This window comes from Streptomyces sp. NPDC096040 (assembly GCF_040303265.1).
Taxonomy (GTDB): Bacteria; Actinomycetota; Actinomycetes; order Streptomycetales; family Streptomycetaceae; genus Streptomyces.
The window spans coordinates 1-224,834 of record NZ_JBEOTA010000013.1; the positions used below are offsets into that span (position 1 = coordinate 1).

General features: G+C 71.3%; 208 protein-coding genes, 17 pseudogenes and 1 riboswitch. Of the genes and pseudogenes, 112 read left to right on the forward strand and 113 right to left on the reverse strand.

Annotated elements, in window-relative coordinates:
• Positions 1-133: 133 nt before the first annotated feature.
• Positions 134-961, reverse strand: coding sequence for a molybdate ABC transporter substrate-binding protein (gene modA, locus ABTY98_RS18950; protein WP_352222065.1), 828 nt, complete (start codon positions 959-961; stop codon positions 134-136).
• Between the two features lie 207 nt (positions 962-1,168).
• On the opposite strand from modA, the gene ABTY98_RS18955 reads away from it, so the two are divergent.
• Positions 1,169-1,657, forward strand: coding sequence for a molybdopterin-dependent oxidoreductase (locus ABTY98_RS18955; protein ID WP_352222066.1), 489 nt, complete (start codon positions 1,169-1,171; stop codon positions 1,655-1,657).
• 69 nt (positions 1,658-1,726) lie between these two features.
• Here the strand turns inward: ABTY98_RS18955 and ABTY98_RS42345 are convergent, their stop codons facing one another.
• Entirely contained in the window at positions 1,727-2,014 is a 288-nt protein-coding gene (locus ABTY98_RS42345; RefSeq protein WP_502994271.1) for a molybdopterin cofactor-binding domain-containing protein, read from the reverse strand.
• Positions 1,942-2,370, reverse strand: a complete 429-nt coding sequence (locus ABTY98_RS42350; protein WP_502994280.1) for a molybdopterin cofactor-binding domain-containing protein — start codon at positions 2,368-2,370, stop codon at positions 1,942-1,944. Before ABTY98_RS42350 ends, ABTY98_RS42345 begins: the two co-directional genes overlap by 73 nt.
• On the opposite strand from ABTY98_RS42350, the gene ABTY98_RS18965 reads away from it, so the two are divergent.
• The gene (locus tag ABTY98_RS18965) at positions 2,251-2,733 is read left to right on the forward strand and encodes a PucR family transcriptional regulator (RefSeq protein WP_352222273.1); all 483 of its coding nucleotides are present in this window, start codon (positions 2,251-2,253) and stop codon (positions 2,731-2,733) included. The two genes, ABTY98_RS42350 and ABTY98_RS18965, sit on opposite strands and share 120 nt — an antisense overlap.
• Before the next feature lie 5 nt (positions 2,734-2,738).
• Here ABTY98_RS18965 and ABTY98_RS18970 read toward each other — a convergent pair whose 3' ends face one another.
• The 4 genes from ABTY98_RS18970 to ABTY98_RS18985 all read right to left on the reverse strand — a co-directional run bounded on the left by ABTY98_RS18970 (position 2,739) and on the right by ABTY98_RS18985 (position 7,969).
• Positions 2,739-3,134, reverse strand: a complete 396-nt coding sequence (locus ABTY98_RS18970; RefSeq protein WP_352222067.1) for a TOBE domain-containing protein — start codon at positions 3,132-3,134, stop codon at positions 2,739-2,741.
• A gap of 106 nt (positions 3,135-3,240) precedes the next feature.
• The gene (locus tag ABTY98_RS18975; protein ID WP_352222068.1) at positions 3,241-3,762 is read right to left on the reverse strand and encodes a hypothetical protein; all 522 of its coding nucleotides are present in this window, start codon (positions 3,760-3,762) and stop codon (positions 3,241-3,243) included.
• A gap of 117 nt (positions 3,763-3,879) precedes the next feature.
• Positions 3,880-5,835, reverse strand: coding sequence for an APC family permease (locus ABTY98_RS18980; protein WP_352222069.1), 1,956 nt, complete (start codon positions 5,833-5,835; stop codon positions 3,880-3,882).
• A 574-nt stretch (positions 5,836-6,409) separates the two neighbouring features.
• Positions 6,410-7,969, reverse strand: coding sequence for a Na+/H+ antiporter (locus ABTY98_RS18985; RefSeq protein WP_352222274.1), 1,560 nt, complete (start codon positions 7,967-7,969; stop codon positions 6,410-6,412).
• Positions 7,970-8,151: 182 nt separating this feature from the next.
• Here ABTY98_RS18985 and ABTY98_RS42355 point away from each other — a divergent pair.
• The 17 genes and pseudogenes from ABTY98_RS42355 to ABTY98_RS19065 form a co-directional block, all read left to right on the forward strand.
• Positions 8,152-8,205: pseudogene (locus ABTY98_RS42355) on the forward strand (hypothetical protein); the annotation flags it as partial.
• Positions 8,206-8,213: 8 nt separating this feature from the next.
• Positions 8,214-9,662: pseudogene (locus ABTY98_RS18990) on the forward strand (sensor histidine kinase); the annotation flags it as partial.
• A gap of 44 nt (positions 9,663-9,706) precedes the next feature.
• The gene (locus tag ABTY98_RS18995) at positions 9,707-10,102 is read left to right on the forward strand and encodes a DUF4118 domain-containing protein (protein ID WP_352222275.1); all 396 of its coding nucleotides are present in this window, start codon (positions 9,707-9,709) and stop codon (positions 10,100-10,102) included.
• A pseudogene (locus ABTY98_RS19000) lies at positions 10,056-10,271 on the forward strand (amino acid permease); the annotation flags it as partial. The gene ABTY98_RS18995 and the pseudogene ABTY98_RS19000, both read left to right, overlap by 47 nt.
• A gap of 309 nt (positions 10,272-10,580) precedes the next feature.
• Complete coding sequence (gene kdpF, locus ABTY98_RS19005) at positions 10,581-10,670, forward strand: K(+)-transporting ATPase subunit F (protein WP_016434100.1); 90 nt, start codon at positions 10,581-10,583, stop codon at positions 10,668-10,670.
• 7 nt (positions 10,671-10,677) lie between these two features.
• A complete protein-coding gene (gene kdpA, locus ABTY98_RS19010; protein WP_352222070.1) occupies positions 10,678-12,342 on the forward strand; it encodes a potassium-transporting ATPase subunit KdpA in 1,665 nt (554 codons plus the stop codon).
• 29 nt (positions 12,343-12,371) lie between these two features.
• Positions 12,372-14,465 carry a potassium-transporting ATPase subunit KdpB gene (gene kdpB / locus ABTY98_RS19015; protein ID WP_352222276.1) on the forward strand — a complete coding sequence of 698 codons (2,094 nt, stop codon included), beginning with the start codon at positions 12,372-12,374 and terminating at the stop codon, positions 14,463-14,465.
• A gap of 6 nt (positions 14,466-14,471) precedes the next feature.
• Entirely contained in the window at positions 14,472-15,140 is a 669-nt protein-coding gene (locus tag ABTY98_RS19020) for a potassium-transporting ATPase subunit C (protein ID WP_352222071.1), read from the forward strand.
• The gene (locus ABTY98_RS19025) at positions 15,140-15,823 is read left to right on the forward strand and encodes a response regulator (RefSeq protein ID WP_352222072.1); all 684 of its coding nucleotides are present in this window, start codon (positions 15,140-15,142) and stop codon (positions 15,821-15,823) included. The genes ABTY98_RS19020 and ABTY98_RS19025 overlap by 1 nt, the downstream gene beginning before the upstream one ends.
• 1 nt (position 15,824) lies before the next feature.
• Positions 15,825-16,562: pseudogene (locus tag ABTY98_RS19030) on the forward strand (histidine kinase); the annotation flags it as partial.
• Positions 16,552-16,809: pseudogene (locus ABTY98_RS19035) on the forward strand (diaminopimelate decarboxylase); the annotation flags it as partial. The pseudogenes ABTY98_RS19030 and ABTY98_RS19035, both read left to right, overlap by 11 nt.
• A 350-nt stretch (positions 16,810-17,159) precedes the next feature.
• On the forward strand, positions 17,160-18,977 hold the full coding sequence (locus tag ABTY98_RS19040; RefSeq protein WP_352222073.1) for an amino acid permease: 1,818 nt from the start codon (positions 17,160-17,162) through the stop codon (positions 18,975-18,977).
• 101 nt (positions 18,978-19,078) lie between these two features.
• Positions 19,079-20,593 (forward strand): glycoside hydrolase family 43 protein, encoded by a 1,515-nt coding sequence (locus tag ABTY98_RS19045; protein WP_352222074.1) that lies wholly within the window; start codon positions 19,079-19,081, stop codon positions 20,591-20,593.
• Between the two features lie 172 nt (positions 20,594-20,765).
• Entirely contained in the window at positions 20,766-22,058 is a 1,293-nt protein-coding gene (locus ABTY98_RS19050) for an extracellular solute-binding protein (protein WP_352222075.1), read from the forward strand.
• 8 nt (positions 22,059-22,066) lie between these two features.
• Positions 22,067-23,062, forward strand: a complete 996-nt coding sequence (locus ABTY98_RS19055) for a carbohydrate ABC transporter permease (protein ID WP_352222076.1) — start codon at positions 22,067-22,069, stop codon at positions 23,060-23,062.
• Positions 23,059-23,892: a carbohydrate ABC transporter permease gene (locus tag ABTY98_RS19060; protein ID WP_352222077.1), complete on the forward strand. Its 834-nt coding sequence runs from the start codon at positions 23,059-23,061 to the stop codon at positions 23,890-23,892. Before ABTY98_RS19055 ends, ABTY98_RS19060 begins: the two co-directional genes overlap by 4 nt.
• A gap of 31 nt (positions 23,893-23,923) precedes the next feature.
• Positions 23,924-24,976 (forward strand): endo-1,4-beta-xylanase, encoded by a 1,053-nt coding sequence (locus ABTY98_RS19065; RefSeq protein ID WP_352222078.1) that lies wholly within the window; start codon positions 23,924-23,926, stop codon positions 24,974-24,976.
• A gap of 107 nt (positions 24,977-25,083) precedes the next feature.
• Here ABTY98_RS19065 and ABTY98_RS19070 read toward each other — a convergent pair whose 3' ends face one another.
• On the reverse strand, positions 25,084-25,290 hold the full coding sequence (locus ABTY98_RS19070; protein ID WP_046727224.1) for a DUF5999 family protein: 207 nt from the start codon (positions 25,288-25,290) through the stop codon (positions 25,084-25,086).
• A 350-nt stretch (positions 25,291-25,640) separates the two neighbouring features.
• Positions 25,641-26,225, reverse strand: coding sequence for a hypothetical protein (locus tag ABTY98_RS19075; RefSeq protein WP_352222079.1), 585 nt, complete (start codon positions 26,223-26,225; stop codon positions 25,641-25,643).
• Positions 26,226-26,784: 559 nt separating this feature from the next.
• Between ABTY98_RS19075 and ABTY98_RS19080 the strand changes: the two genes are divergently transcribed.
• Both ABTY98_RS19080 and ABTY98_RS19085 read left to right on the forward strand, forming a co-directional pair.
• Positions 26,785-28,305 (forward strand): glutamate-cysteine ligase family protein, encoded by a 1,521-nt coding sequence (locus tag ABTY98_RS19080; RefSeq protein ID WP_352222080.1) that lies wholly within the window; start codon positions 26,785-26,787, stop codon positions 28,303-28,305.
• 297 nt (positions 28,306-28,602) lie between these two features.
• Positions 28,603-29,403, forward strand: a complete 801-nt coding sequence (locus ABTY98_RS19085) for a CPBP family intramembrane glutamic endopeptidase (RefSeq protein WP_352222277.1) — start codon at positions 28,603-28,605, stop codon at positions 29,401-29,403.
• Here the strand turns inward: ABTY98_RS19085 and ABTY98_RS19090 are convergent.
• Together ABTY98_RS19090 and argG are read right to left on the reverse strand one after the other, a co-directional pair.
• Positions 29,393-30,205, reverse strand: coding sequence for a PhzF family phenazine biosynthesis protein (locus ABTY98_RS19090; RefSeq protein ID WP_352222081.1), 813 nt, complete (start codon positions 30,203-30,205; stop codon positions 29,393-29,395). The two genes, ABTY98_RS19085 and ABTY98_RS19090, sit on opposite strands and share 11 nt — an antisense overlap.
• Positions 30,206-30,801: 596 nt before the next feature.
• A complete protein-coding gene (gene argG / locus ABTY98_RS19095) occupies positions 30,802-32,250 on the reverse strand; it encodes an argininosuccinate synthase (RefSeq protein WP_352222082.1) in 1,449 nt (482 codons plus the stop codon).
• A gap of 165 nt (positions 32,251-32,415) precedes the next feature.
• Between argG and ABTY98_RS19100 the strand changes: the two genes are divergently transcribed.
• Positions 32,416-33,012, forward strand: a complete 597-nt coding sequence (locus tag ABTY98_RS19100) for a PadR family transcriptional regulator (RefSeq protein WP_352222083.1) — start codon at positions 32,416-32,418, stop codon at positions 33,010-33,012.
• 75 nt (positions 33,013-33,087) lie between these two features.
• Here ABTY98_RS19100 and ABTY98_RS19105 read toward each other — a convergent pair whose 3' ends face one another.
• Together ABTY98_RS19105 and ABTY98_RS19110 are read right to left on the reverse strand one after the other, a co-directional pair.
• Positions 33,088-33,516 carry a type II toxin-antitoxin system Rv0910 family toxin gene (locus ABTY98_RS19105; protein WP_352222084.1) on the reverse strand — a complete coding sequence of 143 codons (429 nt, stop codon included), beginning with the start codon at positions 33,514-33,516 and terminating at the stop codon, positions 33,088-33,090.
• Positions 33,517-33,631: 115 nt separating this feature from the next.
• Positions 33,632-33,826, reverse strand: coding sequence for a hypothetical protein (locus tag ABTY98_RS19110; protein ID WP_352222085.1), 195 nt, complete (start codon positions 33,824-33,826; stop codon positions 33,632-33,634).
• 198 nt (positions 33,827-34,024) lie between these two features.
• Between ABTY98_RS19110 and ABTY98_RS19115 the strand changes: the two genes are divergently transcribed.
• Positions 34,025-34,600 carry a Clp protease N-terminal domain-containing protein gene (locus tag ABTY98_RS19115; protein ID WP_352222086.1) on the forward strand — a complete coding sequence of 192 codons (576 nt, stop codon included), beginning with the start codon at positions 34,025-34,027 and terminating at the stop codon, positions 34,598-34,600.
• Between the two features lie 46 nt (positions 34,601-34,646).
• Positions 34,647-35,624 (forward strand): EamA family transporter, encoded by a 978-nt coding sequence (locus ABTY98_RS19120; RefSeq protein ID WP_352222087.1) that lies wholly within the window; start codon positions 34,647-34,649, stop codon positions 35,622-35,624.
• 98 nt (positions 35,625-35,722) lie between these two features.
• On the opposite strand, the gene ABTY98_RS19125 is transcribed toward ABTY98_RS19120, so the two are convergent.
• Positions 35,723-36,400, reverse strand: coding sequence for a pyridoxamine 5'-phosphate oxidase family protein (locus ABTY98_RS19125; RefSeq protein WP_502994281.1), 678 nt, complete (start codon positions 36,398-36,400; stop codon positions 35,723-35,725).
• A 57-nt stretch (positions 36,401-36,457) separates the two neighbouring features.
• Between ABTY98_RS19125 and ABTY98_RS19130 the strand changes: the two genes are divergently transcribed.
• On the forward strand, positions 36,458-37,792 hold the full coding sequence (locus ABTY98_RS19130) for an aminotransferase class I/II-fold pyridoxal phosphate-dependent enzyme (protein ID WP_352222089.1): 1,335 nt from the start codon (positions 36,458-36,460) through the stop codon (positions 37,790-37,792).
• Between the two features lie 114 nt (positions 37,793-37,906).
• Positions 37,907-38,809: a LysR family transcriptional regulator gene (locus ABTY98_RS19135; protein ID WP_352222090.1), complete on the forward strand. Its 903-nt coding sequence runs from the start codon at positions 37,907-37,909 to the stop codon at positions 38,807-38,809.
• Between the two features lie 39 nt (positions 38,810-38,848).
• On the opposite strand, the pseudogene ABTY98_RS19140 reads toward ABTY98_RS19135, so the two are convergent.
• A pseudogene (locus ABTY98_RS19140) lies at positions 38,849-38,992 on the reverse strand (ArsR/SmtB family transcription factor); the annotation flags it as partial.
• Here ABTY98_RS19140 and ABTY98_RS19145 point away from each other — a divergent pair.
• Positions 38,989-39,333, forward strand: a pseudogene (locus ABTY98_RS19145) (MFS transporter); the annotation flags it as partial. The pseudogenes ABTY98_RS19140 and ABTY98_RS19145 overlap by 4 nt on opposite strands.
• Positions 39,334-39,352: 19 nt before the next feature.
• Here the strand turns inward: ABTY98_RS19145 and ABTY98_RS19150 are convergent.
• Positions 39,353-39,817, reverse strand: a complete 465-nt coding sequence (locus tag ABTY98_RS19150; RefSeq protein WP_352222091.1) for a pyridoxamine 5'-phosphate oxidase family protein — start codon at positions 39,815-39,817, stop codon at positions 39,353-39,355.
• Positions 39,818-39,895: 78 nt separating this feature from the next.
• Here ABTY98_RS19150 and ABTY98_RS19155 point away from each other — a divergent pair, with 78 nt between their 5' ends.
• Complete coding sequence (locus ABTY98_RS19155) at positions 39,896-40,540, forward strand: cysteine hydrolase family protein (RefSeq protein WP_352222092.1); 645 nt, start codon at positions 39,896-39,898, stop codon at positions 40,538-40,540.
• Between the two features lie 8 nt (positions 40,541-40,548).
• Here the strand turns inward: ABTY98_RS19155 and ABTY98_RS19160 are convergent, their stop codons facing one another.
• From ABTY98_RS19160 to ABTY98_RS19200, 9 genes are all read right to left on the reverse strand, one after another.
• A complete protein-coding gene (locus tag ABTY98_RS19160) occupies positions 40,549-41,055 on the reverse strand; it encodes a Rieske (2Fe-2S) protein (RefSeq protein ID WP_352222093.1) in 507 nt (168 codons plus the stop codon).
• 162 nt (positions 41,056-41,217) lie between these two features.
• Complete coding sequence (locus tag ABTY98_RS19165; protein ID WP_352222094.1) at positions 41,218-42,315, reverse strand: MSMEG_0565 family glycosyltransferase; 1,098 nt, start codon at positions 42,313-42,315, stop codon at positions 41,218-41,220.
• Complete coding sequence (locus ABTY98_RS19170) at positions 42,312-43,148, reverse strand: carbon-nitrogen hydrolase family protein (protein WP_352222095.1); 837 nt, start codon at positions 43,146-43,148, stop codon at positions 42,312-42,314. Before ABTY98_RS19170 ends, ABTY98_RS19165 begins: the two co-directional genes overlap by 4 nt.
• Positions 43,145-43,996 carry a carbon-nitrogen hydrolase family protein gene (locus ABTY98_RS19175; RefSeq protein WP_352222096.1) on the reverse strand — a complete coding sequence of 284 codons (852 nt, stop codon included), beginning with the start codon at positions 43,994-43,996 and terminating at the stop codon, positions 43,145-43,147. The genes ABTY98_RS19170 and ABTY98_RS19175 overlap by 4 nt, the downstream gene beginning before the upstream one ends.
• Entirely contained in the window at positions 43,993-45,492 is a 1,500-nt protein-coding gene (locus ABTY98_RS19180) for an MSMEG_0567/sll0787 family protein (protein ID WP_352222097.1), read from the reverse strand. Before ABTY98_RS19180 ends, ABTY98_RS19175 begins: the two co-directional genes overlap by 4 nt.
• Positions 45,462-46,574 carry an MSMEG_0568 family radical SAM protein gene (locus ABTY98_RS19185; RefSeq protein WP_352222098.1) on the reverse strand — a complete coding sequence of 371 codons (1,113 nt, stop codon included), beginning with the start codon at positions 46,572-46,574 and terminating at the stop codon, positions 45,462-45,464. The genes ABTY98_RS19180 and ABTY98_RS19185 overlap by 31 nt, the downstream gene beginning before the upstream one ends.
• A gap of 8 nt (positions 46,575-46,582) precedes the next feature.
• Positions 46,583-47,107: an MSMEG_0572/Sll0783 family nitrogen starvation response protein gene (locus ABTY98_RS19190; protein ID WP_352222099.1), complete on the reverse strand. Its 525-nt coding sequence runs from the start codon at positions 47,105-47,107 to the stop codon at positions 46,583-46,585.
• 51 nt (positions 47,108-47,158) lie between these two features.
• Positions 47,159-47,998 carry an amidohydrolase family protein gene (locus ABTY98_RS19195; protein WP_352222100.1) on the reverse strand — a complete coding sequence of 280 codons (840 nt, stop codon included), beginning with the start codon at positions 47,996-47,998 and terminating at the stop codon, positions 47,159-47,161.
• 19 nt (positions 47,999-48,017) lie between these two features.
• On the reverse strand, positions 48,018-49,334 hold the full coding sequence (locus tag ABTY98_RS19200; RefSeq protein WP_352222101.1) for an MSMEG_0569 family flavin-dependent oxidoreductase: 1,317 nt from the start codon (positions 49,332-49,334) through the stop codon (positions 48,018-48,020).
• An 865-nt stretch (positions 49,335-50,199) separates the two neighbouring features.
• Here ABTY98_RS19200 and ABTY98_RS19205 point away from each other — a divergent pair.
• The 7 genes from ABTY98_RS19205 (at position 50,200) to ABTY98_RS19235 (ending at position 56,829) form a co-directional block, all read left to right on the forward strand.
• Positions 50,200-50,964 carry a HipA family kinase gene (locus tag ABTY98_RS19205; protein WP_352222102.1) on the forward strand — a complete coding sequence of 255 codons (765 nt, stop codon included), beginning with the start codon at positions 50,200-50,202 and terminating at the stop codon, positions 50,962-50,964.
• A complete protein-coding gene (locus ABTY98_RS19210) occupies positions 50,961-51,410 on the forward strand; it encodes a DUF3037 domain-containing protein (RefSeq protein WP_352222103.1) in 450 nt (149 codons plus the stop codon). Before ABTY98_RS19205 ends, ABTY98_RS19210 begins: the two co-directional genes overlap by 4 nt.
• A 152-nt stretch (positions 51,411-51,562) precedes the next feature.
• Positions 51,563-52,324 (forward strand): 3-oxoacyl-ACP reductase FabG, encoded by a 762-nt coding sequence (fabG, locus tag ABTY98_RS19215; RefSeq protein ID WP_352222104.1) that lies wholly within the window; start codon positions 51,563-51,565, stop codon positions 52,322-52,324.
• A 41-nt stretch (positions 52,325-52,365) separates the two neighbouring features.
• Positions 52,366-53,127 carry an SDR family oxidoreductase gene (locus tag ABTY98_RS19220; protein ID WP_352222105.1) on the forward strand — a complete coding sequence of 254 codons (762 nt, stop codon included), beginning with the start codon at positions 52,366-52,368 and terminating at the stop codon, positions 53,125-53,127.
• Positions 53,128-53,359: 232 nt separating this feature from the next.
• Positions 53,360-54,937: an ABC transporter substrate-binding protein gene (locus ABTY98_RS19225; RefSeq protein WP_352222106.1), complete on the forward strand. Its 1,578-nt coding sequence runs from the start codon at positions 53,360-53,362 to the stop codon at positions 54,935-54,937.
• 92 nt (positions 54,938-55,029) lie between these two features.
• On the forward strand, positions 55,030-55,713 hold the full coding sequence (gene ung / locus ABTY98_RS19230) for a uracil-DNA glycosylase (RefSeq protein WP_352222278.1): 684 nt from the start codon (positions 55,030-55,032) through the stop codon (positions 55,711-55,713).
• Positions 55,714-56,325: 612 nt separating this feature from the next.
• Positions 56,326-56,829, forward strand: a complete 504-nt coding sequence (locus ABTY98_RS19235; RefSeq protein ID WP_352222107.1) for a hypothetical protein — start codon at positions 56,326-56,328, stop codon at positions 56,827-56,829.
• Positions 56,830-57,000: 171 nt separating this feature from the next.
• On the opposite strand, the gene ABTY98_RS19240 is transcribed toward ABTY98_RS19235, so the two are convergent.
• Complete coding sequence (locus tag ABTY98_RS19240) at positions 57,001-57,477, reverse strand: hypothetical protein (RefSeq protein ID WP_352222108.1); 477 nt, start codon at positions 57,475-57,477, stop codon at positions 57,001-57,003.
• A gap of 113 nt (positions 57,478-57,590) precedes the next feature.
• Positions 57,591-58,103, reverse strand: coding sequence for a DinB family protein (locus ABTY98_RS19245; RefSeq protein WP_352222109.1), 513 nt, complete (start codon positions 58,101-58,103; stop codon positions 57,591-57,593).
• A 95-nt stretch (positions 58,104-58,198) separates the two neighbouring features.
• Here ABTY98_RS19245 and ABTY98_RS19250 point away from each other — a divergent pair, with 95 nt between their 5' ends.
• The gene (locus ABTY98_RS19250; RefSeq protein ID WP_352222110.1) at positions 58,199-59,110 is read left to right on the forward strand and encodes a Gfo/Idh/MocA family protein; all 912 of its coding nucleotides are present in this window, start codon (positions 58,199-58,201) and stop codon (positions 59,108-59,110) included.
• Here ABTY98_RS19250 and lnt read toward each other — a convergent pair.
• Both lnt and ABTY98_RS19260 read right to left on the reverse strand, forming a co-directional pair.
• Positions 59,028-60,602, reverse strand: coding sequence for an apolipoprotein N-acyltransferase (gene lnt, locus ABTY98_RS19255; protein WP_352222111.1), 1,575 nt, complete (start codon positions 60,600-60,602; stop codon positions 59,028-59,030). The two genes, ABTY98_RS19250 and lnt, sit on opposite strands and share 83 nt — an antisense overlap.
• A 76-nt stretch (positions 60,603-60,678) precedes the next feature.
• Positions 60,679-61,164 (reverse strand): nuclear transport factor 2 family protein, encoded by a 486-nt coding sequence (locus ABTY98_RS19260; protein ID WP_352222112.1) that lies wholly within the window; start codon positions 61,162-61,164, stop codon positions 60,679-60,681.
• A gap of 102 nt (positions 61,165-61,266) precedes the next feature.
• On the opposite strand from ABTY98_RS19260, the pseudogene ABTY98_RS19265 reads away from it, so the two are divergent.
• From ABTY98_RS19265 to ABTY98_RS19275, 3 genes and pseudogenes are all read left to right on the forward strand, one after another.
• Positions 61,267-61,437, forward strand: a pseudogene (locus ABTY98_RS19265) (DUF4291 family protein); the annotation flags it as partial.
• Between the two features lie 144 nt (positions 61,438-61,581).
• Entirely contained in the window at positions 61,582-62,898 is a 1,317-nt protein-coding gene (locus ABTY98_RS19270; RefSeq protein ID WP_352222279.1) for a recombinase family protein, read from the forward strand.
• 180 nt (positions 62,899-63,078) lie between these two features.
• Positions 63,079-63,708 carry a hypothetical protein gene (locus tag ABTY98_RS19275; RefSeq protein ID WP_352222280.1) on the forward strand — a complete coding sequence of 210 codons (630 nt, stop codon included), beginning with the start codon at positions 63,079-63,081 and terminating at the stop codon, positions 63,706-63,708.
• A 12-nt stretch (positions 63,709-63,720) separates the two neighbouring features.
• On the opposite strand, the gene ABTY98_RS19280 is transcribed toward ABTY98_RS19275, so the two are convergent.
• Positions 63,721-65,781 (reverse strand): restriction endonuclease, encoded by a 2,061-nt coding sequence (locus tag ABTY98_RS19280; protein WP_352222113.1) that lies wholly within the window; start codon positions 65,779-65,781, stop codon positions 63,721-63,723.
• 501 nt (positions 65,782-66,282) lie between these two features.
• On the opposite strand from ABTY98_RS19280, the gene ABTY98_RS19285 reads away from it, so the two are divergent.
• The 3 genes from ABTY98_RS19285 (at position 66,283) to ABTY98_RS19295 (ending at position 67,923) form a co-directional block, all read left to right on the forward strand.
• Positions 66,283-66,567 (forward strand): hypothetical protein, encoded by a 285-nt coding sequence (locus ABTY98_RS19285; protein WP_352222114.1) that lies wholly within the window; start codon positions 66,283-66,285, stop codon positions 66,565-66,567.
• Between the two features lie 91 nt (positions 66,568-66,658).
• Entirely contained in the window at positions 66,659-67,150 is a 492-nt protein-coding gene (locus ABTY98_RS19290; protein WP_352222115.1) for a DUF4291 domain-containing protein, read from the forward strand.
• Between the two features lie 32 nt (positions 67,151-67,182).
• The gene (locus ABTY98_RS19295; RefSeq protein WP_352222116.1) at positions 67,183-67,923 is read left to right on the forward strand and encodes an SDR family NAD(P)-dependent oxidoreductase; all 741 of its coding nucleotides are present in this window, start codon (positions 67,183-67,185) and stop codon (positions 67,921-67,923) included.
• Between the two features lie 13 nt (positions 67,924-67,936).
• Here the strand turns inward: ABTY98_RS19295 and ABTY98_RS19300 are convergent, their stop codons facing one another.
• The 3 genes from ABTY98_RS19300 to ABTY98_RS19310 all read right to left on the reverse strand — a co-directional run bounded on the left by ABTY98_RS19300 (position 67,937) and on the right by ABTY98_RS19310 (position 69,451).
• The gene (locus tag ABTY98_RS19300; RefSeq protein ID WP_352222117.1) at positions 67,937-68,116 is read right to left on the reverse strand and encodes a hypothetical protein; all 180 of its coding nucleotides are present in this window, start codon (positions 68,114-68,116) and stop codon (positions 67,937-67,939) included.
• Between the two features lie 251 nt (positions 68,117-68,367).
• Positions 68,368-68,544 (reverse strand): hypothetical protein, encoded by a 177-nt coding sequence (locus ABTY98_RS19305; RefSeq protein ID WP_352222118.1) that lies wholly within the window; start codon positions 68,542-68,544, stop codon positions 68,368-68,370.
• Between the two features lie 76 nt (positions 68,545-68,620).
• A complete protein-coding gene (locus ABTY98_RS19310; protein ID WP_352222119.1) occupies positions 68,621-69,451 on the reverse strand; it encodes a helix-turn-helix domain-containing protein in 831 nt (276 codons plus the stop codon).
• Positions 69,452-69,584: 133 nt separating this feature from the next.
• Between ABTY98_RS19310 and ABTY98_RS19315 the strand changes: the two genes are divergently transcribed.
• Positions 69,585-70,292, forward strand: a complete 708-nt coding sequence (locus ABTY98_RS19315; RefSeq protein ID WP_352222120.1) for an alpha/beta fold hydrolase — start codon at positions 69,585-69,587, stop codon at positions 70,290-70,292.
• 55 nt (positions 70,293-70,347) lie between these two features.
• Positions 70,348-70,713 (forward strand): nuclear transport factor 2 family protein, encoded by a 366-nt coding sequence (locus ABTY98_RS19320; protein ID WP_352222121.1) that lies wholly within the window; start codon positions 70,348-70,350, stop codon positions 70,711-70,713.
• Between the two features lie 120 nt (positions 70,714-70,833).
• On the opposite strand, the gene ABTY98_RS19325 is transcribed toward ABTY98_RS19320, so the two are convergent.
• On the reverse strand, positions 70,834-71,709 hold the full coding sequence (locus tag ABTY98_RS19325; protein ID WP_352222122.1) for an undecaprenyl-diphosphate phosphatase: 876 nt from the start codon (positions 71,707-71,709) through the stop codon (positions 70,834-70,836).
• A gap of 282 nt (positions 71,710-71,991) precedes the next feature.
• On the opposite strand from ABTY98_RS19325, the gene ABTY98_RS19330 reads away from it, so the two are divergent.
• From ABTY98_RS19330 to ABTY98_RS19345, 4 genes are all read left to right on the forward strand, one after another.
• A complete protein-coding gene (locus ABTY98_RS19330; protein ID WP_352222123.1) occupies positions 71,992-73,158 on the forward strand; it encodes a Gfo/Idh/MocA family protein in 1,167 nt (388 codons plus the stop codon).
• Positions 73,155-74,084 (forward strand): DUF6807 domain-containing protein, encoded by a 930-nt coding sequence (locus ABTY98_RS19335; RefSeq protein ID WP_352222125.1) that lies wholly within the window; start codon positions 73,155-73,157, stop codon positions 74,082-74,084. The genes ABTY98_RS19330 and ABTY98_RS19335 overlap by 4 nt, the downstream gene beginning before the upstream one ends.
• Positions 74,081-74,806: a cupin domain-containing protein gene (locus tag ABTY98_RS19340; RefSeq protein WP_502994273.1), complete on the forward strand. Its 726-nt coding sequence runs from the start codon at positions 74,081-74,083 to the stop codon at positions 74,804-74,806. Before ABTY98_RS19335 ends, ABTY98_RS19340 begins: the two co-directional genes overlap by 4 nt.
• Positions 74,807-74,973: 167 nt before the next feature.
• The gene (locus ABTY98_RS19345; RefSeq protein ID WP_352222126.1) at positions 74,974-76,143 is read left to right on the forward strand and encodes a thiolase family protein; all 1,170 of its coding nucleotides are present in this window, start codon (positions 74,974-74,976) and stop codon (positions 76,141-76,143) included.
• 120 nt (positions 76,144-76,263) lie between these two features.
• On the opposite strand, the gene ABTY98_RS19350 is transcribed toward ABTY98_RS19345, so the two are convergent.
• Positions 76,264-77,028, reverse strand: coding sequence for a TVP38/TMEM64 family protein (locus ABTY98_RS19350; protein ID WP_352222127.1), 765 nt, complete (start codon positions 77,026-77,028; stop codon positions 76,264-76,266).
• A gap of 331 nt (positions 77,029-77,359) precedes the next feature.
• On the opposite strand from ABTY98_RS19350, the gene tuf reads away from it, so the two are divergent.
• Together tuf and ABTY98_RS19360 are read left to right on the forward strand one after the other, a co-directional pair.
• Entirely contained in the window at positions 77,360-78,529 is a 1,170-nt protein-coding gene (gene tuf, locus ABTY98_RS19355; protein ID WP_352222128.1) for an elongation factor Tu, read from the forward strand.
• Positions 78,530-78,649: 120 nt separating this feature from the next.
• Positions 78,650-79,495, forward strand: coding sequence for a spermidine synthase (locus tag ABTY98_RS19360; protein ID WP_352222129.1), 846 nt, complete (start codon positions 78,650-78,652; stop codon positions 79,493-79,495).
• On the opposite strand, the pseudogene ABTY98_RS19365 reads toward ABTY98_RS19360, so the two are convergent.
• From ABTY98_RS19365 to ABTY98_RS19385, 4 genes and pseudogenes are all read right to left on the reverse strand, one after another.
• Positions 79,457-79,753, reverse strand: a pseudogene (locus ABTY98_RS19365) (MFS transporter); the annotation flags it as partial. The gene ABTY98_RS19360 and the pseudogene ABTY98_RS19365 sit on opposite strands and share 39 nt — an antisense overlap.
• 542 nt (positions 79,754-80,295) lie before the next feature.
• Positions 80,296-80,520, reverse strand: a complete 225-nt coding sequence (locus ABTY98_RS19375; protein WP_352222131.1) for an EGFR-like transmembrane domain-containing protein — start codon at positions 80,518-80,520, stop codon at positions 80,296-80,298.
• A 746-nt stretch (positions 80,521-81,266) separates the two neighbouring features.
• Positions 81,267-82,185 (reverse strand): annotated as a pseudogene (locus ABTY98_RS19380) (MFS transporter); the annotation flags it as partial.
• A 70-nt stretch (positions 82,186-82,255) separates the two neighbouring features.
• Entirely contained in the window at positions 82,256-83,260 is a 1,005-nt protein-coding gene (locus tag ABTY98_RS19385) for a DUF8017 domain-containing protein (RefSeq protein WP_352222132.1), read from the reverse strand.
• 197 nt (positions 83,261-83,457) lie between these two features.
• Here ABTY98_RS19385 and ABTY98_RS19390 point away from each other — a divergent pair, with 197 nt between their 5' ends.
• Entirely contained in the window at positions 83,458-83,895 is a 438-nt protein-coding gene (locus ABTY98_RS19390) for a DUF4442 domain-containing protein (RefSeq protein WP_352222282.1), read from the forward strand.
• Between the two features lie 113 nt (positions 83,896-84,008).
• Here ABTY98_RS19390 and galU read toward each other — a convergent pair whose 3' ends face one another.
• On the reverse strand, positions 84,009-84,914 hold the full coding sequence (gene galU, locus ABTY98_RS19395; protein WP_352222133.1) for a UTP--glucose-1-phosphate uridylyltransferase GalU: 906 nt from the start codon (positions 84,912-84,914) through the stop codon (positions 84,009-84,011).
• A gap of 455 nt (positions 84,915-85,369) precedes the next feature.
• On the opposite strand from galU, the gene ABTY98_RS19400 reads away from it, so the two are divergent.
• From ABTY98_RS19400 to ABTY98_RS19440, 9 genes are all read left to right on the forward strand, one after another.
• Positions 85,370-87,196, forward strand: coding sequence for an RICIN domain-containing protein (locus ABTY98_RS19400; RefSeq protein WP_352222134.1), 1,827 nt, complete (start codon positions 85,370-85,372; stop codon positions 87,194-87,196).
• A 34-nt stretch (positions 87,197-87,230) separates the two neighbouring features.
• Positions 87,231-88,352: an IS630 family transposase gene (locus ABTY98_RS19405; protein WP_352222135.1), complete on the forward strand. Its 1,122-nt coding sequence runs from the start codon at positions 87,231-87,233 to the stop codon at positions 88,350-88,352.
• Between the two features lie 276 nt (positions 88,353-88,628).
• Positions 88,629-91,100, forward strand: coding sequence for a beta-glucosidase family protein (locus tag ABTY98_RS19410; RefSeq protein WP_352222136.1), 2,472 nt, complete (start codon positions 88,629-88,631; stop codon positions 91,098-91,100).
• Positions 91,101-91,649: 549 nt separating this feature from the next.
• On the forward strand, positions 91,650-98,546 hold the full coding sequence (locus ABTY98_RS19415; protein ID WP_352222137.1) for an SDR family NAD(P)-dependent oxidoreductase: 6,897 nt from the start codon (positions 91,650-91,652) through the stop codon (positions 98,544-98,546).
• Position 98,547: 1 nt separating this feature from the next.
• Complete coding sequence (locus ABTY98_RS19420) at positions 98,548-103,065, forward strand: beta-ketoacyl synthase N-terminal-like domain-containing protein (RefSeq protein ID WP_352222138.1); 4,518 nt, start codon at positions 98,548-98,550, stop codon at positions 103,063-103,065.
• The gene (locus ABTY98_RS19425; RefSeq protein WP_352222139.1) at positions 103,062-103,379 is read left to right on the forward strand and encodes an acyl carrier protein; all 318 of its coding nucleotides are present in this window, start codon (positions 103,062-103,064) and stop codon (positions 103,377-103,379) included. Before ABTY98_RS19420 ends, ABTY98_RS19425 begins: the two co-directional genes overlap by 4 nt.
• 3 nt (positions 103,380-103,382) lie before the next feature.
• Positions 103,383-104,198: an alpha/beta fold hydrolase gene (locus ABTY98_RS19430; protein WP_352222140.1), complete on the forward strand. Its 816-nt coding sequence runs from the start codon at positions 103,383-103,385 to the stop codon at positions 104,196-104,198.
• Entirely contained in the window at positions 104,195-105,385 is a 1,191-nt protein-coding gene (locus ABTY98_RS19435; protein ID WP_352222141.1) for a glycosyltransferase, read from the forward strand. Before ABTY98_RS19430 ends, ABTY98_RS19435 begins: the two co-directional genes overlap by 4 nt.
• Positions 105,369-106,424, forward strand: a complete 1,056-nt coding sequence (locus ABTY98_RS19440) for a class I SAM-dependent methyltransferase (RefSeq protein WP_352222142.1) — start codon at positions 105,369-105,371, stop codon at positions 106,422-106,424. The genes ABTY98_RS19435 and ABTY98_RS19440 overlap by 17 nt, the downstream gene beginning before the upstream one ends.
• 2 nt (positions 106,425-106,426) lie before the next feature.
• Here the strand turns inward: ABTY98_RS19440 and ABTY98_RS19445 are convergent, their stop codons facing one another.
• Entirely contained in the window at positions 106,427-107,407 is a 981-nt protein-coding gene (locus tag ABTY98_RS19445; protein ID WP_502994283.1) for a lysylphosphatidylglycerol synthase transmembrane domain-containing protein, read from the reverse strand.
• Between the two features lie 227 nt (positions 107,408-107,634).
• Between ABTY98_RS19445 and ABTY98_RS19450 the strand changes: the two genes are divergently transcribed.
• Positions 107,635-108,279 (forward strand): DedA family protein, encoded by a 645-nt coding sequence (locus tag ABTY98_RS19450; RefSeq protein WP_352222144.1) that lies wholly within the window; start codon positions 107,635-107,637, stop codon positions 108,277-108,279.
• A gap of 91 nt (positions 108,280-108,370) precedes the next feature.
• Here the strand turns inward: ABTY98_RS19450 and ABTY98_RS19455 are convergent, their stop codons facing one another.
• Entirely contained in the window at positions 108,371-108,898 is a 528-nt protein-coding gene (locus ABTY98_RS19455; RefSeq protein WP_352222145.1) for a gamma carbonic anhydrase family protein, read from the reverse strand.
• Between the two features lie 110 nt (positions 108,899-109,008).
• Here ABTY98_RS19455 and ABTY98_RS19460 point away from each other — a divergent pair, with 110 nt between their 5' ends.
• Positions 109,009-109,773, forward strand: a complete 765-nt coding sequence (locus ABTY98_RS19460) for an acyltransferase (protein ID WP_352222146.1) — start codon at positions 109,009-109,011, stop codon at positions 109,771-109,773.
• Between the two features lies 1 nt (position 109,774).
• Here ABTY98_RS19460 and ABTY98_RS19465 read toward each other — a convergent pair whose 3' ends face one another.
• Complete coding sequence (locus tag ABTY98_RS19465; protein ID WP_352222147.1) at positions 109,775-110,632, reverse strand: EamA family transporter; 858 nt, start codon at positions 110,630-110,632, stop codon at positions 109,775-109,777.
• Between the two features lie 115 nt (positions 110,633-110,747).
• Between ABTY98_RS19465 and ABTY98_RS19470 the strand changes: the two genes are divergently transcribed.
• On the forward strand, positions 110,748-111,320 hold the full coding sequence (locus ABTY98_RS19470) for a helix-turn-helix domain-containing protein (protein WP_352222148.1): 573 nt from the start codon (positions 110,748-110,750) through the stop codon (positions 111,318-111,320).
• 32 nt (positions 111,321-111,352) lie between these two features.
• Positions 111,353-111,907, forward strand: coding sequence for a YbaK/EbsC family protein (locus tag ABTY98_RS19475; RefSeq protein WP_352222149.1), 555 nt, complete (start codon positions 111,353-111,355; stop codon positions 111,905-111,907).
• Here ABTY98_RS19475 and ABTY98_RS19480 read toward each other — a convergent pair.
• Positions 111,904-112,974 carry a cation diffusion facilitator family transporter gene (locus ABTY98_RS19480; RefSeq protein WP_352222150.1) on the reverse strand — a complete coding sequence of 357 codons (1,071 nt, stop codon included), beginning with the start codon at positions 112,972-112,974 and terminating at the stop codon, positions 111,904-111,906. The two genes, ABTY98_RS19475 and ABTY98_RS19480, sit on opposite strands and share 4 nt — an antisense overlap.
• 71 nt (positions 112,975-113,045) lie before the next feature.
• Here ABTY98_RS19480 and ABTY98_RS19485 point away from each other — a divergent pair, with 71 nt between their 5' ends.
• Positions 113,046-113,441: an ArsR/SmtB family transcription factor gene (locus ABTY98_RS19485; protein ID WP_352222151.1), complete on the forward strand. Its 396-nt coding sequence runs from the start codon at positions 113,046-113,048 to the stop codon at positions 113,439-113,441.
• A gap of 3 nt (positions 113,442-113,444) precedes the next feature.
• Here ABTY98_RS19485 and ABTY98_RS19490 read toward each other — a convergent pair whose 3' ends face one another.
• The 3 genes from ABTY98_RS19490 to ABTY98_RS19500 all read right to left on the reverse strand — a co-directional run bounded on the left by ABTY98_RS19490 (position 113,445) and on the right by ABTY98_RS19500 (position 117,017).
• Complete coding sequence (locus ABTY98_RS19490; RefSeq protein WP_352222152.1) at positions 113,445-114,653, reverse strand: 4-hydroxybenzoate 3-monooxygenase; 1,209 nt, start codon at positions 114,651-114,653, stop codon at positions 113,445-113,447.
• Positions 114,654-114,734: 81 nt separating this feature from the next.
• A complete protein-coding gene (locus ABTY98_RS19495; protein WP_352222153.1) occupies positions 114,735-116,372 on the reverse strand; it encodes an APC family permease in 1,638 nt (545 codons plus the stop codon).
• 231 nt (positions 116,373-116,603) lie between these two features.
• Positions 116,604-117,017 (reverse strand): CoA-binding protein, encoded by a 414-nt coding sequence (locus ABTY98_RS19500; RefSeq protein ID WP_352222154.1) that lies wholly within the window; start codon positions 117,015-117,017, stop codon positions 116,604-116,606.
• 207 nt (positions 117,018-117,224) lie between these two features.
• On the opposite strand from ABTY98_RS19500, the gene ABTY98_RS19505 reads away from it, so the two are divergent.
• From ABTY98_RS19505 to ABTY98_RS19525, 5 genes are all read left to right on the forward strand, one after another.
• Positions 117,225-117,956, forward strand: coding sequence for a hypothetical protein (locus ABTY98_RS19505; protein ID WP_352222155.1), 732 nt, complete (start codon positions 117,225-117,227; stop codon positions 117,954-117,956).
• A complete protein-coding gene (locus tag ABTY98_RS19510; RefSeq protein WP_352222156.1) occupies positions 117,953-118,495 on the forward strand; it encodes a SixA phosphatase family protein in 543 nt (180 codons plus the stop codon). The genes ABTY98_RS19505 and ABTY98_RS19510 overlap by 4 nt, the downstream gene beginning before the upstream one ends.
• Positions 118,496-118,542: 47 nt before the next feature.
• Positions 118,543-119,169, forward strand: a complete 627-nt coding sequence (locus ABTY98_RS19515; RefSeq protein WP_352222157.1) for a YigZ family protein — start codon at positions 118,543-118,545, stop codon at positions 119,167-119,169.
• 107 nt (positions 119,170-119,276) lie between these two features.
• Positions 119,277-120,440 (forward strand): exonuclease SbcCD subunit D, encoded by a 1,164-nt coding sequence (locus ABTY98_RS19520; RefSeq protein ID WP_352222158.1) that lies wholly within the window; start codon positions 119,277-119,279, stop codon positions 120,438-120,440.
• Positions 120,441-120,474: 34 nt separating this feature from the next.
• Positions 120,475-123,483, forward strand: a complete 3,009-nt coding sequence (locus ABTY98_RS19525) for an AAA family ATPase (protein WP_352222159.1) — start codon at positions 120,475-120,477, stop codon at positions 123,481-123,483.
• Here the strand turns inward: ABTY98_RS19525 and ABTY98_RS19530 are convergent.
• A complete protein-coding gene (locus ABTY98_RS19530; protein ID WP_352222160.1) occupies positions 123,480-123,926 on the reverse strand; it encodes an Lrp/AsnC family transcriptional regulator in 447 nt (148 codons plus the stop codon). The genes ABTY98_RS19525 and ABTY98_RS19530 overlap by 4 nt on opposite strands.
• 135 nt (positions 123,927-124,061) lie before the next feature.
• Here ABTY98_RS19530 and ABTY98_RS19535 point away from each other — a divergent pair, with 135 nt between their 5' ends.
• On the forward strand, positions 124,062-124,538 hold the full coding sequence (locus ABTY98_RS19535) for a rhodanese-like domain-containing protein (RefSeq protein ID WP_352222161.1): 477 nt from the start codon (positions 124,062-124,064) through the stop codon (positions 124,536-124,538).
• A 48-nt stretch (positions 124,539-124,586) separates the two neighbouring features.
• Entirely contained in the window at positions 124,587-125,102 is a 516-nt protein-coding gene (locus ABTY98_RS19540; RefSeq protein ID WP_352222162.1) for an immunity 21 family protein, read from the forward strand.
• A 7-nt stretch (positions 125,103-125,109) separates the two neighbouring features.
• On the opposite strand, the gene ABTY98_RS19545 is transcribed toward ABTY98_RS19540, so the two are convergent.
• The 4 genes from ABTY98_RS19545 to ABTY98_RS19560 form a co-directional block, all read right to left on the reverse strand.
• The gene (locus ABTY98_RS19545) at positions 125,110-126,345 is read right to left on the reverse strand and encodes a cytochrome P450 (protein ID WP_352222163.1); all 1,236 of its coding nucleotides are present in this window, start codon (positions 126,343-126,345) and stop codon (positions 125,110-125,112) included.
• Between the two features lie 28 nt (positions 126,346-126,373).
• The gene (locus tag ABTY98_RS19550; RefSeq protein WP_352222164.1) at positions 126,374-127,768 is read right to left on the reverse strand and encodes an NAD(P)/FAD-dependent oxidoreductase; all 1,395 of its coding nucleotides are present in this window, start codon (positions 127,766-127,768) and stop codon (positions 126,374-126,376) included.
• Positions 127,755-127,985 (reverse strand): ferredoxin, encoded by a 231-nt coding sequence (locus ABTY98_RS19555; RefSeq protein WP_352222165.1) that lies wholly within the window; start codon positions 127,983-127,985, stop codon positions 127,755-127,757. Before ABTY98_RS19555 ends, ABTY98_RS19550 begins: the two co-directional genes overlap by 14 nt.
• 141 nt (positions 127,986-128,126) lie before the next feature.
• On the reverse strand, positions 128,127-128,798 hold the full coding sequence (locus ABTY98_RS19560) for a hypothetical protein (protein WP_352222166.1): 672 nt from the start codon (positions 128,796-128,798) through the stop codon (positions 128,127-128,129).
• Between the two features lie 177 nt (positions 128,799-128,975).
• On the opposite strand from ABTY98_RS19560, the gene ABTY98_RS19565 reads away from it, so the two are divergent.
• Complete coding sequence (locus ABTY98_RS19565; protein WP_352222167.1) at positions 128,976-129,788, forward strand: SDR family oxidoreductase; 813 nt, start codon at positions 128,976-128,978, stop codon at positions 129,786-129,788.
• Between the two features lie 7 nt (positions 129,789-129,795).
• Here ABTY98_RS19565 and ABTY98_RS19570 read toward each other — a convergent pair whose 3' ends face one another.
• Together ABTY98_RS19570 and ABTY98_RS19575 are read right to left on the reverse strand one after the other, a co-directional pair.
• Complete coding sequence (locus ABTY98_RS19570) at positions 129,796-131,484, reverse strand: DUF885 domain-containing protein (protein ID WP_352222168.1); 1,689 nt, start codon at positions 131,482-131,484, stop codon at positions 129,796-129,798.
• Between the two features lie 33 nt (positions 131,485-131,517).
• Complete coding sequence (locus ABTY98_RS19575; RefSeq protein ID WP_352222169.1) at positions 131,518-132,009, reverse strand: Lrp/AsnC family transcriptional regulator; 492 nt, start codon at positions 132,007-132,009, stop codon at positions 131,518-131,520.
• A gap of 59 nt (positions 132,010-132,068) precedes the next feature.
• Here ABTY98_RS19575 and ABTY98_RS19580 point away from each other — a divergent pair, with 59 nt between their 5' ends.
• Positions 132,069-133,259: a trans-sulfuration enzyme family protein gene (locus ABTY98_RS19580; protein WP_502994274.1), complete on the forward strand. Its 1,191-nt coding sequence runs from the start codon at positions 132,069-132,071 to the stop codon at positions 133,257-133,259.
• 64 nt (positions 133,260-133,323) lie between these two features.
• On the opposite strand, the gene ABTY98_RS19585 is transcribed toward ABTY98_RS19580, so the two are convergent.
• The 5 genes and pseudogenes from ABTY98_RS19585 to ABTY98_RS19600 all read right to left on the reverse strand — a co-directional run bounded on the left by ABTY98_RS19585 (position 133,324) and on the right by ABTY98_RS19600 (position 138,666).
• A complete protein-coding gene (locus tag ABTY98_RS19585) occupies positions 133,324-134,751 on the reverse strand; it encodes a GNAT family N-acetyltransferase (protein WP_352222170.1) in 1,428 nt (475 codons plus the stop codon).
• 143 nt (positions 134,752-134,894) lie between these two features.
• Positions 134,895-135,320, reverse strand: a pseudogene (locus tag ABTY98_RS19590) (DUF6493 family protein); the annotation flags it as partial.
• Positions 135,312-135,482 (reverse strand): annotated as a pseudogene (locus ABTY98_RS42360) (SWIM zinc finger family protein); the annotation flags it as partial. The pseudogenes ABTY98_RS19590 and ABTY98_RS42360, both read right to left, overlap by 9 nt.
• A 184-nt stretch (positions 135,483-135,666) precedes the next feature.
• The gene (locus ABTY98_RS19595) at positions 135,667-137,247 is read right to left on the reverse strand and encodes an alkaline phosphatase D family protein (protein WP_352222171.1); all 1,581 of its coding nucleotides are present in this window, start codon (positions 137,245-137,247) and stop codon (positions 135,667-135,669) included.
• Between the two features lie 510 nt (positions 137,248-137,757).
• Complete coding sequence (locus ABTY98_RS19600) at positions 137,758-138,666, reverse strand: alpha/beta fold hydrolase (protein ID WP_352222172.1); 909 nt, start codon at positions 138,664-138,666, stop codon at positions 137,758-137,760.
• Between the two features lie 609 nt (positions 138,667-139,275).
• Between ABTY98_RS19600 and ABTY98_RS19605 the strand changes: the two genes are divergently transcribed.
• Entirely contained in the window at positions 139,276-140,037 is a 762-nt protein-coding gene (locus tag ABTY98_RS19605; RefSeq protein WP_352222173.1) for a GntR family transcriptional regulator, read from the forward strand.
• 78 nt (positions 140,038-140,115) lie between these two features.
• On the opposite strand, the gene ABTY98_RS19610 is transcribed toward ABTY98_RS19605, so the two are convergent.
• Positions 140,116-141,273, reverse strand: coding sequence for an ROK family transcriptional regulator (locus tag ABTY98_RS19610; protein WP_352222174.1), 1,158 nt, complete (start codon positions 141,271-141,273; stop codon positions 140,116-140,118).
• Between the two features lie 130 nt (positions 141,274-141,403).
• On the opposite strand from ABTY98_RS19610, the pseudogene ABTY98_RS19615 reads away from it, so the two are divergent.
• Positions 141,404-141,684, forward strand: a pseudogene (locus ABTY98_RS19615) (ABC transporter permease); the annotation flags it as partial.
• A gap of 31 nt (positions 141,685-141,715) precedes the next feature.
• Here the strand turns inward: ABTY98_RS19615 and mug are convergent.
• The 10 genes and pseudogenes from mug to ABTY98_RS19665 all read right to left on the reverse strand — a co-directional run bounded on the left by mug (position 141,716) and on the right by ABTY98_RS19665 (position 151,931).
• Positions 141,716-142,261, reverse strand: coding sequence for a G/U mismatch-specific DNA glycosylase (gene mug, locus ABTY98_RS19620; protein ID WP_352222284.1), 546 nt, complete (start codon positions 142,259-142,261; stop codon positions 141,716-141,718).
• Entirely contained in the window at positions 142,258-143,703 is a 1,446-nt protein-coding gene (purB, locus tag ABTY98_RS19625; RefSeq protein ID WP_352222175.1) for an adenylosuccinate lyase, read from the reverse strand. The genes mug and purB overlap by 4 nt, the downstream gene beginning before the upstream one ends.
• Before the next feature lie 59 nt (positions 143,704-143,762).
• Positions 143,763-144,161 carry a DUF4326 domain-containing protein gene (locus ABTY98_RS19630; protein WP_352222176.1) on the reverse strand — a complete coding sequence of 133 codons (399 nt, stop codon included), beginning with the start codon at positions 144,159-144,161 and terminating at the stop codon, positions 143,763-143,765.
• Positions 144,162-144,182: 21 nt separating this feature from the next.
• Positions 144,183-144,974, reverse strand: coding sequence for an SGNH/GDSL hydrolase family protein (locus ABTY98_RS19635; protein ID WP_352222177.1), 792 nt, complete (start codon positions 144,972-144,974; stop codon positions 144,183-144,185).
• 60 nt (positions 144,975-145,034) lie between these two features.
• Positions 145,035-146,048: a hemolysin family protein gene (locus ABTY98_RS19640; RefSeq protein ID WP_352222178.1), complete on the reverse strand. Its 1,014-nt coding sequence runs from the start codon at positions 146,046-146,048 to the stop codon at positions 145,035-145,037.
• Positions 146,045-147,385, reverse strand: coding sequence for a hemolysin family protein (locus ABTY98_RS19645; protein ID WP_352222179.1), 1,341 nt, complete (start codon positions 147,383-147,385; stop codon positions 146,045-146,047). Before ABTY98_RS19645 ends, ABTY98_RS19640 begins: the two co-directional genes overlap by 4 nt.
• Before the next feature lie 283 nt (positions 147,386-147,668).
• The gene (locus ABTY98_RS19650) at positions 147,669-148,088 is read right to left on the reverse strand and encodes a GNAT family N-acetyltransferase (RefSeq protein ID WP_352222180.1); all 420 of its coding nucleotides are present in this window, start codon (positions 148,086-148,088) and stop codon (positions 147,669-147,671) included.
• Positions 148,085-148,468 (reverse strand): annotated as a pseudogene (locus ABTY98_RS19655) (MmyB family transcriptional regulator); the annotation flags it as partial. The pseudogene ABTY98_RS19655 and the gene ABTY98_RS19650, both read right to left, overlap by 4 nt.
• Before the next feature lie 87 nt (positions 148,469-148,555).
• Positions 148,556-151,123: an ABC transporter permease gene (locus tag ABTY98_RS19660; protein WP_352222181.1), complete on the reverse strand. Its 2,568-nt coding sequence runs from the start codon at positions 151,121-151,123 to the stop codon at positions 148,556-148,558.
• Between the two features lie 4 nt (positions 151,124-151,127).
• On the reverse strand, positions 151,128-151,931 hold the full coding sequence (locus ABTY98_RS19665) for an ABC transporter ATP-binding protein (protein WP_352222182.1): 804 nt from the start codon (positions 151,929-151,931) through the stop codon (positions 151,128-151,130).
• 163 nt (positions 151,932-152,094) lie between these two features.
• Between ABTY98_RS19665 and ABTY98_RS19670 the strand changes: the two genes are divergently transcribed.
• Together ABTY98_RS19670 and ABTY98_RS19675 are read left to right on the forward strand one after the other, a co-directional pair.
• Positions 152,095-152,346, forward strand: coding sequence for a toxin-antitoxin system HicB family antitoxin (locus ABTY98_RS19670; protein WP_352222183.1), 252 nt, complete (start codon positions 152,095-152,097; stop codon positions 152,344-152,346).
• 4 nt (positions 152,347-152,350) lie between these two features.
• The gene (locus ABTY98_RS19675; protein ID WP_352222184.1) at positions 152,351-152,725 is read left to right on the forward strand and encodes a fic family toxin-antitoxin system, toxin component; all 375 of its coding nucleotides are present in this window, start codon (positions 152,351-152,353) and stop codon (positions 152,723-152,725) included.
• 15 nt (positions 152,726-152,740) lie between these two features.
• Here the strand turns inward: ABTY98_RS19675 and ABTY98_RS19680 are convergent, their stop codons facing one another.
• Positions 152,741-153,424, reverse strand: coding sequence for a class I SAM-dependent methyltransferase (locus ABTY98_RS19680; RefSeq protein ID WP_352222185.1), 684 nt, complete (start codon positions 153,422-153,424; stop codon positions 152,741-152,743).
• A gap of 111 nt (positions 153,425-153,535) precedes the next feature.
• On the opposite strand from ABTY98_RS19680, the pseudogene ABTY98_RS19685 reads away from it, so the two are divergent.
• A pseudogene (locus ABTY98_RS19685) lies at positions 153,536-154,123 on the forward strand (helix-turn-helix transcriptional regulator); the annotation flags it as partial.
• 128 nt (positions 154,124-154,251) lie between these two features.
• Here the strand turns inward: ABTY98_RS19685 and bioD are convergent.
• The 3 genes from bioD to bioB are packed head-to-tail and all read right to left on the reverse strand — an operon-like array spanning position 154,252 to position 157,401.
• The gene (gene bioD, locus ABTY98_RS19690; protein ID WP_352222186.1) at positions 154,252-154,968 is read right to left on the reverse strand and encodes a dethiobiotin synthase; all 717 of its coding nucleotides are present in this window, start codon (positions 154,966-154,968) and stop codon (positions 154,252-154,254) included.
• Positions 154,969-154,970: 2 nt separating this feature from the next.
• The gene (locus ABTY98_RS19695) at positions 154,971-156,251 is read right to left on the reverse strand and encodes an adenosylmethionine--8-amino-7-oxononanoate transaminase (RefSeq protein ID WP_352222187.1); all 1,281 of its coding nucleotides are present in this window, start codon (positions 156,249-156,251) and stop codon (positions 154,971-154,973) included.
• On the reverse strand, positions 156,244-157,401 hold the full coding sequence (bioB, locus tag ABTY98_RS19700; RefSeq protein ID WP_352222188.1) for a biotin synthase BioB: 1,158 nt from the start codon (positions 157,399-157,401) through the stop codon (positions 156,244-156,246). The genes ABTY98_RS19695 and bioB overlap by 8 nt, the downstream gene beginning before the upstream one ends.
• A 147-nt stretch (positions 157,402-157,548) precedes the next feature.
• On the opposite strand from bioB, the gene ABTY98_RS19705 reads away from it, so the two are divergent.
• A complete protein-coding gene (locus ABTY98_RS19705; protein ID WP_352222285.1) occupies positions 157,549-158,676 on the forward strand; it encodes an 8-amino-7-oxononanoate synthase in 1,128 nt (375 codons plus the stop codon).
• Between the two features lie 59 nt (positions 158,677-158,735).
• Here ABTY98_RS19705 and ABTY98_RS19710 read toward each other — a convergent pair whose 3' ends face one another.
• Entirely contained in the window at positions 158,736-158,963 is a 228-nt protein-coding gene (locus ABTY98_RS19710; RefSeq protein ID WP_352222189.1) for a DUF397 domain-containing protein, read from the reverse strand.
• A 9-nt stretch (positions 158,964-158,972) separates the two neighbouring features.
• The gene (locus tag ABTY98_RS19715) at positions 158,973-159,833 is read right to left on the reverse strand and encodes a helix-turn-helix domain-containing protein (protein ID WP_352222190.1); all 861 of its coding nucleotides are present in this window, start codon (positions 159,831-159,833) and stop codon (positions 158,973-158,975) included.
• 212 nt (positions 159,834-160,045) lie between these two features.
• On the opposite strand from ABTY98_RS19715, the gene ABTY98_RS19720 reads away from it, so the two are divergent.
• Positions 160,046-160,504 carry an ATP-binding protein gene (locus ABTY98_RS19720; RefSeq protein ID WP_352222191.1) on the forward strand — a complete coding sequence of 153 codons (459 nt, stop codon included), beginning with the start codon at positions 160,046-160,048 and terminating at the stop codon, positions 160,502-160,504.
• A 33-nt stretch (positions 160,505-160,537) separates the two neighbouring features.
• Here ABTY98_RS19720 and ABTY98_RS19725 read toward each other — a convergent pair whose 3' ends face one another.
• The 3 genes from ABTY98_RS19725 to ABTY98_RS19735 all read right to left on the reverse strand — a co-directional run bounded on the left by ABTY98_RS19725 (position 160,538) and on the right by ABTY98_RS19735 (position 162,510).
• Positions 160,538-161,011: a C40 family peptidase gene (locus tag ABTY98_RS19725; protein WP_352222192.1), complete on the reverse strand. Its 474-nt coding sequence runs from the start codon at positions 161,009-161,011 to the stop codon at positions 160,538-160,540.
• A 3-nt stretch (positions 161,012-161,014) separates the two neighbouring features.
• Positions 161,015-161,196: riboswitch (cyclic di-AMP (ydaO/yuaA leader) on the reverse strand.
• Positions 161,197-161,558: 362 nt separating this feature from the next.
• Positions 161,559-161,867: a hypothetical protein gene (locus ABTY98_RS19730; protein ID WP_046730013.1), complete on the reverse strand. Its 309-nt coding sequence runs from the start codon at positions 161,865-161,867 to the stop codon at positions 161,559-161,561.
• Between the two features lie 7 nt (positions 161,868-161,874).
• Positions 161,875-162,510 carry an ATP-dependent Clp protease proteolytic subunit gene (locus tag ABTY98_RS19735; protein WP_352222193.1) on the reverse strand — a complete coding sequence of 212 codons (636 nt, stop codon included), beginning with the start codon at positions 162,508-162,510 and terminating at the stop codon, positions 161,875-161,877.
• Positions 162,511-162,661: 151 nt separating this feature from the next.
• Between ABTY98_RS19735 and ABTY98_RS19740 the strand changes: the two genes are divergently transcribed.
• Complete coding sequence (locus ABTY98_RS19740) at positions 162,662-162,940, forward strand: type II toxin-antitoxin system Phd/YefM family antitoxin (RefSeq protein ID WP_352222194.1); 279 nt, start codon at positions 162,662-162,664, stop codon at positions 162,938-162,940.
• Between the two features lie 242 nt (positions 162,941-163,182).
• Here ABTY98_RS19740 and ABTY98_RS19745 read toward each other — a convergent pair whose 3' ends face one another.
• The gene (locus ABTY98_RS19745; protein ID WP_352222195.1) at positions 163,183-163,323 is read right to left on the reverse strand and encodes a hypothetical protein; all 141 of its coding nucleotides are present in this window, start codon (positions 163,321-163,323) and stop codon (positions 163,183-163,185) included.
• Between the two features lie 40 nt (positions 163,324-163,363).
• Here ABTY98_RS19745 and ABTY98_RS19750 point away from each other — a divergent pair, with 40 nt between their 5' ends.
• The 8 genes from ABTY98_RS19750 (at position 163,364) to ABTY98_RS19785 (ending at position 170,058) form a co-directional block, all read left to right on the forward strand.
• Positions 163,364-163,546 carry a hypothetical protein gene (locus tag ABTY98_RS19750; RefSeq protein WP_352222196.1) on the forward strand — a complete coding sequence of 61 codons (183 nt, stop codon included), beginning with the start codon at positions 163,364-163,366 and terminating at the stop codon, positions 163,544-163,546.
• 191 nt (positions 163,547-163,737) lie between these two features.
• Entirely contained in the window at positions 163,738-164,040 is a 303-nt protein-coding gene (locus ABTY98_RS19755; protein WP_352222197.1) for an urease subunit gamma, read from the forward strand.
• 11 nt (positions 164,041-164,051) lie between these two features.
• Positions 164,052-164,363, forward strand: a complete 312-nt coding sequence (locus ABTY98_RS19760) for an urease subunit beta (protein ID WP_352222198.1) — start codon at positions 164,052-164,054, stop codon at positions 164,361-164,363.
• Positions 164,356-166,077 carry an urease subunit alpha gene (locus tag ABTY98_RS19765; protein ID WP_352222199.1) on the forward strand — a complete coding sequence of 574 codons (1,722 nt, stop codon included), beginning with the start codon at positions 164,356-164,358 and terminating at the stop codon, positions 166,075-166,077. The genes ABTY98_RS19760 and ABTY98_RS19765 overlap by 8 nt, the downstream gene beginning before the upstream one ends.
• A gap of 15 nt (positions 166,078-166,092) precedes the next feature.
• Positions 166,093-166,770 (forward strand): urease accessory protein UreF, encoded by a 678-nt coding sequence (locus ABTY98_RS19770; RefSeq protein ID WP_352222200.1) that lies wholly within the window; start codon positions 166,093-166,095, stop codon positions 166,768-166,770.
• A gap of 118 nt (positions 166,771-166,888) precedes the next feature.
• On the forward strand, positions 166,889-167,569 hold the full coding sequence (gene ureG / locus ABTY98_RS19775) for an urease accessory protein UreG (RefSeq protein WP_352222201.1): 681 nt from the start codon (positions 166,889-166,891) through the stop codon (positions 167,567-167,569).
• Entirely contained in the window at positions 167,566-168,327 is a 762-nt protein-coding gene (locus ABTY98_RS19780; RefSeq protein ID WP_352222286.1) for an urease accessory protein UreD, read from the forward strand. The genes ureG and ABTY98_RS19780 overlap by 4 nt, the downstream gene beginning before the upstream one ends.
• 162 nt (positions 168,328-168,489) lie before the next feature.
• Complete coding sequence (locus tag ABTY98_RS19785; protein ID WP_502994285.1) at positions 168,490-170,058, forward strand: alpha/beta hydrolase; 1,569 nt, start codon at positions 168,490-168,492, stop codon at positions 170,056-170,058.
• Positions 170,059-170,115: 57 nt separating this feature from the next.
• Here the strand turns inward: ABTY98_RS19785 and ABTY98_RS19790 are convergent, their stop codons facing one another.
• Both ABTY98_RS19790 and ABTY98_RS42365 read right to left on the reverse strand, forming a co-directional pair.
• On the reverse strand, positions 170,116-170,841 hold the full coding sequence (locus ABTY98_RS19790; RefSeq protein ID WP_352222203.1) for a lysophospholipid acyltransferase family protein: 726 nt from the start codon (positions 170,839-170,841) through the stop codon (positions 170,116-170,118).
• A gap of 645 nt (positions 170,842-171,486) precedes the next feature.
• Positions 171,487-171,632 (reverse strand): annotated as a pseudogene (locus ABTY98_RS42365) (IS256 family transposase); the annotation flags it as partial.
• Between the two features lie 375 nt (positions 171,633-172,007).
• Here ABTY98_RS42365 and ABTY98_RS19795 point away from each other — a divergent pair.
• On the forward strand, positions 172,008-172,670 hold the full coding sequence (locus tag ABTY98_RS19795) for a hemerythrin domain-containing protein (protein ID WP_352222204.1): 663 nt from the start codon (positions 172,008-172,010) through the stop codon (positions 172,668-172,670).
• Between the two features lie 151 nt (positions 172,671-172,821).
• Here ABTY98_RS19795 and ABTY98_RS19800 read toward each other — a convergent pair whose 3' ends face one another.
• Positions 172,822-173,016, reverse strand: coding sequence for a DUF2795 domain-containing protein (locus tag ABTY98_RS19800; RefSeq protein ID WP_352222205.1), 195 nt, complete (start codon positions 173,014-173,016; stop codon positions 172,822-172,824).
• Positions 173,017-173,641: 625 nt separating this feature from the next.
• On the opposite strand from ABTY98_RS19800, the gene ABTY98_RS19805 reads away from it, so the two are divergent.
• From ABTY98_RS19805 to ABTY98_RS19820, 4 genes are all read left to right on the forward strand, one after another.
• On the forward strand, positions 173,642-173,845 hold the full coding sequence (locus tag ABTY98_RS19805) for a cold-shock protein (protein WP_352222206.1): 204 nt from the start codon (positions 173,642-173,644) through the stop codon (positions 173,843-173,845).
• Positions 173,846-173,981: 136 nt separating this feature from the next.
• The gene (locus ABTY98_RS19810) at positions 173,982-174,302 is read left to right on the forward strand and encodes a hypothetical protein (protein ID WP_352222207.1); all 321 of its coding nucleotides are present in this window, start codon (positions 173,982-173,984) and stop codon (positions 174,300-174,302) included.
• 177 nt (positions 174,303-174,479) lie between these two features.
• Positions 174,480-174,896, forward strand: a complete 417-nt coding sequence (locus ABTY98_RS19815) for a DUF6153 family protein (RefSeq protein WP_352222208.1) — start codon at positions 174,480-174,482, stop codon at positions 174,894-174,896.
• Positions 174,897-174,978: 82 nt separating this feature from the next.
• A complete protein-coding gene (locus ABTY98_RS19820) occupies positions 174,979-175,605 on the forward strand; it encodes a DUF305 domain-containing protein (RefSeq protein WP_352222209.1) in 627 nt (208 codons plus the stop codon).
• A 45-nt stretch (positions 175,606-175,650) separates the two neighbouring features.
• On the opposite strand, the gene rocD is transcribed toward ABTY98_RS19820, so the two are convergent.
• The 3 genes from rocD to ABTY98_RS19835 all read right to left on the reverse strand — a co-directional run bounded on the left by rocD (position 175,651) and on the right by ABTY98_RS19835 (position 178,339).
• Positions 175,651-176,871 (reverse strand): ornithine--oxo-acid transaminase, encoded by a 1,221-nt coding sequence (rocD, locus tag ABTY98_RS19825; protein ID WP_352222210.1) that lies wholly within the window; start codon positions 176,869-176,871, stop codon positions 175,651-175,653.
• Positions 176,872-176,890: 19 nt separating this feature from the next.
• The gene (ddaH, locus tag ABTY98_RS19830) at positions 176,891-177,700 is read right to left on the reverse strand and encodes a dimethylargininase (RefSeq protein ID WP_502994275.1); all 810 of its coding nucleotides are present in this window, start codon (positions 177,698-177,700) and stop codon (positions 176,891-176,893) included.
• Positions 177,701-177,853: 153 nt separating this feature from the next.
• A complete protein-coding gene (locus tag ABTY98_RS19835) occupies positions 177,854-178,339 on the reverse strand; it encodes an Lrp/AsnC family transcriptional regulator (protein ID WP_352222211.1) in 486 nt (161 codons plus the stop codon).
• A gap of 111 nt (positions 178,340-178,450) precedes the next feature.
• On the opposite strand from ABTY98_RS19835, the gene ABTY98_RS19840 reads away from it, so the two are divergent.
• The 4 genes from ABTY98_RS19840 to ABTY98_RS19855 are packed head-to-tail and all read left to right on the forward strand — an operon-like array spanning position 178,451 to position 182,508.
• Complete coding sequence (locus ABTY98_RS19840) at positions 178,451-179,200, forward strand: LytR/AlgR family response regulator transcription factor (RefSeq protein ID WP_352222212.1); 750 nt, start codon at positions 178,451-178,453, stop codon at positions 179,198-179,200.
• A 2-nt stretch (positions 179,201-179,202) separates the two neighbouring features.
• A complete protein-coding gene (locus tag ABTY98_RS19845) occupies positions 179,203-179,571 on the forward strand; it encodes a hypothetical protein (RefSeq protein ID WP_352222213.1) in 369 nt (122 codons plus the stop codon).
• A gap of 22 nt (positions 179,572-179,593) precedes the next feature.
• A complete protein-coding gene (locus ABTY98_RS19850) occupies positions 179,594-181,306 on the forward strand; it encodes a sodium/solute symporter (RefSeq protein ID WP_352222214.1) in 1,713 nt (570 codons plus the stop codon).
• Positions 181,303-182,508: a sensor histidine kinase gene (locus ABTY98_RS19855; protein ID WP_352222215.1), complete on the forward strand. Its 1,206-nt coding sequence runs from the start codon at positions 181,303-181,305 to the stop codon at positions 182,506-182,508. The genes ABTY98_RS19850 and ABTY98_RS19855 overlap by 4 nt, the downstream gene beginning before the upstream one ends.
• Before the next feature lie 13 nt (positions 182,509-182,521).
• Here ABTY98_RS19855 and ABTY98_RS19860 read toward each other — a convergent pair whose 3' ends face one another.
• The 5 genes from ABTY98_RS19860 to ABTY98_RS19880 form a co-directional block, all read right to left on the reverse strand.
• Positions 182,522-182,692 carry a hypothetical protein gene (locus tag ABTY98_RS19860; RefSeq protein ID WP_352222216.1) on the reverse strand — a complete coding sequence of 57 codons (171 nt, stop codon included), beginning with the start codon at positions 182,690-182,692 and terminating at the stop codon, positions 182,522-182,524.
• A 670-nt stretch (positions 182,693-183,362) separates the two neighbouring features.
• Positions 183,363-184,313: a cytochrome c oxidase assembly protein gene (locus tag ABTY98_RS19865; RefSeq protein ID WP_352222217.1), complete on the reverse strand. Its 951-nt coding sequence runs from the start codon at positions 184,311-184,313 to the stop codon at positions 183,363-183,365.
• 86 nt (positions 184,314-184,399) lie between these two features.
• Positions 184,400-185,425, reverse strand: coding sequence for a 6-phosphofructokinase (locus ABTY98_RS19870; protein ID WP_352222218.1), 1,026 nt, complete (start codon positions 185,423-185,425; stop codon positions 184,400-184,402).
• Between the two features lie 179 nt (positions 185,426-185,604).
• Entirely contained in the window at positions 185,605-186,333 is a 729-nt protein-coding gene (locus ABTY98_RS19875; RefSeq protein WP_351698376.1) for a type 1 glutamine amidotransferase, read from the reverse strand.
• Between the two features lie 23 nt (positions 186,334-186,356).
• Positions 186,357-187,595, reverse strand: coding sequence for a MurT ligase domain-containing protein (locus tag ABTY98_RS19880; RefSeq protein WP_352222219.1), 1,239 nt, complete (start codon positions 187,593-187,595; stop codon positions 186,357-186,359).
• Between the two features lie 151 nt (positions 187,596-187,746).
• Between ABTY98_RS19880 and def the strand changes: the two genes are divergently transcribed.
• Positions 187,747-188,286: a peptide deformylase gene (gene def / locus ABTY98_RS19885; RefSeq protein WP_352222220.1), complete on the forward strand. Its 540-nt coding sequence runs from the start codon at positions 187,747-187,749 to the stop codon at positions 188,284-188,286.
• A gap of 23 nt (positions 188,287-188,309) precedes the next feature.
• Here the strand turns inward: def and ABTY98_RS19890 are convergent, their stop codons facing one another.
• A complete protein-coding gene (locus tag ABTY98_RS19890) occupies positions 188,310-188,954 on the reverse strand; it encodes a TetR/AcrR family transcriptional regulator (RefSeq protein ID WP_352222221.1) in 645 nt (214 codons plus the stop codon).
• Between the two features lie 171 nt (positions 188,955-189,125).
• On the opposite strand from ABTY98_RS19890, the gene ABTY98_RS19895 reads away from it, so the two are divergent.
• Positions 189,126-190,352, forward strand: a complete 1,227-nt coding sequence (locus ABTY98_RS19895) for an acyl-CoA dehydrogenase family protein (protein ID WP_352222222.1) — start codon at positions 189,126-189,128, stop codon at positions 190,350-190,352.
• A gap of 19 nt (positions 190,353-190,371) precedes the next feature.
• Here the strand turns inward: ABTY98_RS19895 and ABTY98_RS19900 are convergent, their stop codons facing one another.
• The 3 genes from ABTY98_RS19900 to ABTY98_RS19910 are packed head-to-tail and all read right to left on the reverse strand — an operon-like array spanning position 190,372 to position 193,197.
• Complete coding sequence (locus ABTY98_RS19900) at positions 190,372-190,884, reverse strand: cupin domain-containing protein (protein ID WP_352222288.1); 513 nt, start codon at positions 190,882-190,884, stop codon at positions 190,372-190,374.
• 16 nt (positions 190,885-190,900) lie between these two features.
• Positions 190,901-192,136 carry a cytochrome P450 gene (locus tag ABTY98_RS19905; RefSeq protein WP_352222223.1) on the reverse strand — a complete coding sequence of 412 codons (1,236 nt, stop codon included), beginning with the start codon at positions 192,134-192,136 and terminating at the stop codon, positions 190,901-190,903.
• Complete coding sequence (locus ABTY98_RS19910; RefSeq protein WP_352222224.1) at positions 192,133-193,197, reverse strand: type III polyketide synthase; 1,065 nt, start codon at positions 193,195-193,197, stop codon at positions 192,133-192,135. The genes ABTY98_RS19905 and ABTY98_RS19910 overlap by 4 nt, the downstream gene beginning before the upstream one ends.
• A gap of 184 nt (positions 193,198-193,381) precedes the next feature.
• Between ABTY98_RS19910 and ABTY98_RS19915 the strand changes: the two genes are divergently transcribed.
• The gene (locus ABTY98_RS19915; protein ID WP_502994276.1) at positions 193,382-194,044 is read left to right on the forward strand and encodes a thiaminase II/PqqC family protein; all 663 of its coding nucleotides are present in this window, start codon (positions 193,382-193,384) and stop codon (positions 194,042-194,044) included.
• On the opposite strand, the gene ABTY98_RS19920 is transcribed toward ABTY98_RS19915, so the two are convergent.
• The 5 genes from ABTY98_RS19920 to ABTY98_RS19940 all read right to left on the reverse strand — a co-directional run bounded on the left by ABTY98_RS19920 (position 194,037) and on the right by ABTY98_RS19940 (position 198,727).
• Complete coding sequence (locus ABTY98_RS19920) at positions 194,037-194,279, reverse strand: DUF6213 family protein (RefSeq protein ID WP_352222226.1); 243 nt, start codon at positions 194,277-194,279, stop codon at positions 194,037-194,039. The two genes, ABTY98_RS19915 and ABTY98_RS19920, sit on opposite strands and share 8 nt — an antisense overlap.
• Before the next feature lie 24 nt (positions 194,280-194,303).
• Positions 194,304-195,689 (reverse strand): NADP-dependent succinic semialdehyde dehydrogenase, encoded by a 1,386-nt coding sequence (locus ABTY98_RS19925; RefSeq protein WP_352222227.1) that lies wholly within the window; start codon positions 195,687-195,689, stop codon positions 194,304-194,306.
• Positions 195,690-195,764: 75 nt separating this feature from the next.
• A complete protein-coding gene (locus ABTY98_RS19930) occupies positions 195,765-196,232 on the reverse strand; it encodes an NUDIX hydrolase (protein ID WP_352222228.1) in 468 nt (155 codons plus the stop codon).
• Positions 196,229-197,767: an ATP-dependent DNA ligase gene (locus tag ABTY98_RS19935; protein ID WP_352222229.1), complete on the reverse strand. Its 1,539-nt coding sequence runs from the start codon at positions 197,765-197,767 to the stop codon at positions 196,229-196,231. The genes ABTY98_RS19930 and ABTY98_RS19935 overlap by 4 nt, the downstream gene beginning before the upstream one ends.
• A gap of 30 nt (positions 197,768-197,797) precedes the next feature.
• On the reverse strand, positions 197,798-198,727 hold the full coding sequence (locus ABTY98_RS19940) for an NAD(P)/FAD-dependent oxidoreductase (protein WP_352222230.1): 930 nt from the start codon (positions 198,725-198,727) through the stop codon (positions 197,798-197,800).
• Between the two features lie 78 nt (positions 198,728-198,805).
• On the opposite strand from ABTY98_RS19940, the gene ABTY98_RS19945 reads away from it, so the two are divergent.
• From ABTY98_RS19945 to ABTY98_RS19970, 6 genes are all read left to right on the forward strand, one after another.
• Complete coding sequence (locus ABTY98_RS19945; protein WP_352222231.1) at positions 198,806-199,381, forward strand: helix-turn-helix domain-containing protein; 576 nt, start codon at positions 198,806-198,808, stop codon at positions 199,379-199,381.
• A gap of 91 nt (positions 199,382-199,472) precedes the next feature.
• Complete coding sequence (locus tag ABTY98_RS19950; RefSeq protein ID WP_352222232.1) at positions 199,473-200,441, forward strand: NADPH:quinone oxidoreductase family protein; 969 nt, start codon at positions 199,473-199,475, stop codon at positions 200,439-200,441.
• A complete protein-coding gene (locus ABTY98_RS19955) occupies positions 200,438-201,619 on the forward strand; it encodes an acyl-CoA dehydrogenase family protein (RefSeq protein WP_352222233.1) in 1,182 nt (393 codons plus the stop codon). The genes ABTY98_RS19950 and ABTY98_RS19955 overlap by 4 nt, the downstream gene beginning before the upstream one ends.
• Positions 201,616-202,698, forward strand: coding sequence for an acyl-CoA dehydrogenase family protein (locus ABTY98_RS19960; protein ID WP_352222234.1), 1,083 nt, complete (start codon positions 201,616-201,618; stop codon positions 202,696-202,698). Before ABTY98_RS19955 ends, ABTY98_RS19960 begins: the two co-directional genes overlap by 4 nt.
• Before the next feature lie 212 nt (positions 202,699-202,910).
• The gene (locus ABTY98_RS19965; protein ID WP_352222235.1) at positions 202,911-203,774 is read left to right on the forward strand and encodes a phosphatidylinositol-specific phospholipase C/glycerophosphodiester phosphodiesterase family protein; all 864 of its coding nucleotides are present in this window, start codon (positions 202,911-202,913) and stop codon (positions 203,772-203,774) included.
• A 102-nt stretch (positions 203,775-203,876) separates the two neighbouring features.
• Positions 203,877-204,071: a hypothetical protein gene (locus ABTY98_RS19970; RefSeq protein WP_352222236.1), complete on the forward strand. Its 195-nt coding sequence runs from the start codon at positions 203,877-203,879 to the stop codon at positions 204,069-204,071.
• Positions 204,072-204,120: 49 nt separating this feature from the next.
• On the opposite strand, the gene ABTY98_RS19975 is transcribed toward ABTY98_RS19970, so the two are convergent.
• The 4 genes from ABTY98_RS19975 to ABTY98_RS19990 all read right to left on the reverse strand — a co-directional run bounded on the left by ABTY98_RS19975 (position 204,121) and on the right by ABTY98_RS19990 (position 211,024).
• Positions 204,121-205,362 carry a phosphodiester glycosidase family protein gene (locus ABTY98_RS19975; RefSeq protein WP_502994278.1) on the reverse strand — a complete coding sequence of 414 codons (1,242 nt, stop codon included), beginning with the start codon at positions 205,360-205,362 and terminating at the stop codon, positions 204,121-204,123.
• Between the two features lie 74 nt (positions 205,363-205,436).
• Entirely contained in the window at positions 205,437-205,802 is a 366-nt protein-coding gene (locus ABTY98_RS19980) for a DUF779 domain-containing protein (RefSeq protein ID WP_352222237.1), read from the reverse strand.
• A gap of 364 nt (positions 205,803-206,166) precedes the next feature.
• Positions 206,167-210,429 carry a cation-translocating P-type ATPase gene (locus tag ABTY98_RS19985; RefSeq protein ID WP_352222238.1) on the reverse strand — a complete coding sequence of 1,421 codons (4,263 nt, stop codon included), beginning with the start codon at positions 210,427-210,429 and terminating at the stop codon, positions 206,167-206,169.
• Positions 210,430-210,451: 22 nt separating this feature from the next.
• On the reverse strand, positions 210,452-211,024 hold the full coding sequence (locus tag ABTY98_RS19990) for a hypothetical protein (RefSeq protein WP_352222239.1): 573 nt from the start codon (positions 211,022-211,024) through the stop codon (positions 210,452-210,454).
• Positions 211,025-211,353: 329 nt separating this feature from the next.
• Here ABTY98_RS19990 and ABTY98_RS19995 point away from each other — a divergent pair, with 329 nt between their 5' ends.
• The 3 genes from ABTY98_RS19995 (at position 211,354) to ABTY98_RS20005 (ending at position 214,642) form a co-directional block, all read left to right on the forward strand.
• A complete protein-coding gene (locus tag ABTY98_RS19995) occupies positions 211,354-212,691 on the forward strand; it encodes a gluconate:H+ symporter (protein ID WP_352222240.1) in 1,338 nt (445 codons plus the stop codon).
• Between the two features lie 27 nt (positions 212,692-212,718).
• A complete protein-coding gene (locus ABTY98_RS20000; RefSeq protein WP_352222241.1) occupies positions 212,719-214,050 on the forward strand; it encodes an enolase C-terminal domain-like protein in 1,332 nt (443 codons plus the stop codon).
• 139 nt (positions 214,051-214,189) lie between these two features.
• Positions 214,190-214,642, forward strand: a complete 453-nt coding sequence (locus ABTY98_RS20005) for a MarR family winged helix-turn-helix transcriptional regulator (RefSeq protein ID WP_352222242.1) — start codon at positions 214,190-214,192, stop codon at positions 214,640-214,642.
• Between the two features lie 167 nt (positions 214,643-214,809).
• Here the strand turns inward: ABTY98_RS20005 and ABTY98_RS20010 are convergent, their stop codons facing one another.
• Complete coding sequence (locus ABTY98_RS20010) at positions 214,810-215,727, reverse strand: NADP-dependent oxidoreductase (protein ID WP_352222243.1); 918 nt, start codon at positions 215,725-215,727, stop codon at positions 214,810-214,812.
• A gap of 160 nt (positions 215,728-215,887) precedes the next feature.
• Positions 215,888-216,331, reverse strand: a complete 444-nt coding sequence (locus ABTY98_RS20015; RefSeq protein ID WP_352222244.1) for a PaaI family thioesterase — start codon at positions 216,329-216,331, stop codon at positions 215,888-215,890.
• 81 nt (positions 216,332-216,412) lie between these two features.
• On the opposite strand from ABTY98_RS20015, the gene ABTY98_RS20020 reads away from it, so the two are divergent.
• Positions 216,413-216,838 (forward strand): MarR family winged helix-turn-helix transcriptional regulator, encoded by a 426-nt coding sequence (locus tag ABTY98_RS20020; RefSeq protein WP_352222245.1) that lies wholly within the window; start codon positions 216,413-216,415, stop codon positions 216,836-216,838.
• Between the two features lie 6 nt (positions 216,839-216,844).
• On the opposite strand, the gene ABTY98_RS20025 is transcribed toward ABTY98_RS20020, so the two are convergent.
• From ABTY98_RS20025 to ABTY98_RS20055, 7 genes and pseudogenes are all read right to left on the reverse strand, one after another.
• Positions 216,845-217,468: a DedA family protein gene (locus ABTY98_RS20025; protein WP_352222246.1), complete on the reverse strand. Its 624-nt coding sequence runs from the start codon at positions 217,466-217,468 to the stop codon at positions 216,845-216,847.
• A 606-nt stretch (positions 217,469-218,074) separates the two neighbouring features.
• Positions 218,075-219,181, reverse strand: coding sequence for an NAD(P)/FAD-dependent oxidoreductase (locus ABTY98_RS20030; RefSeq protein ID WP_352222247.1), 1,107 nt, complete (start codon positions 219,179-219,181; stop codon positions 218,075-218,077).
• Positions 219,182-219,360: 179 nt separating this feature from the next.
• Entirely contained in the window at positions 219,361-220,809 is a 1,449-nt protein-coding gene (gene gad / locus ABTY98_RS20035) for a glutamate decarboxylase (protein ID WP_352222248.1), read from the reverse strand.
• A gap of 223 nt (positions 220,810-221,032) precedes the next feature.
• Positions 221,033-221,250 (reverse strand): annotated as a pseudogene (locus ABTY98_RS20040) (VOC family protein); the annotation flags it as partial.
• A 19-nt stretch (positions 221,251-221,269) separates the two neighbouring features.
• Complete coding sequence (locus ABTY98_RS20045) at positions 221,270-221,905, reverse strand: TetR/AcrR family transcriptional regulator (RefSeq protein WP_352222249.1); 636 nt, start codon at positions 221,903-221,905, stop codon at positions 221,270-221,272.
• A gap of 401 nt (positions 221,906-222,306) precedes the next feature.
• Positions 222,307-223,608, reverse strand: coding sequence for an MFS transporter (locus tag ABTY98_RS20050; RefSeq protein WP_352222250.1), 1,302 nt, complete (start codon positions 223,606-223,608; stop codon positions 222,307-222,309).
• Positions 223,609-223,934: 326 nt separating this feature from the next.
• On the reverse strand, positions 223,935-224,498 hold the full coding sequence (locus ABTY98_RS20055; RefSeq protein WP_352222251.1) for a hemerythrin domain-containing protein: 564 nt from the start codon (positions 224,496-224,498) through the stop codon (positions 223,935-223,937).
• Between the last annotated feature and the right edge of the window lie 336 nt (positions 224,499-224,834).

A 224,834-nucleotide genomic window follows, 5' to 3' on the forward strand; every position in this document is an offset into this window, starting at 1 on the left:
CTCCTGCGTCGGCTTCGGGATGTGCGTGTCGGGGCCGAACATCGCCTTGGCCAGGCCTGCCCGGAGCCGCTGGGAGCCCGTGGCCTTCCGCCCGTGGCGGTGACGGCTCCGGCGCCCGGCTCGTCGACCTTCGTCACGGCTTGAGGAACCCGGCCTCGTTCAGGACCTGCTGGCCCTCGGTGGACTGCACCAGCGCGATGAACGCCTTGGCCACCGTCGGGTTCGGGGCGTTCTTCAGCAGGGCGATCGGATAGTCGTTGATGGCGTCGGCGGACTCGGGGAACTCCACGCCCTCCACCTTGTCACCCGCGGCCTTCACATCGGTCTTGTAGACGACCGCGGCGTCGGCCTCCTTGAGGACCACCTTGTTGAGGGCGGACTTCACGTCCTCCTCGTAGGAGACCGGGGTCAGCTTGAGCTTGCCGGCGTCCAGGGCCTTCTGCGCGGCGGCCCCGCACGGCACCGTCTTGTCGCAGAGGACCACCTTCAGCGACGAGTTGGTCAGGTCCTTCAGCGAGGTGACCTTGGTGGGGTTGCCCGGAAGGGTGGCGATCTCCAGCTGGTTGCGGACGAAGGTGGCCGGCGTGGTGGCGGTGTCCTTCTTGTCCGTCACGGTCGCCATCGTCTTGGCGCTCGCGGCGGCGAAGACGTCGGCGGGGGCCCCGCTGGTGATCTGCGCGGCGAGGGTGTCACTGCCGCCGAAGCTGAAGTTGACCTTCGTGCCCGGGTGCGCCCTCTCGAAGTCCGCCTTCAGCGTCGTGAAGCTCTCCTTGAGGGAGGCCGCCGCGAACACGGTGATCGAGCCCGACAGCTTGGGCGACGCCGACGACGAGGTGTCCGACTTCGTCGACGCGGAGGAGGCGTCGTTCGAGGAGGAGCAGGCGCTCAGGGCCAGCAGGGCCGCGACCGAGGCACCGGCCAGCTGGAGCGTCCGCCGGGTCCGGCGCGCGGAACGGGTCATCACGAGTGAACTCCTCTGAATCCAGATGGAAAAGCTGTCGCGCCCTGCTGCGACCTGTCTATCAGCCGCCAGCAGATGATACTGCCGCATGTGCCAGGCGTAAGTCTTCTGTCACATCGCATGAGCTGCACACTTATGACTTGGACCTGGCATGTGCGTTTGTACGGAGGTGTGCCGTGGGTAGCGTCATCCAGGAGGTGGCCGCACATGACGCTCGCCGCACTCGACCTCACCGGGGACCTGGCACGGCCGGCCCGGCTCACCGTGCCCGACCTCCTGCGCCGGCCCCAGCACCGGGTGCGGGTCAGCTTCGAGTGCGCCACCAGCGGCGTTCAGCACCACCGCTTCACCGGACCCCTGCTGTACGACGTCCTCAGCGACGCGGGCCCGGGGTTCGACCCCGCCCGGCGCAAGGACCGCCTGCGCTTCCTGATCGCGGTCACCGGCGCCGACGGGCACCACGCGCTGCTCTCATGGGCGGAGATCGACCCGGATTTCGCTCACGCCCCCGTTCTGCTCGCCGTCAGCATCGACGACACCCCGCTGGACCTGGCCGGCCCGCAACTGGTCCTGCCGCAGGACCGCTGCGGGGCCCGGCACATCAGCGGCATCACCGGGATACGGGTGGACGGGGCGTACGGCGGCTGGCATCCAGTGCCCGCCACACCCGGTCGCGCGTCAGCGGCAGCTCCGTGAACCGCACGCCGGTCGCGTCCCGCAGCGCGTTGGCCGGCGCCGGGGCGACCGGATTGAACGGGCTCTCGCTCATCGACTTGGCGCCCAGCGGCCCGATGGCGTCGGCGGTCTCCATGAAGTGCGCCTCGGTACGCGGGATGTCCACGTACTGCGAGAGCCGGTAGCGGCGGAAGACCGCCGTCTCGACTGACCGCGCGCGTCCAGCCGTACGTTCTCGAAGAGCGTGGCTCCGAGCGCCTGCGCGACCCCGCCCTCCACCTGGCCCCTGCACTGCATCGGGTTCATCACCTTGCCCGCGTCGGCCGCGTGCACACTGCGCAGGATGCGGATCTCGCCCGTGCCGGGGTCGACGGCCACCCGGAACCACTGCGCACTGAGCTCGACGCCGACCGCACGGGCGGCGACGTACAGCTCCTTGAGGGGGAGCCGCCCGCCCGGATGAAGGACGGCCTCCTGCGCGAGCCGCAGGTCGGCACGCGGGACGCGCAGCTGGGCCGCCGCGAAGTCCAGGAGCAGGTCGGCCAGGGCGCGGGAGGCGCGCGGGTGGCCTTGCCCGCCACCACGGTGCCGGTGGAGGCGAACGCGCCCGTGTCATGCCGTACGACATCGGTGTCGGACTGGCGGATCGTGATCCGGTCGACGGTGGTGGCGAGTTCGCCGGCCGCGATCTGGCTTGTGCCGGTCCCGGCGCCCTGGCCGGGGCCCTGGCACAGGCGCGTTACGCGTTCACCTCCGCTCGCGGCACCGCCCCGGACGCCTCCGCCCTCGTCGACGCCACCGCGCTCACCAGCCTGGCGGCGTTGCTCACCGGAGTGCGGGCCGACGTCCGCGCGGGCTACAGCCGGATCGTCCTCGGCCCGCTGCTCACCGGCGAACGGGCCGCCTCCGCCGCGCTGTTGAGCACCCTGGAGACCTTCCTGGCCTGCGACGGCTCCTGGGCGCGGGCCGCCGAGGCGCTGCATCTGCACGTCGACACCGTGCACTACCGGATGCAGCGGGTGGAGCACTTCACGGGGCGTGATCTGTCCCGGCTGAGCGACCGGCTGGACCTGTGGGCGGCGCTGATGTGCCGCTGACGGCGTCAGACGCGGTCGATGTGCACGTTCGTCGACTTCACCCGGGCGGTGGCCTCCATGCCGACCTCCAGGCCCAGTTCCTCGACAGCCTCGCGGGTCAGCAGGGAGACCAGGCGGTGCGGGCCGGCCTGGATCTCGACCTGGGCGGCGACGTCGCCGAGCTTGATCGCGGTGACGATGCCGGGGAAGGCGTTGCGGACCGAGGTGTAGGAGGCGTCCTCCTCGACGGTGCCGGCCCTGGCCAGTTCGACGGAGAACGCGGCGAGGTCCGTGCCGTCGATGAGCCGCCGGCCACCCTCGTCGCGATGGGTGGTCATCCGGCCGGCGTCGGCCCAGCGGCGGGCGGTGTCCGGGCTGACGCCGAGCAGCCGTGCCGCCTGGCCGATCGTGTAGGACTGCATGTGGTCACGATAACGGGGCGTGCGGACAGGACGTCTGCCGCAGTTGATCTGCCGACGACTTCGGCCCGGGTGGGATGTCAGTCGGATGTGGCAGCGTCCGTCGTGGTCAGGTGAGGCCGGATGCCTTCAGGACCGCTTGTGCGTTGGTGTCGTCGATCTCGTGGCCGAGCCGGGCGAGTACCTCGGTGCCCCGGCGCAGGGTTCCACGGGCCAGGGAGCGGCTCACGCCGGTGTCCAGTTCGTGCCAGAGCAGCGGATTCGCGCGCAGGACGTTCGGGTCGAGCTCCAGCCGGTGGCCGGCGGTGTCGCACAGGACCAGATGGGCGGAGACGTCACCGTACTGGCCGACGTAGACGAGCGAGTCGGTACGGACGGTACGGCGGCGGAGGGGGCCGCGTACGGCCAGCCAGCCGGGGCCCGCCGTGACCCGGGCGGGCAGCAGCATGGTGAGGATGGCGGCCGACAGGGTGACCCAAAGCAGCGCGCGGACCGGGGTGAGGGTGCCCGCGTCCCAGTCCACCAGGAACGTCAGGCCGCCGAAGCCGAGGGCACAGCCGACCGCCAGGCGTGCGCTGCCGCGCCAGGTGCGGTCGCCGGCTGCCCGGCCCCTGCGTCTTCTGTCCTCCATGAGGCCGACGGTAGGGGCCGGTGGGCGCTGGGGAACGGCGGCTGACGGGGTTCTTATGCGGACGGAGCGGTTATTGACGGGGTTCTTACGCCGTGGTCCGTTTTCCGGAGTGGCCGCTCAGCCCGTGTGGACGCGCGGCCGTCGCGAGCGGTCCGGCTCCGCCTCGCGCAGTACCTCCCGGGTGACCGGGGCGACCTCGCCCTGGCCGAAGAGGAAGAAGCGCAGGAAGTTGGCGAACGGGTTGCCCTCGGTCCACTCGAAGTAGATGTGGGGGATGCCGGCGGTCTCGTCGCGGACGTGCAGCAGAAGGGCGGCCAGGGCGTTGGGGATGGACGCCGACTCCAGGGTCAGGACGCGGTAGCGGTTGTGCAGGACCTCGCCGCGGACGGTCAGGCTCGCCTCGAACTCGGAGGGGTCGGTGACCGTGACCTCGACGAAGACGAAGTCCTCCTGCTCGGGCATGTCGTTGTCGGCCCGGATCTGTTCGATCTTGTCGCGGTACTCGGCCTTGTCGCGTCGGTCCGGCTCATTGGCGATGAACCGCATCTTGCGGCTGGCCATATCGCGGATGAATCGTTCCGCCATGTCGTCGAGCGTCACGCTCGTCACGCGCAGCTCGAAGGCGCGGGCAAGGCGCGACAGCAGCGAGACGAGGATGATGCCGACGATGAAGCAGGCACCGATCTTCACACCGTCAGGTCGCTCGATGACGTTCACGACGGTCGTGTAGAGGAAGACCGCCGAGATGATCCCGAAGGCGACGGCCCACTTCTGCTGGCCGGCCTTGCGGGCGGCGATGGTCACCGCGACGGCGGCGGAGCTGATCAGCACCAGCACACCGGTGGCGTAGGCGCCGCCCTGCGCGTCGACGCTGGCGTCGAAGATCCAGGTGACCAGGAAGGCAATCAGGGTGAAGACGATGACCATCGGGCGCACCGCGCGCGCCCAGTGCGGTGCCATGCCGTAGCGGGGCAGGTAGCGCGGCATCAGGTTGAGCAGGCCGGCCATCGCGGAGGCGCCGGCGAACCACAGGATGCAGATGGTCGAGACGTCGTAGACCGTGCCGAAGGCGTTGCCGAGATACTCGTGCGACAGGTAGGCGAGCGCACGGCCGTTGGCGTTGCCACCGGACTTGAACTCGTTCTCCGGAATCAGCAGCGTCGTGATGAAGCTGGTCGCGATCAGGAAGCAGCTCATGATCAGGGCGGCCGTGGTGAGCAGCTTCTTGGTGTCCCGGATCCGGCCGGTGGGCCGCTCCTCGGTGTCGCCGGGGTCGCCCTGGACGTGCGGCATGACGGCGACGCCGGTCTCGAAACCGGACAGGCCGAGCGCCAGCTTGGGGAAGACGATCAGAGCCACGCCGATCATGACGAAGACGTTGCCGTGTTCCGTGGTGAGGGCGCTGGTCCAGTCGGTGATGACATGGCCCGCGGTGGCCACGTGGTACAGGCCGACGATCACGACGACGACGTTCAGCGCGAGGTAGATGCCGACGAGGGCGACCGCGACGCCGATGGCCTCCAGGAAGCCCTTGAGGAAGACCGCGCCGAGCAGTGCCACCAGGATCAGCGTGATCAACATCTGCTTGCCCTGGAGGAAGTCCGTCAGATGCGGGTTCTCCACCAGGTGGGTGGAGGCGTCGGCGGCCGACAGAGTGATGGTGATGAGGAAGTCGGTGGCGGCGAAGCCCAGCAGGGTCAGCACGAAGAGCTTGCCCTGCCAGAAGGAGAGCAGCCGCTCCAGCATCGCGATGGAGCCCTCGCCGTGCGGGCTCTCCTCGGCGACGCGCCGGTAGACCGGCAGGGCGCCGGCCAGGGTGACGATGACCAGCACGATGGTCGCGATCGGGGACAGCAGACCGGCCGCGAGGGCCGCGATGCCGGGCTGGTAGCCGAGGGTCGAGAAGTAGTCCACACCGGTCAGGCACATCACCCGCCACCAGCGCTGGCCCTTGTGCGCGGCCTCGGGCTGCGCGTGGGGCCCGGTGTGGCCGCCGCTCTTGCCCATGTCGGACAGCCCCTCCAGCATCCAGGTGCGCAGGCGACTGGGAGGGGGATGTTCGGTCGTGGCCATCGGTCGGGCTCCTGGTGTCCGGCGCGCTGAGTGCGGGGTGGTTCGATTCCGGCCATCACGCGGACGGCGGCACCAGCGTATGCAGAGAGTGACGCGTGGGCCCACGGATCAGCGGCCCGAGGGCGTCAAGCTCGCGTTAAGAATCGCACGGCAGGCGGTGGCGGAGCATCAAGAAGAGGTGGCCTGAAGGCTGGAACAGGGCGTTCGGCTGTACGGGGACAGCGGCCCAGGATGGCCGGGGCCGGACACCGAGCGTTATCCCGTGAGGCTGTGGGCGGGGCCTGCCGCACGGAGGCCGGAGGCAGGGGGTGTTTCGCTGTCCCCGGCCGTACCGCCGGTGGTGCTTGGGCCTGTCTGACAATTCCCGTCTGCCTCGCGACGCCATGCACGCACTCTCGCCGCACCGGGCGCCGACCCAAGTACGTCCAGTACGAGGGCCTACGTCCGGGGGACCCCCAGAGCACGCACCTGACGCCGCGAGGTCGCCCTCCGGGCGACGTGTCGGACAGGCCCTGGCGCTGACCGGCCCTGGTGCCGTGGTTGGCCTTCGGCCGGCAGCCTGTCGGGTGGCCCCTCAGACGTCCGCCAGCCTCGCCTCCTCCAGGTCGAGGGACCGCTGAAGCCGTCTTCGGGTCGTGTCGCTGATCGTGTGCTCGTCGTACAGCCGCCGCAGCTCCGCCGCCTCCACCGCGATCAGGTCGCGGCGCAGCTGTCGGTAGACCAGGTCGGCGGACTCCACCGTGCTGTCGGCGAGGCGGTCCCGGGCGTCGTCGAGGCGGGCGTTGAGACCGCGCCGGAGCCGGTCGATGACCACGCCCGGGACCGCCTCCAGCTCCGACAGCTCCTCCAGGCGCCGGATGCCCGCGTCCGCCAGCCGGCAGCGGGCGGCGGCCTCCTCGCGCTCGGTGTGGTCGGGCTCAAGGGCGATGCCGGAGCGGCGTACGACGGAGGCCAGGCTGAAGCCCTGCACGACCAGGGTGACGACCACGACCGAGGTGGTCAGGACCAGGACCAGTGGGCGCTCGATGAGGGCCGAGCCGTCCTTGGCCGTCACCGGGATCGACAGCGCGGCCGCCAGCGGCACCACACCCCGGGTACCGGCCCAGGTCAGCACCACCGGCACCCGCCAGTTCGGCCGCTGTATGCCGCCCTTGCGCTGTACCACCGCCGACAGCGGCGCCAGCCACAGCAGCCGTACCGCGATCAACGTGCCGGCGACCGCCAGCGCGTACAGCGGCCACGCCCGGTCGCCCTCGGACAGTGCCCGCACCTGGGCGGGCAGCGCCAGCCCGATCAGGCTGAACACCACGCTCTCCAGCAGGAAGACCACCGTGCCGTAGACGGCGTGCAGCTGGAGCCTGATGCGGGCGTTGGTGAGCCGGTCGCCGCGGCCGCCCAGGACCACGCCCGCCACGACCACCGAGGTCACGCCGGAGGTGTGGGCTGCCTCCGCGAGGACATAGGCCGCGTACGGCGTGACCAGCGAGATCACCGTCTCCAGGACCGGGTCCTCGGTGCGCCGCCGGATCAGCGCGACGACACCGGCCACGACCGCGCCGATCAGCGTGCCGCCGCCCGCCAGCAGCAGGAACTCGCCGCCCGCCGCGCCCCAGTTCGCCGCCGCCGAGGCCACCGCGACGCTCACCGCGACCCGGTAGAGGACCAGGGAGGTCGCGTCGTTGAAGAGGCTCTCCGCCTGGACCAGCATCTGCACCTTCGGCGGCAGCGCCAGCCGGCGCCCCAGGGCGGTCACCGCGACCGGGTCGGTGCTGGCCAGGATCGCGCCGAGCACCAGTGCCATCTGCCAGGACAGCGGGGTGACCAGGGAGGCGACCACGCCGACGGCCGCGGCGGAGGCCAGCACCAGGCCGACCGCGAGCACCCCGACCGGCTTCCACACCGCGCGCAGCTCCCGCCAGGAGAGTTCCTCCGCGCTGGCGTAGAGCAGCGGCGGGAGGACGACGAGCCCGATGACGTCCGGGCTGATCTGGATCGTCGGAGTGCCCGGCAGCAGGGCCACGGCGAGGCCCGCGACCACGAGGAGGGAGGGGGCGGGAATCCGCCAGCGACGGGCGAAGGTCGCCACCACCGTGGCCAGTACCACGAGTGAAAGAACCGTACCCACGCTGCGCATGCCGTCCCCCTGGGGCTGTACGGGAGCCACTCTGACTCCCCGCCGACCAGACTTCCCGGCACACCGCCCTCACCCTATCCCGGAGTGCAGCCGTCAAGACAGTGTCAACGTCCTCGTCAGCGGCGCCAGAGACGCGTCAAGACGCCGACTCCGGGCCTGGCGGAGCGCTTCTCTTTGAGGTGATGAACGATGTACCGCGCGGACGACTGAAGGTCTACCTCGGGGCCGCCCCAGGGGTCGGCAAGACCTACCGCATGACATCGACGTCCACCGGGTCACCCACGAGCGTGCGGGCCGCGGCACCCTCCTGCCCTCCCGCCGCCGCACCCTCTCCACCCGCCGTCTGATCGCCGGCCCGGTCGCCGGGCTCGTGCTCCCGGTGCTGCTCACCGCCGCCCTCGCCCAGGTGCGCGGCACCGTCAACCTGACCAGCGAGGCCCTGCTGTTCCTGCTCGCGGTGGTCGGCGTGGCCTGCATAGGAGGGGTCACCTCCGCCGTGATCGCCTCCGTCACCGCGTCCCTGCTGCTCAACTACTGGTTCATCCCGCCCATCGGCCAGTTCACCCTCGACGATCCCAACGCCCTGCTCGCGCTCGGGGTGTTCGCGGTCGTGGCCGCCACCGTGGCCGGGGTCGTGGACCGCTCCCTGCGTCTGTCCCGGCGCGCGGCCCGGGCCACCGCCGAGGCGGAGACCATGTCCTCGCTGGCCGGCAGCATCGTGCGCGGCGGGCAGACCATCCCGGCGCTGCTGGAACGCACCCGAGAGACCTTCGGCATGGACTCCGCAGAACTCGTCGACGAGCCGCCCGACGCCGTCGACGCCACCGCGGTGCCGGCCGGCCCCGGCAACTACCTGGTCCTGCGCGGCCGTACGCCCTCCGCCTCCGAGCGACGGGTGCTTGCCGCGTTCGCCGCGCACGTCGGCTCGGCCGTCGAACGGGCCCGGCTCGCCCAGGCCGCCGCCGAGATCGAACCGGTGCGCGCCGCCGACCGGATGCGCACCGCGCTGCTGCGCGCCGTCGGCCACGACCTGCGCACCCCGCTCGCGGCCGGCTGGGCGGCGGTCACCTCACTGCGCAGCCGGGAGGTCGAGTTCTCCCCGGAGGACCGCGAGGAACTCCTCGCCACCGCCGACGAGTCCATGGCCCGGCTCAGCCGTCTCGTCGACAACCTCCTCGACCTCAGCCGCCTGGAGGCCGGGGCGCTCCCCCTCAGCCTGCGGGCCACGGCACTGGAGGAGGTGCTCCCGGGGGCACTGGCGGACATCCCGGCGGTCGAGGTGCACGGCGAAATGGAGAACATGCCCCCGCTGCTGGCCGACCCGCCGCTGCTGGAACGCGTGATCGCCAACCTGGTCGGCAACGCGGCCCGCTACAGCCCGCCCGGCGCGCGGGTGCTGGTGACCGCGAGTGTGCTGGCCGGGCGCGCCGAGCTCCGGGTCGTGGATCGGGGTCCGGGTCTGCCGGCGAGCGGCCGTGACCGTATCTTCGAGCCCTTCCAGCGGCTCGGCGACACCGACAACACCAACGGCCCCGGCCTCGGACTCGCCCTCGCCCGCGGGCTCACCGAGGCGATGAACGGCACCCTGACCCCCGAGGACACCCCGGGCGGCGGACTGACCATGGTCGTCTCGCTGCCCCTGGCCGATCGGACCCAACCCTTCCTGACACCGCAGCGCGTAGGAGGTGCCTGATGACCACCGCAGTCGACCTGGGACCCGCGACCTTCAGATGGCCCATGCCCACCAGGGACCGGGTCGCCCTCGCCACAGGCCCCGTCGCCCCCTTCCTCGTCTCCGTCGCCCTCGTCCCCTTCCGCACCGGCCTGTCCCACACCAACGCGGCCCTGATCCTCGTCGTGGTGGTCGTCGCCGTGGCCGCGCTGGGCAGCCGCACGGCCGGAGCCGTGGCGGCGCTCTCGGCGGCGGCCTGGTTCGCCCGTGGCGCAGCCGCAATCGGATACAGCTTCCTGACCCGGCCGTACGAGACCTTCGACATCAGCGCCACCGCCGACATCGAGACGGCCGTGCTGCTGCTCGTCGTCGGCCTGATCGTGGCCCAGCTCGCGGCCCACGCCCGCGAGCTGGAACGAGCGGCGCACGCTGGGCCGCCCCATCGCCGCGTACGTCCGTGAGGTCACCGCGTCCGAGCCGGCCACCCAGGTGACCGTGCTGATCCCGGAGACCGAGCCCGAGCGGCTGTGGCAGCGGCTGCTGCAGAACCAGCGTGGTGCCGTCGTCGCGCACGCTGTGCGCAAGGAGACCGACGCGGTGATCTGCCGGCTGCGGTTCCTCCTGTCCTGAGGCCTGCCCTGACGCGTCCGTTGCGCCTGAGGCCCGCGTTCCCCCTGTTCAGGGGGTTTCGGGGGCCGAACGGCGGTTTCCGGTCGCGGGTGGGCCGGGCGGGCGTAAGAGTCCCGTCAAGGGCGCGAACGCCGCCGTAAGGGACCCGTCAACAGCAGCCGAATCCGGCCAGAAAGACGCTTTCCTCTAACCGTCCGAGTCCGTTCCGAACCTCATCCAGGAGTTCACGATGGCCGATCTGGCCTTCGTCGTCACCGTGCTCGCGGGTTTCGCGCTGGTGGCCCTCATCGCCAAGGGGGTGACCAAGCTGTGACCGCCGAGAACATCGTCGGCCTCGTCGTGGCCGTCGCCCTGCTGGGCTATCTCGTCCTCGCCCTGATCTTCCCGGAGAGGTTCTGAGACAGCAATGGGTCCCGTAACCGCCGCCGTGCTCCAGCTCGTCGCGCTCATAGGCGCGCTGGCGCTCTGCTACATCCCCTTCGGCAACTACATGGCGAAGGTCTACTCCTCCGACAGGCACTGGCGGGTCGAGAAGTGGATCTACAAGGGCATCGGCGCCAACCCCGACACCGAGATGCGCTGGCCCGCCTACCTGCGCGGGGTCCTCGCCTTCTCCGCGGTCAGCGTCCTCTTCCTCTACCTGCTGATGCGGCTCCAGGGCATCCTGCCCGGCTCGCTCGGCTTCTCCTCGGTCAACCCGGCGCAGTCGTTCAACACGGCCGTCTCCTTCGTGACCAACACGAACTGGCAGTCGTACTACGGCGAGCAGACCATGGGGCACGTGGTGCAGACCGCCGGTCTGGCCGTGCAGAACTTCGTCTCCGCCGCCGTCGGCATCGCCGTGGCGGTGGCCCTGGTACGCGGCTTCGCGCGCTCGCGCACCGGTGAGATCGGCAACTTCTGGACCGACCTGGTCCGGGGTGTCATCCGCATCCTCGTGCCGTTCGCCGCGATCGCCGCGATCATCCTGGTCGCCTGCGGTGCCATCCAGAACTTCTCCGGCATCCACGAGGTCGGTCAGTTCCTGGGCGGCTCGCAGCAGTGGAACGGCGGCGCGGTCGCCTCCCAGGAGGCCATCAAGGAGCTGGGCACCAACGGCGGCGGCTACTTCAACGCCAACTCCGCCCACCCGTTCGAGAACCCCACGCCCTTCACCAACCTCTTCGAGATCTTCCTGATCCTGCTGATCCCGTTCTCGCTGACCCGCACCTTCGGTGTGATGGTCGGCTCGGTGCGGCAGGGCTACGCGATCCTCGCCACGATGTTCGCCATCTGGCTGGGCTTCGTCGCCCTGATGATGTGGACCGAGTTCGCCCACCACGAGGGCGCGCTCCAGATCGCGGGCGGGGCGATGGAGGGCAAGGAGGTCCGCTTCGGGGTCGGCGCCTCGTCGATCTTCGCGGTGTCGACCACCCTGACCTCGACCGGCGCGGTGGACTCCTTCCACTCCTCGTTCACCGGCCTCGGCGGTGGTATCAACCTGCTCAGCATGATGCTGGGCGAGATCGCGCCCGGCGGTACCGGCTCCGGCCTCTACGGCATCCTGATCATGGCGGTCATCGCGGTGTTCATCGCCGGTCTGATGGTCGGCCGTACGCCCGAGTACCTGGGCAAGAAGATCGGCTCCCGTGAGATCAAGCTGTCGGCCGTCTACATCCTGATCACCCCGGCGCTGGTGCTCGTCTTCACCTCGATCTCCATGGCCCTGCCGACCCCGCCGCACTCCATGCTCAACCCCGGGGCGCACGGCTTCTCCGAGGTCCTGTACGCCTTCACCTCGGCGGCCAACAACAACGGCTCGGCCTTCGCGGGCCTGAACGCGAACACCGACTGGTACAACACCATGACCGGACTCGCGATGCTGTTCGGCCGCTTCCTGCCGATGGTGTTCGTCCTGGCGCTGGCCGGCTCGCTCGCCGAGCAGCGGCCCGTCCCGGCCACGGCCGGCACCCTGCGCACCGAGAAGCCGCTCTTCACCGGCCTGCTCGTCGGCGCGATCCTGATCATCACCGGTCTCACCTACTTCCCGGCCCTGGCGCTGGGCCCGCTGGCCGAGGGGCTGGCGTCGTGACCACCCGAACGGAAGCCCACGAGGACACCATGTCCACACCCACCCTTGCGCCCCACCAGGACGCGCCGACCGGGCACAAGCCCGCCGAAGGCCGCGTCGGCGCGGGCCTGTTCGACTCCAAGCAGCTGATCAAGTCCCTCCCCGAGGCCTGCCGCAAGCTCGACCCGCGGGTCATGGTCAAGTCGCCCGTGATGTTCGTGGTGTGGGTCGGCTCCATCCTGACCACCGTCTTCTCCTTCAAGGACCCGGGCGACTGGTTCGGCTGGGCCATCAGCGCCTGGCTGTGGCTGACCGTGATCTTCGCCAACCTCGCGGAGGCGGTCGCCGAGGGCCGCGGCAAGGCCCAGGCCGAAACCCTGCGCAAGGCCAAGACCGACACCGTCGCCCGGCGGCTCGTCGGTGACACCGAGGAGCAGGTGCCCGGCACCGAGCTGAAGATCGGTGACCTGGTGGTCTGCGAGGCCGGTGACATCATCCCCGGTGACGGTGACGTCATCGAGGGCGTCGCCTCGGTCGACGAGTCGGCGATCACCGGTGAGTCGGCCCCGGTCATCCGGGAGTCCGGCGGTGACCGGTCCGCGGTCACGGGCGGTACCAAGGTGCTGTCGGACCGGATCGTCATCAAGATCACGACGAAGCCGGGCGAGACCTTCATCGACCGGATGATCAGCCTGGTCGAGGGCGCGGCCCGGCAGAAGACACCCAACGAGATCGCGCTGAACATCCTGCTCGCCTCGCTGACCATCGTCTTCCTGCTGGCCGTCGCCACCCTCCCGCCGTTCGCGGACTACGCGGGCACCCATCTGACGATGATCGTGCTGGTCGCCCTCCTCGTCTGTCTGATCCCGACCACCATCGGCGCGCTGCTCTCCGCGATCGGTATCGCCGGCATGGACCGGCTGGTGCAGCGCAACGTCCTCGCCATGTCCGGCCGCGCGGTCGAGGCCGCCGGTGACGTCTCCACCCTGCTGCTCGACAAGACCGGCACCATCACCCTCGGCAACCGCCAGGCCTCCGAGTTCGTGCCCGTGAGCGGCACCACCGAGGCCGAGGTGGCCGATGCCGCCCAGCTGTCGTCGCTGGCCGACGAGACCCCCGAGGGCCGCTCCATCGTCGTACTGGCGAAGGAGAAGTACGGGCTGCGTGAGCGGCACCGGGGCGAGCTGGCGCACGCCGAGTGGATCGCCTTCACCGCCCAGACCCGGATGTCGGGTGTGGACGTCGACGGCCGGAAGATCCGCAAGGGTGCGGCCGGTTCGGTCATCGCCTGGGTCCGTGAGCGGGGCGGCACCGTCGCCGAGGACGCGGACACCCTGGCCAACCGCATCTCCGAGTCCGGCGGCACCCCGCTCCTGGTCGCGGTCGAGGACGCCGAGGGCGCCCGCGTCCTGGGCGTCATCCACCTCAAGGACGTCGTCAAGGACGGCATGCGCGAACGGTTCGAGGAACTGCGCCGCATGGGCATCAAGACCGTCATGATCACGGGTGACAACCCGCTCACCGCCAAGGCGATCGCCGAGGAGGCGGGCGTCGACGACTTCCTCGCCGAGGCCACCCCCGAGGACAAGATGGCCCTCATCAAGCGGGAGCAGGCCGGCGGCAAGCTGGTCGCGATGACCGGTGACGGCACCAACGACGCACCCGCGCTGGCCCAGGCGGACGTCGGCGTGGCGATGAACACGGGTACGTCGGCCGCCAAGGAGGCCGGCAACATGGTCGACCTCGACTCCAACCCGACCAAGCTCATCGAGATCGTCGAGATCGGCAAGCAGCTGCTGATCACCCGCGGTGCGCTGACCACGTTCTCCATCGCCAACGACGTCGCGAAGTACTTCGCGATCATCCCGGCGCTGTTCGCGGCGGTCTACCCGGGCCTCGACAAGCTCAACATCATGCACCTGTCCTCGCCCAACTCCGCGATCCTGTCCGCGGTCATCTTCAACGCGCTGATCATCATCGCACTGGTGCCGCTCTCCCTGAGGGGCGTCCAGTACCGGCCGGTGAGCGCGGACAAGATGCTGCGCCGCAACCTCACGATCTACGGCATCGGCGGGCTGATCGCCCCGTTCATCGGCATCAAGATCATCGACCTGCTCATCTCCCTCATCCCCGGGATCGGTTGATCCATCATGAACAACTCGGTTACGAACACGGCCCGGTTGCTCGGGGCGGGCCTGCGCGCCCTCCTCGTGCTGACCCTGGTGACGGGCGTCATCTACCCGCTGGTCATCACCGGCATCGCCCAGGCCGCGTTCCACAACAAGGCGAACGGCTCCGAGATCAAGTCGGACGGCAAGGTCGTCGGCTCGTCCCTGATCGGGCAGTCGTACAACCTGCCGCTGAAGAAGGGCCAGGAGACCCCGGACGCGGACCTGAAGTGGTTCCAGGGCCGCCCGGCCAACGGGCTCGGCAGCAACAGCGTCAACACCCAGTACAAGCTGATCCTTTCGGGGGCGACCAACCTCGCCGCCGACAACAAGGTGCTGATCCAGCAGGTGAAGGACGCCCAGGCCGCGGTCGTCAAGGACAACTCGGTGCCCGGCTACACCGTCAAGGTCTCCCAGGTGCCCGCCGACGCCGTGACGTCCTCGGGCTCCGGTCTGGACCCGGACATCTCCCCGGCCTACGCCGAGCTCCAGGTCCACCGGGTCGCCGCGGAGAACAACCTCTCCGTCGACCAGGTGGAGAAGCTGGTGAAGGACCACATGGACGGCCGTACCCTCGGCTTCATCGGGGAGCCCCAGGTGAACGTCCTCGAACTCAACATCGGGCTGAAGGAACTGATCAAGGGCAGCTGATGACCCGAGTGCTGGTCGTGGAAGACGACCCACAGCTCGTACGGGCACTCGTGATCAACATGCAGGCACGCCAGTACGGAGTGGACGCGGCGCCAGACGGCGCCACGGCCCTCCGGCTGGCGGCCGCGCGTCAGCCGGACGTGGTGATGCTCGACCTCGGACTGCCCGACATGGACGGGGTCGACGTCATCAGGGCGCTGCGCGGCTGGACCCGTGTACCGATCCTGGTGCTGTCGGCGCGTCAGGCCTCCGACGAGAAGGTCGCCGCGCTGGACGCGGGCGCCGACGACTACATCACCAAGCCGTTCAGCATGGACGAACTCCTCGCCCGGCTGCGGGCTGCGGTCCGCCGTACCGAGGAGGTCCCGCTCGCCCCCGAAACCACCCTGGTGGAGACCGCCGACTTCACCATCGACCTCCTCGCCAAGAAGGCCGCACGGGCCGGTCACGACGTCCGGCTCACCCCCACCGAGTGGCATCTGCTGGAGATCCTGGTCACCAACCCCGGCCGGCTCGTCACCCAGAAGCAGCTGCTGCGGGAAGTGTGGGGAGTCTCGCAGAGCAACAAGACCAATTATCTGCGGGTATACATGGCGCAGCTCCGCCGCAAACTGGAGGCGGACCCCTCGCACCCCCGGTACCTGATCACCGAGCCCGGCATGGGCTACCGCTTCGAAGGATGACATGGCACGCGGCAGGCTCCGGATCTACCTCGGTGCGGCTCCCGGCGTGGGCAAGACCTACGCCATGCTCTCCGAGGCCCACCGAAGGATCGAACGGGGCACCGACTGTGTCGTCGCGTTCGTCGAACACCACGGGCGGCCGCGCACCGAGGTGATGCTGCACGGCCTGGAGGAGATCCCGCGCAGGGAACTGGAGTACCGCGGCGCGGTGTTCACGGAGATGGACGTCGACGCCGTCCTCGCACGCCGCCCCCAGGTCGCCCTCGTCGACGAACTCCCGCACACCAACATCCCGGGCTCCCGCAACGCCAAGCGCTGGCAGGACGTCGAGGAACTGCTGTCCGCCGGGATCGACGTCGTCTCCACCGTCAACATCCAGCATCTGGAGTCGCTGGGCGATGTCGTGGAGTCCATCACCGGGGTACGCCAGCAGGAGACGGTCCCGGACGAAGTGGTGCGCCGCGCCGACCAGATCGAGCTGATCGACATGTCCCCGCAGGCGCTGCGCCGCCGTATGGCGCACGGCAACATCTACCAGCCGGACAAGGTCGACGCGGCCCTGTCCAACTACTTCCGGCCCGGCAACCTCACCGCCCTGCGTGAACTCGCGCTGCTGTGGGTCGCGGACCGGGTCGACGAGTACCTGAACGAGTACCGCAGCGAGCACCGGGTCTCGAAGATCTGGGGGTCGCGGGAGCGGATCGTGGTCGGCCTCACCGGCGGCCCGGAGGGGCGGACCCGCGGCCCTGGCACCGGTGACCGTCGTGGGCCGGCACTGCGAGGCGGGGGACATCCTGGCCGCCGACGCCGAACTCCCCGCCGACCTGCTCGCGGTTCCGGTGGCCAGTGCCCACCACCTCTCCATGGCCTCCGGCTACAACCTGGTGGGCCGTCCGCCGGTCACCGCGGTCCGTGACGGCCACGCCCGGCTGCTGGTCCGCCGTGAGTCCATGGAGGACATCCGCCGCCGGGACGTCGGGCTATAGGGCTGTCTGACAGTTCCCGTCTGCCTCGCGACGCCGCGCACGCACTCTCGCCGCACCCGGCGCAGACCCAAGTACGTCCAGCACGAGGGCCTACGCCCGGCAACTCCCCCAGCCTCCGGCCGGGGGGACCCCCAGAGCACGCACCTGACGCCGCGGGGCCGCCCTCCGGGCGACGACGGGAACTGTCAGACAAGCCCCTAGCCCGACCCCGCAGGGCCGCCGCGAAGGCTCCCGGGCGGGGTGGCCATCCCTCACTCACGCCGGCCGGCCCGTCCGGGTCTCACGGGGCGGGCCGGACGGGCACGGAGGACACTGTTGCCGACCGTCCCACCGGCCGTGATGAGGTCCCGATGGCGTATGGCCTGGCACGTCGTGAACTGAGACCCAGGGTCCCGCTGCGCCCGGGTGAGGGCGACAAGCACGGTCTGACCAGCCTGGAAGGGCTGGCCGCGCTGTCCCTGGACGCGCTCAGCTCGGTGGCCTACGGCCCCGAGGCGATCGTGCTGGCCCTGGTGGTCGCCGGCACCGGGGCGCTCACCGCCACCCTGCCCATCACCCTGGCGATCACCTTTCTGCTCGCCGTGCTCGTCGTGTCGTACGGCCAGGTCATCGCGGCTCACCCGGACGGCGGTGGCGCCTACGCCGTCGCCAAGGCGGATCTCGGTGCCAACGCGAGCCTGCTCGCCGCCGCCAGCCTGGTCGTCGACTACGTGCTCACCGTCGCCGTCAGCCTCGCCGCCGGCGTCGACGCGCTCGCCTCTGCCTTCCCGGTGCTGGGCCGCGACAAGCTGCTCGTCTGTCTGATCGGCCTGGCCTTGCTGACGGCCGTGAACCTGCGGGGCGTCGCCGAGAGCGCCCGGGTGCTGATGCTGCCGACCCTGCTGTTCATCGTGGCGATCCTCGGCGTGATCCTCCTCGGTCTGCTGCGCTCGCACCCGGTCGCCGTCGTCGGCACCCACCAGCCCGTGCACGCGACCGAGGCACTGAGCGCGCTGGTGATCCTCAAGGCGTTCTCGTCCGGCTGCTCGGCCCTGACCGGTGTGGAGGCCATCGCCAACGCCGTACCGACCTTCCGGCCCCCCAGCGTCAAGCGCGCGCAGCGCACCGAGTTGATGCTCGGCGCGCTGCTCGGGATCATGCTGATCGGCGTGGCGGTCCTGATCCACCGCGACCATGTGGCCCCGCGCGGCGGGGTGACCGTCCTCGCCCAGCTCACCGCGGGCGCCTACGGCACCGGCTGGCCCTACTACGCCACCAGTCTCATCGTCACCCTCGTCCTGGGCCTGGCCGCCAACACCAGCTTCGGCGGGCTGCCGGTGCTGATGAGCCTGCTGGCCCGCGACCACCGGCTGCCCCATCTCTTCGGCCTGCGCGCCGAACGCCCGGTCTACCGCTACGGCGTTCTGGCCCTGGCCCTGCTGGCCGCGCTCCTGCTGCTCGCCACCGACGCCGACACCCACCGGCTGCTCCCGCTCTTCGCCATCGGCGTCTTCATCGGCTTCACCCTCAGCCAGTTCGGCCTGGTCCGGCACTGGGCGACCCGGCGGCCGCCCGGCTGGAAGCGCCGGGCGCTGATCAACGGCACCGGCGCCCTGCTCACCACCCTGGCCGGCGTCATCCTGCTGTTAACCAAGTTCCTGGCCGGCGCCTGGGCGGTCGTGATCACCGTACCGCTGCTGATGCTGCTGTTCGCCCGCATCCAGCGCTACTACTCCGAAGTGGGTGAGGAGCTGGGCCTCGGGCGCATCCCGCAGCCGCCACCCCGGCACACCGGCAGCCTGGTGATCGTGCCGATCGGCGAGGTCAGCAAGCTCGCCCGGCACGCCCTCGGCGCCGCTCTCGCCCTCGGCGACGAGGTGGTGGCCGTCGCGGTGCACGCAGACCCGGACAGGTCCCGTGCGCTGGAGGAGGCCTGGCAGCGGTGGAACCCCGGAGTGCGCCTCGACATCGTCAACAGCCCGCACCACTCCCTGGTGCAGCCCATCGTCGAGTATGTGCAACGGGCGGCGGAGGGCGGCCGTCAGGTCGCCGTCCTCATCCCCGAGGTGGAACCGACGCACCGCCGTTACGAGATCCTCCAGAACCAGCGTGGCCTGCTCCTCGCCACCGTCCTGCGGGCCCGCACCGACGTCGTGGTCTGCCTGCTCCCGTACCGCCTGAAGCTGTAGAACACCCGCCTTGTCGGGCCTCGGACAGCCCCTTACAGTGCGCCTCGTAATGTTCGACGACCTCGCCGAAACTTTCGGCGACGCCTGGGGAGGGCACCCACATGCGGACGTACGACAACCCGGTCATCCCCGGATTCCACCCCGACCCGAGCGTGTGCCGGGTGGGGGAGGACTACTACCTGGTGTGTTCCAGCTTCGAGTACTTCCCCGGCGTCCCGCTCTTCCACAGCCGGGACCTGGTGCACTGGCGGCAGCTCGGCAACGTGCTGGACCGGCCCGGGCAGTTGACACTGGCCGACGGCACTCCGGCCTCGGCCGGGGTCTACGCCCCGACGATCCGGCACCACGACGGGCGCTTCCATGTCGTCACCACCGATGTCAGTGGCGCCGGCACCTTCCTGGTCAGCGCCGAGCGGCCCGAGGGTCCCTGGTCCGACCCGGTGTGGATCGACGTACCCGGCATCGACCCCGACCTCGCCTGGGACGAGAACGGCGACTGCTGGTGTGCCGTGGCCGGAAACGCCATCGCCCGGATCGACACCCGGAGCGGGAAGGTGCTGGAAGGCCCGCTGCCCCTGTGGTCGGGGACCGGCCTGCGGGACCCGGAGGCACCGCACCTGTACCGGGTGGGGGAGTGGTGGTACCTGCTGATCGCCGAGGGTGGTACGGCCCTCGGGCACGGGGTCTCGGTGGCCAGGGCCCGTTCCCCGCGCGGCCCCTGGGAGCCGGCGCCCGGCAACCCGCTGGTCTCGCACCGGGGCACCGGGTCGCCGATCCAGTGCACCGGGCACGCCGACCTGGTCCGGGCGGCCGACGGCAGCTGGTGGGCGGTGCTGCTCGGAACCCGTCCGCGAGGCTGGTTCCCGGAGTTCCATGTGCTCGGCCGGGAGACCTTCCTGGCGCCGGTGGAGTGGGTGGACGGCTGGCCGCACATGGGGGAGATACGGGAGCGCGCGACCGCACCGGCGGCCTGGCACCCGGTCGAACGGCCGCCCCTGCGCGACGACTTCACGGCCGACGCCCTCGCACCGCACTGGATCTCCCCGCGCAGCCGGCCGGACGGCTCCTGGTCGCTCGCCGAACGGCCCGGGTGGCTGACGCTCACGGCCACCGGGGACAGCCTCGACCGGCCCGGGCACACCTTCGTCGGCCGCCGCCAGCAGCACCCGGACTGCCGCGCGGCCGCCCTGCTCGACCCGGGTCCGGCACGCGCGGGTCTCTCGGTCCGTATCGACGAGGCCCACCACTACGACCTGGAGGTGGCCGGGGGAGTGGTGAGCGCGGTCGCACGGATCGGGCCGTTGCGGCAGACGCTCGCCGAACGCGCCGTACCGCCGGGGCCGGTCACCCTCGTCATCGAGATCCGTACAACCCGGGTGCCGCCGCCCACCGCCGTCGCGCCCGGGAGCTCCGGTACGACCGGAGTCCGTCCGGCCGGCCCCGATGCAGTGACCCTTTCGATCGAAACGCCCGACGGTGTCGTTCGGCTGGCCGAACTCGACGGCCGGTATCTCTCCACCGAGGTGGCGGGCGGCTTCACCGGCCGGGTCATCGGCATGTACGTCACCGAACACCGGGCCGCCTTCGACTGGTTCGAATACACGCCCATCAGCTGATGCGCGACACCTTGACGCTCCTGATCCTCCTTTCTAGAGTCGCGGTTCGGAACGTTCGGAGAAAGTGTCGAATGTTTCGAAGACATAGGCGCTGAGCCCTCGAAAGCTTCGAGTCTCCGGAGAACCATCGATCAGGACGGCGTCGGTCGTCCCGTACCTCAAGGAGCGCATCATGGGCGACCCGGCACTGTCCCGTCGCGGTTTCCTGGCGGCCACCGCGGCCGCCGGTCTGGGCATGACCGCCCTCAGCGGCTGCGGCGGAGGCTCGGACGGAGGATCGTCGGGGGCCACCACCATCGAGTGGTGGAACATCTCCACGACCAACCCGACCAAGGGCGTCTGGGCTGCCCTCGCCAAGAAGTTCGAGGCGCAGAACCCCAAGGTCAAGGTAAAGATCGTGCAGTTGGAGAACGACGCCTACAAGTCGAAGATGACGGCCCTGATCGCCTCCGGGAAGCTCCCCGACATCTTCCACACCTGGGGCGGTGGCGTCCTCCGGCAGCAGGTCGACGCCGGGCTCGTCAAGGACCTCACCGACCCCACCAAGTCCTGGGCCGAAGGCTTGCTCCCGGTCGCCAAGGAGCCGTACCTCATCGACAGCAAGACGTACGGCATCCCCTTCGACATCGGCATGGTCGGCTTCTGGTACAACAAGGCACTCTTCAAGAGGGCCGGGATCAGCACACCCCCCACCACGTGGAGCGCCTTCCTCGACGCGGTGAAGAAGCTGAAGGCCGCCGGCATCACCCCCCTCGCGCTGGCCGGCAAAGAGAGCTGGACCGGTATGTACTACTGGGCGTACCTGGCGATGCGCACCGCCGGGATCGACGCACTCAAGAAGGCCGACGACGACAAGGACTTCACCGGCGACGGGTTCGTCCAGGCCGGACAGCACCTCAAGGACCTGGTCGCCCTGGAGCCTTTCCAGAAGGGCTTCCTGGGCGCCGCATACTCCACCCCGACCGGCCAGGCCGCCACCGTAGGCAACGGCAAGGCCGCGATGGAGCTGATGGGCCAGTGGGCGCCGGTGGTCGAGGCAGACGCGGGCAAGGGCGTCGGCGCGAACCTGGGCTTCTTCCCGTTCCCGGCCGTGGAGGGCGGCAAGGGCACCATCACCGAGGTGTTCGGAGGCGGTGGCGGACACGCGCTGCGCGCCGACGCCCCACAGGCGGCCGTCGACTTCCTGAAGTTCTTCGCCTCCGAGACCACGGACGTGGAGTTGGTGAAGAAGACCGGCGTGCTGCCCGTCGTGCCTGCCGCCGAGAGCGCGCTGACCGACACCAACCTCAAGCTCGTACAGGCCCAGTTGAAGGCCGCCACCGGCTTCCAGCTCTACCTCGACCAGGCCTACGCCCCCGCCGTCGGGCAGCAGGTCAACGACAGCGTCGCCGGTCTGATCGCCGGGTCCAAGTCGCCTGAAGACGTGGCCCAGGCGATCACCAAGACCGCGAAGGAAGAGCAGTAGGCCGGCCGATGACCTCGACCTACCTGTCCGGCACGCGGTCGGGACCGGACGCCCCGCCCCAGCCGCCCCCGTCCGCCGGCCGGACCCGCTCCCGGCGCCGGCTGCTGCACTGGCTCACCGCGATGGGCTTCCAACTGCCCGCCCTGGTCCTGTTCGGCGTGCTCGTCCTGCTGCCGATCCTGTTCGCGCTCTACGCCTCGTTCTTCCGCTGGGGCGGCTTCGGCATGCCCTCCGACTACACCGGCACCGACAACTTCACCCGGCTCTTCCAGGACGACGTCTTCCTCGGCGACCTGTGGCGTTGTCTGCTCCTGGTCCTGCTCTCGCTGGCGCTGCAACTGCCGTTCGCGCTCGCCATGGCGGTCCTGCTCAACCAGAAGATCCGCGGCCGGGCCGTCTACCGGATGCTGTTCTTCGCGCCCTATGTGCTGTCCGAGGCGATCACCGGTGTGCTGTTCGGCATGATCTTCGCGCCCGGCCAGGGGCTCGCCGACCATGTGCTGGGCGCCGTCGGGCTCGACGGCCTCGGCGGGGAGTGGTTCTCCGACCCCTCCACCGTGATGGCCACCCTCTTCCTGGTCATGACCTGGAAGTACTTCGGCTTCCACATGATGCTCTACCTGGCCGGACTCCAGTCCATCCCGGCCGAGTTGACGGAGGCGGCGATCGTCGACGGCGCGAACCCCTGGCAGCGCTTCCGCCATGTCACCCTGCCGCTGCTCGCCCCGACCCTGCGCATCAGCGTCTTCCTGTCGGTCATCGGCTCCATCCAGCTCTTCGACCTGGTCTGGGTGATCACCGCGGGCGGCCCCGACCACCACTCGGAGACCATGGCCGTGACCATGTTCCAGTACGGCTTCAAGCGCTACCAGGTCGGCTACGCCAGCGCGATCAGCGTGGTCATGTTCGCCATCAGCCTTGTCTTCGCCCTCGCCTACCAGCGGTTCGTGCTCCGCCGCGACCTGGCGGGCGCCACCACGAACATGAGGGGAGACGGCGCATGAGCGGCCGTAGGACGACCGTACGGAACCTGCCCCTGCACCTGGTCCTCGTCGTGGTCGGCGCGGTGATGGTCGTACCCCTGCTGTACGCCGCCCTGTCCGGGTTCAAGTCCACCGGCGAGCTGTCCCGCAACCCGGTCGGGCTGCCCGACTCCTGGATCCTCTCCAACTACACCGACATCCTCGGCTCCGGCGCGTTCTGGCGGCTGGTCGGCAACAGCACGCTGATCGCGATCGGCACGACCGTGCTGGTGGTCGCCGTGTCGGCGCTCGCGGCCTTCTCCTTCGCACGGTTCGCCTTCCGGGGCCGTGAGGTGCTGTTCACGGTGTTCACGATGGGGCTGATGTTCCCCTTCGCGGTGGCGGCCCTGCCGCTCTTCCTGCTGCTGCGCTCGATGAACCTGCTGGACAACCCGCTGGGCGTGATCCTCCCGCAGGCCGCGTTCGGACTGCCGATGACCATCATCATCCTGCGCGGCTTCTTCCGGGAGATCCCCGGCGAACTGGAAGAGGCGGCCACGCTGGACGGCTGCGGGCCGTTCGCCTTCTTCTGGCGGATCCTGCTGCCCATGGCCCGGCCCGCGCTCGGCACGGTCTCCGTCCTCGCGGTGGTCACCAGCTGGAACAACTTCCTGCTGCCGCTGCTGGTCTTCACCGACTCCACCTGGTGGACCATCCCCATCGGCGTCCAGCAGTTCCAGGGCCAGTACTCCTCGGATACCGCCCGGGTCTTCGCCTATCTGGTCCTCGCCATGGTTCCCGCCCTGGCCTTCTACTCGGTCGCCGAGCGGCAGCTCGTCGGCGGCCTCACCGCAGGCGCCACCAAAGGCTGAATCCGCACTCCCCACTGATCGGAGTCGCACGATGTCCCGCACACGTATCAGACTCGCCGGTGCCCTCGCGGCCGTGCTGGTGGCGGCGGGGGTGGCCACCGGCCCCGCCGCCCAGGCGCACGGCCGGCAGCCCACCCTCGCCGAGCTGGCCGAGCGCCACGGCCGTTACTTCGGCAGCGCCACCGACAACCCCGAACTCACCGACACCGCCTACACCAGGCTGCTCGGCACCGAGTTCGACATGATCACGCCCGGCAACGGGATGAAGTGGTATGCCACCGAGCCGCAGCAGGGCGTCTTCGACTGGACCAACGGCGACGAGGTTGTCGACCTCGCGCGCAAGAACCACCAGCGGGTGCGCGCCCACACGCTGGTCTGGCACAGCCAGCTGCCCGACTGGCTCACCTCCCGCGACTGGACGGCCACGGAACTGCGGGCGGTGCTGAAGAAGCACATCCAGACCGAGGTACGGCACTACCGGGGCAAGGTCTACTCCTGGGACGTCGTCAACGAGGCCTTCAACGAGGACGGCAGCTACCGCGAGACCCTCTGGTACAAGACGCTCGGCCCCGGCTACATCGCGGACGCGCTGCGCTGGGCCCACCAGGCCGACCCGCACGCCAGGCTGTACCTCAACGACTACAACATCGAGGCCACCGGCCCGAAGAGCGACGCCTACTACGCGCTCGCCCAGGAGCTGAAGGCCGAGCACGTGCCGCTGAACGGCATCGGCTTCCAGGCCCACCTCGCCCTCCAGTACGGCTATCCGTCCACCCTGGAGGAGAACCTCCGCCGCTTCTCGAGACTCGGCCTCGACACCGCTCTCACCGAGGTGGACGTGCGGATGCAACTGCCCGCCACCGACGAGAAACTGGCCGAGCAGGCGACCTGGTACGCCGATCTGACCAAGGCGTGCCTGGCGGTACGCCGGTGCGTGGGCGTGACGATCTGGGACTACACCGACAAGTACTCGTGGATCCCGGCGTTCTTCCCGGGCGAGGGCGCGGCCCTGCCCTGGGACGAGCGACTCGCTCCCAAGCCGGCCTACTTCGCGCTGCGCCAAGCACTTGACTACAGGGGGTGATCAACCCTGTACGCACATCGGGGCCGGTGCGCACCATGTGTGTGCGTCCGGCCCCTGCTTGTCACCGGGCGGAGCGGCGGGGCCGCCCGGGGGTGGTGCGGTGCTGGTCAGGCGGCGGTCATCACGCTGCCGGCACCGAGCGGGCGGTGCGGGGCGATGATCTGGCCGTCGGGCAGAAGCTCACCGGTGTCCTCGAAGAGGAGAACGCCGTTGCACAGCAGGCTCCACCCCTGCTCCGGGTGGTGCGCCGTCAGGCGGGCGGACTCCCGGTCGGCGGATTCTGCTGTCGGGCACGGTGGCTGGTGCTGGCACATGAGTGGGGTCTCTCGCTCTGTCGTGGTCATCTCGGTCCCCCGTGGTGATGAGTCGGTCGGAAACCAGTGTTGCCCTCCGGGCGGTGTTCCGCAGGGATTTCGCCGCACCGCTTCTCAATGGTTGGAGACGCGTCACCCGCGCGGACGGTTCACCTCGGCCGGGCTGTCGATTCGGGTGGTTTTCCATGGCCGGATGGAGCTGGTCAGGACAGCGGAGAAGGGGTATCGGGCTCTTAGGAGCGGCTAATTGCTCGTACGAGCGGCTTCCGGTGTCCCAGGTATTGACTTAAGGAAATACGAGCGTACCCCGTCACTCTTTCAAGGGTGGCGGGGTACGGCGGGTGACGTTCTCAGGCGGGTGTGATGAGCAGGGGGGCAGGGGTGACCCGATGGGTCAGCACCGGGAGCAGTTCGGCCACCGGGTGCGGCCGGTGGGCCGCGATACCGGGCGGGGCCGGGGCGAGCGGGACGAGCAGGTCGTTGGCGGCCGGGTGGCCCTCGGCGCCGTCGGCGGTGCAGTCGCCGTGCAGCCACAGGGTGAGCATGTAGAGGCCGGGCAGGGACAACAGGCGTGGCTGGTAGGTCTGTTGCAGGGCCTCGGCCTGGTGCAGGGCCCGCTCGGTGGAGGTGATGTAGGGCCCCTCGAAGAAGTGCGAGAAGGCCCAGCCGTCCGGGGTGAGCATCGTCTCGGCCGCGGCCACCGCGCGGTCGCCGCAGCGAATCAGGAAGCGCCAGCCGGCCAGTCGGGTGGCGGACACGCCCTCCGGGGTGATCCGGTCCAGGACGTGCACGGGCAAAGGGAGTTCGGGGGTCGCGGGTCCCTGAGCGGTGCGCAGGGAAGGGGTGCGGGCCTCGCGGACCGCGGTGGGCGAACCGAGGGCGGTGAGGACGGAACGCAGGGCGGGCGCGGGGGCAGGGGGGACTTGCAGCGGCATGGTGGGTCGCCTCTCATTCGACAGGCGCGGTGGCGCGAGGGCGGGGGCGGACGGCGCTGTCAGCTCACAGGGAGGTCAGAGAGGCGGGGGCCCGGTTCGGTGAAGAGAGGTGCGGGCGTTACCTGCCGCACGTCATTCAGACGGCAGGAACCAGGACCGTGGGCGCCAGCCTTCTGCCTTGTTCGCGGAGTTTATACGACGCCTGTTCAGACGGTGTTTCACCGGCCCGTTCGACAGAGCAGAACAAGGCGCAATTCAGCCGTTGATACGCGCGGAATCCTCCCGATTTCCGGCCCACTGCGACCGCGCTGACCTCGTAATACTCGGTTCTCGCGGTCGGCCGAATGTCGTCGGCGTTTTTCACGAGGGCAACGGGGAACCCGAAGTTGCATGATGCCCCATGCCCCGGGAATGTGCCGCATGACACATTCCAACAGAGTAGCGGCTACCTGTGCCGCGCGCGACGTTATCGATCGCTTCCACGGGGCATCATCACAGCTGGACCCGGGACCAACGGCGGCCGGAACCTCGGTCCGCCCTTTCGAGGAGGGACGCTTCGATGGGGGAGAAGGTCGTGGCGGGCCGGTTCGACCTGTCCGATCGCCAGCGCTACCGTGAAAAGCTCCGCAGCTGTCTGTCGGGGCTGGAGCGGCTGCTGGTGGAGAAGCGGTTCGACCGCCCCAAGAACCTCATGGGCGTCGAGATCGAATTGAATCTCGCCGGTGCGGACGGCATGCCGAGAATGTTGAACGGACAGGTTCTGGAACGTATCGCGAGCCGAGATTTCCAAACAGAACTCGCCATGTTCAATCTGGAAGTGAACATAGCTCCACACCGGCTCGGCGGCCGGGTATTCGACCGGCTCGACGAAGAACTCCGGACGTCGCTGGCGTACGCCGACCGCAAGGCGGGCGAGGTGGACGCCGGGATCGTGATGATCGGCATTCTGCCCACGCTGGAGCGGGACGACCTGGTCTCCGCGAACCTCTCCGAGGTCGACCGGTACACCCTGCTCAACGATCAGATCGTGGCGGCCCGGGGTGAGGACTTCATGCTCGACATCGAGGGCGTGGAGCACCTCACGTGCACGTCGAAGTCGATCGTCCCCGAGGCCGCCTGCACCTCCGTCCAACTGCACCTCCAGGTCACCCCCGACCGCTTCGCCGACGTGTGGAACGCGGCGCAGGCGGCGTGCGCCGCGCAGATCGCCGTGGGCGCCAACTCCCCCTTCCTCTTCGGCCATGAACTGTGGCGGGAGTCCCGCCCCCCGCTGTTCCTCCAGGCCACCGACACCCGCCCGCCGGAGCTCCAGGCACAGGGCGTACGTCCGCGCATCTGGTTCGGCGAACGATGGATCAGTTCGGCGTACGAGCTGTTCGAGGAGAACCTGCGGTTCTTCCCGTCGCTGCTGCCGATCTGTGACGAGGAGGACCCGCTGGCCGTGCTGGACGCGGGCGGGGTGCCGAAGCTCGCGGAACTCGTCCTGCACAACGGCACGGTGTACCGCTGGAACCGGCCGGTGTACGGCGTCGCCGACGGCGTCCCGCACCTCCGCGTCGAGAACCGTGTCCTTCCGGCCGGGCCGACGATCACCGACGTCATCGCCAACGCGGCGTTCTACTACGGCCTGGTCCGTGCCCTCGCGGAGGAGTCACGACCGGTGTGGACCCGGCTGCCGTTCGCCACGGCCGAGGCGAACTTCGACGCGGCGTGCCGGCATGGCATCGACGCGCGGCTGGTGTGGCCGAGGAGGGGCCGGTACGGCAGCGGTACGACGGAAGTGGACGCGGTCACCCTGGTCCGCGACGAGTTGCTGCCGCTGGCGGCGGCCGGACTGGACGCGTGGGGGGTGGAGGCCGCCGACCGGGACTTCTACCTGGGCGTGATCGAGGAGCGGTGCCGGCGGCGGGTGAACGGGGCCTCCTGGCAGGCGGCGACGTTCCGTCGGGCGGTGGAGCGGGGGTTGCCGAGGGCCGAGGCGCTGGCCGCGATGACGCGGCGCTATGCGGAGCTGATGAATGCGGGGGAGCCGGTGCATACGTGGCCGGTGGGGTTATTGGAGCCGGCGCTGTTGGGGTGAGGGTGATTGCGGGGGTGGTGGGGGCGGCGCGGTGAGGTGACGGGTGCGGCGCCGCGGGGGCTGGTCGCGCAGTTCCCCGCGCCCCATACGGGACGCTGAGGCTTGCGGTTGCCTGCCAGGATGACCGTGCGGATCCGGGACGGGGCGTCGACCTCAGCGGGACCGGGCGTTCCGGGTTTCTCGGTTTTGCGCAGTTCCGGTCAGCAGCGCTGACGGGGGTCGGCCGCGCCCGCCCGGGGTTGATCGGGCAAGCTGTGACGTCCCAGGGCGATGGGGATTGCTCAACCCGAGTCAGGAGTGCAGGTGGAGGCGGAGCAGGTGGCCGATTCGTACCCACAGGAGCGGCCCTCGCAGCGCATGTTCAGGGACGAGACACTGCTCGTTCTGGGGCTGTCGCTCGGTGCGAGTGGAGTGTCCGCCCTGATCAGCTTTGTCGGATCGGTCACCAAACCGGGCGGGCTCAAGGATCAGGCGGCGACCCTCAACGCCTCCGCCGCGCCGGGCCGCCCATGGCTGGATCTCGCCTGGCAGCTGTTCGGCATCGCGAGCGCGCTCGTCCCCGTCCTCCTGGTCGCCCACCTCCTTCTGCGCGAGGGGGCGAGCCTGCGCACGCTCGGCTTCGACCGCACCCGCCGCTGGCCCGATCTCGGGCGCGGGGCGGGTGTCGCGGCGGTGATCGGCAGCACCGGAATCGCCTTCTACCTGGCCGCACGCGGTCTCGGCTTCAACCTCACGGTGGTGCCGGAGGCGCTGCCGGACGTGTGGTGGAAGTATCCCGTGCTGATCCTCTCCGCGATGCAGAACGCGATCCTCGAAGAGGTCATCGTCGTCGGCTATCTGCTGCGCCGGCTGGACCAGTTGGGGTGGAGTGCGGGCACGGCCCTGGTGGCCAGTTCCGTACTGCGCGGGTCGTACCACCTCTACCAGGGGATCGGCGGGTTCGTCGGCAACATGGTGATGGGCGTGGTCTTCGTCTACCTGTACCGGCGGTGGGGCCGGGTCGGTCCCCTGGTGGTGGCGCACTCCCTGCTCGACATCGGCGCGTTCGTCGGCTACGCGCTGCTGGCGGGCAAGGTGGGCTGGCTGCCTACGGCGTGAGCAGTTCCCCGTCGATGACGGTGACGGCCCGTCCGGTGAGCAGGGTGCGGTCGCCGCGCAGCGAGGTGCGGACGAAGCCGGTACGGCGGGAGGCCTGGAGCCCCGTCAGATCGGGCCTGCCGAGCCGGCCGGACCAGTGCGGTGCGAGGGCGGTGTGCGCACTGCCGGTCACCGGGTCTTCGTCGATACCGACGTTCGGGAAGAAGCAGCGGGAGACGTAGTCGTAGCCCTGGGCCGGGTCCGCGGCGCGGGCGGTGGCGATGATCCCGCGCGCGGAGTAGGTGCCGAGGGCTCTGAGGTCGGGGGAGAGGCCGAGCACGGTCTTCTCGTCGGCGAGCTCGAGAAGCAGGTCGCCGACGTTCGGGCCGGTGTCGAAGGCGGCGACGGGTTCGGCACTCAGCGCGTCGGCGACACCGGCGGGGGTGTCGACACGGGTGAGCGGGGCGGTGGGGAAGTCGAGGGTGATCGCCCCGTCCGCGCCGGGCGTCGCGATCAACACCCCGCTCCGGGTGGCGAACCGCACGGGCCCCGGGTGCGCCCCCGTCGTGGCGATCACATGGGCGGTGGCGAGTGTGGCATGCCCGCACATCGCGACCTCCGTCACCGGGGTGAACCACCGCAACGCCCAGTCGGCGTCCCCGCCCTCGGGCAGGGGGTGTGCGAACGCGGTCTCGGCGTGGTTCACCTCCATGGCGACGTTCTGCATCCACCCGTCATCGGGGAATCCGTCCAGCAACACGACTCCGGCCGGGTTCCCGGCAAAGGCCCGCTCGGCAAAGGCATCGACGATTCGAATCCGCATGCCCCGAAGCTAGGGCTTCTACGACTCCACCGCCCAAGGCCAATCCGGCCCCGTTGGACCTATTTCCCTCCACTGGACCTGCCTCGGGGAGAGGGGGACAAGGGGACCTGGCGCGCACCCACGAGAAGGGGCGAGCACGGGCGCCGTGCCGGGGACGGGGGGACTGCATGGGCCGCCGCCCCGGCTGTCCGATCGCGAGCTACGACGGCGCGCCCCTCAGGGGCGCGGGGAACTGCGCGGGTCACCGCGACGGTGCCACACTGGCTGTCCGATGGCGAGTTATTACGGCGCGCCCGTCGGGGGCGTGGGGAGTTGCGCGGGTCACCGCGACGGTGCCGCACTGGCTGTCCGTTCGCGAGCTACGACGGCGCGCCCTTCGGGGGCGTGGGGAGTTGCGCGGGTCACCGCGATGGTGCCGCACTGGCTGTCCGTTCGCGAGCTACGATGGCGCGCCCCTCAGGGGCGCGGGGAACTGCGCGAAACCGTGCGACGGCGCCGCACCGGCCAGCCGGACGTCCGCTCCGGCGGCGCCCCTGTCCCCGGCAACGAGAAGGGCCGACCCTTTGGTGCCGGGGCGGCCCCTCTGCGCGGCACGCTCAGTCCGTACCCAGTTCCATCGCTGCCCGGTCCAGCAGTTCGTCCGCGTCCGGCGCGGCCTCCCCGCGGGACGCGATCGCCTCGGCGCCGCCCTCCGGCATGCTGCCGATCAGCCCCGTCGCCGCGGCCTGCGCCGCCCCGATCGCCGGGTTGGTCGAGCCGATCAGGCCCAGCCCCGCGTACTGCTCCAGCTTCGCGCGGGAGTCGGCGATGTCCAGGTTGCGCATGGTGAGCTGACCGATCCGGTCCACCGGACCGAACGCCGCGTCCTCGGTGCGCTCCATCGACAGCTTGTCGGGGTGGTAGCTGAACGCCGGACCCGTCGTGTCGAGGATCGAGTAGTCCTCGCCGCGCCGCAGCCGCAGCGTCACCTCACCGGTGACCGCCGCGCCGACCCACCGCTGCAGCGACTCTCGGATCATCAGGGCCTGCGGGTCCAGCCAGCGGCCCTCGTACATCAGCCGGCCCAGCCGCCGCCCCTCGTTGTGGTACTGGGCAACCGTGTCCTCGTTGTGGATCGCGTTCACCAGCCGCTCGTACGCGGCGTGCAGCAGCGCCATGCCCGGCGCCTCGTAGATCCCGCGGCTCTTGGCCTCGATGATCCGGTTCTCGATCTGGTCGGACATGCCGAGGCCGTGCCGGCCGCCGATCGCGTTGGCCTCCATGACCAGCTCGACGGCGGTCCCGAACTCCTTGCCGTTGACGGTCACCGGCCGGCCCTGGTCGAAGCCGATCGTCACGTCCTCGGGAAGGATCTCGACCTCGGGGTCCCAGAACCGCACGCCCATGATCGGGTCGACGGTCTCGATGCCGTTGTCCAGGTGCTCCAGGGTCTTCGCCTCGTGCGTGGCGCCCCAGATGTTGGCGTCCGTGGAGTACGCCTTCTCGGTGCTGTCCCGGTACGGCAGCCCGTGCGCGAGCAGCCACTCGGACATCTCCTTGCGGCCGCCGAGCTCGGTCACGAAGTCCGCGTCCAGCCAGGGCTTGTAGATCCGCAGATGCGGGTTGGCGAGCAGCCCGTACCGGTAGAACCGCTCGATGTCGTTGCCCTTGAAGGTCGAGCCGTCGCCCCAGATCTGGACGTCGTCCTCCAGCATCGCCCGCACCAGCAGTGTGCCGGTGACGGCACGGCCGAGCGGGGTGGTGTTGAAGTACGCCCGCCCGCCCGAGCGGATGTGGAACGCGCCGCAGGTCAGCGCCGCCAGGCCCTCCTCCACCAGCGCGGCCCGGCAGTCGACCAGGCGCGCGATCTCGGCACCGTAGGTCTGCGCGCGGCCGGGCACCGAGGCGATGTCGGGCTCGTCGTACTGGCCGATGTCGGCGGTGTAGGTGCACGGAACGGCGCCCTTGTCGCGCATCCACGCGACCGCGACCGAGGTGTCGAGCCCGCCGGAGAAGGCGATGCCGACGCGCTCGCCGGCGGGAAGGGAGGTGAGGACCTTGGACATAGGAAGAGTATGCACCACACCGCATGGTCATGCAACGCCGCAGTTCGTGGCTGAGCGGGTCGCCGGACGGATGGGTGGAGAGGTTGCCATTCGATCGGTTCCGATATATCGTTGGCACATCGCGAGCGATACGCGACAGATCAACGATGGAATGGAGTGATTGCGATGCGTTCCCACGGACATGAGCGTGGACATGGAGAGCGACAGGGTCGCCGTGCGGCCTTCGGGCCCTTCGGGCCGGGTGGCCCCGACTTCGGCCCCGGCGGGCCCGGTTTCGGACCCGGGCACTGGGGGCCGCGAGGGCGTGGCGGTCCCAGGGGAAGGGCGCGGCGCGGTGACGTACGGGCCTCGATCCTGGCCCTGCTGAAGGACCGCCCGATGCACGGCTACGAGATGATCCAGGAGATCGCCGAGCGCAGCGGCGGTGCGTGGAAGCCCAGCCCCGGCTCGGTCTACCCCACCCTCCAGCTGCTGGAGGACGAGGGCCTGATCACCAGTGAGAGCGAGGGCGGCAAGAAGCTGTTCTCCCTCACCGACAGCGGCCGTACGGCCGCCCACGAGGGTCCGGACGCCCCCTGGGAAGAGGCTTCCCGCGGCGTCGACTTCGAGGCCCTCGGCGAGATCCGGCAGGCCGGCTTCGGTCTGATGGAGGCCTTCGGGCAGGTCTGGAAGACCGGCAGCAAGGAGCAGCGCGAGAAGGCGCTGGCCGTCATCAACGAGACCCGCAAGAAGCTGTACCTCATCCTCGCCGACGAGGACTGATCCTCGTGGGCACGGCGAACAGGGCGCCCGGTGGAGAGATCCGCGGGGCGCCCATCCGTCGTCTCGGGACAGGACTCAGGCCACCAACCCGGCCAGCTTGCGCAGCGACTCGTTGAGGGCCGCCGTCGCCGAGTCCTTGAGCTTGCCCGCCATCAGCGACACCGCCGCGCCCGTGAACTCGCCGTCGATCCGCACCACCGTCGCGTCCCCGTCCGGGGTCAGTGTGTAGCGGGTCGCGACGGTCACCGCCATCGGGCCCTTGCCGCGGATCGCCAGCACCCCCGCCGGCTCCAACTCCTCGATGGTCCACTCGACCTCCGCCGGGAAGCCCATCAGCTTCATGTTCTCCTGGAAGGTCCCGCCCACCGCCAGGTTCTCGGGGCCGCCCTTCGGGAAACTGGTGTGGGTCGCGTTCCACTCCCCGTACGCCGGCCAGTCGGTGAGCTGTGCCCACACCTTCTCGGCCGGTGCCTGGATGCGTGCCTCCGCGCTGACTTCGGCCATGCGACCACCCCTTCGTATCGGGCTACGATGTCGCGGAACGTAGCCGCAGGGCCTCGAACATTCAATACTGATGAACCGTCAGGAAATGTGCGGATCCTCGGCCATGCCCGGAGTCTCAGCCCACCCGCCGTATCTCCGCCGCGCCGAACAGGTCCCACGCCCGCGGGAACGCGCTCTCGTCGTGACAGTGCCACGCTTCCCAGAACAGGTCCGCGAGCAGTGCGTCCTCGGGCGCGTACACCCGGTACACGTACTGCCTGCCGTCGACCGCCGGCAGCGCGACCAGCCAGCAACCGCACGCGCTCTCCACATCGACGACAGACGTACGAGCGGTGTGCGGCGGTTGCGCACGAGGCGCACGGCAAGACGGCGCGCGCCCCCGCGGGGGAATCGGCCTGATCTCATCCGTAAGGAGGAGATTCCGGCCGTCGCCGTCCACTCTTCGTGGGACGTGAAGATGCTTCCCCTCGGCGATGACTCAAGCGCTTGCCGTTGATGAGGTAGGGGTGTGCAACCCCGTATCCCCCGCCAGCCCGTCCAGGACCAGGGCAGCATCCACGCGGACGACGATGCCGGGCTCGGCGACGAGCTGGCAGCGGTGGTCGCCGGTGCCCGTCGGCGGGCCGTGCGGGACGGGGACCGCCAGGTCGACACCGCTCATCTGCTGCACTCCCTGATCGAGTACGACCCCGAGGTCCGTGCCGTCATCGGTGACGCCCCGCAACTCGCCCGTCTGCTCGGCTATCTCGTGCAGCGCAGCATCGGCTACGGGCTGCGCTGGCAGAGCGGGGTCGAGGACTCCGGCGCGATCCCGGCCCTTCCGCAGGCTGCGGCGATGGGCGACGGGGCGTGGTCGCCGGTGGCTGCGGCCGCCCTGGAGTACGCCCGCAGCCGCGCCCGGCGCCGCACCGCCGACCAGGCCGACGGCACCGATCTGCTGGCGGGCCTGGTCGTCGACCCGGAGTCCCGGGCCGTGGAGGTGCTGGAGCGGGCCGGAGTGGCCGCCCCTGCCCTGGCCGTGCGGATCGACGGGGACGGCGGAGTGCGCGACACCGAGGCGGAGAGTCGCACGTCCAGCCGTTGAGACAGGGGTCAAAGGGGGTGACGCTCATGTCGCCCCCTGTCATCATGTGCCGGTGCGTATCACCGACAGCAGTCATGGAAGGGGCCTCGGGCTCTCCCTCGCCCTCGGATCGGCGCTCGCCTTCGGCGGCTCCGGCGTCGCGGCCAAGCCGCTGATCGAAGCCGGACTCGACCCGCTGCACGTGGTGTGGCTGCGGGTGGCCGGGGCCGCCCTGGTGATGCTGCCGCTAGCCGTCCGCCACCGTGACCTGCCGCGTCGTCGGCCCGCGCTGATCACCGGGTTCGGCCTGCTCGCCGTCGCGGGTGTCCAGGCCTGCTACTTCGCCGCGATCTCCCGCATCCCGGTGGGGGTGGCGCTGCTCGTGGAGTACCTCGCCCCCGCGCTGGTGCTCGGCTGGGTCCGCTTCGTACAGCGCCGGCCGGTCACCCGCGCCGCCGCCCTCGGCGTCGTCCTCGCGGCCGGCGGCCTCGCCTGCGTCGTCGAGGTGTGGTCGGGGCTGAGCTTCGATGCGCTGGGGCTGGCGCTGGCCCTGGGGGCGGCCTGCTGTCAGGTGGGCTACTTCGTGCTCGCCGATCACGGTGGGGGCGACGGGGTGGATCCCCTGGGGGTCATCGCGTACGGGCTGCTGGTGGGGGCCGGTGTGCTGACGGTCGTGGCACGGCCGTGGGCGATGGACTGGTCGGTGCTGGCCGGCTCCGCGCGGATGAACGGGTCGACGGTGCCGGCGGCCGCCCTGCTGGTGTGGATCGTGCTGGTCGCGACGGTCGTCGCCTACGTCACCGGTGTGTTGTCGGTACGGCGGCTGTCCCCGCAGGTCGCCGGGGTGGTGGCCTGCCTCGAGGCGGTCGTGGCAACGGTGCTGGCCTGGGTGCTGCTGGGGGAGCGGCTGGCGGTGCCGCAGGTACTGGGCGGGGCCGTGGTGCTGCTGGGCGCTTTCATCGCGCAGTCGTCGGCTCCGGCGAAGGAGTCGGTGGTGGGCCGGAGCGCGGTGGAGGAGCGGGTCGCCTCGACGCCTGCGGGGTGACCGGCCCGTCGGCGGGTGCGGACGTTCCGTGGCGGGTCGTGCCCCGCTACGGCCCGCACCCCTGCCGAGGGGGCGCGTCAGCCCTTGCCTGACGTGCGTCAGCCGCGCTCGAGGTACGACGGAACCGGGACGTCCGCCGCCAGGTCGCCGTTGGCGATCGGAGCGTCGTAACCCTTCCGCAGCGGCACCACGCCCGCCCAGTACGGAAGGTCCATGTCCTCGGGCTCGTCGTTGGCGCCGCCCGTGCGGGTCTTGGCCGAGACCTCGGCCAGGTCCAGGCGGATCACCGCCGTCGCGGCCAGTTCCTTCCGGTCGGCCGGACGGGAGTCGGCGGAGCGGCCCGGCACCACGTGGTCGACCAGGGCGGCCAGCGCGAGGCGCTTCTCCTCGGGGTCGGTGACCTGGTGGGCGACTCCGTGCACCACGACCGAGCGGTAGTTGATCGAGTGGTGGAAGGCGGAGCGGGCCAGCACCAGGCCGTCGACATGGGTGACCGTGACGCACACCGGGAGCCCGGGGTCGGCCTGGCCGGTCATCCGCAGGGGGCGCGAGCCCGTCGAACCGTGCACGTACAGCACCTCGCCGACCCGGGCGAACAGCGTGGGCAGCACTACCGGCGCGCCGTCGCGCACGAACGCGAGGTGGCAGACATACCCCTCGTCGAGGATCGAGTGCACCACTTCCTTGTCGTACGACGCCCGCTGTGCGGAGCGGGTCGGGACGGTGCGGTCGGTCGGGGTGTAGGCGCCGGGCTGAGCCGGTACGGTCCCCTGCACGGCGGGCTCGGTGGTTTCCATTGCGCATCTCCATTGTACTAGTGCATAATCGGCTTTGTGCTAGGAGAATATCGGATCGAAGGCCGGGGCGCAGCGGAGATTGCGGCCAGCGTCGAGCGCGCGGTGGGCGCGGGCGAGCTGGAGCCGGGTCAACTGCTGCCACCGATGCGGGAGTTGGCGACCGGGCTCGGGGTGAATCCCAATACGGTCGCGGCCGCCTACCGCACCCTGCGCGAGCGCGGGGTCATCGAGACCGCCGGCCGGCGGGGCAGCCGCGTCCGGTCCAAGCCGGCCACCACCGGGCGGGATCAGATCCGGGTCGACGTCCCGGCCGGCGTACGCGACCTGTCCTCCGGCAACCCCGACCCCGCGCTGCTCCCCGCCCTCGCGCCGGTCCTGGCGGCGATGGCGGCCGACGAGAACGAGCGCGCACCGGTCCTCTACGGCGCCGACCCCGTCGAGCCGGAGCTGGAGCGGATCTCGCGCGCCGAGCTCACCGCCGACGGCGTGCCCGACGGGCCGTTCACCGTCACCTCCGGCTCCCTCGACGCCGTCGAACGAGTCCTGCTGGCGCACCTCAAGCCGGGCGACCCGGTCGCCGTCGAGGACCCCGGATGGGGCCGCACCCTCGATCTCATCCCCGCGCTGGGGCTGCGCACCGTCCCGGTGGCCGTCGACGACGAAGGGCCGCGCGCCGACAGCCTGCGCCGGGCGCTGGAGTCCGGGGCGCGCGGTTTGATCGTCACCGCCCGGGCGCACAACCCCACCGGCGCCGCGGTGAGCGCCGCACGCGCGCGTGCGCTGCGTGCCGTGCTGCGCGACCACCCGCACACCGTGCTGATCGAGGACGACCACGGCCACGGCATCGTCGACGTCCCCCTGCACCCTTTGGTGGGCGGCACCCGGCACTGGGCCTTCGTCCGCTCGGTCGCCAAGGCCTACGGCCCCGACCTGAGGCTGGCCGTCATGACCGGGGACGAGGTCACCGTCGACCGGGTGCGGGGCCGGCAGCGGCTGGGGCCGGGCTGGGTGAGCCGCCTGCTCCAGCGCACGGTGGTCCGGATGCGAACGGCCGGCGCGGTGCACGGCCCGCAGGTGGCGGCGGCCTACCGGGCCCGCCGTGAACTGCTGATCGACGCGCTCGCGGACCACGGCATCGAGGCCCACGGCCGCAGCGGCATGAACGTCTGGATCCCGGTCCCGGACGAGACGGGCGCGGTGTCCCGCCTGCTGCACGAGGGGTGGGCGGTGTCCCCGGGAGCGCGCTACCGCCTGGCCTCCCCGTCCGGCATCCGGATCACCGTCTCGACATTGACCCCCGAGGAGACCGGTCCGTTGGCGGCGGCCGTGGCCGCAGCGGTCACACCAGCGAGGGGCCGCATTCAAGCCTAGGCGGGTTCAGACGTCCTTTGGGGCCGCGGACGGTGCCCTTGCCGTCCGCCCTGCTGGTGCCGACGTCGTAGCACGATCGGGACTTGACGATCAGTTCCTCTTAGAATCGCTTACATGTTGAACCTGGAGCGCCTGCGCACTCTGGACGCCCTCGCACGGCACGGTTCGGTGAGCGGGGCCGCCGAGGCCCTGCATGTCACCACGTCGGCGGTGTCGCAGCAGATGGGCAAGCTGGAAAGGGAGGTGGACCAGCAGCTCCTCGCCAAGAACGGCCGGGGTGTGCGGCTCACCGACGCCGGCCGGCTGCTCGCCGAGCACGCGGCCCGGATCCTCTCCCAGGTGGAGGTGGCCCAGTCCGACCTCGAGGCGCACCGGGGTCAGGTCGTCGGCGAGCTCGGCGTGGCGGCGTTTCCGACGGCCGCCCGCGGCCTGTTCCCGACGGCGCTGGCCGCCCTGCGCGCCCAGCACCCGGCGCTGCGCGTACGCTCCAGCGAACTGGAACCGGAGAACGGCGTCGCCGGGGTGGTGCGCGGCGACCTCGACCTCGCCGTCGTCCTGGACTGGTACAACAAGCCGATGCCCCTGCCCGACGGGCTGGTCAAGGCACCGCTGCTGGACGACCCCGCCGATGTGGCCCTGCCGGTCGCGCACCGGCTGGCCGGACGGGACGAGGTGGACCTCGGGGAGTTCGCCGACGACGAGTGGATCACCTGGGGCGAGGGGGAGTTCTGCCACGAGTGGCTGATGTTCACCCTGCGCTCCCGCGGCATCGAACCGCGCATCGGCCACCGCGCGGCCGAGACCCACACACAACTCAACCTGGTGGCCGCCGGGTTGGGCGTCTGTGTCGCCCCGCTGCTGGGCCGCCACCCGGTGCCGGAGGGCGTCACCATGGTGCCGTTGAAGCAGCGGGTGCGCCGCCATGTGTATGTCGTCTGGCGGGCCGACGCCGACCGCCGTCCCTCGATCCGGGCGGCGGTACAGGCCCTGCGGGGCGCGGCAAAGACGATCTCCTGAACCGCCCCGCGACCTGCCGAACAAGCGGACCGTGGCCGCTCAGCGCAGTACGGCAGCCAGCAGGTCGGTGCCCAGGGCCGTCAGATCGGGCAGGCTGAGGGTGTAGCGGACGTAACGGCCGTGGCGCCGGGCCGTGAGCAGGCCCGCGCGGCGCAGGACGGCGAGGTGGCGGGAGACTTCGGGCCGCGCTCGCCCTCGCCGGCCTGGTGCTCACCGCGTCCTACCTCGGCTTCCTCGCGGTCGCCGCGCCGGGACCCGGCTGGGGCGCCCCGGCCCTCGCCGCGGTGTCCGTGGTCTGCACCCTCGGCGAGATCGTCTACGCGGGCAGCGCCACCGCACTCGTGACCCACCTCGCCCCGGCCCATGTCCTGGGCCGGGCCCTCGCCCGCTTCCAGCTCTCCACGGGGTTCGGCCTCGCGGTCTCCCCGGCGGTCATCACCACGCTCGCGTCACGCGGCCCGGCCGCCCTCTGGGGCACCCTGGCCGCGGCCACCCTCCTGTCCGCCGCGGCCGCCGCCGAGTAGGCCCGGGACGCGACGCTCGTCAGCCCCCCAGTTTGCGGAAGTCCCAGGAGGCGATCTTCGCCGGGGTGAGCCGGGCCCAGGCGTGCCGGCCGTCGTGGGGCATCTCGTCCAGACCGAAGTTCTTGCGGGCGAACAGCGTCTCGACGTAGTCGAGTTCGGCGACCAGCTCACCGGTGCGCGGCACCTCGCCCACGAACTCGACGGTCCCTCGCAGCTCCACGCCACGCAACTGGTCGTACTCCTCGCCGGAGTCGACGACGACCGCCACCCGCGGATCGCGGCTCAGGTCCTTCCAGCGCTGGCTGCGCACCACCGAGTAGAGCCACAGCGACTTGCCGTCCCAGGCGAACCACAGGGCGCTGACATGCGGGGCGCCTGTCGCCGAGATGGTCGCGACCCGGCAGGTGCGCTGTGTTGTGAGGAACTCGTCCAGCTCACCGGGCGTCATCATGATCTTGCGGCCCCGGCGCTGAGTGACGGTCATGCGGCCCCCTCTTCTTCCGTTCCCGCGGAATGCTGGTTAGTCTCGCCCGCCCCGCACCAAGGCGGAAGGGGGCGTCACATGCCGTCGTACGAACGGCTTGCGGAACTCATCGATCCCGTGAGCACCGTCCTGCTCACCGTGGAGTGCCAGCAGGGCGTGGTCGGGCCGCGGAGCGCGCTGCCCGAACTCGCGCACGAGACCAGGGCGTCGGGCGCCCTCGGCAACATCGCACGGCTGGTCGCCGCCGCGCACGACGCCGGCGTCCAGGTGATCCACGCGCTCGCCGAACGCCGCCCCGACGGCCGGGGCGCGAGCCGCAACGCCCGCCTGTTCCGAGCCGCCGAGCGGCTGCCCGTACAGCAGCTCTCCGGCACTTCGGCGGTCCGCGTCGCGCCCCCCATCGAGGTCTCGGATGAGGACCTGGTCGTACGGCGGCTGCACGGTCTGTCGCCGATCCAGGGGACCGACGTCGACCCGCTGCTGCGCAACCTCGGCTGCCGCACCCTGATCGTCACCGGGGTCTCGGCCAACGTGGCCGTCCCCAACGCCGTGTTCGACGCGGTGAACCGGGGCTACACGGCCGTCGTCCCGGCCGACGCCATCGCGGGAGTGCCCGCCGAGTACACCCCCGCGATGGTCCGCCATACCCTCGCGCTGGTCGCCACGGTCGCGACCACGGACGAGGTGCTCGGCTGCCTCAAGAACCCACGCAGGCGGCCCTGAGCCGAGGGTCAGGCCAGGGTGATCCGGTCGCCCGAGACCGTGATGTTCGCGGCCGTCAGACCCGTGGTCGCCGGGCCGTGCTTCACGCTGCCGTCCTCTATGGAGAACTGGCTGCCGTGGCAGGGGCAGACGATCGCCCCGTTGGCCACGCTGGTCACCGGGCAGCCGGCGTGCGGGCACTTGGTCGCGAACGCCTTGTAGGTGCCGGACGTCGGCTGGGTGACGACCACGGCCTGGTCCTTGAAGATCGTGCCGCCGCCCTCGGGGATGTCCGAGGTCTTGGCGAGCGCGGTGCCGCCGGCGGCCGCGGTGGAGGTGTCGGTCGAGCCGCCGCCCGAGCCGTTGCTGTCCTGGGTGGTGGAGCCACCGCCCGCGTTGTTCGTGGTCGTCGAGCTCGACGAGTCGTCCGACGACCCGCAGGCGGTCAGCGCGGCGGCGAGCCCCGCCGCTCCGGCAGCCGCCATGATCGTACGACGCGCCGGTCCGGCTGAGGGGTTGAGCGATGCGCTGGTCATGTGAGGGGGTCCCTTCCGCGGAGCTTCTCGTTGATCCGTCCAGGGGTACGGTCTTCGGGCACCACCTGTTCAGACGGCATCCCGATAGTGACCACCCCTACATGAGCCCCCGGTGAAACAGCGCTGTCGGTTGCCTGTCGGTGTCCGCGGCCGGCGACCGGATCAGGCCGAGTCGGCCCGTGTCGCCCCGAGGGACCGGTAGACGTCGACGTGCCGGCGGGCCGCGGTGCGCCAGGTGTGGCGGGCGGCGAGCGCGTGTCCGGCGGCCCGGCGGTCCGGGTCGTCGGCCGTGAGGGCGTGGCCGAGCTCGGCGGCCAGCTCCCGGGGTGGGCCGGCGAAGCGGGCGGCCGACCCGAACACCTCGCGCAGCACGGGGAGTTCGCGCACCACCAGCGGCACCCCGGCGGCCAGGGCCTCCATCGCGGCCAGTCCGAAGCCCTCCTTGTGGGACGGGAAGGCGAAGGCCCCGGCGGCGGCGACCAGGGACGGGAGTTCGTCCTCGGGCACCGGGCCGAGCACCACCGGGTCGAGGCCCAACTCTGCGGCGCGTTGCTCCCAACGGGCGCGGTAGTCACGGTAGTCGAAGAGGGTCTCGCCGCCCGCGATCACCAGCCGTACGCCGGGGTGATCGGCGCGCAGCAGGGCGTACGCCTCCAGCAGGTCCAGCGAACCCTTGCGGGGCTCGATGCCGCCGACGGTGAGCACGTAGTGACCCAGCCGGGAGCGCCAACTCGCCCTCACTGCGGGGTCGGTGGTGGCGAAGCGGTCATAGGCCACACCGTTCGGGACGACGGTGGCCTCGATGCCCCACCCGTCGGCGAGTTCACCGGCGACGGCAGCCGACACACAGATGTGCGCGAACGGCTCGACGATGGCCCGCTCGTGGCAGGCGGCCAGCTCGGGCGTGGTGAAGTGGTCGATGTGGTGGACCGTACGGACGCACCGGCCGGCCGCGTTGGCGCTGATGCAGTCCTGCGCGTGGACGATGTCGTAGGGCGCCGGGTCGAAGGCCTCGCGGAGTGTGGCGATGGACCGCAGGACGCGCTCTCCGACCGTCTCACCGGCCGGGCCGTCGGCGAACGGCACCAGCCGCACCCGCACCGCGGGGGAGACGGGCCGGTAGAAGCCCGGGTCGCCGCCCCGGCCCAGCGTCCACACCGTGACGTCCTCGCCCAGCGCCGCCAGGGCCTCGGCGAGGGCGAGGGTGTGCACCACTCCGCCGCGCGGCTTGGTGGAGTAGGTCAGCAGGGCGATCTTCACGACGGGATCTCCCGGTAGGCGTCCGGACGGCGTTCGCCGAGGTGGCGCAGGACCCGGCGGGCCCGCTCGATCTCGGCCGCCACGTCGAGCTCGGCCACCGCGAGGCCCGCCTTGGACCAGGTGCGGGCGAGGATGTCCCCACCGGGGCCGACGACCTTTGCCTGACCGAGGAAGCGCATTCCGCCGAGGGCGCCGGTCTGGTTGGAGGAGGCGAGGACCACCTGGTTCTCGGCGGCACGCGCCTGGTCGTACAGGTCGAACAGCTTGGCCTGGCGGTCCTGGGCCATCCGCGGGGCGCGGTTGGTGATGCTGGTCGGCCAGGCGGAGAGACAGGCGAGGACCTCGGCGCCGTCCAGGGCCAGCGAACGGGCCGACTCCGGGAAGGTCTTGTCGTAGTCGATGAGCATGCCGAGCCGGCCGACCGGGGTGTCGAAGGCGTCGAAACGGTCGCCGGCCGTGTAGGCGGCGGTCTCCCCGGCCGGCAGATGCACCTTGCGGTGATGGCCGAGGATCCCGTCGCCGCTCACACAGACGGCCGCGTTGTGGCGCTCGGTCCCACCGTCTTCGCAGTAGCCGACGCACACCACCATCTCGGCGGCCAGCCGGGCGACCCGGAGGATCAGCGGGTCGTCGGGCTTGAGCGCCGGGGGCAGCGCCTCCGGGTCGGGATGGCGCAGATCGGCGAGATAGCCGCCGAGCGCGGCGTCGGGCAGCACCAGCAGTCCGGCCCCGGCGGCCCGCGCGTCGTCGATCAGCTTGCCGATACGGGCCAGGTCGAACTCCAGGTCGCGGCCGAAGTGGGCGGCCGCGGCCGCGATCCGGATCGTGCTCATGCGGTGACCGCTCCCGGTGACAGGTCGTAGGTCTCGGGCCGCCGGTCGCGCAGATGCCCCATCGACCGGCGGGCGGTCTCCAGGGCCTGGACGACGTCGAGTTCGGCGACGGCGATGCCGGCCGGCACACCCGTGCAGGCGAGGATCTCGCCGCCGGGGTCCACGACCTTGGCACTGCCGACGAAGCGTAGCGAGCCGAAGGTGCCCGACTGGTTGGCCGACAGCCACACGATCTGGTTCTCCAGGGCACGCGCCCGGTCGAACAGGTCGAAGCGCCGCTTCCAGCGGTCCCGTTCGAGATCGGCGGACGGGTTGGTGCGCGCGCCCGGCCAGGCCGACACACACACCCCGATCTGGGCCCCGTCCAGGGCCAGTGCGCGGGCGGACTCAGGGAACGCCTTGTCGTAGCAGATCATCATCCCGATCCGGCCGACCGGGGTGTCGAAGGCGTGGAAGCGGTCGCCGGAGGAGTAACTGGCGTCCTCGCTCAGCGGCTGGTGGACCTTGCGGTGGTTGCCGAGGACGCCGTCCCCGGTGACGCACACCACGCTGTTGTAGCGGCTGTCCCCGGCGGCCTCGCAGTACCCGGCGACCACCGTCATCTCCGCGGCCAGCGCGGCCAGCCGGCCGATCTCGGGGCCGTCGAGGGCCAGGGCGGGCGGCCCCTCGTCGAGCGCGGCCGGGTCGTCGAGGCCCAGCAGATATCCGCCCAGGCAGGCCTCCGGCAGGGCGAGCAGCCGTACGCCCGCGTCCCGCGCCTCCTTGATCAGCCGTTCGGCGATCGCGAAGTCCTCTTCGAGGTCGCGGCCGAACTCGGCGGCGACGGCCGCCATCCGCAGTGTGCTCATGCGGCTCCCATCCCGGTCACGGTGGCGGTGACCGCTTCGGTGAGGTCTCCGTCGGGCCAGCGCAGCCCGACGCCCCGGCCCCCGGTCAGCTCGCCGCACACGGCGTCCGTCGCCGGCCCCGCGGGCGGCGCGGGGGCGCCCGGCGGGGCCGCGGTGAGCATCGCGTAGCCCGGAAAGCAGGTCAGCCAGTCCCCGGCGGTGGCGGCGGGCGGACGCGGCACGGCGGCGACATCGAGCACCGCCCGGCAGCCGCTCGCCTCGGCGAGCATGCCGAGGGTCCCGGCGATCCCGGCCATCGACACGTCCTTGGCGGCGGCGGGCCGGACCACGGCCACCGCCCCCGCCATGGCCCGCAGTTCGTCCGTACGGCGGTGGGTCGTCGAGTCCCACTGGCGGCCCCGGTACCCCGGCCGCCAGCCGCCGCCGAGGTCGGCCGTCAGCCGTACGGCATGCCCGGGGCGTCCGCCGCCACCCGGGACCGGATGCTCCGCGCGGCCCAGGGCGGTCACCGACAGGGTGGCCGGGACGCCCAGTTGGGTGTGGCCGCCGAGCACCGGCACGCCGTACGCTCCGGCGGCCCGCGCCAGCCCGGCCAGCACCCGGGCGGCATGCCCGGCGTCGGCCGCGCCCACCGCGTCCAGCAGGCCGAGCGGGTCGGCGCCCATGGCCGTGAGGTCGTTGACGTTGACGAGGACCGCGCACCAGCCCGCCCAGTCGGGGTCCCGCTCGACCATGGACGGCACGATCGCGTCGCAGGCGGCGATCAGGTCGGTACCGGGCACCGGAGCCCCGTCGTCGCCGACGAATCCGGTGCCGCCCAGGGCGGGCGGGGCGCCGACTGCTGGTCGGTCACGCAGGCCCGCGAGGAGGGGGCCGAGGGCGGCCTTGGCCGCGGCCGTGTGGGCCGCGACACGGCCGATCGGCCACCGCATCAGCACATGCGGGGCACCGGCCACCGTGACCGGGCGCACGGAGCACCAGCCCAGCCGCCGGAAGAGCACCTCGTTGCGGCTCTGCACGGTCGCGTCGAACCGCAGCGCGCCCGCCGCCTCCGCGCGGGCACAAGCGGCCCGCACCAGCGCCGCGCCGACGCCCTGTGCCCCACGTGCCCGGGGCGCGACGACCAGCCGCCCACCGGCCCACCAGCCGATGTCCGGCCCGTCGGCGACCGGCCCGAGCCGCACCCCGCCGATCACCTCACCGCCCTCGGACCTGGCGACCAGGACGACCGTACGGGGGTCGGAGTCCGGGTCGTCCAGGTCATGGCCGCTGAACAACCCCTGCTCATGGACGAACACGTCGCTGCGCAGTCGCCGGTACGCGGCCACCTCCACAGCGCCCGGCGCCTCCTCGATCCGGAAGCCGGCGCGGCGTGCGAGGGTGCTGCGGTCGCCGAGCAGCGCCAGGATGTCCGGCTGGCGTTCGGCCGTCACGGGTGCCGCCACGTCGTCGAGATACACGCCGGTCACCCGCCCGCCGCCCTGAGCACACTGCACGCCCCGCAGGCGGCGCAGCCGGCCTTCTGGTCCGCACCGCTCATACCGGCGGCCCGCAGCGCGGCGGCGACGCCCTCCGTCACATACCGCAGCACCTCCGCGCCGGGCGCGCCGACGCCGTCCCGGGCGGCGAGGGTGCCGCGCATGGGCCGGAAGGGGACGACGAACGGATACACCCCGCGCGCGATCAACTCCCGAGCTCCAGCTATCAGTTCGTCGGGATCCTCGCCGAGGCCGACGAGCAGGTACGTGGAGACACGGTTCGGCCCGAAGACCCGCACCGCCTCGTCCCACGCGGCCCGGTACTCGGCCAGCGGGACCGTCGACTTGCCGGGCATCCAGCGGCGGCGCACCTCGTCGTCCAGGGACTCGACATGGATGCCGATCGCCGTCGCGCCCGCGTCGTGCAGGGCCCGGATCCAGGTGAGGTCGGCGGGCGGTTCGCACTGCACCTGGACCGGCAGTTCCGGCACCGCCCGCAGCACGGCGCGGACGGACCGGACGAGATTGCGGGCGCCGCGGTCCGCTCCGGTGGTCGTGCCGGTGGTCATCACCATCTGCCGTACACCGTCGAGACGTACGGCCGCCTCCGCGACCTCGGCGAGCTGGGCGGGGGTCTTGGCGGCGACCGTGGCGCCGGAGCGCAGGGACTCCTCGATGGTGCAGAAACGGCAGCGGTCCGCCTCGGCGTAGCGGACACAGGTCTGTACGACGGTGGTGGCGAGCACGTCCGCGCCGTGCAGCCGGGCGATGTGCTCGTAGGGGATGCCGTCGGCGGTGGTCAGGTCGTAGAACCTGGGGCGCTGTACGGCGCTGAGGGTGAGGCCGGTGTCCTTGAGATGTCCGGTCTCGTCGCCGAGCCACACCCTGCCGTCGCGCACCCGGTAGGGGCTGTCGGGGTTGCGGGGGAGTGCGGCACCGGCACCGTCGACGAGGCCGTCTCCCATCAGGAAGTGTCCGTCGTCGCTGGGTCCCGCGCCGTCGGGCCGGCGCACGGGGGCCTCCAAGGCCACTCCGTGCAGGGCGAGTTCGGCGCGGGTCGTGATCCGTACATCCACCGTCGTGCCGGTGCCGGTGCTCATGGTGCCCCCTACAGCTGGTAGGTGGAGTTGATGATGGCGCCCTTGCGTGCGTAGTGGATCAGCGCGTCCTGGACGTCCAGCGGGTGGGTTGGGATGACGCCGTCGATGAGGTCCTCCTCGCGGGCGCCGTGCAGCGACAGGCCGAAGCGGCAGCAGTAGACCTTGCCGCCCTCGGCGATGAACGTCTTGAGCTGGTTGTTGATGTTGTGCTCGCCGGGAAAGGCGGAGTTGCCGGTGGTGGGGAAGCCGCGGGTGGCCAGGCAGTTGAGGGAGCCGGGGCCGTAGAAGTAGATGGCGGTCTCGAAGCCCTTGCGGAGGGCACGGGTGGCCTGGAGGACGGCGACGAAGGAGACCGAGGACTCGTGGGCGATGCCGTGCACGAGGGTGAAGTAGGTCTCGCCGTTCTCGGCCTGGTAGTCGGGGAAGACCTTGGTGGAGCCGTAGATGCTGGAGCCCTCGGGGAGGGAGGGGTGCGGGATCTCGTCGAGGGACTTCTGCTCGACGTCGCTGAGCTGGGTGGCGGTCTCGGACATGACGATCTCCTTGCGCGAGGCGGAGGTTCTTTTTCAGGTGGAGGACGGCGGTCAGTCGTAGAGGGCGGCGAAGGTGCCGCGGAAGACGAGGTCGGCCAGTTCGCCGCCGCCGGTCGCGGCGGTCATCCGGGCGTACTCGCCGGTGAAGTCGCCCCAGGGCTGGTCGCTGGCGAAGAGCACGCGGTCGTGGCCGATACCGCGCCGCTCGATCTCCTGGGCCAGCCAGTACGGCAGGAAGCCGATCGCCCAGGAGAGGTCGGTGTAGACGCGCTTGCCGGCGGTGATCCAGTCGAAGAAGCGGGAGCCGGCGAGCTTGATGTGGCCGCTCATCCCGCCGCCGAAGTGCACCAGATGCAGGGCAACTCGGTCGGCGTACCAGTCGACGAGGTGACCGACTTCGTCGATGTCGGAGGCGGCTCCGGGAGAGGTGTGGACATGGACGACCAGGCCGTGACGGGAGGCCTCGGCGAAGATCCGGTCGAGCAGCGGGCGGCAGGCCGGGTCGGTGGGACGGCCGCCCAGCAGGAAGCTGAGCTTGAGCGCCTTCACGCCCGGTTCGCCGGCCAACTTGAGTGCCTTGAGCGTGCGTTGCTCGTCTTCGGGGCGTGGCGAGACCCACAGCCCGGCTCGGACCCGGTCGTCGGACTGGGCGGCCTCGACGGCCAGTTCGTTGAAGGAGAAGGCGACGGCGGGGTCCGGGACGCCGTAGTTGGGGATGACCAGGGCGCGTTCTGTGCCCTCGGCGTCCAGGTCGGAGATGAGCTGTCCGATGGTGGCACGGGCGGTGGTGTCGGGGTTGACGGGCGGGCCGCCGTAGAAGGGAAAGGCGGGCAGGACACCGATGTGGCGGTGGGCGTCGTGGACCCCATGGCGGTGGGCGTCGTGGACCATGGCGGTGCGTGCCTCCTTCTCAGCCGACGGGGACGGCGGCCGCTACCCGGGTGGGCGCGCCGGTGAGGGTGCCGCAGACGTCGGCGAGCCGGCGGCCCGCGTCGATGTGGCCGGCGATGAACTCGGCGTCCCGGCCCACCGCCTCGAAGCGGCCGGACCCCCAGGTGTGCTGCCAGGGCAGACCCAGGAAGTACAGGCCGGGGACGCTGGTGACGCCACGCCAGTGCATGGGGTAGCCGCGCCCGTCGAACGCGGGGATCTCGATCCACCGGTGGTCGCGGGTGAAGCCGGTCGCCCAGACGACGGAGGTGATGCCGGCCGCGGTGAGGTCCAGCTCGCCCGGACCGCCGTCCGGTTCCCAGACCGGGATGTAGCGGGGCTCGTGCGGGGCGTCGATCCCGCGGGCGGCGATATGGGCGTCGATGGCGTCCTTGATGGACTCGGCGACCGCGTCCGCGTGGTCGAGGTTGGCCTTGAGGTCGTCGGCGAAGCCGAGTACCCGGCCGTGCACCGAGGTGAGACGGCCGTACAGCCGCATCCCGTCCCGGGCGAAGGCCCGCAGGTCGATGTCTCGGCCGCCGCCGCGGCCGGTGACATAGTGGTTGACCCGCATCCGCACCGCGCCGGCGTCGTCGAACTCGTCGATGGCCCTGGCGTAGTGGCCCATCGCGTCCAGCCAGGCCACACAGTCGCGGCCCCGGTAGAAACGCGCCACCCTCGGTGCGCTGCCCACCGCCAGGTGCACCTGCCGGCCGGCGAGGTGCAGATCCTCGGCGATCTGGCAGCCGGACTGTCCCGTGCCCACCACCAGCACCGCCCCCGCGGGCAGCCGGTCCGGGCTGCGGTAGCCGGAGGAGTGGAGCTGCCGGACACCGGAGGGCAGGCGCTCGGCGGCCCGGGGAATCCTCGGGGAGTGGTACGGGCCGGTCGCCACCACCACCTGGTCGGCGGTGAAGTCGCCGTCCGTGGTGGCGAGTTCGTAGACCCCGGTGGGTGCCCTGCGGACCCGGGTGACGGACACGCCCTCCACCAGCGGCGGTTGGAAGAAGGCGACGTAGTCCTCCAGGTAGCGCACGATGTCCTCGCGCACCATGAATCCGTCCGGGTCACCCCCTCGGTAGGGGTAACCGGGCAGCCTGCACTGCCAGTTGGGCGTCACCAGGCAGAACGAGTCCCAGCGGCGCGCCCGCCACTCGTGGCCGATCCGGTTCGCCTCGAACACGACGTGCTCGACACCGCGCTCGCGCAGGCAGTAACTGACCGACAGACCGGCCTGACCGCCGCCGACCACCGCCACCGGGAAGTGGTCCCCGGCCGGGCGCGGTGCCCGGGTCATCGGGTGCTCCCGGTCGTCTCAAGCGGATACCCGGACTTCATCCCGGCGGCCGGGCCGTCGGGAACGCGTACGCTGAAGCAGATCTCGGGCATGACATCCTCCATGCGAGGGGTCGAGGTCGGGACACCTCGCCGCTGCTTTCCCGACCCACTCCATCCACCGGCCGTTTCCGGACCAAGTCATCCGGAATAAAGCGGAGTTACGTGATCCTCACGCTGGGTGCGGTGCCCGGCACGGTGAGTTGCCTCAGAGGCAAAAACGAGTGTGCCGTCGTGGCCCACCGGTGGTCCCGGCGGGCGCCACGTCCGCAGCGTCACGGCTGACGACGGCTGTTGCCGCGGAGGGTGGCTCAGGCTCGACGACGGACTTCGCAGACACATCGCCCGGGCCGGTGGTGGAGACACCGCCCCGAGAGGCGGCGGTGAGGCTCGCCCGGGTGCGGTCGGGGGCGGGCGGACCCACTGGCCGCCGGGGCGCGGTTGGGGTTCGGCTCCGACGCCCCCGTCTCACCACTCGACCTCTGGCTAGCCGTCGCGTCGACCTCCATGAGCGCCGTTCCGAGCCTCGCGGCTGCGGCACGCCTGTGCCTCGATCCCGCTGTAAGCCGGAGAACGCGTCGTGACCTTGGCGCGGCGGCTCGGCCACCTCTCGCCCTTGATCACCCTCGGTTACTATGCTCACTTCGTGCCGGAGGCCGGAAGCAAGGGGTGCACCGACATCGACGGACTGACGGGAGGCAGGGGCCTACGCGCCAGCCAAATCTCCCCGGATTCTCCGCAGAGCCGTCGACGGGCGATTTCCGCTGCTGCATCCCCCGGACGTTGATCGCAGATTGCAAGGCTGAAGAGATAGGTGGCCTGGGAAAATGCTGAAAGAGGTCACCGCGACCCGCTATATCACGCCCCTGCGTGAGGGCGGTTCGCTGCCGGGGCTCGTCGAGGCCGACGACTTCGGGACGTACGTCATGAAGTTCACCGGGGCTGGGCAGGGCCGGAAGACGCTGGTTGCCGAGGTCGTCTGCGGTGAACTGGCCCGCCGGCTCGGATTCCGGATGCCGCGTCTGGTCACCGTCGAACTCGACCCGGTGCTGGGGCTCGGCGAACCCGAGCAGCAGGTGCAGGACCTGCTCCGGGGCAGCGGCGGCACCAACCTCGGCATGGACTTCCTCTCGGGCGCTCTCGGCTTCGACCCGCTCGCCTTCACGGTGAGCCCCGAGGAGGCCGGACGGATCGTCTGGTTCGACGCGCTGATCAACAACGTCGACCGCTCCTGGCGCAACCCCAACCTGCTGGTGCACCACGGCGACCTGTGGCTCATCGACCACGGCGCCACCATGATCTGGCAGCACAACTGGCCCGCCGCCGAGACCTCCGCCGCCCGCCCGTACGACGCCGCCGACCACGCGCTGAGCGGCTTCGCCCCCGATGTCCGGGCGGCGGCCGCCGAGTTGGCACCCCGGGTCACCGAGGACCTGCTCGCCGAGGTCACCGCCGAGATCCCGGACGCCTGGCTGGCCGGCGAGCCCGGCTTCGGCACGCCCGACGACCTGCGGCGGACCTACGCCCGGCCGCTGCTCGCCCGGGCCGCCGTCATCCATGAGCGCATCACCGGCATCAAGGGGGCCAAGTGAGTCAGACCCATATCCATGTGGCCGGCCATGTGGTCGAGCGCCACATCACCCGGGCGGGCCAGGGCGGCGGCCGGGATGTCTTCGAGTACGCCCTGCTGCGTGTCGTACCCCGCGTGGAGCGCGGCGAGTGCATCAACGCGGGCGTGATCGTCTACTGCCGCGCCAAGGCCTACGTCGGCGCCCGTACCCATCTCGACGAGGCCCGGCTGCTGGCCCTGGACCCGGACGCGGACGCCGCCGGGGTGCGGGCCGCGCTCGCCGCGGTCGAGGGCGTCTGTGCGGGCGGGGAGGCGGCGGGGCAGGCGGCCGGTGACGACCCCGGGCGCCGCTTCCGCTGGCTCGTCGCGCCCCGCTCGACGGTCGTGCAGCCCGGCCCCGTGCACACCGGGCTCACCCTCGACGCGGCGGCCGAGACCGAGCGGCTGCTGGACCTCCTGGTGAGGTAATGGATCACACCCGCGCGATGTGACGTTGACACCGGGTGCCAGGGCTTCTAGCGTCACGTCTACTGAAGGTACTAAGCGGTCGCTCACCGCAGGGCGGGCTCCGTGAGCGGGCTCACTCGATCAGGTTCTCTCAAGGGCGAGGAGACACAGGAATGTCCACCACAGAGCAGCGGGTCGCGGTCGTCACCGGTGCCGCACGCGGGATCGGCGCCGCCACCGCCGTACGACTGGCCGCCGAGGGCCGCGCGGTCGCCGTGATCGACCTCGACGAGGCCGCCTGCAAGGACACCGTGGAGAAGATCACCGCGGCCGGCGGCAAGGCGATCGCGGTCGGCGCCGACGTCTCCGACGAGGCCCAGGTCGGCGCCGCGATCGCGCGGGTCGCCGAGGAACTGGGTGCACCGACCATCCTGGTCAACAACGCCGGGGTGCTCCGCGACAACCTGCTGTTCAAGATGTCCGCGTCCGACTGGGACACGGTCCTGAACGTGCACCTGCGCGGTTCCTTCCTGATGACCAAGGCCGTCCAGCAGCACATGGTCGAGGCCGGCTGGGGCCGCATCGTCAACCTCTCCTCCTCCTCGGCGCTCGGCAACCGCGGGCAGGCGAACTACTCCGCCGCCAAGGCCGGTCTGCAGGGCTTCACCAAGACCCTCGCCATCGAACTCGGCAAGTTCGGCATCACCGCCAACGCCGTCGCCCCCGGATTCATCGCCACCGAGATGACCAAGGCCACCGCCGAGCGCGTGAAGATGGGCTTCGAGGAGTTCAAGGCCGCTGCCGCCACCCAGATCCCGGTGCAGCGCGTCGGTGAGCCCGAGGACATCGCCAATGCCATCGCCTTCTTCACGAACGAGGCGGCCGGCTTCGTCTCCGGCCAGGTGCTGTACGTGGCCGGCGGACCGCTGGACTAGCGGGCACCAGGGACTGACCAGGACTATCGAGGATCACCGACATGACTGAACTGCCCGAGCTGTCCGGCAAGGTCGCCATCGTCACCGGCGCCAGCCGCGGCATCGGCTACGGCGTCGCCGAGGCGATGATCGCCCGCGGCGACCGGGTCGCCATCACCGGCCGCAATGAGGACGCCCTCAAGGAGGCCGTCGAGGCCCTCGGCTCCGAGCGGGTCATCGGCATCGCCGGCAAGGCCCACGACCTGGCCCACCAGAGCGAGGTCGTCGAGCGCACCATGGAGGCCTTCGGGCGCGTCGACTTCCTGGTCAACAACGCCGGCACCAACCCGGTGTTCGGCCCGATCGCCGACGTAGACCTTGACGTGGCCCGCAAGGTGTTCGAGACCAACGTGGTCTCGGCCCTCGGTTTCGCCCAGAAGACCTGGCACGCCTGGCAGAAGGACAACGGCGGCGCCATCGTCAACATCGCCTCCGTCGCCGGTCTGTCGGCCTCGCCGTTCATCGGCGCGTACGGCATCAGCAAGGCCGCGATGATCAACCTGACCCAGCAGCTGGCGCACGAGTTCGCGCCGGGTGTCCGGGTCAACGCGATCGCCCCCGCGGTCGTCAAGACGAAGTTCGCACAGGCTCTCTACGAGGGCCGGGAGGCGGAGGCCGCCGCGGGCTACCCGCTCCAGCGGCTCGGCGTGCCCTCCGACATCGGCGGCGCCGCCGCGTTCCTGACCTCGGAGCAGTCCGACTGGATCACCGGCCAGACCCTCGTCGTCGACGGCGGCATCTTCCTCAACGCCGGCATGGCCTGACGGCACCACAGGCCGTCCGGACCGCCTCCGGGCGTCGTCTTCGTCACAGACATTTCGTCGTAGGAAGGACGGAGACGGCGCCCGGACGGCCGTACAAGATCCGCACAGCTGAATGACAACGTCGTCATAGCACATTCGATCAATGCCCTTGTTTCCGGGGTGGTTCAAGGAGGACAACGCTGCGGTATGGTCTGCCGCCGACCCCTGGTACGGCGGATCGAGGAGCGAGCGCGTGTTCAACCGGAACCGAGGCCTGCGCAGAGTGGCCGCTGTCGCGTCCATATCCATGGTGGCCGGCTGCGGTGTGTTCACCGGCAGCAGCGCAGGTGACAGCGGGCCGATCGTCGTTGGAACCACCAGCGCCCCCAGCACCCTCGACCCCGCCGGGTCCTGGGACGGCTCCTGGGAACTGTTCCGGAACATCTACCAGACCCTGCTCGCCTACCCCAACGGCGCCAGCACTCCCCAGCCCGACGCCGCCGAGAACTGCGCCTTCACGGACTCCGGCAACCGCACCTACCGCTGCGAACTGCGCTCCGGCCTGAAGTTCGCCGACGGCGACACGCTCGACGCGGAGGCCGTCAAGTACTCCATCGACCGGATCCGGACCATCAACGCGCCCAGCGGACCCGCCGGACTGCTCGGCAGCCTCGACCGGGTGCAGGCGCTCGGCGACCGCGAGGTGGTCTTCCACCTCAACAAGGCCGACGCCACCTTTCCGTTCGTGCTCGCCACCCCGGCCATGTCGATCGTCGACCCCGACGACTACTCCGCGAAGTCCCTGCGCAAGGACGACTCGGTACACGGCTCCGGGCCGTACACGCTCAAGTCGTACGACGACGGCAAGCGGGCCGAACTCGTCCGCAACGACCGCTACCAGGGCTTCGCCGACCGGCAGAACGACGCGGTGACCATCCGCTACTTCCAGGACTCGGCCACCATGGTCAAGGCCCTGCGGTCCGGGGACATCGACGTCACCTACCGCGGCCTCGCCGCCTCCGACATCGTCGCCCTGGAGGCGCACACCGACACCGACCTGCAACTGGTCGACGGCGCCGGCATCGACATCAGCTACCTGGTGTTCAACCCCAAGGACCCGTGGGCGAAGGTGCCCGCCGTGCGCAAGGCCGTCGCCCAGCTCGTCGACCGCTCCGCGATCGCCCACAACGTCTACAACGACACCGTCGACCCGCTCTACTCCATGGTCCCGGCGGGCCTCACCGGCCACACCACCGGCTTCTTCGACGACTACGGCGACCCCAGCACCTCCAAGGCCCGCAAGATCCTCGCCGACGCCGGCATCACCCAGAAGGTCCCGCTCACCTTCTGGTACACCACCGACCGCTACGGCTCCGAGACCGGCCGGATGTTCCAGGAGCTCAAGCAACAGCTCGACGACTCCGGGCTGTTCACCATCACCCTCCGAAGCCGCCCCTGGAAGACCTATGTCGTCGGCTACCAGAAGGGCGAGTACCCGGTGTTCGGGCGCGGCTGGTTCCCGGACTTCCCCGACGCCGACAACTTCATCGCCCCGTTCGTCGGCGAGCAGAACGCCCTCGGCACGCCGTACCCGTCACCCGTGATCACCGGCAAGCTGCTGCCCAAGTCGCGCACCGAGAGTGACCGCGGCAAGGTCGTCAAGGAGTTCGAGGACGCCCAGCAGATCCTCGTCAACGACTCCCGGCTGATCCCGCTGTGGCAGGGCCGGCAGTACGTCGCGGCCAGCGACGACATCTCCGGCGGCGAGCAGGCGCTCGACCCGTCGACGATCATGATGATGTGGGAGCTGCATCGCAAGACCAGCTGGTGAAACGGTGTGCGACGGCGATTGTCAGTGGCCGCCTGTAGGTTCTTGGGCATCAGCAGGAACTGCAAGTGACCGCAAGTCGTGAGGACGTTGACGTGACCGACATCGCCATGCTGCCCGAGTCCTGGCGCGGGGTTCTGGGTGACGAGCTGCAGCAGCCCTACTTCAAGGAGCTGACCGAGTTCGTCGAGGAGGAGCGGGCGAACGGCCCTGTCTACCCGCCGCGCGAGGAGGTCTTCGCCGCGCTGGACGCGACGCCGTACGACCAGGTCAAGGTGCTGATCCTCGGCCAGGACCCGTACCACGGCGAGGGCCAGGGCCACGGCCTGTGCTTCTCCGTCCGCCCCGGGGTGAAGACCCCGCCGTCCCTGCGGAACATCTACAAGGAGATGAAGGAGGAGCTGGGCCTCCAGGTGCCGGACAACGGCTATCTGATGCCGTGGGCCCAGCAGGGGGTGCTGCTTCTCAACGCGGTGCTCACGGTCCGGGCCGGGGAGGCCAACTCCCACAAGGGCAAGGGCTGGGAGAGGTTCACGGACGCGGTGATCCGCGCGGTCGCCGAGCGGCCCGACCCCGCGGTCTTCGTCCTTTGGGGCAACTACGCGCAGAAGAAGCTCCGGCTGATCGACGAGAACCGGCACGTGGTGGTCCAGGGCGCCCACCCGTCCCCGCTCTCCGCGAAGAAGTTCTTCGGCTCCCGCCCGTTCACCCAGATCAACGAGGCGGTCGCTGCGCAGGGCCACGAGGCGATCGACTGGCGGATCCCTGACCTGGGCTGAGGGCGGGGGCGGGGGTGCTGGCCGACGGGGGCGTCGGGACCGAGGGGGGCGTCGGGACCGAGGGGGGCATCGGACCGACGGGAAGTGTCGGGGGCGAGGGGGGACACCCGGACCGACGCGGGTATCGGGACCCGAGGGGATATCGAGCCTGCGGGGGAGCCGGGGCCCGAGGGGGCGGGCGTCGGGCCGAGGGGTGGCATCGGACGGACCGGGGCCGGGGCCGCTGGGGGCGGCGGTCCCGCGCGGTGCGGCCGGTGGGTCAGCGCGAGCGCGGGACCCGAGTGGGGTGGGCCGGCGGCCACGGCGGTCCGGAGCGCGGCGGTCCCGTCCGGCGGCGGCGTGTGGTGCCGTCGGTGGGCGGGCGGCGGTTGCCTGTCGTGCGGACCCTTGGGCGCGGCGCCCTGTCCGGGTCCGGGTCTGGGGCGGTGGGTCTGGCGGTCCTGTCCGGCGTGGGGCGGTGGATTGTGGCGGTCCCGCGTCATGCGGGGGTCCCCCGGGCGGAGCCTCGGGTGGTGGGTGGGAACACGTCGGTTCCGGAGTGGGTCGGACGGCCCGGAGAACCCCGACGGCGGTTAGCGTCGTCGGAGACAGCCGGACAGCTCGGAGGACGTGGTGGCGGAGCGACAGGAGCGCACGGCACCCGATGCCGTGCTCACACGGATCGGACAGGTCGTGATGCTGCACCACGCCGGGGACCGTGAGGAGGCCCGCCGGCGCCTGCTCGACCTGTGGGCGGAGATCGGCGAACACGGCGAGCCGCTGCACCGCTGCACCCTGGCCCACTATCTCGCCGACACCCAGGACGACCCGTCCGACGAACTCGCCTGGGACCTGAGGGCGTTGTCGGCGGCGGACGAGGCGGAGGGAGCCGCGGCGCTGCGCGGCTTCTACCCCTCCCTGCATCTGAACCTCGCCGCCGACTACGTCAAGCTGGGCCGCGCCGAGGCCGCCCGCACCCATCTGCACAGGGCCCGCGGCGCGGCCACCGAGGCCCTCGGCGACGACGGGTACGGCGACGGCGTGCGGGCCGCGATCAGCCGCCTGGAACTGCGGCTGGGGGACGACGACACGCCGGACGGCGACTCCTGGGGCCCACCGCGGCAGCGGCCGAAGTAGAGCGGTCCGGTCTCCGCTCCAACGCCGTCACCACGGGTGTCCCGCGACGTCCGGCGTCGTGGCGCGTGTGCCGGAGGTGTTCTCGCCGGCCGCCGCTCCTGTGCGGCACGCGTCCTCGCCGATCACCCCCGACCGCCGCTCCCTGCCGCAGGTCTCCCGGTGCGCGGATCCTCAGTGCCCGTACGTCTGCGCGCAGATCCTGGACTCCGGGCTGTCCGCGCGCCAGCCGCCGTACTGCCTGCCGAGGGCGCACACGTCCGGGGCCTTCGGCGCGGACCCGGAAAGATCGGGGATGTCGGCCTGTGGGCCGCGGGTCCGCTGTGGGCGCGGGTGGGGATGCGCGGCGGCCGCGCGGGGGGCGGGGGACCGGAGGTGGGCCGGGGGAGGGGGCGCCGGGGTGTGGGCAGCGGTCGTCGGCGTGGCCCGGTGGGCCGGACGGGACGGGCCGACCATCTCCAGGGCCTCCTTGACCGGCGCCTGCACCACCCGCGGTTCGGCGCTGCCGTCCGGGCGGGGCACCGACGGCTGCGAGGGCGCCGTACCTGGCGGCGGGCCTGGCGCCGCCGGACGCTGGACCGTCACGCAGCCGGAGAGGGCCGAGACGGTCACGGTGACCAGAAGCGCTGCGGTGGTGGTCGTTCGATGCACCCGCGCAACTCTGCTGGGTCAACGAGGAGGTTGGCACCGTCGACGGCAGTTTGGTGCCCCGCACGGGTGATCTCGTGCCTCGTACGGGGGGACCGGCGGGTGCGAGGCTGACGTCAGTCGCCGGTCGCGCCGTCGATGCGCTCCCGGATCAGGTCGGCGTGGCCGTTGTGCCGGGCGTACTCCTCGATCATGTGGGTGTGGATCCAGCGCAGGTTGATCTGCTCCCCGGTGTGACGGCTGCGGCCCTTGGAGAGGTCGTCCAGGCCGAAGTCGGCCGCGTTGCGCCGGGCGGCCTCGATCTCGGCCTGCCAGATCTCGTACGTCGCCTGCCAGGTGTCCGTCTCGTTGAGGTGGAACTCGGCGTCCGGGTCCTCCTCGCTCCAGTAGAGCGGAGGCACCGCCTCGCCGACGAGGACCCTGCGGTACCAGGACCGCTCCACGTCGGCCATGTGCCGCACCAGTCCCATCAGGGACAGCGGGGACGGCTCCACGGAGGCGATTCGCAGCTGGGCGTCGGTCAGACCCGCGCACTTCATCGCGAGGGTCTGCCGGTGGAACTCCAACCAGCCCTCCAGCGAGGTGCGTTCGTCGGCGTCGAAGGCGGGATCACGGCGTTCGGTCGTCATGCCCGGCATCCTCGCCCACCTCGCCCGATCCCACCACGGATTATCGGCCCGTATGCTTCCGCACAGGCATGTAGGCAACCGCTAGGGGAGCGTCAGTGAAGGTCGGCTGCATCGGGCTCGGCGACATCGCGCGGAAGGCGTATCTGCCGGTGCTGGGCGTGCAGCCGGGCCTCGAACTTCATCTTCAGACCCGCACCCCGGCCACCCTCGCCGAGGTCGCCGACAGCCTTCACCTGCCGGCCGGCCGCCGGCACGCGACCCTTGACGACCTCCTCGCCCAGGGTCTCGACGCCGCCTTCGTGCACGCGCCCACGGTCGCCCACCCCGAGATCGTCACCCGGCTCCTGGAGGCGGGCGTACCGACGTACGTCGACAAGCCCCTCGCCTACGGACTCGAGGACTCCGCGCGCCTTGTGACGCTCGCCGAGGCACGGAACGTGTCGTTGTTCGTCGGCTTCAACCGCCGCCACGCCCCTGGTTACGTCCAGTGCGCCGACCACCCGCGCGAGCTGATCCTGATGCAGAAGAACCGCATCGGGCTGCCCGAGGAACCCCGCTCGATGATCCTCGACGACTTCATCCATGTCGTCGACACCCTCCGCTTCCTCGCCCCCGGTCCGGTCGACGACATCACCGTCCGCGCCCGCGTCGCCGACGGCCTGCTGCACCACGTGGTCCTGCAACTGTCCGGGGACGGCTTCACCGCGCTCGGCGTGATGAACCGGCTCAGCGGCTCGGCGGAGGAGATCCTGGAGGTCTCCGGGCAGGACACCAAGCGACAGGTCCTCAACCTCGCCGAGGTGATCGACCACAAGGGACAGCCCACGGTCCGGCGGCGCGGCGACTGGGTGCCGGTCGCCCGGCAACGCGGCATCGAACAGGCCGTGCTCGCCTTCCTGGACGCCGTGCGCGCCGGAAAGGTGCTCAGCGCCCGGGACGCACTGGCGACTCATGAACTGTGCGAGCACGTGGTACGACAGGTTCAGCGGCACCCCGGCGCAGCCTGACCGCCCGCAGCCCCTCGCTCAGACAGAGGCCGGCCAGCACCAGCAGCGCGCCGTCCACCGTCCAGTCGCCGAACCGTACGAACGGTGTGACGCCGCCGGCGATCGGCACCTCGTACACCTGTGCCGTGCTGGCGTCCGTGCCCAGCCACGGGCCCAGCCGCTCCCCGCCCGGGCCGTACACCGCGGAGACGCCGGTCAGCGTGGCGTGGACCATGGTGCGGCCGGTCTCGGCGGCCCGCAGGGCGGCCAGCGAGGCATGCTGTTCGGGGGCCCAGCTGTGCTGGAACGACGAGGTCGACGTCTGGCCTATCAGCACCTCGGCGCCGTCCTGGGCGAGATGCCGGCTCATGTCGGGGAACGCGGTCTCGAAGCAGACCATCGGGCCGACCCGCAGCCCGTGGCCGACGTTCATCACCACCTGCTCGGTGCCGCGGCGCCGGTCCTCGCCGGCCGCCTTGCCGACCGAGGTGGCCCAGCCGAGCAGCGAGCGGGCCGGTATGTACTCGCCGAACGGGACCAGCCTCATCTTGTCGTACCGGTCCTCGGTCGGGCCGTCCGCGCCCACCAGGATGGAACTCTTGTAGATGCCGGGCCGGTCGGAGCGCCGGGCGTCGACATTGACCAGGATGTCCGCGCCGGTCTCCCGGGACAGGGCGGCGATCCGCCGGGCGAGATCGGGCCGGTCACCGAGGTCGTACCCGACGCTGCTCTCGCCCCACACGATCAGGTCGGGGTGCCGACCGGTCAGCTGCCGGGTCAGCTGCTCCTCGCGGTCGAAGCGCCGGTCACCGCTGTCGGAGCCGTCGACGATGCCGGGCTGTACGACGGCGATACGGACGTGACCATCGACGTCCGGGCGCGGTGCCCACACCCATGCGGCGGAGGTCGCGGCGGCCGTGGCCACCAGCGAGGCCACCGCCGGCACCCGCGCCTCGCGCACCGAGACGAGCACGGTGAGAGCCACGTTGACGGCCACGACCAGGAAGCTCAGCAGCCACACCCCGCCCACGGAGGCCAGCCGCAGCGCCGGCGTCACCTGCCACTGGGTGGCGCCGAGCATGCCCCACGGCCCGCCCAGCCCCTGCCAGGACCGCACCAGTTCCACCATCAGCCAGCCCGACGGCAGCACCAGCACCGCGGCCGCGGCCCGCCCCGCGGTCGGCGTCCCGCCCAGCAGTCGGCGCGTCAGCAGACCCCAGGGCGCCCAGAGCACGCTCAGCAGCCCGGCTATCAGAAAGATGAAGACGTGCAGGCTCGGCAGCAGCCAGTGGTGCACGGCGACCATGAACCCGAACCCACCGGACCAGCCGTCGTACGCCGCCCGCCGCCCGGTCGGCGCTGAGCGCGCCAGCAGCAGCCAGGGCACGAGCGCCACATACGCGAACCACCACAGCGACGGCGCGGGAAAGGCCAGTACGGGCAGCGCGCCCGCGAGCGCCGCCACGCAGGAACGCCGCCACTGAGAGGTGAGCCAGCGCTCGACGGTCCTCATGTATCGCCTCCTGCCTGCGGGTCCTTCCAGTGTGCGGGACCGGCAGGGATCTCCGACAGGGGGCGTGGGCGCGGGGTCAGTCCGGTGCGGCCGTCGCGCGCTGGTCGCTCATCCTGCGCCACTTCTCCTCGACGACCACCTGGCGCAGCCGCCAGCCGTCCCGGGTGCGCAGGAACGCGAAGGCGTAGCGGCCGCCGCACACGAAGTCCGGGGCGGTGGAGGCGCCGTCGCCGCCGGCGAAGCGCATGGGGTTGATGTAGTCGGCCTGAAGGTGGGCGGTGTCCCCGGCGTCGTTCTCCAGAATCCCGAACCGCACCTGGCGGTTGACGATCAGATGCTGTCGCATCGAGAACAGCGCGAGGCTCTCCGAGAGCCACCCTGCCACCTGTCCGGCATCCCCCTCGATCCCGCCGGCCGACCGGTAGTCGGCCCGCCCGTCCACGGTGAACAGTCTCCGGTACGCGGTCCAGTCACCGTCATCGACGGCCACCGCGTAGTCGGTGACCAGTCCGTCCACGGCCAGCCGATCCATCACGGTAGCGAGCTCCACGCGCTGCGTCATCGGCTCAGTGTTGGGCACGAGGCGAGCCCAGCCAAGGGGTGCGGGCGATATGTGGGTGATATTCGGTGGTGTTCGAACGGGGGTGCCCCTGACCCTGGTCATGTGAACCACCAGTCAGTCGAACAAGAACCCAAGTTCCGTGTTCGCGCGTGTCATACGGAGTCCACCGTCACCGTGTACCAGGCCTACCGCCCCGAGATCGGCGGCCCGGCGGCCAGGACGGGACGATTTCCGGCCACCTGGAAGCGGGACCGGACGACCTGGATCAAGCCGCGCTCATAACCTCTTTCCATGGCCGAAGACGACACGAACCAGCAGACGGACGCCTGGTTACGGTGAGCCCTCCGGGCCAGGCAGGCAGCCGGTACGCAGCGGACCAAGAAGCACCGTTTCGACTGGACGGGGGAGCCCGCAGCGATCTACTGCCGCATCTCTCACGTGAACGATGACGATCAGACCGGCGTGGAGCGCCAGGAGCGCATCTGCCGTGACGTGGCCGAGCGTCTTGGCCTCATCGTCGCCGAAGACCAGGTCGTCGTGGACAACAACCGGTCGGCGTGGCAGCACAAGCGCAAGCGCCCGGGATGGGACGCCCTTCTCGCCGAAGCCAGCCAGGGCCGCATTCGCCACGTCGTCCCGTATCACCCCGACCGACTGATGCGTCAGCCTCGCGATCTCGAAGAGTTGTTGCAGATCGCCGACGATCATGACATTACGTTGCACGGCCCGGCGAACCGGCGTGATCTCGCGGATCCCGATGACCGATTCTTCCTCCGCCTCGAGGTCGCGCACGCGTGCCGCTCCAGCGACGACACCTCGCGCCGACTGATCGATTCCATGATCGACCGAGCCAAGGAGGGGAGGCCGCACACCGGCAGGCGCCGCTACGGGTACGACAAGACCGGCATGGTGGTCGTCTCCGAAGAGGCCACAATCGTGCGGGAGATATTCACCCGCTACCTGGACGGCGTGAGCCCGGTCCAGCTTGCCAAGGAGCTCTACCAGCGCGGTGAGAAGACCGCCGAAGGCCGCAACTGGAGTGCCCCACGGGCGCGAGACGTTCTCGACAGCCGCCACGTCGCCGGTATCCGTGTCTTCAGAGGCGAGGAAATCGGGGACGGTGAGTGGCCCGCGATCCTCGACCGAGGTATGTGGCAGGAGGTGCGGGAACGCCGTGCCTACAGGATGACCCACGCGGTGAGTGCCGCCGCGGCACCAGGGAGACCTCGAATGGCTGACTGCTATCCGTACCGAATCGCGACCAGGAGAGGGGACCTGACGCTGGTCTGGCGGCCCGGAGAGGGCGATGCCCCCGATGAGCTCGCCGTTGATGACCTCGGAAGACTCCTCGCGTTCCATGACCTCGAGACGCTGCGGGAATACTGTGATCGCAACGGCTGGGAGATCGTCTGGGAGGGGGAAGGCACTCTCGATCTGGGCGTCGTACGGCGCTGGGTCGAGCACCCTGACCTTGGTGCGGTCCCGGCAGGACTGCTGCTGGACGCGTGGAACTTCTTCGAAGACCTCTCCTGCAGCCTGAAGGCCGGCCCACCCCTCCCCTCCCAAGGACCGATCCACGACAGCGCCTACGAAAAGATCTTCGGCGGCGAAGCTCTCGAACCGACCGCTGGCGAGGGAGCCTGGACGGACGAGGAGACAGCGGCCGTCCGCGAACTCCTCCGCATGGGGCTGGGCCTCTGGGAACAGGCCGTGCACAGGTCCGGCACCGGCTGATCGAGTCTACGAGCCTTCCGTGCGCATCCATCTCAACTGCCGCTTAGTACTGGTTGGGATGCAGCCGCCCGGCGCTCGGACCCGCGCCGGTTGCCGGCGTGCCCTGGGCTGCTGCCTGGCTGGTGGAACTGTGGTGGGTGAACCCGCTGAAGTATGGATCATGGCTGCGTGACGAAGTGGATGAAGAACGAACCGCCGGTCGAGCAACCGGGCCCTGAGCCAGAGCTTTCCCCTTACCAGCAGGCGATGCGGCAAAGGCTCCTCGCGGCTCCGGTGGTACCAGCGCCCGAGCCCTGGCAGCGCACCGCTTACGCCCCGGTTGGCGGACTTCTCGGGATCGGCTTCGCCTCGCACCCCGGCACCGGCCAGGACTTGGTGATGGTCGTCTCGCACGACGGGCGCGGTCTCTTCGACGCCGTCACGGGAGAGAAGATCGCGCGGGATCGTGACCCTGCCCCCGAGGACGACAGCCGCGACGCGGATCCCGCTCTGTGGTGTCCTGGGTTTGGACCGGTCGCCGGAAGCAGGGTGCGCATCGCCGGACTCTTCGGAGGAGGACTTCGCACCACCAGCGGAGACGGTTGGAAGTTGGAGGTCGTGGCCCCGGCCTGGCCGAACGAGCGTGTCCTGCTCTCCCGCGACGGCGGATTGCCGCATTCCGGTCCGTACGGGGAGCGTTGGTGGCACATCTTCCACTCCAACTACTCCGAGCTCCGTGCCGCTGGATTCTCGCCCTCCGGGCAGACCCTTGCCGTAGCTACGAGCAGTGACGTGTCTTTGTGGACCCGTTGGGGCGGGTCCGGGATGTGAGGGGGCGGATCGCTAATCCACCTCGATGCCGTAGTCCTTGAGCAGTTCTTCCAGGCCGCCCGTGTAGCCCTTGCCGCCGAGGACGAAGTCCCAGTCTCCGTTGGTCCTGCGGCGGAAGGAGCCGAGAACCAAGGCAGTCTCGGAGGTCCGGCCGTCGGAGACCTGAAGTCGCTCTAGTTCCGCCGTTCCTGGTTCGAGGAGGCGGATGCATGCGTCCGTAAAGCCGGACAGGTCGGCGTCCGGGTTGACCTCTGGGTCGATCGCGGCCACGAGTACAAAGCGGTCCGCCTCATCCGGCAAGGCGTCGAAGGACACGCAGATCGCCGCCTTGTCGGGTGCGGTTGCCGAGAGAGCACGCACGGAGCCGTCCGGTGTCTGTGGGTTGTTGAAGAAGACGAAGTGATCGTCACTGAGGACCCGGTTGCCACGGCAGACGAGAGCGCACACGTCCAAGGCGACGCTTCCGGCCCACGACATGCCCAGGACGTTGTAGTTGCCGGGCAGATGCGTGTCCGGAACCGCCGAGGTCGGCTGTGCCGGGGGGCGACGGGTACTTTCGCCCAGGCGCCCGCGCAGCCCGTGACGATGCAGCAGGTCGACGAGAGCGGTTCCCGAGATCAGTTCCAGCGGCTTGCCGTTGGCGAAGGTGTGTGAGCCGGGCCCGAACTTCGACGTCGTCACGAGGACGCCCTTGTTGGCGCCGGCGTCTTGCACGGTCCCGTACAAGTCACGGACAGCGGTGGGCGGCACCGTGTTGCGGTAGCGCTTCACTTGCACGACGATCTTGCCGCCACGGATCGGCGTCGGATCCAGGGCGTCGACATCGACCCCGCCGTCGTTTGAGCGTTGAGTGGTGACTGCTTGCATCCCCATGGCGCGGAAGAGGTCTGCAACAAGGTTTTCGAAGGCGATCGGATCCATCTCGTACAGGTCGGGGTCCTCGTCGCTGCCATGCGTGACAACACGGTTCCCGACTTCCTGCGGCTGGCGACTCGGCCGCACCGAGGCGAGTTGGTCGGGGCGAGCCGAGAGTTGCCCGCGCAGCGCATCGGCAAGGCAGCTACCGGCGTCCACTTGCGCCAAGTGCAGGTCGTGGAACGTCGATCCAGGAGCCATGACGGTTGCCAGGTAGATGTGGCCCGGTCGGCCCGTCGTAGGGTCATGTCCATCCACGAACCCGTTCAACGTCACGGAGTCGAGCGCGCCCAGTTCATCCGCGGCGAAGAGTTCGTGCAGCACGAGCAGCATGCACTGTGCCAGGACCTCCCGGTACAGGGATCGCCGTTGGCCCACTGGCCGAGGGGTCTCCTTGTCCTGGTCCGCAGTGGGCAGGTAGCGAACGGACTTGACCTCGGGGACGATGCTGTAGGCGGGCATCTCCCAGTCCAGCACCAGCTGTCCGGCCGCCGAGTCGTAGGCAGCTGTCACCTGACGTGGGAACCCCTCAGGCCACGCCCTTGAGGCGTAGAGAGCGGCGGAGAAGTATTCAACTACAGCTTCGGGATCGCGGCGTCTGACTCCATCCGTCAGTTCCATGACGCCGGCGTTGTATTGCCGCACCTCGGCCAGTTGGGCGTCGGCCCACTCCTGGTAGTCCCGCTGGTATGACGCCAACTGCTGTTGCCGCTGCGCCTCAGCCGCCTGGGCCGCATGCCAGTCCCGCTCGAAGCGTGCCCGAGCGTCGGCCTGAGCCTGAGCGCGGCGGCTGGCAGTCCACCCGCTTTGTGCCTGGTAATGATCGAAGTTCGGCATGGATACGGGCTGTGCCAGTGGTCCTGGAGAGAAGGGCTCGATGTCTTCAGGGCGTATGAGCGAGGAAGCCCTGAAAGCCGGGGCCTGGCAGCCCGAGGCAAGAAGACCTTGCAGTGCCGTGACCTGCGCGTCCAGTTCCAGAGTGCGACGTAGTGCCTCTGCCTGCCGGTACTCGCGGTAGTCCTGGGCAGCTCGCCGCTGATGCGCACGGGCTTGCTGTGCCTCTTGCCTCTGTCGTCTGGCTTCGGCCTCCATCTGGCGCTGTTGCTGCCTCTGCATCTCAGCCCAGACGCCGACCAAGCCATTAGAGCGACGACTCATGTCTTGCAGGCCCTCCCCAAAAGGCGCCCCGGTTGTCCCCACAACCAGTTGTAACGGAACGACTCTATCCAGCGATGGCCGTGTCGCATATCTACATGGCAAGGCCAACTTGATCGGTCGTCTCCGCAGGTCAGCTTGACTGGAGAGTAACGCGGCCGTGTCGGACTGGAGCGCGCCCGAGCTGTCGTATGCCGCTGCACTGCTCGTGCCGTGCTCCACTGCCCGCAGGGTTGTGAGCAAGGCTTGACCTGGGTCATCAAGCCGCGTTCACAGCCTCTTCCGTGCTGCGGGCGGTCACCGACTCAGGCTGCTCGACTCCACGTCGATGCCTTCTCATGTGGCAGACGTGCGCAGGGCCGCGTGTCCGGGTCGGCGGCCGCCGTTCGGATCACTCGAGGCGGCCCTTCAGGTGATTACCAGACTCCTCGCGAGCCAGGCAGCCGTCGCAGGGTACGACGTCCCAGCAGAGGACGAACGTCGAACGCCGTGAGGAGCTTGGTGATGTACGCAGCAGTCCGGCGGTACGAAGGGGTGACCGATTCGGCCGAGGCCGCACGTCTCGTGAACGAGGGGTTCGTGCCGCTCATGCGACAGGTCCCCGGCTTCGTGGCCTACTACTGGATCGATACCGGGGACGGAGTGATGGTCTCGACCAGCGTCTTCCAGGACCAGGCCGGTGCCGACGCATCGATCTCGAGAGCTGCGGACTTCGTGCGGGACAGCCTTGCGTCACTGCTCCCCAACCCTCCCCAGGTCATGGCCGGCGAGGTGGTGGCTTCCGCCTGACAGCGGTCGGACCAGCCGCACGAGATGGCCTCCAAGGCTGTCCGGCCCGCAGTGCCCACGTGGTCACCCTTCACAGCCTTGATCCCGCTAGGTGCGTCGGCCGCAAAAGGCCTGTGAACGTGGCTTGACCTGGATCAAGCCGTCCTTCCTGTGGATGATGTACCGCTGTGGGTGGGGTACCAAGGAGGGGCAGGAGACCGTTCTCGCCATCGAGATTCGGCGGGAAGGGTTCGAGTGGGCGCTGCGGAACGCCTGTCTGTCCCACTATGTCTCCGGTCTGCACGAGAACCAGGTTGCCTGGCAGCGGGAGTTGAGGCGCGCTCCCGCGCGGGTTCAGTGGGACCCCGAGCGGGATCTGCACCTCAACGCGCTGCCTCATCGGTCGCTCCAGTCGGGCCTCTCGGGTGAGGCGGCGGCCCGGTACGCCGACGAGTGGACCGTCGGTATCGCGGACGTGACCCCGCTCGCGGCACAGATCCATGGGCTGGTGCAGGCCGGCGAACTCGAACGGGCGGCCCTGCTGTTGCCCGAGGAGCGGTCGTATCCGGTGGCGGACGAGCTGCTCGCGCATCTGCGGTCGTAAGATCGCCGTCTCGTCGGTCTCAGGAGGCTCGCATGACACGTCCCGTCACGGTTGTCACCGGTGGGAGCCGGGGTATCGGTGCCGCGACCTGTCTGCGGCTCGCGGCCGACGGGCATGATGTCGTGATCGGTTACGTCCGGGACGAGGGCGCCGCCGAGGCGGTCGCGGAAGGCGTGCGCAAGGGCGGGGCACGCTGTGCCGTCGTACCGGTGGACACGGCCGTGGAAGCGGATGTGGAGCGGCTGTTCGACACTGCGGAACGGGAGCTGGGCGCCGTCACCGGGCTGGTCAACAACGCTGCCGTGACCGGGCCGCTGGGGCGGCTGGCGGATACGGAGAGCGCCGATCTGCGGCGGGTCGTCGAGGTCAATCTGCTGGGCACGCTGCTGTGTTCACGACGGGCGGCCCGGCTGATGGCGGAGCGGGGGAACGGGGCGATCGTGAACGTGTCCTCGGCGGCGGCCACGCTCGGCAGTCCCGGCGAGTACGTCCACTACGCGGCGACGAAGGCGGCCGTCGACGCCCTGACCGTGGGCCTCGCCAGGGAACTCGGACCGGACGGGGTGCGGGTCAACGCGGTCGCGCCCGGAGTCGTCGACACCGAGATGCACACGGCGATGGGTGACCCGGGCAGGGCCCAACGGATCGGCGCCGCAGCGCCGCTGGGACGGCCCGGCCGGCCGGAGGAGATCGCCGCGGCCATCGCCTGGCTGCTGTCGCCGGAGGCCTCCTACACGACGGGCGCGGTGCTGCGGGTCTCCGGCGGGCGCTGAACCCGGCGCCGGGTCAGGCCGCCTCGATGATCCGTGCGCGGATCGCCTCGGCCCACTCGACCACCAGCAGTTCGTACTCCGCCCGCTCCTGTGCCGACAGTGTTCCGCCCGCACGCAGCCACAGCGCCCGGATGTGCTCGTTGACCTCGGCAGCAGACCGAACGGAACCAGGGGTTCGGTAATCGGGGGACATACCGAACAGCGTAGGTGCAAGAACTGACCGTGCGCTACCGGGTGGCTACGCAGACCGTATGGGGTTGGTCACGGGCGAGACGGCGAGCGGGGCGCCAAGCCCTGGCATTTGCCGGGCGGGTGGTCGCGACACGGAAACGGCTGTACGCCCCTGTCCTGGACTTCCCCCTCGCCGGGGCCGTTGCGTCGGCCCCAACGCTCCCGAAGACAAGAGGTGTTGGTGGTTGGCCGAGATGAGCCGCCCAGCCGGGCTCACACCACCAGCGACCGCCCCGCGCTCACGCCGTGGGAGTCGCGTTCGGCGCTCGGGTCGTGGTCGTCGCGCTCGGCGTTCACGCGGCGGTCGGTCGGTGTGGGGGCCGCTTCCGCGCTCGGGTCGTGGTCGTCGGGTTCGGCGTTCACGCGGCGGTCGGTCGCTTCCGCGTTCACGCCGTAGTCATCCCGCACGGCGTACAAGCCGCGTGCAGGCGCTCCCGCGCTCACGCCGTAGGCATCGCTTCCGCCGTCACGCCGTAGTCGTCGCCGAGGCAAGCAGTGCCAGTTTCTCCGCGCCGTCGCTGCCCGGGTCGGGGTGGTAGATGACGAGGGTCTGGCCGGTCGTGCCGCTGACGGCCAGGCGTTCGCGGTTCAGCCGCAGGCGGCCGACCTGGGGGTGGTCGATGTACTTGGCCGCGCCCTCGCAGGCGGCCACGTCGTGGCGGGCCCAGAGCCGGCTGAAGTGGGGGCTCGCGAGGGAGAGTTCGCCGATGAGGTCGATGACGCGAGGGTCGTCCGCGTCGGTCCCGACGGACCGGCGGAAACCGGCGATCATGCCGGCGCCCGCGTTCTCCCAGTCCGGGTGGAGGGCCTGCTCGGCGGGGTCGAGGAAGGTGTCCCGCAGCCGGTTGGCGCCGACCGTGAGGCGTGGTGACAGTGCGGTCGCCAGGGCGTTCACGGCGAGCACGTCGAAGTAGTGGCCCTCAACGAGCGCGGGGAGCGGGAGGGCGGCGACGAGTTGGGCGATGCCAGGCGGAACCGTCTCCTTCCGGCGTCGGCGTCGGCGTCGGCGTCGGCGCGGCTGTCCCGCGCCGAGGCTCAGCAGATAGGCCGTCGCGGACTCGTCGAGGCGCAGCACGCGGGCGAGGGACTCCAGGACCTGTACGGAGGGGTTGCGGTCGCGGCCCTGCTCCAGGCGCAGGTAGTAGTCGGCGCTGATGCCGGCCAGCATGGCCACCTCCTCCCGGCGCAGGCCCGGCACCCGCCGTGCCCCGAGCACGGGGATCCCGACCTGCTCGGGTGTGACGAGCTCGCGGCGGGCACGTACGTACGTGCCCAGCAGGTTCGGTTCGTCGGTCATCCCGCCACCGTAATGCGGGCCGTCGCCCCGTGCCTGGTCCTGTCACCCCCAGGACCAGCGGGGCTCTGCCCCGGCGGGGGCCGGCGCGGAAGCGTGGTCGGCGACCTTCATGAGCACAGTGAGGAGCGAGATCATGTCGACGTATCTGCTGGTGCACGGTGCCTGGCACAGCGGAGAGTGCTGGCGGCGGGTCGTCACGCTGCTGACCGCGGCCGGACACCGGGTGTTCGCACCGTCGCTGACCGGTCACGGCGAGAAAGCCCATCTGCTCGGCCCCGAGGTCGGCCTCGACACTCACGTCGACGACGTCGTCGGGCTGATCACCGACGAGGACCTGACCGACGTCGTACTCGTCGGGCACAGCTACGCGGGACTGGTCATCTCTTCCGCCGCCAACCAAGTCCCCGACCGCGTCCGGCACTTGGTGTATCTCGACGCGATGCTCCCGGAGCACGGCGAGAGCGCCGCCGACGTCCAGCCCGTGACCCGGACCCTGATCGACCGTGCCCTGGCCTCCGACAGCGGCTGGCGGGTTCCGCCGCTGCCCGAACTGCCGCCGCCGCACGGCCTGTTCGGAGTCACCGAGCCGGTGGACCTGGCCTGGCTGCGCACGATGCTGACCGACGAGTCGGTCCGCTGTCTCCAGCAGCCGGTCCGGCTGGACAACCCGGCCGTACGCACGATCCCCAGGACCCACATCCACTGCGTGGCCGATGTACCGGAAGGCATCGTCCGTCGTCCGGTCCCCGCGACGGAGCAGGTGTGGCGACTGCCCACCGGTCACGACTGCATGATCACCATGCCGGCGGAACTCACGGAACTCCTGCTCAAGCTCGGCTGATCCCGAGCGGGAAATTCGCTGTGCCCCGCGCGGTACGAGCCCGTAGCCTCCCCGCATGACGGACCAGGACGAACGCGCGGTACAGGCGGCCATCGACGGCGAGCTGCGGCTTCTCGATCCCGAGGTGCGTGCCTCCCCGGACCTCGTCCTGGGGCTTCTCGACCCGGAGTTCACCGAGATCGGGGCGTCCGGCCGCCGCTGGGACGCGGTGTCGGTCCTGACGGCGACCAGCGGAGGATCGGTGTCCCCCGAGTCGCCGGTCCAGGTGAGTGAGATGTCCGGAACCGTGCTCGCTCCGGGCGTCGTACACCTGACGTACTTCGCGGACAACCAGGGGCGCCGGGTCTGGCGCAGCTCCCTGTGGCGGCTGACGGAGACCGGCTGGCGGATGTACTTCCACCAGGGCACTCCGGCCGCCTGACGAGCGACCCGCCGACTTTGGCCGTCTGACGAGCGACCCGCTGACTCTGGCCGTCTGGCGAGCGACCCGCTGACTCTGGCCGTCTGGCGAGCGACCCGCCGACTCCGGCCGTCTGACGAGCTACCCCGCCGACTCCGCCGCGTGCGGGCTCAGCACGTCCGCCGAGACCAGGGCGATGATCACGACGCCGAGGGCGATGCGGTACCAGACGAACGGCATGAAGCTCTTGTTGGAGATCCACTTCATGAACCACGCGATGACCGCGTATCCGGAGGCGAACGCGATCACCGTGGCGAACAGGGTCGGGCCCCAGGCCACATGGCCCTCGCTTACCGAGTCCTTGACCTCGAAGGCGCCGGAGGCCAGCACCGCCGGGATGGCCAGCAGGAAGGAGTAACGGGCCGCCGCCTCGCGCTTGTAGCCCATGAACAGGCCGCCGCTGATGGTCGCGCCGGAGCGGGAGACGCCGGGGATCAGGGCGCAGGCCTGGCAGAGGCCGTAGATCAGGCCGTCCTTCACGCTCAGGTTCTCCAGCGTCTTGCGCTGCTTCGGCGCCCGGTGCCGGCCGCCCGTCTCGTCGCGAGCGGCCAGCCGGTCGGCGATGCCGATGACGACGCCTACGACGATGAGCATGGTCGCCGTGATGCGCAGATCCCGGAACGGGCCCTCGATCTGGTCCTTGAGTGTCACACCCAGCAGGCCGATGGGGATCGAGCCGATGATCACCAGCCAGCCCATCTGGGCGTCGTGGTCGCGTCGCATCGCCTTGTCGAACAGCGACCGGAACCAGGCCGAGACGATCCGGCCGATGTCCTTGCGGAAGTAGATCAGCACCGCGGTCTCCGTGCCGATCTGGGTGATCGCCGTGAAGGCCGCGCCCGGATCCTTCCAGCCGGAGAAGGCCGCGGTCAGCCGCAGATGCGCGCTGGAGGAGACGGGCAGGAACTCGGTCAGCCCCTGGACGAGTCCGAGGATCAGCGATTCAAACCAAGACATGAAGGTACGGCGTCCCAGGGGTGAGAGAGGGGCTGGCGGACGCGCGGGCGCGCGTGATCATGCGTGTGCAACGGCAGCGTAGCGGGCCGGGTGGCCGCCCGGACACAGGGGTTCGGCGGGCGGACAGGAGTGTGGGGGGTGTTGACCGGCCGAGGCACCGACGCTTACGTTTCCCCAGGAGAAAGCGCTTGCTCCCGCACATCGGGGTGCGTGTGCGGCGCACGTCGGGCGACGGTTCGCGCCCATCGTCGGTCCACGCCCCGAGGAGTGCTGATCACGTCCATGCCCCGCACGCCCCTTTCCCCTCTTTCAGGGGTCCCCTTCACCGGTCGCCGCATCCGGGCCGCCGTCGTCGGCGCCGGCGCCATCGGGCGCGGTTCCCATCTGCCCGCGCTCGCCCAGCTGGCCGCGGAGGGCGAGACCGAGGTCGTCGCGGCCGTCGACATCGATGCCACCGCCGTCGAGGCGTTCCGAGCCGAGGCCGGCATTCCGCACGCCTACACCGACCTGGACCTGATGCTCGCCGAGCAGCGACCCGACCTGGTCACCATCGGCACCCCGCCGACCCTGCACCGGGACCAGACGGTGGCCGCGCTACGGGCCGGCGCCTGGGTGTGGTGCGAGAAGCCGCCGGTGCCGTCCCTCGCCGACTTCGACGCGGTCGAGGCCGAGGAGGGCACGGACGGCGGGCCCTACGCTTCCATCGTCTTCCAGCACCGGTTCGGCTCCGGTTCCACCCAGGTGCGGCGGCTGCTGGCCGAGGGGGCCCTGGGCCGGCCGCTGGTCGCCCACTGCCAGACCACCTGGTACCGGGACACCGCTTATTACGCCGTGCCCTGGCGCGGCCGCTGGGCGACCGAGGGTGGCGGCCCGGCGATGGGCCACGGCATCCACCAGATGGACCTCCTGCTTGACCTGCTCGGGCCGTGGAGCGAGGTGCGGGGCATGGCCGGCCGGCTGGTGCACGACGTGGAGACCGAGGACGTCTCCACCGCCCTGGTCCGGTTCGCGAACGGCGCCCTGGCGACCGTCGTCAACAGCGTGCTCAGCCCCGACGAGGTCAGCCGTATCCGTATCGACTGCGAGCGCGCGACCGTCGAACTGACCCATCTGTACGGCCACCGCAACGAGAACTGGCGCATCACCCCGGCCCCGGGCGTCCCCGCCGACGAGGTGGCGGCCTGGCAGGACTTCGGGCCGGACGTGCCCAGCTCGCACCTGGCCCAGCTGCGCGAGCTGGTCGCCAGTATGCGCGCGGGGGAGCGGCCGCGCAGCAGCGGCGCCGACGGGCGCACCAGCCTGGAGTTGATCACCGCGCTGTACAAGTCGGCGTTCACCGACACGACCGTGCGTGCGGGCGAGATCGGTCCCGGTGATCCTTATTACACGGACCTGCACGGGGGCGCCCCGGGCTGGGCGCCGGTCGAACGTGAGGAGGTGTCGGCGTGAGCGGCGAGCTGCGGATCACGCACACCCACGGCGACCGGATCACCGTGACCGAGCCGGTCACCGGGGTGCAGCTCTTCGTCTACGTCTACCGGCCCGAGGCCCCCTGGGAGGCCCCCAAGCCCTATCTGCACCCGATCCGTACCCTCGCCGGGGACGTCGTCACCGACTACCGGCCCAACGACCACCGCTGGCACAAAGGCCTCTCCCTGACCGCCTCGCACCTGTCCGGCGCGAACCTGTGGGGCGGCAACTCCTATGTCCACGGCGAGGGTTACCTCGTCCTCCCGGAGCGCGTCGGCTCGATGCGGCACGTCGGCTTCGACGAGCTGTCGTCGGCGGACGGCCGGCTGGTCGCCGTGGAGCGGCTGACCTGGCATCCGTACGACGGGACGCTGTGGGCGCAGGAGCAGCGGCGCATCGAGGTCCATGATGTCGACCCGGACTCCGGTGTCTGGGCGCTTACTTGGTCCAGCGCGATCACCAACGTCCGTGACGAACCGCTGCGGTTCGGCAGTCCGACCACTGCCGGGCGCGAACAGGCGGGCTACACCGGCCTGTTCTGGCGCGGGCCGCGCGCCTTCAGGGACGGCCGGATCATCGGCCCCGAGGGCGAAGGACCGGAGCTGATGGGCTCCCAGTCGTCCTGGCTGGCCCTTTCCGGCGAGCACGACGGCGCCGACGGCCATGCCACCGTCGTCTTCGAACACGCCCCGGAGAACGACCACTCGGGCGCGGAAGGCGCCCACCCCGCGCACTGGTTCGTGCGCAACGACCCGTTCGCCGGCATCGCCCCCTCCTGGGCCTTCCACGACGAACTGGAACTGGCCCCCGGCGACACCCTCCGGCGCCGCTACCGGGTCGTCGTCGCGAACGGCGCCTGGGAACGCGCGGACATCGCCAAGTACCTGGAGGCGCATCCGTGGTGAGCGGCGGGGTGTCCGGGTTCGCGGGGCTGCCGGGCGGGGTCGCGGTCTCGCACCTGTGCGTGTACGACTGGCCCGCCGCCGACGGTGTGCGCGGCGGAACCCCCCATGTGCACCTGGCCTGTTCGGAAGGTTACGTCGTCACCGGCGGCCGGGGTGCGGTACAGACGCTCACCACCTCCGGGTACCAGGTCACGCCTCTCGCGGCCGGCACGGTCGCCTGGTTCACGCCGGGCACCGTCCACCGCCTCGTCAACGAGGACGACCTGCGCATCACCGTGCTGATGCAGAACAGCGGCCTTCCGGAGGCCGGGGACGCGGTACTGACGCTGCCGCCGCGGTACCTGACCGACCCGGAGACATACGCCTCGGTGACCGCCATCCCGGCGGACGCGCCGGAGGCCGAGCGGGAGCGGATCGCCCGGGCCCGCCGTGACCTCGCCCTTGAGGGCTACCGAGCCCTGCGGGAGGCCGCAGGTCCGGAGCCGCTGGCCGCCTTCCACCGGGCCGCCGCCGCCCTCGTACGGCCCCGGCTTGCCGAGTGGCGCGCCCGCTGGGAGCGCGGCGCCCGGGCGGCCGCCGCGGCCACGGGGGAGCACCTCGATCGCCTCGGACAGGGCGATGTCAGCCACCTCGCCGACGGCGTCGTACAGGCTGAACAGCCCTCTGAGCAGGGCCGGTTCGGGATGTGTGGGCGGCTGGACGTGTACCGGCAGGGGCAGTAGGGCCGCAGGGCGCCGACGGTCCGGCGGGTGACCACCCCCGGAGCCTGCGGGTGGGCGCGGCCATGGGCACCGGTCGGGTGAAGGTTGGATTTTCCTACTCACGGAGTTATGGTGAGTTTGGATTTCCTACTCACCGGTAATCGAGACTCGCAATCGAGGTCCCCGTGATGCGTGACGCAGTCATCGTCGAAGCCGTACGCACCCCCGTCGGGAAGGGCAAGCCGAACGGGTCCCTGGCGCATGTCCACCCCGTCGAGCTTCTCGCCCACACCCTGCGCACCCTCGTCGAGCGCTCCGGTGTCGACCCGGCCCTCGTCGACGACGTGATCGGCGGCACCGTCGACCAGGTCGGCGAGCAGGCCATGAACACCACCCGGTACGCCGTGCTCTCGGCGGGCTTCCCGGAGACCGTCCCCGCGACCACCGTCGACCGCCAGTGCGGCTCCTCCCAGCAGGCCGTGCACTTCGCCGCGCAGGGGGTCATGTCCGGGGCCTACGACATCGTCGTGGCCTGTGGCGTCGAGTCGATGAGCCGGGTGCCGATGTGGTCCAACGTGCCGCCCGGCAAGGACCCCTTCGGCCCCGGAGTCGCCGCCCGCTACCCGGAGGGCCTGGTCCCGCAGGGCATCAGCGCCGAGCTGATCGCGGCGAAGTGGTCGATCAGCCGGGCGGAGATGGACGCGTTCGCGGTCTCCTCGCACCAGAAGGCCGCGGCCTCGTGGGATGCGGGGCTGTTCGACGCCGAGGTGGCGGGGCTGGAAGGGCTCGGCCGTGACGAGTCCGTACGGCCCGGCACCACCGCCGAGATCCTCGCCGGGCTCAAGCCCGCCTACTACGACCCCGGGTTCGCCGAGCGCTTCCCGCAGATCGAGTGGAACGTCACCGCGGGCAACGCCAGCCCGGTCAACGACGGCGCCTCCGCCGTGCTGATCATGGCCGGTGAGACCGCCGCGCGGCTCGGGCTGCGCCCGCTGGCCCGCCTGCACGCGTTCGCCGTGACCGGCTCCGACCCGCTGCTCATGCTGACCGGCGTGATCCCGGCGACGGAGAAGGTGCTGCGCAGGGCCGGGCTGGGCCTCGCAGACATCGACCTCTTCGAGGTGAACGAGGCGTTCTCCAGCGTGGTGCTGGCCTGGCGGCAGGAGACCGGGGCTGATCTGGCGAAGGTCAACGTGCACGGCGGGGCCATCGCGCTGGGGCATCCGCTGGGGGCTAGCGGGACCCGGCTGACCACGACACTGGTACATGCGATGCGGCAGCGTGGCGCTCGCTTCGGGCTGCAGACGATGTGCGAGGCGGGTGGGCTGGCCAACGCGATGATTCTGGAGGCGGTCTGAGAACGGATCGGGGGGGTGCGGGCGCTGTCTCGTAGTTGCCGTGCCGTCGAGCCGGGTCGCGCCCACCCCGTGGTGGCCGCACATTCAACACGGGCCCGCGCCCCGTGCGCGGCGCTGCCGCTACCGGGGGCCGCGCAGATGGTGGCGCTTTCGCCAGGCCACCACCGCACCCGCCACCGCCGGGACCACGATCGCCGCCACCGAGATCAGGAACACCGGTGACGTCGGTGTCGAGGCCCGGGCGCCTGCCACGACGTACGCGGCGACGTTCGGGATCGAGCCCAGCCCCGTCGCCAGCAGGTACGGCGCGTAGCGCATACGGGAGACGGATGCCGCGTAGTTCGCGGCCCAGAACGGGACGCCGGGGAACAGCCGTACCGCGAGCATCGAGCGGAAGCCGTGCTTGCTGAACTGGTTGTCCGCCGCCTTCAGCAGCCGACCGCGCAGCAGCGGGCGCAGCGCGTCCTGGCCGAGCATCCGGCCGAGCGCGAAGGAGATCCAGGCGCCGAGCAGGGTGCCCGCCATGGCCGCGCCCATGCCCAGCACCGAGCCGAACAGGGCGCCTGCAGCAAGGTTCAGGATCGGTCGCGGCACGAACGCCACCGTGATCACGCCGTACGCCACCGCGAAGATCACCACCGCGGTGGCGCCCTCGACCTGGGGCGGCCAGCCCTGCGTCATCAGCTTCTGCGGCTCGAAGAGCAGCACCGACGACGCGGCCGCCGCCAGCAGGGCGACGAGCAGGGCCAGGCGGGACCACGGCGACAGCAGCACTCTCGTGCAGCGCGCGGTGAAACTCACCGGACTGGATATGGCAATGGTCAGCTCCTTGGCGGCGGCCGGGGGAACGGCCGTGGCGGTGCCAGAGCGGTTGGCATCGAGCATTCCGTGACACTAGCCGACGGAGATGTGTGATCGCCGTATGGTTCCTGTCCATTGGGCGAAACCGGCACCACGGAAAACCGTTCGACGTGGGGCGACGCATCGGCAATGATCTGCGTCATGTTCCGGTACGCCTTCCTCCTCGCAGCATCCGCAGCCGCGGATGCGCCGAAGGCTGCCGTGCCCGTTCTCCTGGCCGCCGTCGACGGCGCCCGAAGCTGACCCTCCCCGGATCGTCCGGCGGACCCCGCAGGGGGAGGGTCGGCCGGTTCCCCGGGGTCCCCGCGTCTCGTGCTGAGACGCATCACCGCAGTTCAGGCTTCGAGGTAGAGCCATGCCCAAGACGGCATACGTCCGCACCAAACCGCATCTCAACATCGGCACGATGGGCCACGTCGACCACGGCAAGACCACCCTGACCGCCGCCATCACCAAGGTCCTCGCCGAGCGCGGCACCGGCACCTTCGTGCCGTTCGACCGCATCGACCGGGCCCCGGAGGAGGCCGCCCGCGGCATCACCATCAACATCGCGCACGTCGAGTACGAGACCGACACCCGGCACTACGCGCATGTGGACATGCCGGGCCATGCCGACTACGTCAAGAACATGGTGACGGGGGCCGCCCAGCTGGACGGGGCGATCCTCGTGGTCTCCGCGCTCGACGGCATCATGCCGCAGACCGCCGAACACGTGCTGCTCGCCCGGCAGGTGGGCGTCGACCACATCGTCGTCGCGCTCAACAAGGCCGACGCGGGCGACGAGGAACTGATCGACCTTGTCGAGCTGGAGGTCCGTGAACTGCTCACCGCGCAGGGCTACGGCGGCGACTCCGTGCCCGTCGTACGGGTCTCCGGGCTCAAGGCCCTGGAGGGGGACCCGCGGTGGACGGCGTCCGTCGAGGCGCTGCTCGACGCGGTGGACACGTACGTTCCGATGCCGGAGAGGTATCTGGACGCGCCGTTCCTGCTGCCGGTGGAGAACGTGCTCACCATCACCGGGCGCGGGACCGTCGTGACCGGTGCCGTGGAGCGGGGGACTGTCCGGGTCGGCGACCGGGTCGAGGTACTCGGCGCGGACGTCGACACCGTCGTCACAGGTCTGGAGACCTTCGGGAAGCCGATGGCGGAGGCGCAGGCCGGCGACAACGTGGCGCTGCTGTTGCGGGGGGTGCCCCGGGACGCGGTACGGCGCGGGCACGTGGTGGCGGCGCCGGGGAGCGTGGTACCGGCCCGGCGGTTCTCGGCGCGGGTGTATGTGCTGTCGGGACGCGAAGGGGGTCGTACGACCCCTGTCTCGACGGGGTACCGCCCGCAGTTCTACATCCGTACGGCGGATGTGGTCGGGGACGTCGACCTCGGCGACGTGGCGGTCGCCCGGCCCGGGGACACGGTGGAGATGACCGTGGAGCTGGGGCGGGACGTGCCGCTGGAGGCGGGGCTCGGGTTCGCCATCCGGGAGGGTGGCAGGACCGTGGGGGCGGGGACCGTGACCTCGGTGGAGTGAGGTCGTGGGTGAGTGGGGGACCGCGGGCCGGTGGGGGCTGGTCGCGGTCCCCCACTCAGCGGGCCGCATATCGACAAAGCCCCGCGCCCCTGGTAAGCATGCGCATCGCACAATGGAGGCGTGAACGAAGCCATACCCGTCGTCCGGGTCACCGATCACGGCACCGCCAAGCTCATGCCCGACGTCGACCGGGAGCGGGCCTGGCTGCTGACCGTCGACGGGGCGCCCCAGTCGTACGTCGATCTCGACGCGCCGACGCATCTGGAGTTCGAGTACGCCCGGCGGCTCGGGTATGTGCTGGACGCGTTGGCGGAGACCGGGGCGCCCCTTGACGTGCTGCATCTCGGCGGGGGTGCCCTCACGCTGCCCCGGTATGTGGCGGCGACCCGGCCGGGGTCCCGGCAGGACGTCGTGGACGCCGACCGGGGGCTGCTGGACCTGGTCACCGAGCATCTGCCGCTGCCGGACCACACCGGGATCGCCCTGCATGCCGCCGACGCCCGGGGCTGGCTGGAGGGCGCTCCCGGTGACTCGGCCGACGTCCTGATCGCCGATGTCTTCGGAGGGTCCCGGATCCCCGCGCACCTCACCTCGCTGGGCTATGCGCGGGAGGCCGAGCGGGTACTGCGGGACGACGGGGTCTACCTGGCCAATCTCGCGGACTCCGCCCCCTTCGACTTCCTGCGCTCCCAACTCGCCACGTTCGCGGCCCTGTTCGAGGAACTGGCGGTCATCGCCGAGCCGGGGGTGCTGCGCGGGCGACGGTTCGGGAACGCGGTGCTCATCGCCTCGCACCGGCCCGTCGACACCGGCGGGCTGGCCCGGCGCACGGCCGCCGACGCCTTTCCGGCGCGGGTCGAACACGGGCCCGCGCTGCGGCGGTTCGTCGGCGCGGCCGGGCCGGTCGGGGACGCGGACGCCGTGCCGTCACCCGAGCCCCCCGGCGGAACGTTCGGCATCGGGTGACGTCGGCGTCGGCCGTGCGGTGACCGTGACCGTGCGGCGGGTGAGGTTGCGGACGTCCGGTACCAGGAGGACCACGGCCGTGACGGCGACGACCAGGCCCGCGCAGCCCCACAGCGCCGGAGCCCGGCCGAAAGCGTCCTCCGCGGGGCCCGCCAGCGCCGTCGCCGGCGGCAGCAGGGAGACGGAGCCGAACCAGTCGTACGCCGAGACCCGGGAGAGCTTCTCCTCGGGTATCTCCTGGTGCAGCACGATCAACCAGCACATGCACACGGGTGACAAACCCGAAGTGACGCGCGTCGCTGTACGTGACGACGGGATCAGTGCGTCAGCGCCTTTGTGCCGGGCCGGTCAACTCGGCGGTGAGCGTGCCGCGTCGACGGCTCGGGATGCCGGTGCAGATACGATGACAGCGAAGTCGTACGGGCCAGGAAAGACGTCAAAATCTCCCCACCCCGCACGGCTCGTGTCACGTTACGGCCATTCCCGTTGCTCGTGTACCACGCCGCTAGTTCTCCCCGGTAGCGAACAGTTCCAGGTGTGCGCAGCTGGGGCAACGGTACGCATCAATCTGCCGTTTCAGTCGGCGCCTCGTATCGACGGCAAAGCCGACAAGGCCTCGCTTAAGGGGGCCCGCGATCCACCGCGTGTACCCGCGAGCCTGTGATCCGCCGTCCTCGACGAAGCCCGACTCCAGCCCCTCCGTACCGCATTGGGTGCATCGTATGTTGTTCACGGTAGGAGTGTAATGAGCGGAGCCCCCACCACATCCCGACCGCGGGAACCGGCATTGCCGGTGCTCGTCAGCCTTGCCGCCGACGCCGCCGCAGAACACCAACGGTGCCGCCCAGGGCCATAAACAGAGAGCCGCCCACCACCCAAGGCAGGTTCGAAGTGACCGATGGCGTGGGGTGGTGCTCAAAGACCATCCGCGACATTGCTTCCCCGAGCAGCCCGGCGGTCAGCGTGACCCCCCAAAACATCAGAAGGATCGTCCAACCGTTCCGGGCACGCATCCAGTCATTCACGCGGTCATCATGCGCCCAGCGTCCCACCGGTCACAAGACAGCCCGCAGAAAGGCAATGACCGCCAGTACCAAGATCACGGCGCCCTACCCGCAATCGAGCTCAACCTCGTAAACGCCGCAACGAGGTTGAGCGGACGATCAACCGGCGCAAGACCTCTCGGGCCGTCGCCACCCGCTTACGACAGAGCCTACGTCTTTGAGACGCCTGAGGGATCGGTGTGATCCCGGCTTCGGCGAAGCGGCAGCAGCTGGCTGAGGGCAATCAGGAGCAGCCCAGCAAGCAGGAGGGCGTTCCCACCGAAGAAGCGAGCCTCCCAGGAAACGCTCGGCAGGACTCGAAAGTAGAGGATTCCCTGCAGAACGACGGAGATGCCCATAAGCAGGGCACCAAGACCGTGGAGTTGAGGCCGGGTGACGTGGCGGCGCGCTGTGGGCAGGATCCACCCTGTCCGGAGCGTGACGATTCCCAATGCGATCGCCAGCAGCCCCAAGAACGCGCCCGTTCCTACTACCCATGCCATGGTGTCGCTCCGCTCCGATCGCAAGAGTTCGGAACGCGAGTAACGCCGGCCCGAAGATGCTCACATTGTCGCTGGACCCAGTGGCGGCTGACCATGCCGGGGCCAGGCAATCTCCGTACGGCTCCGTTGCCGTCTGCGCACGGTGTGCCCAAGGCCCGTCGGACAGCTTCTAGTTGGGCTGAGGAACCACGGCGAGGCCCAGCGCACACGGTGACATTCACCAAGGTGTTGCACGGTCATCCAGGAGACGCCGAAGACCTCGACCACGGTCCCGGACACTAACATCACCACGTAGAGGATTCCCACCGGGACGGGGACCGCCAGCGCCGCCGAGGGCAGGGCCAGCGGGAAGACGCAGAGGGTGCCGACGAACAGCGGCCGGCGGGGTTTCCAGCGGGTCATCACCGCGTTCGCGATCGAGAACTGGACGACGATGCCCCACAGCCAGGGGCGCCCCATGACCTCCCGCCAGCCCTCCCGGAGGTCGGCCAGCATCCCCTCGCCAGGTGCGCGCGGCGGGATGTGGCTGACGTCGAGGAACGCGCGCAGTGTCCCGGCGACGGCGAACACGAACGCGGCCGCGTCCACCGCCAGCACCCAGCCGGGGCCCACCGCCGCCACCAGCGCACCGCCGAGGGCCGCGCCGCCGAGGGCCGCGCCCTGCATCGCGATCCGGAACACGGCGAAGGCGCGGCCTGCCTGTTCCCCGCTCACCGAGGACATCAGCATGCCCTCGGCCGCCGGGCTGAAGAACGCCTGGCCCGTGCCGCCCAGTGCCGTGAGCAGCATCATCTGCCACAGGCGCGGCTCACCCGCGAGCACCAGGACGGCGAAGGTGCCCTGGGAGAGGAAGTTGAGGCAGTTGGCCGCGACCATCACCCCGGTGGCGGGGGAACCGGTCCGCGACCGCGCCCCCTATGAGCAGGAACAGCACCAGCGGAAGGGTCCGGGCGGCGGCCACCAGACCGACGTCCCCGCCGTCGCCACCCGCGTCCAGGACCGCGAACGCGGCGGCGACCAGCGAGCCGTTGGCGCCCAGGCTCGTCACGACCGCCGCCGCGGTCAGCAGGCTGTAGTTGCGGGCCGCCCAGCCGGGTCTGTGCAGGCGGGCGGGGGTGCCGGGGGCGTCGGAGGCGGAGGTCACCGCCTGACTATTCCTGCCGGGGGTCCGGCTTGCCAAACCCTTTGGCGGGCCTCAGGCCCCCCTCGTCCGGTCAGTTCCCGGTCGGGGTGCCGTGCAGCCGGACCGTGCTGAGGACCTTCATGATCGTCGCCGTGGGGACCTCGCCGTTGACGCCCTTGGCGCCGTAGAAGTCCCAGGACACCAGGTCGCCGGCCGAGTTCTCGAAGCCGAACGTGATCGCCTTGCCGTCGCTCGCGCACTTTCCCTTCTGCGGGGTGTTCGCCGAACGCGCCCAGGCGTAGGCGCCCTTGAGGCCGGACGCGGTGGTGTAGGCGGTGGCCTTCTTGTCGTAGGTGATGCTCTTCTTGTCCGGCTGCGTGTAGCCGCCGTACACCCACCAGGGGACCTCCCGGACGGCCGCGTCACCCCCGCTCTTCGCACCGCTCTCGCCCTTGGTGCCGACCCCCGCGAGGGCCGTGTCCTCGGTCCTGCCGTCCTTGTCGTCGTCGCCAGTGCACCACTTCGACCGGTACTGGGCGGCCCCCGACATGGTGATGATCGGCTTGCCGTCCTTGTCCTCGAAGCCGATGGACGTGCCGGGGGTCAGGACCTCCCAGCCGGCCGGCACGTCGAAGGCCGTGCCCCACTTGGGGTTCACGACGGTCTTCCAGCCCGCGACCGTCGGCTTCTCGGTCTCCTCGCCGCGCGGGTTGTCGTCCGTGGAGGCGGACGCGGACGCGGTCGGCGACGGCGTCGGCGACTGGGTCGCTCGCTGGTCCTTTCCGCTGTCCGCCTTGTCGTCCTTCTTGCCGCCGAGCACCAGGAACCCGGTCACCCCGGCCGCCACGACGACGGCCGCGGCCGCGACGATCGCGACGAGTTTCGTCCGGTTGCCGCCGCCCCCGCCCTGCGGTGCCCGCGGCCCGCCGGTGGGTCCCGGCGGACCCCACTGCGGCTGCTGCCCGTACCCGCCCTGCTGCGGATACTGCTGGTATCCGGGTTGCTGGTACGGATTCGGCTGCTGATAACCCGGTTGCTGATACGGGTTGTTCCGCGGGTACTGCTCGCCCCCTGGCGGCTGCTGTTCTGGCCACATGGCTCGTAACCCTAGTGCCGCCCGCGACGCCGTACCCCCTTGGCACCGGCGAACGCCCGCGACACCGGGCCGCCGTCCGGGTCGTCCCCGACTGGTCCGCCCACAATCGGTCCGCCCACAATGACGACGATCATCGCACCGGCACTGTTCAGACTCTGCTACTCGTAAGTAACATGACCGTCATGAGCACAGACCAGATGTCGATCGGCGAGATGCTCGCCGCCACGGTCCCGATGGTGCGGACCCTCAACCTGGAGTACCTGGAGACCACGCCGGAGCGGGCCGTGCTGTCCCTGCCGGACCAGGGCGACTTCCACAACCACATCGGCGGGCCGCACGCGGGCGCGATGTTCACCCTCGCCGAGTCGGCGAGCGGCGCGATCGTCCTCGCCGCCTTCGGTGACCAGCTCTCCCGGGCCGTGCCGCTCGCCGTCAGCGCCGAGATCGCCTACAAGAAGGTGGCTCTCGGCCCGGTCAAGGCGACCGCGACCCTGGGCCGCCCGATCGCCGACGTCGTCGCCGAACTCGACGAGGGCAAGCGCCCCGAGTTCCCGGTCGCCGTCGCCATCACCCGCGAGGACGGCGCGGTCACGGGCGAGATGACGGTTGTGTGGACCCTGCGTCCCAACAGCTGATCGGTTGAGGTGACGGTCGTCCGGGCGCTGCGCCCCGACGCCTGACCGACCTTCAGAACGCCGGACGGGGCGAGGGCCGCCGGACCCTCACCCCGTCCTTCACAGGGGGCCGTTCAGGCGGCGCGGCTCTCGTTCCGCTCGGCCCCGTTCCTTTCCAGACCGGTCACGAACTCCTTCAGCCACGCCGTGAACTCGGGCCCCAGATCAGGGCGTTCGCAGGCGAGCCGCACCACCGTGCGCAGATAGTCGGCCTTGTCACCGGTGTCGTAGCGCAGTCCGTCGAAGACGACCCCGTGCACCGTGCCGCCCGCGGCCAGTTCCTGCAGCGCGTCCGTCAGCTGGATCTCGCCGCCCCGGCCGGGCGCGGTCCGCTCCAGGACGCCGAACACCTCCGGGTCGAGGACATAGCGGCCGATGACCGCGTAGTTGCTGGGCGCGTCCTTCGGGGGCGGCTTCTCCACCAGGCCGGTCACCCGCACCACGCCGTCCTCGCCGGTGTGCTTGACGGCGGCGCAGCCGTAGAGGTGGACCTGCGCCGGGTCGACCTCCATCAGCGCCACCACGCTGCCCTCGAAGCGGTCACGGACGTCCAGCATCCGGCTGAGCAGGGTCTCGCGCGCGTCGATCAGATCGTCACCGAGCAGCACGGCGAACGGCTGGTCGCCCACATGGTGCTTGGCGCACAGCACCGCGTGGCCGAGGCCGTGCGGGTCGCCCTGGCGGATGTGGTGGATGTCGGCGAGCCGCGCGGGATCGCGTACGGCGTCCAGGCGCACGGTGTCGCCCTTGGCGGCCAGCGCCCGCTCCAGCTCGAAGGCGTTGTCGAAGTGGTCCTCGATGGCCCGCTTGTGCCGGCCGGTGCCCATGAGGATGTCGTCGAGCCCGGCCTTGGCGGCTTCCTCGACGACGTACTGGATCGCCGGCTTGTCGACGACCGGCAGCATCTCCTTCGGGGTCGCCTTGGTGGCGGGCAGGAAACGGGTGCCGAGTCCGGCGGCAGGGACGACGGCCTTGCGCACCGACCGGGGGGGATGTGGTGGTGGGGGAGGTGTGGGGGGCGGCCATGCGGCACATGGTGGCCGACCGGGATGAGAACAGGCCGAGAGAAACGTGGGAGACGGCTGTGGAAGGCCGTGTTCCGCCACCGGTGACCGTGGCCGTGCGGGAGTTGAAGATTTCGTGTGCCACCGGGCCCGCGGCGCACACAAGTTGAACCTGCGCTCCCGCTGAATCCAATCCTGATACCGACGGTAACTTATCTGAATTCCCGGTACTTTGAACTTGGGTCACCCCCACTTCTTGTTTCCTGTGAGGCGCGTGTGCGAAGGTGAGCCTCCCCGCGGGAGGGTCCAGAGGCCGGTATGGCCGTTCGGCCGGTCCTTATGGGCTCTAAAAGGTACGCACCAATCAGGCACCGCATTCCGTCAGGGCGCCATTTCGCATGCCGTCCTGCGGCTCGGAAGGAAATGGTTCAGTGCAATCCCCCTACCCCCCACGCCCGCCTTACCCGCCTCGCCCCGGTTCGACCCCGGGGGAGTCCGACCGCAATCTCATCGCCCAGCTCACCGGAACCCCCGCGGCCAGGCATCGTGCCGTCGCCCTGCTGCTCACCCGGCACTGGCGCGCCACCTGCGACTACGCGGTCGTCTGCCTCGCCTCCGCCACGCCCGTCGCGCAGTTGGTCGCCAGCGCCGCCTTCGAGCGGGTGCTCGGCCGGCTGGCCGGGGGCGCCGTCGGCGGCGCCCTGCGTCCGCAGCTCCTCGTGGCCGTACGGGAGACGGTCCGCGCCTGGGCCGCCGACGAGGCCATTTCCGTGGTCGTACCGGAACTGCGCAAAACCACCGGCGGCCGTGGACTCAGCGCCGCAAGACCGGGCACTCCGGAAAGACGGCAACTCGCGGAACGTGCTTTCCAAGCTCTTCCCGCAGCCTCGCAATGCCTCCTCTGGCACACCGAGGTCGAAGCCGAACCCATAAACATACCCGCCGGTCTGTTGGGTGTCGACACCCCTACCGCGACGGCCGCCCTCGACCAGGCCCGTGAACAATTCCGGACCGGCCTGGTACGCGCCCACCGGGAACTCGCGCCTTCGAAGGAATGCCGCTTCTACAGCCGTCTCCTGGACGTCCCCATTCGCCGGGGCGGCTCTCTGCTCCCCGATGTGCAACAGCACCTGATGGTGTGCCGGTACTGTCGGCACGCCGCCGAACAACTCAGCCATTTCGACGGCGGCCTGGAGGTCCTGCTCGCCGAGACCGTGCTCGGCTGGGGCGCCCGCCGCTATCTCGACTCGCGGCTGGGCCACGGCGCCGTCGAGGCCTGGCCGGCCGCCACCGAACCCGAGCATCCCGCGGTGCTCGGCGGCCGGCACCGCACGGTGTCCGAGGGCAGCCGGCGCAAGGCTGTCGCGGCCGGTGTCGGCCTGGTCTCCCTGGCGCTGCTCGCCACCGTGCTCGTGGCCAAGGGCTGGTCCGACGACAACGGTGTCCCGCAGCCCGGCGTCACCACCTGGGGAGCCGCCAGCGCCGACACCACCCGGCCCGGCCCAGACCGGAAACCGCCCGCTGCCACGTCCCCGTCCCCGGCCTCCGCGGGCGAGCCCGTCGAGATCGCCCAGGGCAGACTGCGCAGCCTCGACTCCGGGCTCTGCCTGGACGTGCGCGGCGGCCGGGTGCGGGTGGACGCGGACCTGCGGCTCGGCAAGTGTTCGGGCGGCGGATCCCAGCAGTGGTCGTACCAGGACGACGGCATGCTGCGCAGCGCGCTCGACCCCGCCCTCTGTCTCGCCGCCGACCCCGGCGCGCACAGTGTCGTGGTCGCCGGCTGCCTGGTGCACGCGGGCGAGGTGTCCTACGACCTGACGGTCCGCGGTGAACTCCTGCTGCGCTGGGACAAGGACCTCGCGCTGGCCGTGGACGGCACGAGGGTGGCCGTGGCCCGGCGGAACGGGTCGTTCACGCAGCGATGGGAGCTGGCGTCGGACGGCGGGGGCGAGCCGGTGACGCCGGACGCCATGCCCTCCGCGCCACCCGGGCCGAAGAAGGACGACAGGTCGGATGCTCCCGCGTCCCCGCCCGATCCGGTGGATCCGCAGCAGACGCCCGGGAAGCCACAGGAGACCTACAGCACACGGGTCGCGCAGATCGGCTCCCATGACGGCCCCACCCCGGTCGTACCGCCCGAGCCGCAGGAGCCGCCCGAGCCCGTCGCAACGCTCGCCGGAACGGCCGACGATGTCCTGGAGGCCGTGCCGGCCACGGTGACGGGTGTCGTGAGCGGGGTGGGGAACCTGCTCGGCTAGTGTCCTGCGCCAGTAGTTGATCGTTAGTTGGTGTGTGACTTCTACTGCTGGTGCGTCAGTTCCTCGTCGGGGCCCCAAGCTGCAGCCGTTGCTGCTGTCTGATGATGAGCGGGCGGTGTTGGAGCGGTGGACGCGTCGGGCGACATCGTCCCAGGCCGTGGCCCTGCGGGCGCGGATCGTGCTGGCGTGTGCGGGGCCGGAAGTACCGCCGATCGTTGCGGTCGCCCGAGATCTGCGGGTGACCGCGGACACCGTCCGCAAGTGGCGGCGGCGCTTCCTCGCCCAGCGGCTGGACGGCCTGGTGGACGAGCCCCGGCCGGGCCGGCCGCCCACCATCAGCGTCGATCAGGTGGAAGCGGTCGTGGTCACCACGTTGGAACAGCTGCCGAAGAACGCCACCCACTGGTCGCGGACGTCGATGGCGCAGCACAGCGGTCTGTCGAAGTCGACTGTGGGCCGGATCTGGCGGCAGTTCCAGCTCAAGCCTCATCTGGCGGACACCTTCAAGCTGTCGACGGATCCGTTGTTCGTGGAGAAGGTCTACGACGTCGTCGGCCTCTATTTCAACCCGCCCGAGGGTGCGGTGGTGCTCTCGGTGGACGAGAAGTCGCAGATCCAGGCGCTGGACCGGTCCCAGCCTGTGCTGCCAATAATGCCGGGCATGCCGGAGCGGCGCACCCACGACTACGTCCGCAACGGCCTGACCACTTTGTTTGCCGCGTTCGATGTCGCCACCGGCGAAGTCATCACGGCTCTGCACCGTCGGCACCGGGCCGCGGAGTTCAAGAAGTTCCTGATCCGGATCGACAAGCAGGTGCCCGCCCACCTGCAGATCCACCTGATCGTGGACAACTACGGCACCCACAAGACCCCTGCGATCAAGGCCTGGCTGGCCAAACACCCGCGGTTCGAGCTGCACTTCACCCCGACCGGCTCCTCGTGGATCAACCAGGTCGAGCGGTGGTTCGGCTACCTCGCGCACCAGATGATCCGCCGCGGCGCACACAAGAACATCCAGGCCCTCGAAGCCGACATTCGCGCCTGGGTCAAGGACTGGAACCAAGACCCCAAACCGTTCATCTGGACCAAGACCGCCGAAGAGATCCTCGACTCCCTCGCCCGTCTCTGCCGACGGATCTCTGGCGCAGGACACTAGCAGGCGGGCGGGTTTCGAGCGGTTTCGAGCAGTGGAGGGCCACGGTGTGAAGTGGCCCTCCGTTTTCGGTTCTTGTCGGCGCCGGGCCGTTTTCTGTTCAGATCGTTGACACGAGTCACCACCGGATCTACGTTTCCGACGCGCCGGTGGTGCGGTTGACGGATCGTCAAGGTCGGGTGGCGGTTGTCGCGTTCACAGGCCGAACGCGGTCCGGGCGCCCGGGCGCGCCTTCGCGGTTCACATCGTCGTGCCCGCACACCGAAGGAGTGACGGCTCATGTCCGACACCGTCTCCCGACGATCCGCCCTGCGACTGACGGCCGGCGCCATCGCGGTCGCCGCCGCGGCCACCGGCGGACTCGTCCCGCTCACGTCCGCCGCGGCGGCCGGCAGACCCGAGGCCGGGGCCGGCCCCCGGGTCGAGGGGCTGATCGCCAGACTCACGCTGGACGAGAAGATCTCCCTGCTGCACGGGGCCACCGACCCCGACTCGCTCGGCCAGGCCGGCTATGTGCCCGGCGTCCCCCGGCTGGACATCCCGCCCCTCAGACTCGCCGACGGCCCGGCCGGCGTCCGTATCACCGAGCACGCCACCGCCCTGCCCGCGCCCGTCCTGCTCGCCTCCGCCTTCGACCCCGAACTGGCCCGCCGCTACGGCCAGGTGATCGGCCGTGAGGGCCGTGCCCTCGGCCAGGACGTCCTGCTCTCCCCGATGGTCAACCTCATCCGCACCCCCTACGCGGGCCGTAACTTCGAGACCTTCAGCGAGGATCCGCTGCTCGCCTCCGATCTGGTCGCCGCCGAGATCGGCGGTATCCAGGGCGAGGGCCTGATCGCGACCGTCAAGCACTTCGCCCTCAACAACCAGGAGAAGGACCGTAATTCGATCGACGTGCAGGCCGGCGAACAGACGATGCACGAGATGGAGCTGCGCGGCTTCGAGGCGGCGGTGGACGCCGGCACCGGCGCCGTCATGGGCGCCTACAACAAGGTCAACGGCACCTTCGCCTGCGAGGACAAGACCCTTCTCACCGACATCCTGCGCGACCAGTGGGGCTTCCGGGGCTGGGTGATGACCGACTGGTTCGCCGCGCACAGCACGGTCGACGCGATCACCGCCGGCCTCGACATGGAGATGCCCGACGGGACGTACTTCGGTACGGCCCTCAGGTCGGCGGTGCGGAACGGCAGCGTGGCCGAGAAGTACGTCGACCGGCCGGTGCGGCGGATCCTCGCGGTGATGGACCGCTTCGGCCTCCTCGACGGCAGCGCACCGCCGCGCCCCGACCGCGACGCCGAGGCGGGTGCGGCAGTGGCCCTGGAGGTCGCCAAGGCGGGCGCGACCCTGTTGCGCAACGAGCGCCGCACTCTTCCCCTGGACGGCGGCAGCGTCGCGGTGATCGGACCGACCGGCTCGCTGCCCTTCGTCAGCGGCGGCGGCAGCGCCCATGTCATCCCCGACCGCGCCGACAGTCCCCTCGACGCCATCAGGGCCCGCGCCCGCGGCACGGTCACCTACACCCTCGGCGAGGACCTGTTCGGCAAGGCCGTCCCCACGTCCGCCCTCAGCCCCGCCTTCGACAGCGAGGGGCAGCAGGTCGCCGCCGGGAAGAACTGGGAGTACGACGGCACGCTCACCGTGGGCGAGGCCGACGAGTGGACGTTCGTCCTCCACTTCTCGTCCGCGGCCATCGCCCGACCCACGGTCCTGCTGGACGGCGAGGACCTGTTCCCCATCGCACCCGGATACGGCGAGTACTTCTCCGGCGGGCTCGTCGCCGTCGCCCCCGACGGCCTCGGCGTGCGCCGCGCCACACTCCAACTGACCAGGGGCACCCACGCGTTGAAGATCACGGCGGCGGGCGGCGACTCGGGCCTGCTGTTCCGGCTGCGCCGGACCACCGGCGCGACCCAGGCGCAGGACATCGCCGACGCGGTGCGTGCCGCTCGTGCCGCCCGCCATGCCGTGCTGTTCGCGTACGAGGACGCCACCGAGGGCCTCGACCGTACGACCCTCGCCCTGCCCGGCCGCCAGGAGCAGCTGATCCGGGCGGTGACCGCGGCCAACCCGCGCACCACCGTCGTCCTCAACACCTCGTCGTCCACCACGATGCCGTGGCTCGCGGACACCGGAGCCGTGCTCCAGATGTACTACCCCGGCCAGGAGGGCGCGGCCGCCACCGCCGCCGTCCTCTTCGGCGACAGCGACCCCGGAGGGCGCCTCACCCAGTCCTTCCCGGTCGACGACGACCACCACCCGGTCGCCGGGGACCCGCGCCGCTACCCCGGCGTCGACGGCACCGAGGAGTACTCGGAGGGCATCCACGTCGGCTACCGCTGGTACGACGCGCAGGGCGTGCGGCCCCTCTTCCCCTTCGGGCACGGGCTGTCGTACACCTCCTTCGCCTACTCCGACGCTCAGGCGCGCTGGACGCGCGGCGGCCTGGAGGTGACGTTCAGCGTGCACAACACCGGGCGCAGGACGGGGATCGAGGTGCCGCAGGTGTACGTCGGACGCTCACCGGACCTCCGACTCGACCAGGCGGTAAGGGCGTTGGGCGCATTCCGGCGGCTGGTGCTGCGGGCGGGGGAGCGGCGGCGGGTGACCTTGCGGGTCGCCGCGCGCACCCTGTCGTCGTGGGACGCACGCCGCCATCGCTGGACGCTCGGCACCGGGCGGCGCACCGTCTGGGTGGGCGCATCGTCGGGCGACCTGAGGCTGCGTACCAGCGCACGGGTGAGCGGCTGAGATCACTGAATCGATGTCAATGGGCGGTCGGCGGGCGAAGGCTCTCCGGCCGCTTTACTTCAAGGGTTTACAAGGATTTTCCCCGTCGTGTGTTTCATGTGAAGTAATACACTTGGGGACAGGTTTTTGTCAGGCTTGGGTCAGGGTTGGTGCAGGCTTCGTGCAGGGATGCCGGCCGTGCGTTTCCGGTGTGCCACGATCGAGCCAGCGGGCCGAAGTCATCCGGAATTTACAGAGCTCGGCGCGGCCGCACGGTGTGTTGCACCGGGGTGAGTGCCGGGTGAATGACCGGGGCGCTTTGACGGTCTTGTGGCGGTGTGACGCCAGTGCTCCACCGGTTCGACGGCCGTTCCGGTGCAGTGGATTGCTCGGATTTTTGGCTCTTGCGGTGAATTCCCCCGGCTGGCCGAATCAATGCCACCGGGCGTGATAGGGCCGTTCCGTTATTGACCCGCGAGTAATGAACTCGCTAGTTTCCGGGGGCCTCACCCCGAGCTTTCCGCCGCACACATCCCCCACCGTGCTGTCCTCCCGATTATTCGGAGCATCATGACGTCCCCTGTGCGTGCCGTCGACCTGATCATGTGCATCACCCCTTTCGGAGAACCCGATGCCCGGCTCGCCACAGCGGTCTGCGCCGCCGGCGGACTCGGCGTCCTCGACCTGGGGCGCGGAGACCGAAGAACCCGGGAGGCGCTGGCCCGACTGACCCGGGCGGCGCCGGCGCCGTACGGTGTGCGGGTCGCCCCCGGCTGCGCGCTCACCCCGCAGGACTTCGGCCCGGCACCCGACACGGTGATCCTGGCCGTAGACGCCCCCTGGACCGCCGAACAACTCCCCTCTGACAGTCGTGCGTTGGCCGAGGTGACCGATCTGGCCGGCGCGTACGAGGCGGTCGCGGCCGGAGCGCACGGGCTGATCGCCCGGGGTGCCGAGAGCGGCGGCCGGGTCGGCGCACTGAGCACCTTCGTACTGCTCCAACAGCTGCTCGAGGCACCGGAGTTGGATGTTCCGGTGTGGGCCTGCGGAGGCATTGGGCCGCGTACCGCGGCGGCCGCGGTGGCCGGCGGCGCGGCCGGGGTCGTCCTGGACAGCCAGCTGGCCCTGCTCGCCGAGTCCCGGCTGCCCGAGGCGACGGCGGCCGTACTGCGCTCCCTTGACGGCTCAGAGACGGCGGTCGTGGCCGGTCACCGGGTACTGCACCGGCGAGGCCCGGACGCCGTGCGCCCGCCCGCCGAGGACCCGGCCGCGGTCGCCGTGCTACTGGGCGCCGAGGACCTGCGCACCCAGCTGCTGCCGGTGGGACAGGACGGCTTCCTCGCCGCCCGGTTCGCCGAGCGGTGGGGCGATGTCCGACGGACCTTACGGGAGTTGACGGCGGCGATCCGGGAGAGCGCCGGCGCCGCCCCGGACGCGCTGCGGCCCGGCACCTCCGCCATGAGCCGCGCCCTCGGCACCCGGCTGCCCGTAGCCCAGGGCCCGATGACCCGGGTCAGCGACCGGGCCGCCTTCGCCGCGGCCGTCGCCGACGACGGGGCGCTGCCCTTCCTGGCGCTGGCCCTCGCCGACGGCACCCGCACCCGCGAGATGCTCACCGAGGCCAAGGCCGCGCTGGACGGCCGGCCCTGGGGCGTCGGCGTGCTCGGCTTCGCACCCGAGGAGCTCAGAAGTGCCCAGCTCGAAGCCGTACGGGAGCTGCGGCCCAGCCACGCGATCATCGCGGGCGGTCGGCCCGCCCAGGCGGAGGCGCTGGAGCGGGCCGGGATCAGCACCTTCCTGCATGTCCCCTCGGCCGGGCTGCTGCGGCAGTTCCTGGAGGCCGGCGCCCGCAGGTTCGTGTTCGAGGGCTCCGAGTGCGGCGGTCACGTCGGGCCGCGGGCGAGCTTTCCGCTCTGGGAGGCCCAACTCGCCGTACTGGAGGACTTCCCGGAGGTCGAGGGCCTGGAGGTGTTCTTCGCGGGCGGCATCCACGACGAGCGCTCCGCGGCGATGGTCGCCGCGCTCGCCGCGCCGCTGACCGCCCGGGGCGCCGCCGTCGGCCTGCTCATGGGCACCGCCTACCTCTTCACCGGGGAGGCCGTGGACCGGGGCGCGATACAGCCCCTCTTCCAGCGCCAGGTCATGGCGGCCGCCTCGACCGCCCTCCTGGAGACCGCGCCCGGCCACGCCACCCGCTGCGTGCCCAGTCCGTTCACCCTCGACTACCACAGACGCGAAGCGGAACTGCGGGCGAACGGGGTGCCGGACCGGCGGCTGTGGGAGGAGCTGGAGCGGCTCAACGTCGGCCGGCTGCGCATCGCCAGCAAGGGCGTCGACCGTGTGGACGGCGGCGAGTTGGCACCCGTGGACGAGCAACGCCAGCTCAACGAGGGCATGTTCATGGCCGGTGAGGTCGCCGTGCTGCGCTCGGGGACGACCACCGTGGCCGCCCTGCACCACGCCGTGACCGACGGCGCGGCCGACTTCCTGGTCCAGCGGCGGCCGGAACCCGAACCGCAGGAAGAACCGCCCGCCCCCGCACCGCTGGACATCGCGATCGTCGGCATGGCCGGCATGTTCCCGCAGGCCCCCGATCTCGCCACCTTCTGGGCCAACGTGGTCGCCGGACACGACGCGGTCACCGAGGTCCCGCCGGAGCGCTGGGACCCGGCCGTCCACCACGCCGACGGCAACACCACCTCCAAGTGGGGCGGTTTCCTGCCGCCCATCCCCTTCGACCCGCTGGGCTACGGCATCCCGCCCGCCTCCCTCGGCCACATCGAACCGGTCCAGCTGCTCGCCCTGGAGGCCGCCCGGCGTGCCCTGGACGACGCCGGATACGGCAGCCGGGGACGGAAGTTCGACCGCTCACGCACCTCCGTGGTCTTCGGCGCCGAGGCCGGCAGCGACCTCTCCAACGCGGCCACCCTGCGCGCCGTCCTGCCCTCCTACTACGGCAAGGTCCCCGACGGTCTCGAAGAGCAGCTGCCCAGGCTCACCGAGGACTCCTTCCCGGGCATGCTCGCCAACGTCATCTCCGGGCGGATCGCCAACCGCCTCGACCTGGGCGGCGCCAACTACACCGTGGACGCCGCCTGCGCCTCCTCGCTGGCCGCCGTCGACGTCGCCTGCAAGGAACTCACCGCCGGCACCAGCGACGTCGTGCTGTGCGGCGGCGCCGACCTGCACAACGGCATCAACGACTACGTCCTCTTCTCCTCGGTGCACGCCCTCTCGCCGACCGGCCGCTCCCGCGCCTTCGACGGCTCCGCCGACGGCATCGCCCTCGGCGAGGGCGTGGCCTGCGTCGTCCTCAAGCGGCTGGCCGACGCCGAACGCGACGGGGACCGCATCTACGGCGTGATCAAGGGAGTCGGCTCGTCCAGCGACGGCCGCTCCCTGGGCCTGACCGCCCCGCGCCCCGAGGGGCAGCGGGCCGCGCTGCTACGCGCGTACCGCAACGCCGGTGTCTCCCCGGCGCAGGTCGGCCTGGTGGAGGCGCACGGCACCGGTACCGTCGTCGGCGACCGCACCGAACTCGCCATCCTCAGTGAGGTGTTCGCGGAAGCGGGTGCGGAGAGGGGCAGTTGCGCGCTCGGCTCGGTCAAGTCCCAGATCGGGCACACCAAGTGCGCCGCCGGACTCGCCGGGCTGATCAAGACCACCCTCGCCCTGCACACCGGTGTCAAGCCACCCACCCTGCACCTGGACCGGCCCAACCCGGCCTGGAAGGAAGAGGACAGCCCGTTCGCCTTCCACACCGAGGCCCGGCCGTGGGCCGCCCCGGCCGCCGAACGGATCGCCGGGGTCAGCGCGTTCGGCTTCGGCGGCACCAACTTCCATGTGGTGCTGGGCGCCTACGACAGCGTCGTACCGCCGGAGCAGGGGCTGGACGTCTGGCCCGCCGAACTGTTCCTGTTCCGCGGGCGCGACGAAAAGGCCGCTCACCGGGGCGTCGAGGAGATCCTGCGGGCCGCCGAGACAGGGCCCTGGCGGCTGCGGGACCTGGCGCTCGCCGCCGCCCGCCGCTCGGACGCCTCGCACGAGCCGGTGCGGGCCGCGGTGGTGGCCAGTGACGTCGCCGGGCTCGTCGGGCAGCTGCGCCGGGTTCTCGCGGGGGAGTACGAACCGGCCGCCGGCATTCACCCGGCCGCCCCCCGGGCGGACACCGACGCCAAGGTCGCGTTCCTCTTCCCCGGCCAGGGCAGCCAGCGCCCCGGCATGCTCGCCGACATCCTCGTCGCCTTCCCCGAACTGCAGCACTACCTCCAGCTCGGCCGGGCCCACGCCGGCCCCCTGTACCCGCCCACCGCCTTCGACGACACCGCCCGTGAGCGCCAGCGGAGCGCCCTCACCGACACCCGGGCCGCCCAGCCCGCCCTCGGCATCACCGGCCTCACCGCCCACGCCCTGCTGACGGCGGCCGGGGTCCGCCCCGACATGGCCGCCGGACACAGCTACGGCGAACTCGTCGCCCTCAGCGCGGCCGGCGCCCTCACCCCCGAGACACTTCTGGAGCTGAGCGCCGAACGGGCGGCCGCGATCCTGGCGGCCGCGGGCGACGAACCGGGCACCATGGCCGCCGTGTCCGCCGCGGCCGAGGACGTCGAGCGCGCCCTGCGCACCGCCGGAGTCCCGGACTCGGTCGTGGTCGCCAACCACAACTCGCCCAAGCAGAGCGTCATTTCCGGCCCGACGGAAGAAGTGACCGAAGCCGTAAGGCTGTTGCGCGAGGGCGGGCTCGGCGCCAAGCGGATCCCGGTGGCCTGCGCCTTCCACAGCCCGGTCGTCGCCGGTGCCGGGAACCGGTTCGCGGAGGTCCTCGCGGAGACGGCCGTACGACCGCCCGAGTTCCCGGTGTGGTCCAACCGCACGGCCGCCCCCTACCCGCCGGATCCCGGTGCCGTACGCGCCGAACTCGCCGCCCAGATCGGCTCCCCCGTCGCCTTCGCCGCCCAGATCGAGGCGATGTACGAGGCCGGGGCCCGCCTCTTCGTCGAGGCCGGGGCGGGAACCGTCCTCACCCGGCTCGTCGGGCAGATCCTCGGCGACCGGCCGTACACCACCGTGGCCTGCGAACCCCGTGCCGACAGCGGGCTGCGCGGCTGGCTCGACGCCCTCGCCCGGCTGGCCGCGGCCGGGGTACCGGTACGCACCGCCTGGCTGCTGCGTGGCCGTGACGCCGTGGACGCGGTCCGCACCCCGGTGCCGAAGCGGCCCGGCTGGACGGTCGACGGACAGCTCGTGCGCACCGCAAGCGGAGACCTCCTGCCCGGTGCCCTCGCACCGGCCCGACGAGTCGTGGAGACGACTGTGACGACGAACCAGCCGCACGGCGCCCCGGCCGACCGGGACGCGCTGATCTCCGAATTCCTGCGCACCAGCCGGGAGATGATCGCCGCGCAGCGCGATGTGCTGCTCACCTACTTCGGGGCCACACCGGGGGCGGTGCCTGCCGCGCCGGTGGCGCCGCAGCAGCTCGCGCCCGCTCTCGTCCCCGCTCTCGCGCCCGCTGAGATCGTCGTGTCCCAGCCGGAGCCGGTGGCCGGGCCGGCCGCGCCCGCCGTGGCGGCGGCCGCGGACACCGACGTCGAGCGGGTCGTCCTGGAGATCATCAGCGAGCGGACCGGCTACCCCGTCGACATGATCGAGCCCGACCTCGATCTGGAGGCGGACCTGAGCATCGACTCGATCAAACGGGCCGAGATCGCCGGGGAGCTGGCCAAGCGGCTCGGCATCGCGGGCGGGGCGGAGACCCTGGACGACAGCGAGCTGGAAGAGCTGGCCAAGGCGCGGACGGCCGCGGCCGTCACCGGATGGCTGAAGGCGCGGGTCGACACCGGCGAGCGGCAGGAGGAGACGGCCATCAGTACCGGCGGCACCACTGACCGGACGGGCGCCGCGCCCCAGCCGGTGGCCGCGGCCACCGCATCGGAGCCTGTGCCCGGCCCGGGCGTACCCGCGTCGACGCTCAGGGCCGCCGCGGCTGAGGAGATCCCCCCGGGCGAGGCGCCGAAGCGGTTCGAGATGCGTCCCGTCGCGCTGGCTGAGCCGGAGGCCGTGGCCGGCCCGGCCGCCCTGCTGTCCGGCAAGCGGTTCGTGATCCTCGGGGACGGCGCCCAGCTGGCGGAACGGCTCTCCGCCTGCGGCGCCCAGTGCATGACCTTCGGCCCGGATCATCAGCTCGGCGAGGCGGACGGAACCGCGGACGGGGTGCTGTACCTGGGCGCGCTGCCCGGCAGCGACACGCCCGTGCTGCCGGACGCCTTCCCCGTGCTGCGGGCCGCCCTGGCGCGCGGCCCGCGCTGGCTGCTGGCCGCCCGGCCCGCCGAGGGCGAGGACGCGGCCCGCTCGGCCGGGCTGCACGGGCTGTTCCGTACCGTCGCCCGGGAGTACCCAAACACCGTCGCCCGGGTCGTGACCCTCGCGGACACCGAACCGGTCGCCGTCGCCGAAGCGCTGCTCGCCGAGCTGCTCGCACCGGAACCGGCTCCTGTCGTAATGCGTACGGCCGCCGGCCGACAGGGGCTGGAGCTGGCCGAGGTGCCGCTGGGCCCGCTCGGCAGCACCGGCGCCGGACCGGCCGGGGAGGGGGCCGCCGAGGCTGCCGCGCTCGGCCTCGGCCGGGACTCCGTGGTGCTGCTGGTCGGCGGGGCCCGGGGCATCACGGCGAAGTTCGCGGCGAGCCTCGCCGCCGCCTGCCGGTGCCGTATGGAACTGCTCGGCCGGACCCCCGCGCCCACCGGTCCCGAAGCCCCGGACACCGCGTCCGCCGGTACCCCCGCCGAACTCCGCGCGGCCCTCGCCGCCAAGGGCGGACTCAAGCCCGCCGAGGTCAACCGGGCGACCGAACTGATCCTCGCCCAGCGGGAGATCACCGCCACCCTCGACGAACTCGCCGCGCTCGGCAGCGAGGCGCGCTACCGCGCCGCGGACTTCCGCGACCGGGACGCCGCACTCCAGGCCGTCAAGGAGATCCACGCCGACCACGGCCGCCTGGACGGGGTCGTCTTCGCGGCCGGGGTGATCGAGGACCGGCTGATCGCCGAGAAGACCCCGGAGTCCTTCCAGCGGGTCTACGGCACGAAGACGACCGGCGCGACCACGCTGCTGGCCGCCCTTGAGGAACTGCCCAACGGGCCCGGTTTCGCGGTGCTGTTCGGCAGCATCTCCGCCGTCCTCGGCAACCGCGGGCAGGCCGACTACGCCGCCGCCAACGACGCCCTGGAGAGCCTCGGCGCCGACTGGGCGGACCGCACCGGCAACCGGGCGCTGACCGTGCACTGGGGACCGTGGGCGCCGACCGGCGGCCACACCGGCATGGTCAGCCCGGCGCTCGGGCGCGAGTACGCCCGGCGTGGGGTGAAGCTGATCGACCCCGACGAGGGCGCCGCCGCCCTGCTGCGCGAACTCGCCTGGGGCGCGGAGTCCGTCCGTGCCGTCGTCTACACCGCGTCGGGCTGGTGACATGACCGACGACCGCCAGACACCGGTCGCGATCGTGGGCATGGCGGTGCTGCTGCCCGGTGCCGCCGGCCTCGACGCCTACTGGAGAAACCTGCGCGACGGCGTGGACGCGATCGGCGAGGTGCCCGCGGGGCGCTGGGACACGGACTACTATCGGCCCGGCTCGGCGACCGGGCCCGCCGTCCCCGACCAGGTGTACTGCCGGCGCGGCGGCTTCGTGGACGGCCTCGCCGAGGTGGAGGTCACCCGGTACGGCATCATGCCGAGCTCGGTCGACGGCACCGAGCCCGACCAGCTGATCGCCCTGGACGTGGCCGCCGCCGCGATCGCCGACGCCGGCGGCGAGGACAGGCTGCCCGACCGGCACCGGATCGGCGTGGTCCTCGGCCGGGGCGGCTATCTCACGCCCGGCCTGGTCCGGCTCGACCAGCGGGTCCGGACGGCGGGGCAACTCGTGCGGACCCTGGGCGAGTTGGTGCCGGATCTTACCCCCGGCCAACTGGCCCGGGTGCGGGAGGCGTTCACCGAGCGACTCGGGCCGGCCAGCCCCGAGTCGGCGATCGGCCTGGTGCCCAACCTCGCCGCCTCCCGGATCGCCAACCGCCTCGACCTGCGCGGCCCCGCCTACACCGTGGACGCGGCCTGCGCCTCCTCGCTGGTCGCCGTCGACCAGGCGGTCACCGAACTGGCCGCCGGGCGCTGCGACCTGATGCTGGCCGGGGGAGTGCACCACTGCCACGACATCACCCTGTGGAGCGTCTTCTCCCAGCTGCGCGCGCTCTCCCCGAGCCAGCGCATCCGCCCCTTCCACCGCGAGGCCGACGGCATCCTCATCGGCGAGGGCACCGGTGTCGTCGTCCTCAAGCGCCTCGCCGACGCCGAACGCGACGGCGACCGCGTCTACGCCGTGATCCGCGGTACGGGCGTGGCCAGCGACGGCCGTACCGCGGGACTCGTCAATCCAGACCCCGGCGGCCAGGCGCACGCCGTACGCCAGGCCTGGCGGGCCGCCGGTCTCGACCCCACCGCACCGCACTCCGTCGGGCTCCTGGAGGCGCACGGCACGGCCACCCCGGCGGGCGACGGTGCCGAACTCACCACCCTCACCGAGGTGTTCGGACCGGCCGAGGAACGCGCGGTGCTCGGCTCCGTGAAGTCGATGATCGGCCACACCATGCCGGCCGCCGGAGTCGCCGGCCTGGTCAAGGCGGCTCTCGCCCTGCATCACGCCACCCTGCTGCCCACCCTGCACTGCGACGACCCGCACCCGGCACTCGCGGACACCCGGTTCCGCACCCTGGACCGGGCCGAGCCCTGGGAGACCACCCCCGACCAGCCGGTGCGCCGGGCCGGGGTGAACGCCTTCGGGTTCGGCGGGATCAACGCCCATGTGGTGCTGGAGGAGGCACCCGGCGGGCGTGCCGCCGCCGCCGCGCACGTCACGACGGTCACCGAGCCCGAGCGCATCCTCCTCCTCGCCGCCCGCACCCCCGAACAGCTCGCCGCCGCCCTCGCCGCCGACGACTCCGCCGTCCTCGTCGCCGGTCTCGCCCCCGACCGCGCCCACCCGGAGGCCGGTCCGGCCCGTCTGGGCATCGTCGACCCCACCGCCAGACGGCTCGCCCTCGCCCGCCGCGCGGTCGGCAAGGGACGGGCCTGGCAGGGCCGCAACGACGTGTGGTTCCGGCCCGCCCCGCTCCTCGACACCGGCAAGCTCGTCTTCGTCTTCCCCGGTCTGGAAGGCGAGTTCACTCCCCGCGTCGACGACATCGCCACACATTTCGGCCTCCCCACCGTCACCGGCTCCGCCGCTCAGGACGTACGGATCGGTGACGTAGGCCGTCATGGGTTCGGTGTCGTCGGCGTGGGGCGGCTTCTGGACAGCGCGCTGCGCCGGATGGGTGTGGTCCCGGACGCGGTCGCCGGGCACAGCGTCGGCGAGTGGACGGCGATGGTGGCCGCCGGGCTCTACTCCGCTGACCAGGTGGACGCTTTCATGGCCGAGTTCGACCCGGACGCGGTCACCGTCCCGGGCCTCGCCTTCGCCGCCGTAGGCGCCCCCGCCGGGCGGGTCCTGGCCGCCCTGGACGACGACTGGGCGGACGCCGGGATCGTCCTCTCCCACGACAACGCGCCGGGCCAGTCGATGGTCTGCGGTCCGGACCGGGCCGTCGAGGAGTTCGTCCGCGCCTTCCGCGCCGACGGGGTGCTGTGCCAGGTGCTGCCGTTCCGGTCGGGTTTCCACACGCCGATGCTGGAGCCGTACCTGACGCCCATCAAGGCGGCCGCCGAACGCTTCCGGCTGCACCGGCCGACCGTGCCGGTCTGGTCCGGCACCACCGCGGCCCCCTTCCCGCAGGCCGAGGCGGAGGTGCGCGAGCTGTTCCTCCGGCACCTGCTGGAGCCGGTCCGGTTCCGGCAGCTGGTCGAGGCGCTGTACGCCGCCGGGCACCGCACCTTCGTCCAGACCGGCCCCGGCCAGCTCGCCTCCCTCATCGCCGACACCCTCGGCGACCGCGACCACCTCGCCGTCGCCGCCAACTCCCCGCACCGCTCCGGCCTCGCCCAACTCCGGCGCGTGGCGACCGCTTTGTGGACGGCCGGGGCGGCCGTCGCACCGGCCGTCGTACCGATCACCCCCGGAACGACCGGCGCGAGCACGCCGTTACGACACCGCCCGCCCGTCCGCCTCGACCTGGACGGCGCCCTGGTGTCCCTGGAGGGCGCGGTCCTCCATCGACTCCGCGCGGAGCTGGGGCGGCCGCTCGCGCCCACCGGTCCGTCCCCGCTCGACGACCTCGCCGTCCATATCCCGGCCGCCGCCGAACTCAACGCGCTGCTGCGCGACACCGCGGACACCGCGGTGGCCGTCCTCTCCGCGCGCCGGACGCCGACCGCGCCGGTCCCCGCGGCCTTGCCCGTTCCACCGGTTCCGTCGGCCCCACCGGCCCGACCGGCTTCCGTGACCCGGATCACCACCGTCCGGGTCTCCCCGGACACCATGCCCCACCTGCTCGACCACTGCTTCTACCCGCAGCGCCCCGACTGGCCGGACATCGAGGACCGTTGGCCGGTCGTCCCGGCCACCACCATCGTCCGGCACATGACGGACGCGGCCGAGGAGGCCACCGGACTGCGCGCGGTGGCCGTGCACGGAGCCCGCTTCGACCGCTGGCTCACCGCCACGCCTCCCGTCGACGTCCCGGTCACCGTCACCCCCGAGGGCCCCGGCCGCGTCTCGGTCACCTTCGGTCCCACCGCCCGCGCGGTGGTCGAACTCGCCCCCGGCTACGCGCCCCCGCCCGCCGCACCCACCCCGCCGCCGGCCCCCGAACGCGCCCCCGACCACACCGCCGACCAGCTCTACTCCGAGCGCTGGATGTTCCACGGCCCGGCGTTCCAGGGCGTCACCGAACTCACCGCGATCGGCGACCGGCACGTCAGCGGAGTGATCACCACGCCCGCCGCCCCGGGCGCCCTGCTCGACAACGTCGGCCAGATCCTCGGCTACTGGATCATGGCCACCCGCACCGAGCGGACCGTCGTCTTCCCGGTGGGGATGCGGGAGATCCGCTTCCACGGCCCCCACCCCGCGCCCGGCACCGAGGTCGGCTGCCTGGTGCGGATCACCTCGCTCACCGACACCGTCCTGGAGGCGGACGTGGAGCTGACCGTCGAGGACCGGGTGTGGGCCCGCATCGGGGGCTGGCAGGACCGGCGCTTCGACAACGACCCGCAGACCCGCCCGGTCGAGCGCTTCCCTGACCGCAACACCCTCTCCGAGGCGCAACCCGGCGGCTGGGCACTGCTCCACGAACGCTGGCCGGACCTCGCCTCCCGTGAGCTGATCATGCGCAACTCCCTCGGCGGAGTGGAGCGTATGCGGTACGCCGAGCACGCTCCGCGCGGCCGCAGACAGTGGCTGCTCGGCCGGATCGCCGCCAAGGACGCGGTACGGCAGTGGCTCTGGCAGCACGGCGAGGGGCCCGTCTTTCCCGCCGAACTCCGGCTCCAGAACGACGAGTTGGGACGTCCCTTCGTGACCGGTGTGCATGGCCGCACCCTGCCCGCGCTGGATGTCTCCCTCGCCCACCGGGCCGAGGCGGCCGTGGCGATCGTACGACCGCACCGGCCCGGACCCGGCCCGGGCATCGACATCGAAGAGGTCACCGAACGCGACCCGGCCGCGATGGAGGCCGCCCTCGGCGCGAACGAACTGCGCCTGCTGCACGGACTCGCCGGAACCGGCTCCACAGCGCTGTGGTTCACCCGGTTCTGGGCCGCCAAGGAGGCCGTCGCCAAGGCGGAGGGCACCGGATTCGACGGTCGCCCGAGGGACTTCGCCGTCCTGGAGGCGGACCCGCACGGCAGCCGGCTGCTGGTCTCGGGCCGGCTGGAACGCGCCTACCCGGTGCACTGCGCGCCGGTCCGCAATCCCCCCGCACTGCCGGACCGCGACTACGTCGTGGCCTGGACGACCGGACCGGCAGCCGCAGACCCAGAGGAGGACCCGCGATGAATCCGGCCCAGCCCGAAGTCCGCGCCGACGAGGAGGCTGTGCTCGCCGACCTCACCCGGATGCTCCGCACCCTCCTGGAGGAGTACGGCGACGACGACGCCGAGATCGGCATGAGCACCACCTTCAACCGCGACCTGGAGCTGGAGAGCATCGACCTGGTCACCCTCGCCGGACTCCTGGAGGAGCGGTACGGGAAACGGGTCAACTTCGCCGAGTTCCTGGCCGGGATGGAGTTCGACGAGATCATCGGGCTGACCGTCGGCCGGCTGGTGGAGTACGTCGTGTGGAGCCTGAAGGCCACGGAGGTTGGCTGAGCCATGGCGATCGTCGACACCGGAGACATCCGGCTGCATGTGCAGAGAATGGGGCCGGGGGAGGGCCGTACCCCGGTCGCCACCGTGGTCCTGGTGCACGGGCTGCTCACCGACAGCCTCGCCAGCTACTACTTCACCGTGGCGCCCGCCTTCGCCGTGTCCGGCCTGGACGTGGTCATGTACGACCTGCGCGGCCACGGACGCAGCGGACGCCCGTCGGGCGGCTACACCCTCGACCACAACATCGACGACCTGGAGGCCCTGCTCGACCGGCTGTCGATCACCGGCCCGGTCCATCTCGTCGGCAACTCCTACGGCGGCACCATCGCCTTCGGCTACGCGGCCCGCCACCCCGAACGCGCCGCCAGCCTCACCCTGATCGAGTCCGAACCCGCCACCGCCGCCTGGGCGGACAAGCTCGGCGGCATCCTGCACCGGGTCGTCACCGAACTCGCCCACAACGAGTCGGACGCCATCGCCTGGATCACCTCGAACCGCGGCCACAACACCGCCCGCCTGGCCAGGGGCGCGGCCCGGCTCGCCCGCGAGACCAGCCTCGGCCGCGACATCCCCGCCAGCCGGGTCCTCACCGAGGAGCAGATCAGCGCCGTACGCTGCCCGGTCCTCGGCGTGTACGGCGGTGACTCGGACCTGGTGGAGGTGGTCCCGCTGAAGGAGGCCCTGCTGGCGGACTTCCGGTCGGTGGTACTGCCCGGACACGAGCACTCCGTGCTGGTCGAGGCGGCCGGCACGGTCGGCGGACACATCATGGAGCTGATCCACTCGGTCAGCGAGGCGCGGGCGGCCGGCGTCCGATGAGCGGCTTCCTCTTCGTCGTACCGCCCCTGGTCGGGCACATCAACCCGGCCGTCGGCGTCGCGGCCCAACTCACCGCGCGCGGACACCGGGTGGCCTGGGTCTGCCCCGACGCCGGGCTGCTGCGCCGGCTGGCGGGACCCCAGGCACGGGTGTTCCCGTGCGCCGGCGTGGCCGAGGGCGAACGGCCCGCGGACCTGCGCGGCGCGGAGGCGCTGAAGTTCCTGTGGGAGTGGTTCCTGGTGCCGCTCGCGGAGGCGATGGCGCCCGGCGTCCGGGCGGCCGTCGACGACTTCCGCCCCGATGTCGTGGTCGCCGACCAACAGGCCTTCGCCGGCGCCCTGGTGGCCGAGCGGCTCGGCCTGCCCTGGGCGACCTCCGCGACCACCTCCGCCGAGTTCGGCGGCGCCTACGACGGCATCCCCAAGGTCGCCGAATGGCTCCGGGCCCGGCTCGCGGAACTCCGGGACCGCATCGGCGACCCGGCCGGCACAGCGGACCCGCGCTTCTCGCCGCACCTTACGCTCGCCTTCACCACCCCCGAACTCGCCGGTGCCACCGACCAGATGACGATCCGTTTCGTCGGCCCCTCGATCTCGGAGCGGCCGGTGGCCGACGGCTTCCCCTGGGAGTGGCTGGACCCGAGCCGGGAGCGGGTCCTCGTCTCCCTCGGCACCGCCAACGCGGACGTCGGCGGACGGTTCCTGGCCGAGTGCGTGGCCGCCGTACGCGAACGGGCCCACCGGGTCCAGGCGCTGGTGGCCGACCCCGGAGGCACCCTGCCCCCCGCGACCGACGACAAGGACCTCCTGATCCTGCCCTTCCTGCCCCAGCTCGCGCTCCTGGAACGGGTCGACGCGGTCATCTGCCATGCCGGGCACAACACCGTGTGCGAGGCCCTGTGGCACGGCGTCCCGCTGATCGTCGCCCCCATTCGGGACGACCAGCCGGTGATCGCCGGACAGGTCGTCGACGCGGGCGCGGGCATCCGGGTCAGATTCGGCAGGGTCACCGGCCAGCGGCTGGGCGAGGCCCTCGACACCGTCCTGTACGAGCCCGGCCCGCGCACCGCGGCGGCCCGGATACGCGCCGCGTTCCGCGCCGCGGGCGGTGCACCGGTCGCCGCATCCCACCTGGAAGACCTGGCAGTCGACTCGCGATTCAGGAGACCCGATGAGCAAGCAGAGTGACATCGAGGCGCTGCGCTCCGCCTACCAGCGGGACCTGGCCGACGGCGTCGACCGCTTCTTCGAACCCCGCCGCACCACCTGCCCCTGGTGCCACTCCGACCGGCTGACCACCCGGCTGCGCACCACCGACCTGCTCCAGCACAAGCCCGGCCGCTTCGTCCTGGACCGCTGCCAGGAGTGCGGGCACACCTTCCAGAACCCGCGCCTGAACGGGACCGGCCTGGAGTTCTACTACCGCGACTTCTACGACGGCCTCGGCGAACGGAAGATGAGCGGGACCTTCGGCGGCCGCACCAAGATGTACCAGGGCCGCGCCGAGTCCATGCTCCCGCACGACGCCACCCCCAAGAACTGGCTCGACGTCGGCACCGGACACGGCCACTTCTGCGAGGCCGCCCGCGAGGTCCTGCCCGGCACCGCCTTCGACGGCCTCGACTTCACCGACGGCGTCGAGCTGGCCGCCCGCGAGGGCCGGGTGGAGCGCGCCTACCGGGGCGCCTTCCCGGAACTGGCCCCCGACCTCACCGCCGGCTACGACGTGGTCAGCATGTTCCACTACCTGGAGCACAGCACCGACCCCGACAGTGAACTGCGCGCCGCCCACCAGGCGGTACGCCCCGGCGGCCACCTCCTCATCGAGGTCCCCGACCCGGAGAGCCGCTACGCCCGGCTCCTCGGCCGCTGGTGGCTGCCCTGGCTCCAGCCGCAGCACCTGCACTTCATCCCCGTCGCCAACCTCCGTGCCCGCCTCACCGACCTGGGCTTCACGGTGGTCGCGGAACAGCACGCCGAGGCGCACGACCCGGTCGACCTGCTGGCCGCCGTCTGGCTCGCCCTGGACCACACCGCCCCGCCCGAGGACGCCCCCTGGCTGCCCCGCCCGCCGGGCGCCCTCCGGAAGACGGCACGCGCCGCCCTGCTCCTGGCCGGCATCCCGGCCCTGATCGCCGGCACGCTCGCGGACCGCTTCGCCGTACGGCCGCTCTCGCACCGCCTGCGCGTCTCCAACGCCTACCGCGTGGTCGCCCACCGCAACTGAAGTCAGAGCACCTTCGCGCGGATCATCGCCGAGAGCACCAGGGCGCCCGGCAGCAGCGGCACCCAGTCGGTCAGGACGCGGTATCCGATCACGGTCGCGGTGGCCACCGCGACCGGGGAGCCGAACGCGGCCAGAGTGAACACCAGCGCCGCGTCCACCGCGATCCCGCCGGGCGCCGGTACGGCTCCCCCGGCGGTGCCCGCCGCCAGATACGCCAGGGTCACCTCCGCCCACGACAGCCCGAGTCCGAGCGCCTCCCCGGTGCAGGCCAGCACACTCGCCTGCACCAGCGGCATCGCCGTGGCCCCGCCCCACAGGGCCAGCACCCGGGAGGGCCGGGCGTGCACCGTCCGGGCATCGGTGAGCGCACACCGCACCAGCCCGGTGATCGGCCGCCGCAGCGGCCGTACGACGACCATGGCCACGCCCACCAGGGTGAGCACGGCGGCGACCGGGATCAGCACCACGCCGTCCGGGACCAGCTCGCCCAGCCGCCGCCAGGCGGACGAGGACAGCAGGAACCCGATGAGCACGACCGTCTTCGCACCCGACTTGGCCACCGAGTACAGGGCGATCGAGGCGGTGGCCCGGTCCAGGGCGATCCCCCGGGCGCGCAGGAAGCGCACCGTGACGGCGTGCGCGCCCAGTCCGCCGGGCAGCGCGTGGTTGGCGGCTCCGGCGGCGAACTGCGAGGCAAGCAGCAGCCCCGGTGGCAGCCGGTCGGGCACGGCACCCTGCCGCATGGAGGCGGCCACCACCCAGGTCAGGCAGGTGAGCCCGCCCGCCGCCAGCAGCCACGCGGGCTCGGCGCGAGCGAGCCGGCCGACCCCCTCGTACAGCAGGGACTGGTTGGTCAGCCCCCAGACCGCCGCGATGAGCAGCGGGGACAGACAGAGGGCGAGCCGGAGCGGCCGGCCCGCCATCGACGGCGTCGGCAGGGCACGCACAGGCGCGTCGGAGCAGGACGAGGACAGTGACGACAGTGAGGACACGGGGACGTTGTCCTTCCACGGCGGGCCGCGGTGGGGAGCCGCAGGCGAGCGGGACCGCAGGCGTGCGGGACCGCTGGGGAGCCTTCCCGTCCCGTATGACACCCGGATGTCCGAAAACCGAAGGCCGGGGGGCGGGCCGGTGCCGCAGGCGCGGCCGTACCCCGCCGACCGGGTAGCCTTCGAAGGGTACGGACGACGCGACAGGGGAGGATCCGGCGGTGCACGTCCAGGAATGGCTCGACTCGGTGCCGGCGGTCGCCGTCTACGCCGTGGTGGCGCTGGTCATCGGACTGGAGAGCCTCGGCATCCCGCTGCCGGGCGAGATCGTCCTGGTCTCCGCCGCGCTGCTCTCCTCCCAGCACTCGGGCATCAACCCGGTCGTCCTCGGCGCCTGCGCCACCGCGGGTGCGGTGATCGGCGACTCCATCGGCTACGCGATCGGCCGCAAGGGCGGCCGCCCGCTGCTGGCCTGGCTGGCCCGGAAGTTCCCGAGACACTTCAGCGAGGGCCATGTCGCCACCGCCGAACGCTCCTTCGAGAAGTGGGGCATGTGGGCGGTCTTCGTCGGCCGCTTCATCGCCCTCCTCCGCATCTTCGCGGGTCCGCTGGCGGGCGTCCTCCACATGCCGTACTGGAAGTTCCTGACGGCGAACCTGCTCGGCGGCATCTGCTGGGCGGGCGGCACGACGGCGGTGGTCTACTACGTGGGCATCGTCGCGGAGGACTGGCTGAAGAGGTTCTCGTACCTTGGGCTGGCACTGGCGGTCCTGGTGGGCCTGGCGTCGATGCTGATCGTCAAGCGCAAGGCGAGCAAGGTTGAGGCGACGCAAGAGGAAGCGGAACCGGTCGGCGCCGGGGAGTGAGGCGCGCCCCTTGGGGGCGCGGGCTGTATCAATGTGCGGCTCCGCCGCATGGGCGCGACCAGCCCCCACAACGCCGCACCCGCCCCCGAACCTACTCGTGCACCCCGCGATGCGCCTTGGCCAACTCCGCATACAAGGTCCCGTTAAGGGTCACCCCCTGCCGTTCCTCCTCGCTCAGCTCGCGCCGCACTTTGGCCGGCACCCCCGCCACCAGCGACCCCGCCGGCACCACCATCCCCTGCGGCACCAACGCCTGCGCGGCCACCAGTGACCCGGCGCCGATCACGGCCCCGTTCAGCACCGTCGCCCCCATCCCGACAAGGCAGTCGTCCTCGACAGTCGCCCCGTGCACCACCGCGTTGTGCCCGATGGACACCCGTTCACCCACACGCACCGGAAACCCCGGATCGGCGTGCAGCGTCACGTTGTCCTGCACGTTCGCCTGAGCCCCCACGACGATCCGCTCGACGTCCCCCCGGACCACCGCGCCGTACCAGACACTCGCCCCGGCCTTCAGCGTCACGTCCCCGATCACCGAGGCGGTCGGCGCCACGAACACGTCGTCCTCGATCTTCGGCTCCCGCCCGCCGATCCCCACGATCAGCGCTTTCTGCGTCATCACGGTCTCCCGTCGTCATCGTTGTCCACGGAAACCTAGCTCACCCCTTGGGGCGAAGATCACAGCAGCACGCCCTCTTGTCGGGGGCCCCCTCCGCGTACCGTGACCCCGTGCCGAAGCCCAAGAACACGTTCTCGTCCTGGTGCCGCCGCCTTGCCCAGCGGGCGGTGCACGCGGCCTGGGCCTGGGTGCAGCGCACGGGCTCCGTCACCGCTGACCACCCCGGCCGCTTCCACTTCGGCGCGATCGGCGAAGCCACCCGCCTCGCCTTCCCGCTGGGCACGGTCTTCGGCGACCCGTGGATCCACCTCGGCTCCCACTGCATCGTCGGCGAACAGGTCACCCTCACCGCGGGTCTGATGCCCGACCTCGACCTCGGCCCGGACCCGATCCTGCGCATAGGCGACGGGGTCGTCCTGGGCCGCGGCAGCCATGTGATCGCCGACACGACCGTCACCATCGGCAGCGACTGCTACTTCGGCCCGTACGTCTACGTCACCTCCACCAACCACTCCTACGACGACCCGCACCAGCCCATCGGCAAACAGTGGCCCCGCATGGAGCCCGTGGAGATCGGCCCCGGCTGCTGGATCGGCACCGGGGCGGTGATCCTGCCGGGCGCGCGGATCGGCCGGAACGTGGTGGTGGCCGCCGGCGCGGTGGTGCGGGGTACGGTGCCCGACCACGCCGTGGTGGCCGGCGCGCCCGCCCGGGTCGTACGCCGCTGGACCCCCGAGACCGGCTGGCAGCCCCCGCTGCGCACGCCCGCGCCGGTGCCGATACCGGAGGGCATGACCCCGGAGCAACTGCGCGCCCTGGCGGAGCTTGACGAGGAGGGTGTGGCGCGGCTCGCCGCCCTGGAGAGCGAGAACTGACTCAGCCGGTGGCGAGCAGCAGCGTCCCCACCAGCGCCAGCCCCGCTCCCGCCGCCTGGACGGCCCGAAGGCGCTCGCTGAGGAAACCGCGGGCCGCCAGCGCGGTGACCACCGGGTAGAGCGAGGCGAGCACCGCGGCGACGGTGACCGGGCCGTGCTGGGCGGCCACCGAGTACGTGCCGTTGGCGGCGACGTCGGCGAGACCGACGAAGCCCAGCGCCGGGACCGTGGACCAGTCGAAGCCGCCCTCCGGCAGCGCCGGCGCGCCGTGCCGCACGGACAACCACAAAGCCGCGCCGCCCGTCGCCACGCTGGTCAGCCGCTGGACGAAGAGGGCCAGGAAGAGGCCGGTGACCGTAGTGGACGCCTCCGCGATCAGCGCGAACACCGTGCCGAAGCCGCCCGCCGCGACCAGGGTGAGCAGGATCGTCCGACGCTGGACGGGCGCGCCGCGCAGTTGAGGGCCGCCCGCCAGGACGACCCCGGTGACGGCGACCGCGATACCGGCGACCTGGAGCAGCCCCGGACGCTCGCCGAGTATCAGCCCGACACCGACCGGGACGGCGACGCTCAGCGTGGCCAGCGGGGAGACCACACCCATCGGGCCCAGGGCGAGGGCCTTGTAGAAGGAGAACAGCGCGACCGGCCCGACCAGGCCCGCCGCGAACGCGAACCAGAGCCGGGGCCCGGCCTCGCTCCAGCCGCCGGTGGCCACCACGATCACGCCGAGTACCGCCGCCGCGATCCCCTGCGAGACGACGACCACGGTGAGCGCCGGGGCGCGTCGCGTGAGCAGCCCGCCGCCGAAGTCGGCCAGTCCCCACAGGAGACTGGTGGTCAGGGCGAAGAATGCTGTCACGGCCCGCCTCGCAGTACAGTTCGGTGAACGATCAGGTACATCCCACCGTAGTTCACTCGGCTGAACTCTGTCATTCAAAATACTGGACCGCAATGCTCACGACGATGGACGGAACGTGTCGGACCTCGACCTGCTGACCCAGTCCCTGGCCCGCAACGTAAAGCACTGGCGCTCGGTGCGCGGCTTCACCCTCGACGTGCTCGCGGCCCGGGCCGGGGTCAGCCGTGGCATGCTCATTCAGATCGAGCAGGCCCGCACCAACCCGAGCATCGGTACGGTCGTCAAGATCGGCGACGCGCTCGGCGTCAGCATCACCACACTGCTCGACTACGAGCAGGGCCCCAAGGTCCAGATCGTCCCCGTCGACAAGGCCGTACGGCTGTGGCACACCGAGGCCGGCAGCTACAACCGCCTCCTCGCCGGCACCGAGGCGCCCGGCCCGCTGGAGATGTGGGACTGGCGTCTGATGCCGGGCGAGAGCAGTCCCTCGGAACCCCACCCGGCCGGCACTGTGGAGATCGTCCATGTCACCGCCGGTGAACTGACCCTCATCGTCGACGGGGCCGAGTACCGCGTGCCGACGGGCGCCAGCGCCTCCTTCGAGGCCGATACGGCCCATGTGTACGGCAACACCGGCGACGTGCCGATGGAGATGGTGATGACGGTCTCCGTCCCGCCGGTGGTCTGAGCCTTCCGTCGACCGGCTGTTAGCGTGCGGACATGCGCGCACCCATCGGAGACTTCACCACCGCCGTCCCCGTCCCCGACTGCCTCGACGAGCTGACCGCGCCGGTCGCCGACGCCGTACGCCACTGGAGCGGTGCCGTCCCCGCCGAGCAGATCGTCTACGTCGACACCGACCCCCGGTGGGCGGACACCGCGGTCTTCGTCGAGCACTACGGGCACGAGCTGCTGGAGCGGTCGGCCAACTGTGTGGTGGTGGCGGGCAAGCGTGGCGGCGAGACGACGCTGGCCGCCTGTCTGGCCCTGTCCACCACCAAGGTCGACGTCAACGGTGTCGTACGCCGTCAACTCGGCGCCCGCAAGGCATCGTTCGCCTCGATGGACACCGCGACCGGGGAGACCGGCATGGAGTACGGCGGCATCACCCCGATCGGCCTCCCACGCGACTGGCCCCTGTTGGTGGACTCGGCCGTCGTCGACCTGCCCTACGTCCTGGTCGGCAGCGGCCGCCGCCGCGGCAAACTCCTGGTCCCGGGCAAGGCGTTCACCCAGCTTCCGGGCGCGGTCGTGCTGGAGGGCCTGGGCGTCTAAGGCGTTGCGTGGTGGGCCAGTGCCAGGTGCGGGTCCGCCTCGCCCGGTGCCGGTGCCGGATCGGCGTGCACCGTAGCCGCCGTCAGTCCGGCTACGGCGTGCAGCAGCGCGTGTTCCGCCGCGACCGCGACCGCGTGCGCCTGCCGTACGGTCGCCTCGCCGTCGACCACGACCGCGACCTCGGCCCGCAGCCGGTGCCCGATCCACCGCAGCCGCAACTCACCCACCGACCGCACCCCCGGCACCTCGCGCAGCGCCCGCTCGGCCCGGTCCACCAACTCCGGGTCCACGGCGTCCATCACCCGCCGGAACACCTCACGGGCCGCGTCCCGCAGCACCAGTGCGATCGCCGCGGTGATCGCCAACCCCACCAGCGGGTCGGCGAGTCGCCAGCCCAGCGCCGCCCCGCCCGCCCCCACCAGCACGGCCAGCGAGGTGAATCCGTCGGTACGGGCGTGCAGCCCGTCGGCCACCAGCGCCGCCGAGCCGATCTCCCGGCCCACCCGGATCCGGTACCGGGCCACCCACTCGTTGCCGGCGAAGCCGACCAGCGCGGCCACCGCGACCGCCGGCAGGTGCGCGACCGGCCGCGGATCCAGCAGTCGTTCCACCGCGGTCCACGCGGCGAAGGCGGCCGACGCGGTGATCGTCAGCACGATGGCGATCCCCGCGAGATCCTCGGCCCGCCCGTAGCCGTAGGTGAAGCGGCGGTTCGCCGCACGGCGCCCGAGCACGAAGGCGATGCCGAGCGGTACGGCGGTCAGCGCGTCGGCCGCGTTGTGCACGGTGTCCCCGAGCAGGGCGACGGACCCGGACAGGACCACGACGACCGCCTGCAGCAGCGCGGTCACCCCGAGGACGGCCAGCGAGACCCAGAGCGCCCGCATGCCCCGCGCCGAGGCCTCCAGAGCGGAGTCGAGCTTGTCGGCCGTCTCGTGGGAGTGCGGTGTGAGGAGGTGGCCGAGGCGGTGGCGGAGACCCCCTCGCGGCGCGTGGGAGTGACCGTGGCCGTGGTCGCCGTGACCGTCGTGGACGTGCGCGGGCTCATGGTGGTGCCGGTCGCTCATTGCGGCTCCCCTCTCCGGTGCGCGGGACTCGGGACGTGGACATGCGACACCCACAAGGCCATTATGTGCGTATGAGCGCACGCATGCACCTATCACCTGCGCAGCATGCGCATCCGCGCAGCCCGGGCGAGGAACAGTTCGCGCTCGCCGCCGAACTCCTCGCCCTGCTCGGTGACCGCACCCGGCTGACCCTGCTGCACGCCCTGACGGCGGGGGAGGCCGACGTCACCACGCTCACGGAGGTGTGCGGTGCCGCGCGCCCCGCCGTCAGCCAGCATCTGGCCCGGCTGCGGCTCGCGGGTCTGGTGGGCACACGCAAGGAGGGGCGCCGGGTGGTGTACTCGCTGCGCCACGGTCATCTGCGCCGGCTGGTCGACGAGGCGCTGAAGGTGGCGGACCACCGGTTGACCGAAACCGCTGTCGAAGCTCCTGCTGAAGAGGGGGGTCGGCAACACGGTCCGGCGTAGCGTTCAGAAGGCGGCGGCCGAACCGAGGTACTGCTCGGCGAAGGCCGTCGCCGCCGCACGTGAGGTGAACAGTCTGCGCAGCCGGGCCAGCGTGGTGCCCGCGAGGAACGGATCGCCGGACGAGGTGCCGTGGTAGATGCCGGACAGGAACTCGGAGAACTCCTGGTAGTCCCAGACCCGGCGCAGACAGGCGTGGGAGTAGCCGTCCAGGCCGGAGTCGTCGCCCTTGGTGACGTGCGCGGCGATCGCGTCGCCCAGCAGGAAGGCGTCGTGCAGGGCGAGGTTCATGCCCTTCGCGGCGATCGGCGCGGTCAGGTGCCCGGCGTCGCCGGCCAGGAAGAGGCGGCCGAACACCAGGGGTTCGACGACGTAGTTGTGCATGTCCAGCACGCGCTTCTCGATCAGCCGCCCCTCGTTGAGCGGCGGCGCCCCGGCCGCGCCGAGCCGTTCGCGCAGTTCGGCCCAGATCCGGTCGTGCGACCAGTTCTCCGGGTCGTGGCCCGGCGGGCACTGCAGGTAGTAGCGGGTGACCTCGGGGCTGCGCGCCATGTGCCCGGCGAAACCGTTGGGATGGACGCCGAACAGGACACAGTCCGAGGACGGCGGCGCCTCGGCGAGCAGCGCCAGCCACCCGATGCCGTGGTCCTGCCGCGAGACCCGCACCCGCCCGTCCGGTATCGCGTTCCGGGTCACCCCGCGCGCCCCGTCGCAGCCCGCGACGAACTCGCAGTGCAGGACGTGCCGTTGACCGCTCGCGGGGTCGAGGTACGACACGGTGGGCCGGTCCGTCCCCAGGTCGTGAAGCGTGACGTCCCGCACCCCGAACCTGATGTCCCCGCCGCGGACGTCGGCGTACTCGCGCACCAGGTCCGTCACCAGCAACGGCTGCGGATAGACATAGTGGTGCTGGCCCGTCAACTCACCGTAGTCGAACCGGAAGCGCTCGCCGCCGAAGCGGAACTCGCACTCGCTGTGCACCTGCGCCCAGGCCAGCAGGGTGTCGGCCAGACCGCGCTGCTCGAGGCCGCGCACCGCCCATTCCTCGAGGACCCCGGCCCTGGGCCGGGTCTCGATGAACTGTCTGCTCTCGGTCTCCAGGACCACACAGTCGACGGCGGCGGCCCGCAGGATGTTTCCGACGGTCAGTCCGGCGGGTCCGGCACCGATGACGACGACCGCAGGGCGTTCTTCGGAGGGGGAGTTGGGGATCACCCCCGCATTATGACGGTGTCCCGTCAGCCACGGCAGGGCCGCCGTGGCTGACGGGACGCGGGACATGGGCGTCGGGCGGGGTCAGTGCGCCGGGGCGTCGGTGACCACGACCTCGTCGATGCTGCGCTCGATGTCCTGGGCGGGGGAGGCGGTCGCCTTGGCCCAGTAGTAGATGCCGACCGAGAAGACAGCGATGACCAGGATGTCCCACCACAGCGCGATATGTCCCTGGCCGCCGAAACCGCCCTGCCAGGAGATCAGGCCCATGCCCACCAGATAGAAGGGCAGCCACTGCGCGGCCCGGAAGTCCAGCCGGGGCGCATCCGGCAGGTTCTTGCTGTGGGCGTAGAAGGCGTAGCCGCCGAGCAGCAGATAGCCGAGCACGATCGCGATACCCAGCCGCCACAGGGTGTCCCAGCCGGACCAGTAGATGATCAGGTTGGCCACCACGAACGACAGCGGGGAGATCACCTTGCCGAAGGGCAGCCGGTACGGCCGCTCGTGGTGCGGCAGCCGGTCGGCGAAGACGCCGTACGCCAGCGGCGCACCGGCGTACATCAGCACGCTCGCCGAGGTGATGAAGCTGACCAGCTGCTGCCAGCTCGGGAACGGCAGGAAGCAGATCACACCGGTCACGAAGGACATGATGAGGCCGAACCACGGCACACCACGGGCGTCGGTCCGGGCGAAGATCTTCGGCGCGTAGCCGTTCTTCGCGAGGCCGAAGGAAACCCGGGAGGTGGCCGTGGTGTAGATCAGGCCGGTGCCGCCGGGGGAGATGATCGCGTCCAGGTAGAGGATCCAGGCCAGCCAGCCGAGGCCCACCAGGGTGGCGAGGCCGGCCCACGGGCCTTCTATCCCCTTGTAGTAGAGGTGCGCCCAGCCGTGCGCGAACGTGCTGTGCGGCAGCGCGGCGATGAACACCACTTGGAGCAGGACGTAGATGACGGCGCCGATCGCGACCGAGCCGAGCGTGGCGCGCGGCAGATCGCGCTTGGGGTTCCGGCTCTCGCCCGCCAGCTGGATGGCCTGCTCGAAACCGAGCAGGGCGAAGATGATGCCGCTGGTGCTGATCGCGGTGAGCACACCCTTGGCACCGAAGGGAGCGAAGCCCTCCGAGTGGAAGTTGGCCGGGTGGAAGTTACCGATGGCGATGATGAAGATCGCGGCCAGCGGCACGGCGATCTTCCACCAGGTGGCGGCGCTGTTGGTGTGCGCGAGCACCCGCACGCCGAAGAAGTTGACGCCGACGAACAGAGCCATGAGCACGACGGCCACCAGTAGACCGCTGGCGGTCAGGGTGCCGTCGGTGTGCTCGAGATGCTGGGCCCACTTCCAGTGACCGGCGTAACCGATCATGGCCTCGACCTCGATCGGGGCCACGGTCGCCGCCTGGAGCCAGGAGAACCAGCCGAAGGACATGCCGGCCAGGCCGCCGAACGCGTAGTGCGGGTAGCGGGCCGTACCGCCCGCCACCGGGAACATGCCGCCGAGTTCGGCGTGCACCAGTGCCAGCAGCACGATCGCTATCGCGCCGACCACCCACGAGATGGTCGCCGCGGGACCGGCCTGTACGACGGCCTTCTGGGCGCCGTACAGCCATCCGGAGCCGATGATCGAGCCCACAGAGGCCCACATCAGGCCGATCAGCCCGACGTCCCGCCTCAGACCGCCCGAAGGTGCGATGTCCTCCGTCGCGGCTTTATCGACGCTCACCATGTCAAGTGGCCTCTCAGTTTCTGAACGCAGATTTAACGGGCAAGAGGGCACAAGCTAAGGGTGCGTACTGCAATCGGAGAAGAGTGTTGCCAAAGATTTGACCCTCGATCTTTCCTGTCTTGGCCAAAGCTTTTGCACAGGTCAGCGAGGGTCACGGAATGTCCGTATTCAGCTGCGATAAGTGAGAAGAGGGTAAGACAGGCAAGCTCAGATCTTCCTCAAATCCAGCGCTCAGTCCCGGCCCAGGCGGGGAATTTCGATGGCCGGGCAGCGGTCCATGACCATGTCCAGACCCGCGGCCCGCACCCGCTCGTACGCCGCCTCGTCGACCACCCCGAGCTGGAACCACACCGCCTTCGCGCCCTTCGCCACCGCCTCGTCCGCGACGGCACCGGCCAGCTCGCTGTTGACGAAGGCGTCCACCACGTCGACGTCGAAGGGGATGTCCGCGAGCGAGGCGTAGCCCTGCTCCCCGTGCACCGTCTCCGCCTTGGGGTGGACCGGCACGACCCGCTTGCCGAACCGCTGCAGCGCCTGCGCCACTCCGTACGCCGCGCGTCCCCGGTTGGATGACAGGCCGACCACCGCCCAGGTGTCACCCTTCTCGGTCAGGATTCTGCGGATCGTCGCTTCGTCGCCGTACACCGTCGGCCTCCTCGGCTCGGGGGAACATCTGTCGTGACCAACAGCGTCCGCCCGGACCCTGATTCCCTGGCCTGGGCCGGAGCCGCGCAGTACCGTCGGAACAGTCTTCGCGGCAGAAGGTGTCCCATGTCCCGCATGTCCCGCCACGGTGACCGGAATCGGCGCAAGGTGCCTGCGTACGGCCTTCCACCCGCCTACGCTCAGCCCGTGCTGCGCATCCTCGACGCCAAGACCGGTGACACCGTCCCCGCCGCCCCCGCCCGCCGCGCCCTGACCCGGGTCGAGGCCCATGCCTCCGGGTACGACCTGACGGCGCTGCGGGTCCTGCTCACCACCGACCTGCTCCTGCGCGCCCTGGAGATCGGCGGCACCCCGGTCCTGCCCCTGCTCACCGCCGACCACCACCAGGCCGAGTTGCACGCCGCCGCCACCACCCTCGGCATCCGCCCCTTCGAGGACGGCCGCGACCTCGCGTCGGGACTGGGTGAGGCGCAGGTCGTCCACGTGGCGGCGGACGGCGTGACCGTGCCCGGCGCCGGGGTGACCGTCACCGTGGCCCCCGCAGGCGGCCCCGACGCCGGTGTCCTCAACGCGCTGGCCGACCCCGCCGCACTCCGGCTCGCTCTTCTCGACGCCCCGCGCGGCACGGCCGTACACCTCGGCGCCGGTGCCCTCGACGCGGCAGGGCGGCGGCTCGGGCGACTGAGGCAGGCCGTGGCCCAGTGGTCGCGCAGCCCCTCCCGGCCGGTGCCCGAGAAGGTGCGAGGGCGGCTGCGGGACGCCTGGGAGGCCGACCTCGACGTGCCCGGGGTGCTCGGCGTCCTGCGCTGGATGGAGAACCAGCCCGAGATCCCCGACGGCGCCCGCTTCGAGACCTGCGCCTACGCCGACCGGCTGCTCGCCCTCGACCTCACCCGCGACCTCGGGAGCGCCGCGTGACGGCCCGGGCGGGCGCGGGGCCGCTGCGCCGCCTGGTCGTCCTGCGGCACGCGAAGTCGGCCTGGCCCGAGGGCGTACCCGACCACCTGCGCCCGCTGGCGGCCCGCGGCCGCCGCGACGCCCCCGCCGCCGGCCGCGCCCTCGCCGAGTCCGACTGCCTGCCCGACCTCGCGGTCTGCTCCACCGCGGTACGCGCCCGGCAGACCTGGGACCTGGCCTCCGGCCAGTGGGGCACACCACCGCCGGTGCGCCACGACCGGCGGGTGTACGCGGCCGACGTACCCGATCTCCTAAAGGTCGTGCGCGAGGTCCCGGCCGAGGTGGAGACGCTGCTGCTGGTCGGGCACAACCCCGGACTGGAGGAACTGGTCCTGGAACTGGCGGGGGACGGCCTGGACGACACCCTGGAGCAGGTGCGGAAGAAGTTCCCGACGTCGGCGATCGCCGTCCTGGCCTGGCACGGGGCGGGGTGGGCGGCGCTGGGCCCGGGGACGGCACTGCTGACGGAGGTGAGGGTGCCGCGGGGCGGGAAGGAGTAGTCCCGCCTCGGGCCGGACGGGCTCGCGGGTCCGCATAGGCTGGGCGGATGCAGGACGAGTACCGCACAGTCGCCCGCGCGGGCACCCATGAGACCGAGGTCAACCGCTCCCGTTTCCTGTGCGCCCTCGCCCCGGCGGCCACCGAGCAGGAGGCCCAGGACTTCGTCGCGCGCGTCCGCAAGGAGCACGCCGACGCCTCGCACAACTGCTGGGCCTACGTCATCGGCGCCGACGCCTCCACGCAGAAGGCGAGCGACGACGGCGAACCGGGCGGCACCGCAGGCGTCCCCATGCTCCAGATGCTGCTGCGTCGGGACATGCGCTACGTCGTCGCCGTCGTCACCCGCTACTACGGCGGGGTCAAGCTCGGCGCCGGCGGCCTCATCCGCGCGTACGGCGGCGCGGTCGGCGAGGCCCTCGACACCCTCGGCGCGATCACCCGCCGCCGTTTCCGGCTGGCCACGGTGACCGTCGACCACCAGCGCGCCGGCAAGGTCCAGAACGACCTGCGCGCCACCGGCCGCGAGGTCCGAGACGTCCGCTACGGCGAGGCGGTCACCCTCGAGATCGGATTGCCGGACGCCGACGTCGACACGTTCCGCGCGTGGCTCGCCGACGCCACCGCGGGCACGGCGAGCCTCGAACTGGGCGGCGAGGCCTACGGAGACGCGTGACGATCCGAACCAAACGGACATAACCCCCGCATTTCATTCGCCTCATGACGGGCTGATACGGGAGTAACCGTCCGTGATGTCAGACCCGGCCGTTAACCTCGGGGATCATGAGACTCCTGCACACTTCCGACTGGCACCTCGGCCGGGCGTTCCACCGGGTGAACATGCTCGGCGCCCAGGCCGAGTTCATCGGCCACCTCGTGGCGACCGTGCGCGAGCACGCCGTCGACGCCGTGGTCGTGTCGGGAGACGTGTACGACCGCGCGGTCCCGCCGCTGGCCGCGGTCGAGCTGTTCGACGACGCCCTGCACCGGCTCGCCGACCTCGGCGTGCCCACGGTGATGATCTCCGGCAACCACGACTCGGCCCGCAGACTCGGCGTCGGCGCCGGCCTCATCGACCGCGCGGGCATCCATCTGCGCACCGAACCGTCGGCCTGCGGCACACCCGTCGTCCTCCCCGACGCCTTCGGCGACGTCGCCTTCTACGGCCTGCCCTATCTCGAACCCGCCCTGGTGAGGGACGAGTTCGCCGTGGAGAAGGCCGGGCATGAGCCGGTGCTGGCCGCCGCCATGGACCGGGTCCGTGCCGACCTCGCGGCACGCGCGCCCGGCACGCGTTCCGTCGTCCTCGCGCACGCGTTCGTCACCGGCGGCGAGGCCAGCGACAGCGAGCGGGACATCACCGTCGGCGGGGTGGCCGCCGTCCCGGCCGGAGTCTTCGACGGTGTCGACTATGTCGCGCTGGGCCATCTGCACGGCTGCCAGACCATCACCGAGCGCGTGCGCTACTCCGGCTCCCCGCTGGCGTACTCCTTCTCCGAGGCCGACCACCGCAAGAGCATGTGGCTCGTCGACCTGGCCGCCGGCGGCACCGTCACCGCCGAGCGCCTCGACTGCCCGGTCCCGCGGCCGCTGGCCCGCATCCGCGGCACGCTCGAAGACCTGCTCGCCGACCCCGCCCTGACACGGCACGAGGAGGCCTGGATCGAGGCGACCCTCACCGACCCGGTCCGCCCCGCCGACCCGATGGCCCGCCTCACCGACCGCTTCCCGCACACCCTCAGCCTGGTCTTCGCCCCCGACCGCGCCCCGGACGACCCCGACGTGACCTACGCCCGCCGCCTGGCCGACCGCACCGACCGCCAGATCGCCGAGGACTTCGTCGCCCATGTCCGCGGCGCGGGCCCCGACCAGCGGGAACTGACCGTGCTGGGCGAGGCCTTCGACGCCGTGCGCGCGGACGCCGCGGTGCGGGAGGTGGCGCGGTGAGGACGTACGCGCGACGGAACACGGAGGCCGCCCAGTGAGGCTCCACCGGCTCGACATCACCGCCTTCGGCCCCTTCGGAGGCACCCAGAGCGTCGACTTCGACGCACTCTCCGCCGCCGGACTCTTCCTCCTGCACGGCCCGACCGGCGCCGGAAAGACCTCCGTCCTGGACGCGGTCTGCTACGCGCTCTACGGCACCGTCCCCGGCGCCCGCCAGAGCGGCCAGGGCCTCACCCTGCGCAGCGACCACGCCGACCCGGCAACCCGCACCGAGGTCCGCCTCGAACTAACCGTCGGCGGACGCAGGTTGGAGGTCACCCGGCAGCCGCCCTGGGAGCGCCCCAAGAAACGCGGCTCCGGGACGACCCTGGACAAGACCCAGACCTGGCTGCGCGAGTACGACACGACAGGCGGCGCCTGGAAGGACCTCAGCCGCTCGCACCAGGAGATCGGCGAGGAGATCAGCCAGCTGCTCGGCATGAGCCGCGAGCAGTTCTGCCAGGTCGTCCTGCTTCCCCAGGGCGACTTCGCCCGCTTCCTGCGCGCCGACGCAGGCGCCCGCGGTCAGCTGCTCGGCCGCCTCTTCGACACCCGGCGCTTCGCCGACGTCGAGAAACGCCTCGCCGAGCGCCGGAAGGCGACCGAAGCCCGGGTGCGGGACGGCGACTCCGCGCTGCTGGCCGACGCACACCGCATGCAGCAGGAAGCCGGCGAGGCGATGGAGCTGCCGGAGCTGGCCCCGGGCGAGCCCGGTCTCGCCGAGGCCGTCCTCACCGCCGCCGCCGTCGCCCGCAGCACCGCGCGCGAGCGCCTCACCGTCGCCCACTGCCGCCTCACCGCGGCCGAGTCCGCCCAGTTCGCCGCCGACCGTGCGCTGGCCGACGTACGCGAACTGGCTCGGTTGCAGGGCGTTTTCGCCGAGGCCAGGGAGCGGGCCGTACGGCTGGAGGAGCGGGCCGGGGACCGAGACGAGGCGCAGGCGCGGATGGAGCGGGGGCGGCAGGCGGCGGCGGTGGCGCCGGCGCTGGAGCTGCGGGAGGCCGCCGAGGCCGGGCACCGCAGGGCGGCCGCCGCCGAGGCACGGGCACGCGGACTGCTGCCGGAGACCTTCGCGGGAGCCGGTGCGGCAGGGCTCGCCACCGCTGCCCGCCGGGCCGCCGAGGAACTGGGCGGGCTGGAGTCCGCGCGCCGGGCCGAGCGACGGCTCGCCGAGGTCGTCGACGAGTGCGGGCGGCTGGACCGGCAGGAGCGGGACGACCAGGACGCCCTGCGCGAGGCCGAGGGCTGGCTCGCCGACTGGGACGCCGTGCGCGCGGGGCTGCAGACCCGTATCGACTCCGCCCATGAGGCCGCGACCCGCGCCGAGCAGCTCGCCGTACAGCGGGAGCCCGCCCGCCGGCGGCTGGAGGCGGCGCGGCTGCGGGACGAGCTGGGCCGGGACACCGACGAGGCACAGCGCAGGGCCCTGGCCTCCGCGCGACAGGCCGTCGACGCGCGGGCCCACTGGCTCGACCTCAAGGAACAGCGGCTGAACGGCATCGCCGCCGAGCTGGCCGCCGATCTCACCGACGGCGAGCCCTGCGCGGTCTGCGGCTCCACCGAACACCCGGCGCCCGCGCGGAAGTTCGCGGGACACGTCGACCGGGAGGCGGAGGAACGTGCGCTCGCCGACTACCAGCGCGCCGACGAACAGCGCGCCCAGGACGAGCGGCACCTCGGCACCGTCCGCGAGGCACTGGCCGCTGCCACCGCCGAGGCGGCCGACACACCCACCAGTCAACTCGCCGCACAAGTAGACGAGTTGGAGCAGGAGTACGCGCAGGTCCGGCGGCGTGCCTCCGCTCTGCACGCGGCGCACGAGGAGCTGCGGCTCGCCGAGCAGGAGCGCGAGCGCCGGCTGGCAGGCCGGCAGCAGGCCGAGGTCCGGGCCGCCACCAGGCTGACCCGGCGTGAGGGCCTCGGCGCCGAACAGGCCTCCCTGGAGGAACAGCTGGTCAAGGCCAGGGACGGCGCGGTCAGTGTCGCCGCCCGGGCCGCGCAGCTGGAGCGGCAGGTGGCACTGCTCACCGACGCCGCCGACACCGCACGTGCCGCCGACGACGCCGCCCGGCATCTGAAGGACACTGACGCACGGCTCGCCGACGCCGCCTACCGGGCGGGCTTCGACACCCCGCAGGACGCGGCCGCCGCCCTCCTCGACGACAACGCCCACCGCCAACTCCAACGGCGCCTGGACGAGTGGCAGTCCGAGGAGGCGGCGGTGCGCGCGGTGCTGGCGGAGACCGACACCGCGGCCGCCGCCCAGCAGCCGCCCGCCGACCTCGACACGGCCGAGCGCGACGCCGCCACGGCGGCCCAGCGCCTGCGCGACGCCGCCTCCGCCCGCGACCGGGCCGCCCGCTGCTGCGCCGAACTCGACCGGCTGTCCGCCCGCGCGACCGAAGGTGTACGCCGGCTCGGGCCGCTGCGCGAGGAGTACGAGCGGGTCGCCCGGCTCGCCGCCCTCACCGCGGGCACCTCCGCCGACAACGAGCGCCGGATGCGGCTGGAGTCGTACGTCCTGGCCGCGCGCCTGGAACAGGTCGCCGCCGCCGCGACCGTGCGCCTGCACCGCATGTCCTCCGGCCGCTACACCCTGGTCCACTCCGACGACCGCACCGGCCGAGGCCGCAGCGGCCTCGGGCTGCATGTGGTGGACGCCTGGACCGGACGCGAGCGGGACACCGCCACCCTGTCCGGCGGCGAGACATTCTTCGCCTCCCTCGCGCTCGCCCTCGGCCTCGCGGACGTCGTCACCGACGAGGCCGGCGGGGTCCGGCTCGACACCCTCTTCATCGACGAGGGCTTCGGCAGCCTCGACGACCAGACCCTGGACGAGGTCCTCGACGTCCTCGACTCCCTGCGTGAACGCGACCGCAGCGTGGGCATCGTCAGCCATGTCGCCGACCTGCGCCGCCGCATCCACGCCCAACTGGAGGTGGTGAAGGGCAGATCCGGCTCGGCGCTGCGGCAGCGCGGGGTCCAGGTGCTCCAGGTGCTCTAGGTGCCGATCGCGCGGCGGGGGAGGGGCGAGGAGTAGACGACGCTCGTCGTCACCGAACCCAGGGTGCCGATCTTGCCGGAGATCTCCTCCAGGTGGCGCATCGAGCGGGCGGTGACCTTGATGACGAAGCAGTCGTCGCCCGTGACGTGATGCGCCTCCAGGATCTCGGGCGTGGCGGCGACCAGGTCGTGGAACGGCTTGTAGTTGCCGTTCGGGTAGCGCAGCCGGACGAAGGCGAGGACCGGCAGGCCCAGCCGCTCCGGGTCGACCACCGCCGCGTACCCCTGGATCACGCCCGCCTCCTCGAGCCGGCGCACCCGCTCGGTCACCGCACTCGGGGACATCGCGACGGCACGCGCCAGCTCGGCGAAGCTGGCCCGGCCCTCGCGCTGGAGGACATCGAGGATGCGCCAGTCGGTGGCGTCCGGGGAAAACACGGTCATGGGGGATGGATAACAGTGAATCCCCGGCCGGACAAGGTCGCGGCCGGGGATCGTACCTTCAGGGCGGTCGGTCACCGGCCGTAGATTTCCGGTCATGGAGAACCGCCGACACCGGCGGCCGGCGAAAGGCCCGACATGACCGTCACCACCATCGACAACCCCGTTCTGCGCGTCGCTCCCGCCGCACCCGCCGAGGCCGCCGCCCACTTCCGGGCGAGCCTCGTCTTCCACGCCGACGTCTCCGATGTGGCCGCCGCCCTCGCCGCGGACGGCGACCCCGGGTTCGCCGTCCTGGACTCCCGCTCCACCGAGTCCTGGGACCAGGGCCACATCCCCGGCGCCGTCCACCTGCCGACCGCGCTCATCCCCGAGCGGGCGGCCCGGCTCCTCGACCGGGACGTGCCCGTGGTGACGTACTGCTGGGGTCCCGGCTGCAACGGCGCGACCCGTGCCGCCCTCGCGCTGGCCGAACTCGGCTACCGGGTCAAGGAGATGCTCGGCGGGTTCGAGTACTGGGTGCGTGAGGGCTTCGAGTTCGAGACCTGGCAGGGCCGGGCGCACCGGGCTCCGGACCCGCTGACCGCACCCGTCGAGGGCGGCTGCGGTTGCTGATTCCCGGGGGCGAACTTGTGCCGTCGCTGTACGTGTAGGTTCACCCCCATGACTCGTTATGCGGATCCAGGCGCGGTGGAGTGGGTGGAGTCGGGCGGTGGCCCGCTCGTGGCGGTCCCGGAGACGGTCCTGCCGTTCTGGGCCGGAGCCGACAGCGAGGAGCTGGCCACCGACTACGACCGGGCCTGCGAGGTCGACGGCTATGTCGGACTGCTCCCGGTCGGGGACAGTGCGGCCCTGGTCCTCGGCGACGAACCCGCCTCGACGTCCTTCCTGCCGGACCACGGCACGTTCGTACGCTGGTCCGCCGCCAACTCCGAGGACGAACTCCTGGCCCAGGTCCCCGCCGCGCTCGAGAGCGCCGTGTGGGAGAACGAGATCCACTGGCAGGTCCCGGGCCCTGTCGTCCTGTTCGACTCCGCCTGGCCGGGCGGCGAAGCCGAGGGCGGGGACCATCTGCGGGTCCCGCTGGAGCCCGGCACCTACGAGGTGCGCGCCGCCTACACCAGGCCCGGCCCGGAAACCTGGCTGGGACTGGTGCGGTTGCGCAGGATCGAATCCTGACCGGACGTCACTTCACCCCGTCGATGGCGATGTTGAGATGGCGCGGTCCGCGCAGCACCGCGTTGGGACGGTAGGGCGGCGGATCCTCGACCAGCCGCGGACTGTCGAGCCGGCGGGCCAGCTGGGTCAGCGCGAGCTGGGTCTCCAGGCGGGCCATCGGGGCGCCGAAACAGATGTGGATGCCGCTGCCGAAACCGAGGTGCTGGACGTCCCGGCGGTCCGGGTCGAAGCGCTCGGGATCGGGGAAGCGCTCGGGGTCCCGGTTGCCGGCCGCCAGCATCAGCCAGATCCGCGAGCCCTTGGGAATGGTGACCCCGCGCACCTCGATGTCCGTGATGCAGGTGCGCTGCGGCACCATCTGCACCGGCGGCTCGAAGCGCAGCAACTCCTCCACGAGGTTCGGGGCCAGACCCGGTTCCTCACGCAGCCGCTGGAGGACGTCCGGGTTGCGCAGCAGGGTGAGCATGCCGTTGGTGATCAGGTTCACGGTCGTCTCGTGACCGGCGATCAGCAGCAGGACCGAGGTGCTGAGCACCTCCATCATCGTCATCGGCCCGTCCGGTCCATGGCTGTTGACCAGGTCGGACAGCAGGTCTTCGCGGGGCTCCTTCTGGCGCTCCTCCACCAGCCCGGCCAGATACATCCCGAGCTGCATCCGGGCCTCCTGCGCGGCCTTCGAGAACGAGGGGTCCGCGTTCTTGGTGGTGTCCGGGTCGAGGTTCGCGACGAGCGGGTCCACCCAGGCGCGGAAACGCGGTTCGTCGTCGCGCGGCACTCCGAGCAGCCGGCAGATGACCGTGACCGGGAACGGGTAGGCGAACTGGTCGACGAGGTCGATCTGCCGGGCGTCCCCGAAGCCGTCGATCAGCTCGGTGACGACCCGCTCCATGTCCGGGACCAGGTCATTGATCCGGTGCGGCCGGTGGGGCGGGCCGAAGCCGCTGTTGGTGATCCGCCGCAGCCGGTCGTGCTCCGGCGGATCGAGCCGCAGGAAGGAGGGCGGCAGGCCGGTCTGCTCCGCCTGGGAGCGCTTGTCGGTACTCGCCGCCGCGAGATTGGCGGCGTCGGAGCTGATCCGCGGGTCGTGGAGCAGCGCCTCGATGTCGTAGTACGAGCTGAAGACGTACGGGCCGCCCTCCTCCTCGTGCAGCACCGGGGTCTTGCGGAGCTCCTCGTACAGCGGGTACGGGTTGGCGCGGTTGGCGAAGTCGGTGATCTGGCGCACCAGCGAGGCTTGCGTCATGAGGGTTCCTTGGGCGGAGACGTACGGCTCAGTGGCGGGCGGGGGTGAACAGCAGCTGCCGGTCGGCCGGCGAGTAACCCGTGAGGGTCACCGTCGCGCCGTGCGTCGGCAGGGCGGGGTCCGGGAAGTCGGAGTCCACGGGGACCCGGCCCTCGGGACGGCGGTCCATCGTCGGGTACTCCACCGGGAACGGGGCGCCCCTCTCGATCTCCCGCTGGTAGAACTCCAGCCACCGCGTGTTGTCGAAGCTCACCGCGGCGATCATGCGGCCCTGGTGGCCGTACACCCCGGCGAAGCGGCGTTCGGCCAGCGAACCCTGTGTGATCATGAGCTGCTCGCCCATCGTCGGCACGCCGACGGACTTGATGCTCACGCCGAACTGCGACGACCAGAACGCCGGCACCCACAGATGCGGCCTGCGCTCGGCACTCGGGCTGATCATGTTGTGCGCGGCGATCTCGGCCTGGGCGACCGCGTTGCCCCAGTGCTCCAGGGACAGGAACTGGTAGCCGAACAACGCGTGCGGGGACCGGGCGACATCGCCGGCGACGAAGACGTCGTCGGTGACGATGCCCCGGAAGTCGAAGGCACGGCAGCCCGCGTCACAGGCGATGCCCCGGGGGCCCGCACCGAGACCGGAACCGGCCAGCCAGTCGGTGTTGCGGGTCGCGCCGAGCGACACCACCACCACGTCCGCCTCGACGATGCTCCCGTCGGACAGATGGACGGCGCGCACCCGGCCCGCCGGGTCCCCCTCCAGCGCGGTGACCATGACCCCGGTACGCAGGTCCACCCCGTTGTCGCGCTGCATGTCGGCCGCGACCGCGCCGATCACCCCGCCCAGTGCGCCCACCAGCGGCGCGCCCGCGCGTTCCGCCACGGTGACCGAGATGTCCTGGTCCCGGCAGGCCGAGGCGATCTCCGAACCGGTGAAGCCGGCGCCGATGACGAACACCCGGCGGGGCCCGGCCTTCATCCGCCGCAGCAGGGCGGCCGCGTCGTCCCGGGTGCGCAGGGTGAACACACCGTCCAGCCGGGCCTCGTCCTCCTTGGGCCAGGGCCGGGAGCGCACTCCGGTGGCGATCAGGAGCCGGTCGTACTCGACCTCGTCGCCGTCGGCCAGCCGTACCCGCTTGGCCTTGATGTCCAGACCGGTCGCCGCGACCCCCAGCCGCCACTTCGCGTCGATCTCCCGGCGGTGGGGCAGCTCGGTGTGGTGCGGGGACGCCTTGCCGAGCAGCACCGCCTTGGACAGCGGCGGCCGGTCGTACGGCTCGTACGGCTCGTCGCCGATCATGGTGAGTTCGCCGGTGAAGCCCTCGTCGCGCAGCGTCTCGGCACCGCGCAGCCCGGCCAGCGAGGCACCCACGACGACGATCCGGCCCTCGCGCCGGAGCCAGTCGAGATAGTCAGTGGGTGGCATCGGAGGTCCTCCCCGCGGCGCCGTTCAGGCCGTCGGCCGTGATCGCCTGCACGGGGCAGGCGGCGACGGCGCGGGCCAGCCGCTCCCGCTGCTCCGCTTCGGCGTGCGGGTTGTAGACGAGCGATTCCTCGCCGTGCATGGCAAAGACGTCCGGAGCGAGGAACGCGCACTGCGCGTATCCCTGACATCTGTTGAGATCGACGACAAGGCGCGTCATGGCTTCGCCCTTCCGGTGGCCAGGTGTCGTGCGTACCGCCGTTGCGTCCGTCCGGTCTCGGACGGCGGAGAACTCCCCGCACGCCAGCATGGGAGCCCGCGCCCGGCGCCGCGCGCCGAGGCCTTCCGAACGGGTGAGCCCTCAGGACGCCGGTGCCGCGGTGGCGCGGCGGAAGCCCACCGCCACGAGGTACAGGCTGAGCAGCAGCGACCAGCCCGGGAACACCAGCTCTGCCCAGGGCACCTCGGACGAGACGAACAGGAGGACCAGGGTGCTGAGGAAACCCAGCACCGTGAGCCAGCGCGGCAGGATGCCCAGTCGGTGCCCGATCAGCGATGTGGAGCAGACGAAGACGGCCGCCATCCGCATCGCGTACCCGGTCATCAGCGTGTACGCGAAGTGCTGGCCGAAGTCCCAGGTGGGCCGGGAGGGCGAGGTACCCGCCGGATGCGCGGTGTCCAGCACGGCTGTGGCCGCCGCGGCGGCACCGAACATCGTGGCCGTGAAGACCAGCCCGCTGCCGAGGAACACGGTGGCGAGGAACCGGTCCTCGCTGTCACCGACATGGCTGCGCACCGCGCCGGCGAACCAGAGGAAGAAGATGCCGGCGAACGGTACCAGCGTGAGGGCCCAGTGGACGGCGCTGCGCCGGGCGGGGTCCGGTGCCTGGGTGGTGACCGCGTCGGCGCCCTGCGGGATGCCCAGCCGCATCAGCACGATCGCGGCGGCCAGCAGCAGGGCGAAGACGATGCCGGCCACACCGGCGACACGGGGAGTCTGCAGCGACTGCCGTGGGGGCGTGGAGGTCTGCATGCGCGGCTCGCTTCCTGTCCGGTGGCCCCCGCACCAGCAAGCCGCCTGCGCCCGGCCACCGCCACCGGAGCACACCCGAACGGCACAGCGCCCTCAAGCACCGCGCCTTTATTCGGTCGCTTATTCGTCGCTTATTCGGTCGCTGCCTCCCGCACCGGCTCCCTAGCATGATGCGCCGTGCCCGGGATCCCCGAAGAACTTCGCCGCGAGTCGTTGCCCTTGTGTGGCCGTACCGCCCTCGTCACCGGTGCGAGTCGGCGGGCCGGTATCGGGCATGCCGTCGCCCGGCGGCTCGCCGCCCATGGGGCGAGCGTCCATCTGCACCATCACGTCCCGCCCGACTCCGCCATGCCCTGGGGCGCGGACCGGACCGAGGACGTCGTCGCCTCCGTGCGCGAGGCACTCGGCGATCCACGCGCGCGGGTCGTCGCCGGACCCGGCGACCTGGCAGATCCCGCGGAGCCCGCCCGGCTCGTCGACACCGTCGCCGGGGAGTTCGGCGGCCTCGACATCCTGGTCGCCAACCACGCGCTCAGCGGCTCCGACGGCACTCTCGACTCGATCGACGCGGCCATGCTGGACGCCCACTGGGCGGTGGACACCCGCTCGGTGCTGCTGCTCGTGCAGGCGTACGCCCGGCAGGCGAAGCCCGGTGGCCGGGTCGTGCTGATGACCTCCGGCCAGGACCAGGGCGGCGGGATGCCCGGCGAGATCGCCTACGCCCTCCAGAAGGGCGCGCTTGCCTCCGTCACCCGCTCCCTGGCCACCACCCTCGCCGAGCGGGGGATCACGGTGAACGCCGTCAACCCCGGCCCCGTGGACACGGGTTATGCGACCGGCGAGGTCCACGTGGCCGTGGCCGCGCGGTTCCCGGCCGGACGCTGGGGCCGGCCCGACGACCCGGCGCGGCTCATCGCATGGCTGGCCACGGACGAGGCGCGCTGGGTCACCGGGCAGGTCGTCAACTCCGAGGGTGACTTCCGCCGCTGACGTAGCGTCAGAGCTGTGACAGCTCGTCCACCAGGTCGTCCAGGCCCAGCGATCCCTGTGACAGGGCCGCCATGTGCCAGGCCTTGAGGTCGAAGCCGTCGCCGCGCCGCTCACGGGCCCGCTCCCGGCCCAGCAGCCAGGCCCGCTCGCCCAGCTTGTAGCCGATGGCCTGGCCCGGCATGGACAGATAGCGGGTCAGCTCGCTCTCCACGAAGTCCGCCGGGCGGCTGCTGTGCGCGCCGAAGAACTCCTGCGCCAGCGCGGGCGTCCAGCGCTCCCCGGGGTGGAAGGGGGAGTCGTCCGGGATCGTCAGCTCCAGGTGCATGCCGATGTCGATGATGACCCGCGCGGCCCGCATCATCTGCGCGTCCAGGTAGCCGAGCCGGCGCTCCGGGTCCGTGAGGAAGCCCAGCTCGTCCATGAGCCGCTCCGCGTACAGCGCCCAGCCCTCGGCGTTGGCGCTGACCATGCCCACGCTGGCCTGGTAGCGGGAGAGGTTCTCGGCGATGTGCTTCCACTGCGCCAGCTGGAGGTGGTGGCCGGGCACGCCCTCGTGGTACCAGGTCGAGACCAGGTCGTAGACCGGGAACCGGGTCTGGCCCATGGTCGGCAGCCAGGTGCAGCCCGGGCGCGAGAAGTCGTCCGACGGAGGCGTGTAGTACGGCGCCGCCGCGCTGCCGGGAGGGGCGATCCTGGACTCGACGCGGCGGACCCGCTCGGCCAGGTCGAAGTGGGTGCCGTCCAGCTTCTCGATGGCCTCGTCCATCACGGACTGCAGCCAGCGCTGCACCTCGTCGACGCCCTCGACGTGGGTGCCGTGCTCGTCGAGGTGCGCCAGCGCCACCCACGGCGTGGCCGCGCCGGGCAGGATCTTCTCGGCCTCGGCCTTCATCTCGCCGAGCAGCCGGTGGTACTCGGACCAGCCGTACGCGTACGCCTCGTCCAGATCGAGGTCGGTGCCGTTGAAGTAGCGGACCCAGCGGGCGTACCGCTCGCGGCCCACCACGTCCGGGGCACCCTCGATCGCCGGCGCGTACACGTCCTTCATCCAGTCGCGCAGCGCCACGACGCCCTGCGTGGCGGAGCGGGCCGCCTCGTCCAGCTGGGCGCGCAGCGCCTCGGGCCCGGACGCCGCGAACTGCTCGAACCAGCCCCGGCCGTCGCCCGTGTCGGCCCATTCGCCGAGCTGTCGGACGAAGGTGGCGGTGGCGCGCGGACCGGCGTGCAGCTTCCGCTCCAGGCCGAGTTCGAGGGACTGCCGGTAGCCCTCCAGCGCGGCCGGCACGGCGCGCAGCCGCTCGGCGACCGCCGCCCAGTCCTCCTCGGTGGCCGTGGGGGTCACGGTGAACACCTGGCGCACCGCGTGCGCGGCCGAGCTCAGGTTGCTGACCGAACGCAGGCTCTCGTCCGCCTCGTGCACGGCGAGGGAGGCGGTGAGCCGCTCGCGCAGCAGACGTGCGCAGCGACGCTCGATGTCACTGTCCGCGCCGGGCTGCCGCTCGGCCTCGTCGAGCTTGGCGAGCGTGTCACGCTGGAGCCGGGCGAGCGCCTCACCGCCGGCCGGCGAGGTGTCGGGCAGACGGCTCGAACTCTCTTTGACGCCGAGGAACGTACCGGTGATCGGATCGAGGGCGATGAGCTCGTCGACGAAGGTGTCGGCGACCTGGCGGGGCAGCGGGCTGTTGGTCTGTGACATGCGGTCCATCCTCGTACGACGGGCCGCCGCACGTCACTGGGATTGAGCTGACGGCGTAGGCGGGAGCAGCGGTCCGCACTCCCACTGCTGGAAGATCAACCGGGTCTCCACCCGGGCCACTTCGCGCCGGGACGTGAACTCGTCCAGGACCAGCCGTTGCAGGTCCGCCATGTCGGCCACGGCCACATGCACCAGATAGTCGTCGGGACCGGTCAGGTGGAACACCGTCCGCGACTCCGGCAGCGCCCGGATCCGCTCCACGAACGGCCCCACCAACTCCCGCCGGTGCGGCCTCACCTGCACCGACAGCAGCGCCTCGAGGCCGCGCCCGAGCTTGGCCGGATCGAGCTCCAGCCGGTGCCCGATGATCACTCCCGAGCGGCGCAGCCGGGTCACCCGGTCCAGACAGGTCGACGGTGCCACGCCCACCCGGTCGGCGAGATCGCGGTAGGTGGTCCGGGCGTCGTTCTGCAGCAGCCGCAGCAGATGCAGATCGACCGGATCCAGTGCGACAGATTCGGCCATATGGCGAACGTAACACGGTGTTCGTCTCCTGTACCCCGCCCGATGTTCACCCTTCGCCCATGGACTCGATGAGCACCCACGACAACTCGGTGAGCCTCCGCGACGGCCTGACGCGGGTGTCCGGCGCCCCGCGCGCCCTGGCCACCGAGGCCGTGCACGCCGGCCGCGACGACCTCGCCCGCCAGGGCCTGCACGCCCCGCCGATCGATCTGTCCACCACCTACCCGTCCTACGACAGCCGCGCCGAGGCCGCCCGCATCGACGCCTTCGCCACCGACGGCGCGGACCCGGAGGGACCGCCGGTCTACGGACGCCTCGGCAATCCGACGGTCGCCCGCTTCGAGACCGCCCTGGCCCGTCTGGAGGGCACCGAGTCCGCGGTTGCCTTCGCCAGCGGCATGGCCGCCCTGAGCGCCGTCCTGCTCGCCCGCGCGGCGACCGGCCTGCGCCATGTCGTCGCCGTACGGCCCCTGTACGGGTGCAGCGACCACCTTCTCACCGCCGGTCTCCTCGGCACCGAGGTCACCTGGACCGACCCGGCGGGCATCAACGACGCGCTGCGCCCGGACACCGGCCTGGTGCTGGTCGAGTCCCCGGCCAACCCGACCCTCGCCGAACTCGACCTGCGGGCCGTCGCCCACGCCTGCGGCACGGTCCCGCTGCTCGCCGACAACACCTTCGCCACCCCCGTGCTCCAGCGCCCCGCCGAACTCGGCGCCCGGCTGGTGCTGCACAGTGCCACCAAGTATCTCGGCGGGCACGGCGACGTGCTGGCGGGGGTGGTCGCCTGCGACGAGGAACTCGCCGGGCAGCTCAGGAAGATACGTTTCGCGACCGGGGGCGTCCTGCATCCGCTGGCCGGCTATCTGCTGCTGCGCGGCCTGTCCACCCTCCCGGTACGGGTCCGGGCCGCCTCCGCCACCGCCGCCGAACTCGCCCGCCGTCTCACCGCCGACCCGCGCGTCGCCCGCACCCGCTACCCGCGCCTGGGCGGCGCGATGATCGCCTTCGAGGTGTACGGCGACCCGCACGAGGTCGTCTCCCGGGTACGGCTGATCACCCCGGCCGTCAGCCTCGGCAGCGTCGACACCCTCATCCAGCACCCGGCCTCCATCAGCCACCGCGTCGTCGACGCCGAGGACCGCCGGGGCGCCGGGGTGAGCGACCGACTGCTGCGGCTTTCGGTGGGGCTGGAGGACGTGGAGGATCTGTGGGCAGACCTGGACGCGGCCCTGGGCCACGGGGTGTGACACCGACCCGCACGGACGAACGGCCCGGCGTCCGTCGAACGCCGGGCCGCTGTCCGCCTCCTTCTCAGGCCTGACCGGACCGCCCCCGCGCACCGCTGTCATACGGCAGCCGGGACACGACCGGGCTGGCGTCCAGACGCGCCGTGATCACCAGCGTCCCCTCCTCGATCTGATAGTCCAGCGGCAACCCCAGCCCCCGCATAGCCGCGACCATGCCCGTGTTGGACGCCTGCGTGACGGCGTACACGCTCTCGCAGCCCGCCTCGACGGCCATGCCCACCAGCCGGCCCAGCAGCTCGCTGCCGATACCGCGCCGCTGCCAGTCGTCCTCGACGAGCAGCGCGACCTCCGTCTCGTCCCCGTCCCACAGCAGATGCCCGAGGCCGACGATCCGGCCCGAAGCGGTCTGCACGGCCAGCGTCCGGCCGAAGCGCGGACTGAGCAGGTGGCTCAGGTAGCGGTCCGCGTCCCCGACCGGACCGTGGTACCGCAGCCCGAGGGTCCGTGCCGAGCAGCGCTCGTGCATCGCCTTCGCCGCCTCCACGTCACCCGTGTCGACCCGGCGCACGGTGATCTCCCTGCCCTCGGGCAGGGTGAGCACGTCCTGGCTGCGCGGGATGCGCGGCCCGAGCCGGGCGTCCAGCTCCACCAGCGCCCGCGCCCGCGCGAACTCGGTCGGCGTGAACGGCAGATACGGCCGCTCCACGGTGATCACTCCACCCTCCGGTGCCCGCAGCCGCATCACGGTGTCCTCCAGCACCCCTTCGACAGGAACCGTCTCGGGGCTCCGGGCCCCGCCGACCGGATGGGCGGGGAGTGAGCGGATCGTGCACCTTCCCAACAACTGCCGGAGGGCCAGCGGAAGTTCCGCCGCGTCCAGGGCGGTTCGGGTCGCCAGGCCCAGGACCCTGGTCGGGGCGTCCACCAGATCGTGCGCGTCGGCCCGCTCGATCCAGGTGTCCGTACCCCCGGCCAGTGCGACCGCCCGGGTGATCTCGCCGGCCGTGAGCCGGCCCGGGGCCCGCAGCAGGAACTCGTCCACCGTGCCGTCGGCCAGCGGATGCGTCTGCAGGTTCAGGATGTCGACCGCGTGCCCGGCGAGCGCGCTGCACAGCGCCGCCAGCGAACCGGGCGCGTCCCGCACGGTCGTCCGCAACCGCCACAGCGTGCTGTCCGCGCCTTCGGCCGACGGGCCCTCGGCACCGGGCCCGGTCTGCCGTGTCTCGCTGACGGCCGGCCGGGTGCCGGTATCGGTAGCGGTCACCGGTGGAGCGTGACCTGGGCGCCTCGCCCACCAGACGTGGAAGCCGGCCGTCGCCGCCAGTACCAGTGCCGAGATCACCAGCAGCGCCGGACCAGCGGGCCCGTGCCCGATCAGGTTCGCCACCGCGTCGGCCACCGCCACCGCCGTGAACAGGGCGGCAAGTTCGACGATGTCCCGTCGCCAGTGGTGCACGGGGCGTCCGTCCCTCGTGCGCCTCACATCAGACATGTCTCGATTCATGCAACCACTGTGAAGGAACGGTGTTGCGTGATCACGAACGCTCTGTGACCGATGGGTAAAGCATGGTTATGTTCTTTTTGCAACGATTTTTCCCGTTACCCAGATCTCTGAAATGACTGGTTTTGGCCCTGTCAAGCGGCCACCTCCTCAGCCAGGGCGTCCCGCAGCCGGCGGGCCTGGACCACCAGACGTGACGAGCCACGCCGGGCGGCCGCCCGGGGCAGATGGGGCAGCGCGCCGCGGGCCCCGGACCGCTCGGCGCACTCGGCGGCGAGCCGGAGCATCTCCCATATCGTCGTGTTGGCCCCGGTGGCCGCCGCCGTCCGTGCCGACTCGGCCAGCCGCAGCGGCTCCACCGCGCCGCGCCGGACCGGCTGGCCCAGGTCGGCGCCCAGCCGCTCGGCGTCGAGCTGCCGGCGTGCGGCGAGCACCAGCAGGGCGTCCACCGCGGCGAGCCGGTCCTCCGGCTGTCGGGCCCCCAGCCCGTAGGCGACACACAGATGGGTGCCCGCGCCCGCGGTGCCGCCCGACTCGGCGAGCAGCGGCAGGGCGGCGGCCACCTGAGGCGAGGTCAGGAAGCCCGCGAAGAACCGCGGATGGTCCTCGACCCCGGCGGGCGTCGCACCCCGGGACGTCTCCAGCCCGAGATGGCGTCCGTCGGCGGCGGAGTGCAGCACGGAGGGTTGGCGATGGGCCACGGCCTGTGAAGATCGCGTCATGGGAATTACCGTAGAGGCGACCACTGACAACCGCGCTGGCCTGCGAAATCGCCCTACAGGTAGGGGAGTTCCGGACGCGGCGAGACCCGCACCGGGACGCCGAGAGACCCGGACCGGGGAATGCGACAGGGCCGCACACCGGGGGATGACGCCGGTGCACGGCCCTGGGAAAAGCGTACGGGAGCTACTGGCCGACCCGGCCCGGCTGCAGGGACTGGGTGAACAGCACGGTGCCGTCGTACTCGCGCAGACGGACCGTGAGCTCACCGCTGTCGCCGTCGATGTCGACCTCGCCGAAGAACTGGTAGCCCTCGGCGGGAGACACGTTCGCGGCGGTCGGCGCCTTGACGAACACCCGGTCGGGGCCGAACGTGCCGTCCAGGGTGCTGGCCGGGAAGGCGCCGGCGTTGAGCGGGCCGGAGACGAACTCCCAGAACGGCGCGAAGTCCTTGAACGCGGCCCGCGACGGGTCGTAGTGCTGGGCCGAGGTGTGGTGGACGTCGGCCGTCAGCCACACCGTGCCGGTGATCCTCCGGTGCTTGATGTACCGCAGCAGCTCCGCGATCTGCAGTTCGCGGCCGAGCGGCGCGCCCGGGTCGCCCTGGGCGACGGCCTCGAAGTTCGCCAGACCCTCGACCGGGTCGGGCACGACCAGACCGAGCGGCATGTCCGCGGCGATGACCTTCCACACCGCACGCGACCGGGACAGCTCGCGCTTGAGCCACTCCAGCTGCTCGGCGCCGAGGATGCCCTGCGGGTCGGTGGTCTGGTTGTCGGGCGAGTTGGCGTTGCGGTAGGTCCGCATGTCAAGGACGAAGACGTCGAGGAGCGGGCCGTGGTGGTGGACGCGGTAGATCCGGCCGTCGGGGCGGCCGCTGATCGTGGAGATGGGGAAGTACTCGGAGAACGCCCGTCGGGAGCGCACCGCCATGTCGTCCAGCTTGGTGCCGGCCGGGTAGGGGGTGCCGGTGCCGATGACCTCGCCCGGGTACCAGTTGTTGCGGACCTCGTGGTCGTCCCACTGGATGACGTTCGGCACCTGGGCGTTGAACCGGCGCAGCGCCTCGTCCAGCAGGTTGTAGCGGAAGTTGCCGCGGAAGTCGTCCAGGGTGACCGCGACGTGCGACTTCGCCTCGCTGGTGACGTTGCGGTACAGGCTGCCGTCGGGCAGCGCCTGGGTCGCCGTGATCACACCGTCGGCGTAGATGTTGTCACCGCTGCACAGGAAGAAGTCCGGGTCCAGCTTCGCCATCGCGTCGAAGATGCGGTAGCCGCCGATGGACTCGTTGATGCCCCAGCCCTGCCCGGCCAGGTCACCGGACCACAGGAACTTCACGTCGTGGCGCCGGCGCGTGGACGCGGTGCGGAAGGTACCGGTGACCGGCTCGCCGGTGCGGCGCGGGTCGTCGGGGTCGGCGAGCAGCACGCGGTAGTGGATCTGCTCGCCCGACGGCAGCCCGTGCAGCCGCGTGGTGCCGGTGAAGTCGCTGTCCGCGCCGAGCAGCGGGCCCCGCCATCTGCGGGGGTTGCGGAACGACTCGGTGGCCGAGGTCTCCACGATCATCCGGGCCGGCCGGTCCGAACGGACCCACACCAGGCCGGAGTCGGCGGTCACGTCGCCCGCCTGCACACCCCAGTCGGCTCGGGGACGTCCGGAGAGCGCGAACGCCGGAGCCGAACCGAGCGCCGTGGGCAGGGTCAGGGCTGCCGCCGCGGCGAGGGAGCCGCGCAGCACGCTGCGGCGGCCGGGGAACGAAAGGGACATGAAGGGCCTCCAGGACGGGATCCGGCCAGTTGTGCACAGCCACACAACTACTGGTGCGCCGCAGCGCTCACGGAAACCACAAGTGAACAACTGACCCGCTCCGCAAGGTCACCCGTCGAGCGCCTCCGCCATCACCCGCCCTTCCTCCCGGATCCGCGCCGGCGGCAGCTGCGCGTACCCAACACCAGACACCAGCCGTACGACGGATTCGTCGGCCCCAGCCCCCAGCCGTACGCCGGCGTCGTCGCCCCGCGCGTGCGCGCACACGCCCAGCGGATGCACAGCGACCCGGGCCCGGCCACCCACTCACCGCGTCGCCCACCGCTCCGTTCGTCGGAACGGCCTCCCAAGGGCCGCCCGGCGTCGGCGGCCCCGTGGTGGGCGCGAGGGTCGCCATGGCCTCGGAGCCCTGCCACACGTCTGGCGACGCTGGGCGGTGGGTGTGGTGCCGTGCGTCGTATGGGCCGTCGGGCGGGGGGTGTCCGCGCCCGGCGCCGTTTCAGTCGCCGTTCAGCGGCTGCCGGAGCCCGGTTCGGAGTGAGCCGTCGGCCGGGGGCCGCCGACACCGCACCCTGCCTCGGGCGACGCTCGGCGGCTGCCGTCCAGGATGACCCGTGCGACCAGCGCCGGGTCGTCGTTCATCGGGCAGTGCCCGCAGCCGGGCAGCCGGACCAGGCGGGCCTTGGGGATGATCTGCTTGGCACGGACCCCCTGACTGCGCACCAGCAGCATGTCCCGGGTGCCCCAGCCCACGGTGACCGGGATGCCGGGGATGTCATCCGTGAACTGGACGGCGGAGCCCGCCCGCAGGGTCTCGGCGAACCCGGTGGCCTGGGCGAGCGCGAGCGTCTCGGCGACCACGGCCTCGGGTGAACGGCGCGCCGGGCGGGCGTAGATGGTGCTTGTCAGGGCCGTCCGCCCGGCGGCCGTCCGGGACAGCCGCTCGACCAGCGGGAGCGGCAGCCGCTCCGCGATCCCGCGCATGGCGATGAGGACACCGAAGGCGTAGCGCCGCTCGGCCTGCGACCAGAATCCGGCGGGGGAGAGGGCGGTGACGGACCGTACGTGCTTCTCGCGGCCCAGCTCCAGGGCCAGCAGCCCGCCGAGCGAGTTGCCGGCCACATGCGGCCGGTCCAGCTCCAGCGCCTCGAACAGGGTGGCGAGCACGGCGTTGGTCGTCGGCAGGTCGTAGGCGAGGCCCGCGGGAAGCCCGGGGGAGGCTCCGAAGCCGGGCAGGTCCACGGCGATCACGTCCCGCTCGGTCGCGAGGATGTCCACCACCGGGTCCCAGGCCTGCCGGTGATGCCCTATTCCGTGGATCAGGACCAGCGGCTCGCCGCGGCCCACGCGCGCGTAGGAGACGGTCACGTCCTGCTGACCCTGCGCGGCCGGGACTTTGAGGGAGACGGTGGCGGACATGGGGGCTCCTCGTCTGTGACATCGGCTGACGCCGTAGACAGCTTGTCAGCAATTGCTACTGGCGGGTAGTCCCCGGGGGTGGTGTGTCGCGCCTCCATGGCCGATGGCGTAGCTCAACATGCCCTGCGCAGCGGCAGGTTGAAATCGGCGCGCCCGAAGCGCTGCGCGGGGGTCAGTCAATGCGGCAGCCACGTCTCCACGGATCATTCTGGGCCGCGTGCACGGTGGACGTGGTGATTCCGCCCGGTCGTGGAGGAACGTGTCGGGCGGGACGAGGCCCTGACCGCGTCAAGACGGCCGACCCCGTTCGGTCATCCGAAAACCGGGCCAACGGCGGTCCCTCGCCGACCTCCGACAGCCGACTTCTGATATCCGGCGCCCCACGGCTCCCGTCGTACGGCGGGAGCCTTGCCGTCATGTCACGAAAACGCCCCCGTGCGAACGCCTTGTGAACGCTGCACGGCACCGCTTTCTATGCGCTTCCCACGGGATCGAGGATTGGTCTTGACCAAGGGGGTGCACCGCCCTATGGTCGCAGATAAGTACAACAACCTTTAATAAACAAGGGCGCTAAAACGCCGCCGGACCACGGCGATTGCGGAGGACAGGGTGGGGACCACGCAGCTGGAATCGGTGCCGGAACCGAAGTACTGGCATCTCAAGACCGTGCTCAGTGAGGCACTCGACTCGGAGTTCTCGGTCGGCGAGATCCTGCCCAACGAGCGCGACCTCGCCGCCCGCTTCGGCGTGGCCCGCGCCACCCTCCGTCAGGCCCTCGAACAGCTCGAACTGGAGGGCCGCCTCCAGCGCCGCCGCGGTGTCGGTACGACGGTGGCGCCCCCGCGCATGGGCGTGGCCGTGGGGACCGACCAGGACGCCTGGCCGGGCGCCCCCGGCGACGCGTGGCAGCCGGTCGACTGCACCCTCGCGGTGCCGCCCACGACCGTCGCGACCGCTCTGGAGACCGGCTCGGAGGAGCCGGTGCACGTCGTGCGCCGCTCCCGCGTCTCCCACGGCCAGCCGGTCGCCGCCGAGCTGCTGTACATCCCGGCGCCCTCCGTCCCGGACCTGACGGCGATCGACGCGCCGTCCGGATCGGCACGCGCGCGTGCGGTGCTGCGCGAGCTGCAGCGCCTGGAGCTGGAGGGCCAGGACCGGGCCGTGGAGCTCGGCTCGGCACGCGCGGACGACGCCAAGGAACTCGACCGCCTCCCCGGAGCCCCGGTCCTCGTCGTCACCACCCGCTTTCTGGCCGCCGGCCGTACGGCCGCGCTCTCCGTCGCCACGTACCGCGCGGACACCTGCCGGCTGACCTTCGGCGACTCCGGCGGAGTGGAGATCCACCACGGACCGGAGCGCCAGGCTTCATAGCCACCGAGCCGGAACAGGACGCGCCCCGGAACTCCTCCAGGGCGCGTCACGTTTCTCAGCGCGGCGCCGCTCGGCTGTTCACCGGCGTGCGGTGACCGTCCCGTCAACCGCGAACAGCTGCTCCTCCACATGGTCGAGGGCGAGCCGCAGCGCGCCGGTCGCCACCGCCGCCTCGCCGAGGAGGGAGAGAGCCACCCTGGGCGGCCGCAGACAGTAGCGGGCGAGTTCGCGGCGCAGCGGCTCCAGGACGCCGTCGAGTCCCGCCGCCCAGCCGCCGATCACCACCAGCTCCGGGTCCAGGGCCAGCACGAGCGCGGCCACGTCGTGGACCAGCCGCTGGATGAACCTGTCGACCGCGGCCCGCGCCCGCACGTCCCCCTTGCGGGCCAGCGTGAACACCTCGGCGACCGCCTGCTCGTCCAGCGGGTGCAGTGGTTCGTCCGTGGTGGACAGCAGCGTCTCGGGGGTCACCTCCCGGCCCAGCAGATGCAGCGCGCCGATCTCCCCGGCCGCCCCGCCGTAGCCCCGGTGCAGCCGTCCGCCGATCAGCGAACCGGCGCCCGGACTGAGCCCGGCCAGCACCATCACCACGTCGTCGGACTCGGTGGCGGCGCCCTTCCAGTGCTCGGCGACGGCCGCCGCGTTGGCGTCGTTCTCCACCAGCACCGGACACTTGAAGGAGCGGCTCAGCCGTTCGCCCAACCGCAGTCCCGTCCACTGGGGCAGCGCGGTGCCCAGCCGCACCCGGCCGTCCGCCTCGACGATGCCCGGTGTGCCCACCCCGACGGCCCGCAGCGAACTACGCGGTACCCCGGCCCGGCGCAGCAGCTCGGCGACCGCGGTGCGCAGCCGCTCCAGCCGCTCGTCCGCGTCGGCCGTCTCGTCCACGTCCTTGGCCTGCGTCCCCAGGACCCGGCCGTCCAGATCGGCCAGGAGCGCGGAAACGCGGTGCGCGCCGATCTCCAGTCCCAGCAGATGCCCGGCCTCGGCCCGGAACCGGAACCGCCGCGCGGGCCGCCCCTGCCGCCGGGTGGCACCCTCCTCGGCCGCCTTCTCGACGACCAGACCAGCCTCAATGAGCCCTTCGACGACCCCCTCGACGGTCGGCCGGGACAGCCCGGTCACCCGGGTGATCTCCGTGAGCGTCGCGCAATCCGTGGCACGCAGCGCATGCAGCACCACCGCGGAATTGATCCTTCGCAGCAGAGACGGATCACCACCGGTCAGCCCCGCCAACGTCCGTCCTCCCAGCTAGCTCCGCGTGTTGGCCGGATCGTACTTCGGTAACGACGACCCCGGCGAGTGCCCGGAGCCCCCGACCTGCCGAAGATCCGCGATCACCGCGGCACGACGAACCCCGACTCGTACGCTGCGACCACTGCCCGACCGGCGGCGCTGGTTCGCGGCGAAGGCCACGGCGATCGCATTGCCGGTGCTCGCCGTCGGTCTGCTCACCGGCCTCGTCACCCTCGTCCTGGGCAAGTACCACCTGACGCCGACCTGCTGCCCGACCGAGCGGGTCAAGTCGTCCTCCACAGCGACCGGGACGGGGCCCTGGGGCCGTGGACGGGGCCGGCAGTGACCGCGCGGTGGGCGGCGGCCGCGGTGCTCGCCGGAGCCCGCAGTGTGCGCCGACGGGACGCCTGACGGCCGCGACCGCCCTTTCAGCGGTGACCGGCTAGCCCTCCGCTGCCTCCCGCAGCCGCCCGAACTCCTCCGCCATCGTCGCCGCCGTCCAGTGCGCGTTCAGCCCGCTGGGGTTCGGCAGCACCCACACCCGCGTGTCCCCGATCGTCCGCTCCTGCGGTCCCACCTGTGCCCAGCGGTCGCCGAACGCGGCCCGGTAGGCCGTGATGCCCACCACCGCCAGCCACCTCGGCCGTGTCCGTGTCACCTTCGCCGTCAGCAGCCGGCCGCCCTCGGCGTACTCCGCGGCCGTCAGCTCGTCGGCGCGTGCGGTCGCCCGCGCCACCACGTTCGTGATGCCGAGCCCGTAGGACAGCAACTCGCCCTGTTCAGCGGGCTTCAGCAGCCTCGGGGTGAACCCGGACAGCTGCAGCACCGGCCAGAAGCGGTTGCCGGGACGGGCGAAGTGATGGCCCGTGGCCGCCGTCATCAGGCCGGGGTTGATGCCGCAGAACAGGACGTGCAGACCGTCCGCGATCACGTCCGGGACGAGACGGTCGCGGGCGGCCTCCAGTTCCGCCGCTGTGAAGCGGGTCAGAGGATCGCTCCGGGGGTGTAGCCGGCGGCCTCGGGGTGCTGCTTGACGATCTCCTCGATCCGGCCGACGACAGCTGCGACCTGGTCGGCGGCCGCGCCCGTGAAGGACAACTTGTCGGCCATCAGGGCCGCCAGCTGCGCACGGTCGAGCGGCAGCCGCTCGTCGGCGGCCAGCTTGTCGAGCAGGTCGTTGCGCTCGGCGCCCTGCTCACGCATCGCCAGTGCGGTAGCGACGGCGTTCTCCTTGATCGCCTCGTGCGCGACCTCACGGCCGACGCCCGCGCGCACCGCGCCCATCAGCACCTTGGTGGTGGCGAGGAAGGGCAGGTAGCGGTCCAGCTCACGGGCGATGACGGCGGGGAACGCGCCGAACTCGTCGAGGACCGTCAGGAAGGTCTCCAGCAGACCGTCCAGCGCGAAGAACGCGTCGGGCAGGGCCACCCGGCGCACCACCGAACAGGACACGTCGCCCTCGTTCCACTGGTCGCCCGCCAGCTCGCCGGTCATCGAGGCGTAGCCGCGCAGGACCACCATCAGGCCGTTGACGCGCTCGCAGGACCGCGTGTTCATCTTGTGCGGCATCGCCGAGGAGCCGACCTGGCCCGGCTTGAAGCCCTCGGTGACCAGCTCGTGCCCGGCCATCAGCCGGATCGTCTTGGCCAGCGAGGACGGCGCGGCCGCCAGCTGCACCAGCGCGGTCACGACCTCGTAGTCCAGCGAGCGCGGGTACACCTGGCCGACCGACGTGAACGCCTGCGAGAAGCCAAGGTGCCGCGCGATCCGGTTCTCCAGGTCGGCCAGCTTCGCGGCGTCCCCGCCCAGCAGGTCCAGCATGTCCTGGGCGGTGCCGACCGGACCCTTGATGCCACGCAGCGGGTAGCGGCCGAGCAGTTCCTCGACCCGGCCGTACGCCACCAGCAGCTCGTCGGCGGCGGTCGCGAAGCGCTTGCCGAGGGTGGTGGCCTGCGCGGCCACGTTGTGGGAGCGGCCGGCCATGACCAGCTCCGCGTACTCCCCGGCCAGCTTGCCCAGCCGCGCCAGGACGGCCACCGCACGGTCGCGCACCAGCTCCAGCGAGAGCCGGATCTGCAACTGCTCGACGTTCTCCGTCAGGTCGCGGGAGGTCATGCCCTTGTGTACATGCTCGTGCCCGGCGAGGTCGTTGAACTCCTCGATCCGCGCCTTCACGTCGTGCCGCGTGACCTTCTCGCGCTCGGCGATGGAGGCCAGGTCGACGGTGTCTAGGACCCGCTCGTAGTCGGCGATCGCCGCGTCCGGCACCTCGATCCCGAGGTCCTTCTGCGCCCGCAGCACGGCGAGCCAGAGCTGCCGCTCCAGCTTCACCTTCTGCTCGGGCGACCAGAGCGTGGCGAGCTCGGCGGAGGCGTAGCGTCCGGCGAGGACGTTCGGGATGCGGGGCTTTGCGGGGGCGGCAGAAGTCACGTGTACGGATTCTACTGGCGGTTTCTGCAGTCCAGCGTCGCGGGTCCGCTCGTGCGAAGCTACGAGAGCTGTGCCCGGGGTGCGGACGAATCGGGCCGACCTGGCTGCGCGCGAGAGCGCTGGGAGACCACGGCCAGCTCCGCCAGCACGTCCGCGTGGCACAGCTCGGGCGCGCACCAGCACGCCAGGGTCTTCCCCCGCAGCTCGGCCACCAGCTCCAGCAGTTCGGGACGCTCCAGCAGATACGCCCGGTACATCGCCAGCACCTCGGCCCGGGTGCCGTCCCGTTTCTTCTTCGGGGTGTCGTAGGCGAAGGGGTTGTAAAGCGGGTGGCGGGGCAGGTCCCAGCCGCCCATGGTCCAGCGCCGGCCCACGTAGACGACCTCCTCCGGGGCGTGTTCCAGCCGGGGGCCGAACTCATGGATCCGGCCCCTGACATTGATCACCCGCGTGGACACACGCCTCAGGCTATGCCCGCGCTATGCCTCGTACGGCAGCAGCTCCGGCCGCTTCGGCGTGCGCCCGTCCCCCGAGGAGCGGCCGGTCAGGCGGCGGCCTATCCACGGCAGCAGGTGCTGCCTGGTGAAGCGGGCGTCCGCGACCCGGCGCGCGACCCAGCCGGGCGGCGGCGTGGCCGGCATCGGTGTGTGCCACTCGCGGTCCTCGGCCTCGTAGCCGAGGGTCTGCCAGACCGCTTCGGCGACCCGGCGGTGACCCTCGGCCGTCAGGTGCAGCCGGTCAACGTCCCACAGCCGGGGGTCGGCCAGCGAGGGGGCGCCGTACAGGTCGACCACCAGGGCGCCGTGCCGCCCGGCGAGGTCCTCGACGCAGGCGAACAGCTCCTCCATGCGCGGCCGGAACCGCTCGAGAACCGGGCCCTGGCGGCCGGGGCTGCGCATCAGCACCAGCCGCTCGCAGGCCGGCGCCAGCCGCTCCACCGCCTCGGTCAGCAGGTCCCGGACCCGGCCCATGTCGCACTTGGGCCGCAGGGTGTCGTTGAGGCCGCCGACCAGCGTGATCACGTCGGGCCGCATCGCGACCGCCACGTCCACCTGCTCCTCGACGATCTGCCCGATCAGCTTGCCGCGCACCGCGAGGTTGGCGTAGCGGAAGCCGGGGGTGTGGGCGGCCATCCTGGCGGCGAGGACATCGGCCCAGCCCCGGTACGAGCCGTCGGGCTGCAGGTCCGACATGCCCTCGGTGAAGGAGTCGCCGACCGCGACCAGGCTGGAGTGTGCGGGAAGCGCAGGGTTCACAGGGTTCTTCTGCATGGCGACAGAGATGGTATCCCGAGGCGCATACCCGTCAGTCGGTCGCTCCCCCGGAGAGGGCTACGCATGTTGCCCGAACAGCTCCCGCAGCACGTCCTCCATCGTCACCAGCCCCGCCAGCCGTCCGTCGTCGCCGAGCACGCCCGCCAGATGGGTGCGGCTGCCGCGCATCGCGGTGAGCACATCGTCCAGCGGGGTGTTCTCCCGCACCCGCGCGATGGGCCGCATGTCCCGCAGCCGGAACGCCTCGTCCCGGGGCGAGGCGTCCAACGCGTCCTTGACGTGCAGATAGCCGACGATCCGCCGCCCCTCGTCGACCACCGGGAACCGGGAGAAGCCCGACTCCGCCGACAGCCGCTCCAGTTCCTCCGGGGTGACGCCCACGCGCGCGTAGACGACACGCTCCAGTGGCACCACCACGTCCCGCACCGGCCGGCGGCCCAGCTCCAGGGCGTCGTGCAGCCGTTCCTGCGCCCGGTCGTCGATCAGGCCCGCCTCGCTGGCGTCCTTGACGATCTCGGCGAGCTCGGTGTCCGTGAAGGTCGCCGCGACCTCGTCCTTGGTCTCCACCCGGAGCAGTTTGAGCAGGCCGTTCGCGAAGGCGTTGACGGTGAAGATCACCGGCCGCAGTGCCCGGGAAAGGGCCACCAGCGGCGGTCCGAGCAGCAGCGCGCTGCGTACGGGCTCGGCGAGTGCCACGTTCTTCGGCACCATCTCGCCGAGCAGCATGTGCAGATAGGTCGCCAGCGCCAGGGCGATCACGAAGGACACGGCGTGGCCGGCGCTCTTGGGTACGCCGACCGCGTGGAACACCGGCTCCAGCAGATGCGCGATCGCCGGTTCGGCGACCACACCCAGCACCAGCGTGCACAGCGTGATGCCGAGCTGGGCGGCGGCAAGGAGCGCGGACACGTGCTCCAGGCCCCACAGCACGCTCCTGGCCCGCCGGTCGCCCGCCTCGGCGTGCGGCTCGATCTGGGAGCGGCGCACGGAGATCAGCGCGAACTCGGCACCCACGAAGAAGGCGTTGACGACCAGCGTGGCAAACCCGATCAGCAGCTGTACGACGGTCATCGGTGCCCCTCCTGTTCCTGCCTCTGTTCGTCGGCGAGCGGCGCGTGCAGCAGTACCCGGGCCGCGCGCCGCCCAGACGCGTCGACCACGTCGAGCCGCCACCCGGCGACCTCGACGCTGTCCCCGGGCTCGGGTATCCGGCCCAGCTCGGTCGCGATCAGCCCGGCCAGCGTCTCGTACGGCCCCTCGGGCGGCCTCAGGCCCACGCGCGCGAGCTGGTCCATGCGGGCCGCGCCGTCCGCCGAGTAGAGCGCGCGGCCCTGCTCGTCGGCGCCCGCGGGGGCGAGGTCGGGCGTCTCGTGCGGGTCGTGCTCGTCGCGGACCTCGCCGACGACCTCCTCGACGATGTCCTCCAGGGTGGCGACCCCGGCCGTACCGCCGTACTCGTCGATGACGACGGCCATGGTGCGCCGGCCGCCGAGGCGGTCCAGGAGGCGGTCGACGGTGAGGGACTCGGGGACCAGCAGGGGCTCACGCATCACCTCGTCCACCCGGACGCGGGCCCGCTCCGCCACGGGCAGGGCCAGGATGTCCTTGATGTGGGCGGTGCCGACGACCGAGTCGAGGCTGTCCCGGTAGACCGGGAAGCGGGACAGCCCGGTCGCCCGGGTCGCGTTCGCCACGTCCTCGCAGGTCGCGCCGACCTCCAGGGCGACGACCTGGACGCGCGGGGTCATCACGTTCTCCGCGGTGAGGTCGGCGAGGTTCAGCGTGCGTACGAACAGCTCCGCGGTGTCCGCCTCCAGCGAGCCCTCCTTGGCGGAGTGCCGGGCCAGCGCGGCCAGCTCCTGGGGTCCGCGCGCGGAGGCCAGCTCCTCGGCGGGCTCCACACCGAACCGTCGTACCACCCGGTTCGCGGTGTTGTTCAGATGCGTGATGAACGGCCGGAAGGCCGCGCTGAACCAGCGCTGGGCGTTGCCCACCCGCTTGGCCACGGCCAGCGGCGAGGAGATCGCCCAGTTCTTGGGCACCAGCTCGCCTACGACCATCAGGAACACCGTGGACAGCGCGGTGCCGATCACCAGCGCGAGCGAGCTCGCCGCCGACCGCGCGATGCCCACCGCCTCCAGCGGACCGGCCAGCAGCTTGCCGATCGACGGCTCGGCGAGCATGCCGACCACCAGATTGGTGACCGTGATGCCGAGCTGGGCCCCCGAGAGCTGAAAGGTCAGCTGCCGTACGGCCTTGAGGGCGCCCGCGGCACCGCGCTCGCCGCGCTCCGCGGCCCGCTCCAGTTCACCGCGTCCCACCGTGGTGAGCGAGAACTCGGCCGCGACGAAGGCACCGCAGGCGAGCGAGAGCAGGATCGCCACCAGCAGGAGGAGCACTTCGGTCATCGGGTCACCTCCGTCCCATGATCGGACAGGGTGGACGGGACCGCGCGGTGTTGGCGGGACAGAGGACTGGGAGGCTCGCCCATGGGCGGACGCTCACACACCTTTCATGGAGGGACGGGACGACTCCTCAATAGTAAAGGATCGGCAAAGCTGGCTACTCGGGGGTCTCCGCCAGCGGCGTAACCCCCCGTCGCCACCTCTCCCACGACTCGTACCCCACCGCCCGCAAGGCATGGTGCGCGGTCTCGTCGCGCACGAAGTCCTGCCTGCTCACACACATCGCCTACAGCGGTTTGGCCCAGCGCCGCCAGTGGTCCTCGCGGTGGTACCCGGTGGCGGCCCACGTGTGGTGAGCCTGTTCGTTGGCTTCCAGGACCATGGCGTCGATGCGTCGTCCGCCCAGGGCGGCGAAGCGTTGTTCCGCGGCTTCCAGGAGGGCGGTGGCGATGCCTCGCCGGCGGTGGTCGGGGTGTACGGCCAGTCGGTAGGCGGAGCAGCGCCATCCGTCGAAGCCGGCTATGAGGGTTCCGGTGAGGAGGTCGCCGCGCGTCGCGAGGAGCAGGGCGTCGGGGTCTCGTGTGATGAGTCGGGCCACTCCGTCGTGGTCGTCGCTGATGCTCGTTCCTTCCGCGGCGTCGCGCCAGAACCGCAGCACGGTGTCGATGTCCGAGAAGGTGGCGCTGCGGATGTGAAGATCGCTCATGGGGCGAGCCAAGCAGAGCGTTCGCCTGTCTGGCGAACAGGTATTCCGTGCCTGGGAATCGAGCGGGGCCGCCGGCGCCTTCGCGGCCACCCGGTCGGACAGCCGCCGACGGTCACCAGCACCCTGGGACACGCCGACGCCCCTCGCTGCGCGGATCGCCGTGGGCTCACTGCCGTTCCGCGGCCTCGGCCCTCTGCCCCGGTTCGTCCGTCCGGTCTGAACCCGCATGCTTGTCGCAGCATCGTCAGTGCCGCGGCTGAGGCGGATCCTGGCTCCGCTGTGATCGTGACGAGGGACTGGTGCGGTTCCTGCGGGATGCGCAGGGTCTGCTGTGTGATGGTCAGGTTTCCGACGACCGGGTGGGTAACGTCGTAGACGACGCGCGCGTGAGCCGGTTGACCCCGAGGCGGAACGGACGCGGCACGAACTTCTTCCCAACGGTCCGGAACGTGAGCGTCACGATTGCATCACTCGTGCGCGATGGCCGCCAGCACATTCATGCGCGATGCACGCAATGCCGGCAGCAGCGCCGCCACGATGCCCACGACCGCCGAGCCGATCACGACGGCCACGATCGTGCCCCATGGGATCGCCAGCGCCTTCATGCCCTGGAGAGCCAGCACCTGCTGGGTGCACACGCCCCACACCAGGCCGAGCGCGAGCCCCAGCACCGCGCCGAACACCGCGATCACCACCGACTCCAGCCGGATCATCCGGCGCAGCTGCCGCCGGCCCAGCCCGATCGCGCGCAGCAGCCCGATCTCCCGGGTGCGCTCCACGACCGACAGGGCCAGGGTGTTGACGACCCCGAGCACCGCGATCACGATCGCAAGGCCGAGCAGCGCGTAGACGAGGTACAGCAGCACGGCGATCTGGTCGTGGACCAGCTTCTTGTAGTCGGCCTGGTCGCGGACCTGCACCTGCGGATACGGGGCGAGGGTCTTCTCCAGGTTCGCGCGGAGCCGGTCGACACTCGTGCCCGGGGCGTGGTTGACGTACAACGACGAGTCCTGGCCGTCGGGGACGTACTTCTCCACGGTGGCGATGCCGAGGAACAGCCCGCCCTGGGTGCCGAAGCCGCTGCCGCTGTCCTGGTCGGTGAGGGCGCCCACCTTCATCTCGGCGCTCTTGCCGCCCTGGAACTCGACCGGGAGCACGCTGCCGAGGCGCACCTTGTGGTCCGCGGCGAAGGTGGCGTCCATGCCGATACTGCCGTCGGCGAGCGCGGCCGCGGTGTCGCCGCCCTTGTAGGCGACATGGGCGACGTCGTCGACCTGCGCGTCGTACCCGGCGGCGGTCGTGGTGACCCGCTTGCCGTCCGGCAGCCGTAGGGCCACCGGCGCAAACCGCTGCCGGACGACGAGACCCACGCCCTCGGTGTCGCGCACCTTGTCGGTGACCTCCCGGGTGAACGGCAGGAAGTTGCCGTTCTGGACGATGAAGTCGGCGCCCAGGGTCTTGTCGATCTGCTGGTCGAAGGACTTGGACATGGAGGCGCTCGCCACCGACATCCCGCCGACCAGGGCCAGCCCCACCATGAGCGCGGCGGCGGTGGCGCCGGTACGGCGCGGGTTGCGCAGGGCGTTGCGCTGGCTCATCCGGCCGACCGAGCCGAACAGGGCGGGGAAGGCCGCGCCCAGGACGCGGATCACCGGGCGTACCAGCAACGGGCCCGCGATGACCGTGGCGAGCAGCGTCAGCACCACCCCGAGGCCCAGCAGCGAGGCGGCCGAGGCGGTCTTCGTGGCCGCCGCACAGCCCGCGAGGGCCGCCACCCCGAGCACCCCGACGACCGCGCCCACGATCGCCCGCACCGTCAAGGGCTTGCCCACCCCGGCGATCTCGGCGTCCGCGAGCGCCGCCATCGGCGACACCGTGGCCGCGCGCCGGGCCGGCAGATACGCGGCGACGAAGGTGACGCCGACGCCCACGGCGTAGGCCGCCACGGGTGTGCCCCAGCCGACGACCATCTCGGTGGTCTTGAGGTTCATCCCGAACGCGCTCATCAGCTTGATCAGCCCGAGCGCCAGCCCGATACCGGCGCCCAGACCCAGGGTCGAACCGACCAGCCCGAGCAGCACCGCCTCGGTGAGCACGGACCGCCGGACCTGACGCCGGTCGGCGCCCAGCGCGCGCAACAGGCCCAGCTCGCGGGTGCGCTGGGCGATCAGCATGGAGAACGTGTTGACGATCAGGAAGACACCCACGAGCGTGGCGATGCCCGCGAATCCCAGCATCACGTACTTGATGACGTCGAGGAATCCGCCCAGGTCCGCGGCGGAGGACTTCGCCTGCTCGTCGGCGGTCTTCAGGTCGTACGTCCCGGTCCCGATCGCCTCGCCGACCCGGCGCTTCAGCTCGGCGTCCGTGACACCCCGCGCCGCGTCCACCGAGATGCTGGTGGCCCGCTCGGCGGAGCCCAGCAGTTCCTTCGCGGCGACCGACGGGTCGAGGAAGACCAGGGCCGCACCGGGGTTGGTGGTGGTGAAGGTGGCGATGCCGACGATCTCGACCCTGAAGGTGCCGGGCTGGGCCTGCACGGTCAGTGTGTCGCCGATGCGCACGTGCTTCTTGTCGGCGGTGTCCGCGTCGAGGAGCGCCTGGCCCGCACCCCGCGGGGCGTGCCCCGAGGTGAGCTTCACAGGGCTGCGGTGGGTGAGGTACCAGTCGGTGGCGATGGTCGGGGCGCCGGTGGTCGGGCCGACCGACTTGTTGTGGCTGTCGACCACCACGATGTTCTGCACCGAGACATCCGCGTGGGTGTCCGCGACCCCGTCGACCTTGGCGACCCGCTCCTTCAGCGCGGCCGGCACGGTCTGTACGGCGCCGGTCGGCACCGACGACTTGAGGTCCTCCTTGGGCTCCACCGTCACATCGGCGGAGGTGGAGGCGAACAGCCGGTCGAAGGTACGGGTGACGGTGTCGGAGAAGATCAGGCTGCCCGCGACGAACGCCACGGACAGGACGATGGCCAGCGCGGACAGCAGCAGCCGTCCCTTGTGGGCCAGGAAGCTCCGCAGGGTTGCCTTGAGCACCGGGTCAGTCCTCCCCGGGCCCGGAGGACCCGCGTCCCACGTCGAACCGCTTCATCCGTTCGAGTACGGCGTCGGCCGTCGGCCCTTCCATCCGGTCCACCATTCGGCCGTCCGCGAGGAAGAGCACCAGGTCGGAATGGGCGGCGGCGCCCGGGTCGTGGGTCACCATGACGACCGTCTGCCCGAGCTGGTCGACCGCGTCCCGAAGAATGCCCAGCACCTCGAGACCGGCTCGCGAGTCCAGGTTGCCGGTCGGCTCGTCGGCGAAGATCAGCTCCGGCCGGGAGGCCAGCGCCCGTGCGCAGGCCACCCGCTGCTGCTGCCCGCCGGACAGCTGCGCGGGCCGGTGCTTGAGCCGGTCCCGCAGCCCCAGCGTGTCGATGACCTGGTCCAGCCACTTCCCGTCGGGCTTCTTGCCCGCGATGTCCATGGGCAGGGTGATGTTCTCGGCCGCGTTCAGCGTCGGGATCAGGTTGAACGACTGGAACATGAACCCGATCCGGTCCCGGCGCAGCCGCGTCAGCTCGCGCTCCCGCAGACCCGTTATCTCGGTGCCGCCGAGCCAGACCTGGCCGGCCGACACCGTGTCCAGTCCCGCCAGGCAGTGCATCAACGTGGACTTGCCGGAGCCCGAGGGGCCCATGACCGCGGTGAAGCGGCCGCGCGCGATGTCCACGTCCACCGAGTCCAGTGCGAGCACGGCCGTCTCGCCCGCGCCGTACGCCTTGGTCAGCCCGCGTGCGCGGGCCGCTGTCCCGTCCGCGGCCGGTCCCTCCGCGGCCGGTTCCTCCGCAGCTGCTGTGGACAACGCTGCCTCCTCGCTGGCGCGATCTAGCCGTGACCCTTGTTGTTGGAGCTTTGTCCGAGCTTTGTCCGGGACGAGCGTAGTGTGACGCGCCGCACAGGCGGTATCACTTTTCGATTGCGATGCGCGCTTGCCGCTGCTAGCACAACCGCGCTAGCGTCTAGGTATGGCGAAGACCCAGCTGAACGTGCGCGTGGACGAGGGGACCGTCAAGGCGGCCCGCGAGCGCGCTCTCGCGCGCGGGATGAGCGTCAACCGCTACATAGAGGAACTGGTCATGCAGGACACAGGTGAGGCGGGCCGTACGTTCGTCGAGGCGGCCGCCGACTTCATGAAGCAGTACGAGTCCGTCTTCGCGGAGGAGTTCGGCGAAGCCCAGGGTCCCGATACCTCTGACAAGACCGAAGGCCGTCACTGATCCCTTGAACGACCTGACCATCGATCTCGCCTGGCTCCTCATGCTCGCCGAACAGAAGACCCCGGGGGACCCCCAGGTCACCGACTGGGGTGCGCTGATCGCCGCCGTCGCCCGGCACCGGGCCGAGATATTCGACGTCCCCGTCTACGACAGCCCGCACGCCCGCGCCGCCGCACTGCTCCAACTCCTCATCCACGTACCGGCGCTTGAGCGCTCGAACGCCCTCTTCGCGTCCTCGGTCGCCTACGCCTACCTGGTCGCCAGCGGCCTCAAGATCGCCACCTCGCCCGAACAGGTCCGCGATCTGGCCCGGTTGGTGAAGACCGGCGAGGCGAGCCTGTCCGACATCGCGGAGGAGCTGCGCCGCTGGAGCCTGTGATCACGACTGCTGTGGTCAGGTCTCCGGGGCCTTGCGCGCGACGCCCAGCACACAGTAGGAGGTCGGCAGCCGCAGGCCGTTCTCCGGCAGGAACACCCGCCGGTACGCGCCGAGTTCGAACCCGGCCGCGCGCATCTCGGCGACCGGCTCCCGGGACAGATGGCAGCCGCCGCTCAGCAGCGGCCACACCGTCCGGTCCAGCGCCCGCTGGGTGAACAGCATCGCCGGGCCACCGCCCCGCCCGTGCTCGAAGAACCGCAGCTCACCGGCCGGTCGCAACACCCGCCGTACCTCCGCGAGCGCCCGTGGTACGTCCCGCACACTGCACAGCACCAGCGAGAGCACCGCGGCGTCAAACGCCTCGCTCTTCACCGGCAGCGCCTCCGCCGCGCCCGGCACCACGTCCACCGGGACATCGGCGCGGACGGCGGCCTCCGTCGCCAACCGCCGCAGGGTGCGTTCCGGTTCGATCGCGACGACCTCCGCCACCGACCCGGGATACCGCGCGAAATTGAGACCGTTGCCCGCGCCGATCTCGATCACCCGCCCGGTCAGCCCGGAGAGCAACCGCTCCCGGACGGCGGCCATACCGAGCCTGGTCTCGGCGGCCACGCTGCAGCGGGCGTAGTAGCGGGCGAACAGCGGGTGGTGGACGGGATCCCGCACCGGATTCCCGGCAGCGGTGGACATCAGCCGCATGACGATACCTCCCGAGGGGAGCAGGTCTACGGTGATTGTCCCCCGCGAAGGGCCGTCGCACCCCCCGCCGCCCGATCAGGCGATGAAGTCGCGCACCTGCTGGTAGACGCCGTAGTCGTTGCCGCCCGCACCGGAGACACCCGGGTCGCCCGCGCCGCGCACGCCGACTACCACCGGTGGGCCACCGCCGTCCGCAGCACCGACGACCTCGCGCTCAGCGCCCGCTGCCGGGCCCTGCTCACCCCCGGCGCCGAGGCCGTCCAGCACTACCGCACCGCACTCGACCTGCACACCCGGGGCACCCGCGACTTCGAACGCGCCCGTCGAGCTGCTGTTCGCCGGAGCCCTGCGCCGACTGCGGCACCGCGCCGAGGCCCGTGACCGGCCCACAGCGCGCTGGCGGCCTTCGAGTCCTTCGGCGTCCCGCACTGCGCCGCCCAGGCCCGCGCCGAACTCGGCGCCCTGGGAACGGCGTTGACACCCGCCACCGGTGCGCCCGACCCGGCCGCCGTCCTCACCGCCCAGCAGCTCATGGTCGCCCGGATGGCCGCCGAGGGTGCCACCAACCGCGAGATAGCCGACCGGCTCAACCTCAGCCTGCGCACCATCGACCACCATCTGCGCGGTGTCTTCGCCCGGTTGGGCATCCGGTCCCGGATCGAACTGGTCCGGCTGCCGGCCGACGGCACGGCTTCCTGAGCGGGTGATGGAGCGCCCCGAAGGGGCGCCGGGCTGTATCGATATGCGGCTCAGCCGCGTGGGCGCGACCAGCCGAAACGGCGCCGCGGACGGCCGACGACCTGTCCTCGGCGTTCCCGGCAGCGCGCTCAGCGGGCCTCGCGCGCCCGGAACGCCTCCGCGTCCCAGCTGCCGTCCAGTCGTGCGGACAGCCAACTCGGTGCCGCCGCACGGAAGTCCGCGGGCGCGAGCGCTCCGGCCCCGGCCGGCAGCGCACCGAGCAGCGGAGCTCCGGCCACCCCAGGAAGATCGGCGACATTGCAACGCGACGCAAGATCCGGGGACTCGGGCCAGCTTCCGATCACCACACCCAGCAACTCCAGCTCACGGGCTCGCAGTTCACGGGCCGTCAGCTCGGTGGTGTTGAGGGTGCCGAGTCCGGCCGACGCCACCACCAGCACCGGCGCGGCCAGCAGCCGGGCCGCGTCCGCCAGTGTGCCGCCCGCCGCGTCGAACCGCACGAGCAGCCCGCCCGCGCCCTCGACCAGCACCAGTTCGTGCTCGGTGGCCAGCTTGGCGGCGGCCTCCGCCACCTCGTACGGACGCACGGGCGCCATCCCGGCCCGGCGAGCTGCCGTGCCCGGCGCCAACGGCTCGGGGAAACGGGCGAGTTCGGCGGCCGTCACCGCGCCCGCGAGCCGCGCGACCTCGTCGGCGTCCCCGCGCTCGTCCGGTCGTACCCCGGTCTGTGCGGCCTTCAGAACCGCCACCGAGCGGCCCGCCGCGAGCGCCGCGGCGGCGACGGCGGCAGTGGTGACCGTCTTGCCGACCTCCGTGCCCGTCCCCGTGATCATCAGGATCGGCATGTTCATCCCTCCCGCGCGGCGGCGCACACCGCGCGCGCGATCCGTGCCACGTCCGCGTCGCCCGTGACGTACGGGGGCATCGTGTAGACCAGATCGCGGAACGGCCGCAGCCACACACCCTCGCGCACCGCGGCCGCCGTGGCGGCCTTCATGTCCACCTCGTGGTCGAGCTGGACGACCCCGATGGCACCGAGGACGCGGACGTCCCGTACGCCGGGGACGTCCAGGGCCGGCGCCAGTCCGTCCCGCAGGCCCGTCTCGATCCGCTTGACCCCCGCCTGCCAGTCCTGGCCCAGCAGCAGACCGATCGAGGCGCACGCCAGGGAAGCGGCGAGGGGGTTGCCCATGAACGTCGGGCCGTGGGCCAGCACCGGCACCTCACCCCGAGAGATGCCCTCGGCCACCCGGGGTGTGCACAGGGTCGCCGCCATCGTCAGATAACCGCCGGTCAGCGCCTTGCCCACGCACATCACGTCCGGGGTGACGGCAGCGTGGTCCGCCGCGAACAGCGCGCCGGTGCGGCCGAAACCGGTCGCGATCTCGTCGAACACCAGCAGCACGTCATGCGCGTCGCAGGCCTCGCGCAGCACCCGCAGATAGGCGGGGGAGTGGAACCGCATCCCGCCCGCGCCCTGCACCACCGGCTCCACGATCACCGCGGCCAGTTCGGGCGCGTGGTGCTCGATCAGCGACCGCAGACGGTCGGCGTACGACTCGTCGTACTCCGTCGGCGGCGCGTCCGCGAAGACCTGGCGGGGCAGTACCCCGGACCAGAGCTCGTGCATCCCGCCCTCGGGGTCGCACACCGACATCGGCTGCCAGGTGTCGCCGTGGTAGCCGCCCCGCCAGGTCAGCAGGCGCTGTTTCGCGGGGCGCCCCAGGGAACGCCAGTACTGCAGACACATCTTGACCGCGACCTCAACCGACACCGAGCCGGAGTCGGCGAGGAAGACATGCTCAAGCCCGTCCGGCGACATGTCGACAAGGAGCTTCGCCAGACGTACGGCGGGCTCGTGGGTGAGCCCGCCGAACATCACATGGCTCATCCGGCCGAGCTGGTCGCGCGCGGCCTCGTTGAGCACCGGGTGGTTGTAGCCGTGGATCGCCGACCACCAGGACGACATGCCGTCGACCAGCTCGCCCGAGCCGTCCGCGAGCCGCAGCCGGACCCCGCTCGCCGACTCCACGACGAGCGGCTCGGCCCGGCCCGGCATCGGTCCGTACGGATGCCAGACGTGCCGCCGGTCCAGCTCCAGCAGCTCGGGGACGCTCAGGTCAGGCATTGGGCGCGAGATCCGTTCCGGCGCCCCGGCGGCGGACGGCGACCAGGTCGGTGCGCGGCTCGTCGGCGGCGGCGGTGCCACATCCCCCTTCATGAGCACCGCACCCGGCCTCGGCGTGCGACCCGCAGCCGGCGCCCCCGACCTCCGCCCGGTGCTGCGGCAGAGTCACCTCGTCGGCGCCCTCGACCACGAACCCGGCGTCCGCGATCATCTCCAGGTCGGCCTGGCCGGCCTGGCCCTCGGTGGTGAGGTAGTCGCCGAGGAAGATGGAGTTGGCCAGGTGCAGCGCGAGCGGCTGCATGGTGCGCAGATGGACCTCACGGCCGCCCGCGATACGGACCTCCACGTCCGGGCAGACGAACCGCACCATCGCCAGGATGCGCAGACAGCGCCGCGGGGTGAGGTTCCACTCCTTGGCCAGCGGGGTGCCCTCGACCGGGATCAGGAAGTTGACCGGCACCGAGTCCGGGTCCAGCTCGCGCAGCGCGAAGACCACGTCGACCAGGTCCTCGTCGGTCTCGCCCATACCGGCGATCAGACCGGAGCAGGCCGACAGACCAGCCGCGTGCGCCTTGGTGACGGTGTCCACCCGGTCGGCGTACGTGTGCGTGGTCGTGATGTCCCCGTACGTCCCCTCGGACGTGTTGAGGTTGTGGTTGTAGGCGTCGGCGCCCGCCTCGCGCAGCCGCTCGGCCTGGCCGTCGGAGAGCAGGCCGAGGCAGGCGCACACCTCGACGCCCTCGTTCTGCTCCTTGATCGCCTTGATTGTGCCGGCGACCCGGTCGACGTCCCGGTCGGTCGGGCCGCGTCCGCTCGCCACCAGGCAGACCCGCTTGGCGCCCCCGGCCAGACCAGCGGCGGCCGCCTTCGATGCCTCGTCGGGTTTCAGCCAGGTGTACTTGAGGATCCCGGTCGAGGATCCGAGGCGCTGCGAGCAGTAGGAGCAGTCCTCCGGGCACAGGCCCGACTTGAGGTTGACCAGGTAGTTGAGTTTCACGCGCCGGCCGAACCAGTGCCGGCGCACCTTGCCGGCCGCCGCCACCACATCGAGCACGTCGTCGTCGGAGGTCGCCAGCACGGCGAGCGCTTCCTCGCGGGTCGGCAGCTCGCGCCGAAGCCCCTTGTCCACCAGCGTGTTCAGCAGGTCCATGAGAGCCGATCCTGTACTACGAGGCTGCTCCGGGCCAAGGAGAGTTTGCACAACCCTGTCAGTTCGACGTGTGGGTATTGCCACACAGTGGGTGGCTGCCGGTGCCGCTAGGGTCTGTCCACTGCCTACAAAATGACCGGAGGAGCCATGGCGTTCGGCTGGATCGACGAACAGGCGGAACTGCGCCGCCGCGCCGGACTGGTACGGACCCTGCGCCCCCGCCCCGCCGACTCCCCGCTGCTGGACCTGGCGAGCAACGACTACCTGGGCCTCGCCCACCACCCGGAGGTCGCCGAGGGCGCGGCCGGGGCGGCCCGGACCTGGGGCGGCGGCTCCACCGGCTCCCGGCTGGTGACCGGCACCACGGAACTCCACACCGAGCTGGAGCGCGAGCTGGCCGAATTCTGCGGGTCCGAGGCGGCCCTGGTCTTCTCCTCCGGCTATGCCGCCAACCTCGCCGCCGTCACCACCCTCGGCCCGCACGGCTCCCTGATCGTCTCCGACGCCCTCAACCACGCCTCCCTGATCGACGGCTGCCGGCTGGCCCGGGGCGCCACCCAGGTCGTCGGACACGCCGACCCGGACGCCGTACGCAAGGCGCTCGGCACCCATGAGGGACCCGCGGTCGTGGTCTCCGACTCGGTGTTCTCGGTGGACGGCGACGCGGCACCGCTCGCCGCACTGGCCGAGGCATGCCGGGAGCGCGGCGCCGGGCTGCTCGTGGACGACGCCCACGGGCTCGGGGTCCTCGGGGACGGCGGGCGGGGCGCGCCGTACGCGGCCGGGCTCCGCGGCGCCGACGACGTGGTCGTCACGGCGACCCTCTCCAAGTCGCTGGGCAGCCAGGGCGGGGCCGTGCTCGGCCCGACCCGGGTGATCGACCATCTGGTGAACGCGGCCCGGACCTTCATCTTCGACACCGGCCTGGCCCCGGCCGCCGCGGGCGCGGCCCTGGCGGCGCTACGGCTGCTGCGCCGCGAGCCGGAACGAGCGGTGCGGGCCCGCGAGGTCGCCGCGGAACTGCACGCACGGCTGACCGCCGCGGGTCTGGAAGCGGTACGTCCGGACGCCGCGGTGGTCTCCGTGCGGGCACCGTCCCCGGAGGGGGCCGTGCGGTGGGCGGCCGACTGCCGTACGGCAGGCCTGGCCGTGGGCTGTTTCCGTCCGCCTTCCGTGCCGGACGGCATCTCACGGCTCAGGCTGACCGCCCGTGCGGACCTCTCCGGGGCCGAGATCGAACGCGCTGTACAGGTGATCGGCGAGACACGACCATGAGTCGGCGTGACACGGCCGGGCCTTGCCCATATGCGGATACGGAGTCGGTTACGGGCTGATCAGCCGGTGAGCGCCGACACGAAGCCCGCCCAGCTCCCGGGGGAGAAGAGCAGCGCGGGTCCGGCCGGATCCTTGGAGTCGCGCACGGCGAGCAGTCCGGTCAGCGGACCGGAGTGCGGCCGTGCCGTCTCCACACAGTTGTTCGCTCCGGTGCTGTAGCTGCTGCGCAGCCACCGCAGTCCGTGCAGATCAGCACTTGAAGGTACGTTCCGAGGCAGTGCAGTCATGGTGCCTCCTTACGCGCCGTCACCTATCCCGGCGATGTAATCCAACGAGTCCTCGGTCGAAAGGGCGTGGATCTGAAGGGTGTTGAAGGCCTCCGCGTACGCCTGGAGGTCTTCTTTCCGTTCGAGGTAGAGGCTACTCGTCAACTGGTCGACAACAACCACATCCAGATCAGAAGTGCTCGGAAATGAGAAGATTACGAAAGGACCGGTGATGCCGATATGGGCTCCGGCCGAGAACGGCAGCACCTGGAGCCGTACCTGGGGCAACCGGGCCGCCTCCACCAGCCGCTCCAGCTGTCTGGCCATCACGCCCGGGCCGCCGACCTCCCGGCGCAGCACCGCCTCGTCAAGGACCGCGCTCAGTTCCAGCGGCGGACGGTTTCGCAGCACGTCCTGCCTGGCCAGACGCACCTTCACCAGGGCGTCCAGCGCCTCGTCGTCGAGCCCGTCCACGGCCGCCCGGGTCACGGCACGCGCGTACTCGGGGGTCTGCAGCAGCCCCGGTACGACCGAGGTCTCCAGCGTGCGCATCGCGCTGGCCTGCGACTCCAGACTGATGAAATCCCGGTAGGTGGGCGGCAGCACCCCGCGATAGGCATGCCACCAGTGGTGCCGCCCGGCGGTGTCCTCCGACCCCGCCAACACCAGCAGCAACTCCCGCAGTTGCCCCTCGACCACGCCGTAGGCGTCGAGGAGTAACCGCACATCGGCCGGTTTCACACCGCTGGCGCCGGTCTCGATCCGGCTCACTTTCGACTGATGCCAGCCCACCAGACGAGCGGCCTCGCCGCTCGTGAGGCCGGCGCCGGTGCGCAGCGTGCGCAGTTCGGCGCCCAGTTTCCGGCGGCGTACCGCGGGACCGTTCTGCATGGGCTACTCCTTACTCCTTCCGAGCCGCCCAAATACGCTCTGAGGTCGCAGAGTTCACCGCATCGAGCGACAGATATATGCATATCTTGGTGGATCGCTCCCCTGACCGCCCTGGTAATGGCAGTCTGACGAAGAAGCACCAGTCCGGGACCGTACTCGAACCATCCGCGCCGTGTCGGGCTCCGGTCCCGTGGGAAAGGGACGACGTCGCCATGGCAGACCACCTGGAAGCATCCGTCACTCTGCCGAGCGATCCCGCCTCGGTCTCCGCGGCCCGCTCCTATGTGCTGGGCACCCTCGCGGAATGGGGGCTGCCACCGGAGACGGAGACCGCGGACACCATCCGCCTCATTGTCTCCGAGCTCGCCACCAACGCGGTGCAGCACACCTTCGGGCAGTCACCCACCTTCACGGTGGACCTCGTCCTCCACCGCGACGAACACCTGCGCATCGGCGTCACGGACAGCCATCCGCGCTTCCCCAAGAGACTCCCCGCCGCGGTGCAGCAGGACAACGGGCGCGGCATGGTCATCATCCGCTGGCTCACCGCGGAGTGCGGCGGCAAGCTCCGGGTGCGCCCCACCCGGGAGGGCGGCAAGACCGTCTTCATCGAGCTGCCCTGGGCAGTACCGGCCGGCACGGTCACCGTGGCCGGCCAGCAGGAACCGTAGCCCTGAGCTCCTGCCGGCCGACTCTCGGCGGGGTCAGCTGACCCGGCCGTACCAGACGCTCCGCGTCCAGATCTTCTGGAGCTTCACCACGTCCCCGGTCTTCGGGGCGTGCCAGATCCTTCCCTTCCCGGCGTAGATGCCGACGTGGTACACGCTGGAACCCGAGTGGAAGAAGACCAGGTCCCCGGCCTTGCGGTTGCCGGCCGAGATGTGACGGGTCTTGTTGTACTGCTGGGCCGCCGTACGCGGGAGCTTCTTGCCCGCTTTCTTGAACGAGTACAGCGTGAGCCCGGAGCAGTCGAACCGGTTCGGCCCGGTGGCGCCCCACCTGTAGGGCGAGCCCTTTTTCGAGGCAGCGATCTGAAGTGCCTTCGTCGCTATCGTGGCGGCCGAGGCGTCGGAGGCGACACCCGGGATCACGATGGAGCCACCCACGGCGGCGATGGTGAGCGCCGAGGCCGTGCCGGCCCGCGCCATCAACGACGGAACACGATTGAGCGCAGTCATGCGCAACCCTTCGTCAGCCGCCTGTGAAGGATGACCTGTCGGATTCGGGCTGGCGAAGTTGCCCGGCCGCGTTGCCGCGGCTTCACCCCAAGGGCTGCTCGGCCCGGTCATGGTGCGACCGTTCCGGCGACCCGTCGTGCTTGGGTCCTCCACTCCTGCCGATCCACTTCCGTCGACCGGTCATCCAGGCGGCGGCAGGACTCGGCGTCCGCCCGGACCGCCCCGCCGTTGTAGCGGGGGCTTGTCGTCGACAGGGATCTTCACTCACGCCTGTCCGAAAATCCCAACGGAATCGGGGATTTGTGGGTTTACTCACCACCCACCCGTTCGGGTGGACAGTGTTGTGTTCGATTATCCGTCAACTGCCCTGCGTAGCCCCGGACCTGCGCCGAAGCCTTCCGCGGGCACCTCCGGGCGCGCACGTCGAGCGACCTCGGCGGTCAGGTAAAACCACGCCAACCTCCGCCGAACGGCGGTAACCCCTTTGGGTCGTTTCGACTCCGGTCCGGTCGGCCGGTGGACGTGTCGCACCGGACTTCCGCGTGCGTCACCGTACGCAGTCGGGCGGGAGTGCGACGCGGGCGGTCCGGCGCTCACCGTCGAGTACCCGCAATGCCCTTGCCAGCGTGTCCCCGTGGAGCTCCGTCTCACCCCGTCGGTGCATCAGGGCCAGTGCGTCGCGCAGCTCGGACGCCGCGCGCACCAGCGCCTGCGCGGCGCGCAGCCCACGATAGGTGTCCTCGTTCTGCGCCGGGTTGATACGGCCCAGCAGATCGACCACGTCCAGGTAACGGTCGATCAACTCGCCCTCGGCGCGGGTCAGCGCGGGCAGCGGCGGAAGCTCCGGTGGCAGCATCGGCCGCTCACCCCGCGTCCGGCAGACCGAGGGAGGTCCTGTGGCTGGGCACGACCCGGTCCACCAGCCCGTACGCCAGCGCCGCTTGCGCGTCCAGGACCAGATCCCGCTCCAGGTCCTGGTGGACTTGGTCCGGCGTGCGCCCGGTGTGCCGGACGAGCATCTCTTCGAGCAGCGCGCGGATCCGGTCCAACTCCGCCGCCTGGATGACCAGATCACTCGGCTGGCCCTGTACCGGTTCCGGCAGCGACGGCTGCTGGAGCACGATGCGCGCACCCGGCAGCACGGACCGCTTGCCGGGTGTGCCCGCCGCGAGCAGCACCGCGGCCGACGCGCCGGCCTGCCCCAGGCAGATCGTCTCCACGTCACAGCCGACGTACTGGACCGTGTCGTAGATCGCGGCCATCGCGCTGAACGAACCGCCCGGAGAGTTGATGTACAGCGAGATGTCCCGCTCAGGCGCCGCGTGCTCCAGGTACATGAACTGCGCCATCACATCGTTGGCCGAGGTCTCGTCGACGGGCGTGCCGAGGAAGACGATCCGCTCCTCCAGCAGCTTCGAGTACGGATCAAGAGTGCGCTGCCCGGCGCTGGTGCGTTCGGTGAACTCGGGCAGGACGTAGCGGGCGGACGGTCGGGTCATGGCGTACCCCTCCTCGCGGCTGAGGCGTCTCAGCGGCCGGACTCTCACTACAAAATGTACAGGACGTACAGATCCTGGCGAGGGCATTGCGTGGGGATTCCGCTCTCGCCGAACAAGATGTGATGTCCGGGGTGCCCCGTAAGCTGGAGTCATGGCCTACGAGATTCCGGTGACGCAAGCCAGGGCTGAGCTCGCCGAACTGATCAACCGGGTGGTGTACGGCGGTGACCGCGTCGTCGTGACGCGGCACGGCAAGCCTCTGGTCGCCCTCGTCTCCGCCGCCGACCTCGAACGCCTCGAAGAGCTCCCGGAAGCCGCCGAGGACCAGGTGGCCAGCGCGGTCTCCACGGTCCGCGAGACCGCCGCCGTACGCCCCGAGCGCGGCCGCTTCGGCATCACGGCCGAACACCGGGGCGCCACGGGCTCCTAGGCCCTGTCGTCACATTCCGGTCGGCCCCGGGATGCCACCGCACCGGGCCCGTCCAGTACGAGGGCGAGGGCCCGGCACTCCCCCGGCCTCCGGCCTGGGGACCCCCAGAACACGCACCTGACGCCGCGAAGCCGCCCCTCCGGGCGACGACGGGAATGTGACGACAGGGCCCAGCCTCCGTCATGACTGACATCGGCCCTCCTGCGGAACGTCCGGGGAGGGCCGACGGGTGCCGAGGGCTGTCAGGCGACCGTGAAGCCGCCGTCGACGGGCAGGGCCGAGCCGGTCACAGAGGTGCCGTCCATGAGATGGCGGACGGCACCGGCGACATCCTCGGGGCCCCGGACGGCACGGCGTCTGCCGGCGCCGCGAACCGCGCCCACCGCTGCTCCTCCTGAAGGAAGTCCCCCAGCGTTCACCCGCATGGGCGCGAGTGCGGCGGCGAGAGGCGACACCATCCGTTCGACGGCACCGTTGACCGCCGCAGAGGCCACCGTCCCGGCGGGCGCCGACCGCGCTGCGGAGGCGGAGGTCAGCGTGATCGATCCGGTGGACGAGGCGACGGGGCGGCAGTTGGCGGTGCCGGTGGTTCGCGCCGTGCGCTGAGACTCGGCCCCATGTGCCGGTCATCAGACGATCAAGGTCCGGTTAACGTCGTCGAAACTCCGGCAAACTAGCCTGCCGATCCACGCCACCAGGGGTTTTCGTATCCGGATCGGGTTCCTGCGCCCGATCTGTCGCGGTGGCTGCGGCAACCGGGCCCCGCACGGTCCGGAGCGAGGACTGTGAGGTGGGACGTGCAACTGACCCCGCACGAGCAAGAGAGACTGCTGATCCATGTGGCGGCCGACGTGGCCGAGAAGCGCCGGGCCCGTGGGCTGAGGCTGAACCACCCCGAGGCCGTCGCCCTCATCACGTCGCACATCCTCGAGGGCGCACGTGACGGCCGTACGGTCGCCGAGCTCATGGCATCCGGGCGCAAGCTGCTCACCAGGGACGACGTCATGGAGGGCATCCCGGAGATGGTCCATGACGTCCAGGTCGAGGCGACCTTCCCGGACGGCACCAAGCTCGTCACCGTCCACGACCCGATCGTCTGAGGAGGCCGCGGATGATTCCCGGAGAGGTTCTTTTCGCCGACGGGCCGGTCGTATTCAACGAGGGGCGTGAGGTCACCCGGATGACCGTGCTCAACGCCGCCGACCGGCCTGTCCAGGTCGGCTCCCACTACCACTTCGCCGAGGCCAACCCCGGACTGGAGTTCGACCGGAGCGCCGCGCGCGGAAAGCGGCTGAACGTCGCCGCCGGCACCGCCGTCCGCTTCGAGCCCGGCATCCCCGTCGACGTCGAACTCGTCCCCCTTGCCGGAGCCCGTGTCGTACCGGGGCTGCGCGGGGAGACCGGAGGTGCCCTCGATGCCTGAGATCTCCCGTGCCGCCTACGCCGACCTGTTCGGACCGACGACCGGTGACCGGATCCGGCTAGCCGACACCGACCTGATCGTAGAGATCGAAGACGACCGTTCCGGCGGGCCCGGGCGCGCCGGGGACGAGGCCGTCTTCGGCGGCGGCAAGGTCATCCGCGAGTCCATGGGCCAGTCGCGCTCTACGCGCGCAGAAGGCGCCCCGGACACGATCATCACCGGCGCGGTGATCATCGACCACTGGGGCATCGTCAAGGCCGACGTCGGCATTCGCGACGGCCGGATCACCGGCATCGGCAAGGCGGGCAACCCCGACACCATGGACGGAGTCCACCCGGACCTGGTGATCGGCCCCGAGACCGAGGTCATCGCCGGCAACGGGCGGATCCTCACCGCCGGCGGCGTCGATGCCCACGTCCACTTCATCTGCCCGCAGATCGCCGACGAGGCGCTGGCGGCGGGGATCACGACACTGGTGGGCGGTGGCACGGGCCCGGCCGAGGGATCCAAGGCCACCACCGTGACGCCGGGCCCCTGGCACCTCGCCCGGATGCTGGAGGCGATGGAGCACTACCCGCTCAACATCGGCTTCCTCGGCAAGGGCAACACCGTCTCGCACGAGGCGATGCTCTCGCAGATCCGGGGCGGGGCACTGGGGCTGAAACTGCACGAGGACTGGGGGTCCACCCCGGCGGTCATCGACGCCGCCCTGACCGTCGCCGACCGCACCGGCATCCAAGTGGCCATCCACACGGACACGTTGAACGAGGCCGGGTTCGTCGGTGACACCCTCGCGGCGATCGGCGGGCGCGGGATACACGCATACCACACCGAGGGTGCGGGTGGCGGGCACGCACCGGACATCATGACGGTCGTCTCCGAGCCGCACGTCCTGCCGAGTTCGACGAATCCGACGCGGCCGTACACCGTGAACACCGCAGAGGAACACCTCGACATGTTGATGGTGTGCCACCACCTGAATCCGGCGGTGCCGGAAGACCTGGCCTTCGCCGAGTCACGGATTCGGCCGTCGACCATCGGTGCCGAGGACGTCCTTCATGATCTCGGCGCGATTTCCATCATCTCCTCCGATGCGCAGGCCATGGGCCGCGTCGGCGAGGTGATCCTGCGGACCTGGCAGACCGCCCATGTGATGAAGCGGCGGCGGGGCGCGCTGCCGGGCGACGGCCGGGCCGACAACCGCCGGGTACGGCGGTATGTCGCCAAGTACACGATCAATCCGGCGCTCGCCCAGGGGCTCGCCCGTGAGATCGGGTCCGTCGAGAGCGGCAAGCTCGCCGACCTCGTGCTGTGGGAGCCCGCGTTCTTCGGGGTCAAGCCGCACCTCGTCCTCAAGGGCGGGCAGATCGCCTATGCGCAGATGGGTGACGCCAACGCGTCGATCCCGACGCCCCAGCCGATTCTGCCACGTCCCATGTACGGGGCGATCGGACGGGCGCCGGCCGCCAACTCCTTCAACTTCGTCGCCCCGCTCGCCATCGAGGACGGGCTGCCGGAGCGGTTGCAGCTCGGGAAGCGGTTCGTCGCCATCGAGTCGACCCGCGGGGTGACCAAGGCGGACATGCGGGAGAACGACGCGCGTCCGAGGGTGCGGGTCGAACCCGACAGCTTCGCCGTGTACATCGACGGCGAGCTGGTCGAGGCGACACCGGCCGCGGAACTGCCCATGGCCCAGCGCTACTTCCTGTTCTGAGAGCAGGGGTCAGTGATGTCTCGGGCAGCGTTGCTGGTACTGGCCGACGGCCGCTTTCCCGCCGGAGGGCATGCGCACTCCGGCGGGGCGGAGGCGGCCGTCAAGGCCGGGCGGATCACCGGGGCGGCGAGCCTGGAGGAGTTCTGCCGTGGGCGGCTGCACACGGCAGGGCTGATGGCGGGTGCTCTCGCCGCGGCCGCGGCACTCGGTGTGGAGGTACGGGAGTTGGACGCGGCGGCGGACGCACGGACGCCGTCGCCCGCGCTTCGGGGCGCGGCTCGCAGGCTCGGGCGGCAGCTGCTGCGTGCCGCGCGGGTGACCTGGCCCTGCTCCGAACTCGACGTTCTGGCAGGCGAATTCCCCAAGGGGGCCCATCAGCCCGTGGTGTTGGGGGTGGTGGCCCGGGCCGCGGGGCTCTCGGCCGAGGACGCGGCGTACTGCGCGGCGTACGAGTGTGTGAGCGGGCCGGCCACGGCGGTGGTGCGGCTGCTGAGTCTGGACCCGTTCGAGGCGACGGGGGTGCTGGCTCGGCTGGCGCCCGAGGTGGATCGGGTGGTGGACCGGGCGGTGGAGGCGGCGCGGGTTGCGGCCGCGGGGGATGGGGCCGATGCACTGCCTGCCGGGTCCGCGCCGTTGCTGGAGATCGGGGCGGAGTGGCATGCGGGATGGGCGGTGCGGTTGTTCGCGTCGTAGTTCCCGCGGCGGAGCCGCTGATGGGCGCAGTGCCCCCGCAACCCCCAAACCCGCTTCGGCCTGAACGGCCTCGTCCTCGGACGCCGCCGGACGGGCAAGATCTACGAAGGAGCCGTATATGCATCTCGACCACGACCACCACCACGGGACCCTCGCCGTCAGCGCCGACGCCCATCGTCCCGACGGGTCCCGGCGCGCCCTCCGAATCGGGCTCGGCGGGCCCGTCGGGTCAGGTAAGACCGCCACCGTCGCCGCCCTCTGCCGGGCCCTGCGCGACGAGCTGTCCCTCGCTGTCGTCACCAATGACATCTACACACGGGAGGACGCCGAGTTTCTCCTGCGGGAGGCCGTGCTGCCGCCCGAGCGGATCACCGCCGTCGAGACGGGAGCTTGCCCGCACACCGCGATCCGGGACGACATCTCGGCCAACCTCGAAGCCGTGGAGGATCTGGAGGACGAGGTCGGGCCACTGGACCTCATCCTCGTCGAGTCGGGCGGGGACAATCTCACGGCCACCTTCTCGAAGGGGCTCGTGGACGCGCAGATCTTCGTGATCGACGTGGCCGGAGGCGATGACATTCCGCGTAAGGGCGGCCCCGGTGTCACCACGGCCGATCTGCTCATCGTCAACAAGACCGACCTCGCTCCCCATGTGGGGTCGGACCTGGCGCGGATGGCCGCCGACGCGAAGGCGCAGCGGGCCGAACTGCCCGTGGTCTTCCAGTCGTTGCGCGGCGATACCGGTGTCGCGGACGTGGCCCGGTGGGTGAGGGAGCGGATCGCCGCGTGGACGGCATGACCGTCACCGGGGTGCGCGCGAACGCGCGGATCGTCGCCGGGGGGGATGGACGGGGCGGTACATCCCTTCCCGTGCTGGAGGGGGAGGGGCCGCTCGCGCTGCGGCGTGTCCGGGGGAGCGGGGACGAGGCCCGGGTGATGGTCGTCGGGGCGATGAGCGGGCCGCTCGGCGGGGACCGGTTCGGGATCGAGGCCCGGGTGGAGGGCGGGGCGCGGCTGTGTGTCGGATCGGCCGCGGCGACCATCGCACTGCCGGGACAGCTGAAGGGCGAGGCCCGGTACGAGGTTCGGCTCGATGTCGCCGACGGTGGTGAACTGCGCTGGCTGCCCGAGCAGTTGATCTCGGCCAAGGGCAGTGACCTGCACGTCTCCACCCGCGTCGACGTCGGGGCGGCCGGCCGGCTCGTGTTGAGGGAGGAGCAGGTGCTCGGGCGGGTGGGGGAGGAGTCCGGTCGGCTGAGCAGCCGGCTCACCGTGCGCGTTGCCGGAAAGGCGCTCCTGGACCAAGAGTTGGCCTGTGGGCCCGGGGCGCCCGGTGGCTGGGACGGGCCCGCCGTGCTGGCGGGACATCGCGCGGTGGGACAACTCGTCGTCGTACGGCCGGAGTTCGCGGTGGAGCCACCGGCGGTGAGAATGCTGGGGGAGTGTGCCGCGCTCACTCCGCTCGCCGGGCCCGCCGTGCTGGTGAGCGCGGTGGCAGGCGATGCACTGCTGCTCCGGCGGGTGCTGGACGAGGCGTTGGACCATCTCGGCGGTTGATCCGCTCAGCGGGACGTGATCGTCCGGTTATCGGATTGGTAAAGACGGCTGCCACACCCTGTTCTCAGGAGGCTCACAGCCGGAAGGATCCCCCCTGACTATTCGTAACCAAGAAGGGGGAGGGCCCACTTGAGGGACAACTTCAGATCGAGGAGCCGTGTGCTGGCGCTCGGTTCGGCCGGGGCGCTGGTCACCGCGAGCCTGATCACCGGTGCGCTCGCGGCCCCCGCGTCCGGCGCCGAGGCCCGGCACGGGCAGGACCGTGAGCAGTGGGGCGCGGCCGTCGCCGCCGAGCATGCCGCAAAGGCGGGGATCGACTGGGCGGACTGCCCGGCCGACTGGGCCCTGACGAAGCCCGTCCAGTGCGGCTGGGTCAGCGTGCCGCTCGACTACGCGAAGCCCTACGGCAAGCAGATCAAGCTCGCCGTCGACCGAATAGGGAACACGGGGACGAAGGCGGAGCGTCAGGGCGCGCTGGTCTACAACCCCGGCGGCCCGGGTGGTTCGGGGATGCGCTTCCCGCTCCGGGTCACCACCAGGAACCCGCTGTGGGTCAACACCTCGAAGGCGTACGACTTCGTGGGCTTCGACCCGCGTGGCGTCGGCCACTCGGCACCCATCTCCTGCATCGACCCGCAGGAGTTCGTGAAGGCGCCCAAGGCCGACCCGGTGCCCGACACCGAGGCCGACAAGACCGCCCAGCGCAAGCTCGCCAGGGAGTACGCGGACGGCTGCGCCGAGCGTACCGGCCGGGCGATGCTCCAGCAGATGACCACCGCCAACACCGCCCGTGACTTGGACGTCATCCGGGCCGCGCTCGGCGAGAAGAAGCTCAACTACCTCGGCGTCTCCTACGGCACCTACCTCGGCGCCGTGTACGGGACGCTGTTCCCGGGGCATGTGCGCCGGATGATCGTCGACAGCGTCGTCAACCCGTCGCGGAAGAACATCTGGTACCAGGCCAACCTGGGCCAGGACGTCGCCTTCGAGGGCCGCTGGAAGGACTGGGAGGACTGGGTCGCCGCGCACGACGCCGCCTTCCACCTGGGGACCACGCGTGACGCCGTGCAGGCCAAGTGGCTCCAGTTGCGCGCCACCGCCAAGAAGAGCCCGATCGGCGGGGTCGTCGGACCGGCCGAGCTGATCTCCTTCTTCCAGAGCGCCCCGTACTACGACTCCTCGTGGGTCCCGGTGGCCACGGTGTTCGGCAAGTACTTCGCCGGTGACACCCAGGCCCTGGTCGACGCGGCCGCCCCGGACCTCTCCGACACCGCGGGCAACATCTCCTCGGAGAACGGCAACGCCGTCTACACCGCCGTCGAGTGCACCGACGCCAAGTGGCCCACCAGCTGGCGGAAGTGGGACCGCGACAACACCGAGCTCAACAAGCAGTACCCCTTCATGACCTGGGCCAACGCGTGGATGAACCTGCCGTGCGCCACCTGGCCGGTCAAGCAGCAGACCCCGGTGAACGTCACCACCCACAAGGGACTGCCGCCGGTACTGATCGTGCAGTCCACCCGTGACGCCGCCACCCCGTACCCGGGCGCCGTCGAACTGCACAAGCGTTTCAAGGGCTCCCGCCTCATCACCGAGCAGGGCGCCGGCTCGCACGGTGTGACGGGCCTGGTCAACCCGTGCATCAACAGCCGTGTCGACACCTACCTGCTCACCGGGAAGCTGGACGGCGCGGACGTCACCTGCACACCGCACGCGACACCGCAGCCGTAACCCTTCCGGTACGGCGCCGAGGGGCGGCGGGAACACCTCCGCCGCCCCTCACTCGCGTCAACTGAGCGGTGTTCGCGGGAACTTGCGCTCCTTCGCGCCCTTCGCCGCCGTCTGTGCCGCCTTGACGACGGCCGCGTACTCGTCGACGTACTCCTGCTCGGAGAGGGTCAGGACGGCGTACATGATCTCGTCGGTGATCGCGCGCAGGACGGCCTTCTCGTTCTCCATCCCGGCGTAGCGGGAGAATTCGAGGGGCTTGCCGAAGCGGATCACCACGGGGTGGACGTTCGGGATGACCTTGCCGGGCGGCTGTGCCTCGAAGGTGCCGATCATCGCGCAGGGGATCACCGGGACACCCGCCCGCAGCGCCATCACGGCCACGCCGACCTTGCCCTTGTAGAGCCGGCCGTCGTGCGAGCGCGTGCCCTCCGGATAGATACCGAGCAACTCGCCCTTGCTCAGCACTCCGAGCCCCTCCCGGATCGCGGCCTGGCCGGCCTCCTTGCCGGAGCGGTCCACCGGGATCTGCCCGGCGCTGCGGAAGAAGAAGGCGGTCAGCCGGCCACGAACCCCGGGCCCCGTGAAGTACTCGGCCTTGGCGAGGAAGGTGATCCGCCGCTTGAGGACGGCCGGCATCAGGAAGTGGTCGGCGAAGGAGAGATGGTTGCCGGCGACGATGGCCGGGCCCGACGCGGGCACATGGTCGAGACCTTCGATCCGGGGCCGGAACACCAGTCGTAGCAGCGGCCCCAGTAGTACGTACTTGAGCAGGTAGTAGAACACGACTCGCCCCTCACTTTGCCAGCTCCCCTGAGAGCTGGTGTTGTCCCAGGTCCGTCTCGGCTTCCGGCGGTTCGTTCATGTGTGCCTGTGGCCATCTGCCGCCATGTTCAGTCGGCCTCATACTGACCCTCTGCCGACCTGCCTGACGATTGGTCAGATTATGCGTCGGTGCAGCGCTGGTCGACAGACTGCAACCTCGCCGGTTTCGGCGCTCGTAGGGGCGACGCGTCCGTGGATTCCGAGTCGCCCTGTGAGGCGCTCGGTATCTCCGACGGCGACGCGTGGCGAAGTAAGCGAGGATCTCAGTGATCTTGCCGATATCCCCGGGCGCCTATCTGTTTCCCTCGTCGGTGAACGCAAGCGCGGTGCCTGAGCGGCAGCGGTTCCTTCTTCGGTGCACGTGGCTCCCGTATCCTTACGTCATCGGCTGGTCGCAATGGGTGGAACTTTGGCGGCGGCTCTCATCGCCTCTGCCGGACATGGGGAGTTGGACCGTACGGGGGAGCTTCAATGTACCTGGGACATACGCGGCCGAGTACTTTTCGACGTTCAGCTCAGTGCCTCGACGGCAACGAGACGAGGACGAGTCGCTACGCATTGACGTAGTGGTGTAACGACGGCCACTCGGCGATCTCGTATTTGAGGCTATGCGGTGAGTTCGGTCGGGAGGACGGTCGCGTCGGTTTCTGACTCGATCGGTTGGAGGCGGGCTTTGGCCAGCAGGTCGAGTCCCGCGTAGCGGCGGGCTCGGTCGATTCGTCGTTCTGCTCGGCCAGGACCGCGCTGACCAGCCCCGTGAGCCGTGAGCGGAACGGGTCCGGCCGCGCGGTGCCGGGGCACTGCCCGAATCTTGTTGAGCGCCTACTGCGCTGTCTGGGCCACGCCCAGACAGCCGTAGAGGCTGCCTGCGATGTCCGCGACGAGCGCGGTTCCGCTGCCGTGGAAGCACCCGCGCCGGCAGCCGGCATGCAACCTGCGCCCTGCGCCCGCAGGGGACTGGAATCGGTGGGCCACGAAGCCTGCAGCGCCTTCGACGGGGAACCAACCGACGGCCTCACCAGCGGCGGACCGCTGCGGCCATGGACAAACGGGTGGCCGGGGCTGCGCGCCTGAGTGGTGCAAGCGGGGTACCCGACCGTTGAGACGACAGTGAGGAGGAACGGACGATGGGCATCCCGACGAAACAAGCCGCGCTGAAAACGGCCAAGCAGCTGCTCGCCGGAAAGGCGACGGCCAGGGCCGCGACCACCGCTCCTGCCTGGTCACTGCGGGCACTGCGGGCGCTGGGCGGCGAAAACGCCATCGATGTGCTCACCCGCCAGCACCGGCAGATCAAGCGGGGCTTCCTGCGGGCAGCCCTTCCCGGCCCTTGGCGCCGACGCAACTTCGATCGGTTGATGCGGTTGCTCGCTGTCCACGAGGCTGCCGAAGAGGCGCATGTGCACCCCGTCGCGCGCCGGGCGCTCCAGCACGGCCCCGAGGTGGCGGCCCGCCGCCTGGCCGAGGAGAAGCAAGCCAAGGAGCTGCTGATCGCACTGTGGCGCACCGGGCCGAACGGCACTGGTTATCTGCGGCGCCTGAACGAGGTGCGGCGCGCAGTCTCCCAGCACGCCGCACGTGAAGAGCGTGAGGAGTTCCAGGCGTTGCGGAAGGCCGTCAGCGTGCCCCGGCTACGCTTGCTGGGCGCCGAGGTCAAGCTCGCCCAGGCCTACGCCCCGACGCGGCCGCACCGGTGGGTGAACAACGAGGCGACGAACAAGCTGGCTGCACCGATCCTCGGCCCGGTCGACCGAGCACTCGACGCCCTTCACCGCGGCATCACGTCGTGACTCATCAGGCCTGACCTTCGTACGCGTGCATTCCCCGCGGAGGGCAAGGCCTTCGGGACTCAGGTCGCGACCAGGCAGAACAGCTCGACAACAGGGACACGCAGGCAACGGCCGGGGCGGGCTGCTCCGGCCGTTGCCCAGCGATGGCCGGTCACTCGTTCCGGAAGACGGCCTTGCTCACCTCGGCCGGGTTTTGGAACTTCTTCTTCCCGAGGTGAGAGATGCGCTCGGTTACCTCTTTGGGCGCGTGATTCTTCTCGGCGACCTGCCGAAGCTGCTCGGAGTCGGCCGGGTACTCCGCACCGGACAGGGCTTTCTGCAGGTCAGGTGGGGCGATATCCGCCATGGTTCCTCCAGGGCGGTGAGATGGCGCTTGCTCGGTCTGTACGTCGGCGCCGCATGCCGCGCCGCGAGCCATGCGGGTACCCCGCGTCCGGACAGGGGATTCACGAATTCTCCTCGGCCACGGGTTGCAGGGGCGCGGATGTGCCGGCGCCCGCCACGACCGGCACATGACCGGACGCTCTACGCGACGCCGCCTTGACGCGGGAAAGGAAGGAGGATCGCGGAAACAGGTTCTCGCGGACGGCGCGCCGGCCCTGGCGCTCCCGCGCTGGACGAGCCCAGTACGTCCCGACGGCGATCCGTACGCAACGCCGCGAACTTCCGGTGGCGCCTTTGCGGGCGATGCCCGCACACCCGAGCACCTCCCGAGGTAGCTCCAAGCAGTTGTTCGCGCACGGTGTGGAGCGGGTTGTCGGCGAGGCGGAAGGCCATCACCGAGGCCGGCATGTTCCCGTGGCGGCAGCCATCACGCGGGTGTAGCGTGGAAGTTGAGCAGTCGTGGTTCCGAAGGTCGTTCGCCCGTGATCGCATACACGGGCGTTCTTGCTGTTCAGCGTCTCTCCGGGCCAAGGCGGCTACTGCCGGGTACCGAGGACGCGGTCCCGGTTCGCTCGAAGGAGAGAGTCATGGCCAGGGGCACGGTCAAGTGGTTCAACAGCGAGAAGGGCTTCGGCTTCATCGAGCAGGAGGGCGGCGGTCCTGACGTGTTCGCCCACTACTCGAACATCGCCAGCCAGGGCTACCGCGAGCTGCAGGAGGGCCAGAAGGTCGAGTTCGACGTCACCCAAGGGCAGAAGGGTCCTCAGGCGGAGAACATCCGCCCCGTCTGACCCAGCCGGCTCGGCAAGGCGCGCCGACCTCGCGGGTTGAGGGTCCGTCGCGGCCCGTGGCCGGTCCGGTGGATCATGCCACGAGCGTGGGTCGGCGGACCCTCTTCCCTTGGTTTCATACGCTTCCGGGCGCCTGATGGGTCACGTGCCGTCCGGCTCCGGTCGCTTCCTCACCGACGCGGGTACGGCGTGGGTGGTGCGCGGTACCACCCACGGACTCACCCCGCGAGGCATCGCCAGCTACAGCCAGAGCACGCACTCCGTTCCCGGGGACAACGAGAACGGCGACCGGATCGGCGGCGTCCTCCGGCTCATCGACGCCAACAAGGACGGCAAGGCCGAGCTCATCGCCTCGGCGCCGGCGAGGACACCAACGACGGCGCCGCCTGGGTGTTCCCCGGCACGAGCAACGGTCCCGCCGGAAGCGGATCCTGGTCCTTCAGCGGCGGCACCCTGAGCGCCCCCGTGCCCGACGCCCGCTTCGGGGAGACCCCGGCCCCGTAGCGGTGGCGGTCGCTCGATCCAAAACCGCACTTGGGTCGAGGCCCTGGTGACGAGGTGGCCTCCCGTGTCGTGTTTCCTGGAGGCCACCTTCCCCCGGTTCGCTCTCAGGCCGTGCATAGGATGGCCCCCTATGCGCCCCACCGAGCAGCCCACCCCGCCACCGCCGCACCGGCGGTGGCGAGCCCTGCTCGTGCTCGGGTTGCTGGCCGGACTGCTCGGCATGCACGCGCTGGCACCCGGCGGCGTCATGGGCCACGCCGGGCATGGCGGTCATGGGCGCGTCTCGCTCTCCCCCATGACCGTGATGGTCACCGCGTACGACGGCTGCTCCGGCGACGACGGCCACTGCGGCGGCAACCACGTCCACCACGCCGACGCGACCTGCGCCTCGGGCGCCGTGAGCGGCGGACCTGCGCTGCCGGCACTGGTCCCTGACCCGGTACCCGTACCGGCGGCCGCCCACCCGGCCGGCTCCCGCCCGGCCACGGCACCGGACGGCGCCCGCGCACCCCCCGATCTGGCCGAACTCCAACTCCTGCGGATCTAGAGGAACCCCGAGCCGGCCGTGCGCTACCGCGCCGCGGTCGTGCTCCCGCGCGCCCCCTCACACCGACCGCAGGAGATCCAGCATGATCATCACACGTACCCGTGCCGTCCTCGTCGCCCTGACCGCGACTGCCGCCCTGGCTCTCACCGCGTGCGGCAGCGGCGACGACACCGCCCACGCCACCCCGCACAGCGGCGCGCACGCCACCGCGTCCGCGTCGGCCACCACCCCCGGCGCGCACAACGCGCAGGACGTGACCTTCGCGCAGCGCATGATCCCCCACCACCAGCAGGCCCTGGAGATGGCGGAGCTCGCCGCCGGCCGGGCCGCCTCGGCCCGGGTCGAGGCGCTCGCCGCCCGGATCGAGAAGGCCCAGGACCCGGAGATCAAGACCATGTCCGGCTGGCTCAAGGCGTGGGGTGAGGACGTGCCCATGGCGGGCATGGACCACAGCGGCCACGCCGGCGAGACTGGCATGACCGGGATGATGGACGACAAGGACATGTCCGCGCTGAAGAAGGCCCAGGGGAAGGACTTCGACACGATGTTCCTGACCATGATGGTCGAACACCACCAGGGCGCCGTCGAGATGGCCACCACCGAGCGGTCCAAGGGCGAGTACGCCCCGGCCACGGGCATGGCCGGCGACATCGTCACCGCCCAGAACGCCGAGATCAAGGAGATGAACAAGCTGCTCGGCAAGAGCTGATCAGGGGCGGGGCGGCCGCCCCCACCGACGCGGCCGCCCCCTCGCTTAGACCGCCAGCACCTTCTCCAACGCCCCCAGTGCCGACCGCAGTTCGTCCGCCGTGACGGTCAGCGGCGGGGCCAGCCGGATCGTCGAGCCGTGCGTGTCCTTGACCAGGACGCCCTCGCGCATCAGGCGTTCGCTGATCTCGCGTCCGGTGCCGATCGCCGGGTCCACGTCGACGCCCGCCCACAGCCCGCGCGAGCGGAATCCGACCACGCCCTTGCCGACCAGCTCCGCCAGCCCGTCCCGCAGGACCACGCCCAACTCGGCCGCCCGGCGCTGGAATTCGCCGTCCTCCAGCAGCTCGACCACGGCCGTGCCAACCGCGGCGGCGAGCGGGTTGCCGCCGAACGTCGAGCCGTGCTCGCCCGGCCGCAGCACCCCCAGCACCTCGCGCCGGGCCACCACCGCCGACACCGGCACGATCCCGCCGCCCAGCGCCTTGCCGAGCAGCAGGACGTCCGGGACGACGTCCTCGTGGTCGACGGCGAGGGTACGGCCCGTGCGGCCGAGGCCGGACTGGATCTCGTCGGCCACGAAGAGGCAGCCCGCCCGCCGGGTCAGTTCGCGGACCCCGGTCAGATAGCCGGTGTCGGGGATCATGACCCCGGCTTCGCCCTGGATCGGCTCGATCAGCACGGCCGCCGTCGTCTCGTCGACCGCCGCCTCCAGCGCGGCCAGGTCGTTGTACGGCACGATCCGGAACCCCGGCGTGAACGGGCCGAAGCCCGCGCGGGCGGTCTCGTCCGTGGAGAAGCTGACGATCGTGGTCGTACGGCCGTGGAAGTTGTCCGCCGCCACGACGATCGTCGCCCGGTCGGCCGGGACGCCCTTGACGTCGTAGGCCCACTTGCGGGCCACCTTGATGCCGCTCTCCACCGCCTCCGCGCCGGTGTTCATCGGCAGCACCATGTCCAGGCCGGTGAGCTCCGCCAGGCGTTCGGCGAACTCGGCGAGCCGGTCGTTGTGGAAGGCGCGGGAGGTGAGGGTCAGCCGGTCCAGCTGGCGGTGCGCGGCCTCGATGAGGGCCGGGTGGCGGTGGCCGAAGTTGAGGGCCGAGTAGCCGGCCAGCATGTCGAGGTAGCGACGCCCCTCGACGTCCTCCACCCAGGCCCCCTCGGCGCTCGCGACGACCACGGGCAGCGGATGGTAGTTGTGCGCGAGGACCGGCTCCTCGGCCTCGATCAGCTCGGCGGAGGTACGGGTGTGCGCGGGTGCGGTCATCGATGACTCTCCTCGGACCTCAGCGGATTTCCTGGGTGCAGCACTTGATGCCGCCGCCGGCCTTGTGGAACTCCGACAGGTCGACGGGGACCGGTTCGTAGCCCTGGTCGGCGAGTCGGGCGGCGAGCGCCTCGGCCTGCGGCGCGATGAAGACCCGGCGGCCGTCGGACACGGAGTTCAGCCCCCATGCCATGGCGTCGTCGCGGGTGGCGAGCACCGCGTCCGGGTACAGCCGGCGCAGCACCTCCCGGCTGCCGCTGGAGAAGGCCTCGGGGTAGTACACGATGTTCTCGTCGTCGAGGACGAACAGCGCGGTGTCCAGGTGGTAGAAGTACGGGTCCACCAGGGTCAGGCTGATCACCGGGTGGCCGAAGAACTCCTGCGCCTCCCGGTGTGCCTCCCGGGTGGTGCGGAAGCCGGTGCCGGCCAGCAGATACCGCCCCGTCCAGACCAGGTCGCCCTCGCCCTCGACCACCGAGCCGGGGCGGTACACGTCATAGCCGGCGGTCTTGAACCAGAGGTCGTAGTGGGAGGACTCGGGGCGCCGCTCGGGCGCGTGGAACAGGGAGCCGAAGACACGGCCGCCGACGACGACCGCCGAGTTCGCGGCGAAGACCATGTCGGGCAGGCCGGGGACCGGGTCCAGACGGTCGACGCTGTGGCCATGGGCACGGTAGGCGCTGATGAGCGCGGTCCACTGCTCATGGGCCAGGTCGACGTCGACCCTGGTGTCGGGGTTCATCCAGGGATTGATCGCGTACTGCACGGCGAAGTGTCTGGGTTCGCAGACGAGGAAGCGCCGGACGCGCGGCACACGGCTTTCGGGCACAGAGGTGTTCCTCCGCTTTCCTGCGGTGTCGACGAGGGTTGACACCAAGGTAGAAAGCCTTGATGCGGGCGACAAGAAACTAATGTTGCGTGTCTGCGCAGGATTGCTGCGTCTCTGATCGCACTAACGCAGCATCGGTGCGTTTACTCCCGCCTATTGCGGCGCCGCGTGTGTCGCGCCCGCCTCGGGGCTCTCCGGGAGCAGATGCGACAGCACCATCACACTGATCGTCTTCCGGATGAACGGCTCCACCCGAATCCGCTCCAGCACCTCCTCGAAGTGGTCCACGTCCCGGGCGCGGACATGCAGCAGGGCGTCCGCGCCGCCGGTCACCGTCATGGCGGCGGTGATCTCCGGATGGTTGCGGACCACCTCCGCGAGCCGCCTGGGCGGGGCCGCACCCTCGCAGTACACCTCGACATACGCCTCGGTGCGCCAGCCGAGGGCCGACGGTTTCACGGTGGCCGTGAACCCGGTGATCACTCCGGTCTCGCGCAGCCGGTCGACCCGCCGTTTCACGGCCGTCGCGGAGAGCCCGACGGCCGTGCCGATCTCGGCGAAACTGGTCCGCGCGTTCGCCATCAGAGCAGTGGTGATCTTCCGGTCGAGGTCGTCGAAGGGGGCGGTGCCGCTGTTCATGTCCGCACTGTATCCACGGGGAAAGACACTTCAGGTACACCACTGCATCCGGCGCGAACGTCCACGTCCGGCACATGTCCAGCGCCCCGTTCCGCCGCCTACACTCCGTTCATGCTGCGCGCCCTCGCCGTCGACGACGAACGCCCCTCGCTGGAGGAGCTCCTCTATCTGCTGAACGCCGATCCGCGCATCGGCAGCGTCGAGGGCGCCGGGGACGCCACCGAGGCGCTGCGCCGCATCACCCGCGCCCTGGAGTCCGGACCCCACGGCCCCGAGGCCATCGACGTCGTCTTCCTGGACATCCAGATGCCCGGTCTGGACGGCCTGGAGATGGCCCGGCTGCTCACCGGCTTCGCCATGCCCCCGCTGGTCGTGTTCGTCACCGCCCACGAGGACTTCGCCGTACGGGCCTTCGATCTCAAGGCGGTCGACTACGTCCTGAAGCCGGTACGGAAGGAGCGGCTGGCGGAGGCGGTACGACGGGTCGCCGAACTGCGCGGCGCCGCACCCCGGATACCCGTGCACGAACCCGACCCGGACCACCTACCGGTCGAACTCGGCGGTGTCACACGGTTCGTGGCCGTCGACGACATCACCCATGTCGATGCCCAGGGCGACTACGCCCGCCTGCACACCGAGCACGGCAGCCACCTCGTGCGCATCCCCCTGTCCACCCTGGAGGACCGCTGGCGCTCCCGTGGCTTCGTCCGCATCCACCGCCGTCACCTCGTCGCCCTCGGCCACATCGGCGAACTCCGCCTGGACGCCGGCACGGTGAGCGTCCTGGTCGGCGGCGAGGAACTCCAGGTCAGCCGGCGCCATGCGCGGGAGCTGCGGGACCTGCTGATGAGGAGGGTCTGACGGTGCCCACGGACCCCACCGAGCGCCGGGTCACCGTCACCGGGCCGCCCCGCCGCAGCCGCCGGGCCCGCCGTGGCTCCGACTACTGTCGCGCGCGCACCGAGATCGACGAACAGACCACCCTCGGCCACACCTACGTCCGCTCCCTCATGCGCTCCCAACTCCGTGCCGCCTTGGTCGTGTTCGCGGTCCTCGTTCTGCTCGTCGGCCCGCTTCCCCTGGTGTTCGCGGCCGCTCCCGAGGCCCGCCGCCTGGAGTGGCTGGTGCTCGGCTTCTGCCTGTACGCCCCGCTGATCCTGCTGGCCCGCTGGTACGTGCGCCGCGCCGAACGCAACGAGGAGGACTTCGTCCGCCTCGTCGAGGACCGATGAACCCCCGTCGCGACGAGGCCCGATGAACTCCGGTTACGCCGTCCCGGCCGTCGCCCTCGTGGTCGTCGCGACCGTCCTGGTCGGCGCCTTCGGCCTGCGCATCTCCCGGACCACGTCCGACTTCTACGTCGCCTCCCGCACCGTCGGCCCGCGGCTCAACGCGGCCGCGATCAGCGGCGAGTACCTCTCCGCCGCCTCCTTCCTGGGCATCGCGGGACTGGTCCTGGTGCAGGGCCCGGACATGCTCTGGTACCCGGTCGGCTACACCGCCGGCTATCTGGTCCTCCTCCTGTTCGTCGCCGCCCCGCTGCGCCGCTCCGGCGCCTACACCCTCCCCGACTTCGCCGAGGCCCGGCTCGCCTCGCAGACGGTACGACGGCTGGCCGGGGCGTTCGTCGTCGGCGTCGGCTGGCTCTATCTGCTGCCCCAACTCCAGGGCGCCGGACTGACGTTGACGGTGCTCACCGGCGCCCCGGACGCGCTGGGCGGGCTGATCGTGGCCGTGGTCGTGGTGGCCACCGTCGCCGCCGGCGGCATGCGCAGCATCACCTTCGTCCAGGCCTTCCAGTACTGGCTGAAACTCACCGCCCTGTTCGTCCCCGCCTTCTTCCTCGTCCTCGCCTGGCAGGGCGCAGGAGCCCCCACCCACGCCTTCGACGAGCCGGCCACCTTCCGCGACCAGCGCACCGTCAGCGTCCAGGACACCCTCGACCTGAAGCTCGACCACCCCCTCACGGTCACCGTCACCGGCACGGTGGACGGCCGCCCGCACCAGGACACCAGGGTCACCCTCCCCGAGGGCACCCACCGCATCGCCGCCGGCACCCGGCTGACCTTCGCCAAGGGCACCCGCGTACCCGCCACCGACCGGGGCACCAACGGCGGTATGTCCACCTCGCTCGCCCAGGGCCGGGAGGAACGCCCGCTGTACGCCACGTACGGGCTGATCCTCGCCACCTTCCTCGGCACCATGGGTCTGCCGCACGTCGTCGTCCGCTTCTACACCAGCCCGCACGGTGTCGCCGCCCGCCGCACCACGGTCGCCGTCCTCGCCCTGATCGGCCTCTTCTACCTGCTGCCGCCCGTGTACGGCGCCCTCGGCCGGCTCTACATCCCCGAACTCACCCTCACCGGCAACGCTGACGCGGCCGTCCTGCTGCTGCCCGACCGGGTCGTCGGCGGCCTCGGTGGCGATCTGCTCGGCGCCCTGGTGGCGGGCGGCGCCTTCGCCGCGTTCCTCTCCACCGCCTCCGGACTGACCATGGCGGTCGCCGGAGTCCTCACCCAGGACGTCCTCCCGGCGCGCGGTGTACGGCACTTCAGACTCGGGACCGTACTGGCCATGGCCGTACCGCTCGCCGCCGGCGTGCTGGTCGGCGGGCTGCCGGCCGCGGACGCCGTGGGGCTCGCCTTCGCGGTGTCCGCCTCCTCCTTCTGCCCGTTGCTGGTCCTCGGCATCTGGTGGCGGCGGCTGACCCCTCCCGGCGCGGCCGCCGGGATGCTGGTCGGCGGCGGCTCGGCGTTCTGCGCGGTGGCCGCGACGATGGCCGACTTCCCGGGCACCGGGAACCTGCACGCCCTGCTCGCCTGGCCCGCCCTCTGGTCGGTGCCGCTGGGCTTCCTCACCATGATCCTGGTGTCCCTGGCGACGCCGGGCCGGGTCCCGCCGGGAACGGCCGCGATCCTCGCCCGCTTCCACCTCCCCGAGGAACTGCGCGCGGAGGTGAAGGCGTGACCGGCTTCCTGGCCGGCCTCCTGGTCGCCGTACTCCCGCTGCTGGCCGCAGGCTTCTGGCTCGGCCGCCGCACCGCACGCCCCGAGAGCCTCGGCGGTCTCGGCACCCCCGTCGAGCACGCCACCTTCGAGACCCTGCACACCGCGTCCCTCGCCGCACCCCCGCTGCGCGCGGGCCTGACCGAGGAGACCGCCCGCCGCTCGGCCCGCCGGCTGCGCACCCTGCTCGGCACCGACGCCCTCTGCCTCACCGACCACGAGAACCTCCTGGTCTGGGACGGCGTCGGCGACCACCACCGCACCGAGATCATGGAAAGGCTCGCCGGACCGCTGGAGTCCGGCCGCGGCGAGGCCTTCCGGCTGCACTGCGAACTCCCCGACTGCCCGGTCCGCTGGGCGATGATCGCCCCGCTCACCGTCGACGACCGCGTCCACGGCACCCTGGTCGCCTGCGCCCCGCGCGAGTCCGCCGTGCTGGTCCGCGCGGCCGGCGAGGTCGCCCGCTGGGTGAGCGTGCAGCTGGAACTGGCCGACCTGGACCGCTCACGCACCCGGCTCATCGAGGCCGAGATCCGCGCCCTGCGCGCCCAGATCTCCCCGCACTTCATCTTCAACTCGCTCGCGGTGATCGCCTCGTTCGTGCGCACCGACCCCGAGCGGGCCCGCGAACTACTCCTGGAGTTCGCCGACTTCACCCGCTACTCGTTCCGTAGGCACGGCGACTTCACCACCCTCGCCGACGAACTCCACGCCATCGACCACTACCTGGCACTCGTCCGGGCCCGCTTCGGCGACCGGCTCACGGTCACCCTCCAGATCGCCCCCGAGGTACTCCCCGTCACCCTCCCCTTCCTCTGTCTCCAGCCCCTGGTCGAGAACGCCGTCAAACACGGCCTGGAGGGCAAGACCGGGACCTGTCGCATCCAGATCACCGCCCAGGACGAGGGCGCCGAGGCCCTGGTCGTCATCGAAGACGACGGCGCCGGCATGGACCCCGGGCTGCTGCGCCGTATCCTCGCCGGTGAGATCAGCCCCTCCGGCGGTATCGGCCTGTCCAACGTCGACGACCGGCTCCGCCAGGTCTACGGCGACGACCACGGCCTCGTCATCGAGACCGCCCCGGGAGCGGGCATGAAGATCACCGCCCGGCTGCCCAAATACCAGCCCGGGGTCCACCAGACGGCGCGCCTCACACCCGAGTGAGCACCCCGGCCCCTCAGCCGCTCTGGGTGACCACCATCGCGAGGGTCAGCAGCCCCAGCACCACCCAGCCGAACCAGAGCCAGCCGTTGCTGCCGAGCGCCACCGTGTAGGCCGTCACCACCACCAGTCCGCCTACGGTGAGGACCCCCATCGCCTTGGTGGAACCGTTCGTAGAACCGGGCATCGCGACACCCTCCTCATGGTCCGACTCCCTCCATGGTGCCCCCGTTCTGCCTCCGCACGGTGCACACGACGAAATGAGCGCCGGTCTTCCACATCCCCTCGCTGCCCCAGGAGGCCGCCTGATACCCGGAAGGATCGCGTCTCCGCGCCGCCGGGGCGGTCCGACTCCGTCCGTCCCTGCTTCCCGGTCGGTACGACGGCCACGGACCGCACATCCGCGAGCTTTCCCGGCAGCTCCGCGCAGGCCGGATCGAGGCTGAGCCCGAGGGTCCCCGGGGAGCGCGCCCGGCCGGGCCAGTCGGCTAGGACACAGTCACCCTTGAGCGGGCGCGAGAGGCCCACCGAGCTGCCGTACCCCACCAGCCCCCGCCCACGGCGAGCACCAGGCCCAGGGCGACGGCGAGAGTGGCCCGCGGGACGCGGGGGAGTGGCCGTCGACGGTGGCCGGGCGGCCGTCCCGGGTCCTCGCCCTCATCCCAGAGCACGCCTCCGCCTGTCCCCTGCGAAGGGTCGCAGCGGATTTCCGTACGCCCGGGCGTGTCCCCTTTCCGCAGACTGCCGCGTACCGGCAGCGAACGGACCTGGGCGTCCCGGCCGTGCCCCTTGTACCCCGGTGGCGACCGCCTTGCCGACGGATGGGGGCGGAGCTCAGCCCGCATCCGCTGAGCCTTTCAGCCCCTGCGTGCGTTCAGTGAGGCCAGATAGGCGTTGTACGCCGCAAGTTCCTTGTCACCGTCCCGGTCCGCGGCACGGTCCGTGCGCCGGGCCTGCCGCTTCTCGGAGCTGTACCACTGGAACAGCAGGGCGATCAGGACCAGCACGGAGGGGACTTCACTGAACGCCCAGGCGATACCGCCGGCCGCGTTCTGGTCGGAGAGCGCGTCGATGCCGAGCGAGGCGGGCGGGTTCTTGAACGTCTCGACCATCGGCTCCGACGCCATCATCAACGCGATACCGAAGAACGCGTGGAACGGCATGCCCGCGAACAGTTCCAGCATCCGCATGAGATACCCCGGCCGGTGCGGTCCCGGGTCGATGCCGATGATCGGCCAGAAGAAGACGACACCGACGGCGAGGAAGTGCACCATCATCGCGATGTGCCCGGCCTTCGATCCCATCAGGAAGTCGAACAGCGGGGTGAAGTAGAGCGCGTAGAGGCTCGCGATGAACAGCGGGATCGTGAAGGCGGGATGGGTGATGATCCGCATGTACCGGCTGTGCAGCAGGGCCAGCAGCAGCTCACGCGGCCCCTTGCGTCCCTTCCCGGCGACGGGCAGCGCGCGCAGCGCGAGCGTCACCGGGGCACCGAGCAGGATCAGGATCGGCGACAACATGCTGATGATCATGTGCTGCACCATGTGCACGCTGAACATGACCATCCCGTAGTCGTTCAGCCTGGTACACATCACCAGCATGATGGTGAGCACACCGACGACGTACGAGACGGTACGCCCCACGGGCCACGCGTCCCCGCGCCGCCGCAGCCGCACCACACCCCACCCGTACAGCGCGAGCCCCGCGACACAGGCCAGGAGAAAGAAGGGATCCGTCGACCACGCCAGCCCCCGCCCCAGCGTGAACGGCGGCAAGTCCATGGTCATGCCGTGCCCGCTGTGATCCATCCGGCGGCTCCTGATTCGTGGGGGGTTGTGCGTTTCTGCCGCCCACAAGACTAGAACCGGCCGGGGTCATCTCTGTGACCGGGTCCCTAGAGCACGGTCTCCGCTTCCTCGTACCGCTCCGCGGGAACCGTCTTCAACGTCTCCACCGCTTCCGCGAGCGGCACCATCACGATGTCCGTCCCCCGGAGCGCCGTCATATGACCGAAGTTCCCCCGGTGCACGGCCTCCACCGCATGCCATCCGAACCGCGTCGCCAGCACCCGGTCGTACGCCGTCGGCGTCCCACCCCGCTGGACATGCCCGAGGATGACCGGCCGCGCCTCCTTGCCGAGCCGCTGCTCCAGCTCGACGGAGAGCTGCCGGGCGATCCCGGCGAACCGCTCGTGGCCGTAGATGTCCTTGCCGCCCTCGTCGAAGGCCATCGTCCCCGCCTTCGGCTTGGCCCCCTCCGCCGCGACGACGATCGCGAACCGCTTCCCGGCCTCGAAACGCTCGCCGACCCGGCGGGCCAACTCCTCGATGTCGAAGGGGCGTTCCGGCACGACGATGGCGTGGGCGCCGGCCGCCATTCCGGAGTGCAGGGCGATCCAGCCGGTGTGCCGGCCCATGACCTCGACGACGAGGACCCGCTGGTGGGACTCGGCGGTGGTCTTCAGCCGGTCGAGGGCCTCGGTCGCCACACCCACGGCCGTGTCGAAGCCGAAGGTCACGTCGGTGACAGCGATGTCGTTGTCGATGGTCTTCGGCACGCCGACGATCGGCAGACCGGCGTCGGACATCAGCCGGGCCGCCTTCAGCGTGCCCTCACCGCCGATCGGGATGATCGCGTCGAGTCCGAGTTCGGCGACATGGCCCCTGGCCCGCTCCACGCCGTCCCGCAGATGCGAGGGCTGGACCCGGGAGGAACCGAGGATCGTGCCGCCGCGGGCCAGGATGCCGGCCACGGCGTCGAGGTCGAGCTTGAGATAGTCGCATTCCAGGAGGCCCTTCCAGCCGTCCCGGAAGCCGACAACCTCGTCGCCGTGGTCGACGACGGCACGGTGGACGACGGACCGGATGACGGCGTTCAGGCCGGGGCAGTCGCCGCCGGACGTGAGGACACCAATGCGCATAGCCCGAAACAACCTTCTCCACGTGGGCCGAAGACCGGACCACGCTGTCCGGCTGTCATCGCCGTCACCCTACCCGCGCGAGGGGGTCTCGCCGTACCGTGCGTCCGCCTGCTGGACGCGCCCGCACATGTGAGCGGACACCCCGTCAGGCGGGCCCGGAATCGACCATTCCGGTACGGTCAGGCGGGCTGCTGCGCGGACGCGATCCGCTCGGTGCGCAGGGCCTCGTACCAGCGGTCGTCGATCGGCGGCAGCGCGTTCACGTCGAGCGCCAGCTTCAGCAGCAGGTCGGCGATGAGCGGGTTGCGGGCCAGGACCGGCCCGTGCATGTACGTGCCGAAGACGGTGTCGTTGTACGCGCCCTCCGTGCCGTCGCCGGTGCCGTTGCCCCGGCCCAGCTGGACGCGGGCGAGGGGGCGGGCGGTGGGGCCGAGCTGGGTGATGCCCTGGTGGTTCTCGAACCCGGTGAGCTGGGGCAGCCCGAGGCGCGGGTCGATGTCGGCGAGGACGTCACCGACGCACCGCTCGCCGGTGCCGCGCACGGTCGTCACGTCGAGCAGGCCGAGGCCCGGCTCACGCTGGCCCAGGTCGTTGATGAACTCGTGCCCGAGGATCTGGTAGCCGGCGCACACCGAGAACACGATCGCGCCGTTCTCCACGGCCCGGTACAGGTGGCCGTCGCGGCGCAGCCGCTCGGCGGCCAGCCGCTGCGGACGGTCCTCGCCGCCGCCGATCAGGTAGATGTCGCCGGAGGTCGGGATCGGCTGGTCGCTGCGCACGTCGAGCCGGGCCACGTCGAGACCGCGCTGCCGGGCCCGGCGCTCCACGACGAGCGCGTTGCCCTGGTCGCCGTAGGTGCTGAGCAGGTCCGGGTAGATCCACACCAGCCGCAGTTGGTTGTCGCTCATGAGTGATCGTCCTTCGTGGTCAGTCAGTTGCCGACGCGGCGGCGCAGGTCCTGGAACGCGGTGTAGTTCGCGATGACCTCGATCCGGCCCGGCGGGCACATCTGCACGGCCTGGTCGAGGGAGTCGCAGACCTGGAAGTGCTGGCCCGCGACCTCCAGCCGCACCGCGAGGTCGAGCTTGCGGTCGCCGAGCACGAAGATCGGGTGGCCGGTGAGGCGGGTGTAGTCCACGTCCCACAGCCAGGAGGTGTCGGTGCCGTCCGCGCCGCGCGCGTTCACGGAGAGGATCACCGGGGTCGGCGGCGGGTCGATCAGGGAGAACGTCTCCAGCCAGCCGGCCGGGTTCTTCGCAAGGAGCAGACGCAGGTCACGCCCCTGGAACTGCACGACGTCGTACCGTCCCGCGACGGCCTGCACCTGGTACATCCGTTCCAGGGCGACCTGCGGCGGCACTCCGAAGACGGCGGCGACGGCGGCCGAGGAGGCCGCGTTGGCCTTGTTGGCGCGCCCGGGCAGCTGGAGATGGATCGGCCAGGCGGATCCGTGCGGGTCGAGCACATGGTCCCCGGACAGCACCCAGCTCGGTGTCGGCCGCCGGAACCCGCACTCACCGCAGAACCAGTCGTCGCCAGGGCGCTGCATCACGCCACCGCAGGACGGGCAGGACCAGGCGTCGTCCTTCCACATCTGCCCGGCGGCGACCCAGATCACATTGGGGGAGGAGGACGCGGCCCACACCACCAGCGGGTCGTCGCAGTTCGCCACGATGACGGCCTTCGACCCGGCCAGGCCCTCCCGCCAGTTCTCGGCGAGCATCCGGGTCTCGGCGGCACGGTCGAGCTGGTCGCGGGAGAGGTTGAGCAGCGCGATGCACTTGGGGTCGGTGTCCCGGGCCACGCCGGCGAGGTACTTCTCGTCGACCTCGATGACACCGAACTTGGCGTCGGAGCCGCCGGCCAGCGCCGAGGTGATACCGGCGGGCATGTTGGCGCCGAGCGCGTTGGAGACGACCGGCCCCGCGGCCTTCAGCGCCTCGGCGATGAGCCGGGTCGTGGTCGTCTTGCCGTTGGTCGCCGAGACGAGCGTGACGTCCAGGCTCTGGGCGAGCCGGGCGAGAAGGTCGGGGTCGAGTTTGAGTGCGACCCGGCCACCGATCACGGATCCGCTGCCGCGTCCCGCGGCACGGGACGCCGCCGCGACCGCCTTGCCCGCGGTCACGGCGAGCTTGGCCCGCGGCGTGAGCGGGTCCGAGTTGCCTGCCATCAGTTCTCGATCCTCCTTGCGTACGCGCCGCGCCTCAGCCATTCGGCAGCGTGGTGTGCACCTCAGCCTATCGAGATCCATTGGCACACCCGAATTCCGGCCCTCGCCTGCGCGGCGGGCAGGGGCCGATTCGAACCGTACCCTTGCGGCCATGCGACACGGTTCCATTCCGGGCGCCCACGGGCGGGTCCGGCCCCTCACCCTGCTCGGCGACCCCGTCCTGCACGCCCGCTGCGCGGAGGTCACCGACTTCGGCCCCGAACTCTCCCGTCTGGTGGAGGACTTGTTCGCGACGATGTACGCGTCGGAGGGTGTCGGCCTGGCGGCGAACCAGGTGGGTGAGCCGCTGCGGGTTTTCGTCTTCGACTGCCCCGACGACGAGGACGTACGGCACCTGGGCCATGTGGTGAACCCCCGTCTGGTGGAGACGGACGGCGTGACGGTCCGCGGCCCGGAGGGCTGCCTGTCCCTGCCGGGCCTGGAGGCGGGGACGGAACGGTACGACCAGGCGGTGGTGGAGGGCGTCACGGCAACGGGAGAACCGATCACGATCCACGGCACGGGCTTCTTCGCGAGATGCCTGCAGCACGAGACGGACCACTTGGAGGGCAGGATGTACGCCGACCATGTGACGGGCTGGCGAAAGCGGAGGCTGATGCGACAGGTGGCCAAGGCTTCCTGGCACCGGTGAGGACATCCACCGCCTTCAGGCCTTCAGAACCCCGGACCGCCGATCTTGTCCCCCGCAGCCGCCAACCGCCCCCACAGCAAGTCCGCCAAACTCTTCACCAACTCTGCACGAGAACAGGGCCGCTCTCCCAGCCACCAGTCCCCGGCCGCATGCATCATCCCGACGATCCCATGCCCCCACACCCGAGCCAGCTGCTGACTCCCGGGCCCGAGGTCCAGACGGTCCTCGATGACCTGAGCCAACTCCTCGCCCATCCGGCGCAGCAGCGGAGCGCTGTGCTTCCCGACATCAAATCCTTGATCGGCCCCCGTGCTGCCCTCGGCAGGATGCATCAGGAACCGGTACACCTGAGGCCGCGCCTCGATCGCCGCGAGGTAGGTGTCCAACGTGGCCTCGACCCGCTCACGTCGGTCCGCCGGCGCGTCGAGAGCCTCCCGCAGCGAGTTCAGCAACGCGTCCGTGTGCCGCTTGGCAAGGGCCGCGTAAAGCCCGCCCTTGTCGCCGAAGTGGCGATAGAGGATCGGTTTGGTGATGCCGGCCTCGGCCGCGATCGCGTTCATCGAGGCCTGGGGGCCGTCGCGCAGCACCACGCGGTCGGCGGCCTCCAACAGCTCTCGCCGTCGGCGGTCGGCGGACCGCTGCTGTTCGGTCCGCTGTGTGGTGTCCATGTGCTCTCCCCACCCCGTGCTGTTTCGGTGACGCCTGCGAAAACTAACACCTGACAGCAGTCCGCCATCGAACTGGCTGCCGAGGTGACCTTGGGAGTTGACTTTCCTACTGACGAGTAACAGACTGTTGTTACCGCTAGTAACACATTATGCGCCGCCGCTGGAGGGGTCATGGCCGAGTTCACCATGGAGCTCAACGACGAACAGAAGGAGGTCCGGGACTGGCTGCACGGCTTCGCCGCCGAGGTCATCCGGCCCGCGGCCGCCGAATGGGACGAGCGTGAGGAGACTCCCTGGCCGGTCATCCAGGAGGCCGCGAAGGTCGGCATCTACTCCCTCGACTTCTACGCCCAGCAGTACTTCGACCCCACCGGCCTCGGCATCCCGATGGCCATGGAGGAGCTGTTCTGGGGCGACGCGGGCATCGCCCTCTCCATTGTGGGCACGGGTCTCGCCGCCGTCGGCGTCCTCGCCAACGGCACCGAGGAGCAGATCGGCACCTGGATCCCCCAGATGTACGGCGACACCAACGACGTCAAGGTCGCCGCGTTCTGCTCCTCCGAGCCCGACGCCGGCTCCGACGTGGCCTCCATGCGCACCCGGGCCGTCTACGACGAGGCCAAGGACGAGTGGGTGATCAACGGCACCAAGACCTGGGCGACCAACGGCGGTATCGCCAACGTCCACGTCGTCGTCGCGGTCGTCGACCCGGAGCTCGGCTCCAAGGGCCACGCGTCCTTCATCGTCCCGGCGGGCACACCCGGACTCGCCCAGGGCCAGAAGTTCAAGAAGCACGGGATCCGTGCCTCGCACACCGCCGAGGTCATCCTGGACGGCGTCCGGGTGCCGGGCTCCTGCCTGCTCGGTGGCAAGGAGAAGCTGGACGAGCGCCTCGCGCGGGCCCGTGAGCGGGCGAAGACCGGCGGCGAGCGGGTCAAGAACGCGGCGATGGCGACGTTCGAGGCCTCGCGCCCCGCCGTCGGTGCGATGGCCGTCGGTACGGCACGTGCCGCCTACGAGGTCGCCCTCGACTACGCCAAGACCCGTGAGCAGTTCGGGCGGCCGATCATCGACAACCAGGGCGTCGCCTTCCAGCTCGCGGACATGCGTACGTCCATCGACGCGGCCCGGCTGCTGGTGTGGCGTGCGTCCTGGATGGCGGTGAACGGTAAGCCGTTCATCGCCGCCGAGGGCTCGATGTCGAAGCTGTTCGCCAGCGAGACCGCGAAGAAGGTCACCGCCCAGGCGATCCAGATCCTGGGCGGCAACGGCTACACACGGGAGTACCCGGTGGAGCGGATGCACCGCGACGCCGCGATCTACACGATCTTCGAGGGTACGAGCGAGGTGCAGCGGTTGGTGATCGCTCGCACACTGTCGGGGATGCCGATCCGGTAGCTCCCAAGGGCAAGTCTCCTCACTGGTGCTTCAGAGGCGTCAGTTGCTCGATGTCGTAACGCCTGCGGAGTTCCTCGATCGCCTCGTGGTCCGGGGGACCGTCCGCGCCCAGGATCTCCAGCAGCTCCTCGAAGTAGCGCTCGTGATCCGGTGGGGGAGACGCCTGGAAGAACATCCGCGCCGGTGTCTCCGTCGGGTTGGCGAAGGCGTGCGGGCACCCCGGTGGTACGACGATCACCGTGCCCGGGGTCGCCCGCACCACCCTCGTGCCCGAACTCGACTCCCACTTCTGCCAGTTGTCGGGAGTGCGGATACGGGGCTCGAAGGCGAGGACGTCCAGCTCGCCTTCGAGTACGTAGAACAACTCCTCGCTGCGGGTGTGCACATGGGCGCCCACGTCGAAACCCGGCGGGACCTCGACCTCGAAGGTGGAGGCCGTCCGCGAGTGCGTGCCCGTCACCTTGAACGTGACACGCTGGGCCGGCGTGTGGACCACGCGCCCGTGGCCCGGCGGTACGAGGAGTCCCTCCATCGCCGTCACCGGGCCCTCACCAGGTCACCGGAAGGGCCTCGGGTCCCCGGATCAACGCGCCCTTCCTGAACGGGACCTGCTCCGGGGGCACGGCGAGCCGCAGCCCGGGCAGCCGGTCGAGGAGGGCGTCGACCAACAGCTCCTCCTCCAGTCTGCCGAGCTGGCCGCCGGGGCAGTAGTGCGGGCCGAACCCGAAGGACACATGCGGATTGGGACTGCGGGTGAAGTCGATCGTCTCCGGGTCCGGGAAGACCTCCGGGTCGCGGTTGGCGGCCAGGTACGAGACATAGACCGGGTCGCCCGCGCGGATCCGTACGCCCTTGATCTCCACGTCCTCCGTGGCGACCCGGGACAGTCCCACCGCGCTGCGGTGCGGGATGTAGCGCAGCAGCTCGTCGATCGCCCGGGGGCGGATCTCCGGCTCGGTGCGCAGCCGGTCAAGGAGGTCGGGGCGGGTCAGCAGCAGGTAGAACATCTGCCCGCTGTTGTTGGTGACCGCCTCGCCGCCGATCTGGAGGAGGACCGCGAGACCGACGGCCTCCTCCAGGGTGACCTCGCCGCGGCCCACGGCCGCGCCCAGCAGGGAGGACACGTCCTCGCCCGCACTGCCGTCGCGCAGGGCGACGAGGTCGGCGAAGTAGGCGCCCATCTCGCGCTTGGCCTTCTCGCTGACCTCCTTGCCGTGGCTGGAGGACAGGATCAGCTGGGTCCAGAGGTGCATGGTGTGCCGGTCGGCGGCCGGGACGCCCATCACCTCGCAGATCACCGCGATGGGGAAGGGGCTCAGGACCGTCGCCGTGAGATCGGCGGGCGGACCGTCCTGGACGAGCTCGTCGACGAGCTCGTCCAGCATGCGGCGGGCCTTCTCCCGGACCCGCTCCACGCCCTTGGAGGTGAGCGCGGAGGCCACCGAGCGGCGCAGCCGCGTGTGGTCGGGCGGGTCCAGGAAACCGACCGCGCCACGGTCCGGGATGAAGTGCGGGGCGAGCCGGGTGACCGGCTGCTCCATCACCGCCTCACGGCTGAACCGGAGGTCGTTGGCCACCATCCGTACGTCGTCGTACCGGGTGACCAGCCAGGCCCAGCCCTCGCCGTTGGGGAGCTCGATCCGGGTGACCGGGCCCTCGCGCATCAGCTCGGCCAGAGTGGGGTCGAAGTCCACCCCCGCCAGGTCCGGCACCCGCCAGTGCCGGACCGGACAGGCGGACTCGGCGGCCGGGTCCAGGGGTTCGGTGAGCGTCTCTTCGGTCATGCCGCCTCTTCGTCCGAACGCCGCCAGCGACCCAGCGACATTTCCGCGGTGATGCCCGGACCGAAGCCGGCCAGCAGGCCGCGCGCCTGGTGCTCGGCACCGCCCTCGTCGAACATCCGGCGCAGTGCGTCCAGGACGACGGCGCTGGCGATGTTGCCGTACTCGGTGAGCGTGGACCGGCTGAACCGGAACGCGTGCGGATCGACCCGGAGGAACTTGCTCAGGTCGTCCAGGATCCGCGGCCCGCCCGCGTGGACTATGTAGAAGTCCAGGTCGGACGCGTCCCAGCCGTGCAGCCTTGCCAGGTCCTGGAGAGCCGGCGCGAGCGGCTCCATGGTGGCCGGGACCCGCTTGTCCAGCAGGAAGTGGAACCCGGTGGCCCGGACGTCGTACATGATCCACTCTTCGGTCTTGGGGATCAGGTACGAACCGTTGCGTTCGAGCTCGACGCCGGTGCCGCCCTTGCCGCGGACCACGGCGGCGGCTATGCCGTCACCGAAGAGGCCGTTGGAGAGCAGCGAGCCGACGCCGAGGTCGGTCGGCTGGTAGCACAGCGAGCAGAACTCGCAGGCCACGATGAGCGCGTTGGCGTCCGGGTAGGCCGAGCAGAAGTCGTGCGCCCGGTTGATCGCCGCTCCGCCGGCCGCGCAGCCGAGCTGCGCGATGGGGATCTGGCGGGTGGTGGAGTCGAAGTCCATCTCGTTGATCAGCCACGCCGTGAGCGAGGGCATCATGAAGCCCGTGCACGAGACGTAGATGATCACGTCGATGTCGCTGGTGAGCAGTTCGGCGTCGTCGAGCGCTCGCTGGATCACTGCGGGGACCCGGGCCTTGGCCTCGACCTCGTAGAGCTTGTTGCGCTCCTCGAAGCCGGGGTGCTTGAGGGTTTCCTCGATCGGCTGCACGATGTGCCGGGTGCGAACTCCCGTGTTCTCGATCAGTCTCAGCGCCAAAGGCAGCTGCGGGTGGTTCTCGTGGTGGGAGCGCGCCAGTTCGAGCGTCTCCTCCATCGTGATCACGTACTCCGGGACCGACACTGAGGGTTTGCACAAAGTCGCCATGAACCGTGCCTGCTTTCAGCCTTCCGGCGGGTTTTGGCCCGGCCGGTCAGAAGGTGGTTCACCTCAGGAGGTGGTCCCTTCACGATCACCCGTGAGGGCGACGATCTCTCGCCGGACTACTCCGAACCGGTGACCCCGTGTCAGGGTCGGAGCAGCACGGAGGAATCCCGACGAGGAGGACGCGATGCCCGGCACGGCCACGGAAATGCTGAAAACGACCAGGTCAGAGCTTGCCCCGGACTCGAACGCCAATCCATTGGTGCCCCTCGTCGCCAGCGGCCGGGCGAGCCTGGAGACACTCGCCGCACTTGCCCTGGAACAGCACCACGTGATTCCCGCCGACCACCGCGCGTTCCTGCATCTGGCGCAGCGCGCCGCCGAGGAGCCTGCGGCCGCAGGGTTCTTCACCATGCTGGCCGAGGGCGAGGAACTGGCGGCAGAGCGGCTGGGCGCGTTCACCGCGGCGTGCCAAGTGGATGATCGGCGCCTGCAAGCGTACGAGCCCCTACCGGGCTGCCAGGCATACCCGGCGTACATCTCCTGGCTCGCCCTGAACGCGACCCCGACGGACGCCGTCCTGGCCGTCACGGCCAACTTCGCGACCTGGGGCACCTATTGCGCCCGCATCGCCGAGGGCCTGCGCTCGCACTACGGCTTCACGGACGAGGCCTGCGCCTTCTTCGACTTCTTCGCGGAACCGGCCCCGGCCCTGGACCGGCAGGCGGAGGCGGCGGTGGAGGCGGGACTCGACTCGGGCCGCCTGGACGAGAAGCGGGTGTACACCTACGGCAGGTTGCTCCAGACATACGAGGAGATGTTCTGGACGTCGCTGCCGGGACTTACGTAACGGGGCCCGGCCCACTGCTGTGGGCGATACAAGCCACGTCGATCCGATCGGCGAGCTTCGCCAGCTCGATGGTCAGCGCGGCCACCGTGTCCTCGTCCAGCCCGCTCTCCCCGGCCTCCACCAGCCGCACCCACCGCCCGCCCACGGTCCGCAACAACTTACTCACGTCGGCCGCGGCCACCTGCAAGGTACCGCGGTCGTCGACGATCAGAGGCAGAGTCACTTCCCGGTTCACACACGGATCGTAGCCGCGCAACCGTCACGCACCCTGCCAAACGGTGGTGATGTTGCAGAACTCCCGGATTCCGTGCCCGGACAGCTCACGCCCGTATCCGGACCGCTTCACACCCCCGAACGGAAACGCCGGGTGGGAGGCGGTCATGCCGTTGACGAACACGCCACCGGCCTCCAGATCCCGTACGAACCGGTCCACCTCGGCCTCGTCCCGCGTCCACACGTTCGAACTCAGTCCGAAGGGCGAGTCGTTGGCGATGAGAACCGCCTCGTCCAGGTCCCCGGCCCGGTAGAGCGTGGCCACCGGCCCGAACGCCTCCTCGCGGTGGATGCGCATATCGCGGTGGATCCCGGCGAGCACGGTCGGCGGGTAGTACCAGCCGGGCCCCTCCGGCCGCTCCCCGCCGCACAGCACCCGCGCACCCGACCGCTTCGCGTCCTCGACGAGCTCCTCCAGGTCGGCCCGTCCCTGTTCGCTCGACAGCGGCCCGACGTCCGTGTCCTCGTCCATCGGGTCGCCCGTCCGCAGCGCCTCCATGCCCGCCACGAACCGCTCGGCGAATGCGTCATAGACATCCGTGTGCACGATGAACCGCTTCGCGGCGATGCACGACTGCCCGTTGTTCTGCACCCGCGCGGTCACCGCGATCTTCGCGGCGCGGTCGATGTCCGCCGACGGCATCACCACGTAGGGGTCGCTGCCGCCCAGTTCCAGCACCGTCTTCTTGATCATCTCGCCGGCGGTGGCGGCGACCGCGCGGCCCGCGGGTTCGCTGCCGGTGAGCGTGGCCGCCCGTACCCGCTCGTCGCGCAGGATGTCGTCGACCGCTCCGGAACCGATCAGCAGGGTCTGGAAGCAGCCCTCCGGGAAACCCGCCCGGTGGAAGAGGTCCTCCAGATACAGGGCGGTCTGCGGGACGTTCGACGCGTGCTTGAGCAGGCCCACATTGCCGGCCATCAGCGCCGGCGCGGCGAACCGGACCACCTGCCAGAGCGGGAAGTTCCACGGCATCACGGCCAGCACCGGCCCGAGCGGGCGGTAGCGCACCCGCACCCGGGACGCGCCCGACTCCTTCACATCCGTCTCCGCCGGCTCCTCGTCGGCCAGCAGCTCCTCCGCGTGGTCGGCGTACCAGCGCATCGCCTTCGCGCACTTCGCGGCCTCCGCGCGGGCCTGCGCCAGCGGCTTGCCCATCTCGGTGGTCATCGTGCGTGCGATGTCGTCCCGGTCCGCGTCCAGCAGGTCGGCGGCCCGGTGCAGCAGCCGGGCGCGCTCGGCGAAGCTGGTCGTGCGGTACGTGCGGAACGTCGCCTCCGCGAGTTCGAGCCGGCGTTCGAGTTCGTCCTCGTCCATGGCGTCGAACGTTTCGAGCGTCTCACCGGTCGCCGGGTTCACCGTCGCGATGGGCATGGCTGACCTCCCTGGGAGCGGGCTTGCTTCGACCTTCGCGCGCGGTCCGGTGAACCGCAACGCGTACGCATCTGTTCAGTCCGTGTGCTCAGCCAGCCGGTCGAGAAACGCTGCCTGCGCCTTGACGATCACCTCACGGGCCCGGTCGGGGCGGAGCCAGGCCACGCGGTCCAGCTCGGGGAACTCCTGGACCCGGCCCGACCGCGGCGGCCACTCCATCGTGAAGGTGCCGGGTTCGATCGCGGCCGGGTCCAGGTCCGCCTCGATCGCCCACGCCGTCACGATCTTGCCGTTGGTCTGCCGGACCTCGCCGAGGTCGATCGCCTCGCCGTCCGGCGGCGGCAGGCCCAGCTCCTCCTGGAACTCACGGCGGGCCGCCTCCCAGGCGGGTTCGCCGGGCTCGTACTCGCCCTTGGGGACGGTCCACGCGCCCGCGTCCTTCTTCGCGAAGTAGGGGCCGCCCATATGGCCGAGCAACACCTCGACGCCGTCGTCGGTGTGCCGGAACAAGAGCAGTCCGGCGCTTCGCCTCGGCTCCGTCAAGGCCGTACCTCCGGGTGGGCGGCCAGCAGGGTCTCCACCGTATCGGCCTCCTCCGGCCGCTTGTCCTCGCGATAGCGGACGACCCGGGCGAAGCGCAGGGTGACGCCGGCCGGGTAGCGGGAGGACCTCTGCAGGCCGTCGTAGGCGATCTCGACGACGAGTTCGGGGCGTACGGTCACCACCCAGCCGTTGTCCGAGACCTCCAGTTCCTTCAGCCGGGCGGTCTGCCACTCCAGCATCGCGTCGGTCATGCCCTTGAAGGTCTTGCCGAGCATGGCGAAGCCGCCGTCCGGGGTGCGGGCGCCGAGGTGGAGGTTGGAGAGCTTGCCGGTGCGGCGGCCGTGCCCCCACTCGGCGGCCAGGACGACCAGGTCGAGGGTGTGCACCGGCTTGACCTTCAGCCAGGAGGCGCCGCGCCGGCCCGCGCTGTAGGGGGCGTCCAGGGCCTTGACGACCACGCCCTCGTGGCCGCGTGCCAGGGTGGCGGCGAGGAACTCCTCGGCGGCCGCCGTGTCCTCGGGCCCGGACACCAGCGTCCGGCGGACCCGCATCGGCTCGGGGACCAGACGGGCCAGCTCCGTGTGCCGTTCGGCGAAGGGGAGGTCGAGGAGATCGTGGTCGCCGACCGAGAGCGCGTCGAAGAAGACGGGGGAGACCGGGACCTCCCGCGCGACCTTCGCCACGTCCGTCCGGGAGCCGACCCGGCCCGCCGTCTCCTGGAAGGAGCGGGGGCGGCCGTCGGCGTCGAAGGAGATCACCTCGCCGTCCAGGATGAACCGGTCGCCCGTCAATGCCAGAGCGGCTGAGCTCACTTCGGGGAGGCGGTCGGTGATGTCGTCGAGCGTGCGGGTGTAGATCCGTACCGTGTCGCCGTCCCGGTGGACCTGGACCCGGATGCCGTCCAGCTTCTCCTCGACCGCACAGGCGCACAGTTTCCCGACCGCCTCGGCGACCGAGGAGGCGGTGTGCGCCAGCATGGGCAGCACCGGGCGGCCTACGGTGAGCCGGAAGCGGTCGAGGGCCGACGGGCCGTCCGCGAGCAGCGCCTCGGCCACTGTCTGGAGGGACCCGGCGAGCATCACCGCCCGGCGCACGTCTCCCGCGTCCGCGCCGGTCGCCTGCGCGAGCCCCTCGACGGCCACCGCGTCCAGGGCGCCCTGCCGCACCTCACCGGTGATCAGCCCCAGCAGGAAGCGCTGCTCGTCCGCCGTCGCCGCACCCATCAACTCGCCCACGATCCGGGCTCGCTCGGCCTGCGAACCGGGCCCGGCGACCTTGCCCAGCTCGGTGAGCCGGGCATCGACCTCGCGGACGGTGAGGGACGGCTCGGTGGCCGGCGGGACCGGCCGGCTCAGCACCTTCCAGCCGACGCCGAGGCGGCCCTGCGGGAGACGGCCGGCGAGGTAGGGGATGACGATCGGTACGTCGTCCGGGGCCGTCTCCCGGAAGAGGTCGGCGAGCAGCGCGGTCTTGCGGGACCGGGCCGCGGTGGCGGCGACGTCCCGGGACACTTCGGCGAGCCGGGTCAGCAGCATGCAGCCAATGGTGCAACGGGTGGGTCCGGACTACACCCGCACGGCGGCGTCCAGGTTCGCGAAGAGCAGCTCGCCGTTGATCGCCGCACCGGCGCGATAGCCACGGCTGACCGCGTTGACCACCTGCTCGGCGAACCCGCTCGCGTTGCCGGCCGCCCACAGTCCGGGCACGGTCGTCAGGCCCCGCTCGTCGATCACCGGGTAGGCGCCGAAGGGAGTTTCCCGCAGCTCCGCACCCAGCTTCAGCAGCAGGTCGTTCTGCGGAACCGGGCGCGGGGCGACGAAGAGGGCCTCCCGCCGGTGCACGCTCCCGTCGACCAGCCGCACACCCGTGAGCCGGTCGTCCTCGATCCGCAGTGCCGCGACCTCGCCGGGCACCACCCGGACCCCGGCCACGGCCAGCCGCCGCAGGTCGTCGTCGGTCAGCTCCGCCTCGGCGACCTGGTGCAGGAAGAGGGTGACGTCCTTGGACCACTGGGTGACCATCAGTGCCTGGTGCACGCTCATCGGGGTCGTGGCCAGCACGCCGAAGGCCCGGTCGCGGACCTCCCAGCCGTGGCAGTACGGGCAGTGCACCACATCGCGGCCGAACCGCTCGGCCACGCCGGGCACGGGCGGCAGCTCGTCCTTGAGGCCGGTGGCCACCACCAGCTGCCGGGCCCGGACCTTGCCTCCGCTCGCCAGCGACACCGTGAAGTCGCCGTCCCTGGCCGCGTCCACCGCCCGGTCCCGGACCAGCTCCACGCCGTACCGCGCGATCTCCTCGCGGCCGACGGCGAGGAACTCCGCGGGCGGCATGCCGTCCCGGGACAGAAAGCCCTGCATATGGGCGGCGGGGGCGTTGCGCGGCTCGCCCGCGTCGACGACCAGGGTGCGGCGCCTGGCCCGGCCCAGGACCAGGGCCGCGGACAGCCCGGCCGCGCCGCCTCCGACGACGACCACTTCGTACGTATCGGTCATGGTGACCACCTCCGTTGGCGGCGGTCGCGCACCTCCTGCCGTATTGACAAACGCCTTTGCCGAAACTGCAATACATCCATGACTACGGACGACGTTCTCGCGGGAGTGGGCCCCCGGCTGCGCAGGCTCCGCAAGGAGCGGGAGGTCACCCTCGCCGCCCTCTCCGAGTCCACCGGCATCTCCGTCAGCACCCTCTCCCGGCTGGAAGCGGGGCTGCGCAAACCCAGCCTGGAGCTGCTGCTGCCGATCGCGCAGGCCCATCAGGTGCCCCTGGACGAACTGGTCGGCGCCCCGCCGGTCGGGGACCCCCGGGTGCGGGCCAAGCCGATGGAGCGGTACGGCCGTACCTTCTTGCCGCTGACCCGGCAGCCCGGCGGCCTTCAGGCCTTCAAGGTGCTCGAACCGAAGCGGAAACTCGATCCCGAGCTGCGCACCCACGAGGGCTACGAGTGGTTGTACGTGCTGTCCGGGAAGCTGCGGCTGGTGCTCGGCGAGCATGACGTCGTCCTGGGCGCGGGGGAGGCCGCCGAGTTCGACACCCGGGTGCCGCACTGGTTCGGGTCGACGGGCGACGGGCCGGTGGAGTTCCTCAGCCTGTTCGGGCCGCAGGGGGAGCGGATGCACGTGCGGGCGCGGCCGAGACGCACGACGTGAGGCGTCCGCTGTGCCGCGGGCTGTTCCCTCAGTGGCAAGCGACCGCTTAGTATGCGGTGGACCCTGACGCAGCAGTCTGTGGAGGCACCGCATGCAGGCATGGCAAGTGCACGAGAACGGCGAGCCGAGCGAGGTGATGCGGCTCCAGGAGGTGGAGCGGCCCACCCCGGGCGACGGCCAGGTCCTGCTCAGGGTGCGCGCCGCCAACATCAACTTCCCCGATGTGCTGATGTGCCGGGGCCACTACCAGGTGCGCCCCCCGCTGCCGTTCACCCCCGGTGTGGAGATCTGCGGTGAGACCGAGGACGGCCGCCGGGTGATCGCCAACCCCGCGCTGCCGTACGGCGGTTTCGCCGAGTACGCGGTCGCGGACGCCGCCGCCCTGCTGCCGGCGCCGGACGCGCTGGACGACGCCGAGGCCGCCGCTCTGCACATCGGCTACCAGACGGGCTGGTTCGGACTGCACCGCCGGGCGGGACTCCAGGCCGGCGAGACGCTGCTGGTGCACGCCGCCGCAGGCGGGGTCGGCAGCGCCGCCGTACAGCTCGGGAAGGCGGCCGGGGCGACTGTCATCGGCGTGGTGGGCGGCGCCGACAAGGCCGCGGTGGCCCGCGGGCTGGGTTGTGACGTGGTGATCGACCGGCGCGCCGAGGACGTGGTCGCCGCCGTGAAGGAGGCCACCGGCGGCCGGGGCGCCGACGTGATCTACGACCCGGTCGGCGGCGAGGCGTACACCCAGTCGACCAAGGTCGTCGCCTTCGAGGGCCGGATCGTGGTCATCGGCTTCGCCAGCGGCACCATCCCGAGCCCGGCGCTCAACCACGCCCTGGTGAAGAACTACTCGATCATGGGCCTGCACTGGGGCCTGTACGCCACCAAGAACCCCAAGCTGATCCTGCACTGCCACGAGCAGCTCACCGAGCTGGCCGCGAGTGGTGCCATCAAGCCGCTGATCAGCGAGCGGGTCCCGTTGTCCGAGGCCGCGGCGGCCGTGCAGCGGGTCGGTGACGGCGTCACCACCGGCCGGGTCACCGTCGTACCGAAGGGAGCCGGCGCATGACCGACGCCGCCGAACTCAGGCGCCGCACGGCCGCGTTGCTGGCCGCGCACCCGCCGGCCGACACGGACAAACTGGACTTCCTCAAGGCCCGCTTCGACGCGGGACTCGCCTGGGTGCACTACCCGGAGGGCCTCGGCGGCCTGGGCGCCCCTCGCTCCCTCCAGGTCGTGGTGGACGCCGAACTGGAGGCAGCGGGCGCCCCCGACAACGACTCGCGGCGTAACGGCATCGGGCTGGGCATGGCCGCGCCGACCATCCTGAAGTACGGCACTCAGGAGCAGAAGCAGCGCTATCTGCGGCCGCTGTGGATCGGCGAGGAGGTCTGGTGCCAGCTGTTCAGCGAGCCCGGCGCCGGCTCCGACCTGGCAGCGCTCGGCACCCGGGCCGTCCGGGAGGGCGAGGACTGGATCGTCAACGGGCAGAAGGTGTGGACGTCCGGTGCGCACAACGCCCGCTGGGCCATCCTCATCGCCCGCACCGACCCGAACGTGCCCAAGCACGCCGGCATCACCTACTTCATCTGCGACATGACCGACCCGGGCGTGGACGTCCGCCCGCTGCGGCAGATCACCGGCGAGGCCGAGTTCAACGAGGTCTTCCTCACCGATGTCCGGATCCCCGACTCCCGCCGCCTCGGCGGGATCGGCGACGGCTGGCGGGTCGCGCAGACCACGCTGAACAACGAGCGCGTCGCCATCGGCGGGATGCGGCTGCCCCGCGAGGGCGGCATGATCGGCCCGGTCGCCAAGACCTGGCGCGAACGCCCCGAACTGCGCACCCACGACCTGCACCAGCGGCTGTTGAAGCTGTGGGTCGAGTCCGAGGTCGCCCGGCTCACCGCCGAGCGGCTGCGCCAGCAGCTCGTCGCCGGACAGCCAGGACCCGAGGGCGCCGGAATGAAACTCGCCTTCGCCCGCCTCAACCAGGAGATCAGCGGCCTGGAGGTCGAACTCCGGGGCGCGGAAGGCCTGTTGTACGACGACTGGGCCATGCGCCGGCCCGAACTGGTGGACTTCGTCGGCCGGGACGCCGGCTACCGCTACCTCCGCGCCAAGGGCAACAGCATCGAGGGCGGGACCAGCGAGGTCCTGCTGAACATCGTCGCCGAGCGCGTACTGGGCCTGCCGGCCGAGCCGCGCACCGACAAGGACGTCGCCTGGAAGGACCTGGCCCGATGACAACGCAGCCCGACCTGCTGTACTCGGAGGAGGAAGAGGCGCTGCGGGCCGCCGTACGGGACCTGCTCGCCGACCACTGCGACGCGCCCGGGGTCATCGCGCGCACCGAGTCCGGCGCCCCGCACGACCTGAAGGCCTGGGCGGCCCTCGCGGACGGCATGGGCCTCGCGGGGCTGCTGGTGCCGGAGAAGCTGGGCGGCCAGGGCGCCTCGCACCGCGAGGTCGCCGTCGTCCTTGAGGAGCTGGGGCGGGCGGTGGCGCCCGTGCCGTATCTGAGCAGCGCGGTCGTGGCCACGGAGGCGCTGCTGGCCTGCGGCGACGAGGAACTGCTCGGGAAGCTGGCCTCCGGCCGGACCGTCGGTGTCCTGGCCGTGGGGCTGCACATCGCTCCGGGCGCCGGCTTCAAGGCCGTGCGCGTCGAAGAGGGCCGTCTGCACGGCGAGTTGACCGGGGTCGCGGACGCGGTCGCCGCGGATGTGCTGCTGGTGCCGGGAGACGACGGCGGACTGTACGCCGTCGAGGCGACGGCCGTCACCGTCACCCCGCAGGTGTCCTTCGACCAGACCCGGCCGCTCGCCACGGTCACCCTCGACGGGGCCGTCGGGCGTCGGGTGGGCGACGCCGAACCCGCCGTACGGCGCGCGCTGCGGGCCGGGGCCGGGCTGCTGGCCTCCGAGCAGTTCGGGGTCGCCGACTGGGCGTTGACCGAGACCGTGCGGTACCTCAAGGAGCGCAAGCAGTTCAACCGGCCGGTGGGTGGCTTCCAGGCGCTCAAGCACCGGCTCGCGCAGCTGTGGCTGGAGGTCGTGAACGTTCGGGCTGCCGCGCGGGGAGCCGCCGACGCGCTGGCCTCCGGCGAGGATGCCGATGTGCTGGTGGCCGTTGCGCAGGCTTATGCGGGGCCGGTTGCCGTGCATGCGGCGGAGGAGGCGCTGCAGTTGCATGCGGGAATCGGGATGACCTGGGAACATCCGATCCATCTATATCTGAAGCGGGCCAAGGCGGATTCCATTGCCTTTGGTACGGCGGCGGTGCATCGGGGGGCCTTGGCCGAACTGGTCGATCTTCAAGCGCCGTGATGTGGCGGATCTCGGCTGCGGGTGCGTGCGGGCTGGTCGCGCACCCGCGGCGGAGCCGCGTATTCGATACAGCCCCGCGCCCCTTTGGCGCGCGCCTGAAGTGAACCCGGGGTGGCAGTCCCGCCAATTCCCCTCACGCCCGCACCATTTGGGCTCTGCCCGCCCGCATACTCCCTTGGGTCCCTCATGGCCCTACAAGGGAGGCAGAGCACATGGCCCTCACCACCCGTCGCAGAGCCCTCACCACCCTCGGCGCCGCCCTCGCCGGTGCCGTCGTGCTGCCCGGCGCGCAGGCCTGGGCGGGCGGCGGCCACCGCGGCCCGCGTCCGCTGTGGCGTGCCCACGCCCACAACGACTACGAGCACACCCACCCCCTCCTCGACGCCCTCGACCACCGCTTCGGCAGTGTCGAGGCCGACATCTTCCTCGTCGGTGACCAGCTCCTCATCGGCCACACCGAGGACGACCTCGACCCGAGCCGCACCCTGGAGTCCCTCTACCTCGACCCGCTGGCCCGGATCGTGAAGGCCAACCACGGCTGCGTGTACCGGGGTTGGCACGAGCCGTTGCAGCTGCTCATCGACATCAAGACCGAGGGCTCGTCGACGTACCTCGAACTCGACCGGCACCTGCGGCGCTACAAGCACCTGTTCACGACGTACGCCCACGGCCGTGTCATCCCCGGTGCCGTCACCAACGTCATCTCCGGCGACCGCGCCGCGCGTACGCCGATGGAGGCGCAGACCGTGCGCCGGGCCTTCTACGACGGCCGGCTCACCGACCTGGGCACTTCGGCGCCCGCCTCCTTCGTCCCGCTGATCAGCGACAACTGGACCCTCAACTTCACCTGGCTCGGCGAGGGCGACTTCCCGCAGGCCGAGCGGCAGAAGCTGCGCGGCATCATCCAGGAGGCGCACGCGCACGGGCAGACGGTACGGTTCTGGGCCACCCCGGACGTGGCCGGACCGGCGCGCGACGCGCTGTGGGGCGAACTGCTCGCCGCCGACGTCGACTACTTCAACACCGACGACCTGGCCGGCCTGGAAGCCTTCCTGGACACCCACCGGGCGTCGTAACACCACCCGAACGGGGCACGTGTCGACCGCCCGGACCTACCCTCCGCTACGCCACACTTACGGCCGAACGCCCCGAAACGGGCGTAGCGGAGGAGGTTCGCGATGGCCGTTTCCATCTCTGTGGTGCTGCTGCTTCTGTTCCTGGCCGTGCTCTTCATGCGCCAGGGCGCGCTGAAGATCTCGCACGCCCTGGTCTGTACGCTGCTCGGCTTCTATCTGGCCAGCACCAGCATGGCGCCCACCATCAGCGGCGGGCTCACCGCGACCGCCGACCTGGTGAGCAGCCTGCGGCCCTGAGCCGGACGCTCAGGGCCGCGGACGGGGCAATCCGGTCAGTGGCTTCCGGTCAGGGTTTCCAGAAGACCCCGATCCCGTTCGCCACGGCGCGTTCCGGGCTCTCGGTCGGGTGGTTGAGCACGCTCACCGTCTTGTCGCCCGCGGTGCGGGCCACCAGCGTCGTGGAGCCGCCGCCGTCCAGGCTGAACGCGTCGATCGCTCCCAACTCACGCATCTCGTCGGCGACTTCGGCAATGGTCATACCGCTGCGATAGGCCACCGCGCCGTCGAGTGCGAGCAGCAGCAGCTTGTGCCCGCCGCTCGCGTAGCCCACGGCGGTGCGTACGGCGGCGGTGGTGTCGTTGAGCCCGGCCAGCGGCTCGCCGCCGCGCAGCACCGGGTAGCCGCCGACCGCGAAGCGATAGGGGACCCTGGAAGCGGACGCCACCATCTGCTTCCGCACCGTGACCCGTTCGCCCGCGGTGAGGTCGCGCAGCTTGTCCGCGCCCGCCTCCCGGCCCAGCAGGACGGTTGTACCCGACGTGATGGCGCCGCTGCCCGGGCTGGTGGAGGTGGCGACGACCTTGCCGCCGCGGATCCGCACCTCGTAGGTGTCCGTGCTGCATTCGGCCGCCCGGTTGGTGTCCGAGCCGCAGGTGGCGCGCTTGCGGGAGGCCGAGCCCCAGGCGGCGGTGTAGGCGCCGATGGAGTCCTGTGCCAGCGCGTACTGGTTGAGCCCCCGCAGCGCGAGGTTCCCGGCCGGGGTGCGGACGGTGCCGACCAGCGTCAGCCGGTCGAGCCGGGCCCGGCGGTCCATGCCGACGCCGAAGACGTCGGTGGTGTCGGTGCCGGGCGGCAGCGAGGGGCCGAACCGCTGGGCCTTCGGCACCGCCGCCTTGAGCAGCCGGCCGTCGGCGATCGCCGGGCCGACGCTCGCGCCGGTCGCCTCGACGCCCGGGTGCTGGGTCTCGGTGATGTTGAAGAAGTCGCCGTTCACGCCCGCGACCGCGCCCGCAGCGTCCGCCATCGTGGACACCGGCGACCGGGCGGCCACCGTGCCGGGGTGGAGGAGGTCCACGTGGACGTGCGGGTTGGTCAGGTCGACGGTCAGCAGATGGGCGTGGACCGTGCCCTTGGCCGCCGGGACGTCGAACTGCCGGTAGGTGACACCGGAAGCGAGCTGTCCGGTGCCCGACATGGCGCCGGCCGGTGCCGCCCCCGCCAGGGCCGCACCGGCCAGCACGCCGGATGTCGTGAGAATGGTGAACACAGTTCGGGTCGTCGCTGCAAGTCGTCTCTGACGATGCGTCACCGCACCCCCTGATGTCTCGTCAAGTACCTCAGGACTCAGGGAAGTGCAGCAGACGAGAGTGGCCGGCAGGGCGGCTAGCCGTCGACTACGCGAGAACGGGTGAGAAAACGCATCCCCTCGGGTGCCTCCAGGGAGAAACCGCTACCCCGTCCGGGTACAACGTCCACGATCAGCCGGGTGTGGCTCCATGCCTCGAACTGGCTGCGGGACATCCAGAAGGTGACCGGCTCCTCGACGCCGTCCACCGCCAGCTCGGCCAGCAGCACGTCCGAGCCGCCGGTGCGGAACTCGCCGTCCGGGTAGCACATGGGAGCGCTGCCGTCGCAGCAGCCGCCGGACTGGTGGAACATCAGCGGGCCGTGCTCGGCGCGCAGCCGGCGCACCAGCTCGGCGGCCTGCGGGGTGAGTTCGACGCGCGGGGGTGCTGTCTGGTCGTGCATGGTCACCGTCCTGGGGCCGGGGCGTCGGATCCCCTCAGTCTCACCCCTGGTCACCGGCCGGTCCAGAAGCGGTCGTTGACTACTCGGTGGGCGGAGCGATCGCGGTCGGGCGCGGGTCGCCCAGTCCGCGGGGAGCAGCAGGCCGAGGACCGTGTCGGGCACCCGCAGCCCGGCGCTTTCGCCCACGGCGGTCCCGACCGCGTGCACGGTGAGACCCGGCGAGACCCCCAACGCCCCTCCCACCGGACCTGACAGGACGACCGAGGCGATCACCGGTGTCGGCGCACCCGCGGCACCGACCGGAGACGGCAAGGGCGGAGGTCCCTTTCCCCGGACGGAACGTGAGCCGCTGACGGCCGGAGCCTCACGGCCGCCGTATCGCGTCCGCGATCCTCTTCTCCAGGGAGGGCAGGGCGCGCTGGCCCCAGATGGCCAGGGCGATCGACGCGGTCACGGCGGTCAGCGCCACCGGGCCCAGCGGCGTGCAGCCGAAGAAGTGGCTGACTCCCGGTGTCTCGATGAGCGCGACGAGGACGGCGGCCGAGCCGAGGGAGGCGAGGCGGACCAGTGTGCTGTCACGTCGGTCCAGCAGGGTCTGGATGAGCTGGGTGCCGACCACCGCGGTCAGGGCCATCGTGCTGGAGCGGCGGGCCGTTCCGGGCGTGCCGCGGCCGATGAGCCAGGCCATGAGCGCGCCCGCGCTGGTCGTCAGCGCGCGGTGCCGGATCTGCTCGAGCAGCGGCGCTCCGAGCACGGCCGACGGCGAGTCGGGGTCCGACCGCTCTGCCGTCTCCTTCGGTGTGACCGCGACCGCCATCGCCGGGAACAGGTCGGTGAAGAGGTTGACCAGCAGCATCTGGCGGGTGGACAGCGGAGCCCGGCCGGCGAGCAGGGTGCCGAGGATGCCGAAGCCTATCTCGCCCGCGTTGCCGCCGATGAGGATGGCGACGGCGTCCGCGACGCTGTGCCACAGCGAGCGGCCCTCGCTGACCGCGTCGATCAGGACCGTCAGATCGTCGTCGGTGAGGACGAGGTCGGCGGCGTTGCGGGCGGCGGCGGAGCCGCGGGCGTTGATGCCCACGCCGATGTCGGCGGCGCGGATCGCCGCCGCGTCGTTGGCGCCGTCGCCGACCATGCCGACCACCCGCCCCGCATCCCGCAGCGCTTCGACGACCTGCAGTTTCTGCTCCGGCGCCACGCGTGCCACGACACCCGCGTCGCGGAGCATGCGGGCCCTGCCCGACCGGTCCGCGTCGGCGAGCTCGTCCCCGGTCACCACGACCGTGTCCTCGGGCCAGCCCAGCTCGGCGGCGATCGCCCGGGCGGTCTGCGGGTGATCGCCGGTGAGCATCACCGGTCGTATGCCCTCCTCGTATAGGCCTCGCACCAGAGCCGTGGAGGTCTCCCGCGGGGTGTCCGCAAAGCCGACCAGTCCGACGAACTCCAGCTGTTCCAGGGGCGGTTCGAGGACGTCCGGGGCGGTCTCGGCGTCGCCCAGCCGACGCTGGGCGACCGCAAGGACCCGCAGTCCCTCGGCGGCCAGCGCCTGGGCCGACTCCGAGGCGTGCTCGGGGGGTTCGGAGCATGCGGGCAGGACGGTCTCCGGTGCTCCCTTCACCACCAGCAGATGGGGTTCATCGCCGGATCGGCCTACGGCGGCGGCGTATCCGCGGGCCGCCTCGAACGGAAGGTCTTCCGACTCCTCCCAGTCGGGGTCGGGTTCCGCCGCGTCGAGGACGGCCGCGTCCGTGGCGTGCTCCGGCGGTCCGTCGGTGTCACCGACCTGGGGGCAGGCCCGGGCCGCCACCCGCAGGGTGTCGGCCGCCCCCTCGTCGCCCGCCGGGTGGCTCCGCCCTTCGGTGTCGGTCACTTTCACCAGGCGCAGGGTGTTCTCGGTGAGCGTCCCGGTCTTGTCGAAGCAGATGGTGTCCATCCGGCCGAGCGCCTCCAGCGCGCGGGGCGCCCGGACCAGGACTCCGGCCCGGCTCAGCCGCCGGGCGGCGGCCAGCTGGGCCACCGTCGCCACCAGCGGCAGCCCTTCCGGTACGGCGGCCACGGCGACGGCGACGCCCCCGCTGACCGCTTCTCGGATGGGGGTGCCCCGCAGCAGGGCGAGACCCGTGATGGCGGCGCCGCCGCCCAGCGTCAACGGCAGTGCCTGCGCGGTGAGTTCGTGCAGCCTGGCCTGTACTCCGGCGGCCGGGGGCGTGCGCGCGGCGAGGTGGACGGCGCGGGCGGCCTCGGTGCGCTCGCCGGTGTCCACCACGACCGCACGTGCGTGACCGGCGGCCACCGTCGTGCCCTCGAAGACCATGGAGTGCCGGTCGGCCACCGGCACGTGCGGGGTCGCATCGGCCGTTTTCTCCGTCGGCACCGACTCCCCGGTCAGCGCGGACTCGTCGACCTCCAGGCCGTCCTCCGACAGGACCCGGGCGTCGGCCGGTACCACGTCGTCCGTGTGCAGGTCGATCACATCGCCCGGTGCCAGACGGGCCGCGTCCACGGTGTGCGTGTCCGGCTCGTCGGGCGAATCGGCCACCCGGGCCTGCCGTTCCTGATCGGCGAGCAATCCGGACACGGCCTTTTCGGCCCGCAACCGCTGGATGCCGCCGACCAGCGCGTTCAGGTCGAGCGCCCCGACCACCAGCAGGGCGTCCACGGCCGAGCCGACGATCGCGGACGCGGCCGAACCGACCGCCAGCACCGGGGTCAGCGGGTCGTCCAGTTCGCTGAGTACTGCTCCGGCGAGCCGCCGCGTCCACCTCACCGGCGCGAGCAGGGGGCTCCGGGACGGCCCGGCGGTCTGCTCCCGCTCCTCGGGCGATTCCGTCTCCCGCTCGTGGTCAAGGCGCTCCAGGGTTTCCCGCGGGCCGAGTTCGTGCCAGTGCACCCGGGCCCTGGGATGCGGGGCCTCGGCCCTCGTCACCCGCAGGGCCGCCCCGGCTCCCGACAGCAGCGCGGTCGCGGCGGCGCCGTCCACCGGTGCGTGGCGCAGTCCTGGCAGCGCGGCCAGCCGGCCCCGCGGGGACTTCGACTCGCCGACCGCCACGAGCAGCCCGGAGAGTGCGGCACCCGACCGGGCCAGGGCCTGCGAGCGCCGCCCCACCCGGCGTGCGGCCGGTATCGCCGTCAGCAGCCGCCACACGTCGGGCAGCCCGTGCAGGGCGAGGGCGTCGGCACTCCAGACGACCGTGCTGCCGTCGTCGGTGAGCGCGAGCGCGATGTCTCCGGCGAGCAGCCCGGCCAACACCCCGTGATCCCTTACCGACCACAGCCGGGCCACCGTGATGACCGCGCCGGCGTCATCGGGCAGGGAGCACACCACGTCGTCCAACGGTCGCCGTGCGTCCACCACCTGGTCGGCGAGGCCGGTGAAGTCCTCCAGCGCCGGATCGTCCACAAGGACGATCCGCAGCCCGGCGCGCCGGGCCGCGTCGAGCACCGGCTCCGTCCAGGGATCGGGTTCCCCGTCCTCGCCGCGCACCGCGCTCGGATGCAGGACGACCGTGCCGGCCAGTTCCAGCTCCCGCAGCCGCTCCGGGTCGCGCACGAGCAGCCCTGACCGGGCCAGTACGGCGCCGAGCACCGCCTCGAAGGCGGTCGGCCCGTACCGGGCGGCCTTCGGCGAGCCGGCGAGCACCGCCTCGGCCGCCTCGCTGACATCATGTTTGACCAGCAGTGTCGCCGCCGCGCCCAGCACACTGCCGGTGAAGGCGTGTGTGGCGTACTCCTGGGCCGGAGTGGTGCGCAGGGCCGGACGTGGATGGTCGGTGGCACCGACGCTCGGCCGATCCGGGTTGCACAGTTCGTCGTGGAAGAGCTCGAAGGCGGCCGCCCGCGCCATCGTGTCCGCGAGTTGGCAGCCGCGCAGCGCCCCGTCGAGGAGCAGCGCGGTGGGTGTCTGGCCCGCCCCGTGGGCCGCGGCGCTCGCACAGGTCAGCAGAAGGTCCGTGGCGTCGGCGCCCAACCGGGCGCGCACCAGGCCACGGAAGCGCGGGTTCTCCCGCAGCACCGTCACCACCGCGGTCACGGCACGCGGGGACGGCGGCAGTCGCAGGGCATACCCGGCGACGCCGATGCCGGTACCGACCAGGTCGGCCGCGAGCGTCGCCAACGCCGCCCGGATGCCCTCCGGGTCGGCCGGATGCGTGACCTCCTCGGCGGCGTCACCGGCCGCGACAAGACCATGCCGGGCAGCCAGCTCGGCCGCCCGCTCCACGACGTCGTCGGTGACCGTCTCCCCGGCCACGGCCACCACCAGGCGGCCGAGGCCCTCGTCCCAGTAGGCGAACAGGACGTCCGGGTGCTCCGATAGCACCGCGGCGACATGCCCGGCGAGCTTGCGCAGGCCGCCCGCGGCCCGGGCCTGCCCGGGGTCGGCCGCCCGCAGCGCGAGGTGCGCCCGGGTGCCGCACCGCCACTGCCGCTCCGCGCCAAGCAGTGCGTTGCGCGCCGCCCGCGTCATACGGGTGGCCGTGTCCAGGCTCCTGACGCCGGCCCGCGCGGTCCCGGCAGCCGCCCCCGCGACCGCGCCGACCCCCGGCGCGGCCGCCCGGGCCAGCAGCCGGGGCGCCACGGACACGGCCCGTGCGGCGGCGGACGACACCGTGGGCAACCCGAGCGCCATCGCGCATCACCCCCGGCCCACGTCAGCTGGTGGGTGGCGCGGTCGGGGCGGTGGGCGGTGCGGCCGCGCCCGTGGGCGGCGTCTCCGCGACGGTCGGGGGCGGTTCGGTCGGTTCGGCGGCTGCGGGCGGTGCGGTCGTCTCGGCGGTTGTGGGTGGTGCGGTCGGCTCGGTTGCCGGTGCCGCCGGACCACCTGGCATCTCGCCCTCCCGTACCGGGCCCGGCGCCGCCGCACCCTCCTGGGCTGTCACCGCGTCGCCCATGGCCACATAGGCACCGCGGCTCGCGCCGTCCGTCGTGTCCTCGGCCGCCATCAGCGGCTCGTTCTCCGTCCTCTCTCCGGGCCGGGGCTGGGTGAGCCAGGCCACCGCAGCACCGGTCAGCGCGACAGGCCACTCCACGACTCCGGCCACCCCCAGCATCCCGGCTCCGGCGTACACGGCCAGCCGACGGCTCCGGGGCGAGACGGCTCCGATCTTGTCCAGTGTTTCCTCGGCGGCCTTGGTCACGGCCCCGGCGCCGGGCACTCTGCGCACCGTCGAGACCGCGTTCCGCAGGGGCGCGGCGAAGGCCGAGGACGACTTCTGCTCAGCCATGACTACTCCTCGTCAATGCCGGGATTTCTCTCTCTGTCTCTTGAGTGCCCCTGAACACACGGAACATCCCGGATCTAACGGACATATCGGAAGACGAGGGCTCGACGGGAGATGTGCTTCGTGCGGCCCGGGAAACGGGGCTACCGGATCAGCCCAATCCCACCGCGATATCCCGCGCCTTGGCCGCACGCGCCCGGAATCCTCCTGCGCACCCATTGACCCGAGCATGTCCGCATCCATAGCCTCCGTCTTCATACGTAGATGCTGTCTCTGTATGCAGGCGTCGTTCACGGAGATGGACGCGACGCCCAGTTCGAAGGGGAACTGGTTTGCCTCTGGTCGTCGTAGGGATCAGCGTCCTGGTCCTGCTCTTCCTGATGACGAAGCTCCGGATGAACGGATTCGTCGCGCTGCTGCTCGTCGCCGTCGGCGTGGCCGTGGTCCGGGGGATCCCGCTGGAGAAGATCCCGGACACCCTCTCGGAGGGCATCGGCGGGCAGATCGGTGACACCATGCTCACCATCGGCCTCGGCGCCATGCTCGGCCGGGTGCTGGGCGACTCCGGCGCGGCCCAGCGCATCGCCGGCCGACTGCTCGCGGTCAGCGGCCCGCGCGGAGTGCAGGTGGCCATGGTGCTCACCGCCATGATCATCGGCGTCACGATGTTCTACGAGGCCGCGTTCGTCATCATCGTGCCGGTCGCCTTCACCCTCGTCCGGGTCACCCGGTCGAACCTGCTCTGGGTCGGCCTGCCGATGTCCATAGCCCTGTCCACCATGCACAGCTTCCTGCCCCCGCACCCCGGGCCCACGGCGGTCGCCGCCACCTTCCACGCCTCGGCCGGACTCACCCTGTTCTACGGCCTGTTCATCGCTGTCCCCGTCGGTGTGCTCATCGCCCTGGTGTGGCCGCGGCTGCCGTTCGTCCGGGCGATGAATCCCTCGGTACCCAAGGGCCTGGTGAGCGAGCGGGTCTTCGAGGACCACGAGATGCCCGGCATCGGCTGGTCGCTGGCGGTCGCCCTGCTGCCCGTCGTCCTGATCGCCGGCTCCGCCGTCACCGACCTCGCCACCTCGGCCGACACCCCCGTGGTGCACCTCGTCGACTTCGTGGGCTCCGCACCGGTCGCCCTGCTGCTGACCCTGCTCGTCGCCATGTGGGCCTTCGGTCCGCGCGTGGGACGCACCCTGGAGGAGGTCGCCGCCTCCTGCCGGGAGGCCGCGGCGGCCATGGCGATGATCCTGCTGGTCATCGGGGCCGGCGGCGCGTTCAAGCAGGTGCTCGTCGACGGCGGGATCTCCGACTACATCAAGGACGTCACCGACGGCTGGTCCGTCTCGCCGATCATCCTGGCCTGGCTGATCGCCGCGATCCTGAGGGTCGCCCTGGGCTCAGCCACCGTCGCCGTGGTCACCGCCTCCGGTGTCGTCCTGCCGCTGCTCGCGGGCAGCGGGGTCCACCCCGAGCTGATGGTCCTCGCCGTCTCCTGCGGCTCGATCGCCTTCTCCCACGTCAACGACCCGGGCTTCTGGATGTTCAAGGAGTACTTCAACCTCTCGGTCCTGGACGCCATCAAGGCCCGCACCACCTACACGACTGTGCTCGCGATCCTGGGCCTGGGCGGAGTCCTGCTCATGGAACAGATCCTCGACGCCCTCAGTGTGTAAGCCCCTCTCCCGTAAGGACGTTCGCCCATGAGCCAGCCCGTCGTCACCCGCTTCTCCGTGTACCCGGTGGCAGGCCGGGACTCCATGCTGCTCAACCTCTCCGGCGCCCACGCCCCGTACTTCACCCGCAACGTCCTGGTCGTCGAGGACTCCGAGGGCCGGACCGGCCTCGGCGAGGTGCCCGGCGGGGAGGCCATCACGCGGATCCTGCGGGATGCGGAGTCCCTGGTCGTCGGCTCACGACTGGGGGACTGCAAGCGCGTGTTGCGGGCGATGGGGGAGGCGTTCGGCGGCCGGGACGCCGGTGGCCGCGGCGAGCAGACCTTCGATCTGCGGACGACCGTGCACGCCGTCACCGCCGTCGAGTCCGCCCTCCTCGACCTGCTCGGCCAGCACCTGGAGGTGCCCGTCGCCGCCCTGCTCGGCGACGGCAGGCAACGCGACTCGGTACGCGTCCTCGGCTACCTCTTCTACGTCGGCGACCCCGACCGCACCGATCTGGACTACCTCCGCGAACCCGACGCCGCCGTGGAATGGCACCGCATCCGCCGCGAGGAGGCCCTGACCCCGGAGTCGATCGTCCGGCAGGCGGAGGCGGCCTACGACCACTACGGCTTCCGGGACTTCAAGCTCAAGGGCGGGGTGCTGGCGGGCGCCGAGGAGGTCAAGGCCGTGCAGGCGCTGAAGGAACGCTTCCCCGAGGCCCGGATCACCCTCGACCCCAACGGTGCCTGGTCCCTGCGGGAGGCCGTCGAGCTGTGCCGGCCGCTGCTCGGCACCCTCGCCTACGCCGAGGACCCCTGCGGGGCCGAGGGCGGCTACTCCGGGCGCGAGATCCTCGCCGAGTTCCGCCGGGCCACCGGTCTGCCCACCGCGACCAACATGATCGCCACCGACTGGCGGCAGCTCACCCACGCCCTCGCCCTGCAGTCGGTCTCCATCCCGCTCGCCGACCCGCACTTCTGGACCCTGCGCGGATCGGTACGCGTGGCACAGCTCTGCCACGAGATGGGGCTGACCTGGGGGTGCCACTCCAACAACCACTTCGACATCTCCCTGGCCATGATGGCCCACTGCGGTGCCGCCGCCCCCGGCGACCACAACGCCCTGGACACGCACTGGATCTGGCAGGAGGGCCGGGAGCGCCTCACCGTCGCACCGCCGAGGATCGTCGACGGCGAGGTCGCCGTCGCCGACGCCCCAGGGCTCGGCATCCGGCTGGACATGGACAGGCTGCTCGCGGCCCACGCCCTCCACGAGGAGCGGAACCTCGGCGCGGGCCGGGACGACGCGACCGGGATGCGCTACCTCGTGGACGGCTGGACCTTCGACGCCAAGCGACCCTCTCTGGTGCGGTGAGCCGTCAGGCGCCCTGTACGGCCGCGGCCTTCTCGTCGGCGGTGTGGCCCCCCGCCTTCCGGGAGCAGTACGTCCGGTACCGTCCCTGACGTGGTCCGGAAGGTTGGGACTCCTTGCTTGAGCACGCTATTCTGAGGGGATGAGCGACGAGGACCCGCTGACCGCCCACGAAGAACGCTTCTGGCGTGCCCTGATGCGCGTCATCGTCGCGCTGCCGCGCTCACTGGACGACGATCTGCTGCGCTCCACAGGGCTCACGCTCACCGAGTACGTCGTCCTGATGAACCTCTCCGAGGCGGAGAACCAGGAGCTCCGGATGACGGACCTCGCCTCGGCCACCGCCCTGTCGGCGAGCCGCATCACCCGTGTCGTGGACACGCTGCGGAGCCGGGGCCAGGTCGTCAAGCGGCGCTACGAGGGCGACGCCCGCGGCAATGTCGCGACCCTCACCCCGGAAGGGCTGAAGCGCCTCCAGGACGCCTACCCGGTGCATCTGGCGAGCGCCCGCAAGCGGGTCATCGATCTCCTCGACGGCAGGTCGGTGCCGACCATGGTGCGGCAGTTCGAAGCGGTGGTGGAGAAGCTCGACTGAGCTTCCCAGGCGCCCTGTCGTACTGCCGGGACGCCGTCTGCCGGACTGCTAATCGACACATGTCAAACAGCGTCGGAAGTGCGCCTCCGCCCATGCCTCGGAGACAAGTCATGCACACGGCGGAGATCGTCCCGTACGTGCTCAGTGAACCCGCGGGTCCGGCGGGGCTACGGCCGGAGCACGATCTTGCCGTGGGTGTGCCGCCGTTCCAGCTCGCGGAACGCGTCCCGCACCTCCGCCAGCGGGTAGGTGTGGGCGATCGGCACCTCCAGCTCCCCGCGCGCCGCGAGCCGGGCGAGTTCGCCGACCACGACCGCGCATGCCGCCGAGCCCTCCCCGTAGGTCCGCGCACCGATCTTGGCCGCGGCCTGCCAGTCGCGGATCGTGTTGATCCGCTCGGGCCGCACGTCCAGCTCCACCGCCAGCTCCACATAGCCGTCGCCATACGTGTCGATGAACGCGTCGACCTTCCCGCCCGCGGCCCGTCGGATCCGCTCGGCCACGCCGTCCCCGTACTCGACGGGGACGACGCCACGCTCCTTCAGCCAGGCGTGGTTCCGCTCGCCCGCCAGCCCGATCACCGTGGCGCCCTGCCGCCGCGCCAGCTGCACGGCCAGCGACCCCACACCGCCCGCCGCACCGGATACCACGACCGTGTCGGCCGGTCCTGGATCCACCGCGAAGACACTGGCGTACGCGGTCGTGCCGGCCACGTACAGCGACCCGGCCACGTCCCAGGACAGTCCCTTCGGGCGGGAGACCACGTTCACGTCGTCGACCACGACGAACTCGGCGTGGCTCGCCCTGTGGTGGGTGAAGCCCAGGACCTCGTCGCCCACCGCGAATCCGCGTACCTCGGGGCCGGCCTCGGCCACGACACCGGCCAGATCGCTGCCCTGCCCGGAGGGGAACACCGCCGGCCAGCGTCCGTGCCGCGCACCTTCCCGGATCATCACCTCACCTGGCTGGATCCCGGCCGCGCGGACCTCGACCAGCAGCTGCCCGGGGCCGGGCACCGGCCGCGCCACCTCCTCCACCCGCAGTACGTCGATCCCGCCGTACGCGTGGAACCGCACCGCCTTCATCGAGTGATCACCGCTCTCCTCCGTTGGGACAGGCCTCGGACAGCCCCGGTGCCGCATGCTGCACGGCGACCGTGCCGGCGCATTCAACAGCCGGGGGACGGTGCTGTCTTCCCGGGGAGGCTCCCGGGAAGGCAATCCGACGGCGACCGTGGCAGCGCGGTCAGGCCCCGTCGCCCTCGCCCCCACCCCCGGGCGCGAACGAGATGGTGCCCTGGGCGACCGCGCACAGCGTCTCGCTGCCGTCGCCACCGACGCTGGTCAGATCACAGCGGCAGACGGCGAGGCTGCGCCCGGCCCGCACCACCCGGGCCCGGGCGCGTACGGACTCGCCGTCGGCCGGGCGTACGTAGTCGATGGTGAATCCGGTGGTGAGCGGCCGGTTCCCGGGCACGGTGCCGGCGGCGAACGCCATCGCGTTCTCCGCCACATAGGCGAGGACCCCGCCATGCACGTACCCGTACTGCTGGCGCAGCTCCTCGCGGTTGTCCAGTTCCAGCGTCGCCTCTCCGCCGCCGAAGGCCGCCAGCCGGGTGCCCAGCAGCACACTGAAGGGCTGCGCCGCCAGGATCTTCTGTGCCGAGGCCAGATCGGGCGTCTCGTTCACACTCGCCACCCCGCACCGGGTTTCGATTCACTGGTGAAGTGAGAATGGCGCCCGGCTGTCCCGTCTGTCAAGATTCCGCCCATGTCCCAGCCCGACCAGCGCCTCTTCTTCCTGCTGCAACGCGCCGCACACCAGCTGCGCACCACGGCCGACCGGCGTCTGCTGGCCGCCGCCGGGATCACCACGGCCCAGCTCGGCGCCCTGCTGGCGCTCAGCGACGCTCCCGGCATCACCCAGCAGCAACTGGCCCAGGCCCTTCAGCAGCGCGAGTCCGGGATCACCGCGCTGGTCCGGCGCCTCCTGGACGCCGGCCTCGTCACCAAGCGCCGGCACCCGGACGAACACCGAGCCGTCGTACTGGAACTGACCGAACGCGGGGCCGGCGTACTCGACACGGCCCGGCCGGAGATCGACCGCTTCAACGCCGAGCTGCGCGCACTGCTCGGCGCCGATCGCTTCACCGACACCGCCGCGGCCCTGCACAGCCTGGCCCACTGGGAACCCTGAACCGGGTTACCGGTCACGCCGCGCCCGGCGCGCCTCGGTGAGCGCGGGCAACAGGGACAGTACGACGATCACGCCGACCAGCGGCAGCAGATAGCGGTCGATGTGCGAGACCGACGAGCCCAGGACGTACCCGGCGAGGACGAAGGTCTGTGACCAGAGCACACCACCGACCACCTGCCAGAGGGTGAACGGCCGCAGGGGCACCCCGAGCGCCCCGGCCGCCGGATGCAGCACCGTCCGCAGCAGCGGCACGAAGCGGCCGATCACCAGCGCCTTGCCGTACCCGTAGCGGGCCAGCAGCTGCTCCGCCCGGGCCGCCCCGGTCTTCACCCGCCGGTTGGAGGTGCGGGTCAGCAGCGGTCGCCCGCCGTGCCGCCCGATCAGATAGCCCACCTGGCCGCCCGCCACCGCGCCGACGGCCGCACACACCAGCACCTGCCACAGCTCCAGCGAGGGTGGCCGGTCCGCGTTCGCCGCGCACAGCACACCGGCCGGGAAGAGCAGGGTGTCACCCGGCAGGAAGAAACCGACGACCAGCAGCCCCGACTCAGCGAAGATCACCACCAGTACGGCCATGGCCCCGAAGGCGGCGAGCAACGAGGCACTGTCCGTCGGATTGACGGCGATCACCGTCCTCGCCTCCCTGTCCCGCTCGCCGGTCGCTTCCCTCAAGTGTCACGTGACGGCGGCTCGGACGCCCGGACAGTGGGGGAGGACCGCGCTTCGTCGCGGGGGTGGTCGCACACGGCCGCCCAGTGCTCGACCCGGGAGCCCGGCACCCGCACCGTCCCGCGCTCCCAGGCGGCCGCCTCCGCCGAGGTTCACGGTGAGCGCCCGCCGGGTGCGACGGCGCGGATACCCCTCGCTGGTCGCACGGACCCCCACCGCGCCCGGATCCGCGTACCGCATCGTGCGCACACGGGCCCGTCCGCAGCCCGGCCGGGGCGCTCGCCGAGAAGGCACCGGCGACGAAGTCGGCCGCCGCGCGCCCCTCGCGCCCGGTACTCGGCCAGCCGTGCCGGGATCCCCGCTACCTCGTCCCCGTGCGCGGTGCGCGTCGTGCGCCGGATCGAGGGCGACGGGCGGCCAGGTCGTCAATCTGCCGGCGGTACGGCATCCGGGGCTGGTCCGCTCGGTCAGCGGGACGCGCCCGGACCGCCGAGCAGCGCGGCGAGGTCGTCGGCCGTCCCCGCCCCAGCCGTGCACCAGAAGCGCGACCGGCGCGCCCGGGCGCGGTCAGGTCGAGGTGTAGCCGAGCTGGCGTCTCATATAAGGGGTCATGAGGGTCTTCGCCTTGGCCATGGCGGTGGCCCGGGTGCCGAGGACCGCGCTCTCGCCGAGCGGAACGGGCAGCACGGTCACGCCGTCGGCCGGACCGAAGGGCACGATGAGCGGGGTGCGGCGGACGGCCCGGTAGGCGCGCGGCTTCTTGCTGTGCCGTCCCGAACTGCGCAGGTAGGCAAGGATGTTGTGGGCGGCGACCTCCGCCTGGGCGAGCGCGGCGGGGGTGACCTTCAGCTCGGTGACGTCGTTCACGTCACCGACCGCGAACACGTCCGGCCTGCTCTCGATCCGGAGCGTCCGGTCGACCTTGACGTGTCCCGTCCCGGTGAGCCAGTCGCCGTGCCCGGCCAGGCGCAGCCAGAGGGTGTTGGGTGTGGTGCCCGTCGCCCAGAAGGAGAGGTCGGCGGCGAGGACGGTGCCATGGGCGTCGCGGTAGGTGCCGAAGTCGTTGCCGGGGGACATGAAGGAGTCCAGCCGGACCGCCACGTCGTGGGCCTCCAGCCAGGTCCGCGCCCTGCGGCCGGCGCGGGCGCTGCCCGTGGAGTGCAGCAGTTCCTGCCCGGAGTGCGCGAGGGTCACCCGCGCGTCCGGCCGGGCCAGCCGGATCTCGGCGCTGAGTTCGACGCCGGAGGGACCGCCGCCGACGACCAGGATGTGGTCGGCGGCGGCGATGTTGTGCTGGTGCTCGGCGAAGGCCTTCGCGGCCTCGTCGGGGGTGGAGCCGACGAAGCGGGCCGGTTCGGGGTAGTCGGCGCCGGTGGCGATGACCAGCACGTCGTACGGCAGCAGGTCGCCCGTGGCGAGGGTGACCCGGCGCTCGACGGTGTCGACGCGGACCGCCTTGCCCACGACGACACGGCCGTTGGTCAGCAGCCGGTCGTACGGGATGAACGGGGCCCCCGTCCACTCCGGGCGCACACCCGCCCGCAGGGAGGCGACGCGGTGGAAGAAGACCTCCTTGCGGTCCACGAGCGTGACATGCGCCGCCGTATCCAGCTTCTTCGCCAGCCGTATGCCCGCGTAACCGCCGCCGACCACCACTACGTTGCCGTCCCGCACAGTGATTCTCCTGAGGCAGGTGGGGGAGTGGCCGCGAGCCTAACACTTGAAACATCAAGCGCAGGGTGGGTTCTGTGAGAGTGCTGTAAAGGCGCCCGTGGCCGGTTCGGTTCGGCTGTCGACGGTTCGGCGATCCGACGGTTCGGCAGATGACGGGATGCCGGCGACCGCTCTCCGTCTCAGGTCGCCGTCAGGGGGGTCAGCGGCGCTGGGGGTGTCGGGCGGCCGCGGTGCAGTCGGTGCGTGACCTCGGTCAGGTCGGCGACGAACATGCCCGCGAGTTCGGCCGTGAACCCGGTGCGTACGACGAGACGCAGGACGGAGACGTCCTGGCAGGGCGCGGGGAAGGTGTACGCGGGCAGGTGCCAGCCGCGGGCGCGCATGGCCTGGGAGACGTCGAAGACCGTCATGCCCTCGGTGCCGGGGGCCAGACGGAAGGCGAAGGCTGGCAGTTCCGAACCGTCGGTGACCAGTTCGTAGGGCGCGATGCCCTGGATGCGCGTGGCCAGGGCACGGGCCGTCGTACGGCTCTGGCTCGCCAGGTTCCGCAGCCCCTCGAAGCCGTACCGCAGGAAGCTGTAGTACTGCGCGACGACGTGCGCGCCCGGGCGGGAGAAGTTGAGGGTGAAGCTGGGGGAGCGGCCGCCGAGGTAGTCGACCTCGAAGACCAGGTCGTCGGGGAGGGCCTCGGCGTTGCGCCACAGGGCCCAGCCCAGTCCGGGGAAGACATGCCCGTACTTGTGCCCCGAGGTGTTGATGGAGGCGACGCGTTCGAGCTGGAAGTCCCAGAGCAGGCCCGGGTCGAGGAAGGGGGCCACCATGGCGCCGGACGCGCCGTCGACATGCACGGGGATGTCGGTGCCGGTGGCGGCCTGGTATCCGTCCAGGGCCAGGCAGATGTCCGAGACGGGCTCGTAGGAGCCGTCGAACGTGGACCCGAGGACGGTGACGACACCGATCGTGTTGTCGTCGCAGTACGCGGTGAGCGTGTCCGGCGTGAGGTGGTAGCGGCCCGGTTCCATCGGGACGTAACGCGGTTCCACCTCGAAGTAGTTGGCGAACTTCTTCCAGCACACCTGGACGTTCGCGCCCATCACGATGTTCGGGTGTGCGGTGTCCTTGCCCTGGGCCCGCCGGCGTGCCTGCCAGCGGCGCTTGAGCGCGAGGCCGCCGAGCATGGCCGCCTCGCTCGAACCGGTGGTGGAGCAGCCGCGGACCTGCTCCGGGTACGGCGCGTGCCAGAGCCGGGCGAGCATCCGCACGCAGCGCTCCTCCATCGCGGTGATCTGCGGGTACTCCGCGCGGTCCGCGAGGTTCTTCTCCGCGGTCTCGGCCATCAGCTGCCGAGCCTGCGGTTCCATCCACGTGGTCACGAAGGTGGCGAGGTTGAGCCGTGCGTTGCCGTCGAGCATGAGCTCGTCGCGCACGCGGCGGCCGACCAGGTCGGGCGAGGACGCGTTCGCGGGCAGTTCGTCGACCGGCAGGAGCAGGTCGTCGACGGGCGGGCGGTCGGGTCCGGGCGAGGACGCGTTCGCGGGCAGTTCGTCGACCGGCAGGAGCAGGTCGTCGACGGGCGGGCGGTCGGGTCCGGGCGAAGCGGTCAGGGTGTCGAACTCGGGTGCGGTCATGACGTCGGTATGCGGGATGGGCATGAGTGCCTCGATGCCTTTCTGGTCCGTACGGCCCCCGTGCACTCCGAAGCTAGATCGCTTTTGGGTCCGGCATCTGTGCCGATTACACCGATCCAGTGATCGATTTGCGGACTGATGAACTGGATTTTCCCATCCACATACTGGCCGGACCGGCAGCGTGCCCCAACAGGCCGAGCGGGGGCGGGACGCTCACCCGACGGCTGAGGGCGAGCGGCCGCTGCTCGGGCAGCGCCGCCGGCTCCTCGCCGCAGTGCACCCCCCGTACCGGGAAGCCGTACGGGTCGAGCAGGTGCACGGCCTTCCGGCCACCGGGAACGTCCGCGTCCCGCGGCCTTTGCGGATCACCATGCACGGTGTGCTGCGCAGCCACAGCTCACCCTCCGCGCGGGCGGCGACCGCGAAACCGAAGTCGCGGGCGGGCGGCGCCGGAGGATGCTCAGACGAGGTCGGGGAGGGGGCGCCGGGCGACCTCGTGGGCGTCCGCCGGCGGGACGCCCAGCATGAGCAGGGCCATCTCCGCGAGGCTCACCGCGGCCTCGTCGCCGTCCAGGTCGGGGCGGGAGAACCGCAGCTCCACCAGGGACAGCAGGAGGCCACCCAGACCGGAGAGGGCGATCGTCGGGTCCAGGGCGTTGAAGCGGCCGGAGGTGATGCCGGCCTGAAGGTCCCGCGAAGCCCGGTTGGCCAGTCCGTTGTCCGAGTGGATGTGACCGAGGCCGCGCCGGCGCAGCACCTGCATCAACTCCGGGTGCGACGTGGTCAGGCGTGCGCTGAGCCGGAAACCCGCCGCGACGAGTTCCGCCGGGTCGTCGATGCCCACCAGGCGCTCATCGAACGTCTGGCCGAACTCCTCCAGGGCGTCCACCACCGCCGCCTCGAACAACTCTGTCTTCGACTCGAAATGGTTGTAGAAGGAGCCGAAGCCGACGTCCGCACGTTCTGCGATCGCCTGAATGCTGGCGCTGGTGTCACCGGTCTCGGCGAGGATCTGCCGGGCCGCACGGACGAGCGCCTGACGGGTCTCGGCGCGGCGCCGCTCGAACCGGTTGCGGGGCGGGGCTGACGTGGGCATGTGGCGAGTCTAACGGTGCGGCGATGGCCATCGCAGTCCTGATGGAACGGTCATCCTTGCCGTCTCCGGGCGCGGCGATGCCGACGGGGCGCTGGTCACGGCGATAGACGGGGCCGCGCGACGCGTACTTCGCCGGGCATGCCGAGCTCTCCGTCATGGATACCGGTACGTCGGTCAGAAGCAACCGGCCGTTTGCGGGGCGGGCCCATGTGGTCACGTGAACTGAGACCGGTTCGCGGCGGCAGACCCGAACCGGCTCTGCCCGGCCACGCCGGCGGCGCGCCGGGGTCGGTACCCGCTCTCATCGGAGGTGACGGTGGCCGCCACCGCCCGAGGCCGACGCACACCCCGTTTCGGCGGGCGTACGACACTGCCTCGCGCCTCGGCCGCCGCGCTGTCCGTCAGGCGGCTGTGCCCAGCGCCGCTCTTCCCGTGACGTCGCCGTCCTTGGCCGGCAGGATCACCGGTGCCGGCGTCCGGCGGGCACGGAGGACGAAGCCCGCTGCGATCGCGCCCGCGATGATCAGTCCGCCCGTCACCAGGGCGCCACGGGCACCGGCCCGCTCCATCAGGAGGCCCAGCGTCGGCGGGCCGCCGAGTCCCCAGACGGTCCCGATGCTGCTCCACACTCCGAGGACCCGCCCCCGCAGGTGAGCGGGCGGGTCCGTCTGCAGCACGGCGGTTCCGGCGGTGTCGGAGACGGACTCCACGACGGCCATCGGCAGCACCAGGACCAGCAGCACCGCCAGCGACGGGGACAGCCCAGCCGCCACCTGAAGCAGGGCACCGGCTGCCGCGAGCGTACCCACGAGCCGGACGGAGGGCCGACGCAGCCGGGCGCCGAGCACCGCGCCCAGGATGCCGCCGACGGCGAGCACCGTGGAGACCGTCCCGAAGGAGCCGGCGCCGCCCGCGAGCGGGCCGGTGACGAGGACGGCCAGAGTGAGGCCGTAATTGCGGCCGAAGACCGAGCTGAGCCCGGTGACGGCGGCGAGCGCGACCAGGCGGGGGCGGCGCGCGAAGTAGCGCAGGCCCTGGCGGACGGACAGGTCGCCGCCTGCCTCGGCGCGGTCACCACGGGGAGCGGCGCGCACGCGGGTGGCGTGGCGGACCGCGCCAGGTGCCGGACGCAGAAAGGGGATCACCGAGGCCACGACGAGGAAGGACAGTCCGTTGGCGGCGTACGCGGCGGACGTGCCGAGGAAGCCGACCGTCACACCGGCCAGGGCGGTGCCCACGAGCCGGCCCGCGTTGTACACCAGCGCGCCGACGCCGATGGCGGAGGGAACGTCCGCCACGGGGACGAGGTCGTTGCCCAGCAGAGCGCACGCCGGTCCGTCGACGGTGGCGATGATGCCGGTCACGGCCGCCAGCACCATCAGGGTCGTCATGTCGAGCTGGTCCAGTGCCACCAGTACGGCCGTGGTGAAGGCGACCGCGCCGAGCAGCGCCTGGCTCACCGCCGCCGTCAGCTTGAGGGGCCAGCGGTCGACGGCGGTCCCGCCCAGCAGGCTCATGAACAGGGCGGGGGTGGCCTGGACGGACATCGACAGGCCCGTCGCCGCGGCGGAGCCGGTGATCTGGAGGACGAGCAGGTTCTGCACCGTGAGCTGCATCCACGTACCGGCGTTCGACAGGAAGTTGGCGACGGACCACCAGCGCATGCTGCGGTGCCTCAGCGACCGCCACGTCGAGCGGGACACTCCCTCGGAGGGGACGGAAACGGATTTCGGCGCAGGCGTGGGCCGGGCGGGGGCGGAAGACACAGTGTGGTACTCGACAACCAGGAGGAGTCACAGGAGGGACTGGGGAACCAGAGATCACCGGCTGCGTCGCGCGGCGGTTCCACCGAGTCGATGACGGCGCGGACCATCGTGACAGACCGGACCCCCGGGGCGGCGACACGTGCCACTGCCGCATCGCCGCCCCGGGGGTCAACAGCCCCGTGAACCGGTCTATTTGGTTGATCGAGTGTGGTTGCTCACAGCCCCCGCGGGACCGGACCGCCTCACCTTCCACCCGCGGGCGATCAGTCCTTCTTGCCGCGGCCCGTCAGCGCGTCCCGCAAGCGGTCCACCAGGCCGGCTCCCGGGGCCAGCAGTTTGTTGGCCGGCGGTGTGTCCGGGGCCGACGGGTGCGGGCGGGTCGGTGCCAGCTTCTTCGCCCGACGGACCTTGTCGCCCAGCTCGTCGAGCGCCTCCGGCGGACACGCCGCGCGCAGCCTGGGGAAGAGGTTCTGCTCCTCGTCGGCGACGTGCGAGCGGATCTCCGTCATCAGCGTCGCGATGAGCCGGTCGAATTCCGGGTCCCCGGCCTCGTACCCCTCCAGGTCCTTCATGATCTGCTCGGCCCTGGAGTGATCCTCGATCTCCTTGTCGGCGAGGGCGTCCCCGCCCGCGATGTGCTCGCGCACCGCCGGATACAGGTACTCCTCCTCGGCCACCGAGTGCCGCACCAGCTCCATCGTGACCTGGTCGGCATACACCTTGCGGTCCTTGTCGCCGGGCGGAAGCGCTGCGATCCGGCCGAAGAGCTCCTCGACCTCGCGGTGATCCGTCACCAGCTCGTCGATGACATTCCCACCATGACCCACGTTCGGCACCTCCAGAACTGTGTGGCCCTCCGGTCGGGCCCGCCAGAGCTCCGGGTGCCCGCGGCCGGCGGACTCACACGGAAGTCGCGAGGCGCATGGAACGACCGCATAGTAGGGATCAGTGTGTGAAAACAACTGACTCGAGAACCCCGGGTCACTGCGACGTCAGGAAGTGGCGACTCGCCCGGGCGGCTCCGCCGCTCATCGCCCTGTTCCTTCACTCTTGCGAAACGGAGCGGCGACGGCTCTCCGGGGCCCGCCGAAGCCCTCACTCCCCTCTTGGACCGCGCCGACAGGCGTGCCGGGGGCCACCCATGCCTCGGGTCCCTGTGCGTG

Coding starts and splice junctions, on each gene's coding strand:
- modA (WP_352222065.1), bottom strand. CDS start 961: ATGACCCGTTCCGCGCGCCGGACCCGGCGGACGCTCCAGCTGGCCGGT.
- ABTY98_RS18955 (WP_352222066.1), top strand. CDS start 1,169: ATGACGCTCGCCGCACTCGACCTCACCGGGGACCTGGCACGGCCGGCC.
- ABTY98_RS18965 (WP_352222273.1), top strand. CDS start 2,251: ATGCCGTACGACATCGGTGTCGGACTGGCGGATCGTGATCCGGTCGAC.
- ABTY98_RS18970 (WP_352222067.1), bottom strand. CDS start 3,134: ATGCAGTCCTACACGATCGGCCAGGCGGCACGGCTGCTCGGCGTCAGC.
- ABTY98_RS18975 (WP_352222068.1), bottom strand. CDS start 3,762: ATGGAGGACAGAAGACGCAGGGGCCGGGCAGCCGGCGACCGCACCTGG.
- ABTY98_RS18980 (WP_352222069.1), bottom strand. CDS start 5,835: ATGGCCACGACCGAACATCCCCCTCCCAGTCGCCTGCGCACCTGGATG.
- ABTY98_RS18985 (WP_352222274.1), bottom strand. CDS start 7,969: ATGCGCAGCGTGGGTACGGTTCTTTCACTCGTGGTACTGGCCACGGTG.
- ABTY98_RS18995 (WP_352222275.1), top strand. CDS start 9,707: ATGCCCACCAGGGACCGGGTCGCCCTCGCCACAGGCCCCGTCGCCCCC.
- kdpA (WP_352222070.1), top strand. CDS start 10,678: ATGGGTCCCGTAACCGCCGCCGTGCTCCAGCTCGTCGCGCTCATAGGC.
- kdpB (WP_352222276.1), top strand. CDS start 12,372: ATGTCCACACCCACCCTTGCGCCCCACCAGGACGCGCCGACCGGGCAC.
- ABTY98_RS19020 (WP_352222071.1), top strand. CDS start 14,472: ATGAACAACTCGGTTACGAACACGGCCCGGTTGCTCGGGGCGGGCCTG.
- ABTY98_RS19025 (WP_352222072.1), top strand. CDS start 15,140: ATGACCCGAGTGCTGGTCGTGGAAGACGACCCACAGCTCGTACGGGCA.
- ABTY98_RS19040 (WP_352222073.1), top strand. CDS start 17,160: ATGGCGTATGGCCTGGCACGTCGTGAACTGAGACCCAGGGTCCCGCTG.
- ABTY98_RS19045 (WP_352222074.1), top strand. CDS start 19,079: ATGCGGACGTACGACAACCCGGTCATCCCCGGATTCCACCCCGACCCG.
- ABTY98_RS19050 (WP_352222075.1), top strand. CDS start 20,766: ATGGGCGACCCGGCACTGTCCCGTCGCGGTTTCCTGGCGGCCACCGCG.
- ABTY98_RS19055 (WP_352222076.1), top strand. CDS start 22,067: ATGACCTCGACCTACCTGTCCGGCACGCGGTCGGGACCGGACGCCCCG.
- ABTY98_RS19060 (WP_352222077.1), top strand. CDS start 23,059: ATGAGCGGCCGTAGGACGACCGTACGGAACCTGCCCCTGCACCTGGTC.
- ABTY98_RS19065 (WP_352222078.1), top strand. CDS start 23,924: ATGTCCCGCACACGTATCAGACTCGCCGGTGCCCTCGCGGCCGTGCTG.
- ABTY98_RS19070 (WP_046727224.1), bottom strand. CDS start 25,290: ATGTGCCAGCACCAGCCACCGTGCCCGACAGCAGAATCCGCCGACCGG.
- ABTY98_RS19075 (WP_352222079.1), bottom strand. CDS start 26,225: ATGCCGCTGCAAGTCCCCCCTGCCCCCGCGCCCGCCCTGCGTTCCGTC.
- ABTY98_RS19080 (WP_352222080.1), top strand. CDS start 26,785: ATGGGGGAGAAGGTCGTGGCGGGCCGGTTCGACCTGTCCGATCGCCAG.
- ABTY98_RS19090 (WP_352222081.1), bottom strand. CDS start 30,205: ATGCGGATTCGAATCGTCGATGCCTTTGCCGAGCGGGCCTTTGCCGGG.
- argG (WP_352222082.1), bottom strand. CDS start 32,250: ATGTCCAAGGTCCTCACCTCCCTTCCCGCCGGCGAGCGCGTCGGCATC.
- ABTY98_RS19100 (WP_352222083.1), top strand. CDS start 32,416: ATGCGTTCCCACGGACATGAGCGTGGACATGGAGAGCGACAGGGTCGC.
- ABTY98_RS19105 (WP_352222084.1), bottom strand. CDS start 33,516: ATGGCCGAAGTCAGCGCGGAGGCACGCATCCAGGCACCGGCCGAGAAG.
- ABTY98_RS19135 (WP_352222090.1), top strand. CDS start 37,907: ATGTTGAACCTGGAGCGCCTGCGCACTCTGGACGCCCTCGCACGGCAC.
- ABTY98_RS19150 (WP_352222091.1), bottom strand. CDS start 39,817: ATGACCGTCACTCAGCGCCGGGGCCGCAAGATCATGATGACGCCCGGT.
- ABTY98_RS19155 (WP_352222092.1), top strand. CDS start 39,896: ATGCCGTCGTACGAACGGCTTGCGGAACTCATCGATCCCGTGAGCACC.
- ABTY98_RS19160 (WP_352222093.1), bottom strand. CDS start 41,055: ATGACCAGCGCATCGCTCAACCCCTCAGCCGGACCGGCGCGTCGTACG.
- ABTY98_RS19170 (WP_352222095.1), bottom strand. CDS start 43,148: ATGAGCACGATCCGGATCGCGGCCGCGGCCGCCCACTTCGGCCGCGAC.
- ABTY98_RS19175 (WP_352222096.1), bottom strand. CDS start 43,996: ATGAGCACACTGCGGATGGCGGCCGTCGCCGCCGAGTTCGGCCGCGAC.
- ABTY98_RS19185 (WP_352222098.1), bottom strand. CDS start 46,574: ATGAGCACCGGCACCGGCACGACGGTGGATGTACGGATCACGACCCGC.
- ABTY98_RS19190 (WP_352222099.1), bottom strand. CDS start 47,107: ATGTCCGAGACCGCCACCCAGCTCAGCGACGTCGAGCAGAAGTCCCTC.
- ABTY98_RS19195 (WP_352222100.1), bottom strand. CDS start 47,998: ATGGTCCACGACGCCCACCGCCATGGGGTCCACGACGCCCACCGCCAC.
- ABTY98_RS19200 (WP_352222101.1), bottom strand. CDS start 49,334: ATGACCCGGGCACCGCGCCCGGCCGGGGACCACTTCCCGGTGGCGGTG.
- ABTY98_RS19205 (WP_352222102.1), top strand. CDS start 50,200: ATGCTGAAAGAGGTCACCGCGACCCGCTATATCACGCCCCTGCGTGAG.
- fabG (WP_352222104.1), top strand. CDS start 51,563: ATGTCCACCACAGAGCAGCGGGTCGCGGTCGTCACCGGTGCCGCACGC.
- ABTY98_RS19220 (WP_352222105.1), top strand. CDS start 52,366: ATGACTGAACTGCCCGAGCTGTCCGGCAAGGTCGCCATCGTCACCGGC.
- ABTY98_RS19245 (WP_352222109.1), bottom strand. CDS start 58,103: ATGACGACCGAACGCCGTGATCCCGCCTTCGACGCCGACGAACGCACC.
- lnt (WP_352222111.1), bottom strand. CDS start 60,602: ATGAGGACCGTCGAGCGCTGGCTCACCTCTCAGTGGCGGCGTTCCTGC.
- ABTY98_RS19260 (WP_352222112.1), bottom strand. CDS start 61,164: ATGACGCAGCGCGTGGAGCTCGCTACCGTGATGGATCGGCTGGCCGTG.
- ABTY98_RS19275 (WP_352222280.1), top strand. CDS start 63,079: ATGAAGAACGAACCGCCGGTCGAGCAACCGGGCCCTGAGCCAGAGCTT.
- ABTY98_RS19280 (WP_352222113.1), bottom strand. CDS start 65,781: ATGAGTCGTCGCTCTAATGGCTTGGTCGGCGTCTGGGCTGAGATGCAG.
- ABTY98_RS19285 (WP_352222114.1), top strand. CDS start 66,283: ATGTACGCAGCAGTCCGGCGGTACGAAGGGGTGACCGATTCGGCCGAG.
- ABTY98_RS19295 (WP_352222116.1), top strand. CDS start 67,183: ATGACACGTCCCGTCACGGTTGTCACCGGTGGGAGCCGGGGTATCGGT.
- ABTY98_RS19300 (WP_352222117.1), bottom strand. CDS start 68,116: ATGTCCCCCGATTACCGAACCCCTGGTTCCGTTCGGTCTGCTGCCGAG.
- ABTY98_RS19310 (WP_352222119.1), bottom strand. CDS start 69,451: ATGACCGACGAACCGAACCTGCTGGGCACGTACGTACGTGCCCGCCGC.
- ABTY98_RS19315 (WP_352222120.1), top strand. CDS start 69,585: ATGTCGACGTATCTGCTGGTGCACGGTGCCTGGCACAGCGGAGAGTGC.
- ABTY98_RS19320 (WP_352222121.1), top strand. CDS start 70,348: ATGACGGACCAGGACGAACGCGCGGTACAGGCGGCCATCGACGGCGAG.
- ABTY98_RS19325 (WP_352222122.1), bottom strand. CDS start 71,709: ATGTCTTGGTTTGAATCGCTGATCCTCGGACTCGTCCAGGGGCTGACC.
- ABTY98_RS19330 (WP_352222123.1), top strand. CDS start 71,992: ATGCCCCGCACGCCCCTTTCCCCTCTTTCAGGGGTCCCCTTCACCGGT.
- ABTY98_RS19345 (WP_352222126.1), top strand. CDS start 74,974: ATGCGTGACGCAGTCATCGTCGAAGCCGTACGCACCCCCGTCGGGAAG.
- ABTY98_RS19350 (WP_352222127.1), bottom strand. CDS start 77,028: ATGCTCGATGCCAACCGCTCTGGCACCGCCACGGCCGTTCCCCCGGCC.
- tuf (WP_352222128.1), top strand. CDS start 77,360: ATGCCCAAGACGGCATACGTCCGCACCAAACCGCATCTCAACATCGGC.
- ABTY98_RS19385 (WP_352222132.1), bottom strand. CDS start 83,260: ATGTGGCCAGAACAGCAGCCGCCAGGGGGCGAGCAGTACCCGCGGAAC.
- ABTY98_RS19390 (WP_352222282.1), top strand. CDS start 83,458: ATGTCGATCGGCGAGATGCTCGCCGCCACGGTCCCGATGGTGCGGACC.
- ABTY98_RS19410 (WP_352222136.1), top strand. CDS start 88,629: ATGTCCGACACCGTCTCCCGACGATCCGCCCTGCGACTGACGGCCGGC.
- ABTY98_RS19415 (WP_352222137.1), top strand. CDS start 91,650: ATGACGTCCCCTGTGCGTGCCGTCGACCTGATCATGTGCATCACCCCT.
- ABTY98_RS19420 (WP_352222138.1), top strand. CDS start 98,548: ATGACCGACGACCGCCAGACACCGGTCGCGATCGTGGGCATGGCGGTG.
- ABTY98_RS19425 (WP_352222139.1), top strand. CDS start 103,062: ATGAATCCGGCCCAGCCCGAAGTCCGCGCCGACGAGGAGGCTGTGCTC.
- ABTY98_RS19430 (WP_352222140.1), top strand. CDS start 103,383: ATGGCGATCGTCGACACCGGAGACATCCGGCTGCATGTGCAGAGAATG.
- ABTY98_RS19435 (WP_352222141.1), top strand. CDS start 104,195: ATGAGCGGCTTCCTCTTCGTCGTACCGCCCCTGGTCGGGCACATCAAC.
- ABTY98_RS19440 (WP_352222142.1), top strand. CDS start 105,369: ATGAGCAAGCAGAGTGACATCGAGGCGCTGCGCTCCGCCTACCAGCGG.
- ABTY98_RS19455 (WP_352222145.1), bottom strand. CDS start 108,898: ATGACGCAGAAAGCGCTGATCGTGGGGATCGGCGGGCGGGAGCCGAAG.
- ABTY98_RS19475 (WP_352222149.1), top strand. CDS start 111,353: ATGCGCGCACCCATCGGAGACTTCACCACCGCCGTCCCCGTCCCCGAC.
- ABTY98_RS19480 (WP_352222150.1), bottom strand. CDS start 112,974: ATGAGCGACCGGCACCACCATGAGCCCGCGCACGTCCACGACGGTCAC.
- ABTY98_RS19485 (WP_352222151.1), top strand. CDS start 113,046: ATGAGCGCACGCATGCACCTATCACCTGCGCAGCATGCGCATCCGCGC.
- ABTY98_RS19495 (WP_352222153.1), bottom strand. CDS start 116,372: ATGGTGAGCGTCGATAAAGCCGCGACGGAGGACATCGCACCTTCGGGC.
- ABTY98_RS19515 (WP_352222157.1), top strand. CDS start 118,543: ATGCAGGACGAGTACCGCACAGTCGCCCGCGCGGGCACCCATGAGACC.
- ABTY98_RS19520 (WP_352222158.1), top strand. CDS start 119,277: ATGAGACTCCTGCACACTTCCGACTGGCACCTCGGCCGGGCGTTCCAC.
- ABTY98_RS19530 (WP_352222160.1), bottom strand. CDS start 123,926: ATGACCGTGTTTTCCCCGGACGCCACCGACTGGCGCATCCTCGATGTC.
- ABTY98_RS19535 (WP_352222161.1), top strand. CDS start 124,062: ATGACCGTCACCACCATCGACAACCCCGTTCTGCGCGTCGCTCCCGCC.
- ABTY98_RS19540 (WP_352222162.1), top strand. CDS start 124,587: ATGACTCGTTATGCGGATCCAGGCGCGGTGGAGTGGGTGGAGTCGGGC.
- ABTY98_RS19545 (WP_352222163.1), bottom strand. CDS start 126,345: ATGACGCAAGCCTCGCTGGTGCGCCAGATCACCGACTTCGCCAACCGC.
- ABTY98_RS19550 (WP_352222164.1), bottom strand. CDS start 127,768: ATGCCACCCACTGACTATCTCGACTGGCTCCGGCGCGAGGGCCGGATC.
- ABTY98_RS19555 (WP_352222165.1), bottom strand. CDS start 127,985: ATGACGCGCCTTGTCGTCGATCTCAACAGATGTCAGGGATACGCGCAG.
- ABTY98_RS19560 (WP_352222166.1), bottom strand. CDS start 128,798: ATGCAGACCTCCACGCCCCCACGGCAGTCGCTGCAGACTCCCCGTGTC.
- ABTY98_RS19570 (WP_352222168.1), bottom strand. CDS start 131,484: ATGTCACAGACCAACAGCCCGCTGCCCCGCCAGGTCGCCGACACCTTC.
- ABTY98_RS19575 (WP_352222169.1), bottom strand. CDS start 132,009: ATGGCCGAATCTGTCGCACTGGATCCGGTCGATCTGCATCTGCTGCGG.
- ABTY98_RS19580 (WP_502994274.1), top strand. CDS start 132,069: ATGGACTCGATGAGCACCCACGACAACTCGGTGAGCCTCCGCGACGGC.
- ABTY98_RS19585 (WP_352222170.1), bottom strand. CDS start 134,751: ATGTCTGATGTGAGGCGCACGAGGGACGGACGCCCCGTGCACCACTGG.
- ABTY98_RS19595 (WP_352222171.1), bottom strand. CDS start 137,247: ATGTCCCTTTCGTTCCCCGGCCGCCGCAGCGTGCTGCGCGGCTCCCTC.
- ABTY98_RS19600 (WP_352222172.1), bottom strand. CDS start 138,666: ATGTCCGCCACCGTCTCCCTCAAAGTCCCGGCCGCGCAGGGTCAGCAG.
- ABTY98_RS19635 (WP_352222177.1), bottom strand. CDS start 144,974: ATGCAGAAGAACCCTGTGAACCCTGCGCTTCCCGCACACTCCAGCCTG.
- ABTY98_RS19640 (WP_352222178.1), bottom strand. CDS start 146,048: ATGACCGTCGTACAGCTGCTGATCGGGTTTGCCACGCTGGTCGTCAAC.
- ABTY98_RS19645 (WP_352222179.1), bottom strand. CDS start 147,385: ATGACCGAAGTGCTCCTCCTGCTGGTGGCGATCCTGCTCTCGCTCGCC.
- ABTY98_RS19650 (WP_352222180.1), bottom strand. CDS start 148,088: ATGAGCGATCTTCACATCCGCAGCGCCACCTTCTCGGACATCGACACC.
- ABTY98_RS19670 (WP_352222183.1), top strand. CDS start 152,095: ATGGCGAAGACCCAGCTGAACGTGCGCGTGGACGAGGGGACCGTCAAG.
- ABTY98_RS19680 (WP_352222185.1), bottom strand. CDS start 153,424: ATGCGGCTGATGTCCACCGCTGCCGGGAATCCGGTGCGGGATCCCGTC.
- bioD (WP_352222186.1), bottom strand. CDS start 154,968: ATGCCGATCCTGATGATCACGGGGACGGGCACGGAGGTCGGCAAGACG.
- ABTY98_RS19695 (WP_352222187.1), bottom strand. CDS start 156,251: ATGCCTGACCTGAGCGTCCCCGAGCTGCTGGAGCTGGACCGGCGGCAC.
- bioB (WP_352222188.1), bottom strand. CDS start 157,401: ATGGACCTGCTGAACACGCTGGTGGACAAGGGGCTTCGGCGCGAGCTG.
- ABTY98_RS19705 (WP_352222285.1), top strand. CDS start 157,549: ATGGCGTTCGGCTGGATCGACGAACAGGCGGAACTGCGCCGCCGCGCC.
- ABTY98_RS19710 (WP_352222189.1), bottom strand. CDS start 158,963: ATGACTGCACTGCCTCGGAACGTACCTTCAAGTGCTGATCTGCACGGA.
- ABTY98_RS19715 (WP_352222190.1), bottom strand. CDS start 159,833: ATGCAGAACGGTCCCGCGGTACGCCGCCGGAAACTGGGCGCCGAACTG.
- ABTY98_RS19720 (WP_352222191.1), top strand. CDS start 160,046: ATGGCAGACCACCTGGAAGCATCCGTCACTCTGCCGAGCGATCCCGCC.
- ABTY98_RS19725 (WP_352222192.1), bottom strand. CDS start 161,011: ATGACTGCGCTCAATCGTGTTCCGTCGTTGATGGCGCGGGCCGGCACG.
- ABTY98_RS19730 (WP_046730013.1), bottom strand. CDS start 161,867: ATGCTGCCACCGGAGCTTCCGCCGCTGCCCGCGCTGACCCGCGCCGAG.
- ABTY98_RS19735 (WP_352222193.1), bottom strand. CDS start 162,510: ATGACCCGACCGTCCGCCCGCTACGTCCTGCCCGAGTTCACCGAACGC.
- ABTY98_RS19740 (WP_352222194.1), top strand. CDS start 162,662: ATGGCCTACGAGATTCCGGTGACGCAAGCCAGGGCTGAGCTCGCCGAA.
- ABTY98_RS19750 (WP_352222196.1), top strand. CDS start 163,364: ATGGGCGCGAGTGCGGCGGCGAGAGGCGACACCATCCGTTCGACGGCA.
- ABTY98_RS19760 (WP_352222198.1), top strand. CDS start 164,052: ATGATTCCCGGAGAGGTTCTTTTCGCCGACGGGCCGGTCGTATTCAAC.
- ABTY98_RS19765 (WP_352222199.1), top strand. CDS start 164,356: ATGCCTGAGATCTCCCGTGCCGCCTACGCCGACCTGTTCGGACCGACG.
- ABTY98_RS19770 (WP_352222200.1), top strand. CDS start 166,093: ATGTCTCGGGCAGCGTTGCTGGTACTGGCCGACGGCCGCTTTCCCGCC.
- ureG (WP_352222201.1), top strand. CDS start 166,889: ATGCATCTCGACCACGACCACCACCACGGGACCCTCGCCGTCAGCGCC.
- ABTY98_RS19780 (WP_352222286.1), top strand. CDS start 167,566: ATGACCGTCACCGGGGTGCGCGCGAACGCGCGGATCGTCGCCGGGGGG.
- ABTY98_RS19795 (WP_352222204.1), top strand. CDS start 172,008: ATGGGCATCCCGACGAAACAAGCCGCGCTGAAAACGGCCAAGCAGCTG.
- ABTY98_RS19800 (WP_352222205.1), bottom strand. CDS start 173,016: ATGGCGGATATCGCCCCACCTGACCTGCAGAAAGCCCTGTCCGGTGCG.
- ABTY98_RS19805 (WP_352222206.1), top strand. CDS start 173,642: ATGGCCAGGGGCACGGTCAAGTGGTTCAACAGCGAGAAGGGCTTCGGC.
- ABTY98_RS19810 (WP_352222207.1), top strand. CDS start 173,982: ATGGGTCACGTGCCGTCCGGCTCCGGTCGCTTCCTCACCGACGCGGGT.
- ABTY98_RS19815 (WP_352222208.1), top strand. CDS start 174,480: ATGCGCCCCACCGAGCAGCCCACCCCGCCACCGCCGCACCGGCGGTGG.
- ABTY98_RS19820 (WP_352222209.1), top strand. CDS start 174,979: ATGATCATCACACGTACCCGTGCCGTCCTCGTCGCCCTGACCGCGACT.
- rocD (WP_352222210.1), bottom strand. CDS start 176,871: ATGACCGCACCCGCGCACACCCGTACCTCCGCCGAGCTGATCGAGGCC.
- ABTY98_RS19835 (WP_352222211.1), bottom strand. CDS start 178,339: ATGAACAGCGGCACCGCCCCCTTCGACGACCTCGACCGGAAGATCACC.
- ABTY98_RS19840 (WP_352222212.1), top strand. CDS start 178,451: ATGCTGCGCGCCCTCGCCGTCGACGACGAACGCCCCTCGCTGGAGGAG.
- ABTY98_RS19850 (WP_352222214.1), top strand. CDS start 179,594: ATGAACTCCGGTTACGCCGTCCCGGCCGTCGCCCTCGTGGTCGTCGCG.
- ABTY98_RS19860 (WP_352222216.1), bottom strand. CDS start 182,692: ATGCCCGGTTCTACGAACGGTTCCACCAAGGCGATGGGGGTCCTCACC.
- ABTY98_RS19865 (WP_352222217.1), bottom strand. CDS start 184,313: ATGGATCACAGCGGGCACGGCATGACCATGGACTTGCCGCCGTTCACG.
- ABTY98_RS19870 (WP_352222218.1), bottom strand. CDS start 185,425: ATGCGCATTGGTGTCCTCACGTCCGGCGGCGACTGCCCCGGCCTGAAC.
- ABTY98_RS19875 (WP_351698376.1), bottom strand. CDS start 186,333: ATGAGCGACAACCAACTGCGGCTGGTGTGGATCTACCCGGACCTGCTC.
- ABTY98_RS19880 (WP_352222219.1), bottom strand. CDS start 187,595: ATGGCAGGCAACTCGGACCCGCTCACGCCGCGGGCCAAGCTCGCCGTG.
- def (WP_352222220.1), top strand. CDS start 187,747: ATGCGACACGGTTCCATTCCGGGCGCCCACGGGCGGGTCCGGCCCCTC.
- ABTY98_RS19890 (WP_352222221.1), bottom strand. CDS start 188,954: ATGGACACCACACAGCGGACCGAACAGCAGCGGTCCGCCGACCGCCGA.
- ABTY98_RS19895 (WP_352222222.1), top strand. CDS start 189,126: ATGGCCGAGTTCACCATGGAGCTCAACGACGAACAGAAGGAGGTCCGG.
- ABTY98_RS19900 (WP_352222288.1), bottom strand. CDS start 190,884: ATGGAGGGACTCCTCGTACCGCCGGGCCACGGGCGCGTGGTCCACACG.
- ABTY98_RS19905 (WP_352222223.1), bottom strand. CDS start 192,136: ATGACCGAAGAGACGCTCACCGAACCCCTGGACCCGGCCGCCGAGTCC.
- ABTY98_RS19910 (WP_352222224.1), bottom strand. CDS start 193,197: ATGGCGACTTTGTGCAAACCCTCAGTGTCGGTCCCGGAGTACGTGATC.
- ABTY98_RS19915 (WP_502994276.1), top strand. CDS start 193,382: ATGCCCGGCACGGCCACGGAAATGCTGAAAACGACCAGGTCAGAGCTT.
- ABTY98_RS19925 (WP_352222227.1), bottom strand. CDS start 195,689: ATGCCCATCGCGACGGTGAACCCGGCGACCGGTGAGACGCTCGAAACG.
- ABTY98_RS19935 (WP_352222229.1), bottom strand. CDS start 197,767: ATGCTGCTGACCCGGCTCGCCGAAGTGTCCCGGGACGTCGCCGCCACC.
- ABTY98_RS19940 (WP_352222230.1), bottom strand. CDS start 198,727: ATGACCGATACGTACGAAGTGGTCGTCGTCGGAGGCGGCGCGGCCGGG.
- ABTY98_RS19945 (WP_352222231.1), top strand. CDS start 198,806: ATGACTACGGACGACGTTCTCGCGGGAGTGGGCCCCCGGCTGCGCAGG.
- ABTY98_RS19950 (WP_352222232.1), top strand. CDS start 199,473: ATGCAGGCATGGCAAGTGCACGAGAACGGCGAGCCGAGCGAGGTGATG.
- ABTY98_RS19955 (WP_352222233.1), top strand. CDS start 200,438: ATGACCGACGCCGCCGAACTCAGGCGCCGCACGGCCGCGTTGCTGGCC.
- ABTY98_RS19960 (WP_352222234.1), top strand. CDS start 201,616: ATGACAACGCAGCCCGACCTGCTGTACTCGGAGGAGGAAGAGGCGCTG.
- ABTY98_RS19965 (WP_352222235.1), top strand. CDS start 202,911: ATGGCCCTCACCACCCGTCGCAGAGCCCTCACCACCCTCGGCGCCGCC.
- ABTY98_RS19970 (WP_352222236.1), top strand. CDS start 203,877: ATGGCCGTTTCCATCTCTGTGGTGCTGCTGCTTCTGTTCCTGGCCGTG.
- ABTY98_RS19980 (WP_352222237.1), bottom strand. CDS start 205,802: ATGCACGACCAGACAGCACCCCCGCGCGTCGAACTCACCCCGCAGGCC.
- ABTY98_RS19985 (WP_352222238.1), bottom strand. CDS start 210,429: ATGGCGCTCGGGTTGCCCACGGTGTCGTCCGCCGCCGCACGGGCCGTG.
- ABTY98_RS19990 (WP_352222239.1), bottom strand. CDS start 211,024: ATGGCTGAGCAGAAGTCGTCCTCGGCCTTCGCCGCGCCCCTGCGGAAC.
- ABTY98_RS20000 (WP_352222241.1), top strand. CDS start 212,719: ATGAGCCAGCCCGTCGTCACCCGCTTCTCCGTGTACCCGGTGGCAGGC.
- ABTY98_RS20005 (WP_352222242.1), top strand. CDS start 214,190: ATGAGCGACGAGGACCCGCTGACCGCCCACGAAGAACGCTTCTGGCGT.
- ABTY98_RS20010 (WP_352222243.1), bottom strand. CDS start 215,727: ATGAAGGCGGTGCGGTTCCACGCGTACGGCGGGATCGACGTACTGCGG.
- ABTY98_RS20020 (WP_352222245.1), top strand. CDS start 216,413: ATGTCCCAGCCCGACCAGCGCCTCTTCTTCCTGCTGCAACGCGCCGCA.
- gad (WP_352222248.1), bottom strand. CDS start 220,809: ATGACCGCACCCGAGTTCGACACCCTGACCGCTTCGCCCGGACCCGAC.
- ABTY98_RS20045 (WP_352222249.1), bottom strand. CDS start 221,905: ATGCCCACGTCAGCCCCGCCCCGCAACCGGTTCGAGCGGCGCCGCGCC.